Annotated in this window: 226 protein-coding genes and 1 pseudogene (2 of these 227 only partly in view); 118 read left to right on the top strand and 109 right to left on the bottom strand. The window is 74.1% G+C overall.

The genetic code is table 11. The features are described from left to right. From ACZ501_RS12135 to ACZ501_RS12120, 4 genes are all read right to left on the bottom strand, one after another. On the bottom strand, positions 1 to 60 hold the beginning of the coding sequence (locus tag ACZ501_RS12135; protein ID WP_468794526.1) for a hypothetical protein. Its footprint begins 330 nt before the window's first position; only the first 60 of its 390 coding nucleotides appear in the window; the start codon lies at positions 58 to 60; the stop codon falls past the left edge of the window. 103 nt (positions 61 to 163) lie between these two features. Next, positions 164 to 1324, bottom strand: a complete 1161-nt coding sequence (gene galK / locus ACZ501_RS12130; RefSeq protein ID WP_468794523.1) for a galactokinase — start codon at positions 1322 to 1324, stop codon at positions 164 to 166. Further along, positions 1321 to 2349: a galactose-1-phosphate uridylyltransferase gene (gene galT / locus ACZ501_RS12125; protein ID WP_362463803.1), complete on the bottom strand. Its 1029-nt coding sequence runs from the start codon at positions 2347 to 2349 to the stop codon at positions 1321 to 1323. The genes galK and galT overlap by 4 nt, the downstream gene beginning before the upstream one ends. Before the next feature lie 292 nt (positions 2350 to 2641). Beyond that, entirely contained in the window at positions 2642 to 4987 is a 2346-nt protein-coding gene (locus tag ACZ501_RS12120; protein ID WP_361611313.1) for an Orn/Lys/Arg family decarboxylase, read from the bottom strand. 269 nt (positions 4988 to 5256) lie between these two features. Between ACZ501_RS12120 and ACZ501_RS12115 the strand changes: the two genes are divergently transcribed. Further along, positions 5257 to 5604, top strand: a complete 348-nt coding sequence (locus tag ACZ501_RS12115; RefSeq protein WP_361611315.1) for an antibiotic biosynthesis monooxygenase family protein — start codon at positions 5257 to 5259, stop codon at positions 5602 to 5604. A 12-nt stretch (positions 5605 to 5616) separates the two neighbouring features. On the opposite strand, the gene ACZ501_RS12110 is transcribed toward ACZ501_RS12115, so the two are convergent. From ACZ501_RS12110 to ACZ501_RS12095, 4 genes are all read right to left on the bottom strand, one after another. Beyond that, on the bottom strand, positions 5617 to 6306 hold the full coding sequence (locus ACZ501_RS12110) for a M15 family metallopeptidase (protein ID WP_468794520.1): 690 nt from the start codon (positions 6304 to 6306) through the stop codon (positions 5617 to 5619). 9 nt (positions 6307 to 6315) lie between these two features. Then, the gene (locus tag ACZ501_RS12105; protein ID WP_361610286.1) at positions 6316 to 8988 is read right to left on the bottom strand and encodes a SpoIIE family protein phosphatase; all 2673 of its coding nucleotides are present in this window, start codon (positions 8986 to 8988) and stop codon (positions 6316 to 6318) included. A gap of 125 nt (positions 8989 to 9113) precedes the next feature. After that, entirely contained in the window at positions 9114 to 10940 is a 1827-nt protein-coding gene (locus ACZ501_RS12100) for a VanW family protein (protein WP_468794517.1), read from the bottom strand. 204 nt (positions 10941 to 11144) lie between these two features. Continuing rightward, positions 11145 to 11558, bottom strand: a complete 414-nt coding sequence (locus ACZ501_RS12095; RefSeq protein WP_468794514.1) for a hypothetical protein — start codon at positions 11556 to 11558, stop codon at positions 11145 to 11147. Positions 11559 to 11899: 341 nt separating this feature from the next. Here ACZ501_RS12095 and ACZ501_RS12090 point away from each other — a divergent pair, with 341 nt between their 5' ends. The 4 genes from ACZ501_RS12090 (at position 11900) to ACZ501_RS12075 (ending at position 17629) form a co-directional block, all read left to right on the top strand. Then, positions 11900 to 13144 (top strand): glycosyltransferase, encoded by a 1245-nt coding sequence (locus ACZ501_RS12090; RefSeq protein WP_468794511.1) that lies wholly within the window; start codon positions 11900 to 11902, stop codon positions 13142 to 13144. 94 nt (positions 13145 to 13238) lie between these two features. Then, a complete protein-coding gene (helR, locus tag ACZ501_RS12085) occupies positions 13239 to 15413 on the top strand; it encodes an RNA polymerase recycling motor ATPase HelR (RefSeq protein WP_468794508.1) in 2175 nt (724 codons plus the stop codon). Positions 15414 to 15464: 51 nt separating this feature from the next. After that, positions 15465 to 16937, top strand: coding sequence for a sensor histidine kinase (locus tag ACZ501_RS12080; protein WP_468794505.1), 1473 nt, complete (start codon positions 15465 to 15467; stop codon positions 16935 to 16937). Then, complete coding sequence (locus ACZ501_RS12075) at positions 16934 to 17629, top strand: response regulator (protein WP_468794502.1); 696 nt, start codon at positions 16934 to 16936, stop codon at positions 17627 to 17629. The genes ACZ501_RS12080 and ACZ501_RS12075 overlap by 4 nt, the downstream gene beginning before the upstream one ends. An 87-nt stretch (positions 17630 to 17716) precedes the next feature. Here ACZ501_RS12075 and ACZ501_RS12070 read toward each other — a convergent pair. Both ACZ501_RS12070 and ACZ501_RS12065 read right to left on the bottom strand, forming a co-directional pair. Next, a pseudogene (locus ACZ501_RS12070) lies at positions 17717 to 18307 on the bottom strand (phosphatase PAP2 family protein); the annotation flags it as partial. 143 nt (positions 18308 to 18450) lie between these two features. Next, positions 18451 to 19038, bottom strand: coding sequence for a TetR family transcriptional regulator (locus ACZ501_RS12065; RefSeq protein WP_468794499.1), 588 nt, complete (start codon positions 19036 to 19038; stop codon positions 18451 to 18453). A 106-nt stretch (positions 19039 to 19144) separates the two neighbouring features. Here ACZ501_RS12065 and ACZ501_RS12060 point away from each other — a divergent pair, with 106 nt between their 5' ends. The 13 genes from ACZ501_RS12060 to ACZ501_RS12000 all read left to right on the top strand — a co-directional run bounded on the left by ACZ501_RS12060 (position 19145) and on the right by ACZ501_RS12000 (position 33912). Continuing rightward, positions 19145 to 19999: a class I SAM-dependent methyltransferase gene (locus ACZ501_RS12060; RefSeq protein WP_468794496.1), complete on the top strand. Its 855-nt coding sequence runs from the start codon at positions 19145 to 19147 to the stop codon at positions 19997 to 19999. A 277-nt stretch (positions 20000 to 20276) separates the two neighbouring features. After that, a complete protein-coding gene (locus ACZ501_RS12055; RefSeq protein ID WP_361611818.1) occupies positions 20277 to 20801 on the top strand; it encodes a hypothetical protein in 525 nt (174 codons plus the stop codon). 409 nt (positions 20802 to 21210) lie between these two features. Further along, a complete protein-coding gene (locus ACZ501_RS12050) occupies positions 21211 to 23355 on the top strand; it encodes a hypothetical protein (RefSeq protein ID WP_468794493.1) in 2145 nt (714 codons plus the stop codon). Between the two features lie 91 nt (positions 23356 to 23446). After that, positions 23447 to 25084 carry a GT4 family glycosyltransferase PelF gene (pelF, locus tag ACZ501_RS12045; protein ID WP_468794490.1) on the top strand — a complete coding sequence of 546 codons (1638 nt, stop codon included), beginning with the start codon at positions 23447 to 23449 and terminating at the stop codon, positions 25082 to 25084. Further along, entirely contained in the window at positions 25081 to 26496 is a 1416-nt protein-coding gene (locus ACZ501_RS12040; protein WP_468794487.1) for a hypothetical protein, read from the top strand. The genes pelF and ACZ501_RS12040 overlap by 4 nt, the downstream gene beginning before the upstream one ends. A 93-nt stretch (positions 26497 to 26589) precedes the next feature. Next, positions 26590 to 27591: a GDP-mannose 4,6-dehydratase gene (locus ACZ501_RS12035; protein WP_468794484.1), complete on the top strand. Its 1002-nt coding sequence runs from the start codon at positions 26590 to 26592 to the stop codon at positions 27589 to 27591. A 52-nt stretch (positions 27592 to 27643) separates the two neighbouring features. Continuing rightward, entirely contained in the window at positions 27644 to 28357 is a 714-nt protein-coding gene (locus tag ACZ501_RS12030) for a nucleotidyltransferase family protein (RefSeq protein ID WP_361610136.1), read from the top strand. A gap of 7 nt (positions 28358 to 28364) precedes the next feature. Further along, positions 28365 to 29300, top strand: coding sequence for an NAD-dependent epimerase/dehydratase family protein (locus ACZ501_RS12025; RefSeq protein ID WP_361610137.1), 936 nt, complete (start codon positions 28365 to 28367; stop codon positions 29298 to 29300). Next, positions 29297 to 29959 (top strand): spherulation-specific family 4 protein, encoded by a 663-nt coding sequence (locus ACZ501_RS12020; protein ID WP_361610138.1) that lies wholly within the window; start codon positions 29297 to 29299, stop codon positions 29957 to 29959. Before ACZ501_RS12025 ends, ACZ501_RS12020 begins: the two co-directional genes overlap by 4 nt. Positions 29960 to 30067: 108 nt before the next feature. Further along, a complete protein-coding gene (locus ACZ501_RS12015; protein WP_361610139.1) occupies positions 30068 to 31327 on the top strand; it encodes a cytochrome P450 family protein in 1260 nt (419 codons plus the stop codon). 289 nt (positions 31328 to 31616) lie between these two features. Beyond that, the gene (locus ACZ501_RS12010; RefSeq protein WP_468794481.1) at positions 31617 to 32066 is read left to right on the top strand and encodes a hypothetical protein; all 450 of its coding nucleotides are present in this window, start codon (positions 31617 to 31619) and stop codon (positions 32064 to 32066) included. An 81-nt stretch (positions 32067 to 32147) separates the two neighbouring features. Further along, positions 32148 to 32879, top strand: a complete 732-nt coding sequence (locus ACZ501_RS12005) for a DUF6766 family protein (protein WP_362463752.1) — start codon at positions 32148 to 32150, stop codon at positions 32877 to 32879. Between the two features lie 28 nt (positions 32880 to 32907). After that, positions 32908 to 33912, top strand: coding sequence for a BtrH N-terminal domain-containing protein (locus tag ACZ501_RS12000; RefSeq protein ID WP_468794478.1), 1005 nt, complete (start codon positions 32908 to 32910; stop codon positions 33910 to 33912). Between the two features lie 25 nt (positions 33913 to 33937). Here the strand turns inward: ACZ501_RS12000 and ACZ501_RS11995 are convergent, their stop codons facing one another. Next, on the bottom strand, positions 33938 to 34912 hold the full coding sequence (locus ACZ501_RS11995) for an LLM class flavin-dependent oxidoreductase (RefSeq protein WP_468794475.1): 975 nt from the start codon (positions 34910 to 34912) through the stop codon (positions 33938 to 33940). Between the two features lie 136 nt (positions 34913 to 35048). On the opposite strand from ACZ501_RS11995, the gene ACZ501_RS11990 reads away from it, so the two are divergent. The 6 genes from ACZ501_RS11990 to ACZ501_RS11965 all read left to right on the top strand — a co-directional run bounded on the left by ACZ501_RS11990 (position 35049) and on the right by ACZ501_RS11965 (position 39428). Continuing rightward, positions 35049 to 35438, top strand: coding sequence for a GntR family transcriptional regulator (locus tag ACZ501_RS11990; protein ID WP_361611375.1), 390 nt, complete (start codon positions 35049 to 35051; stop codon positions 35436 to 35438). Continuing rightward, positions 35435 to 36322: an ABC transporter ATP-binding protein gene (locus ACZ501_RS11985; protein ID WP_468794472.1), complete on the top strand. Its 888-nt coding sequence runs from the start codon at positions 35435 to 35437 to the stop codon at positions 36320 to 36322. The genes ACZ501_RS11990 and ACZ501_RS11985 overlap by 4 nt, the downstream gene beginning before the upstream one ends. Further along, complete coding sequence (locus ACZ501_RS11980) at positions 36319 to 37236, top strand: ABC transporter permease (protein ID WP_468794470.1); 918 nt, start codon at positions 36319 to 36321, stop codon at positions 37234 to 37236. Before ACZ501_RS11985 ends, ACZ501_RS11980 begins: the two co-directional genes overlap by 4 nt. Positions 37237 to 37323: 87 nt before the next feature. Further along, complete coding sequence (locus tag ACZ501_RS11975; protein ID WP_468794468.1) at positions 37324 to 37815, top strand: hypothetical protein; 492 nt, start codon at positions 37324 to 37326, stop codon at positions 37813 to 37815. A gap of 297 nt (positions 37816 to 38112) precedes the next feature. Beyond that, complete coding sequence (locus tag ACZ501_RS11970) at positions 38113 to 38682, top strand: chloride channel protein (RefSeq protein WP_468794466.1); 570 nt, start codon at positions 38113 to 38115, stop codon at positions 38680 to 38682. Next, entirely contained in the window at positions 38598 to 39428 is an 831-nt protein-coding gene (locus tag ACZ501_RS11965; protein ID WP_468794464.1) for a chloride channel protein, read from the top strand. The genes ACZ501_RS11970 and ACZ501_RS11965 overlap by 85 nt, the downstream gene beginning before the upstream one ends. Before the next feature lie 46 nt (positions 39429 to 39474). Here ACZ501_RS11965 and rox read toward each other — a convergent pair whose 3' ends face one another. After that, positions 39475 to 40908 (bottom strand): rifampin monooxygenase, encoded by a 1434-nt coding sequence (rox, locus tag ACZ501_RS11960; protein ID WP_468795481.1) that lies wholly within the window; start codon positions 40906 to 40908, stop codon positions 39475 to 39477. A gap of 348 nt (positions 40909 to 41256) precedes the next feature. Here rox and ACZ501_RS11955 point away from each other — a divergent pair, with 348 nt between their 5' ends. Continuing rightward, positions 41257 to 41610 (top strand): hypothetical protein, encoded by a 354-nt coding sequence (locus ACZ501_RS11955; RefSeq protein WP_361611300.1) that lies wholly within the window; start codon positions 41257 to 41259, stop codon positions 41608 to 41610. Between the two features lie 126 nt (positions 41611 to 41736). After that, positions 41737 to 42135 (top strand): nuclear transport factor 2 family protein, encoded by a 399-nt coding sequence (locus ACZ501_RS11950; protein WP_468794462.1) that lies wholly within the window; start codon positions 41737 to 41739, stop codon positions 42133 to 42135. 11 nt (positions 42136 to 42146) lie between these two features. Here the strand turns inward: ACZ501_RS11950 and ACZ501_RS11945 are convergent, their stop codons facing one another. Beyond that, entirely contained in the window at positions 42147 to 42818 is a 672-nt protein-coding gene (locus tag ACZ501_RS11945) for a MerR family transcriptional regulator (RefSeq protein WP_468794460.1), read from the bottom strand. A 131-nt stretch (positions 42819 to 42949) separates the two neighbouring features. On the opposite strand from ACZ501_RS11945, the gene ACZ501_RS11940 reads away from it, so the two are divergent. From ACZ501_RS11940 to ACZ501_RS11925, 4 genes are all read left to right on the top strand, one after another. Beyond that, the gene (locus tag ACZ501_RS11940; RefSeq protein WP_468794458.1) at positions 42950 to 44380 is read left to right on the top strand and encodes a YhgE/Pip domain-containing protein; all 1431 of its coding nucleotides are present in this window, start codon (positions 42950 to 42952) and stop codon (positions 44378 to 44380) included. 221 nt (positions 44381 to 44601) lie between these two features. Next, a complete protein-coding gene (locus tag ACZ501_RS11935; RefSeq protein WP_468794455.1) occupies positions 44602 to 45468 on the top strand; it encodes a DUF4389 domain-containing protein in 867 nt (288 codons plus the stop codon). Positions 45469 to 45810: 342 nt separating this feature from the next. Then, complete coding sequence (locus tag ACZ501_RS11930; protein ID WP_362460418.1) at positions 45811 to 46170, top strand: subtilase-type protease inhibitor; 360 nt, start codon at positions 45811 to 45813, stop codon at positions 46168 to 46170. A gap of 96 nt (positions 46171 to 46266) precedes the next feature. Further along, positions 46267 to 47175 (top strand): Rieske (2Fe-2S) protein, encoded by a 909-nt coding sequence (locus ACZ501_RS11925; RefSeq protein WP_362460421.1) that lies wholly within the window; start codon positions 46267 to 46269, stop codon positions 47173 to 47175. Positions 47176 to 47221: 46 nt separating this feature from the next. Here ACZ501_RS11925 and ACZ501_RS11920 read toward each other — a convergent pair whose 3' ends face one another. Genes ACZ501_RS11920 through ACZ501_RS11910 form a run of 3 tightly spaced genes read right to left on the bottom strand, consistent with a single transcriptional unit; the run spans position 47222 to position 48728 of the window. Continuing rightward, the gene (locus ACZ501_RS11920; RefSeq protein WP_468794453.1) at positions 47222 to 47515 is read right to left on the bottom strand and encodes a hypothetical protein; all 294 of its coding nucleotides are present in this window, start codon (positions 47513 to 47515) and stop codon (positions 47222 to 47224) included. Further along, on the bottom strand, positions 47476 to 48129 hold the full coding sequence (locus tag ACZ501_RS11915; RefSeq protein WP_468794451.1) for a polysaccharide deacetylase family protein: 654 nt from the start codon (positions 48127 to 48129) through the stop codon (positions 47476 to 47478). The genes ACZ501_RS11920 and ACZ501_RS11915 overlap by 40 nt, the downstream gene beginning before the upstream one ends. A 26-nt stretch (positions 48130 to 48155) precedes the next feature. Further along, on the bottom strand, positions 48156 to 48728 hold the full coding sequence (locus tag ACZ501_RS11910; RefSeq protein ID WP_468794449.1) for a TetR/AcrR family transcriptional regulator: 573 nt from the start codon (positions 48726 to 48728) through the stop codon (positions 48156 to 48158). A 145-nt stretch (positions 48729 to 48873) separates the two neighbouring features. Here ACZ501_RS11910 and ACZ501_RS11905 point away from each other — a divergent pair, with 145 nt between their 5' ends. From ACZ501_RS11905 to ACZ501_RS11895, 3 genes are all read left to right on the top strand, one after another. Then, positions 48874 to 49665 carry an SDR family NAD(P)-dependent oxidoreductase gene (locus ACZ501_RS11905; RefSeq protein WP_468794447.1) on the top strand — a complete coding sequence of 264 codons (792 nt, stop codon included), beginning with the start codon at positions 48874 to 48876 and terminating at the stop codon, positions 49663 to 49665. 276 nt (positions 49666 to 49941) lie between these two features. Further along, the gene (locus tag ACZ501_RS11900) at positions 49942 to 50319 is read left to right on the top strand and encodes a hypothetical protein (RefSeq protein WP_468794445.1); all 378 of its coding nucleotides are present in this window, start codon (positions 49942 to 49944) and stop codon (positions 50317 to 50319) included. 66 nt (positions 50320 to 50385) lie between these two features. Further along, on the top strand, positions 50386 to 50547 hold the full coding sequence (locus tag ACZ501_RS11895) for a hydrophobic protein (RefSeq protein ID WP_361611483.1): 162 nt from the start codon (positions 50386 to 50388) through the stop codon (positions 50545 to 50547). Positions 50548 to 50718: 171 nt separating this feature from the next. On the opposite strand, the gene ACZ501_RS11890 is transcribed toward ACZ501_RS11895, so the two are convergent. Continuing rightward, positions 50719 to 51180 (bottom strand): C40 family peptidase, encoded by a 462-nt coding sequence (locus ACZ501_RS11890; protein WP_362460434.1) that lies wholly within the window; start codon positions 51178 to 51180, stop codon positions 50719 to 50721. A gap of 437 nt (positions 51181 to 51617) precedes the next feature. After that, complete coding sequence (locus ACZ501_RS11885) at positions 51618 to 51890, bottom strand: WhiB family transcriptional regulator (protein ID WP_361611486.1); 273 nt, start codon at positions 51888 to 51890, stop codon at positions 51618 to 51620. Positions 51891 to 52031: 141 nt separating this feature from the next. Between ACZ501_RS11885 and ACZ501_RS11880 the strand changes: the two genes are divergently transcribed. Both ACZ501_RS11880 and ACZ501_RS11875 read left to right on the top strand, forming a co-directional pair. Beyond that, a complete protein-coding gene (locus tag ACZ501_RS11880) occupies positions 52032 to 52154 on the top strand; it encodes a hypothetical protein (RefSeq protein WP_361611487.1) in 123 nt (40 codons plus the stop codon). A 436-nt stretch (positions 52155 to 52590) separates the two neighbouring features. Continuing rightward, positions 52591 to 53568 carry an AraC family transcriptional regulator gene (locus ACZ501_RS11875; protein WP_468794443.1) on the top strand — a complete coding sequence of 326 codons (978 nt, stop codon included), beginning with the start codon at positions 52591 to 52593 and terminating at the stop codon, positions 53566 to 53568. On the opposite strand, the gene ACZ501_RS11870 is transcribed toward ACZ501_RS11875, so the two are convergent. Further along, the gene (locus ACZ501_RS11870; RefSeq protein WP_361611541.1) at positions 53529 to 53960 is read right to left on the bottom strand and encodes a hypothetical protein; all 432 of its coding nucleotides are present in this window, start codon (positions 53958 to 53960) and stop codon (positions 53529 to 53531) included. The genes ACZ501_RS11875 and ACZ501_RS11870 overlap by 40 nt on opposite strands. Before the next feature lie 176 nt (positions 53961 to 54136). Here ACZ501_RS11870 and ACZ501_RS11865 point away from each other — a divergent pair, with 176 nt between their 5' ends. From ACZ501_RS11865 to ACZ501_RS11855, 3 genes are all read left to right on the top strand, one after another. Then, positions 54137 to 54505, top strand: a complete 369-nt coding sequence (locus ACZ501_RS11865) for a PRC-barrel domain-containing protein (protein ID WP_361611540.1) — start codon at positions 54137 to 54139, stop codon at positions 54503 to 54505. A gap of 22 nt (positions 54506 to 54527) precedes the next feature. Further along, positions 54528 to 54719, top strand: a complete 192-nt coding sequence (locus ACZ501_RS11860) for a hypothetical protein (RefSeq protein ID WP_468794441.1) — start codon at positions 54528 to 54530, stop codon at positions 54717 to 54719. A 415-nt stretch (positions 54720 to 55134) separates the two neighbouring features. After that, a complete protein-coding gene (locus ACZ501_RS11855) occupies positions 55135 to 56862 on the top strand; it encodes a PP2C family protein-serine/threonine phosphatase (protein WP_468794439.1) in 1728 nt (575 codons plus the stop codon). 28 nt (positions 56863 to 56890) lie between these two features. On the opposite strand, the gene ACZ501_RS11850 is transcribed toward ACZ501_RS11855, so the two are convergent. The 4 genes from ACZ501_RS11850 to ACZ501_RS11835 all read right to left on the bottom strand — a co-directional run bounded on the left by ACZ501_RS11850 (position 56891) and on the right by ACZ501_RS11835 (position 59713). Beyond that, positions 56891 to 57355, bottom strand: coding sequence for an ATP-binding protein (locus ACZ501_RS11850; protein WP_362460452.1), 465 nt, complete (start codon positions 57353 to 57355; stop codon positions 56891 to 56893). A gap of 175 nt (positions 57356 to 57530) precedes the next feature. After that, entirely contained in the window at positions 57531 to 58481 is a 951-nt protein-coding gene (locus tag ACZ501_RS11845) for an anti-sigma factor RsbA family regulatory protein (RefSeq protein WP_468794437.1), read from the bottom strand. Continuing rightward, entirely contained in the window at positions 58478 to 58786 is a 309-nt protein-coding gene (locus ACZ501_RS11840) for an STAS domain-containing protein (RefSeq protein WP_361606872.1), read from the bottom strand. Before ACZ501_RS11840 ends, ACZ501_RS11845 begins: the two co-directional genes overlap by 4 nt. Before the next feature lie 9 nt (positions 58787 to 58795). Beyond that, positions 58796 to 59713 carry a SigB/SigF/SigG family RNA polymerase sigma factor gene (locus tag ACZ501_RS11835; RefSeq protein ID WP_362460458.1) on the bottom strand — a complete coding sequence of 306 codons (918 nt, stop codon included), beginning with the start codon at positions 59711 to 59713 and terminating at the stop codon, positions 58796 to 58798. Between the two features lie 189 nt (positions 59714 to 59902). On the opposite strand from ACZ501_RS11835, the gene ACZ501_RS11830 reads away from it, so the two are divergent. From ACZ501_RS11830 to ACZ501_RS11820, 3 genes are all read left to right on the top strand, one after another. Continuing rightward, positions 59903 to 60247 carry an STAS domain-containing protein gene (locus ACZ501_RS11830; RefSeq protein WP_361606866.1) on the top strand — a complete coding sequence of 115 codons (345 nt, stop codon included), beginning with the start codon at positions 59903 to 59905 and terminating at the stop codon, positions 60245 to 60247. A 66-nt stretch (positions 60248 to 60313) separates the two neighbouring features. Next, a complete protein-coding gene (locus ACZ501_RS11825; RefSeq protein ID WP_468794435.1) occupies positions 60314 to 64384 on the top strand; it encodes a HAMP domain-containing protein in 4071 nt (1356 codons plus the stop codon). After that, a complete protein-coding gene (locus tag ACZ501_RS11820; protein ID WP_468794433.1) occupies positions 64381 to 66801 on the top strand; it encodes a SpoIIE family protein phosphatase in 2421 nt (806 codons plus the stop codon). Before ACZ501_RS11825 ends, ACZ501_RS11820 begins: the two co-directional genes overlap by 4 nt. Before the next feature lie 12 nt (positions 66802 to 66813). Here the strand turns inward: ACZ501_RS11820 and ACZ501_RS11815 are convergent, their stop codons facing one another. From ACZ501_RS11815 to ACZ501_RS11805, 3 genes are all read right to left on the bottom strand, one after another. Beyond that, positions 66814 to 68292, bottom strand: coding sequence for an MFS transporter (locus tag ACZ501_RS11815; protein WP_468794431.1), 1479 nt, complete (start codon positions 68290 to 68292; stop codon positions 66814 to 66816). Between the two features lie 59 nt (positions 68293 to 68351). Further along, the gene (locus ACZ501_RS11810) at positions 68352 to 68777 is read right to left on the bottom strand and encodes a YjbQ family protein (RefSeq protein WP_361606857.1); all 426 of its coding nucleotides are present in this window, start codon (positions 68775 to 68777) and stop codon (positions 68352 to 68354) included. Positions 68778 to 69134: 357 nt separating this feature from the next. After that, entirely contained in the window at positions 69135 to 69821 is a 687-nt protein-coding gene (locus ACZ501_RS11805) for a dioxygenase family protein (RefSeq protein WP_468794429.1), read from the bottom strand. 161 nt (positions 69822 to 69982) lie between these two features. On the opposite strand from ACZ501_RS11805, the gene ACZ501_RS11800 reads away from it, so the two are divergent. Both ACZ501_RS11800 and ACZ501_RS11795 read left to right on the top strand, forming a co-directional pair. Then, positions 69983 to 70780, top strand: a complete 798-nt coding sequence (locus tag ACZ501_RS11800) for a thymidylate synthase (protein ID WP_468794427.1) — start codon at positions 69983 to 69985, stop codon at positions 70778 to 70780. Next, positions 70777 to 71280 carry a dihydrofolate reductase gene (locus ACZ501_RS11795; RefSeq protein WP_361606848.1) on the top strand — a complete coding sequence of 168 codons (504 nt, stop codon included), beginning with the start codon at positions 70777 to 70779 and terminating at the stop codon, positions 71278 to 71280. Before ACZ501_RS11800 ends, ACZ501_RS11795 begins: the two co-directional genes overlap by 4 nt. A 25-nt stretch (positions 71281 to 71305) precedes the next feature. On the opposite strand, the gene ACZ501_RS11790 is transcribed toward ACZ501_RS11795, so the two are convergent. From ACZ501_RS11790 to ACZ501_RS11780, 3 genes are all read right to left on the bottom strand, one after another. Beyond that, positions 71306 to 71683 (bottom strand): hypothetical protein, encoded by a 378-nt coding sequence (locus ACZ501_RS11790; protein ID WP_468794425.1) that lies wholly within the window; start codon positions 71681 to 71683, stop codon positions 71306 to 71308. Positions 71684 to 71795: 112 nt separating this feature from the next. Then, the gene (locus ACZ501_RS11785; RefSeq protein WP_468794423.1) at positions 71796 to 72170 is read right to left on the bottom strand and encodes a hypothetical protein; all 375 of its coding nucleotides are present in this window, start codon (positions 72168 to 72170) and stop codon (positions 71796 to 71798) included. Positions 72171 to 72196: 26 nt separating this feature from the next. Continuing rightward, positions 72197 to 72796, bottom strand: coding sequence for a hypothetical protein (locus ACZ501_RS11780; protein WP_468794421.1), 600 nt, complete (start codon positions 72794 to 72796; stop codon positions 72197 to 72199). Between the two features lie 266 nt (positions 72797 to 73062). Here ACZ501_RS11780 and ACZ501_RS11775 point away from each other — a divergent pair, with 266 nt between their 5' ends. Then, positions 73063 to 74226: a sensor histidine kinase gene (locus ACZ501_RS11775; protein ID WP_468794419.1), complete on the top strand. Its 1164-nt coding sequence runs from the start codon at positions 73063 to 73065 to the stop codon at positions 74224 to 74226. Here the strand turns inward: ACZ501_RS11775 and ACZ501_RS11770 are convergent. Beyond that, on the bottom strand, positions 74223 to 74897 hold the full coding sequence (locus ACZ501_RS11770; protein WP_361610581.1) for a response regulator transcription factor: 675 nt from the start codon (positions 74895 to 74897) through the stop codon (positions 74223 to 74225). The two genes, ACZ501_RS11775 and ACZ501_RS11770, sit on opposite strands and share 4 nt — an antisense overlap. Positions 74898 to 74960: 63 nt before the next feature. After that, a complete protein-coding gene (locus ACZ501_RS11765; protein WP_468794417.1) occupies positions 74961 to 75635 on the bottom strand; it encodes a VanZ family protein in 675 nt (224 codons plus the stop codon). Positions 75636 to 75774: 139 nt separating this feature from the next. On the opposite strand from ACZ501_RS11765, the gene ACZ501_RS11760 reads away from it, so the two are divergent. Beyond that, on the top strand, positions 75775 to 76440 hold the full coding sequence (locus ACZ501_RS11760; protein WP_468794415.1) for a DUF4230 domain-containing protein: 666 nt from the start codon (positions 75775 to 75777) through the stop codon (positions 76438 to 76440). A gap of 36 nt (positions 76441 to 76476) precedes the next feature. On the opposite strand, the gene ACZ501_RS11755 is transcribed toward ACZ501_RS11760, so the two are convergent. Then, positions 76477 to 77082, bottom strand: a complete 606-nt coding sequence (locus ACZ501_RS11755) for a sugar O-acetyltransferase (RefSeq protein WP_361610577.1) — start codon at positions 77080 to 77082, stop codon at positions 76477 to 76479. 376 nt (positions 77083 to 77458) lie between these two features. Here ACZ501_RS11755 and ACZ501_RS11750 point away from each other — a divergent pair, with 376 nt between their 5' ends. Continuing rightward, positions 77459 to 78067 carry a response regulator transcription factor gene (locus ACZ501_RS11750; RefSeq protein ID WP_468794413.1) on the top strand — a complete coding sequence of 203 codons (609 nt, stop codon included), beginning with the start codon at positions 77459 to 77461 and terminating at the stop codon, positions 78065 to 78067. Positions 78068 to 78083: 16 nt separating this feature from the next. Here ACZ501_RS11750 and ACZ501_RS11745 read toward each other — a convergent pair whose 3' ends face one another. The 7 genes from ACZ501_RS11745 to ACZ501_RS11715 all read right to left on the bottom strand — a co-directional run bounded on the left by ACZ501_RS11745 (position 78084) and on the right by ACZ501_RS11715 (position 87982). Continuing rightward, complete coding sequence (locus ACZ501_RS11745) at positions 78084 to 79844, bottom strand: ATP-binding cassette domain-containing protein (protein WP_468794411.1); 1761 nt, start codon at positions 79842 to 79844, stop codon at positions 78084 to 78086. Continuing rightward, entirely contained in the window at positions 79841 to 81619 is a 1779-nt protein-coding gene (locus ACZ501_RS11740) for an ABC transporter transmembrane domain-containing protein (protein WP_468794409.1), read from the bottom strand. Before ACZ501_RS11740 ends, ACZ501_RS11745 begins: the two co-directional genes overlap by 4 nt. 77 nt (positions 81620 to 81696) lie before the next feature. Next, a complete protein-coding gene (locus ACZ501_RS11735; RefSeq protein WP_362183365.1) occupies positions 81697 to 81834 on the bottom strand; it encodes a SapB/AmfS family lanthipeptide in 138 nt (45 codons plus the stop codon). Further along, complete coding sequence (gene lanKC, locus ACZ501_RS11730; RefSeq protein ID WP_468794407.1) at positions 81831 to 84470, bottom strand: class III lanthionine synthetase LanKC; 2640 nt, start codon at positions 84468 to 84470, stop codon at positions 81831 to 81833. The genes ACZ501_RS11735 and lanKC overlap by 4 nt, the downstream gene beginning before the upstream one ends. A gap of 178 nt (positions 84471 to 84648) precedes the next feature. Beyond that, positions 84649 to 86214 (bottom strand): SDR family oxidoreductase, encoded by a 1566-nt coding sequence (locus ACZ501_RS11725; RefSeq protein WP_361610023.1) that lies wholly within the window; start codon positions 86212 to 86214, stop codon positions 84649 to 84651. Between the two features lie 238 nt (positions 86215 to 86452). Further along, positions 86453 to 87259, bottom strand: a complete 807-nt coding sequence (locus ACZ501_RS11720) for an alpha/beta fold hydrolase (protein ID WP_468794405.1) — start codon at positions 87257 to 87259, stop codon at positions 86453 to 86455. Positions 87260 to 87355: 96 nt separating this feature from the next. Then, a complete protein-coding gene (locus ACZ501_RS11715; protein WP_361609658.1) occupies positions 87356 to 87982 on the bottom strand; it encodes a TetR/AcrR family transcriptional regulator in 627 nt (208 codons plus the stop codon). Between the two features lie 72 nt (positions 87983 to 88054). Between ACZ501_RS11715 and ACZ501_RS11710 the strand changes: the two genes are divergently transcribed. Further along, on the top strand, positions 88055 to 89674 hold the full coding sequence (locus tag ACZ501_RS11710; protein WP_468794403.1) for an FAD-binding oxidoreductase: 1620 nt from the start codon (positions 88055 to 88057) through the stop codon (positions 89672 to 89674). Between the two features lie 45 nt (positions 89675 to 89719). Here ACZ501_RS11710 and ACZ501_RS11705 read toward each other — a convergent pair whose 3' ends face one another. After that, positions 89720 to 89995 carry an isoamylase early set domain-containing protein gene (locus ACZ501_RS11705; protein WP_361609654.1) on the bottom strand — a complete coding sequence of 92 codons (276 nt, stop codon included), beginning with the start codon at positions 89993 to 89995 and terminating at the stop codon, positions 89720 to 89722. Positions 89996 to 90319: 324 nt separating this feature from the next. On the opposite strand from ACZ501_RS11705, the gene ACZ501_RS11700 reads away from it, so the two are divergent. The 4 genes from ACZ501_RS11700 to ACZ501_RS11685 all read left to right on the top strand — a co-directional run bounded on the left by ACZ501_RS11700 (position 90320) and on the right by ACZ501_RS11685 (position 92832). Beyond that, a complete protein-coding gene (locus ACZ501_RS11700) occupies positions 90320 to 90769 on the top strand; it encodes an SRPBCC family protein (protein WP_361609652.1) in 450 nt (149 codons plus the stop codon). A gap of 143 nt (positions 90770 to 90912) precedes the next feature. After that, on the top strand, positions 90913 to 91617 hold the full coding sequence (locus ACZ501_RS11695) for a helix-turn-helix transcriptional regulator (RefSeq protein WP_468794401.1): 705 nt from the start codon (positions 90913 to 90915) through the stop codon (positions 91615 to 91617). Between the two features lie 32 nt (positions 91618 to 91649). Then, positions 91650 to 92147 (top strand): DUF3291 domain-containing protein, encoded by a 498-nt coding sequence (locus ACZ501_RS11690; protein WP_468794399.1) that lies wholly within the window; start codon positions 91650 to 91652, stop codon positions 92145 to 92147. A gap of 133 nt (positions 92148 to 92280) precedes the next feature. Next, a complete protein-coding gene (locus tag ACZ501_RS11685; RefSeq protein WP_468794397.1) occupies positions 92281 to 92832 on the top strand; it encodes a 2'-5' RNA ligase family protein in 552 nt (183 codons plus the stop codon). Positions 92833 to 92852: 20 nt separating this feature from the next. Here the strand turns inward: ACZ501_RS11685 and ACZ501_RS11680 are convergent, their stop codons facing one another. From ACZ501_RS11680 to ppk2, 3 genes are all read right to left on the bottom strand, one after another. Beyond that, positions 92853 to 93347, bottom strand: coding sequence for a hypothetical protein (locus ACZ501_RS11680; RefSeq protein WP_468794395.1), 495 nt, complete (start codon positions 93345 to 93347; stop codon positions 92853 to 92855). A 78-nt stretch (positions 93348 to 93425) separates the two neighbouring features. Next, positions 93426 to 93875 carry a PRC-barrel domain-containing protein gene (locus ACZ501_RS11675; protein ID WP_361609642.1) on the bottom strand — a complete coding sequence of 150 codons (450 nt, stop codon included), beginning with the start codon at positions 93873 to 93875 and terminating at the stop codon, positions 93426 to 93428. A 121-nt stretch (positions 93876 to 93996) separates the two neighbouring features. Continuing rightward, positions 93997 to 94977 (bottom strand): polyphosphate kinase 2, encoded by a 981-nt coding sequence (gene ppk2, locus ACZ501_RS11670; protein WP_468794393.1) that lies wholly within the window; start codon positions 94975 to 94977, stop codon positions 93997 to 93999. Positions 94978 to 95221: 244 nt separating this feature from the next. Between ppk2 and ACZ501_RS11665 the strand changes: the two genes are divergently transcribed. Next, entirely contained in the window at positions 95222 to 96298 is a 1077-nt protein-coding gene (locus ACZ501_RS11665; protein WP_468794391.1) for a beta-propeller fold lactonase family protein, read from the top strand. An 87-nt stretch (positions 96299 to 96385) separates the two neighbouring features. Here the strand turns inward: ACZ501_RS11665 and ACZ501_RS11660 are convergent, their stop codons facing one another. Both ACZ501_RS11660 and ACZ501_RS11655 read right to left on the bottom strand, forming a co-directional pair. Then, complete coding sequence (locus tag ACZ501_RS11660; RefSeq protein WP_468794389.1) at positions 96386 to 96718, bottom strand: GYD domain-containing protein; 333 nt, start codon at positions 96716 to 96718, stop codon at positions 96386 to 96388. Positions 96719 to 96861: 143 nt separating this feature from the next. Then, entirely contained in the window at positions 96862 to 98094 is a 1233-nt protein-coding gene (locus ACZ501_RS11655) for a glycosyltransferase (RefSeq protein ID WP_361610380.1), read from the bottom strand. A gap of 151 nt (positions 98095 to 98245) precedes the next feature. Between ACZ501_RS11655 and ACZ501_RS11650 the strand changes: the two genes are divergently transcribed. Next, positions 98246 to 99469 carry an FUSC family protein gene (locus tag ACZ501_RS11650; RefSeq protein ID WP_361610381.1) on the top strand — a complete coding sequence of 408 codons (1224 nt, stop codon included), beginning with the start codon at positions 98246 to 98248 and terminating at the stop codon, positions 99467 to 99469. A 28-nt stretch (positions 99470 to 99497) separates the two neighbouring features. Here the strand turns inward: ACZ501_RS11650 and ACZ501_RS11645 are convergent, their stop codons facing one another. Further along, positions 99498 to 100895: a TerD family protein gene (locus ACZ501_RS11645; RefSeq protein WP_468794387.1), complete on the bottom strand. Its 1398-nt coding sequence runs from the start codon at positions 100893 to 100895 to the stop codon at positions 99498 to 99500. A gap of 141 nt (positions 100896 to 101036) precedes the next feature. Here ACZ501_RS11645 and ACZ501_RS11640 point away from each other — a divergent pair, with 141 nt between their 5' ends. Beyond that, positions 101037 to 102065, top strand: a complete 1029-nt coding sequence (locus tag ACZ501_RS11640) for a phosphotransferase family protein (RefSeq protein WP_468794385.1) — start codon at positions 101037 to 101039, stop codon at positions 102063 to 102065. A 72-nt stretch (positions 102066 to 102137) separates the two neighbouring features. Next, a complete protein-coding gene (locus ACZ501_RS11635) occupies positions 102138 to 102887 on the top strand; it encodes a ZIP family metal transporter (RefSeq protein ID WP_361610387.1) in 750 nt (249 codons plus the stop codon). Between the two features lie 105 nt (positions 102888 to 102992). Here the strand turns inward: ACZ501_RS11635 and ACZ501_RS11630 are convergent, their stop codons facing one another. The 4 genes from ACZ501_RS11630 to ACZ501_RS11615 form a co-directional block, all read right to left on the bottom strand. After that, positions 102993 to 103259: a DUF4235 domain-containing protein gene (locus ACZ501_RS11630; protein WP_362460548.1), complete on the bottom strand. Its 267-nt coding sequence runs from the start codon at positions 103257 to 103259 to the stop codon at positions 102993 to 102995. Further along, positions 103256 to 103720: a DUF3618 domain-containing protein gene (locus ACZ501_RS11625; RefSeq protein WP_468794383.1), complete on the bottom strand. Its 465-nt coding sequence runs from the start codon at positions 103718 to 103720 to the stop codon at positions 103256 to 103258. The genes ACZ501_RS11630 and ACZ501_RS11625 overlap by 4 nt, the downstream gene beginning before the upstream one ends. Further along, positions 103717 to 104142: a phage holin family protein gene (locus tag ACZ501_RS11620; RefSeq protein ID WP_361610593.1), complete on the bottom strand. Its 426-nt coding sequence runs from the start codon at positions 104140 to 104142 to the stop codon at positions 103717 to 103719. Before ACZ501_RS11620 ends, ACZ501_RS11625 begins: the two co-directional genes overlap by 4 nt. 144 nt (positions 104143 to 104286) lie before the next feature. Further along, entirely contained in the window at positions 104287 to 105330 is a 1044-nt protein-coding gene (locus tag ACZ501_RS11615; RefSeq protein ID WP_468794381.1) for a YihY/virulence factor BrkB family protein, read from the bottom strand. Positions 105331 to 105504: 174 nt separating this feature from the next. Here ACZ501_RS11615 and ACZ501_RS11610 point away from each other — a divergent pair, with 174 nt between their 5' ends. Next, the gene (locus ACZ501_RS11610) at positions 105505 to 106293 is read left to right on the top strand and encodes a 2OG-Fe dioxygenase family protein (protein ID WP_468794379.1); all 789 of its coding nucleotides are present in this window, start codon (positions 105505 to 105507) and stop codon (positions 106291 to 106293) included. Positions 106294 to 106295: 2 nt separating this feature from the next. Here ACZ501_RS11610 and ACZ501_RS11605 read toward each other — a convergent pair whose 3' ends face one another. Together ACZ501_RS11605 and ACZ501_RS11600 are read right to left on the bottom strand one after the other, a co-directional pair. Next, positions 106296 to 107444 carry a carboxylate-amine ligase gene (locus ACZ501_RS11605; protein ID WP_468794377.1) on the bottom strand — a complete coding sequence of 383 codons (1149 nt, stop codon included), beginning with the start codon at positions 107442 to 107444 and terminating at the stop codon, positions 106296 to 106298. A gap of 104 nt (positions 107445 to 107548) precedes the next feature. Continuing rightward, on the bottom strand, positions 107549 to 108595 hold the full coding sequence (locus tag ACZ501_RS11600; RefSeq protein ID WP_468794375.1) for a PI-PLC domain-containing protein: 1047 nt from the start codon (positions 108593 to 108595) through the stop codon (positions 107549 to 107551). A gap of 196 nt (positions 108596 to 108791) precedes the next feature. Between ACZ501_RS11600 and ACZ501_RS11595 the strand changes: the two genes are divergently transcribed. From ACZ501_RS11595 to ACZ501_RS11580, 4 genes are all read left to right on the top strand, one after another. Then, positions 108792 to 108974, top strand: a complete 183-nt coding sequence (locus tag ACZ501_RS11595) for a hypothetical protein (RefSeq protein WP_468794373.1) — start codon at positions 108792 to 108794, stop codon at positions 108972 to 108974. A 389-nt stretch (positions 108975 to 109363) separates the two neighbouring features. Then, a complete protein-coding gene (locus tag ACZ501_RS11590) occupies positions 109364 to 109573 on the top strand; it encodes a hypothetical protein (protein WP_468794371.1) in 210 nt (69 codons plus the stop codon). Positions 109574 to 109670: 97 nt separating this feature from the next. Continuing rightward, positions 109671 to 109847, top strand: coding sequence for a hypothetical protein (locus ACZ501_RS11585; protein ID WP_361611782.1), 177 nt, complete (start codon positions 109671 to 109673; stop codon positions 109845 to 109847). A 147-nt stretch (positions 109848 to 109994) separates the two neighbouring features. Continuing rightward, complete coding sequence (locus tag ACZ501_RS11580; RefSeq protein ID WP_468794369.1) at positions 109995 to 110261, top strand: GlsB/YeaQ/YmgE family stress response membrane protein; 267 nt, start codon at positions 109995 to 109997, stop codon at positions 110259 to 110261. A gap of 29 nt (positions 110262 to 110290) precedes the next feature. On the opposite strand, the gene ACZ501_RS11575 is transcribed toward ACZ501_RS11580, so the two are convergent. Then, positions 110291 to 111049: a restriction endonuclease gene (locus tag ACZ501_RS11575; protein ID WP_468794367.1), complete on the bottom strand. Its 759-nt coding sequence runs from the start codon at positions 111047 to 111049 to the stop codon at positions 110291 to 110293. Positions 111050 to 111246: 197 nt separating this feature from the next. Between ACZ501_RS11575 and ACZ501_RS11570 the strand changes: the two genes are divergently transcribed. The 4 genes from ACZ501_RS11570 to ACZ501_RS11555 all read left to right on the top strand — a co-directional run bounded on the left by ACZ501_RS11570 (position 111247) and on the right by ACZ501_RS11555 (position 115177). Continuing rightward, positions 111247 to 112230, top strand: a complete 984-nt coding sequence (locus ACZ501_RS11570; RefSeq protein WP_468795478.1) for an SDR family NAD(P)-dependent oxidoreductase — start codon at positions 111247 to 111249, stop codon at positions 112228 to 112230. A 144-nt stretch (positions 112231 to 112374) separates the two neighbouring features. Next, positions 112375 to 112830, top strand: coding sequence for an SRPBCC family protein (locus tag ACZ501_RS11565; protein ID WP_468794365.1), 456 nt, complete (start codon positions 112375 to 112377; stop codon positions 112828 to 112830). Then, a complete protein-coding gene (locus ACZ501_RS11560; protein ID WP_468794363.1) occupies positions 112817 to 114406 on the top strand; it encodes a phytoene desaturase family protein in 1590 nt (529 codons plus the stop codon). Before ACZ501_RS11565 ends, ACZ501_RS11560 begins: the two co-directional genes overlap by 14 nt. Before the next feature lie 153 nt (positions 114407 to 114559). Continuing rightward, positions 114560 to 115177 carry a hypothetical protein gene (locus ACZ501_RS11555; protein WP_468794361.1) on the top strand — a complete coding sequence of 206 codons (618 nt, stop codon included), beginning with the start codon at positions 114560 to 114562 and terminating at the stop codon, positions 115175 to 115177. A 35-nt stretch (positions 115178 to 115212) separates the two neighbouring features. Here the strand turns inward: ACZ501_RS11555 and glgX are convergent, their stop codons facing one another. Next, the gene (glgX, locus tag ACZ501_RS11550; RefSeq protein WP_361607731.1) at positions 115213 to 117348 is read right to left on the bottom strand and encodes a glycogen debranching protein GlgX; all 2136 of its coding nucleotides are present in this window, start codon (positions 117346 to 117348) and stop codon (positions 115213 to 115215) included. Between the two features lie 161 nt (positions 117349 to 117509). Here glgX and ACZ501_RS11545 point away from each other — a divergent pair, with 161 nt between their 5' ends. The 3 genes from ACZ501_RS11545 to ACZ501_RS11535 all read left to right on the top strand — a co-directional run bounded on the left by ACZ501_RS11545 (position 117510) and on the right by ACZ501_RS11535 (position 121173). Further along, positions 117510 to 119276, top strand: a complete 1767-nt coding sequence (locus ACZ501_RS11545; protein ID WP_468794359.1) for a bifunctional phosphatase PAP2/diacylglycerol kinase family protein — start codon at positions 117510 to 117512, stop codon at positions 119274 to 119276. 40 nt (positions 119277 to 119316) lie between these two features. Continuing rightward, complete coding sequence (locus ACZ501_RS11540; protein WP_361607725.1) at positions 119317 to 120297, top strand: YihY/virulence factor BrkB family protein; 981 nt, start codon at positions 119317 to 119319, stop codon at positions 120295 to 120297. A 69-nt stretch (positions 120298 to 120366) separates the two neighbouring features. Next, a complete protein-coding gene (locus ACZ501_RS11535; RefSeq protein ID WP_362455231.1) occupies positions 120367 to 121173 on the top strand; it encodes a phosphatase PAP2 family protein in 807 nt (268 codons plus the stop codon). 22 nt (positions 121174 to 121195) lie between these two features. Here the strand turns inward: ACZ501_RS11535 and ACZ501_RS11530 are convergent, their stop codons facing one another. From ACZ501_RS11530 to ACZ501_RS11510, 5 genes are all read right to left on the bottom strand, one after another. Then, positions 121196 to 122923 carry a thiamine pyrophosphate-dependent enzyme gene (locus ACZ501_RS11530; protein WP_361607719.1) on the bottom strand — a complete coding sequence of 576 codons (1728 nt, stop codon included), beginning with the start codon at positions 122921 to 122923 and terminating at the stop codon, positions 121196 to 121198. A 106-nt stretch (positions 122924 to 123029) separates the two neighbouring features. Then, positions 123030 to 124601, bottom strand: coding sequence for an FMN-binding glutamate synthase family protein (locus tag ACZ501_RS11525; RefSeq protein ID WP_468795475.1), 1572 nt, complete (start codon positions 124599 to 124601; stop codon positions 123030 to 123032). Positions 124602 to 124681: 80 nt separating this feature from the next. Next, complete coding sequence (locus ACZ501_RS11520; protein WP_362455228.1) at positions 124682 to 125020, bottom strand: STAS domain-containing protein; 339 nt, start codon at positions 125018 to 125020, stop codon at positions 124682 to 124684. Continuing rightward, positions 125008 to 126306 carry a PP2C family protein-serine/threonine phosphatase gene (locus tag ACZ501_RS11515; RefSeq protein WP_361607710.1) on the bottom strand — a complete coding sequence of 433 codons (1299 nt, stop codon included), beginning with the start codon at positions 126304 to 126306 and terminating at the stop codon, positions 125008 to 125010. The genes ACZ501_RS11520 and ACZ501_RS11515 overlap by 13 nt, the downstream gene beginning before the upstream one ends. Next, positions 126306 to 127109: an alpha/beta fold hydrolase gene (locus ACZ501_RS11510; RefSeq protein WP_362455226.1), complete on the bottom strand. Its 804-nt coding sequence runs from the start codon at positions 127107 to 127109 to the stop codon at positions 126306 to 126308. Before ACZ501_RS11510 ends, ACZ501_RS11515 begins: the two co-directional genes overlap by 1 nt. 108 nt (positions 127110 to 127217) lie before the next feature. On the opposite strand from ACZ501_RS11510, the gene ACZ501_RS11505 reads away from it, so the two are divergent. Both ACZ501_RS11505 and ACZ501_RS11500 read left to right on the top strand, forming a co-directional pair. After that, positions 127218 to 127805 carry a putative glycolipid-binding domain-containing protein gene (locus tag ACZ501_RS11505; protein ID WP_468794357.1) on the top strand — a complete coding sequence of 196 codons (588 nt, stop codon included), beginning with the start codon at positions 127218 to 127220 and terminating at the stop codon, positions 127803 to 127805. A 137-nt stretch (positions 127806 to 127942) separates the two neighbouring features. Continuing rightward, positions 127943 to 128620 (top strand): hypothetical protein, encoded by a 678-nt coding sequence (locus tag ACZ501_RS11500; RefSeq protein WP_362455224.1) that lies wholly within the window; start codon positions 127943 to 127945, stop codon positions 128618 to 128620. 51 nt (positions 128621 to 128671) lie between these two features. On the opposite strand, the gene ACZ501_RS11495 is transcribed toward ACZ501_RS11500, so the two are convergent. Then, positions 128672 to 129058 (bottom strand): MerR family transcriptional regulator, encoded by a 387-nt coding sequence (locus ACZ501_RS11495; protein WP_468795472.1) that lies wholly within the window; start codon positions 129056 to 129058, stop codon positions 128672 to 128674. Between the two features lie 141 nt (positions 129059 to 129199). Here ACZ501_RS11495 and ACZ501_RS11490 point away from each other — a divergent pair, with 141 nt between their 5' ends. Together ACZ501_RS11490 and ACZ501_RS11485 are read left to right on the top strand one after the other, a co-directional pair. After that, entirely contained in the window at positions 129200 to 129865 is a 666-nt protein-coding gene (locus tag ACZ501_RS11490) for a class II aldolase/adducin family protein (RefSeq protein WP_468794355.1), read from the top strand. Then, complete coding sequence (locus tag ACZ501_RS11485; protein ID WP_468794353.1) at positions 129862 to 130284, top strand: carboxymuconolactone decarboxylase family protein; 423 nt, start codon at positions 129862 to 129864, stop codon at positions 130282 to 130284. The genes ACZ501_RS11490 and ACZ501_RS11485 overlap by 4 nt, the downstream gene beginning before the upstream one ends. A 31-nt stretch (positions 130285 to 130315) precedes the next feature. Here the strand turns inward: ACZ501_RS11485 and ACZ501_RS11480 are convergent, their stop codons facing one another. Then, positions 130316 to 131146, bottom strand: coding sequence for a dienelactone hydrolase family protein (locus ACZ501_RS11480; protein WP_362455221.1), 831 nt, complete (start codon positions 131144 to 131146; stop codon positions 130316 to 130318). Between the two features lie 92 nt (positions 131147 to 131238). Between ACZ501_RS11480 and ACZ501_RS11475 the strand changes: the two genes are divergently transcribed. Then, positions 131239 to 132312, top strand: a complete 1074-nt coding sequence (locus tag ACZ501_RS11475) for a GlxA family transcriptional regulator (RefSeq protein WP_468794351.1) — start codon at positions 131239 to 131241, stop codon at positions 132310 to 132312. A gap of 67 nt (positions 132313 to 132379) precedes the next feature. On the opposite strand, the gene ACZ501_RS11470 is transcribed toward ACZ501_RS11475, so the two are convergent. The 5 genes from ACZ501_RS11470 to ACZ501_RS11450 all read right to left on the bottom strand — a co-directional run bounded on the left by ACZ501_RS11470 (position 132380) and on the right by ACZ501_RS11450 (position 137462). After that, positions 132380 to 133423: a M4 family metallopeptidase gene (locus ACZ501_RS11470; RefSeq protein ID WP_362455219.1), complete on the bottom strand. Its 1044-nt coding sequence runs from the start codon at positions 133421 to 133423 to the stop codon at positions 132380 to 132382. A gap of 316 nt (positions 133424 to 133739) precedes the next feature. After that, positions 133740 to 134471, bottom strand: coding sequence for a hypothetical protein (locus ACZ501_RS11465; protein WP_468794349.1), 732 nt, complete (start codon positions 134469 to 134471; stop codon positions 133740 to 133742). Positions 134472 to 134611: 140 nt separating this feature from the next. Continuing rightward, positions 134612 to 135073, bottom strand: coding sequence for a hypothetical protein (locus tag ACZ501_RS11460; protein ID WP_361604513.1), 462 nt, complete (start codon positions 135071 to 135073; stop codon positions 134612 to 134614). A 7-nt stretch (positions 135074 to 135080) separates the two neighbouring features. Continuing rightward, on the bottom strand, positions 135081 to 136010 hold the full coding sequence (locus tag ACZ501_RS11455; protein WP_361604516.1) for a YihY/virulence factor BrkB family protein: 930 nt from the start codon (positions 136008 to 136010) through the stop codon (positions 135081 to 135083). Between the two features lie 87 nt (positions 136011 to 136097). Continuing rightward, entirely contained in the window at positions 136098 to 137462 is a 1365-nt protein-coding gene (locus tag ACZ501_RS11450) for an NAD(P)/FAD-dependent oxidoreductase (RefSeq protein WP_361604519.1), read from the bottom strand. Between the two features lie 331 nt (positions 137463 to 137793). Here ACZ501_RS11450 and ACZ501_RS11445 point away from each other — a divergent pair, with 331 nt between their 5' ends. Together ACZ501_RS11445 and ACZ501_RS11440 are read left to right on the top strand one after the other, a co-directional pair. Then, positions 137794 to 138240 (top strand): ATP-binding protein, encoded by a 447-nt coding sequence (locus ACZ501_RS11445; protein ID WP_468794347.1) that lies wholly within the window; start codon positions 137794 to 137796, stop codon positions 138238 to 138240. 76 nt (positions 138241 to 138316) lie between these two features. After that, entirely contained in the window at positions 138317 to 138739 is a 423-nt protein-coding gene (locus tag ACZ501_RS11440; RefSeq protein ID WP_468794346.1) for a DUF4259 domain-containing protein, read from the top strand. A gap of 63 nt (positions 138740 to 138802) precedes the next feature. Here the strand turns inward: ACZ501_RS11440 and ACZ501_RS11435 are convergent, their stop codons facing one another. Next, positions 138803 to 138949 carry a hypothetical protein gene (locus ACZ501_RS11435; protein WP_362455213.1) on the bottom strand — a complete coding sequence of 49 codons (147 nt, stop codon included), beginning with the start codon at positions 138947 to 138949 and terminating at the stop codon, positions 138803 to 138805. Between the two features lie 169 nt (positions 138950 to 139118). Between ACZ501_RS11435 and ACZ501_RS11430 the strand changes: the two genes are divergently transcribed. Further along, positions 139119 to 139439: an STAS domain-containing protein gene (locus tag ACZ501_RS11430; RefSeq protein WP_468794344.1), complete on the top strand. Its 321-nt coding sequence runs from the start codon at positions 139119 to 139121 to the stop codon at positions 139437 to 139439. A 30-nt stretch (positions 139440 to 139469) separates the two neighbouring features. On the opposite strand, the gene ACZ501_RS11425 is transcribed toward ACZ501_RS11430, so the two are convergent. Further along, complete coding sequence (locus ACZ501_RS11425) at positions 139470 to 139877, bottom strand: ATP-binding protein (RefSeq protein ID WP_468794342.1); 408 nt, start codon at positions 139875 to 139877, stop codon at positions 139470 to 139472. 311 nt (positions 139878 to 140188) lie between these two features. Here ACZ501_RS11425 and ACZ501_RS11420 point away from each other — a divergent pair, with 311 nt between their 5' ends. The 7 genes from ACZ501_RS11420 to ACZ501_RS11390 all read left to right on the top strand — a co-directional run bounded on the left by ACZ501_RS11420 (position 140189) and on the right by ACZ501_RS11390 (position 146377). After that, complete coding sequence (locus tag ACZ501_RS11420; protein WP_468794340.1) at positions 140189 to 142546, top strand: sensor histidine kinase; 2358 nt, start codon at positions 140189 to 140191, stop codon at positions 142544 to 142546. Next, the gene (locus ACZ501_RS11415) at positions 142543 to 142947 is read left to right on the top strand and encodes a roadblock/LC7 domain-containing protein (RefSeq protein ID WP_361604540.1); all 405 of its coding nucleotides are present in this window, start codon (positions 142543 to 142545) and stop codon (positions 142945 to 142947) included. Before ACZ501_RS11420 ends, ACZ501_RS11415 begins: the two co-directional genes overlap by 4 nt. Beyond that, positions 142947 to 143318: a DUF742 domain-containing protein gene (locus tag ACZ501_RS11410; RefSeq protein WP_361604543.1), complete on the top strand. Its 372-nt coding sequence runs from the start codon at positions 142947 to 142949 to the stop codon at positions 143316 to 143318. The genes ACZ501_RS11415 and ACZ501_RS11410 overlap by 1 nt, the downstream gene beginning before the upstream one ends. Further along, positions 143305 to 143907 (top strand): GTP-binding protein, encoded by a 603-nt coding sequence (locus ACZ501_RS11405; protein ID WP_361604546.1) that lies wholly within the window; start codon positions 143305 to 143307, stop codon positions 143905 to 143907. Before ACZ501_RS11410 ends, ACZ501_RS11405 begins: the two co-directional genes overlap by 14 nt. 74 nt (positions 143908 to 143981) lie before the next feature. Then, complete coding sequence (locus ACZ501_RS11400; protein WP_468794338.1) at positions 143982 to 144593, top strand: hypothetical protein; 612 nt, start codon at positions 143982 to 143984, stop codon at positions 144591 to 144593. A 214-nt stretch (positions 144594 to 144807) separates the two neighbouring features. Further along, positions 144808 to 145902 (top strand): PP2C family protein-serine/threonine phosphatase, encoded by a 1095-nt coding sequence (locus tag ACZ501_RS11395; RefSeq protein WP_468794336.1) that lies wholly within the window; start codon positions 144808 to 144810, stop codon positions 145900 to 145902. 100 nt (positions 145903 to 146002) lie between these two features. Continuing rightward, entirely contained in the window at positions 146003 to 146377 is a 375-nt protein-coding gene (locus tag ACZ501_RS11390) for a VOC family protein (RefSeq protein ID WP_468794334.1), read from the top strand. Between the two features lie 45 nt (positions 146378 to 146422). On the opposite strand, the gene ACZ501_RS11385 is transcribed toward ACZ501_RS11390, so the two are convergent. Beyond that, positions 146423 to 146839 (bottom strand): DUF3592 domain-containing protein, encoded by a 417-nt coding sequence (locus ACZ501_RS11385; RefSeq protein ID WP_361604558.1) that lies wholly within the window; start codon positions 146837 to 146839, stop codon positions 146423 to 146425. Between the two features lie 202 nt (positions 146840 to 147041). On the opposite strand from ACZ501_RS11385, the gene ACZ501_RS11380 reads away from it, so the two are divergent. The 4 genes from ACZ501_RS11380 (at position 147042) to ACZ501_RS11365 (ending at position 151464) form a co-directional block, all read left to right on the top strand. After that, positions 147042 to 147491, top strand: coding sequence for an SRPBCC family protein (locus ACZ501_RS11380; protein ID WP_361604561.1), 450 nt, complete (start codon positions 147042 to 147044; stop codon positions 147489 to 147491). A 442-nt stretch (positions 147492 to 147933) separates the two neighbouring features. Next, on the top strand, positions 147934 to 149136 hold the full coding sequence (locus tag ACZ501_RS11375) for an enoyl-[acyl-carrier-protein] reductase FabV (protein WP_361604564.1): 1203 nt from the start codon (positions 147934 to 147936) through the stop codon (positions 149134 to 149136). Between the two features lie 350 nt (positions 149137 to 149486). Continuing rightward, a complete protein-coding gene (locus tag ACZ501_RS11370; protein ID WP_362455206.1) occupies positions 149487 to 150728 on the top strand; it encodes a globin domain-containing protein in 1242 nt (413 codons plus the stop codon). A gap of 97 nt (positions 150729 to 150825) precedes the next feature. Beyond that, positions 150826 to 151464, top strand: coding sequence for a pyridoxamine 5'-phosphate oxidase family protein (locus ACZ501_RS11365; protein ID WP_468794332.1), 639 nt, complete (start codon positions 150826 to 150828; stop codon positions 151462 to 151464). 38 nt (positions 151465 to 151502) lie between these two features. Here the strand turns inward: ACZ501_RS11365 and ACZ501_RS11360 are convergent, their stop codons facing one another. Next, complete coding sequence (locus ACZ501_RS11360; protein ID WP_468794329.1) at positions 151503 to 152198, bottom strand: DUF4232 domain-containing protein; 696 nt, start codon at positions 152196 to 152198, stop codon at positions 151503 to 151505. Positions 152199 to 152581: 383 nt separating this feature from the next. Between ACZ501_RS11360 and ACZ501_RS11355 the strand changes: the two genes are divergently transcribed. From ACZ501_RS11355 to ACZ501_RS11340, 4 genes are read left to right on the top strand one after another with little or no spacing between them, the layout of a single operon-like run. Further along, the gene (locus ACZ501_RS11355) at positions 152582 to 152764 is read left to right on the top strand and encodes a hypothetical protein (protein WP_361611583.1); all 183 of its coding nucleotides are present in this window, start codon (positions 152582 to 152584) and stop codon (positions 152762 to 152764) included. Positions 152765 to 152818: 54 nt separating this feature from the next. After that, positions 152819 to 153538 (top strand): hypothetical protein, encoded by a 720-nt coding sequence (locus tag ACZ501_RS11350; RefSeq protein ID WP_468794326.1) that lies wholly within the window; start codon positions 152819 to 152821, stop codon positions 153536 to 153538. Next, complete coding sequence (locus tag ACZ501_RS11345; RefSeq protein WP_468794324.1) at positions 153535 to 154473, top strand: DUF6895 family protein; 939 nt, start codon at positions 153535 to 153537, stop codon at positions 154471 to 154473. Before ACZ501_RS11350 ends, ACZ501_RS11345 begins: the two co-directional genes overlap by 4 nt. After that, complete coding sequence (locus ACZ501_RS11340) at positions 154470 to 155477, top strand: serine hydrolase domain-containing protein (protein ID WP_468794322.1); 1008 nt, start codon at positions 154470 to 154472, stop codon at positions 155475 to 155477. The genes ACZ501_RS11345 and ACZ501_RS11340 overlap by 4 nt, the downstream gene beginning before the upstream one ends. Before the next feature lie 17 nt (positions 155478 to 155494). On the opposite strand, the gene ACZ501_RS11335 is transcribed toward ACZ501_RS11340, so the two are convergent. Further along, entirely contained in the window at positions 155495 to 156283 is a 789-nt protein-coding gene (locus tag ACZ501_RS11335; RefSeq protein WP_468794319.1) for a TIGR04222 domain-containing membrane protein, read from the bottom strand. A 290-nt stretch (positions 156284 to 156573) separates the two neighbouring features. Here ACZ501_RS11335 and ACZ501_RS11330 point away from each other — a divergent pair, with 290 nt between their 5' ends. Next, positions 156574 to 157950, top strand: coding sequence for an oxygenase MpaB family protein (locus ACZ501_RS11330; RefSeq protein ID WP_468794316.1), 1377 nt, complete (start codon positions 156574 to 156576; stop codon positions 157948 to 157950). An 82-nt stretch (positions 157951 to 158032) separates the two neighbouring features. Here ACZ501_RS11330 and ACZ501_RS11325 read toward each other — a convergent pair whose 3' ends face one another. Together ACZ501_RS11325 and ACZ501_RS11320 are read right to left on the bottom strand one after the other, a co-directional pair. Further along, a complete protein-coding gene (locus ACZ501_RS11325) occupies positions 158033 to 159319 on the bottom strand; it encodes an MFS transporter (protein ID WP_468794312.1) in 1287 nt (428 codons plus the stop codon). Next, complete coding sequence (locus ACZ501_RS11320; RefSeq protein WP_361610127.1) at positions 159316 to 159855, bottom strand: ArsR/SmtB family transcription factor; 540 nt, start codon at positions 159853 to 159855, stop codon at positions 159316 to 159318. Before ACZ501_RS11320 ends, ACZ501_RS11325 begins: the two co-directional genes overlap by 4 nt. 386 nt (positions 159856 to 160241) lie before the next feature. Between ACZ501_RS11320 and ACZ501_RS11315 the strand changes: the two genes are divergently transcribed. Both ACZ501_RS11315 and ACZ501_RS11310 read left to right on the top strand, forming a co-directional pair. Then, positions 160242 to 161420 (top strand): lycopene cyclase family protein, encoded by a 1179-nt coding sequence (locus ACZ501_RS11315; protein ID WP_468794309.1) that lies wholly within the window; start codon positions 160242 to 160244, stop codon positions 161418 to 161420. Positions 161421 to 161444: 24 nt separating this feature from the next. Continuing rightward, positions 161445 to 162998 (top strand): FAD-dependent oxidoreductase, encoded by a 1554-nt coding sequence (locus tag ACZ501_RS11310; protein ID WP_468794306.1) that lies wholly within the window; start codon positions 161445 to 161447, stop codon positions 162996 to 162998. A 30-nt stretch (positions 162999 to 163028) separates the two neighbouring features. Here the strand turns inward: ACZ501_RS11310 and ACZ501_RS11305 are convergent, their stop codons facing one another. The 4 genes from ACZ501_RS11305 to ACZ501_RS11290 are packed head-to-tail and all read right to left on the bottom strand — an operon-like array spanning position 163029 to position 167861. Continuing rightward, positions 163029 to 164048, bottom strand: coding sequence for a DUF5914 domain-containing protein (locus ACZ501_RS11305; RefSeq protein WP_468794303.1), 1020 nt, complete (start codon positions 164046 to 164048; stop codon positions 163029 to 163031). Then, a complete protein-coding gene (locus ACZ501_RS11300; RefSeq protein ID WP_468794300.1) occupies positions 164045 to 165112 on the bottom strand; it encodes a phytoene/squalene synthase family protein in 1068 nt (355 codons plus the stop codon). Before ACZ501_RS11300 ends, ACZ501_RS11305 begins: the two co-directional genes overlap by 4 nt. Then, positions 165109 to 166692, bottom strand: coding sequence for a phytoene desaturase family protein (crtI, locus tag ACZ501_RS11295; RefSeq protein WP_468794297.1), 1584 nt, complete (start codon positions 166690 to 166692; stop codon positions 165109 to 165111). The genes ACZ501_RS11300 and crtI overlap by 4 nt, the downstream gene beginning before the upstream one ends. Continuing rightward, positions 166689 to 167861 (bottom strand): polyprenyl synthetase family protein, encoded by a 1173-nt coding sequence (locus ACZ501_RS11290; RefSeq protein ID WP_468794294.1) that lies wholly within the window; start codon positions 167859 to 167861, stop codon positions 166689 to 166691. Before ACZ501_RS11290 ends, crtI begins: the two co-directional genes overlap by 4 nt. Before the next feature lie 165 nt (positions 167862 to 168026). On the opposite strand from ACZ501_RS11290, the gene ACZ501_RS11285 reads away from it, so the two are divergent. From ACZ501_RS11285 to ACZ501_RS11275, 3 genes are all read left to right on the top strand, one after another. Then, a complete protein-coding gene (locus tag ACZ501_RS11285) occupies positions 168027 to 168734 on the top strand; it encodes a class I SAM-dependent methyltransferase (protein ID WP_468795469.1) in 708 nt (235 codons plus the stop codon). A 101-nt stretch (positions 168735 to 168835) separates the two neighbouring features. Beyond that, positions 168836 to 169747 carry an SDR family oxidoreductase gene (locus ACZ501_RS11280; RefSeq protein WP_468794291.1) on the top strand — a complete coding sequence of 304 codons (912 nt, stop codon included), beginning with the start codon at positions 168836 to 168838 and terminating at the stop codon, positions 169745 to 169747. Between the two features lie 19 nt (positions 169748 to 169766). After that, positions 169767 to 170249 carry an MSMEG_6728 family protein gene (locus tag ACZ501_RS11275; protein ID WP_468794288.1) on the top strand — a complete coding sequence of 161 codons (483 nt, stop codon included), beginning with the start codon at positions 169767 to 169769 and terminating at the stop codon, positions 170247 to 170249. Here the strand turns inward: ACZ501_RS11275 and ACZ501_RS11270 are convergent. The 3 genes from ACZ501_RS11270 to ACZ501_RS11260 all read right to left on the bottom strand — a co-directional run bounded on the left by ACZ501_RS11270 (position 170201) and on the right by ACZ501_RS11260 (position 171978). Further along, a complete protein-coding gene (locus ACZ501_RS11270) occupies positions 170201 to 170485 on the bottom strand; it encodes a helix-turn-helix domain-containing protein (RefSeq protein ID WP_468794285.1) in 285 nt (94 codons plus the stop codon). The two genes, ACZ501_RS11275 and ACZ501_RS11270, sit on opposite strands and share 49 nt — an antisense overlap. Beyond that, complete coding sequence (locus ACZ501_RS11265) at positions 170485 to 170970, bottom strand: DUF2975 domain-containing protein (protein ID WP_468794282.1); 486 nt, start codon at positions 170968 to 170970, stop codon at positions 170485 to 170487. The genes ACZ501_RS11270 and ACZ501_RS11265 overlap by 1 nt, the downstream gene beginning before the upstream one ends. A 120-nt stretch (positions 170971 to 171090) precedes the next feature. Beyond that, positions 171091 to 171978: an NmrA family NAD(P)-binding protein gene (locus ACZ501_RS11260; protein WP_362455185.1), complete on the bottom strand. Its 888-nt coding sequence runs from the start codon at positions 171976 to 171978 to the stop codon at positions 171091 to 171093. A gap of 213 nt (positions 171979 to 172191) precedes the next feature. On the opposite strand from ACZ501_RS11260, the gene ACZ501_RS11255 reads away from it, so the two are divergent. Next, positions 172192 to 172383: a hypothetical protein gene (locus ACZ501_RS11255; protein ID WP_361609414.1), complete on the top strand. Its 192-nt coding sequence runs from the start codon at positions 172192 to 172194 to the stop codon at positions 172381 to 172383. A gap of 78 nt (positions 172384 to 172461) precedes the next feature. Here the strand turns inward: ACZ501_RS11255 and ACZ501_RS11250 are convergent, their stop codons facing one another. Continuing rightward, a complete protein-coding gene (locus ACZ501_RS11250) occupies positions 172462 to 172866 on the bottom strand; it encodes a hypothetical protein (RefSeq protein ID WP_468794279.1) in 405 nt (134 codons plus the stop codon). A 339-nt stretch (positions 172867 to 173205) separates the two neighbouring features. On the opposite strand from ACZ501_RS11250, the gene ACZ501_RS11245 reads away from it, so the two are divergent. Beyond that, on the top strand, positions 173206 to 174150 hold the full coding sequence (locus ACZ501_RS11245; RefSeq protein ID WP_468794276.1) for a hypothetical protein: 945 nt from the start codon (positions 173206 to 173208) through the stop codon (positions 174148 to 174150). Between the two features lie 36 nt (positions 174151 to 174186). Here the strand turns inward: ACZ501_RS11245 and ACZ501_RS11240 are convergent, their stop codons facing one another. Beyond that, a complete protein-coding gene (locus ACZ501_RS11240) occupies positions 174187 to 175377 on the bottom strand; it encodes a spore photoproduct lyase family protein (RefSeq protein WP_468794273.1) in 1191 nt (396 codons plus the stop codon). A 291-nt stretch (positions 175378 to 175668) separates the two neighbouring features. Here ACZ501_RS11240 and ACZ501_RS11235 point away from each other — a divergent pair, with 291 nt between their 5' ends. Continuing rightward, positions 175669 to 176076, top strand: a complete 408-nt coding sequence (locus ACZ501_RS11235) for an SsgA family sporulation/cell division regulator (RefSeq protein ID WP_361609422.1) — start codon at positions 175669 to 175671, stop codon at positions 176074 to 176076. A gap of 90 nt (positions 176077 to 176166) precedes the next feature. On the opposite strand, the gene ACZ501_RS11230 is transcribed toward ACZ501_RS11235, so the two are convergent. Beyond that, positions 176167 to 177249, bottom strand: a complete 1083-nt coding sequence (locus tag ACZ501_RS11230; RefSeq protein WP_468794270.1) for a DUF5937 family protein — start codon at positions 177247 to 177249, stop codon at positions 176167 to 176169. A 100-nt stretch (positions 177250 to 177349) separates the two neighbouring features. On the opposite strand from ACZ501_RS11230, the gene ACZ501_RS11225 reads away from it, so the two are divergent. Together ACZ501_RS11225 and ACZ501_RS11220 are read left to right on the top strand one after the other, a co-directional pair. Next, a complete protein-coding gene (locus tag ACZ501_RS11225; RefSeq protein ID WP_468794267.1) occupies positions 177350 to 178669 on the top strand; it encodes an MFS transporter in 1320 nt (439 codons plus the stop codon). Positions 178670 to 178680: 11 nt separating this feature from the next. Next, on the top strand, positions 178681 to 179151 hold the full coding sequence (locus ACZ501_RS11220; protein WP_468794264.1) for a hypothetical protein: 471 nt from the start codon (positions 178681 to 178683) through the stop codon (positions 179149 to 179151). An 87-nt stretch (positions 179152 to 179238) separates the two neighbouring features. On the opposite strand, the gene ACZ501_RS11215 is transcribed toward ACZ501_RS11220, so the two are convergent. Genes ACZ501_RS11215 through ACZ501_RS11195 form a run of 5 tightly spaced genes read right to left on the bottom strand, consistent with a single transcriptional unit; the run spans position 179239 to position 186493 of the window. Next, complete coding sequence (locus tag ACZ501_RS11215) at positions 179239 to 180225, bottom strand: ABC transporter substrate-binding protein (protein WP_468794261.1); 987 nt, start codon at positions 180223 to 180225, stop codon at positions 179239 to 179241. 1 nt (position 180226) lies between these two features. Next, positions 180227 to 182317, bottom strand: a complete 2091-nt coding sequence (locus tag ACZ501_RS11210) for an ABC transporter permease subunit (protein WP_468794258.1) — start codon at positions 182315 to 182317, stop codon at positions 180227 to 180229. Positions 182318 to 182369: 52 nt separating this feature from the next. Beyond that, on the bottom strand, positions 182370 to 183440 hold the full coding sequence (locus tag ACZ501_RS11205; RefSeq protein WP_468794255.1) for a quaternary amine ABC transporter ATP-binding protein: 1071 nt from the start codon (positions 183438 to 183440) through the stop codon (positions 182370 to 182372). Then, positions 183437 to 184963: a GMC family oxidoreductase gene (locus ACZ501_RS11200; protein WP_468794252.1), complete on the bottom strand. Its 1527-nt coding sequence runs from the start codon at positions 184961 to 184963 to the stop codon at positions 183437 to 183439. Before ACZ501_RS11200 ends, ACZ501_RS11205 begins: the two co-directional genes overlap by 4 nt. Before the next feature lie 45 nt (positions 184964 to 185008). Continuing rightward, the gene (locus tag ACZ501_RS11195; protein WP_361609590.1) at positions 185009 to 186493 is read right to left on the bottom strand and encodes an aldehyde dehydrogenase family protein; all 1485 of its coding nucleotides are present in this window, start codon (positions 186491 to 186493) and stop codon (positions 185009 to 185011) included. Between the two features lie 206 nt (positions 186494 to 186699). Here ACZ501_RS11195 and ACZ501_RS11190 point away from each other — a divergent pair, with 206 nt between their 5' ends. Next, a complete protein-coding gene (locus ACZ501_RS11190; protein ID WP_468794249.1) occupies positions 186700 to 187389 on the top strand; it encodes a DUF6882 domain-containing protein in 690 nt (229 codons plus the stop codon). An 89-nt stretch (positions 187390 to 187478) separates the two neighbouring features. Here the strand turns inward: ACZ501_RS11190 and ACZ501_RS11185 are convergent, their stop codons facing one another. Together ACZ501_RS11185 and ACZ501_RS11180 are read right to left on the bottom strand one after the other, a co-directional pair. After that, a complete protein-coding gene (locus ACZ501_RS11185; RefSeq protein ID WP_361609594.1) occupies positions 187479 to 188096 on the bottom strand; it encodes an ATP-dependent endonuclease in 618 nt (205 codons plus the stop codon). A 97-nt stretch (positions 188097 to 188193) separates the two neighbouring features. Continuing rightward, entirely contained in the window at positions 188194 to 189153 is a 960-nt protein-coding gene (locus tag ACZ501_RS11180; RefSeq protein WP_361609596.1) for a LysR family transcriptional regulator, read from the bottom strand. An 89-nt stretch (positions 189154 to 189242) separates the two neighbouring features. On the opposite strand from ACZ501_RS11180, the gene ACZ501_RS11175 reads away from it, so the two are divergent. Both ACZ501_RS11175 and ACZ501_RS11170 read left to right on the top strand, forming a co-directional pair. Continuing rightward, positions 189243 to 190166, top strand: coding sequence for a zinc-binding dehydrogenase (locus ACZ501_RS11175; RefSeq protein ID WP_468794246.1), 924 nt, complete (start codon positions 189243 to 189245; stop codon positions 190164 to 190166). Then, positions 190163 to 191155 carry an alpha/beta hydrolase family protein gene (locus tag ACZ501_RS11170; RefSeq protein WP_361609600.1) on the top strand — a complete coding sequence of 331 codons (993 nt, stop codon included), beginning with the start codon at positions 190163 to 190165 and terminating at the stop codon, positions 191153 to 191155. Before ACZ501_RS11175 ends, ACZ501_RS11170 begins: the two co-directional genes overlap by 4 nt. 69 nt (positions 191156 to 191224) lie before the next feature. Here ACZ501_RS11170 and ACZ501_RS11165 read toward each other — a convergent pair whose 3' ends face one another. Continuing rightward, the gene (locus ACZ501_RS11165) at positions 191225 to 191818 is read right to left on the bottom strand and encodes a DinB family protein (RefSeq protein ID WP_468794243.1); all 594 of its coding nucleotides are present in this window, start codon (positions 191816 to 191818) and stop codon (positions 191225 to 191227) included. Positions 191819 to 191992: 174 nt separating this feature from the next. After that, the gene (locus ACZ501_RS11160; RefSeq protein ID WP_361604020.1) at positions 191993 to 192472 is read right to left on the bottom strand and encodes a lamin tail domain-containing protein; all 480 of its coding nucleotides are present in this window, start codon (positions 192470 to 192472) and stop codon (positions 191993 to 191995) included. 575 nt (positions 192473 to 193047) lie between these two features. On the opposite strand from ACZ501_RS11160, the gene ACZ501_RS11155 reads away from it, so the two are divergent. After that, positions 193048 to 193410 (top strand): subtilase-type protease inhibitor, encoded by a 363-nt coding sequence (locus ACZ501_RS11155; protein ID WP_468794240.1) that lies wholly within the window; start codon positions 193048 to 193050, stop codon positions 193408 to 193410. A 62-nt stretch (positions 193411 to 193472) separates the two neighbouring features. Here the strand turns inward: ACZ501_RS11155 and ACZ501_RS11150 are convergent, their stop codons facing one another. Next, complete coding sequence (locus ACZ501_RS11150; RefSeq protein ID WP_468794237.1) at positions 193473 to 194291, bottom strand: M15 family metallopeptidase; 819 nt, start codon at positions 194289 to 194291, stop codon at positions 193473 to 193475. Positions 194292 to 194408: 117 nt separating this feature from the next. On the opposite strand from ACZ501_RS11150, the gene ACZ501_RS11145 reads away from it, so the two are divergent. Continuing rightward, positions 194409 to 194990: a hypothetical protein gene (locus tag ACZ501_RS11145; protein ID WP_468794234.1), complete on the top strand. Its 582-nt coding sequence runs from the start codon at positions 194409 to 194411 to the stop codon at positions 194988 to 194990. A 51-nt stretch (positions 194991 to 195041) separates the two neighbouring features. On the opposite strand, the gene ACZ501_RS11140 is transcribed toward ACZ501_RS11145, so the two are convergent. Beyond that, on the bottom strand, positions 195042 to 195821 hold the full coding sequence (locus ACZ501_RS11140; RefSeq protein ID WP_468794231.1) for an SDR family NAD(P)-dependent oxidoreductase: 780 nt from the start codon (positions 195819 to 195821) through the stop codon (positions 195042 to 195044). A 165-nt stretch (positions 195822 to 195986) separates the two neighbouring features. Between ACZ501_RS11140 and ACZ501_RS11135 the strand changes: the two genes are divergently transcribed. Next, positions 195987 to 196148, top strand: coding sequence for a hypothetical protein (locus ACZ501_RS11135; RefSeq protein WP_046495796.1), 162 nt, complete (start codon positions 195987 to 195989; stop codon positions 196146 to 196148). A gap of 285 nt (positions 196149 to 196433) precedes the next feature. Here the strand turns inward: ACZ501_RS11135 and ACZ501_RS11130 are convergent, their stop codons facing one another. Then, complete coding sequence (locus ACZ501_RS11130) at positions 196434 to 197156, bottom strand: TetR/AcrR family transcriptional regulator (protein WP_468794228.1); 723 nt, start codon at positions 197154 to 197156, stop codon at positions 196434 to 196436. A 97-nt stretch (positions 197157 to 197253) separates the two neighbouring features. On the opposite strand from ACZ501_RS11130, the gene ACZ501_RS11125 reads away from it, so the two are divergent. From ACZ501_RS11125 to ACZ501_RS11115, 3 genes are all read left to right on the top strand, one after another. Then, positions 197254 to 198372: an alpha/beta fold hydrolase gene (locus tag ACZ501_RS11125; RefSeq protein ID WP_468794225.1), complete on the top strand. Its 1119-nt coding sequence runs from the start codon at positions 197254 to 197256 to the stop codon at positions 198370 to 198372. An 85-nt stretch (positions 198373 to 198457) separates the two neighbouring features. Beyond that, entirely contained in the window at positions 198458 to 199195 is a 738-nt protein-coding gene (locus ACZ501_RS11120; RefSeq protein ID WP_468794222.1) for a dienelactone hydrolase family protein, read from the top strand. Positions 199196 to 199455: 260 nt separating this feature from the next. Next, positions 199456 to 199938 carry a DedA family protein gene (locus ACZ501_RS11115; protein ID WP_361603996.1) on the top strand — a complete coding sequence of 161 codons (483 nt, stop codon included), beginning with the start codon at positions 199456 to 199458 and terminating at the stop codon, positions 199936 to 199938. Positions 199939 to 199963: 25 nt separating this feature from the next. Here ACZ501_RS11115 and ACZ501_RS11110 read toward each other — a convergent pair whose 3' ends face one another. Further along, positions 199964 to 200665 carry an NAD(P)H-binding protein gene (locus ACZ501_RS11110; RefSeq protein WP_468794219.1) on the bottom strand — a complete coding sequence of 234 codons (702 nt, stop codon included), beginning with the start codon at positions 200663 to 200665 and terminating at the stop codon, positions 199964 to 199966. A gap of 293 nt (positions 200666 to 200958) precedes the next feature. On the opposite strand from ACZ501_RS11110, the gene ACZ501_RS11105 reads away from it, so the two are divergent. The 4 genes from ACZ501_RS11105 (at position 200959) to ACZ501_RS11090 (ending at position 204926) form a co-directional block, all read left to right on the top strand. Further along, the gene (locus tag ACZ501_RS11105; RefSeq protein ID WP_468794216.1) at positions 200959 to 202188 is read left to right on the top strand and encodes a hypothetical protein; all 1230 of its coding nucleotides are present in this window, start codon (positions 200959 to 200961) and stop codon (positions 202186 to 202188) included. Then, a complete protein-coding gene (locus tag ACZ501_RS11100) occupies positions 202172 to 202942 on the top strand; it encodes an alpha-ketoglutarate-dependent dioxygenase AlkB family protein (protein WP_468794213.1) in 771 nt (256 codons plus the stop codon). The genes ACZ501_RS11105 and ACZ501_RS11100 overlap by 17 nt, the downstream gene beginning before the upstream one ends. A 297-nt stretch (positions 202943 to 203239) precedes the next feature. Then, positions 203240 to 203674 carry an ATP-binding protein gene (locus ACZ501_RS11095; RefSeq protein ID WP_361603984.1) on the top strand — a complete coding sequence of 145 codons (435 nt, stop codon included), beginning with the start codon at positions 203240 to 203242 and terminating at the stop codon, positions 203672 to 203674. A 79-nt stretch (positions 203675 to 203753) separates the two neighbouring features. After that, entirely contained in the window at positions 203754 to 204926 is a 1173-nt protein-coding gene (locus ACZ501_RS11090) for a PP2C family protein-serine/threonine phosphatase (RefSeq protein WP_468794210.1), read from the top strand. Positions 204927 to 204962: 36 nt separating this feature from the next. Here the strand turns inward: ACZ501_RS11090 and ACZ501_RS11085 are convergent, their stop codons facing one another. From ACZ501_RS11085 to ACZ501_RS11075, 3 genes are all read right to left on the bottom strand, one after another. After that, positions 204963 to 205466 carry a MarR family winged helix-turn-helix transcriptional regulator gene (locus ACZ501_RS11085; protein WP_361603978.1) on the bottom strand — a complete coding sequence of 168 codons (504 nt, stop codon included), beginning with the start codon at positions 205464 to 205466 and terminating at the stop codon, positions 204963 to 204965. Positions 205467 to 205563: 97 nt separating this feature from the next. After that, positions 205564 to 206835 carry a PP2C family protein-serine/threonine phosphatase gene (locus tag ACZ501_RS11080; protein ID WP_468794207.1) on the bottom strand — a complete coding sequence of 424 codons (1272 nt, stop codon included), beginning with the start codon at positions 206833 to 206835 and terminating at the stop codon, positions 205564 to 205566. Beyond that, entirely contained in the window at positions 206832 to 207842 is a 1011-nt protein-coding gene (locus ACZ501_RS11075) for a SpoIIE family protein phosphatase (RefSeq protein ID WP_361603972.1), read from the bottom strand. Before ACZ501_RS11075 ends, ACZ501_RS11080 begins: the two co-directional genes overlap by 4 nt. 556 nt (positions 207843 to 208398) lie before the next feature. On the opposite strand from ACZ501_RS11075, the gene ACZ501_RS11070 reads away from it, so the two are divergent. After that, the gene (locus ACZ501_RS11070) at positions 208399 to 208884 is read left to right on the top strand and encodes a MarR family winged helix-turn-helix transcriptional regulator (protein WP_468794204.1); all 486 of its coding nucleotides are present in this window, start codon (positions 208399 to 208401) and stop codon (positions 208882 to 208884) included. An 18-nt stretch (positions 208885 to 208902) separates the two neighbouring features. Here the strand turns inward: ACZ501_RS11070 and ACZ501_RS11065 are convergent, their stop codons facing one another. From ACZ501_RS11065 to ACZ501_RS11045, 5 genes are all read right to left on the bottom strand, one after another. Further along, positions 208903 to 210240, bottom strand: a complete 1338-nt coding sequence (locus tag ACZ501_RS11065; protein ID WP_468794201.1) for a PP2C family protein-serine/threonine phosphatase — start codon at positions 210238 to 210240, stop codon at positions 208903 to 208905. 133 nt (positions 210241 to 210373) lie between these two features. Then, on the bottom strand, positions 210374 to 210847 hold the full coding sequence (locus ACZ501_RS11060; protein ID WP_468794198.1) for an ATP-binding protein: 474 nt from the start codon (positions 210845 to 210847) through the stop codon (positions 210374 to 210376). Further along, positions 210831 to 211238 (bottom strand): STAS domain-containing protein, encoded by a 408-nt coding sequence (locus ACZ501_RS11055; RefSeq protein ID WP_361603963.1) that lies wholly within the window; start codon positions 211236 to 211238, stop codon positions 210831 to 210833. Before ACZ501_RS11055 ends, ACZ501_RS11060 begins: the two co-directional genes overlap by 17 nt. Beyond that, entirely contained in the window at positions 211235 to 212122 is an 888-nt protein-coding gene (locus ACZ501_RS11050) for an STAS domain-containing protein (protein ID WP_361603960.1), read from the bottom strand. Before ACZ501_RS11050 ends, ACZ501_RS11055 begins: the two co-directional genes overlap by 4 nt. Before the next feature lie 211 nt (positions 212123 to 212333). Continuing rightward, positions 212334 to 212561: a hypothetical protein gene (locus tag ACZ501_RS11045; RefSeq protein ID WP_361603957.1), complete on the bottom strand. Its 228-nt coding sequence runs from the start codon at positions 212559 to 212561 to the stop codon at positions 212334 to 212336. Between the two features lie 182 nt (positions 212562 to 212743). On the opposite strand from ACZ501_RS11045, the gene ACZ501_RS11040 reads away from it, so the two are divergent. Continuing rightward, positions 212744 to 213811, top strand: coding sequence for a hypothetical protein (locus ACZ501_RS11040; protein WP_468794195.1), 1068 nt, complete (start codon positions 212744 to 212746; stop codon positions 213809 to 213811). Between the two features lie 47 nt (positions 213812 to 213858). Here the strand turns inward: ACZ501_RS11040 and ACZ501_RS11035 are convergent, their stop codons facing one another. Further along, positions 213859 to 215817, bottom strand: coding sequence for an APC family permease (locus ACZ501_RS11035; RefSeq protein ID WP_468795466.1), 1959 nt, complete (start codon positions 215815 to 215817; stop codon positions 213859 to 213861). Positions 215818 to 216244: 427 nt separating this feature from the next. Between ACZ501_RS11035 and ACZ501_RS11030 the strand changes: the two genes are divergently transcribed. Further along, the gene (locus tag ACZ501_RS11030) at positions 216245 to 216943 is read left to right on the top strand and encodes a hypothetical protein (protein ID WP_468794192.1); all 699 of its coding nucleotides are present in this window, start codon (positions 216245 to 216247) and stop codon (positions 216941 to 216943) included. 15 nt (positions 216944 to 216958) lie between these two features. On the opposite strand, the gene ACZ501_RS11025 is transcribed toward ACZ501_RS11030, so the two are convergent. The 3 genes from ACZ501_RS11025 to ACZ501_RS11015 all read right to left on the bottom strand — a co-directional run bounded on the left by ACZ501_RS11025 (position 216959) and on the right by ACZ501_RS11015 (position 219886). Beyond that, complete coding sequence (locus tag ACZ501_RS11025; RefSeq protein ID WP_468794189.1) at positions 216959 to 217657, bottom strand: hypothetical protein; 699 nt, start codon at positions 217655 to 217657, stop codon at positions 216959 to 216961. 132 nt (positions 217658 to 217789) lie between these two features. Beyond that, the gene (locus ACZ501_RS11020; protein ID WP_468794186.1) at positions 217790 to 218425 is read right to left on the bottom strand and encodes a pyridoxamine 5'-phosphate oxidase family protein; all 636 of its coding nucleotides are present in this window, start codon (positions 218423 to 218425) and stop codon (positions 217790 to 217792) included. A gap of 198 nt (positions 218426 to 218623) precedes the next feature. After that, positions 218624 to 219886, bottom strand: a complete 1263-nt coding sequence (locus ACZ501_RS11015) for an MFS transporter (protein ID WP_468794183.1) — start codon at positions 219884 to 219886, stop codon at positions 218624 to 218626. Between the two features lie 103 nt (positions 219887 to 219989). Here ACZ501_RS11015 and ACZ501_RS11010 point away from each other — a divergent pair, with 103 nt between their 5' ends. After that, entirely contained in the window at positions 219990 to 221018 is a 1029-nt protein-coding gene (locus tag ACZ501_RS11010) for an ArsR/SmtB family transcription factor (protein ID WP_361609936.1), read from the top strand. Between the two features lie 150 nt (positions 221019 to 221168). Here ACZ501_RS11010 and ACZ501_RS11005 read toward each other — a convergent pair whose 3' ends face one another. Continuing rightward, on the bottom strand, positions 221169 to 221605 hold the 3' portion of the coding sequence (locus ACZ501_RS11005; RefSeq protein WP_361609937.1) for a nucleoside/nucleotide kinase family protein. The gene runs 301 nt beyond the window's last position; 437 of the gene's 738 nt are visible here — the last part of the coding sequence; the start codon falls outside the window, past its right edge; it ends in the stop codon at positions 221169 to 221171.

The following is a 221605-nucleotide window of genomic DNA, read 5'->3' as shown; positions in this document are numbered from 1 at the left end:
CGCGGCCAGCACCAGGGTCGCCGTCAGTTCGGACACGGGTCTGTGCGTTCCGTTGCTCATGGCCCCAGTGTTCCGTCCCGCCCGGCCGCCCCGGCAGAGCGCCGGTACTCAGTTCCACCCGAGTAGGAACGCCCTCTTCACGCCCGGCCGCGCCCGGTCCGGCTCAGGCGATCCTGCGGGCGCCCGCCGAGGGTACGGCCTCCAGCACGGCCGGGGCGGCGAAGTCGGCCGCCGCGAACGCCCTCGTCACGGCCAGGGCCACGGACGCCGCCTGGCCGGCCGGGACCAGGGCGATCACGGAGCCGCCGAATCCGCCGCCGGTCATCCGGGCGCCGAGGGCGCCCGCGGCGACGGCGGCGTCCACCGCGAGGTCGGTCTCCGGGCAGGAGACCCGGTAGTCGTCCCGGAGCGAGGCGTGCCCCGCGGTCAGCAGCGCACCCAGCGCCTCCGGCTCGCCGGCCGTCAGGCGGCTGACGGCCCGGCCGACCCGGGCGTTCTCGGTGACCACGTGCCGCACCAGCGGTACGAGCCCGGCGGGCAGCTCGGCCAGAGCGCCGGGCAGCTCCCCCTCGGAGAGGTCCCGCAGGGCCGGCAGACCCAGCAGCCGCGCCGCCCGCTCGCACCCGTCCCGCAGGGAGGCGTAGGCCCCGTCCCCGAGGTCGTGCGCGACCCCGGTGTCGAGGACCAGCAGCGACAGGCCGTGCCCGGTGAGGTCGAAGGGGACCTGGCGGACCTCCAGGCTGCGGCTGTCGAGGTGCAGGGCGCTGCCCTCCGCGCAGCACAGCGAGGCCATCTGGTCCATCACCCCGCAGGGCACGCCCGCGAAGGCGTTCTCCGCGTACTGCGCCACCCGCGCCAGCTCAGGGCCGGACAGCCGCAGCCCGTACAGCCCGTCGTACGCGAGGGCCACCGCGCACTCCAGCGCGGCGGAGGAGGACAGCCCGGCGCCGGCGGGCACCGAGCTGTCCAGGTGCAGGTCGGCGCCGCCGACGGCCAGGCCCCGCTCGCGCAGCGCCCAGACCACCCCGGCGGGGTAGCGGGTCCAGCCGCCGGCCCCGCCGGGGGCGAGGTCCGCCACGGCCAGCTCGGTGACCCGGCCGTCGCCCTGGGCGCTGTGCAGCCGCAGCAGGCCGTCGTCCCGGCGGCGGGCGGCGAGGATGGTGGTCTGCGGCAGGGCCATCGGCAGGGCGAAGCCGTCGTTGTAGTCGGTGTGTTCACCGATCAGGTTGACCCGGCCCGGGGCGGCCCACACCCCGGCCGGGGCACGGCCGTGGATCCGCCGGAAGTCCTCGCACACGGCGTTCAGCGCGGCGTCGGGCGTCACCGGGCCTCCCGCAGGCGCCGGGCCGCCGTCTCCGGGGCCACGTCGTTCATGAAGGCGTCCATGCCGGCCTCGGTCCCGGCGGTGTACTTGAGCTTGTCGGCGGTCCGCCGGACCGTGAACAGCTCCAGGTGGAGCGCGAGTTCCCCGCCGCCGGTCAGCGGTGCCTGGTGCCAGGCGGAGATGTAGGGGGTGGGCGCGGACAGCCCGAAGAGCCGGTCGAAACGGCGCAGCAGGTCGAGGTACAGCCCGGGGAACTCGGCGCGTTCCGCCTCGGTGAGCCGCGTCAGGTCCGGGACCCTGCGGTGCGGGTGGAGGTGGACCTCGTACGGCCAGCGCGCGGCGTACGGGACGAAGGCCGTCCAGTGCTCCCCGGCGAGGACCACGCGTTCGGTGGCCGCGCGGGCCTCGGCGAGCAGGTCCTCGAAGAGGTTGCGGCCGGTCGAGGCGCGGTGGGCGGCCGCGGCGGCAAGGTGCTTGGCGGTGCGCGGGGTGGGGTGGGAGAAGGCGTAGACCTGGCCGTGCGGGTGGGGGAGGGTGACGCCGATCTCGGCGCCCCGGTTCTCGAAGCAGTACACCTGCCGGACGCCCGGGCGGGCGGAGAGTTCGGCGGTCCGGTCGGTCCAGGTGTCCAGCACCAGCCGGGCCCGCTCGGGGCCGAGGTCGGCGAAGCCGGCGTCGTGGTCGGGGGTGAAGCACACCACCTCGCAGCGGCCGCAGTCGCCGGAGAGGGAGGGGAAACGGTTCTCGAACACGGCCACCTCGTAGTCGGCGGCCGGGATCTCGCTCAGCCGCCCGTCCCGGGACGGACAGAGCGGGCACGCGTCGGCGGGCGGGTGGTAGGTGCGGGACTGCCGGTGCGCGGCGATGGTGACCCAGTCGCCGGTGGCGGGATCCCGGCGCAGCTCGGGGGTGCTCTCGACGCGCTCCAGCGGCCGCTGGTCCTTCGCCGCGCGGTCCCGGCCGGGGGCGCTGTCGTAGTAGATGAGTTCGCGGCCGTCCGCGAGCTCGGTGACGGTCCTGTGCACGTACGCGTCCTCGCCTCTGTCGGGGTCGTGGAGTTCGCGGGCGGCGGTCGGGCGGCCGCTCCCCGGCGGGCGGGCCCGCCGCGGCCCCGTCCCGGACCGGCCCGGCGTGGGCTCGATGATACGGCCGTCCGGGGGACGGACCACCCCCGGGATGCCGGCCGGCCCGCCGGGCCGGACGGAACCCCGGCGGCCCGCGCCGCGTCCGTCACGCCCCGGCGGACCGCGCCGCGTCCGTCACGCCCCGGCGGACCGCGCCGCGTCCGTCACGCCCCGGCGGCCCGCGCCGCGTCCCTCACTCCCCGTCGGCCGCGCGGACGCACTCGATCAGGTAGTCGCCGTTCGCCGGATCCACCGTCACGCCGTGGGCCTCGCTGTGGAAGCCGGGGAACTCCCGGTCGAAGGCCTCCAGGGCGCGCAGGTACCGCATCAGCGGCCCGTCCGGAGCGCCGGTGGACTCCCCGGGCATCAGGACGGGGATCCCCGGCGGGGTCACCGTCACCATCGCCGCCGCCACCCGCCCGGCCGCCTCGGCCAGCCGTACGCGCTCGGTGCCGCCCCGGATCAGCTGCTGGTAGCAGTGGCGCGGCGGGGCCACCGGCTCGGGGAGCTCCCGGAAGGCCGCGTCGAGGGAGGTGATCAGCTCGGCCCGCGTGAGGTGTTCGTGCATCTGCCGGCACAGGGCGCCGAGCGTGGTGCGGCCGTACCGGAGCGGGAACCGCCCGGTCAGCTCGGGAAGGACCCGCTCCAGCGGGGCGTCCTCGTCGTACAGGGCCTTGAAGTCCATCAGGGCGTCCATGAGGGTGCCCCACTTGCCCTTGGTGATCCCCATCGAGAAGAGGACCAGCGTGGTGTAGCTGTCGGTCTTCTCCACGACGATCCCGCGCGCCGCCAGGTAGGCGGTGAGGACGCGGGCGGGGATGCCCCACTCCCCGGTCTCACCGGTGGCCGTCACCCCCGGGCAGGTCAGCGTGACCTTGACGGGGTCGAGCAGGCAGTAGCCCTCGCCCAGGCCGGCGAAGCCGTGCCAGTCGGCGCCCGGCTCCAGGTGCCAGCAGGACGGCTCGCGGCTCAGCAGCGCCGGCGGTGCGTCGGCGAACGCCAGGCGCTCCCCGGTCGCCGGATCGGTCACCTCCTCGGGCTGCCATACCCCGAAGAACCAGTCCGGCCGGTCGCCGGCGGCGGCGATGCGGCGCCCGGTGCGGACCACGGCCTGGCGGAACCGGATCGCCTCCGTCACCGCCTCGTCGATCAGCCACTCGCCCTGCGGACCGTCCATCATGGCCGTGGCCACGTCCAGGGAGGCGATCGCCGGGTACAGCGGCGAGGTGGTGCCGTGCATCATGAACGCCTCGTTGAACCGCTCGTGTTCGACCGGGGCCCGCGGCGCCGACTTCACGTGCACCATCGCGCACTGGGAGAGGGCGGCCAGCAGCTTGTGCGTGGACTGCGTCGCGAAGACCGTCGGCCGCTCCGCCCCGGGCCGCTCGTCGGGGAAGGACTCCGGTCCGACGGCCATCCCGTAGCGGCCGGCGTAGAGCGGGTGGAAACGGGCGTACGCGAACCAGGCCTCGTCGAAGTGCAGCCGCGGCGTGCTCGGCGCGAGGGCCCGCGCCGCCGCCACCGTGTCGTAACACAGGCCGTCGTACGTGGAGTTGGTCACCACCGCGTACTGGGCGCGGGGCGAGAGCGCGCCGGCCGTCAGCGGGTTCGCGGCGATCCTCGCCGCCACCGCCGCCGCTTCGGTCACGGCGGGCGGCAGGGGCCCGGCGAGCCCGAAGCCGTTGCGGGTCGGCACCAGGTAGACGGGGCGGGCCCCGGAGATCACGAGCCCGTGCAGCACCGACTTGTGGCAGTTGCGGTCCACGAGCGCGATCTCGTCGGTCGTCACGCTGTAGTGGCCGACCATCCGGTCCGCGGTGGAGTCGCCGTGCAGGACGAAGTACGTGCGGTCGGAGCCGAAGACCCGGGCGGCGTTGCGCTCGGCCTCTCCGATCGGGCCGCTGTGTTCGAAGAGCGACCCGAGCTCCCCGACGGAGATCGACAGGTCGGTGCGGAACAGCCGCTCCCCGTAGTAATCGAAGAACGCCCGCCCGGCCGGGGACTTGAGGAAGGCGACGCCGCCGGAGTGCGCGGGGGTGTGCCAGGAGTACTCGTGGGAGTCGTCGAACCGGCGCAGGGCCTTGAAGAACGGCGGCAGCAGGTCCCGGTGGTAGCCGCGGGCGGCCGTGGCGACCCGGCCGGCGATGAAGGACGGCGTGTCCTCCAGCGGCCAGATGTAGCCGACCACCGTCTCCGAAACCCACAACGGCAGCCGCTCCAGGTCCTGGTCGGACTCGTCCGCCATCACCAGGAAGACCGGCAGGTCCTTGAAGCGGCGCTCGACGGAGCGCAGTACCTCGCCCCCGCCGCCCTCCTCGCTCGCGCCGCCCGCCGTCCGGGGCAGGTCCCAGGAGACCACGGCCGCCGCGAGGGAGGCTTCGGTGTGCAGGGCGGCGCGCGCGTCCCGCGCACTCGGCGCCCAGCGCAGCTCGAGACCCTGGTTCTCCAGTTCCTTGCCGATGCGCCGCAGCTGCTCGGAGCTGACACCGCCGCCCATCGGGTTCTCCCGCAGCGCCAGCAGGACCGTGCCGTTCGTCATGTGTTCCGCTCCACGTGCTCACGGGTGCAGCAGCCCGCACCGGGCCCCAGTCTCCCGGCCGCGGGCCCGCTTGCGCCGGTGCTGGACGGGGCTTCACCCGCAGGTGGGCGTGGCGGCGGACTCCCCGTGACGCGCGGGCCGCGGCCGGCGCTGCTTCGCGGACAGCCCCAGGAGCGTGGGTCGGTGACGGGCAATGGGGTTGTGGGTTCAGGTGGGTACGCGAGATCGTTTGAGGCGATACTCCCGTCGTTGTCTGTTGGAGGACCTTCGTGGCCGATCTTGCGCCCGCATCGCTGCCCGCCCCGCCCTACTACGCGGTGGTGTTCACTTCCGTGCGGACCGCTGGTGACGAGGGCTACGGGGACAGGGCCGAGCAGATGCTGAAACTGGCTGCCGACCAGCCGGGTTTCCTCGGCGTCGATTCGGCTCGCGGCGCGGACGGCCTGGGGATCACGGTGTCGTACTGGAGCGACGAGGAGTCGATCGCGGCCTGGCGGGACCACGCGGAGCACGCGCTGACCCGTGCGCACGGGCGCGAGCACTGGTACGCCTCGTTCGCGGTCCACGTGGCCAAAGTCGAGCGCGCCTACGGATTCCTCCGGCCGGCCGATCAATAGTTGCTGACCGGCCTAGCCGCCGTCGGACGAGAAGTGCTGGAAGTCCGGGTGGGACCAGCTGCCGCCCCACTCCCAGCCGACGCGGCGGAACGCGGCGGCGACCGCGCCGTCCTCCGTGACCATCCCGGGGCGGACCGGGTGGCGCCGCAGGTGGGGCCTGCCCGCCGGCGGGTGGACCACCCCGTGGACGTCCACGTACGGGTTCTCGACCGGGTTGACGTCCACGGCCAGGCCCCACGAGTGTCGCGAGAGCTTGCCGGGGTCCCCGGTCACCGGCCGGCAGTTGAAGGCCGAGGTGTTGTCGTCGGCCATGGCCGCCCGGTCGTCACCGCCGTAGACGGCCGCCACGCGCATCCGCCGGATCGGGAAACGGGCGGCGAAGGCCCGGCCGAAGACGTACAGCAGCGGCTCGACCGCGTCGCGGTGGGCGACCAGCTCGCCCCGGTGGAGCCTTCCGTCGAAGCCCCAGTGGTTCATCCGGATGAGCCGCAGCTCCCGCGCCCCCACCGGGCACCCGTCCCGCAGGCTCGCGCCCAGCTTCACCGCGGGGACGTCCGTCACCCGCGCCGCGAGGCCCGGCGCGACGGGCCGTACCGGCACCGCGGCCTCTCGCCGCGGGGCGGGCGAACAGCCGGGCGCGGCGCTCGCGCACAGCACGGCGACCGCGGTCAGGCAGGCGGACACGGGGCGCGTCGGGCGCACGCCTCCACGCTACGGCCCCAGCTCCTCGAAGACCTCCAGGGGTAGGCCGTCCGGGGAGCCCGCCGGCGACTGCTCCGACCAGATGACCTTGCCCGCGGGGGTGTAGCGGGTGCCCCAGTGCTCGCTGAGCTGCGCCACGAGGAACAGCCCGCGCCCGCCCTCGTCCGTGGTGGCGGCGTACCGCAGGTGCGGGGCGGTGCTGCTGGCGTCCCAGACCTCGCAGGTCAGCGTGTGGTCGTGGAGCAGTCGCACCCGGACCGGCGGGCTGCCGTGCCGCAGGGCGTTGGTGATCAGCTCGCTGAGGATCAGCTCGGTGGTGAAGGCGAGCTCCTCCATCCCCCACTCCTCGAGCTTCGCCACGGCCAGGTTCCGCACGACGCCGACACCGCTCGCCCGCGGCGGTACGTCCCACTCCGCGACCCGGTCGGGCCCCAGGATCCGCGTCCGGGCGATGAGCAGCGCCACGTCGTCGGTGGGCCGGGACGGCAGCATGGCCTCCAGGACGGCGTGGCAGCTCTCCTGCGGGGCGCGGTCCGGGTGGCTCAGCGCCGCGCGCAGCATCTCCAGCCCCTCCTCGATGTCCCGGGTCCGCTGCTCCACCAGCCCGTCCGTGTACAGCACGAGCTGGCTGCCCTCCGCCAGGTGCAGCTCGCTGGTCTCGAAGGGCATGCCGCCCAGCCCGAGCGGGGGGCCGGCCGGCAGGTCGACGATCTCCGTGGTGCCGTCCGGGGCGACCACCAGCGGGGGCAGGTGCCCGGCCCGGGACATGGTGCAGGTGCGGGACACCGGGTCGTAGACGGCGTACAGGCAGGTCGCTCCGAGGACGCCGCTGCCCCCGTCGGTGTCGTCCTCGTCGATGCGCTGGACGAGGTCGTCGAGGCGGGCGAGGAGCTCGTCGGGCGGCAGGTCGAGGGAGGTGAAGTTGTGCACCGCCGTACGCAGCCGGCCCATCGTGGCCGCGGCGTGCAGGCCGTGTCCGACGACGTCCCCGACGACCAGGGCGACCCGGCCGCCCGGCAGGGGGATGACGTCGAACCAGTCCCCGCCCACCCCGGACTGCGCGGGCAGGTAGCAGTGGGCCGCGTCCACGGCGCTCTGCTCGGGCAGGCCGCGGGGCAGCAGGCTGCGCTGGAGGGTGACGGCGAGGTTGTGCTCACGGGTGTAGCGGCGGGCGTTGTCCATGGCGACGGCGGCGCGGGCGACCAGCTCCTCGGCCAGCGACACGTCGTCCTCGTCGAAGGGCTCCGGCTTGCCCGCCCGCCAGAAGTTGACCACGCCGAGGACCACGCCCCTGGCCTTGAGCGGCGCCGCGATCAGCGAGTGGATCCCGTAGTCGACGATGTCGGAGGCCCGCCCGGGATCCTGCACGCGCCAGCCCGGCGCGTCCGACAGGTCCGTCACCAGCTCCGTCTCGCCGGTGTCGTAGCCGCGGGCCTGCGGGGTGGAGGGCTTGAACCCGATCAGCCGCCCGAGCGGGTACAGGGGGTGGTCGGCGCGGATGCCGCTGACGGCGGTGCGCCGCATGTCGGACTCGGGGCCGGGCTCCTCCCCGTCGAGCACCGGGTTGGCCAGGTCGACGGTGACGAAGTCCGCGAAGCGGGGGACGGCGACGTCGGCCAGCTCCTGGGCGGTCCGCTCCACGTCGAGGGTGGTGCCGATGTCCCCGGTGGCGTCGTACAGCAGCCTGAGCCGCTTGCGGGCCGCCTCGGCGCGACCGGTGAGCACCTGGAGGTCGGTGGAGTCGCGGATGGTGACGGCGGCGCCCTCGGGGCGGCCGCGCGGGTGGGTCGGCCGCTGGTTGACCACCAGCATCCGGTCCCCGGTCTCCAGCACCTCGTCGGTGGCCACCCGGCCCGACAGCAGCAGGTCGGCCATCCGGCTGTCCAGGCCCGGCACGTCGCCGATGCGGCGGCCCTCGGCGCCCTCCGGCAGCCCGAGCAGCCGCTTGGCCTCGTCGTTCGCCAGGACCAGCCGTCCGTCGCCGTCCGTGATCAGCACCCCCTCGCGGACGGAGTGAAGCACCGCGTCGTGGTGCTCGTACATCCGGGTCATCTCCTGCGGGCCGAGCCCGCGGGTCTGGCGGCGCAGCCGGCGGCTGGTGAGGGCCGTGCCGGCGGTGGCCAGGGCCAGGCCCGTGGCCATGGACAGCAGGATGACCGGGAGCTGGCGGTCGAAGGCGCCGCTGACGTTCTCCACCGTCAGGCCCGCGGAAACCAGCCCCACCACCCGGCCGTCCGGCGCGGTGACCGGCACGACGGCCTGGATCTCCTTGCCGAGCGGGCCCTGGACGCTCTCGGTGTGGACCCGGCCGGCGAGCGAGGGCTCGATGGTGCCCACGAAGCGCTTGCCGATGCGGTCCGGCTGCGGGTGGCTGTAGCGGATCCCGTGGGTGTCCATGACGACGATGAAGTCGACCCCGGCGGCCTTCCGGGTGGCTTCCGCGAGCGGTTGGAGGACGGCGGACGGGTCGGGGGTCCGCAGCGCCTCCCGCACGTCGGGGGAGTGGGCGAAGGTCTGCGCGACGGCGATCGACCGGTTGCGCGCTTCCCGGTCGACGTCGTGGCGGGACTGCAGGAGCAGCGCAAGCAGGGCCCCGGCGGCGAGCAACACCACAATCGCCACCTGGAGGACGAACACCTGTCCGGCGACGCTCTTGAATCCCTTGCTCAGGGGTGACCGCACCGAATGGCCCGGGACGGCTGGCGAGGAAGGGTCACGTCCCCAGTTGTAGCACTTCCGGCGCCCTCCGGCCCCCGACGGGCGCAAGCTGCGCGCCGCCGGTCACCTCGGGTGACGGCTCTTTCCCCCTAGCGGCCCTCTCCGGCACCCGCCGCGGCGGCCGCCGCCGGGGCGCCGGCCGCGGCGCCACCGGCCGTAGGAGCCCCGCTCGGCGTGGCGGCCGGCGGGGTCTGCGGCTCGCAGGTCACCTCGTCACGCGGGGTGTAGTGCGTGGTGTGCTCCTCGCGCTTGACCTCCTTGCCGCCCTTGACGAACACCCGGCCGACGGTGACGTCGAAGCCCTCCAGGGGCGTCTGGACCTCGCAGGCCGGCCCGGTGCCGGTGACCTTGGCGGGCGGCTTGACGTGGGTGCGGGGGCCCTTCGTCGCCCGGATCTCGTCGTACTTCTTCGTGCCGAGGAGGGTGATCGTCAGGGAGGTGTCGGTCGATTCGGCCTTCACGTAGACGGCGTGGCCGGAGTCGTTGAGCCAGCGCAGGTCGAGGCTGCCCCAGGCGACGGTGGCCTCGCGGCCCTCCGGGTAGCGCTCGATGTAGAAGGAGTGCGCCCCGTGCTCCAGCGGCTTGAGGCCGGCGAAGAACATCGCGTTGTACATCGTGGTGGCGACCGCCGAGACGCCGCCGCCCGGCGACTTCACGTACCGGCCGTCGTTGATCATGATTCCGTCGACGAAGCCGTTCTCCTTGGTGCGCTCACCGACCGTGCGGTTGAAGCTCCACTGCTTCCCCGGCATCACCAGGGAGCCGTTGATCAGCTCCACGGCGCGGCCGATGTTCGTGGACCGGTACGGCGCGGCCGGGAACCGCACGGTGAAGGACGACAGCTGCTCCTTGATGCCGAGGCGCCGGACCTCGGCGTCCGTCAGCTCCGGCTGGACGTCCGTGGTGGCCACCTCGGCGCTGCGCCCGGCGCCCTTGCGGGTCAGCAGGGGCATCACGGCCCGGCCCAGGGACTCCTCGGTGACCTGCCGCCCGGTCCGGCTGGACCGCGCCACCACCACGCGGCCGTCCGCGCCCAGGGCGAGCGCGGCGTCCCGGGGCTCCGCGGCGGCCTCCGTGAGGGGGGCGGCGACGGCGGGGTCGGCGAGCAGGCCGCCGGAGTCCAGGGCCGGCACCAGGCGGCCCCCGGCGTCGGCCTCCATCTTCAGGTGCTCGCCCAGGACGGCGGGGCTGACGGGTATCCGCGTACCCGCCACGGTGAGCGTCACCGGCCCGGACACCGCCGGCTGCGCGAATTCCCGCAGGGCCCGGCCGGTCTCCTGCGCCCCCACGCGCGGCTCGGTGCGCCGCACCGGCAGCACGACCGGGGCGGCGGCCGGGCGCGGCCGCAGGTAGGCGTCCCGGAGGGTCTCCAGGGCCCGGTCCGGGACGAGGCTGACGCCGGTCCGCGCGGTGACGACCTCGGGCTTGCCGGCGTCGAAGGCTATCGATCCGTCGCGGACCGGCTGCCCGGTGTCCGCGGCGAGCCGGCCGATCCCGGTGCGGGCGGCCCGCTCGTCCGTACGGATCACGGGCTCGACGTCCGGGTCGCCCGGGGCGAACAGCCGGCCGATGACGCTGACCGGCCCGTAGCCCGTACGGGAGGCGCCTGCGGCGGTCGCGGCGGCGTCGAGGGACAGCCCGACGGAGGCGGGGGCGACCTGCTCGACGCGGTCGCCGATCTGCGCCGGTATCGGGGCGCCGGCCCGCGGCCCGAGCTCCCGCACCAGGGTGCGCTCCGCCGCCGCGCGGCTCATGCCGCCGATGTCGACGCCCCGCACCCGGGTGCCGGAGGCGACGTCGTCGCCGATGGCCAGTCCGGCGGCGTAGAGGCCGCCCACGCCGAGTACGACGGCGCCCGCCGCCACCGGCAGCGCGATGCGCCAGTTCTTCCCCGTCCAGCTGCCCGCAGGTCGCACGGCTCTCCCTTGTGGCGCCGACGGCCCGCCGGGCGGCACGCGGGCCGCGGCGGGGAGGCGCGTAGATGACAGTTCCGGTCACCCATGATGACCCTGGAGACGTGCCATTCGGGAGAGAAGGTAACGGGTCTCACAAACCGGGCAAAGGGCTCCTGGCGCCGGCCGCTGCGGCGGGGAACCGGCCCGCCGCCGGACGGACCCGGGTCAGCGCCCTTCCCCGGCCGAGGCGGTGAAGGCGTCCTCGGGTGTGCCGTCGAGGACGAACCCGTTGTCGAACCGGACGCGGACCGTCGAGCCGGGCCGCTGCTCCTGGAAGGCGGCCCACGCCGGCTCCAGGGAGGCCACCTGCTCCTCCAGCCGCCGCTTGCTCTCCGGCGGCATGTCCCGCCCGAAGGACTCGAGGAGCGAGGTGAGGCGTTCGTACTCGCGCACCTCGCGGCTCTCCTGCCGCTGCTGCTCGTCCACCCGCTCGACCGTCCCCTCCGCGCCCGCCGCCAGCGCGAGGAACCCGGCCACCGGGACCGCCGGCGTGCCGGCCGGCCCGATGTCCGCCGCCAACTCGCCGGCCAGTCTGATGTCCACCGCCAGCGTCACCCGCCGGCCTTCCTCGAGCGTCATGGATCCTTCGTTCCTCGCAGCAGTGCGGGCAGAGGGGGCGCTGCCATTATCGGCTGCGGATCCGCCCCCTCGGCCCGACGCCGCATCGATGCTGAAGCCGGTGCCCGGGGCGCCGCCGTGGCGAGGACCTGCTCTCAACGGCCCTGGGGCCGGAGTGCGTCGGTGCGCGCCGCGGTGGGGCGCGGCATCCGCCGACGAGGGCGGAAAACAACAAAGGCAAGGAGCAGACCGGCTCCTTGCCATGTTCAAGTTATAACGCACCGGGGGGCTTGCCGCAAGGCCCGGGTGATGCAGCAGAATCACCGGCCTAAGCCAAGATCATCAAGACGGGGGAGTCAGGCATGCGCGTGTTGTTCTCGGCCTACGGGTCGCGCGGGAGCGTCGAGCCGATCGTGGCACTCGCGGTGCGCTTGCGGGAGTTGGGCGCCGACGTGCGGGTGTGCGCGCCGCCGGACGAGGAGTTCGCACAGCGGCTGGCCGGGGTCGGGCTGGAGATGCTGCCGGCCGGCGAGCCGGTCCGCCCGCTGGTGACGACGGTGACCCCCGGGTCGGCCGCGGGCCTGGCGCAGCGCGCGTCCGACCTGATGGCCGTTCAGTTCGGCGCGGTCGCCGAGGCGGCCCGGGGGTGTGACGCGCTGGTGGTGACCGGCCCCCTGCCGGTGGCGGCCGCGGCCCGGTCGGTCGCCGACCTGCTGGGCATCCGCTACGTGCACGCCGGCCACCAGCCCGTCGCCCTGCCGTCGCCGCACCACCGGCCGCCCGTCCGGCGTGGCCGTCCGGTGCCGTCGCAGGACGTCGAGAACCGGACCCTGTGGGACGAGGACGCCCACATCGCGCACACGATGTTCGGCGAGATGCTCAACACCCACCGCGCGCACGCCGGCCTGCCGCCGGTGGACAACGTCCGCGACTACGCCTTCGGCGACCGGCCGTGGCTCGCCGCCGACCCGGTCCTCGCGCCGTGGCAGCCGACCGGGCTCGACGTCGTGCAGACCGGCGCGTGGATCCTTCCGGACGAACGCCCCCTGCCCGCCGATCTGGCGGCGTTCCTGGACGCCGGCGAGCCGCCGGTCTACGCGGGCTTCGGCAGCATGCCCATGACCGGAGCCGGGGACGTCGCGCGGGCGGCCATCGGGGCGATCCGGGCCCAGGGCCGCCGCGCGGTCCTCTCGCGCGGCTGGGCCGGGCTGGCCCTGCCCGACGACGGGGACGACTGCTTCCTCGTGGGCGAGGTCAACCAGCAGGCCCTGTTCCGCCGGGTGGCCGCGGTCGTCCACCACGGCAGCGCGTCCACCACGACGACCGCCGCCCTGGCCGGGACGCCGCAGGTGGTCGTACCCCAGGGGGCGGACCAGCCGTACTGGGCCGGGCGGGTGACCGGCCTCGGCATCGGTACGGAACACGAGGGTCCGGCCCCGACCGCCGACTCCCTGTCGGCCGCGCTGGCGGCCGCCCTGGCCCCGGGCGTCCGCGAACGGGCCGCCGCCGTGGCCGCCACCGTCCGCAGCGACGGAACGACCGTGGCGGCCCGGCTGCTGCTGGACGAGGCCGGCCGGGACAGGACGCCGGCCGCCGCCTCCGCGTGAACCGGGCGGGCCGCCGGCCCGCCGCGCCCGCCCCCCACCACCCCCACCGCACACCGAGGCCGCCGACGAGCGGCCGCAGATCGGAGCCGCATCCGTGCCCCCGCTGACCACCAGCGTCTTTGACCTTCCCGACCGCCTTTCCGCCAAGGCCGACCCCTCCCTGGTCGCCACGGACGAGCAGCACTTCGCGGCCATCGCGCAGACCCTCGAGCAGACGATCGCCGAGGTGTCCGAGCGGCTCGACGCCGAGCGCAGGGCGCCCGGCGGCATCGGCCGGGAGGCGATGGACCGGGACGCCGAGATCCACCGCCTGACCGCCCGCCTGCGCCTCCTGCGCCGCTTCGGCCTGGACCTGTGCCTCGGCCGCATCGTCGGCGCCGACGACCCCGAGCCCCTGTACATCGGCCGGTTCGGCCTCACCGACGGCGACGGCCGCCGGCTGCTCGTCGACTGGCGCTCCCCGGCGGCCGAGCCGTTCTTCGCCGCCACCCACGCCAACCCGATGGGTCTGACGAGCCGCCGCAGGTACCGGTGGACCCGTGGCCGGATCGGCGACTACTGGGACGAGGTCTTCACCGCCGACGGGCTGGACGGGCACGCCGCGCTCGACGACCAGTCCGCCTTCATCGCCAGCCTGGGCGGCAACCGCTCCTCCCGGATGCGGGACGTCCTCGGCACCATCCAGGCGGACCAGGACGCCATCATCCGGGCCGGCTCCCGCGGCGCCCTCGTCGTGGACGGCGGGCCCGGTACGGGCAAGACCGTCGTCGCCCTGCACCGCACCGCACACCTCCTCTACTCCGACCCCCGTCTCGGACACCGTCGCGGCGGCGTGCTGTTCGTCGGACCCCACCGCCCCTACCTGGCCTACGTCGCCGACGTCCTGCCCAGCCTCGGCGAGGAGGGCGTACAGACCTGCACCGTCCGGGACCTGGTCGCCGAAGGGGCCGCGGCCGCGGCCGAGAGCGATCCGGAGGTCGCCCGCCTGAAGTCGTCCGCGGACCTGGTGAAGGCCGTCGAGGCGGCCGTCAGGTTCTACGAGGAGCCGCCCTCCAAGGGGATGACGGTCACCACCCACTGGTCGGACATCCGGCTGAGCGCCGACGACTGGGCCGCCGCGTTCGAGGCGGTGGAACCGGGCACCCCGCACAACGAGGCGCGCGAGCAGATCTGGGAGGAACTGGTCACGATCCTGCTCGACAAGCACGAGGCCGAGGGCGACGGCGACGAGGACATGTCGCCCGAGCTGTTCCGCCGGTCGCTGCGGCAGAACAGGGAGCTGAACGCGGCCCTCGACCGCGCCTGGCCGGTGCTCGAGGCGACCGAGCTCGTCGCCGACCTGTGGTCCGTACCCGCCTACCTGCGCAGGTGTGCGCCCTGGCTCAGCCGCGAGGAGGTGCAGCGGCTCCAGCGCGAGGACACGGAGCGCTGGACGGTGTCGGACCTGCCGCTCCTGGACGCGGCACGGCTGCGGCTCGGCGATGCGCACGCCTCCCTGCGCACGCGCCGGCAGGAGGCTTCCGTCGCTGCCGAACGCGAGCGGATGGCCGGGGTCATCGACAGCGTGCTCGCCGCCGACGCCGACGGTGAGGGCGCCGTGACGATGCTGCGCGGCAAGGACCTCCAGAACAGCCTGGTCGACGAGAGCGCCCTGCCCCGCGCCGACCGGGACCTGCTCGCGGGCCCGTTCGCGCACATCGTCGTGGACGAGGCCCAGGAACTGACGGACGCCGAGTGGCAGATGCTGATCCAACGCTGCCCGTCCCGCAGCTTCACCATCGTCGGCGACCGGGCCCAGGCCAGACACGGGTTCACGGAGTCCTGGCGGGAACGGCTCGAGCGGATCGGGCTCGACCGGATCACCATGGCCTCCCTGAGCATCAACTACCGCACGCCCGAAGAGGTGATGGCGCAAGCCGAGCCGGTCATCCGGGCCGCGCTCCCGGACGCCAACGTGCCGGTCTCCGTCCGCAGCAGCGGCGTCCCGGTCGTCCACGGATCCGCCGCGGAGCTGGACCCGCTCCTCGACGCGTGGCTCGCCGAGCACGCCGAAGGGGTCGCCTGCGTCATCGGCGCTCCCGGGTTCCGGGCGAGGCCCCGCGTCCGGTCGCTGACCCCGACGCTGTCGAAGGGACTGGAGTTCGACCTGGTCGTCCTGGTCGACCCCGAGGGGTTCGGTACGGGCGTCGAGGGCGCCGTCGACCGCTACGTCGCGATGACCCGTGCGACCCGACAGCTCGTCATCCTCACCGGGCCCGGCGGGCGGTAGTGGACTTTCGGCAGTGCCGCGCACCCGGTGCGGTTCCGTAGGGTCGCCTCCGTGAGAAGAACGGCCATCACCTCCCGGGTGCCGGTACCCGTCCCGGCACCGGTACTGTCCGCGGGGCTCTTCGTCGGCGCGGTCGCCGGAGTCGGCACCGGCGTCTCCACCCTGTGGTGGGGCCTGCCGGCGGCGGTCTGCGCCTTCCTCGGCGGCCGGCAGCCGGGGCGCAACCGCAGCGCCGCGGCGGCCCTCGCCGCGGTGCTCGCCGCCGCCGTGGTCGCCGTACTGCTGGTGCCGGCGTGGCTGGGGTGGGCGAGCCGGTTCGTCGGGCTGCTGCTCGTGGCGGCGATGCTGCCGTGGTTCGCGGGCCGGTTCCTGCGCCAGTACCGCGAACTGGTCCGGGCGGGCTGGGAACGGGCCGCGCGGCTGGAGCGGGAACAGCGGCTGGTCGCGGAGCAGGCCCGGCTGCGCGAGCGCACCCGCATCGCGCAGGACATGCACGACCTCCTCGGGCACGACCTCAGCCTGATCGCCCTGTCGGCCGGGGCGCTGAAGCTGACCCCCGGCCTGCCGGACGCGCACCGGGCCGCGGCCCAGGACATCCGGGCCAGGGCGGGCGCCGCCGTGGACCGGCTCGGGGAGGTGATCGGCGTCCTGCGCGAGCCGTCGGAGCCGGTCCCGGGCTCCGGACCGGGTGCCGGGCTCGGCGAGCTGCGAGGACTGGTGGACCGGGCGGCCGGGGCGGGCCTCGACGTACGGCTGCGCGTGGAGGGAGACCCCGTCCCCGGCGATCCGCCCCCGGCCGTCGGGCGGGCCGTCCACCGGGTCGTCCAGGAGGCGCTGACGAACGTCGCCAAGCACGCGCCCGGGCACCGCGCGACGGTCCACGTCCGCCACGGCCGGGACCGGACCGTGGTCGGCGTGACCGACGAGCCGGCGCCCGGCGCGGCCGTCCCCTCCCGGGACCCCGCCGGCCGCCCCGCGGAGCCCCACGGCTTCGGGCTGATCGGGCTCGACGAACGGGTCCGGCTGACCGGCGGCGCCTTCACCTCCGGCCCCGAGGGAGACGGTTTCGCCGTACGGGCCACGCTCCCGCACCGCCCCGAGGGCGTGCCCGCCCCGCCCGGAGGGCCGGCGGGAGCCCTGCCGCCCGAGCACCGCCGTGCCCGCCGCCGACTGGGCCGCACCGCCGCGGCGGCCGTCCTCGTACCGCTGTCCACCTGCGCGCTGCTGATCGGCGGAGTGCGCGCCTGGGACACGGTGACGGCACGTCAATCGGTCCTCCCGCCCGGGGACTACGCCCGCCTGCGCCTCGGCCAACCACGCGCGGACGTGGTCCCGTACCTGCCCGAGCGCCAGACGACCCGCCGCCCGGCGGCGCCCACTCCCGCGCCGCAGGGCGCGGTCTGCGAGTTCTACGTACAGACCGGCGACCCGTTCGACGACCGCTCGGGGGACCTCTACCGGCTCTGCTTCCGGGCCGGGCGGCTGGTCTCCACCGACGCCTACACGGGAAAGGACGTCCGATGATCCGGGTCCTGATCGCCGACGACGAGCCCATGATCCGCGCGGGCGTCCGCGCCGTCCTGGCCACCGATCCCGCCATCACCGTCGTCGCGGAGGCGGCCGACGGCCGCCGGGCGGTGGAACTCGTCCAGTCCCACCGCCCGCAGGTGGCCGTCCTCGACGTCCGGATGCCCGGCACCGGCGGGCTGGAAGCCGCCGCCGAGATACGGCGGACCGTGCCCTCGACGGGGGTCGTGATGCTGACGACCTTCGGCGAGGACGAGTACATCCTGCGGGCCCTGACCGAGGGAGCCTCCGGGTTCCTGACCAAGTCCGGCGAGCCGGAGGAACTGGTCGCCGCCGTCCGGGCCGTCGCCGACGGCGCCGCCTACCTGTCACCCCGGGTCGCGGCCCGGGTCGTCGCGCATCTGGCGGCCGGCGGTGCGGGCGCGGGAGCCGGGCGCCGTGCCGTGGCGCGGGCCCGCGTCGACGCCCTGACCGGCCGGGAGCGGGAGGTGCTCGGCTTCCTCGGGTCCGGCTTCGCCAACGGGCAGATCGCGCGCCGCCTGGGCCTCGCGGAGGGCACGGTGAAGGCCCACGTCAGCTCGATCCTCGCGCGCCTCGGCGTCGACAACCGGGCCGCGGCGGCCGTGGTCGCGCACGAGGCCGGCGTGCTCCCGGTGCCGTCCGGCCGGCCGCCGAACGAGGAGGGCTGACACCACCCGTTCGGCGGGCGGCCGTACGAGCAGCGGTACGGCGACCGCGGCGGCCGCGCCGAGGGCCGCGCCGGCCAGGACGTCGTGCGGGTAGTGCACCCCGGCCAGCACCCGCAGCAGGGCGGCCGCGGCGGCCAACGGCAGCGCGAGGGCGGCAAGCCGGGGTCGTATGAGGACCAGGCCGACGGCCAGGGCGGCCGCCAGGGTGGCGTGGTTGCTGGGGAACGACCAGTCACCCGGCCCGGGGCACGGCGCCAGGGCCGGGACCCCGGCCAGGGCGCGGCACGGGCGTTCCTCGTCGACGAGGAGTTTGGCCGCCTCACTGAGCGCGTAGGCGGCGACCGTCCCGAGGGCGGCCGCCACCAGCCCGGCGAGGCCGGGCGCGTCCCGGCGGCGCAGGGCGCACCAGCCGGCCCAGGCCAGCAGCAGACCGAGGACCAGTACGGTGCCCTCGCTCGCCGCCTCCACGAAGGCCGTGGACCACGAAGGTCCGTCCGCCACGCTCCCGGTCAGCGTCCGGTAGGCGCCGGCCGACCAGCCCGCGGTGACGCGCGCCGGCCCGTTCGTACCCGGGGTCCCGCCGGGCGCCGCCCAGACCACGGCCGCCGCGCCCGCACCGGCCGAGGCGGCCGCCGCGGGCAGGCGCCGCCCCCATGTCCATCGCTCGATCGCATTCATACCGCCGACAGTAAGAACACCGCGCTCCGCCCGCCCTGGCCGATCGGCGGGCCGGCACCCCCGACGAACGTCCGGGTTGACGTCGCCCGGGTGCTGTGACGGGTCCCCCGCGCGCGGGACCGGACCGTGGGCCGGACCGTGGATCAGGCCGTGCCCAGCACCGCGCGGACCAGGCGCCGGACGCGGGCCGCGGACGACGGCACCGCGTCCGGCGGGCCGGTCATCAGCAGGTGGTGCAGCGTCCCCACCAGCGCCAGCGCGGCCGACTCCGCGTCCACTCCGGCCGCGACCCGCCCGAGGCCCTGCTCCGCGCGCAGATAGCCGCTCACCGCGTCCTCCAGGGCGGCGAATCCGGGCGCGCCCGCCGCCCAGGCTTCGCGGATCCGCCGCGCCGCCGCCGGCCGGGTCACGGCCAGCCCCACGAGCCCCGGGTCCAGGGAGAGCACCGCCGCCGCCACGTCCGCGAGGTTGTCCGCGACCTCGCCCGCGCCGGCCCTGGAGGGCAGCTCCCGCCACAGCGCGGCGGCGGTCCCGAAGCGGAAGAGGACGAGTTCGGCGACGAACTCCTCTAGGCCGGCGAAGTGCGTGTGCAGCACGCCCTTGGCGCACCCCGCCTCCTCGGTGACGGCCCGGCTGGTCAGCGCCGCGGCCCCGTCCCGGGCCAGGACGCGGTCCGCCGCCGCGAACAGCCTCTCCCGCAGGCCTTCGATGGGCACACCTCGAGGTGACATCAACATCCTTCCGACGTCAGGGGATTGCCAGTATGGGCACCTGCCCATACTGTTTGGGCGTGCGCCCATTCTAGGGGTGCACCCGCTCCCACGGAGGTCCTTCGCCATGCAGCCCGCCATCCACACCGCCAACCCCGCCCAGGCCGAGGCGTGGAACGGCTACGAGGGCTCCCACTGGGCCGCCCACCACGACCGCTGGAACGCCGTCAACGCCGGCTTCGACGGGCCCCTCCTCGCCGCCGCGGCGATCCGGCCCGACGACCGCGTCCTCGACATCGGCTGCGGGGCCGGCGCCACCACCCGGCTGGCCGCCCGGCAGGCCCACCGCGGTCACGCGCTCGGCCTCGACCTCTCCGGTCCGATGCTCGATCAGGCTCGTACGGCCGCCGCGCGGGAGCACCTCGCCAACGTCTCCTTCATCCACGGCGACGCCCAGACCCACCCGCTGCCGGACGCCGCCTACGACGTGGCGATCAGCAGGTTCGGCATCATGTTCTTCTCCGACCCCGCCGCCGCCTTCGCCCGCATCGCAGGGGCCCTCAAGCCGGGCGGCCGCGTCGCCTTCCTGTGCGCGGCGGAGCCCGAGGGGAACGACTGGCTGACGGCGCTCACCGCACTCGCGGACGTCCTGCCGACGGCGGGGTTCGGATCCCCGGGCGGGCCCGGCATGTTCTCCCTCTCCGACCCCGACACCGCGACCGGCCTGCTGCGCGCGGCGGGCCTGTGCGAGGTCCGCGCCGAACGCGTGACGGCGCACGGGGTCTGGGGCCGCACCGCGCGCGACGCCGCGGACTTCCTCCTCGACTCGGGCCCCGGCCGGCACCTGCTGAACGCCGTCGGCGCCGACGCGCGGGCGAGCGCCCGCCGCCGCCTGGCCGACACCTTCCGCGCGTACGAGGCCGAGGGCGCGGTCCGGCTGCGCAGCACCGGCCGGCTCCTGACGGCGACCCGCGCCGCCTGACCCGTACCGCCTCCACGGCGCCCGGGGCCCCCGCGGGGTGCGCCCGACCCGTTCACCCGTCAGGTGCGAGCCAAAGAGGCCGATCGGCCCCCGCCGCGCGGCCCGCCGCGGGTTTCCGTTCCGGTACGGCGCGTAGGCTGCCCGTATACGGTGTGTGATCTTCCTTCACGGGATCCCCGCGGGACCTTCGCAGGAGGAGCACTTCCGGCCGATCCCCGTCCGGCTCTTCCCCCGCGGGGCAGACGCCGTACGGATGTTCTGCCTAGCCTCCCGGGCCATGAGATCACCTCTGACGGGCCGCCTGGGCCTCGCCGCCGTCCTCGCCTTCGTCCTCGCCGTCTTCGGCCTCGCCCCCGCCGCGAGCGCCGACCCCGCGCCGGCCGCGCTGACGTTCAGCACCAGCAGTGCCACGACCACGCCGGGCGGCACGGTGCAGCTGTCGATGACGCTCACCAACAACAAGAGCTACGACGTCTGGTTCGTCTACCAGACGATCGACCCCACCTGGCTGACCACCCAGCGCCCCGACCTGAAGTACGCCTTCACCGGCTGCTCCGTGGCCACCGCCTCCGGCAGCACCGCCTGCTCCGGCACCGGCCCGGCCAACCTCGGCGGCAACTACGGTGCCACCATCCCGCCCGGTCAGAGCCGCACCGTCACGCTGACCCTGCAGATCGCCGCGGACTCCGGCTGCAACGGCAACATCGGCTTCTACAGCTACTACTACGCGGAGTTCAGCGACAGCAGCAACGCCACCGGCGGCCCCGTCTTCACACCGGAGACGCGCGTCCTGTGCGCCTGAGGCACCGCCCGGCCACCGTCCCGTCCGGCGATGGCCTGAAATAAGCGCCGACCGGTCACCGGGGGCAGCCGCCACCGGAGCCCGGAGCGCGGACCGCCGAGGTCCGCCGAATCGTCCCACCCGGGGCCCGGACCAGCGCGCAACTCCCTGCGCGCCGCCGGGCCCCGCGTGCGTCCGGGCGCACGGCGCACACCGCCGCCGGGCCGTCCCCCGCGTGCGCCCCCCTTGTGCGCCCGCTCTTTTGCGCCGGTTCTTGCGACACCCTCACAAACGCTACACACAGACATCACCATGTGACGCGACGGATGCGTCGACGACTGGCTTCTGAGGGGGCGCCGGCGTCGCGCGAGGGGGTGCGTCCGCTCGTGACGAGCCGTGCTCACCCCTGCCTGGGAGGGGACTTCACCGCATGAAGCGGAACATTCGCACGGCCGTGGTCACGGCGGGGGCGCTCATCGCCGCACTCGGTCTGCCGACGGGGGCGGCGCAGGCCGACACCCCCGCACAGCGCACCGACTTACGGGTGCTCGTCGTGACCGACGGCGGGCCCACCACCGCGGCCATCGCGGCCGAGCTGGACTCGGCGGGCACCCCGTACACCGAGGTCGACCTCACCCGGGCGGGCCGGCCCCAGATCGACACCGCCTTCCTCGCCGACACCGTCGACGGCCGGCCGCGCGCCAGGTACCAGGCCGTCGTCCTGCCCAACGACAACCCCTTCCCGGCCGGCTCCGCCGAGATGGCGGCCCTGACCGCCTACGAGCGGACGTACGGCATCCCGCAGGTCGACGCGTACACCTACTCGCGCCCGCAGGTCGGCCTCCAGTACTTCGCCTCCGGCGGCTACGCGGGCAGCCTCGACGGCGTGCGCGCCGGCGTCACCCCGGCCGGTCTCGGCGGCCCCTTCGGCTACCTCGACGGCGCCGTGCCCTTCGAGGACAACGCGCCCGCCATCGGGGAGAGCTACGCCTACCTCGCCCAGCCCGCCCCCGGCGCCGACTTCACCACCTACGTCGACGCCCCCATACCCGGCACGCCCAGACGGGGCTCCCTCGTCGGCGAGTACCGCCACGACGGGCGGCGCGAACTCGTCGTCACCTTCGTCTACAACCGCTACCAGCAGCAGTTCCGCCTGCTGGCCCGCGGCATCGTCGAGTGGATGACCGGCGGGGTCCACCTGGGCGCGGCCCGCAACTACTTCGCCGTCCACGTCGACGACGTGTTCGCCGCCGACGACCGCTGGGACAGCGTGCTCAACTGCACGCCGGGAGACGTGGACTGCGCGAACGGCGCCGGCACCCCGAACCCGATCCGCATGACGGGCCAGGACGCCGCCTACGCCGCCGACTGGCAGAGCGCCCGCGGCCTCACCCTCGACATGGTCTACAACGGCGCCGGCAGCCTCGACCAGCGCGAGGACAACAACGGCGCCGACGGGCTCGCCGACGTCCTCCTCGCCCAGCGCGACCGCTTCCGCTGGGTCAACCACACCTACACGCACGCCTACCTCGGCTGCGAGCAGGACGTCAGCGCCGTGCCCTGGAAGTGCGCCACCACGCCCGCCGGCGCCACCAAGTGGGTGAGCCGCACCGCCATCGGCGACGAGATCGCGCTCAACCGCGTGTGGGGCCACAGCGCCGGACTGCCCCTCCACGACGACGAACTGGTCACCGGTGAGCACTCGGGGACGAAACTGCTCCCGCAGCAGCCGCAGGACAACCCCAACCTGGGTCCGGCCCTCGCCGACAACGGCGTCAAGTGGCTCGCCTCGGACAACTCCCGCGACCCCGAGCAGCGGCTCGTCGGCCCGGCCGCCACCGTAGCCCGCTACCCGATCAACGTCTTCTACAACGCGGGCCGGGCCGTCGAGCAGACCGACGAGTACAACTGGATCTACACGCGCCGCTCCCAGGGCGGCAGCGGCATCTGCGAGGACCACGCCGACACCACCACCTGCCTGCCCGCGCCGCTGGACACGGCCACCGGGTACGCCGCCCACATCGTGCCGCAGGAGGTCCGCACCACCCTCGGCCACGTGCTGTCCAACGACCCGAAGCCGCACTTCATCCACCAGTCCAACCTCGCCGAGGAGCGCATCGCCTACCCCGTCCTGAACGGGGTCCTCGACGGGTACGGCGCCCTCTTCGCGGACAACACGCCCGTCGAGAACCCGCGGATGAAGGACATCGGCGTCGAACTCCAGCGCCGCGCGGCCTGGAAGGACGCCGTCCGGGCCGGGCGCGTCACCGCGTACCGCATCGGCGACACCGTCACCGTCGAGGCCCCGAACGGCCTCGCCACCCCCGCGACCCTGCCGGCCGGCACCCGCCAGGGCGCCGCCGCCTTCGGCACCCCGTACGCGGGACGGGTCTCCGGCTGGACGGCCGCGGCCGGTACGCCGCTCGCCCTCACCCTCCCGGCATCCGCGGCCGCCGCCGCTGCGGGCACCGGCGACCGGAGCGGCGCGGCCACCGCCCCGGGGACCCTCCCCGCCCCGCGCACCCACGTCCCCGACGGCGTGCGCGAGCGCAGCTCCACCGCCCCCCGGGACTGACCGGCGTACGGCGCGTCCCGGCCGCACCTGCGGCCGGGACCCGCCGCGCCGACCCTTCCGCCACCCCACACTCCGGCCGTGGAGCCCACCCATGCACGTTCACCACGGCGCGCGGCCCTCCGTCGCGGCGCGTGTCACCCTGCTCACCGAAGGCACCTACCCGCACAGCCACGGCGGCGTCAGCGTCTGGTGCGACCAACTCGTCCAGGGCATGCCCGACATCGGCTTCGACGTCATCGCGGTCACCGGCACCGGCCGCGAGTCCCTCGCCTGGGACCTGCCCGCGCACGTCCTCGGGGTCCGCTCCGTTCCCATGTGGGGAGCGCCGCCCGAAGGCCGCCGCCCGCGCGGGCGCGCCGAGCGGCGCCTGGCCGCCGCGTACGAGCGCTTCGTCACGGCCCTGCTCGACCCGCTCGCCGAAGCCGGCTTCGCCCCGGCGCTGTACACCATGGCGCGCGCCGCGGCGGACGGACACCTGAGCCCCTTCCTGCGGGCCGACCGCGCGGTCTCCATCCTCGCCTCCGCGTGGAACCGGCCGGGACTGGCCGTCCGCGAGTCCCGCCCCACCCTGCGCGACGCGCTCACCGCCACCACCCTGCTGGAGCACGCCCTGCGCCCGCTCGCCGCCCCGCCGCCGGAACACGGCGTCGCACACGCCGTCAGCGGCGGCGTCGCCGTCCTGCCGGGGCTCGCCGCACTGGACCGGCACGAGGTCCCGCTGCTGCTCACCGAACACGGCGTCTACCTGCGCGAACGCTACCTCGGCTACCGGACCGCGCCCTACCGCTGGCCCGTCAAGGCCGTCGTGCTCGGCTTCTTCCGGCTGCTGGCCGAGGAGAGCTACCGCAGGGCCGCCCTGATCACCCCCGGCAACCGCTACAACCGGCTCTGGGAGGAGGAGGGCGGCGCCCACCCCGATTCCATACGCACCGTGTACAACGGCGTCGACCCCGCCGCGTTCCCCGCCGCCGGGCCCGAGCCGGACGTCCCCACCCTCAGCTGGGCGGGCCGGGTCGACCCGATCAAGGACCTGGAGACCCTGATCCGCGCCTTCGACCTGGTCCGGCGCGAGGTCCCCGAAGCCCGGCTGCGCCTGTTCGGCGGCACCCCGCGCGGCGGGGAGGCCTACCGGGAACGCTGCGAGAGCCTCGCCCGCGAACTCGGACACGCGGAAGCCGTCGTCTTCGAAGGCCGGGTCGACGACATCAAGGACGCCTACGCGGCGGGCAACGTCGTCATGCTCTCCAGCATCAGCGAAGGCTTCCCCTTCACCCTCATCGAAGCCATGTCGTGCGGCCGCGCGACCGTCTCCACCGACGTGGGCGGCGTACGGGAAGCCGTCGGCGACACGGGACTGGTGGTCCCCCCGCGCGACCCGGAGGCCATGGCCGCCGCAGCCCTGGAACTGCTCGCCGACACCCCCCGCCGCGCGCGGATGGGCCAGGCGGCCCGGCTGCGGGTCGTCGACCAGTTCACGCTGCGCCAGACCATCGACACCTTCCGGTCCGTCTACCTGGAACTGCCCTTGCTCGCCAAGGCCCCCGCGCTCCCGCCCCGCCTCCTCGCGGCGGCGCCCGAGGCCCCCGCGGACACCCCGGTCGCCCGGGTACCCGCCCCGGCCGGCGCCCGCCCGCCCCGCCCCGTGCCCTCCTGGGCCAAGGCCGACGGCCCGTCGCCCGAGGACACCGCCACCGCGGCGGTATCCGGCACGGGGAGCCTCGCCGGATGAGCGGGCCCCTGGACCTCGAACCGCGCCGCGGACAGGACGACACCCTGGCGCTGCGGCTGGCCGTGCCCAAGCGGCCGGCCCCGCCGCGGGAACCCGCCGGCCCCGTCACCCTCGGGCTGACGCCGCCCGGAGCCGACGGCTACGACGAGGCCGTGAGCGAGCTGGCCGCCGAACTCGCCGACCGGGTCGGACCGGCCGTACACCCCTACGAAGTGGCCGCGCTGCTGGAGGCGGACGGCCTGTCCGCCGACACGATCCGCCGGCGCTACGGCCACCCCGACATCTTCTCCCTCGCCGCCGCGCTGTACGAACGGGTGCCCCGCACCTTCCCCGAGCCGCCCCCGGCGGCCGACCCCTGGCGCCCCGACCACCTGCGCTGCCTGCTGCGCGGGGTGCTGTTCGCCCTGCCGGCCCTCGCCTACCTGCTCACCGCACCCCTGTGGCGGCCCGGACAGCACGCCGCCGCGCTCGTCACCGCGGGCGTCCTCTCCTGGGCGTGGGGCCAGGCCCTGGGCCACCGCGCCTACCTGAGGATGGCGGCCGGCCGCCGCGAGGCCGCCCGCACCCTGCTGCGCGGGGCCCCGCTCGGCGCGGCGCTCGCCACGGCCGCCGCCGCGATCCCCGCCCAGGGCTCCCCGGTGATCTGGGCGGCGGCCGCGCAGTCCCTGTACCTGGCCGCCGCCGGCGTCCTGCTCGTCCTGGGACGGGAGCCGCTGCTGCTGGCCGCCCTCGCCCCGCTCGCCGCGGGCGCGGCCGCACTGCCCTGGTGGGAACCGGGGCCCGCGCTGCGCACCGGAGCGGTCGTCACCGCGCTGGCCGCCACCGCCGCCGCCGCCGGCCGGGCCCTGCGCACCGAATACGCCGGCCAGGGCGCGGCGGGCGAGGGCGCCGGACCCCCGCTGCTGCGCTCCCTGCCCTACGGCCTGTTCGGGCTGGCCGCCGCCCTGCTCGTGCTGCTGGCCGGCCGCCGGGAGCCGTACGCCGTGATCGTGCTCACCGTCAGCATGGGGCCGGCCGAATGGCTGCTCTACCGCTACCGGGGCCTGTCGGCCGCCGCGCTCGGCGCGTCCGCGACCCCCGCCGCCTTCCGGCCCCGCTCGGCCGGGGTCCTCGCCCTGTGCCTGCTCGGCTACGCCCTCCCGCTGCTGCCCGCCGCCCTGTTCACCGGAGCGGGCCCCGCCACCCTGCCCCTGCTCGCGGCCACCCTGTGGACCGCCCTGCTGCTCCAGGCCTTCGGAGTCGCCTGGCCCCCCGCCCTGATCTGCCTCGCGGCCGCGGGCACCGCCGGCGCGCTCACCCTGTCCGGCCCGCTTCCGGGGCCGCCGGTCCTCCCGCTCTGCTGCGCGGGCGCGGCCCTGTGCCTCACCGGGTGCGCGCTGCGGCTCCTCGGCCGGCCGGCCGCGCATGCCTGACGACCCGGCCGGCGCCCGACGGCGCCCGGCCGGCCCCAGCCGCACCACCGCACCCGTACCCGTACCGTCCCGTCCACCGAAAGGAGAGGTCGGTTGACCTCCGCACCGCTCGCAGCCGTCACCGGCGCCGAAGGATTCATCGGCTCCCACCTCACCGAAGCCCTGGTCGCCCGCGGCCACCGGGTCAGGGCCATGGTCCAGTACAACTCCTTCTCCTCCTACGGCTGGCTGGAGACCCTGGCCCCCGACGTCCTCGACCAGGTGGAGATCGTCCTCGGCGACGTCCGCGACCCCGGCTCCGTCCGCGGCCTGCTCGAAGGCGCCGACTCCGCCTACCACCTCGCCGCCCTCATCGCGATCCCGTACTCCTACCGGGCCCCGCACAGCTACGTGGACACCAACGTCACCGGCACCCTCAACGTGCTCGAAGCGGTCCGCGCCCTCGGCACGCCCCGCCTGGTGCACACCTCCACCAGCGAGACGTACGGCACCGCCCGGACCGTCCCCATCACCGAGGACCACCCCATCAACACCCAGTCCCCGTACGCCGCCTCCAAGGCCGGGGGCGACCGGCTCGCCGACAGCTACCACGCCAGCTTCGGCACCCCGGTGGTGACCCTCAGGCCCTTCAATACCTTCGGACCGCGCCAGTCGATGCGCGCCGTGATCCCCACCGTCATCGGCCAGGTGGCGGCCGGGGAGCGCGTCATCACCCTCGGCGACCTGCGCCCCACCCGCGACTTCAGCTACGTCGAGGACACCGCCGGGGCCTTCCTCGCGGTCGGCACCGCGCCCGCCGAACGGGTGGTGGGCCGCACCTTCAACTCCGGTACCGGCACCGAGATCTCCGTCGGCGACCTGGTCGCGCTGATCGGCAAGGTGATGGAGGTCCCCGTCGACGTGCGCGAGGACGCCGAGCGGCTGCGGCCGGCCGCCTCCGAGGTGATGCGGCTCGTCGCGGACGCGAGCAGGCTCACCGCCGCGACCGGCTGGGAACCGCGGCACACCCTGGAACAGGGCCTGGCCCACACCGTCGCCTTCTTCCGCGACCCGGCCAACCTCGCCCGCTACAAGACCGGCATCTACAACGTCTGACCCGCCCCTCCCACTCCACGTCCCACCGGCTCATCACCCCATGGAGGAACCCGTGTACGCAGTGATCCTGGCGGGCGGCAAGGGCGTCCGGCTGCGCCCCTACACCACTGCCCTCCCCAAGCCCCTCGTCCCCATCGGCGACCAGCACGCCATCCTCGAGATCGTGCTGCGCCAGCTGTCGACCGCCGGCTTCACCCGCTGCACCATCGCCATCGGCCACCTCGGCGAGATCATCCGCGCCTACGTGGGCGACGGCTCCCAGTGGGGGATGAGCGTCGACTACGCCACCGAGGAGAGCCCCCTCGGCACCATGGGCCCGCTGCTGAACCTCCGGGACCGGCTCCCGGAGAACTTCCTGGTGATGAACGGCGACGTCCTGACCGACCTCGACTACGCCGACGTCCTGCGCCGCCACGAGGCCTCCGGCGCGCCGCTGACCATCGCCACGTACGCGCGCGAGGTGCGCATCGACTTCGGCGTGCTGACCACCGACGCCAGCCGCGTCGTCGGCTTCACCGAGAAGCCCAGCATGGACTACCGCGTGTCCATGGGCGTGTACGGTCTGAGCCGCGACACCCTCGACGGCTACACTCCCGGGCTGCCGCTCGGCTTCGACGAGCTCGTCCTCGACCTGCTCGGGGCCCAGAACCCGCCGCACGCCTACGAGTTCGACGGCTACTGGCTCGACATAGGACGCCCCGACGACTACGACCGGGCCAACGCCGAGTTCACCAGCCGCAAGTCCCTGCTGCTCAAGGGAGCCTGAGCACCTCATGCGCATCCTCGTCCTGGGAGCCACCGGCTACCTCGGAGCCCACGTCGCACGCCGGCTCCGCGCCCTGGCGGACGTACGGGTCCTCCACGGCGGGCGCTCGCCCGGCGCCGAGTACGGCATCGACCTCGCCGCCGACCGCACCGGGCGGCTGGCCGAGACCCTCGCGGCGGCGGCCCCCGACGCCGTGGTCAACTGCGCGGGCGCGACCGCGGGCGACCCGGTCGCGCTCGCCGAGGCCAACGCCCGCGGCCCCGCCGTCCTGTGCGCGGCCCTCGGCGAGGCCGCCCCGGCGGCCCGCCTGGTGCACCTGGGCTCGGCCGCCGAGTACGGCCCGGGCGCCTTCGGCGTCCGGGTGGGGGAGTCCGCCCCCGCGTCCCCGGTCACCCCGTACGGCGTCACGAAGCTGGCCGGGACCGTCGCGGTGGCCGCATCCGGCCTGGACGCGGTGGTGCTGCGCGTGGGCAACCCGGTCGGGCCCGGCGCGCCGGCCACCGGTCTGCCCGGCAGGATCACCGCCCTGCTGGGCGCGGCCGGCCAGGACCCGCGGGCGGTGCTGCGCCTCGGAGACCTGTCCGCGTACCGCGACTTCGTCGACGTACGGGACGTGGCCCGCGCGGCCGCACTCGCGGCGACCGTGCCCGGGCCGCTGCCACCGGTGCTCAACATCGGCGCGGGCGAGGCCGTACCGGTGCGCGAGCTGGTGCACGGCCTGGCCCACCGGGCGGGCTTCCGGGGGCGGATCGAGGAGGACCCGGGCGGCACGGCCGGCTCCGCCCGCTCGGCCGAGGTCTCGTGGCAGTGCTCCGACATCACCGCCGCGGCTCGGGCGCTGGGGTGGCGCCCGCAGCGGCGGCTGGACGAGATGCTCGCCTCGCTGTGGGACGCGGGCCGCGGTGGCCGCGCGGCCGCCCGCGACGGCAGCCGCGTGCCATGAGCCTGCTCGTGCCGCTGTACGTCCATCCGGCGGAGGACCCGGGTGCCTGGGCCCTGCTGATCGGAGCGGCCTCCCGGACCTACGCGGTGGTGCTCAACCCCGCGAGCGGTCCGGGCCCGCGCCCCGATCCCGCGTTCACGGCGGCGGCCGCGGCCCTGCGCGCGGCCGGCGCCCGGCTGCTCGGCTACGTCGACACCGCGTACGGGGCCCGGGACGCGGCGGAGGCCCACTACGAGATGCTCCGGTACCAGGAGTGGTACGGGGCCGACGGCTGCTTCCTCGACCGGGTGAGCGCCGGCGCGGAGGGGCTGCGCGGCTGCCGCCGCCTGGTCCGCTCGCTGCGCCGGCTCGGCGCGGGGACCGTCGTCCTGAACCCGGGCGTCCACCCGGCGCCCGGGTACCTGCGCCTCGCCGACCTGGTCGTCACCTTCGAGGGCGACTGGTCCACGTACGTCACGCGGTTCAGCCGGCCCGGGTGGACGGCCCGTCATCCGCCCGAGCGCTTCTGCCACCTGGTCCACGCCGTCCCGGAGGCGCTCGTCCCCCTCGCCGTGCGCACCGCCCACGACCGGGGCGCGGCCGTCTGCGGCCCCGTCACCGGCGAACTCCCCAACCCCTGGAGCCGCCCGACCCCGGCCCTCACCGCCCCGCCACCCTGACGCCGGCCACGCGAGCCCGGACGGCGGTGCGCGGCTGCTTCCCCGGCGGTCGTACGCGAGACCGTGGCGCTGCCGCCGCGGGACCGCTCCGCCCGGCATCATGGCCGGGTGACGACGGAAACCGGCGACGCCCCCCGGGACGGGACGAGCGAGCCACCGGTACTGCTGCCCTACGCGGATCCGGCGTTCGTCGCGGACCCCTTCCCGCTGTACCGGCGGCTGCGCGAGGAGGGCCCCGTCCGGCGCGCCGTCATCGCGGGCGGGCTGGAGGCCTGGCTCGTCACCCGCTACGAGGACGGGCTCGCGGCGCTGTCCGACCCCCGCCTCAGCAGCGACGTGCGCGACGCCACGGACACCCGCCTCCTGCGGCAGCTGCCCGGCGCGGAGCGCGAGGCGATGCTCGGCAACATGCTCCGCAGCGACCCGCCCGACCACACCCGCCTGCGCCGCCTGGTCTCCAAGGCGTTCACCGCCCACCGGGTGGCCGCGATGCGGCCCCGCATCCAGGCCCTCACCGACGGGCTGCTGGACGCCGTCCTCCCGGCCGGGCGCGCCGACCTCGTCGCGGACTTCGCGCTGCCGCTGCCGGTCGCGGTGATCAGCGAACTGCTGGGGGTGCCGGTGGACGACCGCCACGACTTCCAGTACTGGACGGACCGCCTGATCACCCGGGGCGAGGAGCCGCCGGACCCCGCCGTGGTGAACGAGGCGTGGCAGCACATGCGCGCCTACGTGACCGCGCTCATCCAGGACAAGCGCTCCCGTCCCGGTGACGACCTGCTCAGCGGCCTCGTCACCGCCCGGGACGAGGAGCAGCGGCTGACCGAGGACGAGCTGATCGCCATGGTCTTCCTGCTGCTGGCCGCCGGCTACATCACCACGGTCAACCTGATCGGCGGCGGCCTCGTGATGCTGCTGGCCCACCCCGGCCAGCTCGACCGGCTGCGCCGCGACCCGGAGCTCCTGCCGGGCGCGGTCGAGGAGTTCCTCCGCTACGACGGCCCGGTCAGCCCCGGCATCGCCCGGTTCGCCCGCGAGGACGTCGAGATCGCGGGGGTGGCCGTCCCGCGCGGCTCGACCGTGCTCATCGCCTCGGCCATCGCCGACCGCGACCCGGCGCGGTTCCCCGACCCCGACCGCCTGGACATCACCCGGCAGGACAACGCCCACCTGGCGTTCGGGCACGGCATCCACTACTGCCTGGGCGCACCGCTGGCCCGGCTGGAGGGGCAGATCGCCATCGGTACGGCCCTGCGCAGGCTCCCCGGGCTCGCCCTCGCCGTCCCGCCGGACGAGATCCCGTGGCGCCCCGGCGGCCTGCGCGGCCCCCAGCGCCTCCCGGTGACCTTCACCCCAGGCGGCGCTTGAGGCCCCGGGCGCCCGACCGTGCGGCGCCCGACCGTGCGGCGCCCGACCGTGCGGCAGCGGCCGTGCGGTGAGCGGCCGTTCGGTGAGCGGCCCTGCGGTGAGCGGCCGTTCGGCGGCGGCCGGCGCCCGCCGCGCCCGTGGCCGACCGGGTGAACCGCCGCTTCCGGCCGTACCGCACACGGGTGCTTTTCCCCCTCCGGCGGGGGATGGACGGCCCGCGCCGGGGAACCCTCCCCGGACGGCGGCGCACCCCGGGGTGCGCCCGCGGCCCGGCAGCAGGAGGAGCAGCTTGGACACCACCCCACCTCCGCGCACCCGCCCCGCGCCCCGTACCGCCCGCACCCTGGCGGCCGTACTGGGCTGGTCCGCCGGGGCCGCGCTGCTGGCCGGGTGCGGGGCTCCGGCGCCCCGGCAGGACGCGGCCCGGGACGCGGCGGCCGCCTTCGAACGGGCCCTGACCGCATCCGACTACGCCGGGGCGTGCGAACTGCTGGCGCCCGCCACCCGCGAGCAGCTGGAGCAGGAGGAGAAGCGTTCCTGCGCCGAGGCCCTGTCCGGTGAGGACCTGCCGCGCGGGGGCCCCGTACGGGGCACCGAGGTGTACGGCAGGCAGGCGATGCTGCGGCTGACGGACGACACGCTGTTCCTGTCGCAGTTCCACGGCGGCTGGAAGGTGGTGGCCGCCGGATGTACGCCGCGCCCGGACCGGCCGTACCAGTGCACGCTGAAGGGAGAATGAGATGAAAGGTCTTTTCGCCGGCTGTCTCACGCTCATCCTGGGCGGCCTCGGCTACTTCCTCGCCATCGGGGTGATGCACCGGTGAGCGCGGCCGCCGACGACACCGACGGCAAGGACGAGGGCGGCGGGCGCGGCGGCCGGCGGAGTTTCTGGCGCGACAACAGCCTCACGCTCGCCTTCGGAGCCGCGTTCCTGCTCGTACTGGCCGGTCAGGCGATCGCCGGGCACGCCGAGTTCAACGAGGCGCTCGCCGTCGACGGACTGGAGAGCGTCGGCTTCGGGCCCTACCTGATGTCCTCCGACTTCGCGGTCGACGTCACCGAGAACTGGCAGTCGGAGTTCCTGCAGTTCTTCCTCTACATCTTCGGAACCGTGTACCTCCTCCAGCGCGGCTCCCCGGAGTCGAAGGAACTGCACAAGGCGGGGCCCGAGAGCGAGCGCGACCAGCGCATGGGCGGACACGCCCGCGCCGACTCGCCGCGCTGGGCGGGCACCGGGGACTGGCGCCAGCACCTGTACGCGCGCTCGCTCGGCACGGTGATGGCCGTGCTGTTCCTGCTGTCCTGGTTCACCCAGTCCGTCACCGGCGTCGCGGCGTACGACGCCGAGCAGCTGCGGCAGCTCCAGGACCCGGTCGGCTGGGGCGCCTACCTGGCCTCGGCCGACTTCTGGAACCGGTCGCTGCAGAACTGGCAGTCGGAGCTGCTGGCCGTCGCCTCGATGGCGATCCTGTCCGTGTACCTGCGCCAGCGAGGCTCCCCGGAGTCCAAGCCGGTCGGCGCCCCGCACACCGCCACGGGCGTCGAGGGCTGAGGCGGTCCCGTACGGTTAGGCTCGGCCCATGACTGTGCTCGTATACGAAGACTTCGGGACCGGACGCCACCGGGAAGCCTCGCTGATCAGGCACGCCCTGGGCAGCGTCCACGACGAGGAGCTGGTGGCCGGCCTGGCCGGTGGGATCGGCTTCATGTACTTCGTCTTCGAGTACGAGGGGCGGCTGCCGATCCTCTCGATCGTGGCCCAGGCCCATCCCGAGCCCTGGGTGCAGGTCGCGCTGGGCCGCCTGCGCGTCCCGTACGAGGCCACCCGCGCGATGAACCCGCGCTGGGGACGGGTACGCGCCGCCCTGGACCAGGGGCAGCCGGCGTTCTGCGTGGTCGACCGCTCCTCGCTGCCCTGGCACGCGGCCGACCCGGACGCCGCGATGACCGGCACCGACCCCTACACCGTCGTCGTCGCCGGCTACGACGGCGACGACCTGCTGGTCGAGGACGGCGCCGAGACCCCCTACCGGATCGACCGCGAGGAGTTCGGCGCGGCCTGGACCGCGCACCGCAAGGGCCGCCACCAGCTGATCGTGCCCACCGGGCCGCCCGAGGGCGAACCGGACGTGGCGGGGGCGATCGCCTCCACCGTCACGCACCTCACCGGGCCCGTGCTGGGGAACGAGTTCGACGTGAACTTCGGCTTCAGCGGCATGGAGAAGCTCGCCGCCCAGCTGCGCGACGGCACCACCCCGGCCGGCTGGGAGCACCGGTTCGGCAGCTCGCCGGAGGCCCTGCGCGCCGGCACCGGACGGCTGTATGCCTGCCTGGAGGAGGAGTGGACGGCCCCGGGCGCGACCCGGCCGCTGTACGCCGATTTCCTCGACCTCGCCGGGCGTCCGGAGGCCGCCGGACTGTTCCGCGAGTCCGCCGGCCAGTGGTCGGAACTGGCCCTGCTCGCCCGGGACGCCGACCCGCAGGCCGGCGCGCAGGAACGCCGGGCGCTCTTCGACGCCTGCGCGGAACGCGTCGACCGCTGCGTGGACCTGGAGCGCCGGGCGGTGCGGGCGCTGGAGAAGTAGCGCCCGAGCGGCCCCGCCCCCCCTCTCAGGCCCCGCAGTACTTCTTGACGAGCTCGTACGAGTGGACGCGGTCGCGGAGGTCGTAGACGGGGGTGGTCAGCATCAGCTCGTCCGCCCCGGTCTCGGCGGCCAGTCGTGCGAGCCGCCGCACGACGGTCTCCGGGGTGCCGACGGCCTGCTGCGCGCGGAAGCCGGCCAGCGCCTGCCGCTCCTGCTCCGTGAAGGGGTGGGCGGCCGCCTGCGCCGGCGTGGGGAAGGGCATGTCGCTCACGCCCTTCAGGAGCCCGGCCTTGACGACGTTCATCGGGCCGCCGCGCCACTGGGCTTCCTCCTCCGTCTCCGCGCACACCGTCTCCACGCACAGCAGCACCCGGGGCCGCTCGCACCAGCGGGAGGGGGTGAACGCCGCCCGGTAGCGTTCCAGGGCCGCGCGGGTGTTCTCCGGCCGGATGTGGTGCGCGAGGGCGACCGGCAGCCCGAGCTCCGCGGCCAGAGCGGCCCCCTCGGTGCTGGAGGCCAGGAGCCACGGCTCCGGCAGCGGGCCGAGGGCCACCTCGTCCACCAGGTACGCCAGGACCGCGGCCACGTCGCCGCGGTACTCCGCGTCCGTCGTCGGCCCGGCCCCGCGGCGCAGCGCCCGTGCGATGGCTTCGTCGAAGGTGCCGGGGCCGCGGCCGATGCCCAGGTCGATGCGGTCCTCGTGCAGCGCGGCCAGCGTTCCCCACTGTTCCGCCAGGGTGAGGGGTGCGTGGTTGGGGGCCAGCACGCCGCCCGAGCCGAGGCGGATGCCGGAGGTGGAGGCCGCGGCGTGGGCGGTCAGCACCACGGGCGGGAAGGCCCCGATCGCGGGGGAGTGGTGGTGCTCGGCGTACCAGATCCGGTGGTAGCCCAGGCGTTCCAGCTCCTGCGCGAAGGCCGCGGTGTCCCGCAGGGTGTCCACCGCCCGGGTGCCGGTCTGGACCATCGCCACTTCGAGCGCCGAGAGAGGTATGTCGATCATGTCGTCAGCATAGGGAGCGGGCACCGGGGGGACGCCCGCCGTGATTCCTTTCCGGCCAGGGGGCGGGCAGTTGACAGGAGGTGCCCCTCTGCCCGACCCTTTCACTACTTGCCTAGTGAAAGGGTGGTGATGGGGCGTGCTGGAATACCGCATCGACCGGCGCAGCGGCATCGCCACGTACCTGCAGATCGTCCAGCAGACCAAACAGGCCCTGCGCCTGGGCCTGTTGGAGCCCGGCGACAAACTGCCGGCCGCGCGCGAGGTCGTGGAGGCCACCGCCATCAACCCCAACACCGTCCTCAAGGCCTACCGCGAACTGGAACGCGAAGGGCTCGTCGAGGCGAAGCGGGGGATGGGCACCTTCATCCGGAAGTCCCTGGGCGGTGCCCCGGCCGGCTCTCCGCTGCACGACGAACTCGCCGACTGGGCACGGCGGGCCGGAGCCGCCGGGATGGAACGGGACGACGTGGCCGCCCTCTTCGCATCCGTACTCGACCAGCACTTCAAGGGGGACGACACCGCATGACGGACATCGTGATCGAGGCGGAAGGCCTCGGCCTGCGCTACGGACGCCGGGAGGAGTGGGCGCTGCGCGCGTGCTCGTTCCGGCTGCCCGAAGGCCGGATCTGCGCACTCGTCGGCCCGAACGGGGCGGGCAAGTCGAGCCTGCTGACGCTCGCGGCCCGGCTCGCCCTCCCCACCGAGGGCACCCTGAGCACGGCGCCGCGCGAGGAACTGGCCTACGTGGGGCAGGACAAGCCCCTCTACCCGCAGCTCACCGTCGGCGAGACCCTGCGCCTGGGCGCGGAACTCAACCCGGGCCGGTGGGACGCGAAGACGGCCGAACGCATCGTGGAAGGCGGGAGCCTGGCCCATGACCGCCGGATCCGGACGCTCTCCGGCGGCCAGCGCACCCGCGTCGCCCTGGCCCTCGCCCTCGGCAAGCGCCCCCGCCTGCTGCTCCTGGACGAGCCGATGGCCGACCTCGACCCGCTCGCCCGGCACCAGCTCATGGGCGTGCTGATGGCCGACGCCGCCGAGAACGGCACCTCCGTGCTGATGTCCTCGCACATCCTCACCGAGCTGGAGGGGGCCTGCGACCACCTCCTCCTCGCCGACGGCGGCCGCATCCGCCTCTCCGGCCCCATCGACGAGATCGGCGCGGCACACCGGCTGCTCACCGGCCCCGTCGGCGCCGCCGCCGAACTCGCCCGCCACACCGTCGTGGAGAGCCGTACGACGGGCCGCCAGCTCACCGCACTCGTGCGGCCGGGCGGGCCCGTCGACGGCCGCACCTGGCAGGTGGCCCACCCGTCCCTGGAGGAACTCCTGCTCGCCCACCTGCGCTCCCCCGACGCCCCGTCGTTCGACGCCGCCGACTCCCTCGCCGCCGCGGGGGTGTCGGCATGAGCACGCTGACGCTGAAGGGCCCCTACTGGGCCACCGTCCGCCAGCACCGGCGCGCGGCGTGGGCGGTGCCCGCCCTGATCGCCGCCGGACTGGCCCTGGTCGTCGCCCTGCGGATGTGGGCCGGCCCCCGCGGCATCCCGTACCCGAACCGCGGGTACAACGTACTGCGGTTCTTCATGGAGTTCGGCGGCACCTACCTGCTGCTCCTGCCGGTGCTCGTCGGCGCCTTCGTGGCCGGTCCCATGACGGCCCGCGAACTGGAGAGCGGCACCTGGCGGCTCGCCCTCACCCAGTCGACCACCCCCAGGGCCTGGCTCGGAGCGAAGGTCCTGGTCGCCGCCGTGGTGGCGGCCCTCGGATCGGCCGCGCTGGTCGCGGTGTACCGCCTCGGCTGGGACCGGGTGGCCGGCACCTACCAGCTCGCCTGGTCCGACCGGGGAACGTACGAGGCCACCGGCCCGGTGCTCGTCGCGTACTGCCTGCTCGGGGTGGCCCTCGGAGCGCTCGTCGGACAGCTGGTCCGGCGCACCCTCGCGGCCATGGCGGTCACCGGCCTCCTCACCGGCCTGGTGCTGCTGGGCCTCGGCTCCCTGCGCTGGTCGGTCCTGTCCACGCAGACCGCCACCATGCCCCTGTCCGGGAACCCGGCCCGACTGGTACCGCACGACGCCCTCCTGACGGACGTGGGCTTCCTCACCGCCACGGGCGGGCGGCTGCCCGCGCACACCTGCATCGAGCGGAAGCACGACGCGGCCGCGTGCTTCGCCGACCTGCACGTCACCGCCCGCTACGCCGAGTTCCACCCGGCGTCGCACTACTGGCCGACGCAGCTCCTGGAAACCTCCCTCGTCCTCGCCCTCTGCGCCGCCGCCCTCTACGCGGCGTTCCGCCTCCTGCGCGCCCGGCGCGGCTGAGACCCGCCGTGTGGGCCGGGCACCGGGCCCGGCCCACACGGTAAAAACGGCGTGCGCACCGCCGGGGGAGATGCCACAGTCCCCGGCGTGACCTTGATGAACCTGCTCGTGGACTTCGCCTCGACCGGCCGGATCGGCCCGCTCCACTGCGGGATGCCCCTGTCCGGGGCCGAGGCGCTCCTCGGCCCCGGACGCCCGCACCCCGTCATCCGGATGAAGGGCCCCGACTTCGACGGCTACCCGCACTCCTGGGACGGGCTGGACCTCGTCGTCACGCAGCGGCGGGTCAGCGGGATCTGGATACGGCTGCGCCCGGGCGCGCCGGTCAGGCTGCCGCCCCTCGTCCTCGCGAACGCAGGGGAGTACGAGGCGACCGTCCTGCGCGAGGATCTGATCGCCGCCCTTGACGCCGCGCGGTGCCGGCACGAGGCCAACCCGGTCCTGACCTTCGGCGAACAGTCGAGCATCCTCACCCGCCCCGCCGACGTCTGCGCGGTGTTCGCCCTCCCGGGCAGCGACGAACCCGCACCCCACCGCGACCGCTTCCACCTGTCCGTGCTCCACAAGCACACGGTGTGACAGGCAGGCGCACGGGCCGGGCCGGGACGCGGCCGCGCGGCTGGACCTCGACGCGGCGACGCTGCACGCGTACGACAGACGGCCCCGAGCCGGAACCTGCACCGCCCCGCCGACGGCCACACCCTGCGCCGGCTCAGGTGACGGCCGCCGCCGCGCCTTCGCGCAGGCGCGGAGCACGCGCGGCCTTCGGCCGGTCGGGCGCCTCGCGGGCGCGGGCCCGGCGAGCTTCGCCGTGCCGCGCGCCTGCCCGGGCCAGGCTCGGACGACGTCCCGTACGGATCGGTGGGGAGGCAGCGCATGCCCGGTGCTCGGCCCGGACCCCGGCCCACGGGGTGGAGGGATCCGGACGGGTACCGCGCCTACCTCGTCGCGGTGCCCGCGGGCTGCCTGGTGGGGCTGGTCGGCGGCGCGTTCCGGTGGTGCCTGGCACGCGCCGCCGAGCTGCGCGGCACGGTGCTGGAGGCGGCGGCCGGCCTCGGCGGCCCGGGATGGCTGATCCCGATGGCCCTCGCGGCGGCGGGCGCGGCCGCGGCCTGCCTGATCGCCGGGCGGGTCCCGCACGCGGCGGGCAGCGGGATCCAGCACGTGGAGGCCGTCTGGCGGGAGGAGGCCGACCCCCGCTCCCGCTCGCCGTGGCTGCTGCCGGCGAAGTTCCTCGGCGGGCTCCTCGCCATCGGCTCGGGCCTGGTCCTCGGCCGGGAGGGCCCGATCGTGCACATGGGAGCCTCGATCGGGTCCGAGGCGGCCGCCTCACCCGGCTGGCCGCCGCCGATGCCCGTCGGTTGCACACCGCGCTCGGCGGCGCGGGTCTGGCCACGGCTTTCACCGCCCCCCTCGGCGGACTGCTGTTCGTCTGCGAGGAGGTGACCCGCACGGTCCGGCCCCGCCTGGTGCTCCTCACCCTCATCGGCACGGCCTCGGCGCTCGCCGTCTCCCGGTTCCTCGTCGGTGACGCGCCGGTCTTCCCGGTCCCCGGGGCACGCCTCCCCCCGGTGTGGACGCTGCCCCTCTTCCTCCTGTTCGGTGCGGCCGCCGGAGCGCTGGGCGCGGCCTACAGCGGCCTCGTCGTCGGGATGCTGGCGGTGGGCGACCGGCTCACCCGGGTGCCGCCCGTGGCCCGGGCCGCCGTCATCGGGGCCGTGGTCGGCCTGCTCATGGCGTACGACCCGCTGCTGGGCGGGGGCGGTGACCCGCTGAGCGAGGGACTGCTCGCCGGGGCGAGCCCCGCCGTGGCGGTGCTCGCGGGATACCTGGCCGTTCGGTTCGTGGCGGGTCCGCTCAGCTACGCGGCCGCCACCCCCGGCGGGCTGTTCGCTCCGCTGCTCGCCGTGGGGGCGCTGTGGGGGGCCCTCGCGCACGCCGTCACCGCACCGCTGCTGCCGGCGCATCCGATCGGCCCGGGCGCCTTCGCGGCCGTCGGGATGGCCGCCCTGTTCGCCGGCGTGGTGCGGGCGCCGCTCACGGGTGTCGTCCTGGTCGTGGAGATGACCGGGGCGACCGCGCTCGTCCTCCCCCTGCTGGTCGCCTGCTTCGCCGCGGTCCTGACCGCCGACCGGCTGGAGAGCGAGCCCATCTACGACAGCCTGCGGCGGCGGATGCTGGAACGGCCCTGAATACGGCGGAGGCGGCCGCTCCCGGCATCCGCCGTCGCGGGACGCGTCACGCGCGGGCGGAGGCGGCCCCGAACCACCGCAGCAGCGCCCCGAGCAGCTCCTGCTGGTCCTCGCCGGCCCACGCGACGTGCCCGTCCGGGCGCAACAGCACGCCGGGGACGTCGAGTTCCCCGCTGACGTCGACGACGTGGTCGACCCGGTCCGCCCAGCCCGCCGCCGAGAGCCGGCCGGTCCGGTCGAGCAGCAGCCCCCGGCCGCGGTGCATCAGCCCGTAGAGGCGCCCCCGCTTCAGCCGCACGTCCCGCAGCCGCCTGCCGAGCAGTTCGTGGCCCTCGCCGAGGTCGTAGCGGATCCCGATCGCGGTGATCTTCTCGATCAGGTGCCGGTTCACCTCCTCGAAGTCCATCAGTTCCGCGAGCAGCCGGCGCACCGCCCGGGGGCCGGGCTCGGTGGACATCAGCTCCATCTGCGCGCGGGTGTTGTCCAGTACGTCGGCCGCCACCGGGTGCCGCTCGGCGTGGTAGCTGTCCAGGAGCCCGTCCGGCGCCCAGCCGGCCACCGCGGCGGCGAGCTTCCACCCGAGGTTGAACGCGTCCTGGAGGCCCAGGTTGAGCCCCTGCCCGCCGGTGGGCGGGTGGATGTGCGCCGCGTCGCCGGCCAGCAGCACCCGGCCGACGCGATAGCGCTCGGCCAGCCGCGTCGCGTCGCCGAAGCGGGAGATCCAGCGCGGCGCGTGCACACCGAAGTCGGTGCCGGCGTACGCCCGCAACTGCTGCCTGAGCTCGTCCAGGGACGGCGGGACCGAGCGGTCCTCGGCCACTCCCTCGGCGGGCACGATGACGCGGTACACGCCGTCCCCCTCGGGGATGGCGCCGAACCGCGGCTGGGTCCTGCGGACTTCGGCCACCACGGCGGCCAGCTCCCGCGGTGACGCGGTCAGCTCCACGTCGGCCAACAGCGTCTCCTTCCTGCTGGGTTCGCCGGGGAAGCCAACGCCGAGCAGCTTGCGCACCGTGCTGCGTCCGCCGTCGCAGCCCACGAGGTAGCGCGAGCGCAGCCGTGTGCCGTCGGCCAGCCGGACGTCCACCCCGTCCTCGTCCTGGGTCAGTCCGGCCAGTTCGCAGCCGCGCCGGACCTCGACGCCGAGTCCGCGGGCGTGCTCGGCCAGCAGCTCTTCGGTGACCGCCTGGGGGATGGCGAGGACGTACGCGTGCGTGGTGTCCAGCCCCGTCGGCCAGGCCCCGCCGATGCCGGCGAAGAAGCCGCCGACCGTGAACCGTTCACCGCGTGCGAGAAAGCGTTCCGCCAGGCCGCGTTGGTCCATCAACTCGATGCTGCGCGCGTGCAGACCGCGCGCACGGGCATGGCCGGCGGGCTCCGTCTCCTTCTCCAGTACGAGCACGCGCACTCCGTGCAGCCGCAGTTCGGCGGCCACCATCAAACCGGTCGGGCCGCCGCCGGCAACGATCACGTCCATCATGAAAACGCCCATTTCCGCAGGTTCTGGATTCGGCCGCTCATTCTGCGGGGCGAACGGGGTCTTGCCGCAAGGCCCCCCGTGCGCTATATGTTGAGAGTGGCAAGGAGTGGGCGACTCCTTGCCTTTGTCTTTTTCCTTTGTCTTTTCCGCCGTCCGCTGCCTCCGGGTGCAGTGGCGTTTCACCGGGTGAAGGCGCTCGCCCGCCCGGGTGAGTTGGCGGCCCAGGGCCTGTCCGAGCCCCGCCGCCGGTCGTTACAACCGGATCGTGATCAGGCCCACCCCCGCGGGTGCGGCTGACACCGCCGCCTGTCGGCGTTCCCCGAGTAGCGACAGAAAGACGGCCTTTCCATGAACGATCGCCTGCGGTACCTCGCCGCGACCCTGGCCACCGGCGCCGCCCTGGCGCTCACCGCCGCGACCCCCGCCGACGCGCGTCCCGGCGCCGTCGACAGCCAGTGCGGCCAGTACATCTGCGTGATGACCGCCCACCACAACCGCTTCGTCCAGGACATCACCGTCCGGACCCGCGACGGCCTGCCCGGCACGCTGCGCTCCTACTGGGGCAACTACCACAGCACGAAGGTCAACGCGGCCTCCCACCGGTGGGTGGTGGGCTACGAGCAGGCCGGGTCCAAGCTGGTGTGCGGTGGCCTGGAGCGCGACGGCCGGTCCATCGAGGACGGCATCTGCGTCACCATCTGACCCCGCCGCAGCACCCCCGGGTGCCGCCGGCCCGGCCCTCCCGGGCTCCGGCGGCACCGCCGCGCCCCGCAGCGCCGCGCGTGTCGGCCGCCGCGCCGGCCCGTACCCGGGGTGCAAGATGACGGCATGAGCGACCGCGACGACTTCCTGCTGTGGGTCAGGACCGATCTGTACGAGGCGGAACGCGCGCTGCACAACGGCGACGCGGCTGCCCGCCGGGCGCTGTGGTCGCACGACGAGCCGGTGAGCGTCCTGGGGGCGTGGCGCAACGCTGTCGGCCGGCAGGAGCTCGACGCGTTGTTCACGGCCCTGGAGGGAAGCTTCTCCGACTGCACGTCGTACGCGTTCGAACTACTGGCGTACGACGTGGTGGGTGACATGGCCTACACGGCCGGCCTCGAACACACCTCCACCTCCGTCGACGGCGAGCCGCGCACCTACACCCTGCGGGCCACCCAGGTCTACCGCCGGGAACAGGGCGCGTGGCGGGTGGCCCATCGCCACGGCGACACCGTGGCCGGGTGAGGGCGGACGGCTCAGGGGGCGGCGGCGGTGCCCGTGCCGTCGTCCGCGATGCGGCGCCGGACCTGGTCCTCCTGGGCGAGGCGGCGCAGCAGTTCGAACACCGGGGCGCAGATCGCGAAGACGATGACCGCCCGCTCCGCCAGGGCCACCGGGTCGTCGAGGCAGGACGCGCGCTCGAGGTCCAGCCGGGCCACCGACTCGGCCAGCCGCGCGTAGGCGGCGAGCTCGCCCGGGGCGTACTGGGCGTCCAGCCGGCGCAGTTCCCTGAGGGCCGCCGTCAGCCCCTGCACGTGCGGTGACGTGGCCGGCGCCCGCCAGTCCAGTGCCGCGAGCAGCTCCGCCACCTCCGCTCCGGCCGTCTCCTCCGCCTCGTCCTCCCCCTCGCCGTCCTCCGGGCCGTGGGAGGCCACCGGGACCGGGAGCGCGTAGCTGATCGCCCCGAGGGCGCCCTCGGTGCTGTGCGCCTGGTCGACGGCGCCGAGCACCTCCCGGGTGGCGGCGATGGACAGGCCGCCCAGCGTGGTCAGCGCCTTGATCAGCCGCAGCCGCTCCGCGTGCTCCTCCCCGTACTCGGCCAGGGTCGCGGCGGTGGCCCGTCCCGCGGGCAACAGCCCTTGCCGCCGGAAGTACTTGATGCTGGCGACCGGCACCCCGGTGCGCCGGCTGAGCTCCGAGATCTTCATACGGCTTCCCTGCTGGTCGTGCGGCCGGTACCCGTCATCGGCGATTGGACACCACCACAAGATACTGCCAGTATCCAGTATTGGATACCAGAAGTATCCAGTCCAGGAATCGCAGCCGCACCGGAGAATCGATGCCTCACCCCACGCCACCCTCCGTGCTCCGCCGACCCCAGCTGTGGATCGGTACGGGACTCATCGCCGCAGTGGTCTCGATGGTGTTCGCCCTGCTCTACGTGGGCGGCAACGTCAACCCCAGAGGAAACCTGCGCGACCTGCCGGTGGCCCTGGTCAACGCCGACACCGGCGCCGACGCGGGCGGCCGCCGCGTCAACCTCGGCGAGCAGGTCGTCGCCGGGATCGAGAAGGCCGCCCAGGGCGACAAGAGCATCGACTGGCAGCTCGTCAGCCGCGAGGAGGCCGACAAGCGGCTGGGCCGGGGCAAGGTCTTCGGCGCCCTCGTCATCCCGCGGGACTTCTCCGCCACGGTGACCGCGCTCGCCGCCCCGCAGCCGCCCGCCGGCAAGCCCGCACCGCCGGTCCTGACCGTCCTGACCAACCAGGCCGCCGGCAGCATAGGCTCCTCCATGTCCTCCCAGGCGGCCCAGAAGGCCGCCCACGCCGCATCCGCGCAGATCGGCCAGCAGCTCCTCCAGCAGGCCGCCGCCCAGAAGACCCCGCTGCCGACGGCCGCCCAGCTCAAGCTGGCCGACCCGGTGACAGTCACCGTCGCCGACGGCCACCCCGTCGGCTCCCGCAGCGCCATGGGCCTGAGCGCCTTCTACTACGCGCTGGTCCTCATCGTCTGCGGCATGCTCGGCGCCAACGTGGTCAACTCCCAGGTCGACACCGCGCTCGGCTACGTGCACACCGACTTCGGCCCCTTCCGCAAGCGGGAACCCGTCCAACACACCAGCCGCGTCCGCACCCTGGCGATCGGCATGGCGCTCATGCTCGGCCTGTCCGTGGTCATGGGCACCCTGGTGGAGGTCGCCACGGTCGCCGTGCTCGACATGGACGCCTCCCACCTGGGCCTGCTGTGGCTGTACTCGGTCGCCACCATCGCGGTCGTCGGCATCGGCAGCCTGGCCCTGTTCGCCGCCTTCGGCACCCCCGGCATGCTGCTCGCCACCATCGTGTTCATCGCGATGGCCGTCCCCTCCTCCGGCGCCACGGTGCCGCTCCAGGCGCTGCCGGGCTTCTTCCGGGCCCTCGCCGAGTTCGAGCCGCTGCGCCAGATCACCGAGGGGCTGCGCTCCCTGCTCTACTACGGGGCCCAGGCCGACGCGGGCCTGACCCGGGCCTGGTCCGCGATGGGGGTCGCCTTCGTCGCCGCGCTGGCCTTCGGCTTCGCCGTCACCCGCCTGTACGACGTCAGGGGACTGCACCGCATCCCCCACCCCGCCGCCGCCGGATCCGCGGCGCCCGCCGCCACCGGGCTCGCCGCCGGGTCGACCGCCGCCGGGTCCCCGGACTCCGCCGACGAGGCCCCGGCCGAGGCCGCGACGGCCGGCGACGCTCCGGAGGCCGCGTCCGCCGAGGCCGAGGCGCCCTCCAAGGCCTGAGGCCGGCTGGGCCGGGCCGGCCGCAACGGTCCGCCCGGCCCCGCCGCGCGGCCCTTCAGGGCAACGAGCGGCCCCCTCCAGCCGGGGTCCTTGGAATGGCGGGTTCCGCGCGGTACCCCTGGCAGGGCGTACGCGCGGAACCCGCCGGTTCCACGGCCACGAGCCGCCCGGACGTCCGGCGGGGTCACGGTCCGCGCGCCCCCCGACGGCTGGAGCGCCCGATGACCACAGGCTGGACCCCCCGCCCGCCCGACGCCGGGCAGCCCCGCGGTGAGCACCTGCCGGAGCTCGACGTCCCGCCGCCCGGCCGGCAGCGGCGCTGGACGGTCCTGCTGCGGCTGCTGTTGCTGCTGCCGCAGCTGATCGTCACCGCCCTCCTCGGGGTCGCCGCCTTCTTCGTGACGATCGCCGGCTGGTTCGCCGCCCTGGTGCGGGGCCGGCTGCCCGACGGGATCGCCCGGTTCCTCGGCCTGTTCCTCGCGTACGAGACCCGGGTCACCGCCGCGGCGATGCTGCTGGTGGACCGGTACCCGCCGTTCTCCTTCGAGACGCCCGGCCACCCGGTCCGCATCGAGCTGCGCCCCGGTGAGCTGAACCGGTCGGCCGTGCTGTTCCGCATCGTCCTGATGATCCCGGCGGTGATCGTCACCACCCTCCTGCAGTACGGCTGGGCCGCCGTCTGCTGGGTGTTCTGGCTGATCACGCTCGTGCTGGGGCGCATGCCCCCGGCCGTCTTCGGCGCCGTCGCCGCCGTGGCCCGGTACCGGATGCGCTACCAGGCGTACACGATGATGCTGACCTCCGCCTACCCCAAGCGCCTGTTCGGCGACGCCCCGCCCGCCGCCGGCCTCCCCGCCCCGGCCGTGCCCTCCGGTACGCGCCCCCTGGTCCTCGGTACGCCGGCGAAGGCGCTGATCGTGCTGATCCTCGTCGTGGGCATCGTCGTCGCGTGCGCGTCCCCGGCGGTCCGGGTGCGGGACGACCACCGGGACGACCACCGGTACGGCTCCTCCCACGCCCCCACCGCCCCCGCGGCCCCGCCCGCAGCGCTGGAAGGCCCGGCAAGCGCACCGATCCGGACAAGCTGAATGACCTTCAGGTGAACACGGGCCGCTGGACGCCAGGTCAGCGGTACGCGTCCGGCCGGCCACGCACCGTTCCGCCCGGGTTTCGGGGCGGCCGGGGGAGCGGCGCATGCCGCGTGAGCTGCCCGAACAGCCCTTCGGTATCCGATAGTCGGACGGGTTGTCCGTAAAACGGCCATCGACCTGCATCCCACCTTCACATCCGACAGACTCGGACGCGTCGGAGCCAGACAACGCAAGTAATTGTCGCGCTCAACCTTCGTATCGAAAGTGAGTCCTGTCGTGCGTTACCGCTTCGCTGCCGTCCCCGCCGCCGCCCTCCTGTGCCTGGGAGGTGCCACCGGTATGGCGGAGGCAAAGCCCGCCAGCCTGTACGCCCCGTCCGCCATGGTCTTCTCCGTCGCCCAGGGCGACGACGCCTCGGGCACGGTCCTGCGCGCCGCCACCCTCAGCTGCATGCCGTCCGCGCAGGGCACCCACCCCGACCCCCAGGCCGCCTGTACCGCCCTGAAGGCCACCGGCGGCAGCTTCGACCGGCTGCTCGCCGCCCCGGACGTGAACCGCGCCTGCCCGATGCACTACGCGCCCGTGACCGTCACCGCGGAAGGCGTCTGGCAGGGCAGCCGGGTCAGCTGGAAGCACACCTTCTCCAACAGCTGCGCCATGGCCGCGACCGTCAACGGCAACGCCGTCTTCGCGTTCTGATTCCCCGCACCCCGGCGGCCGTCCCGGGCGGCGGCCTCCGGGGCCGCCGCCACGGCCCCGGGCGGTAGAGCGCGGACTTCCGGGTAGACGCCGCGCATGACCAGTCAACCCCTGACCCGATCCGCCTCCCCCGCCTGGTCGCAAGGCCTGCTCACCGGTCTGGAACGGCTGGAGGAGTGGTCCGCGGCCGACCGCCTCGCGTCCGTGGTGCGCCGGGCCGTGCGCGCCGTCCCGCTGGGCCGGGGCCGCGACGTCCTGCACGGCCTCCCGCTCGGACACCCGCTGCACCCCCTGCTCGTGCAGGTCCCCCTCGGCGCCTGGCTCTCGGCCGCCGTGCTGGACTGCATGCCCGGCCGGCGGGGTGAGCAGCAGGTGCTGATCGGCGTCGGTCTCGCGGCGGCGGCCCCGGCCGCGGTGGCCGGCTGGGCGGACTGGGCGGAGCTGCCGCCGGAGCAGGCGCGGGTGGGACTCGTCCACGCGGCGGCGAACCTGGCGGGCGTGTCCTTCTACGCCGCCTCCCTCACCGCCCGTCTGCGCGGGAGGCAGCTGCGCGGCCGGCTCCTCGCGGCGGCCGGCCTCGCCTCGGTCGGGATCGGCGGCGCCCTCGGCGGACACCTCGCCTACCGTCAGGCGGCCGGCGCCAACCACGCGGAGGCGGTGCCCCACCTCGTGCCGCAGGGCTGGATCAGGATCGGCGCCGTCGCCGACTTCCCCGTGGGCCGGCCGGTACGGGTCGTGGTGGCCGGCGTGGAGGTGCTGGTGGTGCGGCAGACCGGCGGCGAGATCCACGGACTGGCCGGCCGCTGCTCCCACATGGCCGGGCCCCTGTTCGAGGGGGACATCGAGGACGGCTGCGTCCGCTGCCCCTGGCACGGGAGCGTCTTCCGGCTGTCGGACGGCTGGAACGTGCGCGGCCCCGCGACCGCGCCGCAGCCCTCCTTCGAATGCCGCACGGTCGACGGCCAGGTCGAGGCCCGCCTGCGGCGCCGGCACCCGCAGGAGTGACCGCGGAGAACGGGCGCCCCGGCATCCGGCGCCTGGGGGGCGCGGGTCAGCGCCCCGGCGGGTGCGCGGTCGCCCAGTGGCGTGCGATCTGTTCCCGGGTGGCGATCCACGCTCCGCCGCGCCGCGCGACGTGCTCCAGGAAGCCGTCCAGCGCGCGGATGCGGCCGGGCCGGCCGATGATCCGGCAGTGGAGGCCCACGCTCATCATGCGCGGGCGGTCGGCCCCCTCGGCGTGGAGCGCGTCGAAGGTGTCCACGAGGTAGGCCAGCATGTCGTCGGCGGTGGTGAAGCCGTGGACGATCAGGAACTTGAAGTCGTTCGCGTCGAGGCTGTACGGCACGACGAGGTGCGGCCGGCCGGCCGCCTCCACGTAGAAGGGGAGGTCGTCGGAGTAGTCGTCCGAGCGTAGAGGAACCCGCCCTCCTCGACGACGAGGCGCCGCGTGCGGGGGCTCGTCCGGCCGGTGTACCAGCCGACGGGCCGACGGCCCACGAGACGCTCGATCGTCGCGACGCAACGGCGGACGTCGGCGCGCTCGGTGTCCTCGGGTACGTGGCGGTAGTCGATCCAGCGCCAGCCGTGGCCCGCCACCTCCCACCCGGCGGCGCCCATCGCCCGCGCCGCCTCCGGGTTCCGCTCGAGCGCCTGCCCCACGGCGTGGACGGTGACCGGCGCGGCGTGCCGCGCGAGGGTGCGGTGGACGCGCCAGAAGCCGGCGCGCGAGCCGTAGGCGAACATCGACTCGACGTTCAGCTCGCGCCCGCCGACCACCGGCGGCGCGCCCACGATCTCATGGAGGTAGCCCTCGGAGGCGGGGTCGCCCTCGAGGACGTTCTGCTCGCCGCCCTCCTCGTAGTTGAGGACGAGGCTGACGGCGACGCGGGCGCCGCCCGGCCAGGCGGCGTGCGGGGGCTCGGCGCCGTAGCCGACGAGATCGCGCTGGTGCTCGGACACGGGCGGCACCCTATCCGGAGCGGGGGCTACGGGGCCTGCGGCGCGGTGAGCTGCGTGAGGACCAGCAGGGTTTCGACGAGGTCCTCGGCCGGGGCGCCGGTGGCCAGGCGGCGCAGCTGCTGCCCGAAGACCAGGGCGACGGCCACGCCCGCCAGGCGCTCGGGGTCCGGCACGCCGAGCTGGGCCAGGATCCGGGCGGCCAGCAGGTCGTAGGCGGCGAAGCACTCGGCGGCGGCGGCGCGCAGCCGCTCGTCCCGGCCGGCCTGGACGTAGAGCTCGAAGGGCGCGATGTGCCGGCTGTCGAAGGCGTTGCCGCCCGCCACCCGCGCCACCACCTCGGCCGCCTGCCCGATGTCGAAGCGCTCGTCGGCGCACGCGTCCGCGAGCTCCGTGAAGTGCCGGGTCTCCTCGGCCACGAAGTGCAGCAGGCTCTCGCGGAGCAGCTCGTGCTGGGTGGCGAAGTGGTAGGTGACGGAGCCGAGGGAGACCGCGGCCTCCTTGGCGATCCGCCGGTTGGTGAGAGCGGCGATGCCGTCCTGCCCGATGATCCGCAGCACGGCGTCGACGATGCGCTGGCGGGTGTCGGAAGCGTGGGGCATGACGGCATTCTGCCCCATCGGCCGCCGCGGTCCTCCGCCCGCCCCCGGCAGGGGAGTTGGGGCGCCCGCGGTGTGGACAAGGCACGGAGCGATCCCTACTGTTCGTTCGAACGAACAGTTGAGGGACGCCGCACGGGAGTCATTCATGGACATATCCGGATCACACGTTCTGCTCACCGGAGCCACCGGCGGCATCGGCTCCGCCCTCGCGGCGCGCCTGACCGCCCAGGGAGCCCGCCTCACGGTCACCGGGCGCAGGGAGGAGGCCCTCAAGACGACCGCCGACGCATACGGCGCCAGGACCGTCGTCGCCGATCTGGCGGTCCGGGCCGACGTGGTCCGGCTGGCCGAGGCCTGCGCCGACGCCGACGTCCTCGTCGCGAACGCCGCCCTGCCCGCCAGCGGCGAGCTGCTGGACTACACCGAGGAGCAGCTCGACCGGGCCCTCGACGTCAACCTGCGCGCGCCCGTCCTGCTGTCCCGGCTCCTCGCCGAGCACATGGCCGCCCGCGGCCGCGGCCACATCGTGCTGGTCGGCTCCATCTCCGGCAAGGCCGCGACCAGGTCGACCTCCCTCTACAACGCGACCAAGTTCGGGCTGCGCGGATTCGCCCTCGCCCTGCGCCAGGAGCTGCGGGGCACGGGCGTGGGCGTCTCCCTCGTCCAGCCCGGCTTCGTCCGCGACGCCGGGATGTTCGCGGCGACGGGAGCGACCCCGCCGAGCGGCATCAGGACCGTGACGCCCGCGCAGGTCGCCGACGGCGTCGTACGGGCCGTCCGGCGCGACCGGTGCGAGATCAACGTCGCGCCGCTCGAACTGCGGCTGCTCAGCGCCGTCGCAGGGCAGTTCCCCGGCTTCGCCGAGCGGGTCCAGGCCCGGGCCGGCCTCGATGGCTCCGTGCGACAGATCGTCGAGGCCCAGCGCTCGCACCGGTAGACGGCGGCGGTCCCGCACCGCCGGGCGGGACCGCCGCTGCCCCTTCCCCCCACCGCTCCGCCCCGCCTCCCGGCGGGCGGGCCGCACACGTACGCATCCCGCCCCGCCCTCACGTGAACGGCGAGCACGACTGTGCCGAGCGAACACCCCCGAAGCTCCAACTGGTCGCCCTCACCCACCCGGTGTGGTTCTCCTCCGGCCAACTGCCCCCGTACGCCGTCGGGGTGGCGCGCGCTCTTCCACACCGCGCGCCACCCCGACGGTTCGTGGAGCGGCATGCGCCCCCCGCCGGGCCCCGCCGACGCCGCTTCGTTCACGGGCGTCCAGCGCGCCGCGGCCGGCATGGCGGACGGCTCCGCCGTGGTGCTCGGCATCGCGCCCGACAACGGCCCGTGGTTTACCGTCGCACGGGTCCGGCACGGCATCAGGAGGCCGGACGGCTCCTGGACCCCGTTCGCGCAGGTGCCCGGCCCGAACGGGCGCGACCCCTTCCCCGCGGGCCAGGTCCGCGTCACCGCACTGCGGGACGGCCGTCAGCGCCGGGTCGCGGCCTGCGCCGGGATCCGCCGCGTCACGGAACCAGGGTCCTTCGGCCCCCATTCACCGGCGGCCAGGGGGAATTGCGGGCGGGGCGGGAAGCGTCCGACGGAGTGACGATTCGTCGGCGCCGTGCATGGGGGCGGGGCTCCCGGGCATACGGCTTCTCGGAGGTTGATAAACATGGTTCCCCTGCTTCTGGTACTTCTGCTCGCGCTGATTCTCTTCGGTGCGGGTTTCGCGATCAAGATTCTGTGGTGGGTCGCTCTGGCGGTCCTGGTCCTCTGGCTGATCGGCTTCGTCGCGCGGCCGAGCGGCAGCAGCGGGCGGTGGTACCGCTGGTAGGACGGCGCAGAGCCCCGTAGAAGAATTCCGAGACTGACCCCGGCCCGGGGGCCGCACCGACGCGGCCCCCGGGCTTTCGGGGATGCCCGCCGTTCGCCGTTCGCCGGCCGTGGTTCGCCGGTCGGGTTTCGCTGTTTCACCGGTCGTCGGTGTCGGCCTGTTCGCGGCCGCTCAATTGGCCCGGCTGTAGCGGGCGGTGCCGGTCCAGATGCGCTCGAGCCGCACACGGGTACCGGGTTTGGGGGCGTGCCAGATCTTGTTGTGCCCCGCATAGATGCCGACGTGGCCCATGGTGCCCCCTGTGGGGAAGAAGACCAGGTCGCCGGGTGCGCGCTGGGTGCGCGGGATGTGCAGGGTGCTCTCGTACTGGGCCGCCGCGGTGCGGGGAAGGGCCCGGCCGGCCTTGCGGAAGGCGTAGAGGGTCAGTCCTGAGCAGTCGAATTCGTTGGGCCCTGTGGCGCCGTAGACGTAAGGGGAGCCTTTCTTGGATGCCGCGATGGCAACGGCCTTTATGCCGTAGAGCGAAGCGGCCTGCGCCGGGCTGGCGGGCGTGAACAGGGCGGCGGCCACGGAGATCGCGAGGAACAAAGCGGGGGAGCGATGGCTCTCGGGGCGTTTTTTTGTTTTCGGCAATCGTGATACCTGCGCATTCGATACAGGAACAAGACCATGACGGTGACTGTTCTCGGTGACTGCGTAACGGCTCCCGACGACCGCCCATTTTGCACGAAGTGTCCACCTGCGAGGCGTCGGACACGGCAGGAATTGTCTCGGTTGGGTAAAGCGGCCGGAGATCATGTGCCCACCCGGACAGGCCATTCGCCCGTTCGGCGCCCCACCTCTGCCGAGGCCCGGCGAAAGGCTCCGGCCGACTGGGGAGTGGCGCTTTTGCGAGCGAACTGCCGCTCCCGTCATGGACGTTGCCGGCTCGAATGGATTAACGCCCGGCCACGGACCCACCCTTGCCACCTGCCGGTGCGAGAAGTCCTCGGCCGCAGAGAAGAGGGGCCCGCCGGACCGGCAGACCCCTCCTCGCGACCGCCCGAGCCGCCGCAGACCGCAGGCACGGCCTAGCCGACGGTCTGGAGTCGGCGTCGCTCCGGGGCGGTCAAACCGCCCCACACGCCGTAGGACTCACCCATCAGCAGCGCGTGGCGCAGGCACGCCTGGCGCACCGGGCAGGACGCGCACAACTCCTTCGCCTGCTGGTCGCGCTGCTCCCGGTCGCCGCGGGACTCGTTCCAGGGGCCGAAGAACCGCTCCGACTCCACCCCCCGGCACGCGGCGTGGAACTGCCAGGCCCAGTGCTCGAGCACAGGGCGGAGGCGGGGAGGCTTCGGCATGGGTCGCTCCTTCAGTGTCGGTATCCGTACCGGTGTCAGGAGCACGTCTGTTCCCACCCGTTCGGATCAAACCTGCCACTCGGCCCCGGACGGCCGCCCGCCGGCTGTGTCACCTCTCCGCACGGGGGCATGCGCGCCTGTATGACACCGAACACGACCGCGGTGCTCGCCTGGGCCGCGCCATCCGGACCCGTGTGGCTGCACCTGCTGGTGATGGCCTTCGCCGTGCTCGTCCTGGTGACCACGCTGACCAGGCACCGGTAGCCCTCCGTGTTGTTCCTGGCGCTGCTCATCCCACCCCTGCTGCTGTGCGCCGTCCTCGGGCTCGGCCGCTACGAGGAGCGCATGCTGGGCCCGGCGGCAAGCGCTGCGGCCCCGCCCCGGCAGGGAGCCGGGCCCCCGCACCCCGTGCCGGACGCCCCGACGGACCGCGGAGCGTCCGGAGCGCCGAAGCCGGCCCTGCCCCGGGGCAGGCACCGGCGCCACCCGGCCGCCCCGTCGGCGGCCCCCGCCGCCGCTCCCGTCCCACACCGGGGCCGGGCGGCTCACGGGCACAGGGCGGCGGCCCCCCGGCGCGGAAGACGGCGGTACGGGGCCGGACAGCAGGGCCGGGCGCATCTGCCCGCCCGCGGTCCGGCGTACGCTGGAGCCGCGCTGCTCCTCCGTGCCGCGCCCGCCGCGGATCAGGGGGACCCTCGCCGTGCGACAGCCGCAGAACCCGGGTCCAGCCGGCACGCCCGCCTTCCGGACCACCGATGTCGACGAGGCCCGCGACTGGCTGCATGCCGCGTACGGGACGAGCCTGCGCATCAAGGCGCCCGAGCCCCGCAGCCCCTTCCGGTACTCCCGCGCCAGCGCGGGCCCCGTCTCGCTCAGCACCCTCTCCCTGCCGACGGACTACTCCTACGCCACCGGAGCCCTCGGCGCCGTGGCCGTCACCCATGTGGTCGGCGGCCGTATGGCCCGGGAATGCGCGGACGACGTCACCGAAGCCGGCCCGGGCGACGTCCTGGCGATCTCACAGCCCCATCTGCCGTACGCCGGCCGGGTGTACGCGGCCGAGCTGCGGGCCGTCACGGTACCGGTCGCCCTCGTGGAGGAACTCGCGGGCCGCCCGCCCGGGCAGGCCGCCCGTCCACTGCGCTTCCTCCGCTTCACCCCCGTCTCCCCGGCCATGGCCGGCCAGTGGAAGAGGACCGTCGACTACGTCGAGGAGAGCGTCCTGGCGCGGCCGGCGGGCGGCGAAGCGCTGGTCGTCGACGCCGTCGCCAGGATGCTCGCCGCGACCGTCCTGGCCGCCTTCCCCACCGATGCCCGGCCCGATCCCGTCCTCGCGGACACCCGGGACGCGACGCCGGACGCCGTCCGCCGGGCCGTCGCCTTCATCGAGTCCCGGCCGGCCGGCGAAATCGGCCTGGCCGAGATGGCCACGGCCGCCGGCGTCACTCCGCGAGCCCTCCAGTACGCCTTCCGGCGCCACCTCGGCACGACGCCGATGGCCTACCTGCGCCGCGTGCGGCTGGCCTTGGCCCATGCCGACCTGGTCGCCGCGGACCCCTCCCGGGACACGGTCGCGGCCATCGCCGGCCGGTGGGGCTTCCACCACCAGGGCCGGTTCTCCGCGGCCTACCGGGCTGCCTACGGCGTCGCTCCCCGGCACACCCTCGGCCGGTCCTGAGGGGTCAGCCCCGCGCCCCCGGCCCCCGCGTCCGCCGGAGTCGGCCCGGGCAGGACGGCCAGCAGGTGCTCCCCGCTCGCCCGGACCTCCAGGCCCGCTTCGCGCAGGGTCACGGCGAGGGCAGTCCGGAGCGCCGTGTGCAGGCCCGTCAGCGAGGTGAACCGGCTCAGGTCCTCCTCGTGGCCGTGGACCTGGACGGTCGGCCACAGCACCTCACGGGCGACCCAGCCGACCATGACCCCCTCGGCGGAGGCCCACACCCGCAGGCCCTCCCCCTCCCGCGACGACGTGTCGAAGCCGGCCCGGGACAGGACGCGCCGGACCCGCTCGCAGTCGTCGCCGCCGCCTTCCTCGGGGGGTTCGGCGGTCGGTACGGACTGTGTGGGAGGCATGCCTCCTACTTCAGCCGCCCCCGGCCCGCGGCGAAAGCCGCTCGGCGAACGGATCCGCGCCCGAAAGCCGGAAAACGAAGCACATGCCCGATGCGCCCGTGTGAGAACCGACATGCGGGGCAGGCGGGCTGTCACGCAAGACGACAACACCATCCGAGCTGAAAGGACCACTCTTCATGACCGAGAACGCGTGGGGCTACCGCGAGACGTCCGGCCGGCTGCAGGGCGCGGATCTGAGCGGCTTCAAGGTCGAGGCCGTCGACGGCAGCATCGGCAAGGTCGACAAGCACTCCGACGAGGCCGGCTCCGCCTACATCGTGGTCGACACCGGCCCCTGGATCTTCGGCAAGGAGGTCCTCCTGCCGGCCGGCACCGTCTCGCGGATCGACGTGGACGAGGAGAAGATCTACGTGGACCGGACGAAGGAGCAGATCAAGAACGCCCCCGAGTTCCACCGCGAGAAGCACCTCGGGGACGCCGGCTACCACGACGAACTGGCCGCCTACTACAAGGCCGGTGGCGCCTTCGGCGGCCGCCCCCTCTGAACCGCCCCAAGGAGCACCGCAGATGAGCGAGCACAAGAAGCACCAGGTGACGACCCCGCCCTCGAAGGCACCGGGGGAGAGCGGCGACCGCGCGGCACGCAAGGAAGCCGAGGACGCCGTCATCCCCGGCAGCGAGGACGGGGAGGCGGGCGACGCCCTGAGCCCGAACACCGACGCACAGCGCCGTACGGCGGGCCGCGACCGCCGGCGGTGACAGGTTCGGCTGTGGCTCCCCGGCACCTTCCCGGTGCCGGGGAGCCACAGCCGTGTCCGGGCCCCCCGCCCGTCGGGTAGCGGCCCCCGCGAGAAGGCGCGTACTGGGGCGGACGCGGACAGGCATGCGAACAGGCATGCGGACATGGCCATGCGGTGGCCGCACGCCGTTCCGGGGGGAAGGAGGACGGAGTGCGGCCACCGCTCTCGGGGGTTGCCACACCGCTCAAAGGGGCAACGCACCGACATCCCGCGTGTGTCCCCTCCCCGGGATTCCAAACCCCCCGGTTCAGGGCCGGTCGGCGGAACCCGACGTGCGCGCCCCGGCGGCGGCTTGCAGCATGGCCCTGTGCCCCCACCGGACGACGCGGCAGACCCGCGCCGTCCGGACGATCCAGCCGGAAGGCAGGCCCGTCATGAGTCCCGCCGTTCCCGAGGACCCCGAGGGGCTCAAACTGCTCATCGCGCGCGAGGTGGCCGCGCTGCGCGCCGCGGCGGGACGCAGCGCCGGAGTCCGGCACGAGGAGCCCGCCCCCGACGCCGGACCCGCCCGGCCGGCGGAGCCCGCCGCCCCGGCCTGCTCCTGCGGCACCGGCCAGGACGGCCACCGGTGCGGCGACCCGGGCGGGGACCAGGACCCCTGGGCCTGCGTGTGCGCCACCCTGCCCGCCATCCCCGTCTCCGCCGCCCTCCTCGCCCCCGTCGAGGACGACGGCGGCCGTACGGTCGACTTCGTCGTCCGCGCCGGGAACCACGTCCGGTCCGCCGAATGGCTCGACGCGCCCGACCGCCAGGTCGGGCAGAGACTGCTCGCGGCCCGGCCCGGCGCCGAGGCGGGCGGCCTCCTCGCCGCGCTGACGGGCGTCCTGAGCACCGGCCACCCCCTCCGTGCGCACCCGGTCGACTACACCGAATGGCGGGCCGGCCGGCTGCACCGTACGACACTGCTCTACGACGCCGCGTCCTGCGGCGGGCAGGTGCTCGCGACCTGGCGGCCGGCGCACGTGCACACCGAGCTGATGTCCCTGGAAGCCCAGTACATCGCCTCCATGGGATGGGCCCACTTCGACCTGCTGGCCGGAACCACCACCTGGTCCGACGGCCTGTGCGCGATCTTCCGTACCGGACCCGACGGCCGGATGACCCTCACGGACCTGTGCGACGCGGTGCTGGCCGAGGACGTGACCCGCTTCGGCCTGCTGCTGAGGGAGCTCTTCGACGGCGAGGAGCCGTCCGGCACCGACATCCGCTTCAACGTCCACGGCGACGTCCGGACCCTGCACGTGGTGGGGCGCCCGGTGATCGACACCCACGGGCTGCCCTGGGCGTTCTACCTAATCGCCCGCGACCTGACCCCGCAGGTCCGCAGCAGGGAGCGGCTCGCCGCCAGTCGGCGGCAGACCGAGCGGCTCCGCGAGGAGGCGGCCGCCGAGCGGCGGGTCGCCTCCGCGCTGCGCGAGGCGCTCCTGCCCACCCACTCCTCACAGATCGCCGAGCTGGGCTACGCCGTGGCGGCGGCCTACCTGCCGGCCGAGCCGGACGCCGCCGTCGGCGGTGACTGGTACAAGTGCCGGGTCCTGCCGGACGGCAGGATCCTGCTCGCCGTGGGGGACGCCTGCGGCCACGGGCTCGGCGCCGTCGCCCGGATGGCGCAGCAACGGCACGCCCTGGCGGGCCTCGCCCACGCCCCCGGTACCGACGCCGGAGACCTGACGACCTGGCTGAACGAACTGATCTGCGCCGACCCCTCCGGCGAGACGGCCACCGCCGTCATCGGGCACATCGACACCGGCCGGCGCCTCACCTGGGCCTGCGCGGGCCATCCGCCGCCGCTGCTGCTCCGGGGCAGCAGCGCGACGACCCTGGACTCCTCGCACCGGGGCCCCCTGCTGGGCCTGCTGCCGGGGGACCGGTACGCCACCGCGACGGTGGACCTGCGCGCGGGGGACGTCCTGCTGGTCTACACCGACGGCCTCGTCGAGCGGCGGGGCGAGGACCTGGGGGAGAGCATCGCCACGCTCCGTCGTCGCCTGGCCACCTGCTCCGGGCTGGGCGCCCAGCACGTCCTGGACACCCTGATGGACCGCTACGGGCGGGAGGAGTTCGCGGACGACACCTGCCTCCTCGTCATCGAGGTGCGCTGAGGGCCGGGCGGGCGCGGCGGGGGCCGGCTCAGCGCTCCACGGAACGGCCGGAGACGAGCCGGGAGCCGTCGATCTCCGCCCACACCACCTTGCCGTGCGCCGAGGGCTCGGCGCCCCAGCGGTCGCAGAGGCGGTCGATGATGTTGAGCCCGTGGCCGCCCGGGACACCGCGCCGGGGGGAGAGGTCGCGGCGCGGCAGGGCCGTGGAACCGTCGAAGACCTCGATGCGCAGGGCGTCACCGCGGGTGAGGACGAGCTGGAGGCAGCCGTCCGCGTGCAGGCCGGCGTTGGTGACCAGCTCGGAGACGACGAGCAGGGTGTCCTCCGAGGTCTCCGTCCCGCCCCAGTCCCAGTCGCGCAACGCCTGGCGCGCGAAATCGCGGCCCTTCGCGACCTGGCCGCGCACACCGTCCAGCGCCAGGAGTCGGCGCTGGCCCGCTACCGCCGACTGCGGGTGCGGGGGATGGCCGGTCGGCGATCCGCTGCTCTTCACTGTGGTCTCACCCCCACCGTTTGACACGGCTTTCTTCTCGTGGCGACCGCAAGGGCCCCGGCTGTTTTCCGTCGGTTTCCAGACCGTACGTATGCCCCCGGGCCGGCCGGGGACACCCGGCGGGCCGCATCCCCGGCGACTACGAGTGCCGGGACAGTTTAAGGGGAGAGGGTCCTCAGGCGTCGGCCACGTGCAGTCTCAAGGTGAGGCCGGTGTGCGTGGCACGGATCTCGACGAGGTCGCACAGCTGGTGGATCATCCACAGGCCGCGCCCGCCGTTGGTCGAGGCGAGCGCCGGGCGGCGCCGGCCGGCCAGCGGATCGGCCAGGCGGCCGCCGTCTTGGACCTCGGCCACCACGCCCTGCCCGCCGGCGGTCCACAGCCGCAGGGTGCCCCGCCCGCCGCCGTGGGCGAGGGAGTTGGCCGCGGCCTCGCTGACGGCGAGGATGAGGTCGCCCCGCCGCCCCGGAGACAGGGACGTGCCGCGGGCCCAGGACTCGGCGAAGTCGCGCACCAGGGCGAGGTCCCCGCTCACGTAGTCGAGGCTCGCCGCTCCCGGAGCCGGTTCGGGCAGCGGGAGGTCGCAGCCGTCGCAGACGGCCGCGGCGTCGGTGTAGGCGGGGCTCGGCAGCTCCCGGCCCTTCTCGATGACCGTGGGGTGCGTCCGCCGGGCGTCCGCCACGACGTCCCCGGAGAGCCCGGTCACGTCGTACGGGCACAGGATGGTGGCGTCGCGGCCCGCGAAGGCGGTGTTGATGAGGGCCTCGTGACGCGTGGCCTCCAGCACCTCGGCCGCGGTCCGGCCCGGCCAGATCGGCTCGCCGACGATCCGGGCGGACCGGCCCTCGTGCCGTTCGGCGAAGTCCTGCAGGGCGGCGAGGATGCGGCCCGGATTGCGTCCCAGCCTCGTCATGTCCACGTACTCGATGTCCGACCCGGTGCCGGCGAGGCTGTCCCGCAGCGCGTCGAGCCGGGGGCCGGGTACGGCGACCAGGACCGGTTCGTCCGATCCGAGCGCCGTACGCACGAATCCACCCACGCCGGCCAGGTACTCGTCGAGTCCCTGGTAGAAGAGTGCGGGATGGACGAAGGCCCCGGGGCCGTTGGCCGCAGGAACTGTGATCATGCTGCGACCTCCAGCGCGGCACATTCGTCCGGGAACATCTCCACTACCTTGCGGAGCGAGTATGGCGGGCTGTGGAGCAGCAGGCACCTGCCCTGCCCGCGGAACGCGGCCGACGCCTGCACCAGGGCGGCCACGGCGGCCGCGTCGAGGAAGCTCACGGCCGACAGGTCGAGGTGGACCACGGGACCGGGGATCCGGCTCACGGCGGCCAGCGCCGAGCACAGCGCCGGCCGCGTGTCGAGGTCCCCGCTGCCGCTGAGGCGCGCGCCGGCACGGTCTCCCAGCGGCAGAGCTGTCAGGGCCACCACGACTCCTTAAGAGGTGAGCATTCCGGCGCGCAGCCGGCCCAGCGTACGCGAAAGCAGCCGGGACACCTGCATCTGCGAGATGCCGAGTTCGGCCCCGATCTCGGCCTGGGTCTTCTCCTGGCCGAACCGCATGCTCAGGATCAGCCGGTCCCGCGGCTCCAGTTCCCGCAGCAGCGGGGCGAGGGTGTGGAAGTCCTCGAAGAGCTCCATGGCCGGATCCGTGTCACCGATCTTCTCGGCGAGCGCCCGGGCGGGGCGCCCCGAACCCTGGGCCTCGTCCGCCTCGGCGGTGTCCAGGGAGCCGCTGGTGTAGCCGTTCGCGGCGACCAGGCCGTCGATCACCTCGTCCTCCGAAAGGCCGAGGTGCTGGGCGACCTCCTTGACCGTCGGGGCCCGGTTCAGGGTGTCGGTGAGGGTCTCCTGGGCCTTGGCGAGCTCGGTGCGCAGCTCCTGGAGGCGGCGCGGCACGTGGACGGCCCAGGTGGTGTCGCGGAAGTGCCGCTTGATCTCACCGGTGATGTACGGGAGCGCGAGGGTGGAGAACTCCACTTCGCGGTCCGGGTCGTACCGGTCGATGGCCTTGATCAGGCCGATGGTCCCGACCTGGATGATGTCGTCCATGTCGACCCCGCCCCCGGCCGCCCGGGCGCGGAACCGGCGGGCGGCGAACTGCACGAGGGAGAGATTCATCTCGATCAGGGTGTTGCGGGCGTACTGGTACTCCCGTGTCCCCTCCTCCAGGGTGCGCAACCTCCCGAAGAACAGCCGGGACAACTCCCTGGCGTCCGTGGGTGAGACCTCCCTCGCCTGTTCCACCCGCGGGAGCCGGGCTTCCGCCGACGGCTCTTCCACGGCCGGAGCACAGGCCGGAGCCTGGTGGTCCGTCGCACGATCGGGGCTTACGACTGCGGCCGAACGAGGCATGGTGGCCGTTCCCTCCCTGTAGTCGATGGCTGCAGCCGCGCTTCTGCCCCGGGATCGGGACCGTAATCCTGCGGGACGCGAAAGATTTCACCCGCAGGGCGTGCCGGGCGACGGGGGCGTCGTCGTCGGGTGATCGAGCATGCATACTCCATTCCGGAACCCGTACAGGTGAGATCCGGGGAGGCGGACATGACCGGAGCAGAGGACGTGCAGGGCGACGGCGTGGTCGAGGGCAGCTACCCGGCCGGGCCGGGGTGGGTCGTCGCGGCACGCGGAGAACTGGACCAGGACACACTGGCCTCCCTGGAGGAGGCCCTGACCGCCGCGGCGGACCGGCATCGGACGGTGATCCTGGACGCGAGTGCCATCACGTTCGGCGACTCCTCCTTCCTCAACCTGCTGCTGCGGGTGCACCGCATGACCGGGCTGCGGATCGCCGCTCCCGGCGAGCAGTTGCGCCGCCTGTTCGCCCTGACCGGGGCGGACACGGTCCTGTCGCTGCACAGTGACGTTCATGACGCCCTGGGTGCGTGAGGGCCGTGGGGTACCGCCGCCCGGGTTAGCCTTCACCCGGCAGTAACAGCGAGAGTGAGGTTGGCAATGGCTGAGCGGACTGGCGCGATTGCACCGGGTGGGGCGCCAGTGGTACCCGGTGAAGGCGGGATCACCGAGTCGGAGCTGCGCCTCCTGCTGGCGGGACTGACGGCCGTGCGTGACGGGGACTTCCGCACCCGGCTGCCCGATGCGGCGGAGGGGCTCCTCGGGGAGATCGCCACCGTCTTCAACGGCATGGTCAACCAGCTGTCGCTGTTCACGTCCGAGGTGACGCGGGTGGCCCGCGAGGTCGGCACCGAGGGGACGCTGGGCGGCCAGGCCGAGGTGCCCGGCGTCGGCGGAGCCTGGCTGGACCTTACGGATTCGGTCAATTTCATGGCCGGAAACCTCACCGACCAGGTCCGCAACATCGCCCAGGTGACCACCGCGGTCGCCCAGGGCGACCTCTCGCAGAAGATCACCGTGGACGCCCGGGGCGAGATCCTCGAGCTGAAGAACACGATCAACACGATGGTCGACCAGCTCTCCTCCTTCGCCGGCGAGGTCACCCGCATGGCGCGCGAGGTGGGCACCGAGGGCCTCCTCGGCGGCCAGGCGGACGTCAAGGGCGTCTCCGGCACCTGGCGGGACCTCACCGACTCGGTGAACTTCATGGCCGGCAACCTCACGGCGCAGGTCCGGTCCATCGCCCAGGTCGCCACCGCCGTCGCCCAGGGCGACCTCTCCCAGAAGATCACCGTCACCGCGCGCGGCGAGATCCTGGAGCTGAAGACCACCATCAACACGATGGTCGACCAGCTGTCCGCGTTCGCCGACGAGGTCACCCGCGTGGCCCGCGAGGTCGGCACCGAGGGCAACCTGGGCGGCCAGGCCACGGTCCGGGGCGTCTCCGGCACGTGGAAGGACCTCACCGACAACGTCAACGTCATGGCGTCCAACCTGACCGGCCAGGTCCGGTCCATCGCCCAGGTCGCCACCGCCGTCGCCCGCGGCGACCTGTCGCAGAAGATCACGGTGGAGGCGAAGGGCGAGGTCGCCGCGCTCGCCGGCGTCATCAACACGATGGTCGACACGCTGTCCGCGTTCGCCGACGAGGTCACGCGCGTGGCGCGCGAGGTCGGCACCGAGGGCCGGCTCGGCGGCCAGGCCCGCGTGCCCAACGTGGCGGGCACGTGGAAGGACCTCACCGACAACGTCAACTCCATGGCCAACAACCTCACGGGCCAGGTCCGCAACATCGCCCTCGTCACCACGGCCGTGGCCAACGGCGACCTGTCGAAGAAGATCGACGTGGACGCGCGCGGCGAGATCCTGGAGCTGAAGACCACCATCAACACGATGGTCGACCAGCTGTCCGCGTTCGCCGCCGAGGTCACCCGCGTGGCGCGCGAGGTCGGCAGCGAGGGCCGGCTCGGCGGCCAGGCCGAGGTCGAGGGCGTCTCCGGCACCTGGAAGCGGCTGACCGAGAACGTCAACGAGCTCGCCGGCAACCTGACCCGCCAGGTCCGGGCCATCGCCGAGGTGGCGAGCGCGGTCGCCGAGGGCGATCTGACCCGTTCCATCACGGTCGACGCCTCCGGCGAGGTCGCCGAACTCAAGGACAACATCAACTCCATGGTCGGCTCGCTGCGCGAGACCACCCGCGCCAACCAGGAGCAGGACTGGCTCAAGTCCAACCTGGCGCGGATCTCCGGCCTGATGCAGGGCCACCGCGACCTCGCGGTCGTCGCCGAACTCGTCATGGACGAGCTGACCCCGCTGGTCGCCGCCCAGTACGGCGCCTTCTACCTGGCCGAGGAGACCCCCCGGGGCACCGTGCTCCGGCTCGTCGGCTCCTACGGCCGCTCCGTGTCCGACGGGGTCACCGTGCAGTTCGCCCTCGGCGACTCCCTCGTCGGGCAGGCGGCCCGCAGCCACCGGACCATCGCCACCGACCAGGTGCCCCCGCACTACGTCATCTCCTCCGGACTCGGCCAGACCACCCCCGGCAGCCTGATGATCCTGCCGATCGTCGTCGACGACCAGGTCCTCGGGGTGATCGAACTCGCCTCGTTCTCCGCGTTCACCGCCGTCCACCGCGACTTCCTCAGCCAGCTGATGGAGACGATCGGCGTCAACGTCAACACCATCGTCGCCAACGCGCGCACCGACGAACTCCTCGACGAGTCCCAGCGCCTGACCGCCGAACTCCAGGCCCGCTCCGCCGAACTCCAGGACCAGCAGGAGGAGTTGCAGCGCTCGAACGCGGAACTGGAGGAGAAGGCCGCCCTGCTCGCCAGCCAGAACCGCGACATCGAGGCCAAGAACCTGCAGATCGAGCAGGCCCGACAGGAACTGGAGGACCGCGCGCAGCAGTTGTCGCTGGCCTCCAAGTACAAGTCGGAGTTCCTGGCGAACATGAGCCACGAACTGCGCACCCCGCTCAACAGCCTCCTGATCCTCGCGCAGCTGCTCGCCCAGAACCCCACCCGCAACCTCACCCCCAAGCAGGTCGAGTACGCGGGCATCATCCACTCGGCCGGCTCCGACCTGCTCCAGCTGATCAACGACATCCTCGACCTCTCCAAGGTCGAGGCGGGCAAGATGGACATCCACCCCGAGCGGGTCCACCTGCCGCAGCTGCTGGAGTACGTCGAGGCCACCTTCCGGCCGATGACCACGCAGAAGAGCCTCGACTTCACCGTCACCACCGCCCCGGACGCGCCCGCCGACCTCTTCACCGACGACTCCAGGCTCCGCCAGATCCTGCGCAACCTGCTGTCCAACGCGGTCAAGTTCACCGAGCGCGGCGGCGTCGAGCTGCGCATCGAAAGGGCCTCCGACGCCGAGGTGCCCGCCGGGCTGCTGCACCGCGGAAGCATGATGGCCTTCCGTGTCCGCGACACCGGCATCGGCATCCCCGAACAGCAGCTCGAGGCCGTCTTCGGCGCCTTCCAGCAGGCCGACGGGACCACGAGCCGCAAGTACGGCGGCACCGGACTCGGCCTGTCCATCACCCGCGAGATCGCCCAGCTGCTCGGCGGAGCCGTCGGGGCGGAGAGCACGCCCGGCCAGGGCAGCACCTTCACGCTCTACCTCCCGGTCAGCCACGCCGACTTCGAGGAGGGCCCGGGCTCCGCAGCCCTGCCCGCCGCGCTCGAACCGGCACCCCGCGGCGCTGCTTTCGCGCTTCCCGACCCGCGGCGCTCGGGCGATGCCGAGACCTCCGGCGCACGCCAGCGGCAGGCCCGCCGCCTCCTCGTGATCGAGGAACGCCCCAACGGCCTGCTCTCCCTCGTCGCCGAGAGCGCCGAACGCGACCTCGTACCGCGCCACACCAGAAGCGGGGAGCACCCGGGCATCCAGGTGGTCGGCGCCACCAGCTCCCGCGAAGCCGCCGCCGTACTGGCGTCCGAGCCGTTCCACTGTGTCGTCCTCGAACTGGACATGCCCGGCGGTGAGGCCCTGCGCTTCCTCGACGCGCTCGACGGGGACCCGGCGCTCAGCTCCCTGCCGGTCCTCGCCCACAACAACCCCCGCCTCAAGAGCGGCCAGGAACAGGCCGTGCGGGAACGGGCCGTGTCCCGCCGCGTGGAACTGCTGAGCAGCCTGGACGAGCTGCGCGAACGCATCGTCCTGCACCTGTCCGCCGACCAGCCCGGCGAGGTGGTGCCGCTCGTGAACCGGGCGGCGGAAGGCGAGCAGGCCCCGCAGGCCCTCGACGGGGACCTCGCGGGCCGCACCGTCCTCGTCGTCGACGACGACGCACGCAACCTGTACGCCCTCAGCGGCATCCTCGAACTGCACGGCATGCGCGTGCTGCACGCCGAGGACGGCCGCAAGGGCATCGACACGCTCACCCGCCACCCCGGGGTCGACCTCATCCTGATGGACGTGATGATGCCCGAGCTGGACGGCTACGCCGCGACCGCGGAGATCCGCAGCATGCCCGCCCACGCCGAACTGCCGATCATCGCGGTCACCGCCAAGGCGATGCCCGGCGACCGGGAGAAGAGCCTCGCCGCCGGGGCCAGCGACTACGTCACCAAGCCCGTGGACGCCGACGACCTCATCGGCCGCGTCCGCCACTGGCTGACGGCTCCGGGCCGCGTCGACCAGGGATCGGCCGTACGGTGACCCTCTCCGACACCTCCCAGCCCTCCGACGGGCGCGCGCACGAGGCCGCCGTCGGGGGGCGGGCGCTGCCCTCCCTGCCCCAGCAGGCGCCCACCCCCCTGGGGCGCCTCGTCGCCACCGTCGAGCGACTGCGCCGAGAGGTACGGGAGGCCCACGCGGCCGCCGACGGCCGGGCCCTGGTCGAACTGGCCAAGGGGATCCTGATGGGCCGGCTGGACTGCACACCCGCCGCCGCGGCACACCAGCTGGACGAGCTGTGCCGCGAGGCCGGGCTCTCCCCCCTCGAACTCGCCGCCGAGATCGTCAACCAGGCCGCCCGCGACCACGTCAGCGAGATCGCAGCGGAGTTCGTCGAACGGGCCGCGACGGCCCGGCCGGCCCCGCGGACCTCCGACGTGGCGGTACGCCTGCGCACCGCCGAGAGCGGCGTCCTCGCCGCAGCCGCCGACACCCAGGCCGTGGCGGAATCGCTGCTGGCCAACGCCCTGACCCCGTTGGGCGCGGTCGCCGTGGCCGTGTGGGCCGCGGCCCCCGACGGCTCGCTGGCCCTCGCGGGCCACGCCGGGTTCCCCTCCGAGGAGGCCTCGCGCTGGCGGCACGTGCCCCCGGGCGTCGCGACCGTCCCCCGCATGGCCCTGCGCGAACGCGCATCGGTGACCCTCCCCGACCTGGGGCGCGAGGGCCTGCCCTCGATTGGCCACCTGCAATGGCCGCACGGCGGCCGGATGGCCGTACCGGCGGGGACCGGCGGACGCGTGCACGGCGTCCTCGAAGTCTGCTGGCCGCAGCCCCTGCCCCCGCAGCCGCCGCAGATCCAGCGTCAGGTCGAGGCGCTGGCCGAGCTGTGCGCCCACACCCTGGACACGGCGGTCCCGCCCGACGCCGCGGCGGCCGAGGGACTGCTGCCCGACGTCTCGGAGCTGATCGACCTCGCCGAGGGACTGCACGACCCGACCATCATCCTCACCCCCGTCCTCGACGAGGACGGCCGGCTGGCCGACTTCCGCATCCGCCACGTGAACAGCCGGTTCGCCGATCCCGCGGGCCGGCCGCGCGGTGACGTCAGCGGAGCCCTGCTGCTGGAGGCCTACCCGATGGCCGCCGGCGAGAGCGGCCTGTTCGAGACCATCGAGCGGGTGCACGCCACCGGCGAACCCTTCCGGGCCGAGCGGGTGAGCCTGACCGCGCTGGTCGACCAGATCCCGCTGACCTCCGTCGCGGACATCAGCGTCAGCCGGCACGGCGCCGCCGTCCTGCTGATCTGGCGCATCGAGGACGAGACCGCCCGGCTGGCCAACCTGCTCCAGCACGCCCAGCGCCTGGGCCGCATCGGCGGCTTCGAGGAGAACCTCGCCAACGGCGAGATCACCTGGAACTCCGAGCTGTACGCCCTCCACGGCCTGCCGGTCACCGCGTCCCCCGTACCGCTGCGTGACCTGCCCGACTACGCCCACCCGGACGACTCCGCCGCCCTCGGCCGCTTCCTGCGCGCCGTCCTGCGCTACCGGCGCCCCGCCTCCGTCGACCTGCGCCTGCGGCGCTCCGACGGCATCCTGCGCCACATACGGGTCGTCGCCGAGCCCGTGCTGGACGCGGCCCAGCGGCTGCACGCCGTCCGCGGCGCCTACCAGGACGTCTCCGCGCAGCACTGGACCGAGGTGGCCCTCGCCGCGACCCGGGACCAGCTCGCCCTCACGGAAGCCGAATCCGCCGAACGCAACCGGCTCGCCCTCCAGCTCCAGCACGCCATCATGCCCCCGCACCACCACATCGAGGCGCCGGGGATGAGGGTCGCCGTCCGCTACCGGCCCGCCGAGACGGAGTCCCTGGTCGGCGGCGACTGGTACGACACGCTGGTCCTGCCCTCGGGCCTGATCCTGCTGTCGGTGGGCGACGTCGCCGGCCACGGCATCGAAGCCGCCACCGGAATGGTCGTACTGCGCAACGCCCTGCGCGGCCTCGCCGTCACCGGAGCCGGCCCCGGCCAGCTGATGTCCTGGCTCAACACGGTCACCCACCACCTGACCAAGCAGGTCACGGCCACCGCCGTCTGCGGCCTGTACGACCCCCGCACCCGGGTGATGCGCTGGGCGCGCGCCGGGCACCTGCCGCCCGTACTCGTCAGGAAGGACGACGCCACGGCCTTCCCCCTCATCGACGGCCTGCTGCTGGGCGCGCTGCCCGACGTCACCTACGCCGAGCAGCAGGTCCGGCTCGAACCGGGGGACACCCTGCTGATGTTCACCGACGGCCTGGTCGAGCGCCGGGACGCCTCCGTGCAGGACTCCCTCGCCCACCTCCTGGACTCGGTGTCCGCGGAGGCCGACGACCTAGACGGCCGGCTGGACGGGCTGCTCACCGAGAGCTGGTCCGACACCGACGACGACACCTGCGTCATCGGGGTGCAGGTCGACTGAAGCCGCGCCGCCTCAGGAGGCGGTGTCCGACCGTACGGAGAGCGGGGCGGCGATCTCCTCCAGCGAGCGCCCCTCGGCGGCCACCGCGAAGAAGGCGGCGACCACTCCGGCGCCGACCATCAGCCCGGCTCCGACGCAGAAGGCCAGGACGGTGTCGGCGCGGACCCCGCTGGAGGTGAGGTCGGCGAAGACCAGCGGGCCGGAGATGCCGCCGGCGGCGGTGCCGATCGCGTAGAAGAACGCGATCGCCATCGCCCGGGTCTCCATCGGGAAGATCTCGCTCACGGTCAGGTACGCCGAACTCGCCCCCGCCGAAGCGAAGAAGAGCACCACGCACCAGCAGGCGGTCATCGTCAGCGCGGTCAGCCTGCCCGCCCCGAACAGCCACGCCGTCGCGAACAGCAGCAACCCCGACAGCACGTACGTGCCCGCGATCATCGGGCGGCGCCCGACGGTGTCGAAGAACCGGCCGAGGAGCAGCGGCCCGAGGAAGTTGCCGAAGGCGATGACGGCGAAGTAGTAACCGGTGACGCCGCTGGACACGTCGAAGAAGCGGATCAGGATGGTGCCGAAGCCGAAGGTGATGGCGTTGTAGAGGAAGGCCTGACCGACGAAGAGCGCCAGGCCGAGGGCGGCCCGCCGGGGGTAGGAGCGGAAGACGGTCCGGGCGATCTCACCGAAGCCGATGCTGTGGTGCGGGGTGACGGTGATCTCTTCGTCCGGCTCCGGCAGTCGCACCCCCTTCTCCGCCTCCACCTGCCGTTCGACGCCGGTGACCAGTTCCTCGGCCTCGTGGGCCTTGCCGTGGAGGAACATCCAGCGGGGGCTCTCGGGCACGTGGCGGCGTACGAGCAGGATCACCAGCCCCAGGACCACGCCGAGGGCGAAGGTCAGCCGCCAGCCCAGCCAGGCGGGCAGCACGTCGGTGGCCAGCGCGACCACGGACAGCAGGGCTCCGGCGACCGCACCGAGCCAGAAGCTGCCGTTGATGATCAGGTCGACCCGCCCCCGGTACTTGCTCGGGATCAGTTCGTCGATCGCGGAGTTGATGGCCGCGTACTCCCCGCCGATGCCGAAGCCGGTGAGGAAGCGGAAGAGGAAGAACCACCAGGGCGAGAAGGAGACCGCGGTCAGGGCGGTCGCCGCGAGGTAGAGGCCGAGGGTGACGAGGAAGAGCTTCTTGCGGCCGAAGAGGTCGGTCAGCCGGCCGAAGACCAGCGCCCCCGCACACGCCCCGGCCACGTACAGGGCGGCGGCGACACCGGTGACCTGGGCGTCGGTGATGGACAGGCCGCTGCCGTCCTCGGAGAGGCGCCCGGCGATGTTGCCGACGATGGTCACCTCGAGGCCGTCGAGGATCCACACCGTCCCCAGCCCGATCACGATCATCCAGTGCCACCGCGACCAGGGCAGCCGGTCAAGCCGCGCCGGTACCTTCGTGGTGACGGTCTCCGTGTCCCTGCTCGCGCAGTGTCCCCCAAGCTCAGCCATGCACGCGCTGTTGCCCGCCGCCCGATCCCGCAAACCGCCACTGGTCCGTACGGACCACCTCAGCCCCCGAGGAAGGACAGCCGTACGGTACGCCGCGGGTTGTCCCGGTTCGTGTCCACCAGGACCACCGACTGCCAGGTGCCCAGCGCGAGTTCGCCCCCGACCACCGGCAGCGTGGCGTGCGGCGGCACGAGCGCCGGGAGGACGTGGTCGCGGCCGTGGCCGGGGGAGCCGTGCCGGTGGCGCCAGCGGTCGTCGGCGGGCAGCAGCGTCCCGAGGGCGTCCAGCAGGTCGTCGTCGCTGCCCGCACCCGTCTCGATGACCGCGAGGCCGGCCGTCGCGTGCGGGGTGAAGACGTTGAGGAGCCCGTCCCGCCCCCCGGCGACCTCGCGCAGGAAGCCGGCGCAGGCGGCGGTCAGATCGTGGACGGTTTCCGCGGAGCCGGTGGTGACGTCGACGGTCCGGGTCGTGAAGGTGTCTGTCATCCCCCCATCCTCGGCCACGCGCACCGCGGCGCCGTGGAAGCGGGGGCGGGGGCGGGGCGGTCGTCGTCCCGCCGGCGGCCCGGGGACCGCTGTGAGACACAGTGGGCGCCGGGGGCTTGGCCGGGCCGGGTCCGCGGGGAGGAAGGGACCGGGCGCGGGCGGTGCCGCGGCGGGACGACGGAGCGGTGCCGTGGCGGTGGCCCGCAGGCGGGACCCGGGGAGAAGGGGTGCCGCCTGCGGTCACCGGCCGCGATCGTCGCCGGCCTGGAGAGACGTGCCACCGTCACCGGCGCGTGTGTCCCCGATCGCCGCCCCCAAACCCCGTCCCCGCGAAGGAACATGGGCCGAGGCGGTGGGTCAGGCGATGCCGACCGTGTAGGCGGCCCGGAAGCCTGCGCCGTCGGGCACGGGCGCGAGGGTCAGCGCGGCTCCCGAGGCGCGGTAGCGGTCGTCGCGTTCGTTCGGGTGCCCGGGGACCTCGCGCTGCGCGTAGGGCTCGCGCGCGTACAGCTCCTTCAGCAGGTCCTCGGGGAAGAACAGCTGCGAGGACGTCTCCGTGCGGTTGTCCGGCCGCACCTTGAAGTGGATGTGCGGGGCCAGCTCCGCGTACCAGCCGGGGACGACGGTCCGGAACGTGCACCGCCCCGCGCCGTCGGTGAACTGCGTGCCGCGCAGCCACGTCGCGCCGCCCGCGGAGTAGTCGCCGGCGGCGTCGGCCTGCCACACGTCGACCGCGGCCCCTTCCAGCGGCCGGCAGCCCTGCGAGGTACGGACGACGGTCAGGTCGAGCCGGAAGGGGACGCCCTCGCGCCGCTCGGTGATGTCGGAGCGGACCAGGTCGAGGTCGAGGTAGTACGGGCCCGCACCCCACTCGGTGGTCAGCACGCAGCCGGGCGCCGCCGGCCCGGCGGGCGCGGGCGGTCCGGCGTCCGCACCCGCGGCGGCGGACGCGGCCAGGACGGACGCGAGCGCCCCCACGCCCGCCGTGCCCGCGGCCATCAGGACCGCGCGACGGCTGGCCGGGGCGGGGTCGTTGTCGGCCATGGAGCCTCCCTGGACGTCGGGCGCCGTCGCGCGCGACGGCCTGCCCGACCACTGTGCCCGTCGGCGCCGGACGGCGGGGTGAGCGACACGGCGGCCATACGGGCAGGCCGGAGCCCATGCCGGTCGAACGCACCCCCGCACCGCCAGTAGACTCGACGCCTGTGGCGGATACCCAGTACGAAGACCTGTTGCGGCTGGTGCTCACCTCCGGGACGGCCAAGGCCGACCGGACGGGCACCGGCACCCGAAGCGTGTTCGGGCACCAGCTGCGCTACAACCTCTCACAGGGGTTCCCCCTGGTCACCACCAAGAAGGTGCACCTGAAGTCGATCGTGTACGAGCTGCTGTGGTTCCTGCGCGGCGACTCGAACGTCGGCTGGCTGCACGACCACGGCGTCACCATCTGGGACGAGTGGGCCGACGCGAACGGTGAGCTGGGCCCGGTCTACGGCGTCCAGTGGCGCTCCTGGCCCACCCCCGACGGCCGGCACATCGACCAGATCACCGAGGTGCTCGACACCCTGCGCCGCGACCCCGACTCCCGGCGGATGATCGTCTCGGCCTGGAACGTCGCCGAGCTGTCCAAGATGGCCCTGGCCCCCTGCCACGCCTTCTTCCAGTTCTACGTCGCCGACGGCAAGCTCTCCTGCCAGCTGTACCAGCGCAGCGCGGACCTGTTCCTCGGCGTCCCGTTCAACATCGCCAGCTACGCCCTGCTCACGCACATGGTGGCGCAGCAGGCCGGCCTGGAACCGGGCGACTTCATCTGGACCGGCGGCGACTGCCACATCTACGACAACCACGTCGAGCAGGTGACCGAGCAGCTCTCGCGCACCCCGTTCGACTTCCCCGGGCTGCGCCTGCGCCGGGCCGACTCGCTCTTCGAGTACGCCTACGCCGACGTGGAGGTGCTCGACTACCGGCACCACCCCGCCATCAAGGCGCCGGTGGCGGTGTGAACGTCGGACTGATCTGGGCGCAGACCCTGGACGGCGTGATCGGCGCGGACAACACGATCCCGTGGCGGCTGCCCGAGGACATGGCGCACTTCAAGGCGACCACGCTCGGCCACCCCGTGGTGATGGGCCGGCGGACCTGGGACTCGCTGCCCCCGCGGTTCCGTCCGCTGACCGGCAGGCGCAACATCGTGGTGACGCGCGATCCGCACTGGGCCTCCGAAGGGGCCGAACGTGCCGGGTCGGTCGCCGGGGCCCTGGAACTCGCGGCCGGCTCCGCCGAGACCTGGGTGATCGGCGGCGGTGAGATCTACCGCGCCGCCCTGGACCACGCCACGACGCTCTCCGTGACGGAGATCGACACGACGGTGGACGGCGACACCTACGCCCCGGCACCGGGCCCCGAGTGGCAGGCCGCCGCGGACGGCGGCTGGCAGTCCTCGGCGTCCGGCCTGCGCTACCGCATCCGCAGGTACACCCGCCGGGGAGTGCCGTCGAAGTAGCTCCGGCCGCCCGGGCGCGGCGGGGCTACGCGTGGGGCTTGCAGGCCTCGGTCACGAGCCGGCCGCCGTGGTCGTGGTCGTCGTACGTGATGGTGCGGCCGTCCTTGTGGAAGGTGAGCGTGCCGCCGAGCCCGTCCTCGACGGTCTGCCCGGGGGTGAGGACGCCGTTGACGAAGTTGCCGCTGCCGGCGACCAGGACGGCCTCGCCGCGGTCGATGACCACGTAGCCGTAGCCGACCGGGCAGTACGGCAGCCCGTGCAGGTTCGTCGTGAAGACCGTCCCGACCTCGTGGGAGGCGCTGGGGGTGGGGGTGTCGGCCGCGGCGGCCGTCGCGGCGGGCACGGCGGCCAGGACGGCGCCGAGGACGGCGGTGGCCGCGAAGCGCAGGGGGGTCGTACGCATGTCGTCGTGCTCCTCGTGTCGGTGCGGGCTGCCGGACGCGGGCCGGCGCGGGGACGGGGAGTCCCGGCGCCGCGCCGGCCCGCGTCCGTTTCCAGCGGCTCCTGCTCCTGCGTCAGGAATTCAGCGTGAACTGCTGCCCCGGGTCCTTCCGGTTGACGCAGGCGATGTACGGGTTGGGCGATCCCTCACGGGTCTCGCATCTCCACGGGACGCCGCCCACCCGGACGGAGAGCGGTTTCTCGCTGGTGGGGTCGTGCCGCGCGGCCGCGTGGAACGCCTTCGCGACCTTGAGGGCGGTCGGGCACAGGGCCCTGTCCCCGGTGTACACGGCGAGCCCGCCGTCCCACCCGGTACCGCAGAACGTGGCGGAGGGGGCGGGGCCGGGCGGCGAGCCCGGGCCGGTCGCCGCGGAGGCGGCGGTGGCGGCCGGCGCCGTCAGGGCCGCGCCGCAGGCCAGGACGAGGGCGGATCTCCTGATGAAGTCCATGGCGGCCTCTTTCCGGTCAGGAGGTGTCAGGCGTCGGAGGACTGCGGGGTGGTGCTGTCGTCGGCTGCCGGACCGGGTGCCGGGACGGGCTGCGCCGGGTCGTCGTCCGGGTTCGGGTTGGGTGCCGGGACGGGCGGTGCGGTGTCGTCGTCCGGGTTCGGGTTCGGGTTCGGGTTCGGGTTGGGTGCCGGGACCGGCGGGGCCGTGTCGTCGTCCGGGTCGGGGTTCGGGTTCGGTATCGGGTTGACCGGGCCCCCGGGGCGGGGCTTGACGGACTTGCCCTTCTCGGCCCAGACACTGCCCTTGTAGGGGTGGAAGCTGTAGTTCACGCCGTGGTGGCGGAAGACGGTGGTCGTGGAGCTGAGCGTGGCGATCTTCTTGCCGCGGAAGAAGATGCTCGCCTCGTAGCGGTCACCCACCTTGTAGATCTTGGCGACCGATCCGTCGGCCAGCCGCTCCACCTTGACCGGCTTGCGCTGCTGTGTCGCGACGGCGACGGCGCTGACGCCCTCCGGAGTGTCAGGCACTGACGCATGGGCGGCGGCGCCCGTGCCGCCGATGGCCACCAGGGCTCCCAGAGCGACGACCGCGTTGCGCAGGCGGCGGCGGGCAGATGCGTTGCGCATTTCTCTTCCCCTCGTGAGTGGAAAGGATGCCTGTCTTTCCTTTCCTCGACACGCACAACGCTACGGATTCACAGGTGGCGCCCGTATCGGCCTAAGGGATGGAAAGGGGGGTACCCGAAAGTACACATCGCTCGCGTTGGGCCGATCGGGTGGCGTAGGCGCGTGGTGCACCCGCTCGGCCCCCTCCGCACCCGCGGCTTGCGGTAGGTCGGCGTCATGGAAGACGCGCGGAGGCACGGCGGGCGGCAGGACCGGTGAGGGCGTTCATGCGCTGGGCCCAGGGACACCCTCCCTGGCCGACCCGGGTCAAGCTCGCGGTGGCCGCGTGCCTGCTGGGCCTGACGGCGGTGGACGCCCTGGCCCTGGAACACCTGTCCAAGACGCTGTCCGTCCTGGTGGTGGGGTGCGCGGTGATCGTCTGCGCGTGCGCCGTTCCGGTGGAGAGCGTCTGCCTGACCGTGCGGGCCGCCGTTGCGGCCGCCGTCTCCTGGACGGTCACGCTCGTCCTGGTGACGGGCGACGATCCCGTCCCCGTCGTCGGCCTCGGTGAGATCGCCGGCCTGCTCCTGCTGCTGGCGGGCGTGCTGTGGCGGGGACCGGCCAGGACCGCCCTGTTCCTGGGCCCCGCCCTCGCGGTGGCCTGCGTGGCCGTGCCGGCCCGGGACGCCGACCCGCACGAGTGGACCCTCGCCTTCACGCTCGTCACCATGGTGGTCGCCGCGTTCTCCCTCCTGCTGCGCGCCCAGTCCGAGCAGCGGCTCCGGGATCTCGACGCGATGCGCTCGGCCGAGCGGCGTGAGCTCGCCCGCGAGCTCCACGACGTCGTCGCCCACCACGTCACCGGCATCGTGGTGCAGGTCAAGGGGGCGCGCTTCGCGCACCTGGACCCCGAGGCCGTCGACGGCGTCCTCGCGGGCATCGGGCGGGAGGCGGAGGAAGCGCTCGGCGCCATGCGCCGCTTGGTGACCGTGATGCGCCGGGCCGATCCCGTTCGCGGCGCGTCCCGAGGGACCGCAGCGGGCATCCGGGAGGTAAGGGAGCTGGCCGCCGGGTTCGCCGACGGCACCCGATCCGTCGAGGTCGCCATCGAACCCGGTCTGGAGGCCCGGCTCCCCGCCGACACGGCCGCCGGCATCCACCGCCTGACCCGCGAGGCCCTCACCAACATCCGCAAGCACGCCGCCGACGCGACCCGCGTGCGCATCGCCCTCACGTCCACCCCCGAGGGCTTGGAACTGCTGGTCACGGACGACGGCCGGCACGCCCTGCCGCTCCCCGGGCCGGCCCGCGGCGGCGGCTTCGGCATCGAGGGCATGAAGGAACGCGCGGCCGCCATGGGAGGCCGGCTCACCGCGGGCCCGCTGCCCGCCGGCGGCTGGCAGGTCAGGGCGTGCCTCCCCCCGGTCCACCCCGTCGAGGACACGGCCTAACCGCGGCTCAGGCCGTTCTCCCACGCCCACAGGGCCACCTCGACACGGTTCCTGGCCCCCAGCTTCGTCTGGACCCGGGCCAGATGGGCCTTGATGGAGGACACCGACAGGTGCAGTTCCTCCGCGATCTCGGCGTTGGTGCGCCCCCGCGCGGCCAGCGCCACGACCTCCTCCTCCCGCCCGGTGAGCACGTCACGGGGCGGGAGGGCGCCGCGAGGGGCGCCCCCGTCGGCCGCCATCTCCGTCAGGAGCCGGACGGTGACCGCGGGGGAGATCAGCGAGTCCCCGGCCGCGGCGGCCCGGACGGCCTCGACCAGCAGGGCGGGGCCGGCGTCCTTGAGGAGGAAGCCGCTGGCGCCGTTGCGCAGGGCGGTCCGTACGTACGCGTCGTCGTCGAAGGTGGTGATGACGACGACCTGGGGGCGCCACTCGCCGCGTGCTCCCGGGGAGCCCTCCCCGCACAGCAGCCGGGTGACTTCGAGTCCGTCGGGCCCGGGCATGTGGATGTCCGCCAGCAGGACGTCCGGGCGCAGCCGCCGCGCGGCCTCGAGTGCCGCGTTCCCGTCGGGGACGTCCGCCACGACCTCGATGCCGGGGCTGTTGTCCAGGATCATCCGGAACCCCGTGCGTACGAGTTCCTGGTCATCGGCAATCACCACGCTGATCGGCATGCTCCCTGATGTACCACGGGCGGTCGTCCGTGCCGCCCGGCGCCGCGGCCGTGTCCGCTGCCCCTACCGGGCCGGCGGCAGCGCGGAGCCCCGGGCGGGGGTGCGGCCGCCGCGGCGGGTCAGGCGGTGCCACCAGTGGTGGCGGCGCGGGTGGACGGCCCGGCCCATCCGGCGGCCCAGCAGGAGGTACCCCAGCAGCGCGCCCGCGGTGTTGAGGAGGACGTCGTCCACGTCGAAGGCGCGTCCGGTGACCAGGGCGCCCTGGATCAGTTCCACCAGCGTCATCACGACGGCCGTCACCGCCGCCACCCTCAGCAACCCGCGTGCCTGCGGGAGGAGGACGGGGAGCAGCACCCCGAAGGGAACGCCGAGCAGGACGTTCCCGCCGAGCTGTTCGGCGGCCTCCGTGACGGAGCCGTCGAGGTACTGGCTGATCGAGGCCCCCGGGTGCGTGTTGCTGTGCACGAGCGCGGCCGACGCCGCCGAGGGCTCCAGGGTGACGCGCGCCAGGATCAGGCTGAAGACCACGGTCCCGGCGAAGGCGGCCAGCACCGCCAGGGCGCGCAGCGCCGGCCGGGCGGGGGGCCGCAGGGCCGGGACGGGCTCCCGCGCCTCCTCGGCCCGCGGCACCCGTACCGCCCGCTCGGGACGCCTCCACCGCTCCGGACGCTTCCACCGATCCGTCCGCTTCCACCGTTCCGCGTGGCGCACCGCGGCAAGTTTCCCGCGCACGTCCATGGACCGCTCCCTCCGTGACCCGCTCGTACCGTGCAGGCCCGTGTACCCCGCTCCGAGGGCACGACGCGCTCCGCGCCGCCCGCTCCCGCCCCGCAACCGCGCCCGGGTGACCATGAACTGACGGGGCATCCGTAGCGGTATGAACACCTCGGAGAAGGACACGGCACCGCCCCGGTGGCGCCGGACGGCCACCCGGGGCGCCGTCGCCCTCGTGGTCACGGCCGCCCTCCTGGTCCTCGCGGTCCGCTTCCTCCCGCTGCCCGGGCTGGACGGACTCCTCGGCACGCGGACCCACGACCGGACGGGCCCGGCCGTGCTGAAGTCCCTGCGCGACATGAGCCGGCTGGAGGGCGCGGCCGGCGACTACCAGGTGGTGGTGGACCTGGAACACGACGCGCCGTTCCTCCCGGACGCCATCCGGGGCACCCGCACCCTCTACGTCGGGGCCGGCTCGGTCTCGGCCTACGTCGAGCTGGGCGGACTCGGCCGGGAGGCCGTGACGGTCAGCGCCGACCGCACCGCGGCCTCGCTGCGGCTGCCGCACGCCACGCTCGGCACCCCGGCACTGGACCCGGCGCGCTCGTACGCGGTCTCCCAGCAGCGCGGACTGCTCGACCGGCTCGGCGACTTCTTCTCCGACAACCCCGGCGGCGAGCAGGCGGTGCAGCGGGTCGCGGTCGAACGGATCGGCGGGGCGGCCAGGGCGAGCGGGCTCGCGGAGCGCGCCGAACGCAACACCACCTCGGTACTCGAAGGGCTGCTGCGCTCCCTCGGCTTCACCGAGGTGACGGTTTCCTATGCCTGAGGCCGAGCCCGGACAGGACCCGCCAGCCCGCCGCGCTCAGTCCCCCTCGGAGACCCGCGGACCGGGGCGGGGCCCCGACTCGTCCGGCCCGAGGGCGCGTACGACGCGGGCCGGGTTGCCGACGGCCACGACGTCCGGCGGGAGGTCCCGGACGACCACGGACCCAGCGCCGACGACCGTGTTCGCGCCGACGGTCACGCCCGGGCAGACGATCGCCCCGCCGCCCAGCCAGACGTTGTCGCCGATGGTGACGGGCAGACCCCGCTCCCACCCGGCCCGCCTGAGGCCGGGGTCCATGGCGTGGGCCGGGGTGAGCAGCTGGACGTTCGGGCCGATCTGCACGTCCTCGCCGATCGTGATGGGAGCGATGTCGAGGAAGACGGCGTTGAAGTTCACGAACGTACCGGTGCCGATCCGGATGTGGAAGCCGAAGTCGCAGTGGAACGGCGGCCGGATCCGCACTCCCTCGCCGACCAGGCCCAGCAACTCCCGCAGGAGGGCGTCGCCCTGCTCCGGTGCGAGCACCTGCGGCGCGTTGTAGTGGGCGCACAGCAGCGCGCTGCGCCGGCTCGCGGCGGCCAGCACCGGGTCGTCGGGGCGGAACCAGTCGCCGGCCCGCATGCGCCGTTCGTTCTCGCCCACCGGTGGCCTCCGTCCTGCGCTCCGACTGCTCGTGCCACGTTCGCCGAGTGGCGGGGCCCGGTCAAGCGGGCCGCGCCCGGCGGCGACGGGTGCCCGCCAGCCCGGCCCTCCCGGGCGGAGCGGGTCGCTCCGGTGGCACGCGTTCCGCGCCGAAAGCGCCCGGAATCAGCCCTACCGCTTCGACCCGCCCGTACCCGTCCCGCGCCGCCGGATCCGTACCTGCTGAGCGTGGCGCAGGTGCGGCCGCGGATACGGCCGGGCGCCGGACGCCGTGCTTCGGCCACGCGCCGCGTCCGCCCCGCGGGGGGACGTTCCTTCCCACCGGTAGCTGGGCACCCGCTTGGTGCCCATTGATCACCACCCGAGGAGAGCCCGGATGACCAAGGTCCTCGTCCTGCACAGCGTCAGCCTCGTGAGGTCGGCGCTCGCCGCTCTGCTGAGATCCGAGGGCGGCTTCGACGTGACGTGCGCCGGCTGGCGCACGGCCGCGCGCCAGGCCGAGTCCTTACGCCCGGACGTGACCGTCGTCGACCTGGACTGTCCGGGCGCGTCCGCCACCCTCGGGGCCCGCCCCGGGACCGCGGGCCCGGTCGCCGGCCCGCCCGCCCCGCTGCTGGTGCTCGCCACGTCGGGCGCGCCCGGCTCGCTGCGTCGCGGCGTCCAGGCCGCGGCCCGCGGCTACGTGGACAAGGACGGCTCGCCCGGCCGGCTGGTCCGCGCCATCCGCAAGGTCGCCGCCGGGGAGCGGTTCGTCGACCCCTCCCTGGCCTCCGCCTTCCTGGACGCCGACCCCATGCCGCTGAGCCCGCGCGAACTGAGCGTCCTGGCCAGGGCCGCGGAAGGCGACTCCGTCGCCGAGATCGCGCACGCCCTGCACCTCGCCAGCGGCACCGTGCGCAACTACATGGCCGCCGTCACGCGCAAGACCGGCGCCCGCAACCGGATAGACGCCATCCGTATCTCCCGGAGCGCCGGCTGGGTCTGAGGCCCGGCCCGCCCGCTCACACCCGCGCGTCCCACACCCCCACGAGCTCCCGGTACAGGGCCGACCTGGCCGGAAGGTCCGCGTGCGTACCGCAGACGGCGCGGGTCCCGTCGAGGACGAGGACCCGGTCGGCCCGCGCCGCGGAGGAGATGCGGTGGGCCACGACGACGAGGGTGCCGGGGCGGTCGGCGAGCGCCCGCTCCGCGCGTTCCTCGGTCCGCGGATCGAGGTGGCACGTGGCCTCGTCGAGCAGCAGCAGCGGCGCGGGCGACAGGTACGCGGCCACCAGGGCCAGTTGCTGCCGCTCGCCCTGCGAGAGCCCGGCCGGGTCGAGCGGCGCGTCCGGGCCGCCCAGCCGGTCCACGAGGCCGTCCGCGCCGAGGGCCGCCACGGCCCGTTCCAGCCGCTGCGCGGGCACGGGGCCGGGGCACAGGTGCGTCAGGTTCTCGCGGACGGAGCCGGTGAACACGTATGCCTGCTGCGGCAGCAGGGTCCGCCGGGGATCGGGCCCCCGGGGGCCGGCGCCCCGGCGGGCCGGGGTCCCGGCCAGGAGCACGGTGCCGCGGCCGGGCGGCAGGAGCCCCGCCAGCAGCGCGGTGAGCGTGGACTTGCCGATGCCGCTCGGCCCGACGACGGCCAGGTGCTCCCCCTCGCGCAGGGTCAGGTCGAGGCCGTCGATCACGGGCTGGGCGTGGGGCCCGTACGCGAAGCGCACCTGGCGCAGCTCGGCCGCGGGAACCGGCTCCTGCGGGGCCGGGGCCGGGGCCGGGGCGGGAGCGGGGGCCGGTTCCGCGAGCGGCGCCCCCGTCGGCTGCTCCTGCGGGCAGAAGCGGTCCAGGACCACCACGAGCCGGGTGCCCGCCGAGCCGAGCGCCCCCATGAGGGAGTCGAGCGCGGGCAGCAGGGACTGGACCAGGTAGGTCAGGGCCGCGGCCAGGGCGCCCGCGCTGAGCCCCCGCCCCAGCAGCCAGGGTGCCCCCAGCAGCAGCGCGACGACGGGCAGCCGGCCCGCGACCCCGAGCGCCACGGTCCGCAGGGCGGCCCACCGGGCGAGCCGGCGGGTCAGCCGCTCCTGCGCGGCGATCAGCAGCTCCAGGTCGGCCCCCGCCTCGGCCCCGCCCCCGCAGGCGACCACGTCGCGCAGGCCCGCCGCGAGTTCACCGGTCCGCGCGGCCAGGGCCTCGTCGGTGTCGAGCGCCCGCCGCTGCACCCGCGCCATGGGGCGGAGCGTGAGCAGGAAGCCGGCCGTCCCCAGGAGCAGGGGCGGCAGGACGAACAGCAGCAGGACCGGTGCCAGCGCGGCCATCCCGGCCAGGGCGCCCGCCGCGGTGAAGACGAACGACCGGGCGACGAGGACCAGCCCCGCGAAGGAGTCCCGGGCCATCTCGGTCTGCTGGGCCAGCCGGGACACGGCCCCCGCGTGCCCGGCCCGCGCCGGGTCGGCGACGGCGCGCTCCAGGGCCTGGCGCACGGCCCGGCGCACCAGCCCGTCGCGCAGCGGTTCGACCAGGTCCGCGAGCCCCGCGAAGACCCCCCGCAGGGCGAGCCCGCCCAGGAGGGCACCGGCCCCGGCCACGGCGAGCCAGGCGATGCCGGTGCCGGTCCGGGAGGCCAGGAAGCCGTCGTCCAGGGCGCGGGCCACCGCGTACCCGCCGAGGAAGGTGTGGGCGGATTCCAGCAGCGACCACAGGGCGAGGGCGGTGAGCGTCCGGGCGCGGCCGCGCAGGAAGCGGCGTCCCTCGCCGCCGATCCGCCGCCAGGCGCCGTTCTCGCTCACCGGACCGCCCCGCGGGCGGCGGGCTCTCCGGACGCGGCGGGGCCGGGCTCCCCGGCGGCGCCGAACACCGCGCGGTAGGCGGGGTCCTGCCACAGCCTCTCGTGCGTCCCGGTCGCCCGCACCCGGCCCTCCTCCAGCCATACGACGAGGTCGGCCCGGGCGGCCGTGGAGGCGCGGTGGGTGACGACGAGGCGGGTCCGGGCCCGCACCCGGTGGGCCAGCGCGTGCTCCACCTCGCGGGCGGTGACGGTGTCCAGGCTGGAGGTGGCGTCGTCCAGCACGAGCAGGCGGCGCCCCCCGCAGAACGCCCTCGCCAGTCCGAGGCGTTGCAGCTCGCCGCCGGACAGCGGGGCGTCGGCGAGCGGCGTCCCGTAGCCCTCGGGCAGGCGGCGGACGAACGGGTCGGCTCCGGCGGCCCGGGCCGCCGCGCGCACGGCGTCCGCGGCGGGCTCGGGCCGGGCCCCGAAGGCGATGGCCGCGCCGACGCTGCGCCCGAACAGCGCCGGCCGGTCGAAGGCGTGGCCGACCTCCCGGCGCAGGGCCGCGGCGGTGAGTTCCTCCAGGGGCGTGCCGTCCAGCAGCACCTGGCCCGCGTCACAGCCGGTCAGCCGGCCGGCGACGGCGGCCAGCAGGGTCTTGCCGGAGCCCGAGCGGCCCACGACGGCGGTGGTGGTGCCGCCCGGGAGCAGCAGGTCGACGTCCCGCAGGACGGCCGTACCCGCACGCTCGACGCGGACGCCGCGCAGCTCCAGGGTGCCGGGCCCGTCGGCGGCGTGTTCCCGTTCGCCGTGGGTGAGTGCGGGCAGGTCGAGGAGGGCTGCCGTGCGGCGGGCGGCGGCCCTGCCCCGCACCACGGCGGCCAGCCGGCCCGTCACGGCGCCGGCGCCCGCCGCGAGGCCCGCGTACCGCACGGCGGCGAGCAGGCCGCCGACTCCGAGCGCGCCGGCCGCCAGGCGGACGCCGCCCACGCCGAGGACCACGTACAGGAGGAGGGGCATGAGGGCGCTGGTGCGGGCCATGGTCGCCCCGTAGATCCGCCACGTCCGCCGCCCCTCGCGGCCCAGTTCGGGCAGGGGTTCGAGGATCCGCGCCGCCTCCCGTTCCGCAGTGCCGGCGGCGGCGATGGTGCGGGCCCCGGCCAGGGCCTCGGCGAGGCGTCCGGCCAGGGCGAGCTGCACCTGCTGGTAGCGGCTGACGCTGGCGCCCGACGCGCGGGCGAAGGCCCGCAGCAGCAAGGCCAGCAGGGGCACGCCGGCGAGGAAGGCCAGCGCGGTCCAGACGTCGATGAGGAACAGGGCCGCGAGGCCCCCGAGCGGCGGCAGCAGGGCGGTGGCGGCGGTGGCGACGGCCGCGGGAACGGTGCCCGCACCGGTGGCGTGCGCCGTGAGCCGGGCCGAGACTTCGCCGGGGGAGTGGCGGGCCGCGTGGTGCGGTGCCGTACGCAGCAGGGCGGCGAGCCCGCGCCGTCGCAGCCAGGCGGTGGAGCGGGCGTCGACGCTGCCCGTGAGCCGGGCCGTCGCCGCGTCCAGCAGCACCTCGGCGGCGATCACCGCCGCGCAGCACAGGGTCCACAGCGTGCCGGACGGGTCGCGGCGCAACAGCAGGTCGAGGGCGTGGCCGAGGACGGCCGGTTCGGCGAGCGCGGCGCAGGCGGCGGCCAGCGAACAGCCGGCCACGGCGGCGGTGCGGCCGGCGCTGTGCCGTGCGGCCGCCCGCAGTGCCCGGTCGGCACTCTGGGCGGCCGCCGCCTCACCGGAGGCATCGGGCGCGGTCATGGGCGGCGGCTCCTCGGGTACCCGGGGGTGCGGTACGGGCCCGGGCGACGAATCGCCCGGGCCCGGAAAGGACCTGATCAGTTACAGGTCGTCACGCTCAGGCTGCTGTCGCCGCACAGGAGCAGGCTGGCGCGGCTGCCACCGCCCGTGAGGTGCGCGGCCTCGGTGGTCTCTTCCTTGGGGGTCTCCATCGACTGCAGGTCCAGAAGCGTCATGACTGTTTCCTCTTCTTCTCTGTGGTGTTCCGATGGGTCACGGCCCCCCGTGGGGGGACCGGCTCTGGGGCCGCCGCGGTGCGCGGCGGCGGGAGGAACGGCAGGTGCGCGCGACCGCCGGTCGCGGCGCTGCCGAGGGCGAGCAGCGCGCCGGCGGTGCCCGTGGACAGGTCCATGGACAGGCGCATCATCTGCTCGCCGGGGAAGGCGAGGTGTCCCCGGTACGGGAGCGCGTGGCGGGCCAGCGCCTCGACCTGCCGGGCGATGTCCTCGGGGCGGGTGCCCGGGCCGGGCGTGGTGGTCCGCGCCAGGTGCAGGATCATGCCGGCGGCGCCGCGGAACAGCCCGGGCTGGGCGTAGAAGGTCGCCTGGGCCGCCTGGACGATCTGGGCCCGGGCCTTGTCGAAGCGGTCGTCCGCCGCGTGGGCACACCAGTCGTCGAGCACCATGCCGATGCCGACGCTGCCGGCGCCGAGGTAGGGCATGGTGCGCCACCCCTCGTCCACCTGGAGGGTGCCGAAGGCGCTGGTCACGCAGTGGTCCAGGTCCCGGTGCAGGAGCAGCCCGGCGCGTTGGAGCAGTTCCGGCTCGCCGGTGCGCTCGTAGAGGCGCAGGAGCAGCAGGGCGATCCCGCTGTGGCCGTACAGGAGCCCCGTCCGCTTCAGCCCGGGGGCCGCCTCGCAGGCCAGGTCGGCGCAGCGCAGCGCGGCGGCGTGCAGGGCGCGTTCGCCGGTGGCCGTGCCGAGGGAGTCCAGCGCCAGGCCGATGCCGGCGAGGCCGCCGTGCAGGTCGGGGCCCGCGGACTGCCACGGCTGCTCCAGGAGGCGCTCCACGAGCGTGAGCGCGCGGTCGCGGTGGCCGAGCCGGTCGTGGGTCCAGGCCAGTCCGGCGAGGCCGTCGTAGAAGCCGAGCGGGGTCCCCGACGGAGGTTCCGCCGTGCGGGCGAGCAGCCATTCCTCGGCCTCGGGCCAGGGCGCGTCGCCCGTCTCCGCGAGCGCGTACAGGACCCCGGCGGCGCCGTGGCCGAAGGCGGTTCCGCCGGCGGCGGTGGCGAACTGGGCCGGGTCGCCGGGGAAGAGCCTGTCCTCGCGATCGGGGGTGGCGGTGGCGTGCAGGGCCGCCGTCAGGGAGGCGCGGGCGGCCGGCCAGTCCCCCGGCTCGGCCGGCAGGTACGGGCGCGGCGGGGCGGGTATCCGCCCGTCGGGGCCGTCGGCCGCCGGTCCGGAGAGGATCTCCCGGACCGCTTCGTCGAGGAAGGACCGGGGCACGGGGAACTGCGCAGCGGCGATGTCCGCGAGGTGCGCCGCCTTGGCCCGGTCCATCACGAGCAGGCTGGTCAGCGGCAGGAACAGGGCCAGGCGCAGGCAGGCCAGCGCGTAGCGGTCGACTGCGAAGCCGCGCCGGTCGGGCGGAGCGACGAAGGCCGGGTTGGCGACCGTCTGGCGCAGGCCCTCGTCGACGTGCGCGGCGGCCTCGAAGTCGAGCAGGGCGACGGAGGGTTCGCCGGTGGCGGGGTCCTCCGCGACCATGATGTTGAAGAGGTGCAGGTCGTTGAAGACGATGCCGCGTGCGTGGACGGCGTCGACGGCCTCCGTCACCCGGGCGTGGATCTTCAGTGCCCAGTCGGTGTACGAGGCCAGCTCCGCGGGGTCGGGATCGGCCTCGATCAGCGGGTGCCGGCGGGCGAAGTAGGTGTTGAGGGGACGGCCTTCGAGGTACTGGAGCGCCAGGAAGTGGTGGTCCCCGACCGTGAAGGCGCCGTGGACGGACGGGACGCAGTCCAGCCCGTCCAGCTGCTCCAGCGCCTTGCGTTCCCGGTGCAGGCGGGTCACGGCGTCCGCTTCGTCCGCGGCGAGCCCGGCGAAGGGGCGGCCCTCCTTGAGGACGACCGGCTCGCCGGTGCGGGTGTCGCGGCCGGCGTAGACCCCGCCGCCGTTGGAGAAGTGCAGGGCCCGCTCGACGGCGTAGGGGACGCCTTCGAGGGTGACGGCCGAACGCCGGTCCAGGTGGGGCTTCAGGAAGGCGGGCAGTTCGACCCAGGCGGGCGGCTGGAACACCGGGCCCCGGGCGTCCGGCACCAGGCGCCCGTCGGGCGCCTCGACGGCCGGGACCACCTCGCCGTCGCCGTCGTAGCAGTGCCGCAGGGTGAAGCTGCCGTACCGCAGGTGGACCGGGCCGTCGTTCCAGCGCAGGTCGCTGAGGATGTACGGGCCGGACTCGCCGGCCAGCAGGGCGTCCAGGTCCTCGGCGACGCGCCGGCAGGCGTCGGCGTCGGCGGGGTAGACGGTGAGGAACTTGCCGCTCGCCGAGCGGTCCGCGTACTTGGCGTTGCGCAGGTGCAGCAGGTAGCGGCTGGGTACGAACTTGAAGGCGATGTCCCGCTCGACGCAGTAGGCGTACACCTTGCCGAGGACGGCCTCCGCGTTGTCGAGGCGGGCCGAGACGTGGATCTTCCAGCCCTGGGAGGGCAGGTCGAGGCCGAGCGGGCGCAGGGCGAGCCAGTCGCCGCTGCGGTGCGAGCGCCACCCCTCGGGCACCGGGGCGAGGGCCGACGGGTAGCTCTCGCCGGCCCGCCGGTAGGGGGCGTCGTAGAACCAGTGGTCGGCGTCGCAGAAGGCCGCATGCCCCTTGTTCACACCTGCTCCCTCGGTCGGTGACGTGACCAAAGGTGACACGTGGCCGGGAGCGCGCGACAGTCGTGTTTGTCACCAGCCCGACGTGCAGTACGCACGGGTCACTTGGCGTCCGACGAGGGCGCCCGCGCGCCCTCGTCGGAGGCGGGGAGAGGGGGCCGGGCCGACGGGGTTCAGCCGGTCACGGCCGCGGCCGCGGGTCCGGCGCGGCAGGGGCCGCGGGCCGGTCGGGCGCGGCAGGTTCGGCAGGCGGGGGCGCCGGGGCGGGTGCCTGTTCCGCCGCGTGGGCGATGTTGCGGGCCATGCCGCCGAACACCGCCGCGTGGAAGGGGCTCACCGCCCACCAGTACACGTGGCCGAGCAGGCCGTGCGGGTGGAACAGGGCGCGCTGCCGGTAGCGCGAACGGCCCCCGTGTGCCGGGTCCGGTTCGGCGTACATCTCCAGCCAGGCCAGCCCGGGCACCCGCATCTCGGCGCGCAGCCGCAGCAGCCGGCCCGGCTCGATCTCCTCCACCCGCCAGAAGTCGAGCGCGTCGCCCACCCGCAGCCGGGCGGCGTCGCGGCGCCCGCGGCGGATGCCGGCGCCGCCCACCAGCCGGTCCAGCCAGCCGCGGACGGCCCAGGCCAGCGGGAAGGAGTACCAGCCGTGCTCCCCGCCGATGCCCTCCACCACCTGCCACAGGGCCCCGGGCGGGGCCGCGACCTCGGCGCTGCGGTGGTCGGTGTAGAGGCTGCCGCCGGCCCAGTCGGGGTCGGTGGGCAGGGGGTCGCTGGGGGCGCCGGGCAGGGAGGCGGAGGACCACCGGGTCGCCACCCGGGCCTCCCGCACCTGCCGCAGGGCGAGTTCCAGCGCCCGGCCGAAGGGGAGGGGGGCGCCGGGCGGGTCGGGCACCCAGCGGGCGATGTCGTGCTCGGCGCACACCACCTCGTGGCGCAGGGACTCGGCGAGCGGCCGGGCCAGTGCCCGGGGCACCGGGGTGACCAGGCCGATCCAGAGGCTGGACAGCCCCGGGCTGAGCATGGGCACGCGCAGGATGCGCCGGTGCGGGAGCCCGGCGACGGCGGCGTAACGGTGCATCATCTGCTCGTACGTGAGGATGTCCGGGCCGCCGATGTCGAAGGCCCGGCTGACCTCCGGGGGCATGGCGGCGCTGCCGACGAGGTAGCGGAGCACGTCCCGGACGGCGATGGGCTGCACCCGGGTCCCCAGCCAGCTGGGCGTGATCATGACGGGCAGCCGTTCCGTCAGGTAGCGCAGCATTTCGAAGGAGGCCGAGCCCGACCCGATGACCACGGCCGCCCGCAGCACGGTGCAGGGCACTCCGGACGCCAGCAGGATGCGTCCCACCTCGGCCCGGGAGCGCAGGTGGGGGGAGAGCCCCTCGGGGGGCAGGCCGGGCGGGGTGAGTCCGCCGAGGTAGACGATGCGCCGTACGCCGGCCAGCCGGGCCCGTTCGGCGAAGAGCCGGGCCGCTTGCCGGTCGCGTTCCTCGAAGCCGGGGCCGGCGGTGAGGGCGTGCACCAGGTAGTAGGCCACGTCCACCCCGCGCAGCGCCGCGTCCAGCGCGTCCCGGTCGGTGACGTCGCCGCGCGCCGTCTCGACGCGTACGGCCCACGGGTGGTCGCGCAGCCGCTCCGGGGAACGGGCCAGCGCCCGTACCCGGTACCCGGCGTCGAGGAGCTCGGGCACCAGGCGGCCGCCGATGTAGCCGGTGGCGCCGGTGACCAGGCACAGCTCACCCGTCATGGATCGCTCCCGTCCTCCGGCGGCGCGCGCGGTCGGCGCCGCCCCTTTCGAGCCTGGACCGGGTACGGCCGGGGCGCAAAACGCGTCGGTTCCGCAGTCTCCGGATACGGGCCCGGCGGCCCGGCGCGGGCCCGGCAGGCGCTCCAGCCGGCCGGCGCCCGCGCCCCGGGACCTCCCGCCCGGACGCCGGAGCGGGCCCGGGGGCGGTCCGGCGGCGGCGCGTGCCGCCGGCTGTTCCTCACCGGGTCAGGAAGTCCGCGAGGCGCTCGCCCCAGGTACGGACGTCCGCCCGGGCCCGCGAGACGTGCAGGACGGCGCCGGGCAGGCAGTCGGCCAGGGCGTGCGCCGTCGCCAGCGGATGGCCCGGGTCGTCCACCCAGGCGAGGATCAGGGCCGGGCACCGCAAGGCCCCGAGCGCGGCGGGCTCGGGCAGGTCGGACCGCGCCAGACCCCGCAGTACGGACGGCAGGAGCGGCCCCGGCGGCGTCGGCGGGAACTCCGGGACGCCGGCGACGACCGCCGGGCGCGGACGGCCCTTCCGGGCGGCGATCCAGGGCTCCGCTCCGTCCCGCTCGATGGCGTCGGCGGCCTCCCGGCCGGCCCGGGCGTACGCCGCGCGGGTCTCCCACGCGGTCGGCGGGATCAGCAGCCCCAGCCGGGAGAACCGGGCGGGTGCGCGGACGGCGGCGTGCAGCACGGTGCCGCAGCCCATCGAGGCGCCGATCGCGGCGGCGGGCTCCGCGAGCCCCAGGTGGTCGAGCAGGGCCAGCAGGTCGTCGGCGAGCGAGGCGTAGGTGTAGTCGCCGGCCACGGGCTCGCCGGTGGACCGGCCGTGCGCCCGGGCGTCGTAGCGCACCAGGCGCCGGCCCGCGGCGAGGACGGGCGCCCAGTCGAAGAGGCCCATCCGCTCCTCGACGCCCTGGCTGACGAAACCGCCGTGCGCGTACACGGCCGCCGGGCCGCTGCCCGCGTCGTCGTACACCAGCTCCGCCCCGCGGTGGCGGAACCGGCCTTCCACGCCTGGACGGGCTCCCACCGTGCTCACCGGCACACACCTCGATCCGGCCGACGCCTCCATCATCCCCTCTCCGCCCCGCCCCGCCCCGCGCCGGGCCGGGCCGGCCGCGCACCGGCCCCCCGGTCAAAGGTCTTCGGGGGTGAGGAGCGCGGCGGCAGCGAACAGGCGGGCGCAGCGCCGGGTCATGGCCTGCGGGGTCTGTTCCGGATGCCTGACCCACCAGCGCACCAGGGTCGCGACGAGGTCCCGCCACACGTACAGGAGCGCATCGGCGTCCAGCGGGTCGGCAGACCCGGCGCCGCGCAGCAGTTCGGCGGTGCCGGCGGCGGCCAGGCGGTCGATGGCCGACCAGTACTCCGCGGCCCGGCGGGCGGCTTCTCCGCCGGGCGGCAGGGTGGTGTCGTAGAGCACGAACCACGCCTCCCGCTGCCCCTCCAGCGCGGTGAAGATCCCGTGCAGCACCCGCAGCGGAGTCCGCGGGGTGGTCCCCCCGGCCCCCACCGCCGTGCGGACGGCCTCCAGGAGGCGGTCGCCGACGGGGACGAGGCAGGCGACGTAGAGGTCCTCCTTCGTGCCGAAGTACTGGTGCAGCAGCGTCTTGGTGACGCCCACGCGCGCGGCGATCGCGGGCAGCGAGGCGGCCGCGTAGCCGCGGGTCCCGAACTCTGCCGTGGCGGCCTCCAGCAGCTGCCGGGCGCGCTGCTCCCGGGGGACTCCCTTGGTGCCGGCTCTGGACGGGGGGGTTGCCATACGGAGATATTACCAGTACGTAATTTACCGCGAGGTAAATTCAGGCCCGACACCCCCTCAGGAGTACCCCTCATGGACGGCACCACCGCCCGGCCGACCGCCCGCGCCCGCTCCTGGTGGGGCTGGGGGTGGACCGACGCGCACCCCGGCGACGCGGAATGCGTCGCGATGGGGGCCCTGCTCCCCGGCACCCTGGCCCGCCCGCTGCCCGTGCCGCGCGTCCGCGACCTGGACGTCAGGGCCCCCGCCGTCGAGGCGCCGCAGAGCCTCGCCCACCTGGTCAGCGCGGACCCGGCGGACCGCGCCGCCCATGCCATGGGGAAGGCGTACCGGGACGTGGCGCGCGCCCTGCGCGGGCAGCCGGGCCGCATCCCCGACCTCGTCGCCCGCCCGGCCGACGAGCAGGGCGTGGCCGACCTCCTGGAGTGGGCCGGTGACCGACGGATCGCCGTCATCCCCTACGGCGGGGGCTCCTCGGTCAGCGGGGGAGTGGAGTACCGGGGCGACGCGCACCGCGCCGTGCTGTCCCTCGACCTCACCGCCATGGGGCGCGTCCTGGACGTCGACACCGCGGGACGCGCCGCACGCATCCAGGCCGGAACCCTCGGACCGGGCCTCGAAGACCAGCTGCGCCCGCACGGGCTGACCCTGCGGCACTTCCCGCAGAGCTTCGAGTTCTCCACCCTCGGCGGCTGGCTCGCCACCCGCGCCGGCGGCCACTACGCCACCGGACGCACGCACATCGACGACTTCGTCCAGTCGATGCGCGTGGTCACCCCCGCCGGCACCAGCGGCTCCTGGCGGCTGCCCGCCTCCGGCGCCGGCCCCTCGCCCGACCGCCTCTTCCTCGGCTCCGAAGGGGCGCTCGGCGTCATCACCGAGGCCTGGATGCGCCTCCAGGAACGCCCCCGCCACAAGGCCTCCGCGGCGGTCGCCTTCAGCGACTTCACCGCCGCGCTCCGCGCGGTGCGCGACCTCGCGCAGTCGGACCTCGCGCCCGCCAACTGCCGGCTGCTCGATCCGGGCGAGGCGGCCCTGTCGGGCGCCGCGCACGACGGCTGCTCCGTCCTCGTCCTCGGCTTCGAGTCGGCGCATGAACCGGTGGCCGGCCGGCTCGCGCGCGCCGTCGAGCTGGCCCGTTCCCACGGCGGCCGCCACGACGGGAGCACCGGTGCGGGCCGCCGGGGGAGCGGGGAGGGGCCGGGCGGGGACGCGGCCGTGAGCGCCTGGCGCGCGGCCTTCCTGCGGATGCCCTACCTGCGTGACGGGCTGGTCAGGATGGGCGCGGTCGCGGAAACCTTCGAGACGGCGGCCACCTGGGACCGCGTGCCCGCCCTGATCGACGAGGTGCGCGGCGAGGTCGGCGCCGCGGCGCTCAAGGCCACCGGACACCCCGCCACCGTGAACTGCCGCCTGACGCACGTCTATCCGGACGGCGCCGCCCCGTACTTCACCGTGCTGGCCGCCGGACGGCCCGGCGGCCAGGTCGCCCTGTGGGACGACCTCAAGGCCGTCGCGGGCGAGGTCCTGCACCGGCACCGCGCCACCATCACCCACCACCACGCCGTCGGGCGGGACCACCGGCCGGGCTACGACCGCCAGCGGCCCGAGCCCTTCGCGCTGGCCCTGCGGGCCGCGAAGGGCGCACTGGACCCGCGGGGCATCCTGAACCCCGGCGTGCTGGTGGACTGACGGGCCCGCGCGGTGTCGCCGGCCGGGGCCGCGGGGACCCGCGCGTCAGGTGTGGAGGCGGCCGTTGGTGCCGTCGTGGCCGTCCGCGTGCTCGTCGTCGAACCAGTAGTCGCCGGCGGCGAGGTAGCGGAAGGAGTGGGTGGAGTGGGCGCGCAACGCGACGGTGGCGGCGCGGGTGCCGTCGCCGCGGGGTGTCAGGGGGTGGGCGGCGGGGTTCCAGTGGTTGAAGTCCCCGACGACGCTCACGGGACCGTCCGGGGTGTCCTCGGGGAGGACGAAGGTGACCTGGGTGCGGCCCTTGAGCTGCTTGCGTTCGAGCACCGTGACTCTCCAGTCGTGGGAGCGGAAGGCGTGCTCCGGGCATCCTCGCCGCGGCGGCCGGCCGGCGGCGCCATCCGCGCCTGCCCGCCGCGGAGGCGTCACCCGGTTGCGGTAGTGGCGAAGGCCGCCGGCGGGGGCCCCGGGGCCGGGCGCAACCGGGGCCCGGCGTGCCTGGGCCGGTTGCCCCGGACACGCCAGGGGTTGCTCCCCGGGCGGGTGGTGTTGGCGCGGGCGGGGCGGGGAGGGTGCGCCGGCCGGGGGAGGGATCGTCCTGGCCGCCGGCCGCCGCCGGCGGGCACCCGAAGCTGGAAGGAGCCTTTGCTGATGTCGCAGGTCAAGGAGTCGATCGAGGTTGACGTGCCGGTGACGACGGCCTACAACCAGTGGACGCAGTTCGAGTCGTTCCCGCAGTTCATGGAGGGCGTGGAGCGGATCGAGCAGCGGACCGACACGCTCACGCACTGGGTCACGAAGATGGCCGGCGTCAAGCGGGAGTTCGACGCGGAGATCACCGAGCAGGTTCCCGACCGGAAGGTCGCGTGGGTCACGGTGGGCGGCGAGACGGAGCAGTCGGGCCTGGTCACCTTCCGGCCGATCGACCCGGCGCACACCGAGGTGACGCTGATGATGGACTTCGATCCCGAGGGGATGGCGGAAAGCATCGCCGACAAGTTCGGCTTCGTCGACCGTCAGGTCAAGGGGGACCTGAAGCGGTTCAAGCACTTCATCGAGGAGCGCGGCACCGAGACGGGTGCCTGGCGCGGCAACGTCTGACCGCCCCCGCGGACCCCGGACTCCGAGCCCGCCGTGTCGGCCGTTCGCCGGTGCGGCGGGCCCGGCCCCGTCGAGGGCGGGCTCCGCTTCGGCGGCGGGCCGGGCCTTCTATCTCCAACCCGTGTTGTTCCTAGAATGGCCGGGTGGAGGACATCGACGCGATCGCGGTGCTGCAGGATCCGGTGCGGCGCCGCCTGTACGAGTACGTGGCGGCCCAGGGCCGGGAGGTCGGCCGCAACGAAGCCGCGGAGGCGGCCGGAGTGGCGCGCACGCTCGCGGCGCACCATCTGGACAAGCTGACCGAGGCCGGGCTGCTGGAGAGCGGCAGCCGCCGGCTGACCGGCCGCTCCGGGCCCGGGGCGGGCCGCCCCGCCAAGGTCTACACGCGGGCGCCGGGCGAGCGGTCCGTCTCGCTGCCGGCCCGCGACTACCGCACCGCGGCCGAGCTGCTCGCCGAAGCCGCCGAGCTCGCCGGGCTGGACGCCGGGCTCTGTGCTGCCGCACGCGGCAGGGGAGAGGCCCTGCGCGGCTCGGCGGAGCCGTGCGGCAGCCTCGAAGAGGCCGTGCGGACGCTGGTGGCACGCGGCTACGAGCCGTACGTGGAGGGCGGCGGCGAGGCCCGGGGCGCCGAAGCCGTCGGGGAGTCCGGGGAGACCGGGCCCGTCGTCCGCATGCGCAACTGCCCCTTCCACGCCGTCGCCGAACGCTTCCCGCCGCTGGTCTGCGGCATGAACCTGGCCCTGCTGGAGGGGCTGCTCGGCGTGGACGGGCCCGTGCGTGCACGGATGGACGCCCGGCCCGGCGAGTGCTGCGTGGTGGTGGAGCCTTCTAAAAACAACAACCGTTGACATAGAAACAGGCGGCGTGCTGGGATGGGGCCATGACCGCATCCCCGCACGCCGCACACCTGGCCCAGCTCAACGTGGCCACCCTCCGCCACCCCTTCGACGACCCGCGGATGACACCGTTCGTCGAGCTGCTCGACCCGGTCAACGCCGCCGCCGACGGCGCGCCCGGGTTCGTGTGGCGGCTCGTGGAGGAGGGGTCGGACGACGCCACCGGCCTGCGCCCGGCGGGTGAGGACGTCATCGTCAACCTGACGGTGTGGGAGACGCAGGAGGCGCTGTGGGACTTCGCCTACCGCAGCGGGCACTTGGACGTGATGCGGCGCCGCCGCGAATGGTTCGAGCGGCACGTCGAGGCCCACCTGGTGCTCTGGTGGATCCCCGCGGGCCACCGCCCGACCGTCGCCGAGGCACTGGAACGCCTGACCGAGCTGCGGGCGCACGGGCCGTCCCCGCGCGCCTTCACCTTCGCCTCCTCGTACACCACGGCCGAGGCCGCCCCACACCTCCAGCCGACGCCGACGGCGCCGTAGGAGGTGAACGGGCCGTGCGCGCACGGCCGGACGCCACGCGGGACCCGGGTACGCGCGGGTCTCCGGCCCGTGGGGCGGCCGACCCCGCCGAACAGCCGCGGGGCACGCGGAGGAGGTGACACCATCCGATGCCATGTCAGATCACAGCGCCAGTACCTTCCAGGCGGGCCAGACGGGCCTCGTCATCCGGATCCCGGAGGCGGAGCCGGCCGTCCGGGCGTGGCGGAAACGGTTCGACCCCTCGGCCCCGGCCGGGGTGCCGGCCCATGTCACCGTGCTCTTCCCGTTCCTCGACGAGAGCCGCGTGGACGGGCTCGTCCACTCCGCCCTCGTGCAGGTGCTGGGCAGCCACCCGGCCTTCGAGCTGCGCTTCGAGAGGTGCGGACGGTTCCCCGACGTGCTGTACCTCGTTCCGGACCCCGGGACGCCGCTGCGGCAGCTCACCGAGGCGATCGCGGCTCGTTGGCCTGAGGCTCCGCCGTACGGCGGCCGGTTCGCCGACGTCGTGCCGCACCTGACCATCGCCCAGGGCCGGGAAGAAGCCGTGCTCGAACGGATCGAGGCCGACCTCGCGCCGGGGCTGCCGTTCACGTCCCACGTCACGTCCGTCGAGCTCATGGTGCACGACGGTACGACGTGGCGGGAACGGGCGTCGTACCCCCTCGCAGGCCGAAGCGGGCCCTGAGGGGCCGGCGTGTCAGCGGGTCATCTGCCGCCCAGGAAGGAGGCGGCCGGGACGAAGATCTCGTGGCCGGTCGGGAAGTGCACCCGGACCCCGGACTCCGTCCACGTCGTGGAGTCGATCCCCTTCGCGCCCAGCGCGGTGTCGACGTCCACCCAGTGCCCGTAGGAAGGGCCGGAATACCTGCCGATCACCATCCGGTAGGACTCCCGCCCCGACAGGCTGCGGTGGTGCACCAGCGTCAGGTGGTACGGGGAACGGTCCGGATAGACCACGGCCGAGGGAGCGCTGCTGCGGTACGTCACCTCGGTCCGCGGCCACCACATCGCCGTCATGAAGACGGCGGTCAGCAGGACGCCCGCCACGCCGCCGAGCAGTACCTTGCCGATGCCGCCCCGCCGGCGGGCCCGCCCGGCCGGTCCGGGACGGTCGGGGAGGGAAGTAGTGATGACGCGCTCCTGGTTCGCCGCTGCTCCGGCCCGGCGGGACGGAATGCTCCGGCGAAGAGGACGCGCCACGGCGGGAATTGGTTGTGCCGGGGGGGCAGGGCCCATACGGCCGGACCGGCCGGGCCCCGCCCCGCGCTCACCTCCGCCTCACCGCCCGGGCTGCGCCGGCCGGAGCCGGGACGCGCGGGCCTCCTGGCCGGCCGTGCCCTCCCGGATGGTTTCGGCCCGGTCCATCTGCCCCCAGCCGGCGCCGCCCTCGGCGTTCACCTCGTCCCGGGCGTCCCTGATCCCGTAGTGCGCGAAGAGCTGCTGCTCCTCGGCCACCGACAGCACGCTCCCGCAGTCGAGCGCCGCGCACGGAGCGCGTTCGATCAGGGAGACGGCGTACGGCAGCACCAGGCGCTCGTCCTCCAGCGCGGCGTGACGCAGCGGGACGAAGACGCCGCCCAGGCCGGACGCCCGGTCGGTGATCCGCACCCACTCGGGCCTGCCGGTGGTGTCGTCCACCAGCACGTAGTCCACTCCGCCCACCCGCTGGCCCTGGTCCGTGTACGCCGCGTACCCGGTCATGGCCGTGAGCTGCTCCTCAGTGATCATCGTTTCCCCTCGTCTCCCTGCCGCGCGCTGCTGTCACGGCCCGGCTACCCGCCCACGGCCCGGTGAAGCGGACCAAGCTGCTCCGTCCGCCTCCGGGCCCGGTCTCGGAGGCCCTTACGGGTCACGCGTCCCTCTCGGGAGGATCGGGATGCAGGCCACGGCCCGCGGGAGGGCCGGCCAGCGGGGTGGGGGAGAGGGCCGCCGGTTCCTCTCCCGACTCCAGGAGGGTGTCGGCGGCCCCGACGATCAGCGGGTCCGGCCGGCCGACGGCGAGCTCGTCCTTGTTGTCGTAGTCGATCCGCCACAGCAGGTAGCGCATGGCCTCCAGGCGGGCCCGGCGCTTGTCGTTGCTCTTGACCACCGTCCACGGCGCGGCCGCGGTGTCGGTCGCGCGGAACATCTCCACCTTGGCCTCGGTGTACGCGTCCCACCGGTCCAGAGAGGCCAGGTCGGTCGGCGACAGCTTCCACTGGCGCACCGGATCGACCTGCCGGATCGCGAACCGGGTGCGCTGCTCCGCGCGGGAGACCGAGAACCAGAACTTCACGAGCAGCATGCCGTCCTCGACCAGCATGGCCTCGAAAGCCGGGCACTGGCGCAGGAAGAGGGCGTACTCCTCGTCGCTGCAGAAGCCCATCACCTTCTCGACCCCCGCCCGGTTGTACCAGGAGCGGTCGAAGAAGACGATCTCCGCGCTGGCCGGCAGGTGGGCGATGTACCGCTGGAAGTACCACTGCCCCGCCTCCCGCTCGGTCGGCTTGTCCAGGGCGACGATCCGCGCCCCCCGGGGGTTGAGCCGCTCGGTGAACCGCTGGATCGTCCCGCCCTTGCCCGCCGCGTCCCGGCCCTCGCAGATCACCACCAGGCGGGCGCCCGAAGCCTTCACCCAGCGCTGGAGCTTGAGCAGCTCGATCTGCAGGACCCGCTTGGTCCACTCGTACTCCCCGCGGCGGATCTTGCGGTCGTAGGGGTAGTTCTCCCGCCATGTGCGGATGGGAGCACCGTCCGCGTCCAGCAGCACGGGCTGCTCCGGCTGACTCGTGTCCACGCTGAGGCCCGCGAGCAGGTCGTCGGCCTTCGGCTCGCTCCGCATACCGTCCATGACCCGCCTCTACCCGGCTCCGGCGCCCTCACGTGCGCTGTCTGCGCCGAACCTGCGCTGTCTGTGCCGAATCTGCGCTGCCAGCGGCGCGGGCGTGGCCGCCGTACGCCGGAAGGGGGCCCCGCTGACCTGTTCGGCCATGCCTGCCTGGCGAGGACATGGCACCCGGCACACGATGCAGCGGACGGCCGCCCGCCCGGTGCGGACCGTCCGCCGTCCCGCGCACAGCCCTGGAGGAGAAGCGATGCCCGTAACGCCGGACCGCCACGACGACGCGCCCGCACGGCGCGCGAAGGGGAGACAGCCGCGGCCGCGGCACGGGCGCCGGGCGTGGCCGGCGGGCGTCCTGGCGGCTGCCTGCACCGCGGTGCTGCCCGGCGTCACCGCACACGCGGCCGCGGCCGGCTCCGAGCCCCGGCCCGTCAGCCGGCTCTACGTCACCAACGTCTCGGCGGACACGCTGTCGGTGATCGGCGTCCGCAACAACAACCTGCTCGCCACCGTCCCCGTGGGTGCGACCCCGACCGACGTGGAGGTGGACGCGGGCGGGGCGCGCGCCTACGTCGTGAACCGCGAGGGCGACTCGGTGTCGGTGGTCGACACCGGCACCGACACCGTGGTCGCCACCATCGCCGTCGGTGACGCCCCGTGGGACGTCGCACTGGACCCGGGCCGGGCCCGCGCCTACGTCGTGAACGCGATCGGCGACTCCGTATCGGTGATCGACACCGGCACGAACGCGGTGGTCGCCACCGTCCCCGTGGGCGACGCTCCCACCGGCGTCACGGTGGACCCCGGCCGTGGCCGCGCCTACGTGACCAACGGCGGCGCGGACTCGGTCTCGGTGCTCGACACCGCCGCGAACGCGGTCGTCGCGACCGTCGCCGTCGGCGACCGCCCGTCCGGGGCCGCGGTGGACGCCGGCCGCGGCCGTGCCTACGTGGCCGACGAGGGCAGCGACGCGGTCTCGGTGCTCGACACCGCCACGAACGCGGTGGTCGCCACCGTCCCCGTCGGCGGCCTCCCCGTCTCGGTGGCGGTCGACCCGGGCCGCGCCCGCGCCTACGTGGTGAACGCCGACGACGACACGGTGACGGTGCTCGACACCGCCGCCGACACGGTGGTCGCCACCCTCCCCGTGGGCGACGAGCCGGCCCGGGTGGCGGTGGACCCGGCAGCCGGCCGCGCGTACGTGACCAACTCCGCGGCGGACACCGTCACGGTGATCAGCACCGACACCGACACGGTGGTGAACACCCTCAACGGCGGCGACGAGCCGGTCGCGGCGGCCGTGCTGACCGCGGCCCCCACGGGGGGATGATCGGCACCGGCACCCGCACCCGGGGGAGGGAGCCGCCGGGACGGCGGGGCTGTCCGGTGCGCCGGGCACCCCCGCACCGGCCGGGGCTCAGTGCCCCGCGGCGGGAGCCCGGTACCGGACCCCCTCGGCCGCGCGCAGGGCGTCCAGCGTCTCCTCGACGGTCAGGAGCACCGTCGTCTCGAACGAGCTGAGCGCACCCCCTCCGCTGATCGCGAGCGCGACCGCCGCCATGGACACGTTGTCCGGCGCTTCCCACAGGTTGTAGCCGTCGTGCGTGCCGAAGGCGTACCAGAAGCCGTGGAGCTTCCCGCCGACGGACTCGATGTAGGTCCGGGCGGCCTTCGCGCGGTCCTCGGGGTGGCCGGTCAGCCGGGCCCAGGTCTGCGGGGTGTAGCTGAACCTCGACAGGTAGAGCGGCATCGTGTCTCTCCCTCGTTTCCGCTCAGGGGAGCCCGCGCCCGGCTGCGGGGAGCGCCGGACGCGGCCGTGGCTCCCCCGAACGGCCGGGGACGATGACCGGCACGGCCCAACGGGCGCCGGGCAAGGGCCGAGGCCGGACTCCCTCAGGGGCGGACCAGCCGTTCGAGCGCGGCGGCGACGGGAGCGACGCCGTCCTCCGCGGCCAGCCGCCGGGCGATGTGCCGGGCGCGTTCGCGGTAGGAGGGGTCGGCCGTGACCCGTCGCAGCGCGGAGCCGAGGGTGTCGGCGTCGAGCCGGCGCAGGGGCACGGCCCCGGGTGCCGTGCCGAGGTCCACGAGCCGGGAGGCCCAGAAGGAGGCGTCGAACTGGACGGGGACGGGGACGCAGGGAACGCCCGCGCGCAGGGCCGCGCCGGTGGTACCGGCTCCGGCGTGGTGGACGACGGCCGCCATCCGGGGGAAGAGCAGGGAGTGCGGGACGTCCCCGATGGTGATCATGTCGTCCTGGTCGGCGGACAACCCGGCCCACCCGTGCTGGATCACGCCGCGCAGGCCCGCGGCGCGCAGGGCGGTGACGATGTGGGCGCTGACCCGCCGGGGGTCGGGCGTGGTGGCGCTGCCGAGGCCCACGTATACCGGGGCGGGTCCGGCTCCGAGGAAGTCCTCCAGTTCCCGCGGGAGCCGGCTCACGCTGTCGTGGGGCCACCAGTACCCGCAGACCTCCAGCCCGGGACGCCAGTCGCGGGGCCGGGGAACCACCAGCTCGCTGAAGCCGTGCCACACGGGCCAGCCCTGCCGCTCGCGGGCCCGCCGGGCGGAGGGCAGACGGCTCGCGGGGAGGCTGTGCTCGGTGGCCAGGGCCCGCGCGGCCCCGGTGAAGACGCTGTCGACGGCCGCGGCGACGGCGTGCCCGCCCATCCGGTTGCCCAGCGGGCCCAGGGAGCGGGTTCCGAGCATCGGGGGCGGGAACTCGCGGGTCCCGTGCAGCGGCTGGAGGAAGAGGCCCATGCTGGGCCGGGAGACGCCGGCGGCGATGGCGCAGGCCAGCGGCGCGACGGTCCCTCCGGCCAGGACGACGTCGGCGTCGCGCGCCGCGCGCACCAGCGAGTGCGTCATCTCCGGGGCGATGCGCCGGGCCAGCGCGACGGCCCGCAACAGCTTCGCGGCCCCGTTCCGACTCCGGTGCAGGCCCTGCCCGCGCGTCGAGTGCAACTCGGCCCGCGGATCCCCGGGCACCGCCTGGAAGCGCACTCCCGACCCGGCCAGCAGCGGCTCGAACACGGCGTGGGTCACCAGGGTGACGTCGTGTCCGGCCCGGGCCAGCCCGGCCCCCAGCCCCGTGTACGGTGCGACGTCCCCCCGCGACCCAGCTGTCATGATGGCGATCCTCACGCCGCCAGTGTGGCGGCTCGTCCCCGCCCACACCGGGCACATCGCGCGACAGCTGGGAAATCCCCCCGAAGCGGCTGCGTGCGGCATCGGGTTGACCAGGGGGTGATCTTGGCGGCCGACGGGGAACAGGCGAGCTATGCCCCAACTCGCACGTCCCTTCTTTCCCTTCCGTCACCTCCCGCACAAGCTGCTGTCCCGGCGGCGGGACCCCGTGGTGGTGCAGAGCGTCCGCTCCACCGGGGCCGCCGTCGTGTCGTACGTCGTCGCGCTCCAGCTCAGCAACGAGCCCGCCCCCCTGACGGCCCCGCTCACCGCCCTCCTCGTGGTCCAGGTCACCCTGTACTCCACGCTCACCACGGGCGTGCGCCGCGTGAACTCGGTCGTGGCCGGGGTGCTGATCGCGATCGGCTTCAGCGCCCTCGTGGGCCTGACCTGGTGGAGCCTCGGGCTGGTCATCCTCGCCTCACTGGTGGTCGGACACCTCGTCCGCGTCGACGAGTTCGTCCCGGAGGTGGCGATCAGCGCGATGCTGGTCCTCGGCGTCACCCGGGTGGCGGACACCGCCTGGGACCGGGTGCTGGAGACGTTGATCGGCGCGGTGGTGGGGCTGGGCTTCAACCTCCTGTTCGCCCCGCCCGTCTGGGTGGAGCCCGCCAGCCGGGCGATCGACGACCTCGCCGCCCGGATGGCCGCGCTGATGACCGGCATGTCGGACGAGCTCACCGGCCGCACCACCGTCGCCGAGGCCGCCGTCCGCCTGCACGAGGCACGCCGGCTCGACAACGACATCGCCGGAGTCGACGCCGCGCTGCGCCAGGCGGAGGACAGCCTGCGGATGAACCCCCGTGTGCGGGAAGAGGGACTGATGTTCCGCCTCGTCCTGCGCACGGGCCTGGACACGCTCGAGATCTGCGCGGTCGTGCTGCGCGTCTCGGCCCGGGCGCTCACCGACCTGGCCAGGGCCCGCGCGGACGAGCCGCTGTTCTCACCGGCGGTGACCGAGGCCCTCCAGGACCTGTTCGGCCACATGGCGCTCGCCGTGCACAGCTTCTCCCGGCTGATCACCGCGCAGGTCACCACGAACGCGGAGGAGCAGGAGGAGCGGCTCACGCGGGAGCTGGGGATGGCGCGGGAGGCCCGCGACCTGCTGGCGCGCCTGCTGCTGGAGCAGCTGCACACCTCCCCGGCCCAGTGGCAGCTGCACGGCGCCCTGCTCGCCGACGTGGACCGGGTGCTGGACGAACTCGACGTCGACAAGCGGTCCCAGCGGCTCATGGAGGAACTGGACCGGCACTCCCGGCTGCGCCACGAGCGCAGCGGCAGGGTCCACCGCGCCATACGGCGCGTGGGCCGCCGCTAGGCCGGTTCCCGGCCGGGTCCGTCGCAGGTCAGCGCAGGCGCTTCCAGAAGGGAGGGATCTCGCCCTCCTTCCGGTTGTGGTGGGGGGCGACCTCCCGCGGGGTGATGGACCAGGGGCTGTCGCACCTGACGACCAGCAGCCGCGCCCCGCGCGTCAGCGCCACCGTGCTCCGCCCCGACCTGTACCCGCTGTACAGCCGGCGGGACGAGGCGCTGCGCCTGACGGAGTCGAGCTGGAACCAGGCCTCGTCCCTGCTGTTGCGGTGCCGGATGGCGAGGTCGACGGCAGGGCCCGCGTACGCCAGGACGTCGGGGCCGACACCCTCGACGCGCTCGCTGACGTCCCGCAGCACCGAGACCGGACTCACGGTGATCTTCCACTCGCCCTCGGCCTTCACCCGCAGCCGCAGCGGTCCGTTGCCGTCGTGGTCCACGACTCCGCGCCCGGTGAACTCCTCGAGCCGGCTGTAGAGGACCGACGGGGACCGGTCGCGGTTGCGGTGGTTCAGCGCCGTGATCTCGATGCGGCCCTGCCCCGCCCTGGCCACGTCCACCACCACGAGACCGGCGGGCAGGGGGGCGTCCACCCGGACCATGTCCTCCCCCCTGCCCTTCTGCGAGAAGACGGGGAAGTCCGGCCCGAAGTCGGTGGGGAGGTGGTTCAGGCGCGTCGTGATGGTGCCCAGCAGCGGTGCGCCGGTCTTGGAAACGGGAGTTCCGGGTGGCACGGGGGCGGCCGCGGGGGCCGCCGGTACGACCGGCTCGGGCCGGACCGGAGCCGCCGCCGCGGCGGGTTCCGCCACGGGAAGCGGCGGGGCGGGCGGGGGAGCCTCGGGCAGCGCGGTCGCGGGCGGCGGCACGGCGGCCGGCTCGGTCTCCGGCTCTTCCTCCTCCACTGTGAAACCGTAGTCCGCGGCGAGGCCCGGAAGCCCCGCCTCGTACCCCTGCCCGACCGCGCGGAACTTCCAGCCGCCCGCCCGGCGGTAGAACTCGCCCAGCACGTACGCGGTCTCGGTCGACGCGTCGTCCTCGTCGACCGAGTACACCGCCATCCGCTCGCCCGTCCGCCGGCTGACGGCCTCCAGGTACAGCCCCGGGACGTCGCCGAAGGTGCCGGCCTCGGCGGAGGCCGCGATGACGATCCGGTCCACCTCCGGCTCGACCCGGGCGGGGTCGATCTCCAGCCAGTCCGCCGTCCGCCCGTCCTCGCCCCGGGCGTTGCCGAGGAGTTCGACGGCGCTGGTGGCGTGGGCGCGCTGGTTGTAGAAGATGAGGTCGCTGCGGCCGCGTACCCGGCCGCTGTCGTCCAGCAGCAGCGCCGCCGGGTCGATCTCGGGCACACCGGGCCCGGTCGCGCCGCGGACGACGGCGACCCGCATGGGCTCGCCGGACACGGGCAGATTGCCCCCCTTGATGATCTGCGTCATGACGGCATCGTCGCAGGCCGGTCGCCCGCACGTCGAGCACTGTTCGAACGGGAGCTGACCACCCGTCGGGAGCGTCGGCTGACGGGCGGTCATCCGGGGGACCGCCCGGCCCGACGCGGGCACGCGTGGCAGGATGAGCCCATGTGGCCGCGACTGCCGTTCGGGGACGGGTTGCGGGCAGCGCTGGGAACACCCGGGCGCTCCCGCAGACTGGGCAGCAGCCCGCGCTCGCGCGTCTGGCGCGTCGAGCTGCCGACGACGACCGTGGTGGTGAAGCAGCTCGTCGCCGGCCCCGGTGCCGACGAGCGGTACGCCCGCGAGGTGGCTGCCCTCGGACTCGCCGCCCGGGCCCGGCCGCCCGTGGTACCCGCGCTGCTGGCCACCGATCCCGGCGAGCGCGTCCTGGTGCTGGAGCACCTGGACCACCGGCGCCCCTCCGAGGACTGGATCGTCGACTACGCGGGCACGCTGGCCCGGTTGCACGCGTCCGCCGGCCCCGAGGACGCCGGGGTGCTCCCCCGATGGCAGGGCCCCGCCCAGGCCGACGCCGACTCCTTCCTCGGGCTGGCGGACGCGCTGGAGGTCCCCGTCGCGCCCGGTGTACCCGGTGAACTCCGCGACCTCGTGCAGCGGCTCGGTCGGGCTCCCGGGCACGCCCTCCTCCACGGCGACCCCTGTCCCGGCAACGACCTCCACACCGCCGCGGGGGTCAGGTTCATCGACTTCGAGCAGGCGTCCCTGGGCAGCGGCCTGATGGAGCTGGCCTACCTGCGCGTCGGGTTCCCCACCTGCTGGTGCGTCACCTCCGCACCGGCGCCGCTGCTGGAACGTGCGGAGGGCGCGTACCGCACGGCGTGGCGCGCCGCGACCGGGTGCGCACTCCAGGAGGGCCTCGCCGACGCATGTGCCGGCTGGCTGCTCCGAGGCGACGCCCTGGTCGAACGGGCGCGCCGTGACGGTACCGACCACCTGGACCGGATCGCGGACCGGGACTGGACGTGGGGCACGGCGTCCGCCAGGGAACGGCTCGTGCACCGGCTCGGGGTCGTCAGCCGGATGACCGCCGCCGACGCCTCCCTCGGCGGTGTCAGCGGCCTCACCGCCGACCTGCGCCGGCGCATGCTCGTACGCTGGCCCGCACTTCGGCCCGTCCCCGCCCGGCGGCCGTAGTCCGGCGCTCGGTGTTTGCCCGCCTGACGGGTACACGTGGTGCATCTGTCGGGAGCGTGGAGAGGGGCGGTCGTGGCCGGAGCGTTGATCGCGGGCGGCTGGGGGCTCTTCGCGGGCGCGGCTCTGCTGGTGGGCGCGGCCGTCGGCTCGTTCGTGCGGGTCCCGCCCGGGCTGATCGCGTTGGTGATGGCGTTCGGCAGCGGTGTCCTGATGGCCGCGGTGTCGTTCGAGCTGATCGCCGAGGCGTACGAGCGCGCCGGCATGGGGCCGGTGGTGGCGGGGGCGGTCGGCGGCGCCGCCGTGTACTCCGGGGCCAACGCGCTGCTGGCGCGACGGGGGGCCCAGCACCGCAAGCGGTCCGGGGAACAGCAGCCGTCCGAGTCCGAAGCGCCCGGGTCGGGGAACGCCATCGCGCTCGGGGCGCTGCTGGACGGCGTCCCGGAGTCGATCGTCATCGGCACGAGCCTGCTGGGAGGCGGGCAGCTGGGGGTGGCGACGGTGGGGGCGGTGTTCATCAGCAATCTGCCCGAGGGCCTCGCCAGTGCCGCCGGCATGCGCGGTGCCGGACGCGGCCGCGGCTACGTGTTCGCGCTGTGGGGCGGCATCGCCGTCGTCAGCGGGCTGGCCGCACTGGCCGGGTACGCGTTGCTGGGCGACGCGTCGGAGGCGGTGATGGCGGTGATCACGGCGGTGGCCGGCGGGGCGATCCTGGCGATGATCGCGGACACGATGATCCCGGAGGCGTACAGCAGGGTTCATCTCCTGACGGGGCTGGTCACCGTGGTGGGGTTCCTGTCGGCGTTCGGCATGTCCCACCTGTGACCGCCCGCCATCCGGAGCCCGACCGGCCGGCGCCCCGCCGGGAGACGGAGCGGCGCCGGCCGAGGGGGCCGGCGCCGCGCTGACGGTTCAGCCGCCAGGTGCCGGTCAGCCGGGCCAGGTGCCGGTCAGGCGCCGGGTGGCGACGGCTCCGCCGCGGTCCACGGCGGCCTTGACGACGGCGAACACCGCGCCCTGCAGGGCTGCGGCGAGCAGGATCTCCTGCCAGGTGCGGTCCTCGTCGGTGGCGTCGGGGGCGTCGTCGTCGTGGCCGATCATCTTCCACGCCTGCTTGAAGGCCGCGCCGGCGATCAGGCCGCTGAGGGCGCCGAGCGTCAGCCCGACCGGCTTGTAAGCGATCTTGGACGCCTTCACCGGCGCCTCCGGCTGCGGCGCAGGAGCAGGAAGACGACGAGCGCCCCGGCCGCGGCCAGCAGCGGAGTGCGGTTGGCCCGCGCCATGGCCGCTGCCGTCTCCGCCTTCTCGCGGACCGGCTCGGGGGCCTTCTCCGCGGCCATGTGCCCGGCGCGGGCGGCGGTGTCGCGGATCTGGGCGGCGGCGTGGGAGGCCTTGTCGAGGACGGGATCCGGCGCCCTGTCCTTGACCAGCTGCGCGGCGTGCGCGGCCTTCTCCCGGATCTGGTCGGTGACGTGGGTCGCCTTCTCCGCGGCCTGCTCCTTGATCTCGGCAGCCTTCTCCTTGGCCTGGGCCTTGACGTCGGCCTTGGCCGCCAGTGCCTCGACGGTCTGGCCGAGTTCGTCGCGGGTGCGCTCGACCTTCTCGCGCAGTTCCTCGGGAGTCGGCGTGGATTCCTCGCCCGGTGGCTGGTGTGTCATCGGTGTGCACGCTCCTTGATCTCGGCCACGTCGGCCTTGACGCTGTCGATGGTCTGTTCCGGGGCGGGGCTGCCGGCCCGGGCGATCTGCTTCTTGCCTCCCGCGGCCAGAACCGCGGCCACCGCCGCGAGCAGGGCGGCGACGATCAGCGCCGACGCCCAGACCGGCAGCAGCAGGGACAGGGCCGCGATCCCGGCGCCGACCAGGGCCTGGGCGGCCAGGAGGCCGAGGAGGCCGGCGCCGCCGAACAGGCCGCCGCCCACCCCGAAGCGCTTGCCCTTGCGGGTCATCTCGGCCCGCGCCAGCTGCATCTCCTCGCGCACCAGTTCCGAGATCTGCTGCGAAGCGCGGGAGACCAGCTCACCCACTGATTCCTCGGTTCTGGCGCTGCCGGGGCCCTGGTGGTGTCCAACGCCGCTCATGGAATCCTCACCTTCCTCCTTGTGGCCGTCCTGCTCGGGTGGTGCACGGTGGCGGCCCTGGGTCCACTGCCTCCGTACGTCGCTCCCGCTCCGTCGGGACGGCCCGGGCGCCGCCGTGCTCCGGGCGCGCATACCCCGCCGTGGTCATTCCAGGCGGCGGCGGTCCTCATCAGTCCACTTCCGCGTGTCGCGGGGCTCGACGTAGGGTTCCGCGTCCTCGGGGTGGCCGCCCGCGATGGCGCGCTGGCGGACCAGCTCGGCGTCGAACTCCAGGCCGAGCAGGATGGCGAGGTTGGTGATCCACAGCCAGATCAGGAAGATGACCACGCCCGCCAAGGTGCCGTACGTCTTGTTGTAGGAGCCGAAGTTCGCGACGTAGAACGCGAAACCGGCCGAGGCGATCATCCAGATCACCATCGCGAGGAAACTCCCCGGGCTCACCCAGCGGAAGCCGCGGCCCTTGGCGTTCGGCGCGGCCCAGTACAGCAGGGCGATCATGGTGGTGACGAGCAGGACCAGGACCGGCCACTTCGCGATCGACCACACCGTCATCCCGGTGTCGCCCACGCCGAGGGCGGTCCCCGCCTGCCGGGCGAGGCCGCCGGTGAAGACGACGATCAGGGCACTGGCGACGGCGAGGACCATCAGCGCCACGGTCAGGGCCAGCCGCAGCGGCAGGACCTTCCACACCGGGCGTCCTTCCGGCATGTCGTAGACGGCGTTGGAGGCCCGGATGAAGGCGGCGACGTAGCCGGAGGCGGACCAGACGGCCACGAGCAGTCCGACGACGGCAAGGAGGGACCCGATCCCGCTGTTGCCCTGCAACTGGTGGATCGCGTTGCTGATCACGTCCCGCGCCGCACCGGGGGTGAGCCGCTGGAGGTTGTCCAGCACCTGTCGGGTGGCCGACTCGCCCGCGATCCCCAGCAGCGACACGAGCACCAGCAGTGCCGGGAAGAGGGCCAGCACTCCGTAGTAGGTCAGTGCCGCGGCCCGGTCCGCCAGCTCGTCGTCCCTGAACTCCTTCAGCGTGCCGCGCAGCACCGCCATCCACGACCGCTTGGGCATCTGCGAAAGCCGGTCCGGCGCCCGCTCCTCGACCTGCCTGTCGGGACCCACGGCCTCGTCGCGACCAGCGCCCGACGGCCGGCGGTCCTCACCGTGTTCTGGGGTCCGTGTGGGTTTCATGCCCGGCGCATTTCCACTTACGCCACGCCCATGCGCGCAGCGCCACTTTCGCCGCGGCCGGCCGGTGCGGAGGCGCATCCGGCCTGCCGGCGCACGTCCGTACGCGTCCCGGGACGCGCTCCGCACGCCGCGCAGCGGATGCCGTACGCCCGGGCCGGCCACAGTATGGGACGCATGGACGTACACGGCAGCGCCCCCTCGGATCTGCGCGAGGGCACATCCGGCAGCCGACGGGCCCCGGCTGCGGACGATCCCCGCCACCTGCTCGAACGGGCACGCGGCGCCGTCGCCGCGGACGGCTGGCACCTGATGGACCCGGCGGCCGTCTCGCGGTGCCTGGGCCAGGACCCCGGCGTGTGGCGGCGCTTCGCCGCGCACTGGGAGGACCTCGCGCCCGACGCGTACGCGGCGCAGGCCGGGACGCGGCGGCTGCGCCGCTTCGGCCGGTTCCTTCTCACGCGGTCCGGGGAGGTCTCCGCGCTGCCCCACGACGTGTTCGTCCAGCCTCAGGACAGCAATCCCCTCTACGTCGACGTCGACCGCCGCTTCGAGCCGCTCACGGAGCGGTTCCGGGGCGAACCGCTGCTGGAGGCGCTGATCCGGATGCTCGGCGGGGTCGCCGCCGGCCTGACCGACGCGCCGGAGTGGACGGTCAGCGTGCATCCCTTCCGGGTGGTCGCACAGGCGGACAGCGCGGGCCAGCCCACCCCCGAGGGACGCCACAAGGACGGCGTCACGCTGGTGAGCTCCCTGCTCATCGCCCGGGAGAACGTCACCGGCGGCCGGAGCACCGTCTACGACGCGGACGGCCGGGAGATCGCGGCGACGACCCTCGGCGAGCCCGGGGCCCTGCTGCTGAGCGACGACGAGGCGACGTGGCACGCCGTCTCACCGGTCCTCCCGGAGGATGCCGGCCGCCCGGGCCACCGGGACGTCCTGGTCACCACCCTCGCCGCCCGCTGACCTCAGCCCTGCCCGCCGTACGCCCCGGCCGTGGCCGACACGAGCCCGTCGACCACCGCTGCCGTGCCGCTCCCGCCCGTCGCCGCGGCCCGCTGCCGCGTCGCCCCGTCGCCGCGCTCGGCCAGGCGCCGGAACAGGGCCGTGACCTCCTCCAGGTCCCCGAAGTCCTCCAGGGCCGGGCGTACGAAGTCGACCAGCTCGCCGGCGAGGCCGTCGAGCGGTCGCATGAGGCCCGTCCGTGCGTCGAAGCCGTCGCCGCTCCACCCGTCGCGGGCCGCCCGCCAGCAGGCCGCGCGCAGCACCTCGCCCTCCCACGCCGGCCCCGGATCGCCGCCCTCGGCCGCGGCGGCCGCCGTGACGACCAGGGCGCGCAGGAGCACGGCGACGGCGACGGTGTCGTCGAGGTCCTGCAGTACGTCCATCGCCCGGATCTCCAGGGTGGGCAGCCGGGGATTGGGGCGCAGGTCCCAGAACGGCATGCCCGCGTCCAGCATCGCCTCGGTGTCGGCGATGAGCAGGGCCAGCCGCTCGTGCTCCTGCCACGACGCCGCGTGCGGCGGCGGCCCCAGGCACGGGAAACGGCTGCGGATCACCGCACGCCAGCTGGCGTAGCCGGTGTCGCACCCCCGGTGATACGGCGAGTTCGCGCTCAGCGCGATGAGCAGCGGCAGCCAGGGCCGCAGGTGGTTGCCCGTCAGGACGGCGAGCTCGCGGTCGGGCAGGTGGACGTGGACGTGGAGCGCGCTGATGGCGAAGTCGTCCAGCATGCTGCGGTACTGGAGGGTGCCCGCACGGTAGCGGGGATGGTCGGCCACCTCCGCCGGCCCGGGGCCCTGGAGCACCGCCGTGCCCGAGGCGCACAGCCGCACTCCCTCCTCGCGGGCGGCCGTGACCAGCGCCCCGCGTACCCGCTCGAGCTCCTGGCGCAGCTCTCGCGCCGACCCGCACGGCGGTGTGCGGCCCTCGACCTGGCACAGCGCGAACTCCTTCGTCACCAGGTCGCCGACCGCCCCGGCAGCGCGGGCGGCGACCCTGGGGCCGGCGGGAACGATGAGGCGCGTCCGGGGGTCGACGAGGAAGAACTCCTCCTCGACCCCGATCGTCGGTGCCCGGCCGCCGGACGCGGCAGAGGGGGAGGGGGAGACGTTCATGCCTTCAGCATTCCCGCAATCGGCCTCCCCGTGGGCCGCCACGCGCAAACGGGGCCGCCGCCGGACCCATCGGTACCCCTTCGGCTCCCTTCGGCTCCCTCCGGTCACCGGCCGGCGTCGAGCTCCGCGACGATCGAGGCGGGGGTGTGGCCGCTGCCGTCGGACAGGCGGTGGAAGTCGACGGAGACGAAGTTCGGGCTGCGTCCCCCGGCCGCGGTCCGGCACTGCTCGGCGACGCGGTTCCTCAGCTTGGCGCCGTTGTCCAGGGCCGCCGTGAGGACGGTGGGCACGTTGCGGTGGTGGCTCATCGTGAACAGCCGCCTGAAGCCCGGCTCCTGGCGGTCCAGGGGTACGTCGGGCCAGCGGCTGACGCACGCCAGGTCGTTGCCGAGGTCACCGAGGCTCCAGTAGTTGCTCACCGTCCACGACCGGTCGTACATGACGCCGAGGTGCTCGCGGTCGGAGCGGTCGGAGAAGACCAGCAGACGCTTGCCGGCGTTCACCAGGTCGGCCACCTTCGGCCATCCGTTCTGCCGTACGCCCCATGCGTCGGGCCGGAACAGCAGCTCGTCCACCCCCCGGACCCGGTCGAGGGACTGCCGCAGCTGCTCGGCACTCACGTAGTCCTCCAGGAAGACGGTGACGACCTCCTGCGGGTGGGCGGCGAGGAAGTCCACCACGGTCTGCATCGTGCCGTGGAAGGACTGCCGCGGCAGTGCGTACGTGGCGCCCGCGAAGGTCTTGCAGTCGCCGTGGCACAGGTACACGTCGCTGGGGTAGCAGTCGCTGCCGAAGCTGATGACGCACAGCCAGGTGCTGTGCTCGTACCAGTGGGTGTCCAGGCTCAGACCGCGGACCCCGTTGTCGAGCTGGGCGCGCACCGACTCGGACTGGTTCACCGAAGTCCAGCGGGAGTCCTCGTAGTTGGTGAAGGAGTTGTGGGTGGCGAGGAAGGAGACCTCGTCGAGGCGGCGGTCGCCCCAGCGGGCGACGGCGGCGGCGTCCGCCGTCGGCGCGTCCGCGGCGGCGGCGCTCGGAGGGCCGAGGAGGGCCGGCAGGAACAGGCAGAGGAGCAGGGGGAGTCCTGCTCTTCGCGCGCGCCGGGCGCGGGCGGTCCGGCGCCCCGTTTGTGGCATGTCTATGTCAAACATGGCCGGAGGGTAGCGCGCCGGTCGCCCGGCCGCCGCTCCGCGGACGTCTTCGGCCGGTTCCTGTCGCCCCGGGGCCGGGTGGAACGCTCGACGGCAGGGCCGGATGGGCGTGCCGGGATGCGGGCCCGCACGAGTCGTGAGGCCATGGCTGGGGCGGCACACCGGTGCCGCCCGCACGCCGACGAAGGGAGTGGCCATGGCCAAGAAGGACCGGAACCAGGAGAAGCGGGGCACGCAGAAGGCGCCGCAGAAGACGCCGCAGAAGACGCCGCAGAAGAGCGGCACCCAGGAGCAGCCGGCGCCCGGTGCGTCGCCGAAGGGCAAGCACCGGCAGGACGCCGGGACCGGGCGCGAGGCCGGCGGTCTCACCGCCGTGTGACCTGGCGAGCCGTAGGGCCGTAGCGCCGCAGCGGGTCGCGGGCGGGGCGGCCGCCGCACCGGGCACCCCGGCACGGCGGCCGCCCCGCCGCGCGCCCCGGCGGGCCCCTCGTACGCACGTCGCAGTGACGGCGGCGCGGACCGCGGCCGTGAAGCGTGACAGGACCCGGCCACGGTGACTACGGGCCCCGGCCGGGTCCTGTTCGCGCGGGCAGCCCCTCGTCGGGGCTCCCTCCGGCACCATCGCACGCCGGGGGCCGCCGCGCACCCGCTGCGCCCCTGCACGGGGCGGTCGGGTGACGGACCGGCAAGAACCCGGCGCCGGCAGGCGCGCCGCGTGCCCACCACCGACGATGAGGTGTACCCACCCGTCGAGCCGAGGAGCCTTTCGTGCTGGAGCGCACCCCGCACCACGACCGCGACCAGATCACCTTCGTCCTGCCCGGCACCGCGCCCGCCGGCCAGACCGGCGCCCCGCCCTCGGCCGGCAGCCACGGCGTCCGCTACCTGGCCGCCGGGGACTACTGGTTCAACGACCACGCCACCGCGGCCCTGGACGGTCCCTGGCCGGCGCCGCGGACCGACGACCGGGCGCGGTAGCCGCGAACGTGCAAGCGGCCATCCCTCCGCCGGGTGGGGGCCTGCGTGCCGCCGGAATGCGGGGGCATACAACCCTTACCTTCTGGAAGGAGCAGTAATGCTGGGTATAGCGGCCGCGGTCTTGTTCTTCATCGCCTTCTTGATCAACGCGGCGGAGATCTCCACGAACCACGTGTTCTCATCGGGCAACTTCATGATCATCGGTCTGATGCTGCTGGCCCTCCACGTCGCGGGAGTCGGCGGAGCCCGGTCCGGCCGCCTCCGGCGCCGCTGAGGGGGGCCGTCCGCCCGCGCCGCCCGCGGCGCGACCGGCCCGTTTTCCCTTTTGGGTGGGTTTAGCCGCGGCGGCCCGGGTGAGACGGCCCACGACGTCACGTGCCGTCACATGGCGGCGGTACGAAGCCGCTTACCGGAGGTGTACATGGGCATCGTCGCCTGGATCCTGATCGGCCTGCTGGCCGGAGCCATCGCCAAGGCGCTCACACCGGGGCGGGACCCCGGCGGGTGCCTGCTCACGATGGTGATCGGCATTGTCGGCGGCCTCCTCGGAGGCTGGCTCGGCAAGGTGATCTTCGGGGTCGACTCGATCAAGGGCTTCTTCCACCTGTCCACGTGGATCGCCGCGGTCGTCGGCTCGGTCATCGTCCTGCTGGTCTACCGGCTGGTTACCGGCCGCAGGAGCCGTTGAGCGGTGCGGCGGCCGGGGCGGCCGGCCGGTCACCGCTCCCAGGGGGCCGGTCCCGTCCCCGCCGACCATCCGAGCAGCGCCTCGCGGCCGAAGCAGACGATCGCGCACTGTTCGGCGTACTCCTCCGCGGGCTGCGTGAAGTCGCTGGTGGTGACCACGGCGGCCAGCTCGGCCTCGTGCACCGCGTAGCAGGTGCCGCCGAAGCGCTGCACGTCCTGCGAGCCGACCTTGTTCGTGGGGCCGTAGCGCTTGCACTGGATGACGAGGAGCCTGCCGTCGGGAGCGGTGGCCAGTACGTCGGCGCCGAGGTCTCCCGCGCCCCCGACCACGCGGACGTCCCGGCAGCCGTCCCGTTCGCACAGGCCGGCGACCGCCCGCTCGAACGCGTCGGCGTCCAGCGCGTCGTAGTCCGGCGGCGGGCAGTCCGCCGCCGCGCCCTCGAGCGTGACGCAGCCGGCTGCGTCCGGGGCCCGGGGCGGTGCGGGAGGGCGCATGGTGTCCGCCGCGGCGGCCTCCGCCGCGACCTGGAGGGCCCGCGCCGCGTGGCGGGCCGCCCGGCGGACCCGCAGACGCCGCCGGGCGGGCGCGGCGCACGCGCCGCCGGCTATGAGCAGGAGGGCGCTCACCGCACCCGCGGGGTGCTCCGACGCCGCCCCCGCCAGCACCCGCAGGGTGGCGCCCACCCCGCACACCGCGAGCGCGACCAGGGCGAACCACCATGCCGTGACGCGCGTGCTGAACCGGTGGTGGCGCCTGCCCGGCCGCGTCGGTTGGTCCGGAACCGTCATGTGCTGCTCCCCCCGCCTCGTCAAGATCGTTCGTGACGTGTGCCCCGACGGCCCCCGCCCAAGCGTGCGGCGGCCGCCCGAAAGACCGCCCCGTCACGCAAGACCGCACGGCAGCGCCGCCCGCAACAACCCTGCGCAGTTCCTCCCCGCCCCGGCGGCATGAAGCCGCCCCGACCGGACAGAGGCCGGGGGTGAAGATGCACCACGCCGTGGTCGTGGTCACGGGCGCTTCCAGCGGGATCGGCCGGGCCACCGCCCTGGAATGCGCGCGCCGCGGCGCGCGGGTCGTCCTGGCTGCCCGGAGCCTGCCCGTGCTGGAGCAGGTGGCCCGCGCCTGCGGGCGGGACGCGGACACGCTGGTGGTGCGTACCGACGTCACCGACGAGCGGGCGGTCGACGCGCTGGCGGCAGCCGCCGTACGCCGGTACGGCCGCATCGACGTCTGGGTCAACGCCGCCGCCGTGGGGATCCTGGGGCGGTTCGACCAGGTGCCGCCGGACGATCTGCGGCGCCTGCTGGAGGTCAACGTCCTCGGCGCCGTGCACGCCGCCCGCGCGGTCGTCCCCGTCATGCGACGGCAGGGCCGGGGCGTCGTCATCGACGTCGCCTCCCTGCTCGGCGCCCGCGTGCAGGCCCCGTACATGGGCGGCTACGCCATGTCCAAGGCGGCGCTCGTGACCTTCGACGAGGTGCTGCGCGAGGAGCTCGGGCTGCTGGGGGAGAAGCGGATCTCGGTGTGCACGGTGCTGCCCACCGGCGTGGACACGCCGTTCTTCCGGCACGCGGCGAACCACACCGGCCGCACGCAGCGGTCCCTGCCCCCCGTGGCCACTCCCGAACGCGTCGCCCGGGCCATCGTCCGCACGGCCCGCAGCCCCCGCCGCCGGGTGCTGGTGGGCCCCTACGCCCGCACCATGGCCGCCGGTCAGACGCTGGCCCCCGGGCTGGTGCGGTGGGGCGTGAGCCGGCGCACCGACCGCGCCTACTTCGGCCCCGCCCGCCCCGACGCCCCCGGCACCGGCATCCTCCACACCCCCTCGGGTGACAGCGCCGCGGTCCACGGCGGGCGCCGCGGCGGCCTGCGCACGGCCGGCCTCCGTGCCGCAGCCGCCACCGCCCTGCTGGTCACCGCGCGCGGGGCGCACGCGGCCCGGCGGCGCAGGGCGGCCCGCGCCCGGTGACCCCCACGCCCCGTGACCCCTGCACCTGGTGGCCGCCGGCCCCGGCGACGCCCGGCCGACGCTCCACCCGCCCGGCCGCGCTTGAGGCCCGCCGGCCCGGGTAGGCGCCGGTTCCCCGAACCCGGAACGTGATCGGAGGCCGTCATGGCAGTGCAGCACCGGCTGGTACGGTGCCGGCCCGCACGCGTGTGGGAGGTCCTCGGCGAAGGCAGCGGCTACGACCGCTGGGTGGTCGGCACCCACGACGCCCGCGAGGAGGGCGGCAGCTGGCCGCGAGAGGGCGCGGCGCTGCGGTACCGGCTCAAGCTCGGCCCGGTCAGCTACGACGGCCGGACCGTCGTACGGGTCCACCAGCCGCCCGACCGGCTGGAGCTCGAGGCGATCGCGGCCGGCGGCAGGGCGAGCGCACGGATCGCCTTCGACATCCGCCCCTGGGGCGAGGACACCCTCGTCATCCTGGACGAGCACCCGCTGCGCGGCAGGGGCTGGAACTTCCACCACGCGGCCATCGACGCCGTCGCCCAGGTACGCAACCGCCTCATGCTGTCCCGCCTGGCCCGCACCTGCGAGAACGGGGACGGGAGCGGTGGTGGATCCTGACGCGGTGGTCATCGGCGCCGGCCCCAACGGCCTCGTCGCCGCCAACCTCCTCGCCGACGCCGGCTGGCGGGTCCTCGTCCTGGAGGCCCAGCCCGCCCCGGGCGGCGCGGTGCGCAGCGACCGGGGCCTCGACCCGGACTACGTGCACGACCTTTTCAGCGCCTTCTACCCGCTCGCCGCCGCCTCGCCGGTGATCCGCCGGCTGGGCCTGGAGCAGCACGGGCTGAGCTGGAGCCGGGCGCCCGCCGTCGTCGCCCATCCCCGCCAGGACGGCCGCTGTGCCGTCCTGGCCGCCGACCCACAGGCCACGGCCGCCTCGCTCGACGCGTTCGCCCCCGGCGACGGCGCCGCCTGGGAGCGGCTGTACGCCCTGTGGGAGAAGATCGGCGCCGACGTCCTCGACTGCCTGTTCACCCCCTTCCCGCCCGCCCGCGCCGGTCTGCGCCTCGCCGCGCGCCTCGGCTACGGCCAGGGGCTGGGCGTGGCGCGCACCATGCTCCTGCCCGCGCGGCGCCTGGGCGAGGAGGAGTTCGCCGGCGACGGCGGACGCCTCCTCATCGCAGGCAACGCCCTGCACGCCGACCTGGCCCCCGAGTCGGCCCTCGGCGGCGGCTTCGGCTGGCTGATGTGCATGCTCGGCCAGCAGTACGGATTCCCCGTACCGCGGGGCGGCGCCGGGGCGCTCACCGACGCCCTCGTACGCCGCCTCACCGCACGCGGCGGCGTCCTGCGCTGCGGACAGCCGGTGGCCGAAGTCGTCGTGCGCGGCGGCCGCGCCGTCGGGGTGCGCACCGAGGACGGCACACCCGTACCGGCCCGCCGGGCCGTGCTGGCGGACGTCCCCGCGCCGCTGCTCTACGGCCGGCTCCTGCCCCTCGACCAGCTCCCGGAACGGGTCAGGGCGGGACTGCGCCGCTTCCAGTGGGACTTCTCCACCGTCAAGGTCGACTGGGCCCTGTCCCGGCCCATCCCCTGGCGGGCCGAAGGACCGCGTACCGCCGGGACCGTGCACCTGGCCGACAGCGTGGACGAGCTCACTCTCTTCGCGGCCCAGATCGCCACCCGCCACGTGCCCGCCACGCCCTTCGCCGTGCTCGGGCAGATGACCACCGCCGACCCGACCCGCTCACCCGCCGGTACGGAGTCGGCCTGGGCCTACACCCACGTCCCCCAGCACATCACCGGCGACGCCGGCCCCGACGGCATCACCGGCCGCTGGGACGAACGGGACCGGCAGGCCATCGCCGACCGGCTCGAAGCGCAGGTCGAACGCTACGCCCCGGGGTTCACCGCCACGATCCGGGCCCGCCGGGTCCTCACCCCGCCCGACCTCGAACGGCTCAACCCCGCACTCGTCGGCGGAGCCATCAACCAGGGCACGACCCAGATCCACCAGCAGCTCGTCTTCCGGCCCGTACCCGGCACCGGCCGCCCCGGCACCCCCATCCCGGGCCTCTACCTGGCCTCCGCCACCGCCCACCCCGGCGGCGGCGTCCACGGCGCGCCCGGCGCCAACGCGGCCCGCACCGCCCTGCGCGCGCAGCGCCTGCGGCTGCTGCGGAGGCCGCGCCGATAGCGGGGCGGCGGCACGGCGCGTGGGGCCGGACGGGGCCCGCTGCTCGGGGTAACTGTCTGCGCAAGGGGTGAGCCGGCTCGTCACGCCGGGTAGCGAACGGGGCGACGGATCCAGGACCCGATCCGCACTCGCCGACCGCAAGGAACAGCACCCATGAGCTCGCACCCTTCCCGTCTGCGCACCGCCCTCCGCGTCTGCGCCCCCGCCGTGGCCGCCCTCTCGCTCATGATGGCCTTCGCGGGCCCCGCGTCCGCGAGCCCGGCCCTCGTCGCGGTCAGCAACGGCCGGCTCACCTTCACGGCCCTGCCGGGCGAGACCAACACCGTCACCTTCGACACCTTCAGCGGGGGCACCCTGAAGGTCACCGACACGACGAGCAACCTCGTCGCGGGCCCGGGCTGCACCGGGAGCGGCCACACGGTGCTCTGCAACGGGATCGGCGTGACCCGGATCGTCGCCAACCTCGGCGACCAGAACGACACCGCACAGAACGACACCAGCCTCCCGAGCGACCTCGTCGGCGGGCAGGGCAACGACGTCCTCGTCGGCGGCTCCGGCCCGGACCGGCTCACCGACCCCGACGGCTGGACCGGCCCGACCCTGACCACCGTGACCATGGCCGGGCGCGGCGGCAACGACAGCATCATCAGCCGCAACGGCGGCTACGACCAGATCGACTGCGGCGCCGGATTCGACGTGCTGATCGCCGACCCGGCGCCCCGCGACGCCCTCACCACCCCCAACACCTGCGAGATCGTCCAGCGCTTCTAGCTCACTCGACCTGCGGGCTCACCCGACCTGCGGCCTCACTCGCCCTCCGGCGGCGCGTCCTCCCGCGCGCTGCGCAGGACCACCGTGCTGTGCGAGTCCAGCCGCAGCGCCGTGCCCGGCTTCAGTTCCCGCTCGTCCGGGGCGTCCGTGGTCGCCGTGTCGACCAGCAGCGTCCAGCGGGCGGCGAACCGGTCGCCGGGGAGGCGGAAGTTCACCGCGGTGTCCGAGCTGTTGAACATCAGCAGGAAGGAGTCGTCGGTGACCCGGTTGCCGTAGCGGTCAGGCTCGGTGATCGCCTCGCCGTTGAGGAACATGGTCAGCGCGCCGGCCTGCGGCCACGCCCAGTCCTCCTCCTCCATCGGCGAGGCGTCGGGACGCAGCCATTCGACGTCCGCGGGCAGCCGGCCCGCGGGCCCGGCGGCCCGCCCGGAGAAGAAGCGCCGGCGCCGCAGCACGGGGTGGCGCCGGCGCAGCCGGATGAGGGATGCGGTGAAGTCCAGGAAGGCGCGGCTGCGTTCACCGAGGTCCCAGTCGATCCAGGTGGTCGGGTTGTCCTGGCAGTACGCGTTGTTGTTGCCGCCCTGCGTACGGCCCAGCTCGTCCCCGTGGCTGATCATCGGGATGCCCTGGGAGAGGATCAGCGTGGTCATCAGGTTGCGCTGCTGCCTCTCCCGCAGGGCCAGGACGCCGGCGTCGTCCGTCTCGCCCTCCGCCCCGCAGTTCCAGGACCGGTTGTGGTCCTCGCCGTCCCGGCCGTCCTCGCCGTTCCCGTCGTTGTGCTTGTGGTCGTAACTGACCAGGTCGCGCAGGGTGAACCCGTCGTGGGCGGTGACGAAGTTGACGCTGGCGAGCGGGCGCCGCCGGTCGTGTTCGTACAGGTCGGCCGAGCCGGTGATGCGGGAGGCGAACTCGCCGAGCGTGCCGTCGGCGCCGCGCCAGTAGTCGCGTACGGCGTCCCGGTAGCGGCCGTTCCACTCCGACCACAGCGGGGGGAAGTTGCCGACCTGGTAGCCGCCCTCGCCGAGGTCCCAGGGTTCGGCGATGAGCTTCACCCGGCTGATCACCGGGTCCTGCTGGATGACGTCGAAGAAGGCGGAGAGCCGGTCGACCTCGTGGAACTGGCGGGCGAGGGTGGCGGCGAGGTCGAAGCGGAAGCCGTCGACGTGCATCTCCTGGACCCAGTAGCGCAGCGAGTCCATGATGAGCTGGAGCACGTTGGGGTGGCGCATCAGCAGGCTGTTGCCGGTGCCCGTCGTGTCGTAGTACCGGGAGCGGTCCTCGTCGGACAGCCGGTAGTAGGCGGCGTTGTCGATCCCCTTGAACGCCAGCACGGGCCCCTCGTGGTTGCCCTCGGCGGTGTGGTTGTAGACGACGTCGAGGATGACCTCGATGCCCGCCGCGTGCAGTGCCTTCACCATCTGCTTGAACTCGGTGACCTGCGCTCCGCGGCCACCGGTGGCCGCGTAGGCGTTGTGCGGGGCGAAGAAGCCGATGGTGTTGTAGCCCCAGTAGTTGGACAGGCCCTTCTCGGCCAGGTGGCCGTCCTGGACGAACTGGTGCACCGGCATCAGTTCCAGCGCGGTCACCCCGAGACCGGTGAGGTGGTCGAGGATCGCCGGGTGGGCGATGCCCGCGTAGGTGCCGCGCAGTTCCTCGGGCAGCGCGGGGTGGGTGCGCGTCAGGCCGCGCACGTGGCCCTCGTAGATGACGCTCTCGCCGTACGCGTGGCCCGGCGGCCTGTCGTCGCCCCAGTCGAAGCCGCGGTCGGTGACCACCGACAGCATGGTGTGGCCGGCGCTGTCCAGGGTGTTGGGCTCCGCGCCGTCCTTGAAGCGGTGGCCGTAGAGCGACTCGTGGTGGTCGAGCTGCCCGTCGATGGCGGTGGCGTACGGGTCCAGCAGGAGTTTCGCCGGATTGCAGCGGTGCCCGGCGGCCGGGTCGAAGGGACCGCTGACGCGATAGCCGTACCGCTGCCCGGGACCGACGTCCGGGAGGTAGATGTGCCACGCGGACCGGTCGATCTCGGTCATCGGAACACGGGTCTCGTGCCCGGCGTCGTCCAGCAGGACCAGGTCCACGCCGTCGGCGACCTCGGAGAACAGTGCGAAGTTGGTTCCGGAGCCGTCGTACGTCGCTCCCAGGGGATACGGTTTGCCCGTCCATGTGCGCATGTGGTCACGCTACTGTCGCCGGGGCCTCCCGGCCCGCTGCTCCCGGGTGTCGCCGCGCCGGACGGACCCGCTGACGCTCCGTCGGCGGCCGCGCGGGCGGCGGACCGCCACTGATCGTGCCGGACGCGCACGAGCGGGCCGCGGCGGGTTACACGCCGTCAATGAGACCTGAGCGTGGTGCGGCCGTGGGACCAGGCCGCCTTCCCGTACTGCTGTTGCTGCCGGTACAGGCGGCCATGATGGCCGGCATCGGGCTGATGATCACCGGTCCGCTGGCGCACCTGTGGCCGGTGGCGGCGGAAGGCGGCGTCAACCGCGGCCTGGCCGCGCACCGCGGAGGCCCCGCCACCCCGTTCTCGGAGTGGCTCTCCCTCCTGGCCGGCACCCAGAGCATCATCGCCCTCACCCTCCTCGCCGTCACCGCGATGCTGGCGTTCTCGCGCGGACGGTGGCTGCGGCAAGCGCTGTTCCTCGGCGGGGCCGTGGCCGCGCAGTCGGCGGTCTTCCTGCTGGTCACCATGGTGGTGGAGCGGTCGCGTCCGCACGTGCCGCACCTCGACGCCGCACCGCCGACGTCCAGCTTCCCCTCCGGGCACGTCGGGGCCTCCGTGGCCCTGTTCGGCGGCCTCGCCGTCCTCGTCGCGCTCCAGCCGCACGGCGCACGCCGGTGGCTGCGGCACGCCCTCGTCACCGCCCTGCTGATCGTTCCGGTCGCCGTGGCGTTCTCCCGGGTCTACCGCGGGATGCACTACCCCTCCGACGTGGTGGGCGGCCTGCTCAACGGCACCTGCACCCTGCTCGTCCTGGCGTACGCGCTGCTGCTGCCGGCGCGGCACCGGCCACCCGCGGACCCGGCTCCCGGTCCGATCCGCGCCGAGCGGCTCCCGGCCGCCCGCACCCCCCGCGCCGCGGACGGGACGCCCCGGCGTGCCGTGGTGGTGCGTCACCCGCACGGCTGCGGGCCGGAACTGGCCGACCGCGTGCGGGACGTCCTGCGCCGCCACGGCTACGCCGACCAGGAATGGGCGCCGACCTCCGCCGAGGACGCCGCCGGCGGCCTCCCGGGGCGGATCGCCGAGGAGGACACCGCGCTCGTCGTGGTCTGCGGCGGCGACGGCACCGTACGGGCCTGCGCCGACGTGCTGGCCGGCACCGGGATCCCGCTCGCGGTGGTCCCCTGCGGCACCGGCAACCTGCTGGCGCGCAACCTGCGGCTGCCCTCCGATCCGGCCGCCGCGCTGGAGGCGGCCCTGTCCGGGGAGACCGCGCGGATCGACGTGGGCCGGGTCACGGGAGACGGGCCGGCGGCCGCCCGGTTCACCGTCATGGCGGGAGCCGGCTTCGACGCCGCCATGGTCGCCGACGCCTCCGAGCGGGCGAAGGAGCGTCTCGGCTGGGCCGCGTACGTCCTGTCCGCGGTCCGCCACCTGGGGGACCCCCGGATGCGCCTGTCGATCCGGCTGGACGGCGGCCCCGTACGGGAGCGCCGCGCCCGCATGGTCGTCATCGGCAACGTCGGCACGCTCCAGGGCGGGCTGCCGCTGCTGCCCGACGCCCGGCCCGACAGCGGCCGCCTGGAGGTGGTGCTGCTCGATCCGCGCGGGGCCCGCGGCTGGCTCGCGGCCGCGGGACACCTCACGGCGCGCATGCTGCCCGGCCGTCAGGAGGCCGGCCCCGGCGGCGGGTACGGCAGGGTGGCCGGCGGCGCGCTGGAGTACTTCAGCGCCGTACGCGTCGACATCCGCTTCGCCCGGCCCCAGCCGCGCGAGCTCGACGGCGACGTCATCGGCCCCGGCACCCGGCTGAGCGCCGAGGTGGAACCGGGCGCGCTGCGGATCTGGCTGCCGCCCCGCGCACCGCACGAGCCGGGGCGTACGGCGGCGGCCGCGGGACGCACCGGGCGCACCGCGCACACCGTCGGCGGCTGAAGCGCCGCCGGACACACGACTTCGACAGGGGGTGACGGTCATGGGAACCGCGACGCGGGTACCGCAGCGCGAAGAGGTGGCGGCGGTCGAAGCCGAACTGGAGGTGGAGGGCGAGGAGCTCTCCGCCGAAGAGGCTCTGGCCGCGCTGAGGCGCTACGGCGGCTGGAGCCTCGTACGGGACTCCTTCATCCGGTTCCGCTACGCCGACGGCTTCAGCCACTCCAGGGCACTGGCCCTGCAGACGGTGCTGTCGATCGTCCCGATGGCCATCGCCGTCATCGGACTGTCCAGCGCGCTGCACACCGAGGACATCGGCCGGGTGGCGGAACTGACGATACGACGGCTGGCGAGCGGGCCGAGCCAGGAGGTGGTGGACGACGCGCTGGCGCAGAGCCGACACCACTCCGGTGACGGGAGCGAGCTCGCCCTCTGGCTCGGCCTGCTGTTCTCCGTCGTCAATGTGACCACCGCCCTGTGCCAGGTGGAGCGGGGCGCCAACCGCATCTACGGAACGGAACGCGACCGGCCGTTCCTGTACAAGTACACCCGCGGGCTGGTGATGTCGGTACTGGCCGGCCTGCCCCTCGGCCTCAGCTTCGCGGTCACCGTCCTCGGCGCCCACCTGAACCGCGCCGTGGCCGAGGTCTACCACCTCAGCCCCGGCACCATCCGCGCCTGGGACCTGCTGCGCTGGCCCGTCGGGGTGCTGCTGGCCCTGCTCGCCACCAGCGCCGTCTTCCGCCTCTCCCCCCGCCGCACCCAGCCCGGCTACACCTGGCTCGCCTTCGGTGCGACGGTGTACCTGGTGCTGTGGCTGCTGGCCACCTGGGGGCTGAGCCTGTACGTCGGGGCCAGCGGCTCCTTCGCCACCGTGTACGGACCCCTCAGCGCGTTCGTGTCGCTGCTGCTGTGGTCCTATCTGACCTCGATGGCCCTGTTCCTGGGGCTGGCCTTCGCCGCCCAGCTGGAGGCCGTACGGGCCGGGGTGAGGGAACCGGTCACCGAGGACCCCGGCGTCTGAACGCGCGGCGCGCCGGGACGGCACCCCCGGCGCGCCGCGGAGGAACCCCCGAAAGGAAACACCGCGACCATGGCACGACTGACCACCCGCCCGCGGCGACTGCTCGCCCGGCTCGTCTCCGGCCGCACGGGACCCGACGCGCGGTTCGGCGCACGGCTGCTGACGACGGTGGCCGCCACCGCCCTGGTGTCCGTGCCGTTCGCGCTCGCCCTGCTGCTGGTCGAGTCGCAGTGGCCGCCGCTGGCCCGGCTGGACCACCGGACGGCGGAGCGGCTGCACGCGGCCGCGCTGGAGCATCCCGCGTGGGTGCGGGTGCTCCGCTTCCTGACGGACGTGGCCTGGGACCCGGTGACGATGCGGCTGCTGGTGGCAGCGCTGGTGGTGTGGCTCCTGCTGCGCGGGGCGCTGCGGCTGGCGGTGTGGGCGGCCGTCACCGCGACGGCCGGGGGACTGCTCGGCCTGCTGGTGAAGCACGTGGTCGCACGGGCCCGCCCCCACCTGCCGGACCCGGTGGCCGAGGCGCCCGGCTTCTCTTTCCCCTCCGGCCACGCGATGACGGCCACCACGTCCTGCGCGGTGCTGCTGCTGGCGCTGCTGCCGCTGGTGCCCCGCCGCCTGCGCCCCCTCGCGTGGGTGCTGGCGGCGGTCACGGTGGTGGGCGTCGGCTACACCCGGGTGGCGCTCGGCGTGCACTGGGTGAGCGACGTGGCGGGGGGCTGGCTGCTCGGCCTGGCCGTGGTGACGGCGACGACCCTGGCCTTCGAGGCCTGGCGGGCCGACGTCGGGCGCCTGCGCACCACGCCCGCGCAGGGTCTGGAGCCGGAGATCCGCTCCGAGCACCCCGAGCCGCCGGTGGGTGTCCCGGACCGTCCCTGAACACCCGCCGGCGAGGCGGGGGTCAGCCCCCGTCGCTCGTGAGGGTCTCCTTGACCTTGGCGATGGCGAAGCCCCAGCCCTGGCTCACGGTCGGCTTGCCCGGTACGGCGATCTCCCGCGGGTTGGTCAGCACGTCGAGGAGGACCGGGCCGGGCGTGTCGAACGCCTGGCGCACGGCGTCGTCCAGCGCCGACGGCTCGGTGACGCGGATGCCGGTCAGGCCGAGGGCGGTCGCCACGGCGGCGAAGTCCGGGTTGTCGAGTTCCGTGCCGAACTCGGGCAGGCCCGCCTGCTCCTGCTCCAGCTTCACCATGCCCAGGCGCCGGTTGTCGAAGACGACGAGCTTGACCGGCAGCCGGTACGTCTTGATCGTCATCAGGTCGCCCAGCAGCATGCTCAGCCCGCCGTCGCCGCAGAACGCGACCACCTGGCGGTCGGGCGCCCACAGCTGGGCGCCGAGCGCCTGCGGCATCGCGTTCGCCATCGAGCCGAGGTTGAAGGACCCGAGCAGCCGCCGCGTCCCGCGCATGGTGACGAAGCGGGAGAGCCAGACGGTCGCCATGCCGGTGTCGGCGGTGAACACCGCGTCGTCGTCGGCGTGCCGCTCCACACACGCGGCCAGCGCCTCGGGGCGGATGTCGTGGTCCCGGTTGTCCACCAGTGCGCGCAGCTTGCCCGTCCAGCGGCGGTCGTGACGGGGGTCGGCGAGCTTGTACTGGGACTCCGTCCAGGAGTCGAAGCGGGAGCGGGAGTCGTCGAGGTGGGAGCGGTCGGACACCGCCTTCAGCTGCGGGAGCAGAGCACGCAGGGTGGCGCCGACGTCCCCGGCCAGACCCGCGTCCACCGGGACCCGCCGGCCGAGGTGTTCGCCGCGGGTGTCGATCTGGACGACCTTGCAGTCGGCGGGGTACCAGTCGGTGTAGGGGAAGTCGGTGCCCAGCATGAGCAGTGTGTCGCACTGGTCGAGGGCGTGGGAGGCGGCCGGGTTGCCGATCAGGCCGGTCTGGCCCACCTGATACGGGTTCTCGTGCTCGAAGCCCTCCTTGGCCTTCAGGGTGAGCACCATGGGCGCGCTCAGCAGTTCGGCCAGGCGCAGCACCTCCTCACGGGCCTCCCGGGCGCCCTGGCCGACCAGCAGGGTGGTCTTGGACCCGGCGTTGACGAGCTGCGCGGCTTCGGCGAGGGCGGGATCGTCGGGCCGGGTCACCGGCCGGTCCAGGGCGAAGCGCGCGGGGCGGTCGTCCTCGATCTCCTGGTCGCCGAGGTCGCCGGGGACGGTGAGGACGGCCACGCCGCCCTGGCTGATCGCCGCGCGGACCGCGGATTCCAGCATCCGCGGCATCTGCTGGGGGGAGGTGACGGTCGCCCGGTAGACGGCGACGTCACGGAAGAGCTGCTCGTTGTCGACTTCCTGGAAGTAGTCGGTGCCCATCTCCGCGAGCGGGACCTGGCCGCAGATGGCGAGGACGGGGGCGTGGCTCTTGGCGGCGTCGTAGAGCCCGTTGAGGAGATGGACGGAGCCGGGGCCGACGGTGCCCATGCAGACGCCGAGCCGGCCCGAGAGCTGGGCCTGCGCGCCGGCCGCGAACGCCGCCGCCTCTTCGTGGCGGCAGCCGACCCAGTCCACGCCGTCGGTGGTGCGGATGGCGTCCGTGAGGGGGTTGAGGGCGTCGCCGACGACGCCGAAGACGTGGTGGACGTCGAGTTCCCTGAGTGCGTCGACGATCGCTCGGGCAACGGTGCGTGTCATGAGCCTGTCCAGTCCTGTCGGTCGTGGGATGGGTGGTCGTACGGGGGTCTTCGCGCGGGTCGGCGGTGGAGCGGGTCGGCGGCCGAACGAGCCGGGCGCGGGTGCGTCAGGGGGCGAACCGGCCGGGGTCGGCGGCAGCCCAGTCCTCGGCCCAGGAGCGGGGCGCCTCGTCGAGGAGCTGCCCCGGGGCCAGCCACTCGTAGAGTTGCGCACCGGAGCGGACGGTGTGGGGATCGACGCGGTGCAGCAGCAGACCGGGGTGCAGCTCCCGCGGATGGTCGACGCCCATCGCCGCCATGATCTGCAGGGCGCTCTCGACCGTGGCCCGCTGGTAGCGGTGCACGCGCCCCGACTTGTCGTCCACGTCGAGGGCCGCCGCGCGGCGGGGGTCCTGGGTGGCGACGCCCACGGGGCAGGTGTTGGTGTGGCACCGCTGCGCCTGGATGCATCCGAGGGCGAACATCATGGCCCGGGCGGCATTGGCGTAGTCGGCGCCCTGCGCGAGGCGTTTGACCAGGTCGCCCCCGGTGGCGACCTTGCCGCTGGCGCCGATCCTGATCCGCTCGCGCAGGCCCGTGCCGACGAGGGCGTTGTGGACGGTGATCAGGCCGTCCGTGAGCGGCAGCCCGACGTGGTCGGCGAATTCCATGGGCGCGGCACCGGTGCCGCCCTCGGCGCCGTCGACGATGATGAAGTCCGGGGCGGTGCCCTCGTCCAGCATGGCCTTGCACACGGCGAGGAACTCCCGGCGCGAGCCCACGCAGAGTTTGAAGCCGACCGGCTTGCCGTCCGCCAGCTCACGCATGCGGGCGAGGAAGCGGACCAGCCCCCGGGGCGTGGAGAACGCCGTGTGGTAGGGCGGCGAGACGACGGTGACCCCCTCGGGCACCCCGCGCACCGAAGCGATCTCGGCGTTGACCTTCGCCCCGGGGAGCACCCCGCCGATGCCCGGCTTGGCGCCCTGGCTCAGCTTCAGCGAAAGGCACTTCACCTGGTCATGGGCGGCCTTCTCGGCGAACTGCCGCTCGTCGAAGCGGCCGTCCCCGGTGCGGCAGCCGAAGTAGCCGGTGCCGATCTCCCAGACCAGGTCGCCGCCCGGACGCAGGTGGTACTCGGACAGGCCGCCCTCGCCCGTGTCGTGGGCGAAGCCGCCCTCCCGGGCACCGGTGTTGAGCGCCGTGACGGCCTGCGCCGACAGGGAGCCGAAGCTCATGGCCGAGACGTTGAGCAGGGCCATGTCGTAGGGGCGGGTGCAGTCGGGGCCGCCGACCCTGATCCGCGGGGGGTCCTCGGGGACCGGCCGTGGGGCCATGGAGGGCATGAGGTACTCGCTGCCCGGCTCGTAGAGGTCACGCTCCGTGCCGAACGGCTCCTCGGCTTCGGTTCCCTTGGCGCGCTCGTAGACGATGCTGCGGGTGTCGCGGTCGAAGGGGCGGCCGTCGAAGTTGCGTTCGATGAAGTACTGCTGGAGTTCCGGTCGCACGGCTTCCATCGCGAACCGGAAATGGCCGAGGAGCGGGTAGTTGCGCAGAACGGAGTGCCTGCGCTGGCACACGTCCCACACCCCCACCGCCACGAGGACGGCCATCGGCACGGCCAGGAACCACCACCAGGCGGAGAGCGTCACCGCGGCCGCGGCGGCGCCGCACGCCAGGACGCCCGGCAGCGCGAACGTCATCACCTTGAGCTTCGTCATCACCCCCCGCTCATGCCCGCACGGCATCCGCGCATTCGGCGGTGATCACCGGGGCCCAGGGGTCAGGTGCGGGTGGCCGCCTCCCGGTCGGGGTAGAGGGGCAGGACTTGGTCGAGGCCGACGATGCGCAGGATGCGCAGGGTGTGGGCGGGCAGCGCGGCCAGCGCGATGTCCGCCCGGGCGGCGTGGGCGTGGCTGCGGGCGGCGAGCAGGGCGGTCAGGCCGCTGGAGTCGCAGAACTCCATGCGGCCCAGGTCGAGGACGAGGCGCTGGCCCGGCTGGAGGACGAGCGTGGTGAGCCGTTCGCGCAGCAGGGGGGCACTGGCGTAGTCGAGGTCGCCGATGATCTCCAGAACGGGACCGGTCGCGGCGTCTGCGGCGGTGATGGTCAGCGAGCGCATGCGGGGTCTCCCGTCGTGGGGCGGGCGGCGGGGACGCCGAGCGCGAGCACGGCGGTGTCGTCGTCGAGGCCGTCACCGAAACCGGCCAGCAGGCCGGTCACGGCCTGGACCACGGCGGGGGCGGGCTTGCCGGCCTGGCCGGCGGCGAAGGCGAGCAGGGCCTCCTGGCCGTACAGGCTGGTGCGGGTCTCGCCGGTACGCGCCTCGGTCAGGCCGTCGGTGTAGAGCAGGAGGGTGTCGCCGGGGCCGAGGACGGTGGTGGCGGTCGTGAAGGGCGCGTCGGGCAGGATGCCGACGAGGAGGCCGCCGGGGGTGGGCAGGTACTCCGCCGTGCCGTCGGCGCGCAGGACGAGCGCCGGGGGGTGGCCGCCCGAGGCGAGGTGGACGGTGACCTCTCCGGTCTCGCCGTCGCGTCGCAGGGTGCCGTAGACGGCCGTGCAGTAGCGCGGGTCCCCGCCGGCGGCGTACCGCTCGTGGAGCACCTTGTTCAGGGTGGTCAGGGCGGAGACGGGTTCGGGGTCGTGCAGGGCCGCGGCGCGCAGGGTGTAGCGGGTCAGCGAGGTGACTGCGGCGGCCTCGGGCCCCTTGCCGCACACGTCGCCGAGGAAGAAGCCGAAGCGCTTCCCGTCGACGGGGAAGACGTCGTAGAAGTCGCCGCCGAGCTGGTCGGGGGAGGCGGTGTGGTAATAGGCGGCCGTCTCCACTCCCTCGACCGGCGGTAGGGTCGTGGGCAGCAGCGACTGCTGGAGCGTGGCGAGGACGGCCTGGAGCCGGGCGCGGTCGGCCTCCGCCCGCTTCTGCGCCTCCTCGGCGACCTTGCGCCGCCGCAGGAGCTCCTCCTCGTAGGCGCGCCGCTCCCGGGCGTCGAAGACGGTGGTGCGGATCAGCAGGGGCTCGCCGGTGGTGCCGCGCCTGATCACCGAGGAGACCAGCACCGGTATCCGGCCGCCGCCGTGCCGTTTGATCTCCAGCGCGATCCCGCTGATCTCGCCCTGCATGCGCAGCAGCGGCGCGAAATGCGTCTCGTGGTAGAGCTTGCCGCCCACGGTCAGCAGGTCGGTGAAGCGCATCCGGCCGACCACCGCCTCGCGCTCCAGGGCGAGCCAGTCCAGCAGCGTGCCGTTGATCTTGGCGATGGTGCCGTCCATCAGCGTCGAGAGGTATCCGCACGGCGCGTTCTCGTACAGGTCCTCGGCGCTGTCTTCCAGCAGTGCCGCGAACGCCGCGTCCGGGGCCGTCCGGTCGTCGCCTTCCTGCGGCTCGGGCTGCTGCCCGAGGCGGCACATCATCGCAGGCCGGCCAGGAACTCCAGGAGCGCCTCGTTGGTGGCCTCGGGTGCGGACAGGTGCGGGCAGTGCCCGGTCGCCTCCAGCGTCACGAGCGTCGAGCCCGGCACCGCCCGGTGGACGAAGGCGCCGACCTCCCGGGGCGCGATCACGTCCTGGGTGCACTCCAGCACCAGCGTCGGCACGCTCACGCGCTTCAGGTCGTCTCGGGAATCCGAGAGGAACGTCGTCCGGGCGAAGACGCGCGCCATGTCGGGATCGGTGGCGCAGAAGCTGTTCTTCAGCTCCTCACCGAGCTCGGGCCGGTCCTCGTTCCCCATGATCAGCGGAGCCATCGCCGCCGACCAGCCCAGGTAGTTCGACTCCAGGGAGACCAGCAGCTCGTCGATGTCCTCGGCGCTGAAGCCGCCCCGGTAGCCCTCGTCGTCGATGTACCGCGGCGACGGCGCGACCATCACCAGCGCCCCGATGCGCTCCGCGGCCATGCCGGCGGCCAGCACCCCCACCATGGCGCTGACCGAATGCCCCACGAAGACCGCGTCACGAAGGTCGAGGGCCTCGCACACGTCCACCACGTCCCGGGCGTAGCCGTCCAGGGAGGAGTAGCGGTCCTCGGAGAACGCGGACCCGTCCGCGCGGCCCGAGCCGACGTAGTCGAACAGCACGACCCGGTAGTCCTGGACCAGCGCGGGCACCGTCAGCCGCCACATGTTCTGATCACAGCCGAAGCCGTGCGCCAGCACCACCGCCGGTCCCTTCGGGTTGCCGACGACGGTGATGTTGTTCCTGCGGGCGATGTCCATACCCACCAGTCTCTCAAGCCCCGGGCACCACGGCGGCACCCCACCCCGGGGGCGCCGGCCGGGGGCCTGCCCCGAGTCGTGTCCTTCGCCGGGGGTAGGTTGGGGCACGTGACCGGACACCATGTGCTGACCTGGGACGTAACGGCGAGCGGCGGGCTCGAGACCGCCTGGGTGGAGATCGGTCACGACCCGGCGGGGCCGGCCGGACTCCGGGGCCGGGGCCGGGCCGCCGGCCGGGAACCGGAGCCGTACTGGCTCTCGTACGCACTGGAGACCACCGGCGCGGACTTCGTCACCCGGCAGCTGACGGTACGGGTCGAGGACGCGCACGGGAGCCGGGAACTGGAGCTGCGGCGGTCGACGGCCGGCGGCTGGACCGTCGACGGCGGGGCCCGGCCGGATCTGGAGGGGGCGCTCGACTGCGACCTCGGGCTGTGCCCCCTCACCAACACCATGCCCGTACTCCGACACGCCCTGCACCGGGAACCCGGCGAGCACCGATTCCTGATGGCCTGGGTGTCCGTACCGGACCTGACCGTACGGCCCTCCCGCCAGACGTACACCCACCTGGGCCGCACCGCCGCCGGCGGCGCCGTCGTCCGCTACGCCTCCGAGGGCTTCGCCGCCGACGTGGAGTTCGACGCGGACGGCCTGGTCACCGAGTACCCGCGCCTGGCCCGCCGCATCGCCCCCTGACCGCCACCGCCGGCCCGCCATACCACGTGAGGCCGCGCAGAGGCGGAATTCGCCGTCCTCGGCCTCCCCGGCACGCGGTTCTGGCTAGCGTGGCGGGCAGGCCGCGCCGGAGCGGCGGATGGGGAGGGGCCGGTCACATGGGCACGACGGTGGTGGGTTTCCGGCTCGGCTCGGACACGAAGGGCCGGCAGGCCACGGTGGTACTGACCCAGGCGGGCGTGCTGCACCAGTCCACGGGCCTGCTCGGGATGGCGCCCCGGCCCACCAGGCCCCATCCGCCCGTGGCCCCGGACCCGCATCCCGTGCCGCGTCAGGCCGCCGAGCTGCGCAAGGTGTACGCCGCCCTGCACCACAGGGGCTTCGACCGTGAGCTGATCCCGCCCGCGTGCGTACGCCTGGACACCGATGAGCGCCCCCTGCACGCCGAGCCGTTCGGCCCCCGCGCCCCGCGCCCGCACCCGGAGCTCATCGAGGAGTTCACCGGCGCCGCGCCCGCGGGCCCCCGGACGCTGGACGACGCCCTGGCCGCGTTCTACACGGAGATCGGGCTCGTGCCCCGGCCCCGCGCCCCCTTCCCGCCCGGCTCGGCCGGCGTGCCCCCGCTGGTCCGGGAAGCGCTGCGCGCGCTGGCCGAGGGGCGCCCCCTGGCCTCCGGCCCGCGGCCCGGCGCGCGGTGGACGGTCACGACCACGGGCGTACGCCTGCACGCCGGCGGCGTGGGCGAGGACCTCACCCGCCGCGAAGTGGCCGAACTCCAGGCAGCGCTGACCGCCTGGCTGCGCCACCAGCAGCGGACTACCACCGGCAGCGGGTGATCCCGGGCCCTCCGCGGCCCTTCGGTGGACGGCCGACGGCCCGCGCCCCCCTCACGGCGGCGGGTCCGGCGTCTGCCAGGCCCTCATCTGCTCGCGGAACTTCGGGCACCGGACGATGTCCTGCTCACCGCACTGAACGGCGTGGGTCAGCAGCTGATGGGCGTGCTCGAGATCGACCATGCGCTGCTCGATCTCGGTGATCTTGGCGCGGATCATCGCCTCCCGCCGGGGCTGGTCCCGCTGGAACTCCCTGATCTCGGCCAGCGTGAGCCCGGCTTGCTGGCACTTGCGCAGGATGATGATCCGCTCGGCGGCCTCCGGTGGATAGCGTCGCTGGCCGCTCCGGCGTTCCGGGGGCGGGAGCAGACCGTGGCGCTCCCAGTACCGGATGGCCGAGGCGGGCACTCCGGTGATCTCGGCGAGCCGGCCGATCGTCATGGGCACGGACGGTCCCTCCTGGTTCTGGCGCTCTTCCCGTGGGCCCGGCATTTGACTTGAACCTTAGTTCAAGTTGAAGAGTGGTTCCCACGCGGACGGCGGCCGAAGAGCGGCCGCCGCAACGGACTCGGGAGATGCCGCATGAGCGGAACGCAGAGGGTGAAGGAGCGGGCCGACCGCCTGGTGGAGGCGGCCGAGAGGCTGTTCGCGGCGGGGGTGATGTCGCACTCCGGGCACGCCAACCTCAGCGCGCGGCTCGACGGCGAACGCCTCCTGCTGACCCCGGGATTCGTACGCGGGGTACGGCCCGAACACCTGGCGACCGTCGGTTTCGACGGACAGGTGCTGGAAGGCGAACTGCAGTCCGTCAGCGCCGAGATCGTCGCCATGCACAGCGTCGTCTACCGGGCGCGCCCCGACGTGGGCGCGGTCATCCACACGCACTCGCCCGCGGCGACCGCTTTCGCCGTGGCCCACCGGCCGCTGCCCTGCCGGACCGAGCCGATGCTGCGTTTCGGACAGGCCGAAGAGGTGCCGGTGGTCCCCTGGGGGCCGCGCGGATCGGACGTCTCGGTGCGCGGCATCGCCGACGTCCTGGAGCGGCGCCCGACGACGGCCGCGGTCCTGCTGGCCAACCACGGCCTCCTCGTGTTCGGCCCGGACGCGTCGGCCACCGCCCACCTGCTGGTGGCGATCGAGGAGAGCGCCGAGGCGGAGCTCGCGGCGGCGGCGATCGGCGGGGCGGTGGACTTTCCCGCCGGTGCCCGGGAAGCCGTACGGGCCGAGCTCGCGCGGGCGACGTCATGACGGACGACACCCCCGCCGCGCGGGCGGAGGCGGTACGGGACCGCTACCGCTCCACCCTGGGAGCCGTACCGGAGGGAGTGCAGGAGCGGCTGCGCCTGGCACAGGACTTCGGCCGGCTTCCCACCGAGGAGGCGATCGCGGCGCTGCGGCACATCGTGCTGACCGACAGCCCCCTGGGCGGACGGGTGCAGCAGCTCGTCCACTTCGGCCAGCTGCTGGCCCTCGGACGGGCGCACCCCGCCCGGATCCACGCCCGGGGGGCCCTCCACGCCGGGGCGGGCGTCGCGGACCTCATCGGGGTCGCCGAGACCGCGCTCATCACCGCGGGCGTGCCGGCGTACGCCCTCGGCACGGAGATCGTCGCCGAACTCCTCGCGGACGGAGGCGCTGGGGGAGACACACGGCCTCCCGGCGCCTGACCCCGCGGACGCCCCCCCCGGATTCCCCGGCTCAGACCGGGGGCACGGGCCGGCTCCCGTGCGGGTGCAGGCGGTGGGTCAGGAAGGCGAGGATCTCGTCGCGGGCCCGGACCGTGGGATGGCCGGCCTCGTCGACGAGATGGGCGGTGACGACGCTGTGCGGGGTGCCGACGAGGTCGGCGAAGAAGGGCGGCGGGGCCGGGTTGGCGGCGCTGTCCGGAAGGACGCGCCCGTCGAAGGAGTCGCCGAGCAGCGCGCGGTAGGCGGCGAAGCGCTGCCCCGTGCACCAGCGGTCGCCCTCGAAGCGGTAGGCGAGGACGGTCAGTCCGTCACGGTCGAGCCGGTCACGTACCGCCCGGGCGTCCTCGGGGTCGAGTTCGATCCCGCCCGGGTCGTCGAGCGGCAGGGACGGGTGGTTGACCACCGGAGCGATCACCGCCGGCTCCAGGGCCATCGTGAGGGCGAAGTTGCCGGTGAAGCAGAGGCCGATCGCGCCCACCCCGGGCCCGCCGCACGCCGTGTGGGCCTGGCGCGCCAGGCCGCGGAGCCAAAGCGTCACCGGGCTGGTGCCGCCACCGGCGAAGGCGCGGAACTCCGCGCTGACACAGGCGCGGCGGACGACCTCCCGGCCGCCCCGGGCCGTCGGGAAGGCGCCGTCCGTCCCGAACAGGGAGGGCACGTACACGGTGAAGCCCGCGTCCCGGACCCAGCGGGCGAGCCGCAGGACGTCGGGACTGATGCCCGGCATCTCCGGCAGCACCACGACCGCGGGCCCGGCCCCGGACACGTACACCGTCTTCACCACCTCCTCCACGGCCACGCTCCCGCGGGTGAAGTCCGTGATCGGATCGTCGTCGCTCATGGGGCCAGCCTGCCCCCGGAGCGGCCGCCAGGTGAGGGGCGCGATCGCCGAGGACGGGGGTAATCTCGCCACGACACCGAGGGGGTGCGGGCGTGACGGTGCGGGCGGCGCGACAGGCGGACGACGGTGCGGGTGCGGGTACGGACGCGGACGGAGGTGCCGGCGCCGGGCCGGGCCCGCTGCGCGTCGGGGTCCTGGCGTACCCGGGCTGCTTCGCGTCCGAGGTGTTCGGCGTCCCCGACCTGCTGACGATGGCCGGGCACGTCGCCGGACCGGACGCCCCCGGCTACCGGGTCTCGGTCGTCTCGCCCCGCCGCCGCGTCACGGCGTCGGGCGGCGCGGTCCTGGACGTGCGTCCCCTGCGCGAGGTCGACGTCCTCGTCGTCCCCGGCTTCGAACTGCCGTCCGGCGCGGACCTCGACGCCCGGCTCGCCCCCCTCGCCCCCGAGACCGCGGCGATCCGCGCGCAGGCCGCCGCCGGCACCGCCGTCGTCTCCCTGTGCGTCGGCGCGTTCCTGCTCGCCGAGGCGGGACTCCTCGACGGCCGCCGGGCCACCACTTCCTGGCTGCACGCCGGCGAACTGGCCAGGCGCTGCCCGGACGCCGACGTACGGCCCGAGCACCTGGTCGTCACCGACACGGGGGTGACGACCACGGCCGCCTTCAGCGCCATGTACGACTTCGCCCTGGACCTGATCCGCCGGCACGACGGCGCCCGAGTGGCCCGCACCACCGCCCGGGTTGCCCTCGTCGACGACGCGCGGACCTCCCAGACCCCGTACGTGGACCCGCGGCTCCTCCCGCAGCCCGGGCGGGAGTTCTCCCAGCGGGTCATGCGGCGGCTCGACCAGAACCTCGCCGACCGGTACGACCTCGCCGCGCTCGCGGACGCCTTCCGGGTCAGCACCCGCACGCTGCTGCGCCGCTTCGCCGAGGAGACCGGACGCAGCCCCCTGGCCCACCTGCAGGCCTCCCGGGTCCGCCGCGCCCGCCATCTCCTGGAGACCACCGACCGCACCGTCGCCGCGGTCGCCGCGGCCGTCGGCTACCAGGACCCCGGCACCTTCGCCGCCCTTTTCGCCCGCCACACCGGCCACCGCCCGAGCGCCTACCGCGCCGCCTTCCGCCGCACGGCCCGTACGGCCGCCCGGGACGGCGGCGCGTGACCCGTCCGGCGCGGGCCGCTCCGCCCGGCGCCGGGAAGGGCGCGGCCCGGGGCCGGGCGGAAGCAGGTCACACGCCGGGGATCTGACGGGCCCTGAACGCGGCGCGCACGGCGTCCGCCGCGCTCTTGCCGTACATGCGCTCGGCCGTCGCGACCGTCTTCAGCGCCGCGTCCGTGAAGCTCGTGTCGGCGGCGAACCCGAACTGGGCGTTGACGATGACGCGGTCGGCGGTCCTGGCCCCCAGGGCGCCTCGTATGTCGAAGAGGGCGCGGGACCAGATCTCGCCGTCCGCGTGGACCTCGCCCACCCGGTCGGCGTAGACCTTGTTCCCGTCGATCCGGCGCAGGCAGTGCGGCGCGTCGCTGTAGGGGACCGAGTCCCAGTCGGCGACGCACGCCCCGTCCGCCGTACGGGGCCAGCCGTAGCGGGCGTCGGCGTGCGTGCCGACCTCCACGGCCAGGTAGTCGCCGAAGGCCTCGCCGATCGCGCCGGCCTCGGGGGAGGTGCCGAAACCGGGAACCTGCGCGTTGTGGACCGCGTGGCCGTATTCGTGGACGATCACCTCCGCGTCCTCGGCGTCGTCGACGCCGCCCTTGCCGAAGCGGATCTCGGCCTTCTTGTCGGTGAAGAACGAGTTGTCGGCGCCCCACTGGTTGATGCGGACGGGCTGGACGCGGTCGTTGGCCCCGGGAAGCTCGGTGCCGAAGCCCAGGCCCTGCAGGTACTCCTGTGCCTCGTTGACCCAGAAGTAGGCCATGACCTGCTCGAACTGGTCGTCGTGGCGGTCGTACGAGGCGGCGTCCGCGGTCTTCGCGGAGGTGCCGGTGTCCGATCTGACGCTGGCCCACTTCCCCGACAGCCCGCCGCTGCCGTCCAGGTTGCGCAGCGCCGCCGTCGCGTAGGCGGAGGCGGGAACGGCGTCGGCGGAGTCCTTGGCGTCGGCGAGCGTCTGGTCGCCCGAGGACTGGACCGGGTTGACCATGAAGACGCGGCCCTGCGGGAGGGGCGCGGCGGGGGCGGGGGCGGCGGCCGTGGCGGTTCCGGCCAGGGTGACCAGGGCGGAGGCGGCGGTGGCCGCGGCGATCAGGCCGCGGGGGGTACGGCGGGGCATGGAGATCCTCCTGTGAGGGGCGTGATGCGCCGGAGAAACACGCGTGACGTGGTGCGGAGGTGATCCTTCACCACGACAGCGGGCTTTGGCCAGGGTTCGGCATGCCCATTCGACGACCGCGGCCTGGAGCACCGCGACGCCCAGGGGGCGGTCGCCGACGGGGAGGCGCCGGCTGGTGCCGCCGGCGGGGTCGACCACGGTCGGCCCGTCCCACGCCGGCACGACGACGACCACGGCCCGCGTCCGCCCCGTCCTCCCGGCCCGGCTCCGGACGCGGCGGGCGGATGCGCCCGCCGCGCCGTGCGCCAGGACGCTGCTACGCCGACGCGGCCCAGCTCGCGGAGAGCCCGTCGAGCCAGGCCGGCGGCAGCTCGGCGGCGTCCCACTCCTCGCGCAACGCCGACGGCGCCGTGACGAGCCGTTCCAGGACGGCGAGGCTGGTGGGGGAGTGGAGCAGGGAGTACCGGCCGTGCAGGGCGATGGCGCTGCCCGGCCCGAACTCCGCGTACAGCCGTGCCAGGCGGAGCCGGTGGTCGGCCGCGAACCGCGTGAGCCGCCCCGCGTAGGCGGCTCGCTGCCGGGGGCTCAAGGTGCCGAGGACGGCGGTGAGCACCTGCTCGGAGACCTCCGGATCGAGGTCGGAGACAGTGCTGAACGACAGGTAGAGCGGCGTCACCGCCACCTTCGCCCGCTCCGCCTCCATTCTTCCGACGGGTGCCCGGGGGCCCGAAGGGTCGTCCGAGGGATCGGCACCGACGGCCTGGCGCAACGCCCGTTCGGCGATGTCGCCGAGCTCGTCGGTGACGGCGCGAGCACCGTCGAGCCAGCCCGACGCGTACAGTTCGCCCTTCCCGCCGGGGGCGGTCCTCCCGGGCCCGGCGATCTCCCTGTGGGCTCCGGCGAGCACGCCGGCCCCCACGAGCCCGATCAGCTCCTCGGCGGCATCCGAGGGAACCCCCGACCGGGCGAGGAGCTGGACGAGCGTCGTCCTCGCGTTGTGGAGACTCACCGGGTCGAGCTGCTGCGGGTCTTCGTCGGCGGGGTTCATGGAATCCTCGTCGTCATCGGTCGCGCCGAAGTGAGTTTACGCACACCGCCCCCGGCGTCCGCCACCGCCTGCCGTGTCCCGCCGGCTCAGGCGCGGACGGGAAAGGCGGCGCACCGCCTCCGCGCGCGCCCGGCATGGGCCTACACCTTCTCCTCGTAGAGCTCGACCGCATGGGGCGCGCGGTCGAACAGCGGCACCAGGTGCCTGGCCATCGCGTCGGCCCACGGGCCGACATCGCCGCCGGCGTCGTGGAAGAACCAGGAGTCGAAGCTCCCGAGACCTTCCAGGAAGGGGGTGGGCTCGTAGCGGAGCTCGAGGTGCACCTGGAGGTAGTGGTCGTGCTCGCCGTCGGCGTCCACGACCGCGAACTGCCGTGTGAGGTCCACGGTGAACATCGCGGTGCCGGTGAAGTCGTACGTTCCGTACTGGAAGAGCAGCCCGTCACCGTCGGGTACGGGCGCGGTGCGGAAGCGCCGTCGGCCGAAGCGCAGGTAGGCCGGCCAGGCGTCCCGCGCGGTCAGCCCGGTCCCCGTCGGCCGCCCGGCGTCCAGTTCGCCGCGAAGGACGGCGAGGGCTTCCTCGGGGCGCGGTGTGCGGGACATCGCACGATCATGACACGGCCGGCCCGGGGGCCGGCTCCGGCTCCCGGCCGAGCCGCCGGCGGTCGGCCGCTTCCCGGGCGAGCAGCGCGTTGAACTGCGCTCCCGTGAGCAGCGCGAGGTTGGTGACCCACAGCCACACCAGGAACACCACGATGCCGGCCAGCGAACCGTAGAGCCGGTTGTACGTGCCGGACTCGGTGTAGAGCGTGAAGAGGCCCGACGCGCCGAGCCACAGCACCGCCGCCAGCGCACCGCCCGGAAGGCACCGCCGCGTTCCGCGGGCCTGGCGGGGTCCGGTCCGGTAGAGGATGAGGATCAGGGACGTGACGATCAGCAGGAGCACCGGCCACCGCAGCACGGTCATCGTGTCGCCGGCCGGGTAGCCGGCCGCCGCCGCGAGCCGGCGGACCACCGGCCCGGTCGCGACGAGGCTTCCCGCGCCCGCCACCAGCAGGCCCAGCAGCGCGCCGGCGGTGAGGACGAGGACGTGCGCCGCGCGCAGGGGCGGCCGCGTGTCCGGCAGCCGGTGCATCGCGTGCAGGGCGCGGCGGAAGACCGCCAGGTAGCTGGACGCCGACCACAGCGCGCTCAGGACACCGCTGCACAGCAGCACCCACAGGGAGGACGGCTGCGAGGTGAGGCCGTCCAGCGCCTCCCGCAGCACCTGCGCCGACTGGGGAGGGGCGTAGGAGGTCAGGTCGACGATCAGGCGCTCCCGGGTGCCCGCGCCGGTGAGCCCCACCAGGGAAACGGAGACGAGGAGGGCGGGCACCAGTGCGAGCACCGCGTAGTAGGTGAGCGCCGCGGCGCAGTCGGGGACGTTGTCGTCCCAGAGCCGTACCGCGGTATCGCGCAGGGTCCTTCGCACCCGTCTCGCGGAGGCGGGGAAGCCGTTCGCCGGGGTGCTCCGGTGCGTGCGGAGAGTGTTCGCTGCCACGTCGCCCTCCTGCCCCTCCAGACGGCCCTCATCCCGCACGGGCCGAAGCGGCCCGGCGCCACGTCCCGTCGGCCCTGCGGCCGGCCCTCAGCCGGAGGCGCGCAGCGCCGCCGTGTGCGCCCTCACCTGCTCGGGGGTCAGGTAGGCGTCGGTGTACTCGAACTCCCGCAGCGTCGGCGGCTTCGAGGACTGGAAGCCGGTCCGGACGAAGTCGTCCCCGGCCACCGCGTTGAGCAGCCAGTTGGTCAGGACGCGCGTCTTGGCGACGTTGGTGCGCAGCGCCGACCAGTGGTAGCCGCGGGCCACGGCCTGGGCCGGCAGGCCGCGCAGCGGGATGCCGAGCGGCTTGGACACCGCGTCGGCGCCGCCCAGGTCGACGACGAGCCCCAGGTCCTTGTGCACGTACGGCTTCAGGGGCTGGTTCCGCAGCGTCGCGATCACGTTGTCCGCGAGCGTGCGCCCCTGGCGCAGGGCGTGCTGCGCGGTGGGCGGGCAGATCGCGCCCTCCTCGTGCGCGGCGAGGTCGGGCACGGCCGCGGCGTCCCCCAGCGCGAACACCCCGGGCGCGCCGGGCACGGTCATCTCCGGGGTCACCAGCAGCCTGCCGCGCACGGTTTCCGCGTCGAGCGTGCCGATCAGCGGGCTCGCCGCGACCCCGGCCGTCCAGATGAGGGTCCGGCTGGGCAGCACCCGGCCGTCGGTCAGCGTCAGCTCCTCGGGGCCCGCCTTGGCGACACTGACGCCGAGGGACACCTGGATGCCGCGGCGGCGCATGATGTCCAGGGCCGCCCGCCCCAGGGAGTCGCCGAGTTCGGGCATCAGCTTCGGGGCGAGGTCGAGGAGGTGCCAGGTGATCTGGCGCGGGTCGAGGCGGGGGTAGCGCTTCACGGCGTGGTGGGTGAGCCGCTGGAGGCAGGCGGCCGTCTCCGTGCCGGCGTACCCGCCGCCGACCACGACGAAGCAGAGCCGCGCGGCCCGCTCCGCCTCGTCCTGGCTCGCGTCGGCCAGGTCGAGCTGGGAGATGACGTGGTCGCGCAGGTACGCGGCTTCGGCGAGGGTCTTCATGCCCCGGGCGTGCTCGGTGAGGCCGGGGATGTCGAAGGTGCGGGTGATGCTGCCGGGCGCCAGCACCAGGTGGTCGTACGCGTGTTCCGTCAGCTCGCCGGTGATCGTGCGTACGACGCAGATCTTCGCCCGGGTGTCGATGCCGATGGCGCCTCCGGGGATGATCCGGGTCCGGTAGCGGCTGCTGCGGCGCAGCGAGACGGCGATGGACTGCGGGGTCAGCACGCCGGAGGCCACCTGGGGCAGCAGCGGCAGGTACAGCTGGTAGGAGTTCGGGGTGACCAGCGCGATGTCCGCCTCCGCGGCCGTCAGCCTGCGCTCCAGCCGGCGGATGCACTCGACACCGGCGAATCCGGCTCCCACGACGAGAATCCTCGGTCGTCCCACGGTGTCCGTCCTTTCTCGGGCCTGCCAGGTCCCCCCGCACCTGCCCCGCGCGGCCCCGGTCTGCACGTCGAACGGTCCGGTGGTGGCCGAGGCCGGCCGCCAGTTCGGGGGTTTCGGCCGAAGAGCGGCGGAAACACGCGAAGACGTCGAACAGGCCCGAGAGCTACCGATCGCGAGGAGAGGCATTCCCGTGGGGACCATGATTCTGCTGATCGCACCGATGCTGCTGGCCCTGCTGCTGGTTACCCGGGGGGACGGCCACCGTCCCCGCCACCGGGCCGGCCGCAGCTGACGATCGATCGATCCCGTCGAGTGAGGGTGAGGTGGGACCGTGCCGGTACGCGCGGTGGGTTGGGCCAAGTCGTTCCCGGTCCATCTGGGGGTCCGTGAGGCCCGTCGGTGGTGTCTCGCACACCTGAACACCCTGTCGTGGACGGAGAACGCCCCCGACACGGTCCACTCCATCCTGCTCACCGTGTCCGAGCTGGTCACCAACGCCCACGTGCACGCGCACAGCAGTGCCCAGCTCGTCCTGACCTGGGACGGCTCCTGTCTGCACGTCAGCGTCGCCGACGACGACCCGCAGCTGCCCGCCCCCCGGCAGGCCTCCACCCGGGCGACGTCCGGCCGGGGCCTGGCCATCATCGACGCCCTCGCCGACCGGTGGGACGCCCATGCCTTCCACGGCGGCAAGGCGATCACGGCCTGCTTCCACCCGCCGCAGCAGCCGCCCCCGCACGCCCCGGGCGGCGACGACACCGCGGACCGCGCGGGGTGACGCGCTCCCGGGGGCCTGCCGCTGTCCGTGCGGCCTGCCAGGATGTCCGCGTCACAGCACGAGGCAGGAGAGGTCCATGGGCACCTGGGATGTCGGTCCCTTCGACAACGACACGGCAGCGGACTTCTGTGGCGACCTCGACGAGGCGGCCGCGGGCGAACGCGAGGGACTCGTGCGCGGCGCACTCGCCCGCGTGGTCGACACCGTGGACGTCCTCGAAGCGCCCCGGGCCGACGAAGCCGTGGCCGCGGCCGCACTCGTGGCATCGCAATGCCCGGGGGGTGAGCCCGCCGATCCCGTGTACGGGCCGGAAGAGCCCCTGCCCGATCTCACCGGTCTGCGCGACCTCGCCCTCCGGGCCCTCGACCGCGTCATGACCGGACCGTCCGAGCTGATGGACCTGTGGGCGGGGGAGGACGGCGGCCCCTGGCGCGCGAACGTCCGCCGCCTGCGGGACGTCCTCGCACCGCGTGATCCGGGCGGCGACCGGGCGCCGTAGCGCCCGGTGCCGGGATGCCGACCGCCGCGGGCCGGTTAGCCCCCATGGAAGCGGGCGGAGGGGTCAGCGGCTGCCCCGAAGGCGCCGGAGCATGCCGCGGGCCTGCTCCCGCTTGCGCGGGTCGGCAGCCGCGCGCCGCACCGAGGCGATCGTCCGCTGCCCCTGGGGGCTGCTGGTGAACTGCTTGATCTTCGCGATGATTCCGGACACGGGTCCTCCTGCGGTAGCGCGTCGTGACGCTACGTCGTCTGCCCCGCGACCCTGCGTCGAAACGGTGGCGTACCGGTCACCACAGCGCGGGCCGGCTCGCCCCGACCCTGTACGGTCGCAGGTGAAGGGCGGATGTGGCGCCGACGCAGAACGGGGACGGGAGGCCTGTATGGAGTCGCCGCGGGTAACGGTCCGGGCCGAGGCGGACGGTGCGTGCGTGGTCGTGTGTTCGGGTGAGTTCGACCTGGACACCGTCGGGGAGCTGGAAGCCGTCTGTGCTCAGGAGGCGGCCGGAGCGCAGCGGTTGGTGCTCGACGTCAGCGGGGTGGTGTTCGCCGACTCCTCCTTCCTCAACGTGCTGCTCGGCCTGCGCAACAGACGTCCGCTGGTGCTGGAGGGCCCGCTGCCGCACCAGCTCCACCGCCTGCTCGAGATGACCGGCGTCCTGCCCCTGTTCGAGGTCCGCGACAACCGCTGCCGAAGGGGCTGACCGCCGGGGCGGGACCCCCGGCTGGCGTGGTCAGCGCCCCTGGGGGGAGCCGTACAGGAAGGTGGCGGTGACGGTCTTGTAGCTCCGGTGGAAGCGGACGTCGGTGGTGTCGGCGAGCTGGTTGACCAGCCGCCAGCCGAAGCCGCCGGGTTCTCCGGGCGCCCACGGCCGGGTCTGGGGCAGGCGCGGGGAGCGGTCCGAGACCTCGACGGTGAGGGCGCCGGCACGGGCCGTCACCTGGAAGGCCGTGACCCCGCCGGCGTGCCGGCGCGCGTTGGCGATCAGCTCGCTCACCACGGTCAGCACGTCCTCCACCCGTTCCGGAGCCATCTCCAGCTCGGTGAGGACGGCCCGGGCCGTGTCCCGCGCCTCCGCGCAGCTCACGCCGCCCCCGGGCGGGACCGGCAGGATCCGGGACGTACTGGTCCATTTGTCCATGCGCTGCGCCTTCCCCCGGGTCTCGCCGTTAAGCGGCAGCAGGGCGGCTCGCCCGGTGCCGTCCTGTACGACGCCTCCGGCGCGCGATCGGTTCGCCGGCCTCGGCGGGTGCGCGGGCGATCGGACGCCGGCAGCGGTTCGCCACCCTTACCACGCAAGGGTATGGAAGTAAGGTCTCCGTTTATTCGGACTGGCTGGATATGATCGGCATCCTCAACCCCCCGGGGCCGTGTCGGCGGTTCCCCCTGCCCTCATCCCGGCCCGCTGCCGCCCCGCCCCCTCCCCGCCGCTCCCGAGGACCGATGTCTGCGATGGCACCCGAAGGTTCACCGAGCCCGCCGCCCGTCCGGCGCCGGCGCACCGTCCGCCTGCGTACGATGCTGGTCTGCCTGGCCGTCGTCCCGACCGTGGCGATGGGCACCCAGGTCGCCGTCACCGCGCATCGGTTGCTGGCCCAGTCGGAGCACCTGCGCGCCGACGTGGAGGCCGGCGAGCGGATCGGATTCCCGCTGATCAGGCTGATGACCGAGCTCCAGACCGAGCGGGCGATGACGGCGGCGCGCTGGGCGGGCTCCTCCGAAGCCGACGGCTCCCTGCCCGAGCAGCGGGCCGAAACGGACCGGGCGGCAGCGGAGTTCCGGCGCCTCGCGGGCACCGGCGACGACAGCGGCGCGCAGCACCCCGGACAGGGCGAGGGGCGCCTCGGCGCCGTGAGCGGGCGGCTCGACCTGCTGGCCTCGTACCGCAAGCGCGTGGACGCCCACAACGGCAGTGCCGAACAGGCGGTCGCGTACTACACCGGCGTGGTCGACGACCTCATACGCGCCTACCAGGATGAATTCAGCCACGCGCAGGACGCCGAACTCGCCCTGGAGAGCCGGCCCGCCGTCGCCCTGTTCTCGGCTGCCGAGATGATCGCACGCGAGGACACCGCCCTCGCGCTGGCCGGCCCCTCCCGCGAGCTGCCGGCCACCGGCTTCTCCGCGTTCCTCGACGCGGTCGGCGCCCACCGCTACCTGTACGGCACCTGGATCGTGCCGTACCTCCCGCCCGCCGAACTGGCGTCGTACGACAAACTGACCGGATCGGACGCCTGGCAGACCAAGCTCCGCATCGAGAACGCCGTCGTCGCCAACCACAAGGACACCGCCACCGGTGTGAAGCTGCCCGCCGACGTCGACGGCTGGCCCGCCGCACACCGCACCTTCGCGCCGCGGCTCGCCGCACTCAACACGGACCGGGCCCGGGGCGTGCTCGCCCACGCCGACGCCAAGGCCTCCCGGCTGGAGACCGAGGTCTCCTGGCTGGTCGGAGCCAGCGGCGGCGCCCTGCTGCTGGTCACCGCAGTCGTCGTCCTCACCACCCGATCGGTCCTGCGCCGGCTGAGCCGCTTGCACACCCGTACGGTCGCCATCGCCGAGGAGACCCTGCCCGAGGTGGTGGCACGGCTCCAGCGCGGGGAGGCCGTCGACCCGCAGGCGCTGCCGGCCGTGCGCGGACGCCAGGACGAAGTCGGCCAGATCGCCGACGCCTTCGCCCGGGTGGTCGCCGTCTCCGTCGACGGGCACCGCCGACTCGCCGCCGAGCGCCACGGCTTCGGCCTGTTCGCCTCGGGCATCGCCTCGCGCACCGGAAACCTCGTCAGCCGACAGCTGAGCCTGACCGAGGACCTCCAGGACACCTTCGGCCACGACGAAGCGCTCCTGGCGCAGTTGATGCGGTCCGACCAGCTGACGGTGGGGATGCGGCGCCAGATCGAGAACCTGCTCATCCTCGCCGGCGGCGAGGTCCCGGACCCGCACACCGAGCCGATGCGCGTCGCCGACCTGCTGCGCGAGGCCGCCGCGGAGGTCGAGGACTTCCGGCGGATCGAACGGCACGCACTGGACGAGGCGAGCGTGCAGCCGCACGTGATCAGCCAGATCAGCCACCTGCTGGCGGAGCTGCTGGACAACGCGACGCGGTTCTCGCCGCCGCGGTCCAAGGTGGTCGTCCGGGCCGAACTGGTCGCCGACGGCCTGTCGGTCGAGATCGAGGACCGCGGGCCGCGCGTGTCGCCCGCCGGGTACGAGGCGATGAACGAACGCCTGCACTCGGCGCCGCCGTACTCCGTCCTCGCGGAGAACGCGCACCGGCTCGGCCTCTTCGTCGTGGGCCACCTGGCCGACCAGCTCGACGCACGCGTCACGCTGCGGCGCTCGGTGTACGGGGGGACGGCGGCCGTGGTGATCCTGCCGGGCGGGCTGCTGGTGCCCGCCGCGGACGAAGCCGAACACGGACGGACGCCGGCGCCTGCGGAGCGGGAGCCCGCGCGTGGTCCCGAGCCGTCCGCCGTGCCCGGCCCGGCCCGCGCGCCCGTACGGGCGCTCCTGCCCGAGCCCGTACGCGAGACCGCGCCCGGCGCCGGCGCCCCGCCGGCCCCCGGCCCCGTACCGCTGCGGCCCGAGCGGACGCTGCCCGCCCGCCCCACGGCCGCCGCCGACGCGCGACCGGCCCTCCCCGAGCGCGTCCCGCAGACCCACCTCACCCGGCAACTCCGCGGGCCCCGCGCCCCGGAGCCGGCCGCCGGCCGGGACACGGAGACACCCGAAGAGGTGGCCGACGCCTGGGCCGACTACGAAGAGGGGACCAAGAAAGTGGAAGCAGAGCTCGGAGCGGACCAGCCATGACGACGACAGCCAGCGACATGATCTACGGCATCCTGGACAACAACCTGAGCAGGATCGCCGGCATCCAGGGAGCCGTGCTCCTGTCCAACGACGGGATCAAGCTCAGCGCGTACCTGCTGGAGCGGGACCAGGCGGAGCGCATCGCGGCCGCCTCCTCCGGGATCGCCGCCACCATGAAGGCGATATCCAGGGAGATCGCCGGCGGCCAGGTGATCCGCCAGCTGGTGGAGATGGACGACCGGTACCTCTGCGTCGTCGGGTGCGGGGAAGGCAGCACGCTCATCGTGGTGACCTCCCGCAAGGCACGGCTCGGAGAACTGGGCGGCGAGGCCGTACGGACCGCCCAGGCGCTCGGAGAGTGGCTGGGAACCCCCGAGCGCACTGCCGCGCCGACGTCGTAATGCCGGACGAGCCGCAGCGCCGCAGCCCTCGCCGGACACGGCTGTACGCGCTGACCGACGGCCGCACGGCCGCCGCCCCGCAGACCGTCCTCACCATGGACACCACCATCGTGGCGGCGGTCGCCGGGGACGACGCCCACACCGGACTGGCCACCGAATGGCGGGCCGTTCTCTCCCTGTGCGCGCCGCCCGGGGGAATGGCGGTCGCCGAGGTCGCCGCACGCATGCACATGCGCCTCACCCCCATGACGCTCCTCCTGGGCGAGCTCGCGGACCGCGGGCTGATCCACCACCGCCCGCCGCTGGAAGGCGCCGAGACCACCAATGTCCACCTGCTCATGAAAATCAGGGACAACCTTGCCCGGATATGACACTCCCGACGCTTCCGCCGCCCCGGAGGCGTCCCCTGTCAAGATCCTCATCGCCGGTGGATTCGGAGTCGGCAAGACGACCCTGGTCGAGGCGGTCTCCGAGATCGAGCCGCTGCGGACGGAGGAGCGCCTCACGAGCGCGGGAATCGGCGTCGACGACCTCGACGGAATCGAGTCCAAGACGCTGACCACCGTCGCGATGGACTTCGGCCGGATCACCCTCGCCGACGCCGGAGTCGTCCTCTACCTGTTCGGCACGCCCGGCCAGGAGCGGTTCTGGTTCATGTGGGACGACCTGCTGAAGGGGGCCCTGGGGGCCCTCGTGCTCGTCGACACCCGCCGCCTGGACCGCGGCTTCCCGGCGGTCGACTTCTTCGAGAGCCGGGGCCTTCCCTTCGTGGTCGGCGCGAACTGCTTCCACGGCGAACAGCCGTACACCGCCGAGGAGATCGCCGCCGCCCTGCGTCTGCGGGATCCCGCCACCCCGGTCCTCCTGCTGGACGCGCGCTCGCGCACGGACGTACGCGACTCCCTGCTGGCCCTGCTCGACGTGGTCATCGCCAACGCGGCGGCGCCGGCCGCTCCCTGAGGGGCCGGCACCCGGTCGCCGGCGGCAGGGGGGCGGTTCTCCGGACGGTGGACGCCGGCACTAGCGTGAGCGCCATGTACGAGATCAAGGGCGTGACGGCGACGCCAGGCGGGCGGATCACCGTCCGGTTCCACCAGCACGGCTACGTCGTCGAGCCGGACCGGCGCGCCGGCCGCACAGCCGACACCTTCCTCGGCGAGGGTGCCGGGTGCGTCACCGCCCTGGTCCTGCTCGCATCGGTCGGCCTCTACAGCCTGCTCCGCAAGACCGGAGCGCCGGAGACCGCCGTCACGGCCTGCCTCGTGGTGGGCATCGTCGCGGTCTGCTACGGGTCGCTCATCGCGCTCCTGCACTGGACCAGCGGGGTGATCGCGAACACCGTGCTCTTCCTGCTCGTCGTGGTGACCTCGCCGGCGCTGCTGATCCCGGCCTACCGGCGCGCCGTGCGGCGCCGCTGGGGCGGCGGCGGCCCGGAGACCGAGCCGGGCTGGGTGCCCGCCGGAGCCCTCACCGGCGTGTGGCACCAGCCCGACCCCCGCGCCGGCAGCGTGGTGACGGTCCAGCACAGGGACGGCTCCGTCATCGCCCACGTCCCCCCGCCGGACAGGGCCCGCGACCTGTACGAGCACTTCCACACCCTGCTCCACACCCCCCACCCGCCCCACCCGGGCTACCACCCCGCCTGACCCCGCCCACGGGGGACCCGGCCGACGGGGATCACGCGGGGTTCACCCGGTCGGCGACGTGTGGGTGCCCGTATGGGGTCAGGCGTCGCGGATCGTAGCGAACCCGTGCAGAACGGGTGAGGGGCAGGTGTGCAGCCCGTGAGGCGGCCCGGGAGCGCGATCGGACGGCGTTCGCAGAGCGCAATGCCCTCATTGCGTGGATATTCTGGGACATGTGATCGAGTCTGGACGGCCGCGGCACCGCCGGCGCCCCGGCCGGGGGAGGTTCGTGCGGCTGTCGCCGGTCATCCTGACCGTCGTGATCGCCAGCCTGGCCTACGCCACTCCGCCGGAGATGGCCTTCAGCCGCCTCCTGCCCGCGGCGCCGGCCCTGGCCGCCGCCATGTGGCCGGTGCTCCCCACCGTCCTGCTCGGGACGGTCTGCCTCCTCCTCATGATCGGCCTCAGCCTCGTCTTCCCCGACCTGGGGACGTGGTGGACGGCCGCGGGGATCATCGCGGTCACCGTGGCCGCCGCGTACGGCAGCCACCTCCGCCTCCAGCGCGAGCGCACCCTCTTCCAGGTGCGCCTCGTGGCCGAGGCCGCGCAGCAGGTGGTGCTGAGCCCCATGCCGCGCCGCCTCGGGAAGGTCGAGATCGAGTCCCTCTACCTCGCGGCCGCGGCGGAGGCCCGCATCGGCGGCGACTTCTACGAGGTGGTCGACACCCCCTACGGGGTCAGGCTGCTCATCGGTGACGTGCGGGGCAAGGGCCTGCCGGCGGTGGGGGCGGCCGCGGCGATCGTCAACGCCTTCCGGGAGGCGGCCTACGACGAGGCCGACATGGTCAGCGTCGCACGCAGGCTGGACGCCAGCAGCACCCGCTACAACGCGGCCTTCCCCCCCGAGGGGCCGATGGAGCGCTTCGCCACCGCCCTCCTCGTGGAGATCCCGCACGAGGGCGGGCGCCTCCACATCCTCAACTGCGGCCACCCCCCGCCGCTGCTCCTGAACCGCGGGGGACTCCGCGTCCTCGAGCCCGCCTCGCCGTCACCGCTGCTCAGCCTCGCGGAGCTGATCGGCGAGCACTACAACGTCGACACGTTCGACATCGCCCCCGGCGACCTGCTGCTCCTCTACACCGACGGGATCGCCGAGGCCCGCGCCCGCGACGGCGAGTTCTTCCCGCTGGCGGCCTGGATGCGCGGGCAGCACCGGACACTGCCCCGCGACCTGCTCACGGCGCTGCACGGCGACCTCGTCCGCTACAGCAAAGGCCGCCTTGACGACGACGTCGCCGCCCTCGCCGTACGTCTGAGCCCCGAGCCCTGAGGCCCGCGGGCGCGCCGCGCGCATGCCCGTCGCGGGGCCGGGTACGACCTCTCCGGTACGGGTGGCCGTGGAGCGACCCGCGGACGAAAGGGTAGGGGAAGTGATCCGAAAGCTGCAGGCCGTCGCCCTGGACTGCGCCGATCCGGTACGGCTCGCGCAGTTCTACGCGGAACTGCTCGGCGGGCGGGTGGTGGCGGACCCGGGGGACCCCGACTGGGTCGAGGTGCACGGCTTCGAGGGGACACCGCTCGCCTGCCAGCGGGTGGACGGCTACCGGCCGCCGGAGTGGCCCGGTCAGCAGTCCCCGCAGCAGGTCCACCTGGACTTCGACGTGGACGACCTCGAAGGGGAGGAGAAGCGGGCGCTCGCCCTCGGCGCGACCGTGCTGGAGCGGACGGACCAACTCCGCCCGGAGGCCAACTGGCGGGTCTACGCGGACCCGGCCGGCCATCCGTTCTGCCTCTGCCTCCACTGACCCGGCGGCGCCGCCCCGCCCGCGCCGCCGATCCGCCCGGGACGGCTATCCGTTCAGGCGCAGCCACAGGAGGAACAGCCCGAACAGCGCCAAGCCCCCCGAGACGAGGCCCATGACGGCGTGGTGGATCAGGGGGGACCACGTCCCGCCCGATCCCATCACGGTGGCGGTCCTGGCCGGGTCGACCGGCCGGTACCGGACGGTCACGACCTGCCCCTCGGCCATCAGGAAGGCGTCCTCCTCGAACTCCACGTACTGCCCGTCGAGGGTCGTGAAACCGTACACGTGGTGCCAGTGCGTTCCGCCGTCGTTGCCGTCGGTCGCGTACACGCGCACGCAGCGACCCTCCACGGCTGTTCCGCTCACCACGGAGCGCAGCCTGCGCAGGAGCCGGCCGACCACGACGACGCAGAGGGTTCCGCAGCCGAGCAGCAACAGCAGGCCGATGAGTATCTCTGTCATCAACGCAGGCTAGGTACTCCCCGGCTCAGCCGGAAGGGGCCTCCCGGCTGCGGGCCGCCCGGGCCTCCGATCCTGACTCCGGCGGCAGTTGTTCCGTTCGGGGGTGATGGACGGCGGAAACGGGGGCAGGGGCGGCCCAGGGGGAAGAGCTCCCCGGGCCCGGGTGGGTACAGCCCCGGCCGTTCGAGAGGAAGGACGCTCCGTGTCCAAGGTCGAAGAGTCCGTCGAAGTCGATGTCCCCGTCCGTACCGCGTACGACCAGTGGACGCAGTTCGAGACGTTTCCCCGCTTCATGGACGGCGTGGAGCGCATCGATCAGCGCACCGACACGATGACCCACTGGGTCGCGAAGATCGGGGGCGTCACCAAGGAGTTCGAGGCGGAGATCACCGAGCAGATCCCCGATGAGCGGGTGGCGTGGACGACGCTGGGCGGCGACGTCCGGCAGGCCGGCGTGGTCACCTTCCACCGGCTCGCCGACGCGAGGACGAAGGTGATGCTGCAACTCGACTACGACCCCGACGGCTTCGCGGAGAACGTCGGCGACAAGCTCGGGTTCGTCAAGCGCCAGATCACCGGCGACTTGAAGCGGTTCAAGGAGTTCATCGAGGACCGCGGCCGCGAGACCGGTGCCTGGCGCGGGCAGGTCTGACCCGTCTCCGCAACGCCCGGGGGCCCGGCACCGTGCGCGGGTGCGGGGCCCCGGGGCGGGGCCGGCGGACGAAGCCGGGGGGCGTGACGCCACCCCGGCTTCGACGCGTCCGAAAGCCCCACCGCCCCTGCCCGGCCCCGGCGTTCACCCCCGCCGAATCCGGACCCGCCCGCGCGCTGTCAATACCGCAGACCACAAGGACCGAGCCCATGGTGCGTGACACTCCGTCACAGACCGCTGCATCACCGCTGGATACGATCCCCGAAGACGGACGGCCGCAGCGGGACTTCGGCACCGGCGGACCGGTCCCGGCCGAGCCGGTCGCCACCCTCGAAGCGGAACCGTCCGCCGTCATCCGGGACGAAGAGACCGCACGCCTGCGCACCGTCGCGGCTGCGCCCCCTCCTCGACCGACCCACTCCCAGCGGAACGGACACCCTTCGTGAGCCTTCGCCCGATCGAGCCCAAGCAGCGCGGCTTCCTCATCGTCAACTCCCACCCGGAAGGCGCCGCACAGACCGTACGCCGCACATGGGAGGCGATCCCCGCCCGCACCGACGGCCGCCGCCCCGTCGCGCTCGTCCTCGGCCACTCCGCCGGCTACGGGCTGGCCGCGCTCCTGGCCGGCCTGCGCCGGCACGGCATACGCGGCGTGGGTGTCGCGTACGAAACCCCCGACACCGGCCGCCGTACCGCGAGTGCCGGCTGGTACCGCACCGCGGCCGCCGCCCGGCTCGCCGCCGAGGCCGGGCACGACATCCGCTTCGTGAACGCCGACGCGTTCTCCGCCGAGGCCAAGGCCGAGGTCGCGGACCTGCTGGAGCAGCACTACGGTCCGGTCGACCACCTCGTCTACAGCCTCGCCGCCCCCCGCCGCACCGACCCGGCCACCGGGGAGACCCACCACTCGGTGATCAAACCGCTCGGCGCCGCCTACGAAGCCCCCGCCCTCGACTTCTCCGGGGCCGTCCCGGCGGTGTCCCGGCACCGGATCGAAGCCGGCACCGAAGACGAGAAGCGCGCGACGGTCGGCGTCATGGGCGGCGACGACTGGGCCCTGTGGGTGCGGGAGCTGGCCGCCCGCCGGCTCCTGGCGCAGGGGTTCACCACCGTCGCCCTGACCTACGTCGGCTCGGAGGTGACCGCGCCGGTCTACCGGCACGGCACCATCGGCGCCGCCAAGGCCCACTTGGAGCGGACCGCCCGCGACCTCGACGCCTCCCCCCTCCTCAAGGAGAAGGACGGGCGGGCGTTCACGGTCGTGGCGGGTGCGGCCGTCACCCAGGCCTCCAGCGCGATCCCCTCCATCGCCCTCTACACCGCCTTCCTCCGTACCGTCCTCGGCGACCGCGGTTTCCGCTCCACGGCCGAGCAGGCCTGCGCGTTGTGGGACCAGCTGGAGGGCCGCACCCCGCTCGTCCTGGACGAGGAGGGAAGGATCCGGCTCGACGGCTGGGAACTCGACGCCCGGGTGCAGGACCGGGTGCGGGAGCTGTGGGCCGATCCGGAGCGCGGACTGGAGGCCTCCCGGTCGGGCGCCGACTGGTTCATGGGCCAGGTGAAGGGCTTGTACGGCTGGGGCGTCGGCGACGTGGCGTACGGCCGGCCGGTCGAGACCGACGTCCCCTGGCCCACCCGTCCGTGACCCCGCCCACCGGGCCGAGACCCGGGCCACCCGCCGCCCCTGGCCCGGGCCCCACGCGCCGGGCGGGGCGGCACACCCGTGGCCCACCCCTCACATTTGGGACGATGCCGCAGTTTGAGCACATCTGCGTCTCACGGATCGTTGGTTACTTCTGAGTCACCTCCTTGATCAGGTACCGTCCGGAACCGCTCGATCCGATTGCACGCCCACGCCCGCTTCGAGGACCCAATGCCTGCCAGTGAAGTCCCTGCCCTCAAGGCCCATCGGGGGTCCCGCCACCTGAACGCGGCCACTGTGCGGTCCACCCGCCACCGGCCGGCGCGCATAGCGGGCGGAGGAGCTCTGGCCCCTTGAAATTCCGAATCAAGCGCCCGGACAGCAGCACATCCCCCTTCCCGCACCCCGAGGCGCCGGCCCCCGACGTGCACACGGCCGCGCCCGAGGCCGCCGCCGAGGCGCCCTTGTCGGCGTACGAGATCGAGCTCATCCGCACCTCGGTCTCCGTGGTCGAGCCACTCGCCGAAGAGATGACCGTCTACTTCTACGCGATCCTCTTCGCCCGCTTCCCCGAGGTCCGGCCGATGTTCCCGCCAGGCATGGACGCCCAGCGCGGGCGCCTGCTCCGCGCGCTGCTGCGCATCGTGGACCTGGTCGACGACCCGGAGAGCCTCGTCCGCTTCTGCGGACACCTCGGCCGCGACCACCGCAAGTTCGGCACGCTCCCCGCTCACTTCCCCGCCGTGGGCGAGTGCCTCCTCGCCTCCCTGGCCCGCTATGCCGGCCCCGCCTGGACCCAGGAGATCGCCGCCGCCTGGGCCAAGGCGTACGGCGTGGTCGCCGACGTCATGATCAGCGCCGCCGAGCAGGACGCGCGGGTACGGCCCGCTGTGTGGCCCGCCACGGTCGTGCACCTCCTGCGGCGCGGGCACGGCATCGCCGAGGTCACCGTGCGCCCCCACCTCCCCTACGCGTACGCCGCCGGGCAGTACGTCAGCGTCGAGACCCCCTGGTACCCCAGGCAGTGGCGCTACTATTCCCCCGCCAACGCGCCCCGCGAGGACGGCACCCTCACCTTCCACATCCGCGCGGTCCCCGGTGGCACGGTCAGCGAGGCACTGGTGCACCGGGCGGTGGTGGGCGACGTACTGCAACTGGGCGCCCCCATGGGCGACATGGTGCTGGAAGCGGCCGCCTTCGACGACCTGCTCTGCGTGGCCGGCGGTACCGGGCTCGCACCGATCCGGGCGCTCGTCGAGGAGGTCGCCCGTCGCGGCGGGCGCCACCAGGTCGACCTCTTCCTCGGCGCCCGCACCGGTGCCCAGTTGTACGGCGTGGACGACATGCTGCGGATGTCCCAGAGGCACCACTGGCTGACCATCAGGGGCGCGGTCTCCCACGAGTACGTGCCCGGACTGCGCGGGTCCCTGCCGCAGGTCCTGGCCGAGTACGGGCCCTGGTACCAGCACGACGTCTACCTCAGCGGGCCCGTGCCGATGGTCGTCTCCGCCAGGGAGACCCTCACGCTCGGCGGTACGCCGCCCGACCGCATCCACCACGACCCGTTCGAAACGCCCGTCCTGGCCAGGCCCTGACCCCCGCACCTCCGGTCAGGCCCCGCCCCCGCCGGGCCCCTTGCCCCGTCCGTCCCTCCTCCCTCCTCCCTCACCGCCATGCCAGGAGAGCCGCCCCGTGACCTTGCCCCCGCCGCCCTTCGGATCAGCAGGCGAACACCTTCTGCAGCAGCAGCTGGGCACCGCCGACCGCGCCAACAGGTTCTACGACCAGCAGGTGCGCCCCTGCCTCACCTCTCGGATGCGGGAATTCATCGGCCGCCAGTCCATGGTCTTCCTGGCCACCTCCGACGCGCGCGGGGAGTGCGACGCCAGCTTCCGGGCCGGGCCGCCCGGGTTCGTCCACGTGATCGACGAACACACCCTGGCCTACCCGGAATTCCGGGGGAACGGCGTGCTCGCCAGCGCCGGCAACATGACGGAGAACCCGCACCTCGGCATGCTGTTCGTGGACTTCTCCCACGATCACGTGGGCCTTCACGTCAACGGCGTCGCCCGCCTGTACACGGACGCCGACCTCCGCTCGCTCCACCCGGGCCTGCCGTCCGGCACCGCTCCCGGGCGCACCCCCGAGATATGGATCCACCTGAGCGTCGAAGAGGCCTACATCCACTGCTCGAAGTTCATACCCCACCTGGTGCCGGCCCCCCGCCCCACCGCGCACGACCCGGCCCGCCCGAAGGACGTGAACTACTTCACCGGCCCCCGGCACGCCGCCGACCGGCCCGGCCAAGTACCGGGGACTATCCGTCAGTAGGCCCCGGATGTGCCGCGTCGGAGAGTTCCCGCCCGGCGCTAGAGGGTGTTGAAGGAGTCCCGGGCGGTGAAGTGGTACAGCCCGACCTTCGGGCGGGCGACGGTGCCCGGAGTGGTGAGCGGCAGGCTGACGCCGTCCGCGTTCGGCATGTGGCCCGGGTCGGCGATGATGTTGATCTCGTCGGCGACGGGCCCGTCGCCGCCCGACGGGTTGAGGTCCACGGCCGCGTACGTGGTGGCTCCGGGCCGTACCGGGTGGGCGGGCGCGCCGCCGAGGCCCTCGGGGGGCGTCGCCTGGATGCCGAGGGCGGCGTCCTTGGCGCTGAAACCGACGGCCGGGTGGAAGTCGAGCCCGCACGTGGTGGAACCGTTGTTGGTCACCGTGATGATGCGGACCGTGGCCGGGAAGCCCTGCGGCGAGGTGACCTTGACGGTGAGGTTCCGCGCGGAGCAGGGGTGGGTGTAGGCGTAGCTGTCGTCGGTGGTCGCCCCGTCGGTGCCGCCCGTGGCGGTGGCGTTCGGGCCGGCCTGGGTCGGGCCCGCGGTGGCCGCCGGTGCCCCGGTGGGGGCCGGCGGCGGAGTCGCGGCGGCCCCGGAGGCCGCCGCGGTGTCCGGGCTCGTCGGGGGTGCCTTGGGCGTCCCGCCCGCGGCGTCGGCGCCCTCACAGGCGGTCAGGGCCAGGGCAAGCCCGACGAAGGTGGCCAGGGCCGCGGAACGGCTCCGGTGGATGTGCATGGTGGAACTCCCCGTGTCGTGCGTTCGGGGCGGAAGCCGCCCGAGAGGGAACCACTATCACCCGAACGGCTCGCATCCCGGGCATCCGCGCCGATCATCCGTCAGCGGGATCCGGCGGGAACGCAGGAGCCGCCCAGGCGGCGGCCCCCAAGTCGTCGACGGGCGGTGGATCCGCACGGTGACGCCGTCACGCTCGAGCCCGATGACGCAGGCAGCACCTGGCAGAAGGCCGACAAGGGCGTCCCGCTGTCGAGTGAAGTGCACGTCGCGGCGCTGCTCGCTCCGCTCCCTCCGGCGTCGTGAATGTGACTGTTGTGCCGTGTTCGCGAATGCGTGCGCACAGTGCTGTTCCTGGTGCTGTCCGAACGAGAAGGAGACACCTGATGCTTACTGCACCGCTTCCGGCCCTCGCACCGGTCGCCTCTCCGGCCGAAGCAGACGTCCTCTACGCGCTGCTGGCGGAGGGGGAGGCTCCGGTCAGTGACGCGCCGACCTTCTGCGCGGTTGCGGGCTCCATCCTGATCATCCTGCTCGGGCCGAAGGAGCCGAAGGCACAGCAGCACTGACCCCCCCGCCCCGCCCCTCCGCCGTACCTGCCGTGACAGGAGAACCACCCCCGCATGTCGATGACCGATGCGACGCTGCGCGCCGAGTACGGCGCGGCGGTCGAGCGGATGGCGGGCCGGGCCCTCGCCGCCCTTCAGGGCGGCGAGGGCGCCGGCGCCTGGTCCTGGCCGCTGTCCAGAGCCGAGCTGGCCGCGGTGCGCGTGCTGGGCGCGGACCTGTTCGCGCCGCACCTGACCGGGGCCCTGCCCTGGGACGACGCCCCGGCGGAGGCCGTCGCCGAGGCCCGCCGGGTCTTCCCGCCGCGGCCGGAGGACGACCCGGTGACCGCCTGGCACGACTGGGCGGCCCAGGCGCTGGCCGCCCGTACCGGCACCGCCGTTGCCGGACCGACCGCCGGCGCCCCGCCCGAGCCGCCGCCACCGGCCCGTACTCCCGCCCCCGAGGCCGACGGCTGGCGCCAGCTGGCCGCAGCGGCGGCCCGGCTGGCACCCATGGCGCTGCCCGCCTTCGACAGCCCCCTCCACCGGACGGTGCGGGCCCACCCCCTCGCCGTGGCCCGCGGCACCGTCCGGGCCATGCTGCGCCGCGACTACCGCACCGCTGCGCGGCTGACCCGCTGGCTGGCCTGGCTGCACCACACCCGTACGCCGGTCGCGCTGGAAATCGCCCCCCTCCTGACCCGCCTGAAGCAAGTCGGCGGCGACAGCGCCCGTACGGCCCTGGACCTGGCCGTTGCCGAACACCTCGTGCAAGCGCATCCGGAGGGACGATGACCGCCACCGCCACGGAACACCTCGGCACCGTCCAGAGCTGGTCCTCCCACGCACTCCACTGGCTGCACACCGCACACGCACAGGGCTACGGCACCCTCGCGCCCGACGCGTCAGCCGACCTGACCGATCCCGACAGCGCCTACAAGCCGCTGGGCGAAGCAGCGCTGGCCGCGTCCCTCGTCCTGCGCGACGGCGTCGCCGGCTCCCACGACGCCCGGGCGGCACGCGCCCTGATCGACTCGTGCTGGAACCAGCTGCAGAACGGCGACTTCCTCTACGAACGGCAGTTGCGCCACCTCACCATGAGCGACCCGATGGAGCTGTACGCCCACTTCGTGCGCGCCGGCCACCGCCATCGCCTCCTGGACGGCCTCCTCGCCGACTACGCCGCCCTGCGCGCCCCCGCGGCCATGGAGATGGTCCCCAACCGGCGCCTCGCGGTTGCTAACGCCCGCCGGATCATCGGCATCGGCCCGCAGCCCGACTGGCCGGCACTCGCCGCGGCGACCTGGCTGGGCGCCACCCCGGAGCCGTGGGCGGTGGACTGGAGCACCGGCTACGACATCACCCACACCGTCTTCCACCTCACCGACTGGGGCGCCCGCCCCGCGGGGCTGCCCGCGCCCATGGCCGACTACCTCAGGAACTGGCTGCCGGCCTGGGTCGACATCTGGCTGGAGGTGGGCCAGTTCGACCTCGTCGGGGAACTCCTCGCCGTCGACGCCTGCATCGGTGAGCCCGTCTGCGGCCCCGACCCCTGGCAACGGCTCGCGGCCGTCCAGCATCCCGACGGGCTCACCCCCCGCGACGGCGACCCCGTCGCGGACGACCCCCACACCGCGTTCAAGGACAACGAGCACACCGCGGTCGTCGCCGTCGTCGCCGGCACCATCACCCTGGCCCGCACCCTCGGCGCCGCCGGCTGCGCGGCATGACCCCCACGCCCGACCTGACGGGCCTGGTGGAGGCCGCCCCCGGTGCGAGCGCCGTGACCCTCGCCGTGGCCCGTGGCGGAACGCACGACGTGTACTGCCACGGCCGCCTCTCCCACGGCGGCCGGCCCAACACACCGGAGACCGCCTACGAGATCGGCTCCGTCACCAAGACGTTCACCGCCCTCCTGCTGGCCGAGCTCGCCGCACAGGGCCGCGTCGGCCTGCACGATCCGATCGACGCCCACCTGCCGCCACAGCATCGGCCCACTCCGCCGCACGGCACCCGGATCACCCTCCTGCACCTGGCCACCCACACCTCCGGCCTGCCCCGGCTGCCCCCCGGACTCCTCGCCCGCGCCCTGCCCACGTACTTCACCAATCCCTACGCCCGCTACCTCACCCGGCACTTCCACCGCGACCTGCGACGCACCCGGACCCGCCGGCCCCCGGGCAGCCGTCTGGCCTACTCGAACTACGGCATGGCCCTCCTCGGCCACACCCTGACCCAGGCGACCGGCGCGGACTACCCCGCCCTCCTGGCCGAGCACCTCTGCCGCCCCCTCGGCCTCACCTCCACCACCTGCGGCCCCGCCCCCGTCGGCCAGGCCACCGGCCACCGCGGGGACAAGCCCCTGCCGCCCTTCGAGATCCCCGCCCTGCCCGCGGCCGGCGCCGTGCGCTCCACCGGCCCCGACCTCCTGCGCTACCTCCAGGCGCTGCTCACCCCAGCCGACACCCCGATGGCCACCGCTCTGCACACCGTCCAGCAGCCGCGCCTGCGGGTCCCGCGCTCACAGGACCGGCTCTGCCTGGCATGGAACCTGCGCGAGGCCGACGGCCGGACCATCCTCTTCCACTCCGGCGCCACCCGTGGCTTCACCACGTTCACCGGCCTCTGCCCCCAGTCGGGCACCGCCGTCGCGGCCCTCGCCAACACCGGCCCACGCTCCGACGGCCGCTTCGTACGGACGGCCTACGCGCTCCTGAAGCAACTCGACACCTGACACGGGCCCCCCGCGGCCTAGCCCCCGCAGCTGGCGAACGCTTCGCCCGAGCCGCCGCCGCCCCGGTTCGGGGGCTCCTTCGGGGGGCGGGTCAGCAGGCCGCTCTCCTCGGTGAACCGGGGGAGTTGTTCGCGCAGTGCCGGGGCGCCGAACAGGGCGACGCTGAGCAGCAGAGACTCCGGCCGGTCCTCCGTCGCCCGGCGGACTTCCGCGTGGTCGCGGCGCAGCCGGGTGAGCAGCGCCGCGCCGCGCAGGGTGCGCCGGGGCCACAGCCACAGGGCCACCGCGCCCGCGTCGGCGAGCAGGCCGAGCACCAGCCACACCGCCGCCTGCCCGCCCGCGGCGGCTCCGACCGGCGCGGCGGCGAAGACCGGCAGCAGCAGGCCGCGTACGACCCACGCCCTTCGGCGGGACACCACCAGCCGCGCCCGCTCCAGCTCGGCCGACACCCCCCGGACCGCATGCCGGACCCGCTCGATGTCCGCCAGGCGGCGCGGGTGCAGGGGCTTGAACAGCACGTGGTATTGGGCGCGGGCCACCTCGGAGCAGCCATGCGGCAGCCGGGCCTCGCCGGGCCGTACGGTCTGCCGCCATCCGGCCCGGACCGAACCCCCCAGGTACAGCTCCACCAGGGCCGTCTGCGCCGCACCCCGCGCGCCGCCGCGCAGCAGGCCCGTCTCGACGGGGGAGAGCCGCCGGCCCTGGGGGTCGCGCCGCGGCCGCACGCCGGGACGAAGGCGCAGAACGGCGGCGAGCAGCAACAGGAGCCATGCGGTCCCCGCCGACACCGCGTCGATCACGAGCACGGACCACCCCTCCCTCCTCGGACCGCCGGTGGACACCGGAGACCGCCTCGGGGTCCACCATGTCGCAAGCGTGCGCGAAGAGGAACAGAGCCGGCCGCGGGACAGCGGCGGGCACCTTCGGGGCGTCGTCCACCTCGGCTACCGAGTGGTGCGCTAGCGGTGACCTGAGGGGCGTGCGGGTGTTCGGGGGGACGCCCGTCAGGGTGGTGGGCGAGGCGGTGCGGCGCGGAGGGGCGTTGTAGGAGGTGATGTTGTTTCTCTAGTGAGGTGGGGAGTCTCCAGTGCCCTCTGTGGCGTCACCTGAAGTCGAGACCCTGTTGCGGCGGACGCTCGGCGAGCGGCGGATCGGGCTGGTGGCCTGGCGGTTGATCGTCCTGCAGATCGCGCATCCCGCCGTCGCGGCCGGGATGGACCGTTACTCCACCTACCGCGCGCACCCCTGGCGGCGGATCGAGCACACCATGGAGAGCGGAAGCAGGCTGTTCTTCGCCGGGCCCGAGGAGCGGCGGCTGGAAGTGGCGCGGCTGGCCCGGACGCACCGGCGGATCCGGGGGGCCGACGCGGCCGGGCGGGCGTACTCCGCGGAGGACCCCGAGGTGCGCGGCTGGGTGATGGTGACGCTGTACGAGGCCATGACCGCCATGCGGGAGCTGGCCGGGGAACCCCTGTCGGCACGGGAACTCGACCTGCTGTACGGCGAGTTCCTGGAGGTGTGCGCGGCCCTCGGGATTCCCCGTGAGGCGGTTCCGGCGAGCGCCGCGGACGTGCCCGCGTACGTCGACCGGCACGTGCGGGAGGTGCTGGAGTACGGCGACGTGGCGCGCCACATGCTCCACGAGATGCTGCGCGAGGCGCCCGTTCCCCGGCGGCTGGCGCGGCTGGGGCCCGGGTGGCCGCTGGTACGGGCGCTGATCGCGCGGACGCTGACCACCCTGACCGTCAGTGATCTGCCGCCGGCCTGGCACGAGCGGTTCGGGACGTCCCGCGGGCGTACGGGCGCCGTACTGTCGTGGACGCTGCACCACGGGCTGCGCCACGCCATGGCCCTCGCCCCGGACCGGGTGCGCTACCGCCGCCGGTCCAAGACCGGCGGCGCGCCGCCCGCGCGGCTGCCGCGGCCCCGGAGCGTCGACTCCCGCCCGGCCCGGCTGGAGACCTTCTTCCGCCAGGTGCTGGACCAGACCGGCAACGGCCGGGTCGACTCCGCCGACCTGCAGGCCATGGTCCACACCATGTGCTGGCGGCTCGAACTGCCCGTCGAGCAGGAGGACGTGGTGTACGCCGCGTTCGAGGGGTGGTGGCAGCAGTTGTGCCGGAGCGCTGACGCCGACGGGGACGGCGCCGTGACGTGCGCGGAGTTCGTCGGCGCGATGCTGGCCGGGGTGGACGGGGACCCGGCGTATCTGGAGAACGGACTCGTGCCGGCGGTGCGGGCGCTGTTCCGGGCCGCCGACGCCGATGGGAGCGGGTACCTGGGCCCGGACGAGTACCGGGCGCTGTTCGGCGGGCCGCGGGTGCATCCGGCCGAGCTCAACGACGGCTTCAGGGAACTGGACGCCGATGGGGACGGGCGGATCGACGAGGAGGAGTTCGTCGCCGCGTTCGCCCAGTTCTTCACCGCGCGGAGCGAGGCCGTCGCCGGTACGGCGCTGCTGGGACGCGCCTGAGCGCCGGAGGCGGACGGCGGCCCGCGTCCGGCCGCGAGGGCCGGGCTGGGGCTCGGTCCTGCCCCACCGGTCCCGCGGATCCCTAAACGGCACGCTCCTCAACGGGATTCGCGGATTCAGGGTGGTCCGGATCCACGGGCGGGGCCGCGGCGCGCAGCGCCGCTTCGACCCGGCGGTTGCCGATCATGGCCGACGTGACGGCGGTCATGGTGAGGAGGAGGCCGCCGGCGGCGTAGAGCGGGGTGCGGATGTCGTAGGCGGTGGCCAGCCAGCCGCCGAGGAAGGCCCCGGAGGGGGCGGCGCACATGGCGAGCATGCGGGAGGTGGAGGCGACCCGGCCCATGAGGTGGGCGGGGACGATCGCCTGCCGGAGGGAGGGGCCGAGCACCATCGTGGCGCCCATGCCCGCACCGCAGACGGCGAGCGCGAGGCCGGCGACGTACGGGTTCGGGGCGGCGGCAAGGCCCAGGACGGCGAGTCCCTCGACCACGGCCGTGCAGGTCAGCGCGGTCCCGGTGCCGAGCCGTCGGCCGAGGAAGGAGGCGATGCCCGCGCCGAGCAGGCCGCCGGTGGCCTCCGCGGTGAGGAGCAGGCCGAAGCCGAAGGTGTCGGTGCCGAGACGGTCGTGCGCGAAGAGGGCGAGGACGGTCTCCACGGCGACGAAGGCGATGTTCCCGACCGCCGGACGCAGCGCGAGCCCGAGCAGCAACCGGTCCCGGAACACGTACGAGGCGCCGGCCCGCGCCTGCCGCAGCAGCGACTCCCGGGCCTGCGGTACGGGCCGGGGCGCGGCGGGCAGCGACCGTACGAGCAGGGCGGAGAGCGCGAACGACACCGCGTCGGCGAGCAGCGGAACCGCCCGCCCGAGCGCGAGCAGGGCACTGCCCGCGGGCGGTCCCGCGAAGCCGGACGCGGCCGTCTGGGTGCCGCGCAGGCGGGAGTTGGCGCGCTCCAGGAGCGCGGGGTCGCGGCCGAGCAGATCCGGCAGGTAGGCGGTGGCGGCCGTGTCGAAGAAGAGCCCGCCGAGGCCGAGCAGGAAGGCGACGGCCGCGAGCAGGGGAATGCTCAGCATGTCGAGCGCGGCCGCTGCGGCCGGTACCGCGAGCAGCACCGCACGGGCCGCGTCCGTGATCCACATCGTGCGCCGACGGTCCCAGCGGTCCACCAGCGCACCGCCGAGCACCCCGAAGAGCAGCCACGGCAGCGTTCCGGCGGCCGTGACGACGGCGAGCGCCATCGGATCCCGCGTCAGCATCAGGGCGAGCAGCGGCAGCGCGGCGTGCGACACCCCGTCACCGAGCGAGGACACCGTCTGCGCCGTCCACAGCCGTCCGAACCCGGGGGGCAACGTGCCTGCGCGGTAGGTCATTTGGCGTCCCCTTCGGCCGGCTGGCGCGATACCGGGCGGAAGAGTGCGAAGACGAGCGACGCGTCCGGCAGCGACGGATCGGACAGCGCCCGGTACTCGTCCGCCAAGGCCTCCAGCCGCGCCCCCAGCTCCGCGAACTGCTCCTCGGTGAGCCGCAGATGCGCCATCCGTACGTGCCGCTCGCCATCGGCCGGCGCCGCCTCCAGGTCCGCCACCGCGTGCCGCATCAGCACGTCCGGCCCTCCCTCGCCCGGATCCGGCAGCACGATCGCCCGCGCGGCCATCGCGTAGTACCGCTCGGTGACCCCGCGGACCTTCCGCGTCCGCACCACCTTCACCAGGCCGGCCCGCTCCAGCAGTCGTACGTGGTAGCTGGAACTCCCCTTCGCGAGGCCCACTCGCTCGGCGATCTGCGTGATCGTCGCGGGCTCGAAGCGGAGCACGGCCATGATCCGGTGGCGCGTGAGACTGGAGACGGCGCGCAACTGCTCGTCGGTGGTGACGTGGAACGTCTCGGGAAGATCATCGGTAGGCATGCCGCCAATGGTCAACGTTTCTTGTCCATTGCGCAAGGGAATTTCGGACCGCGGATCACGGCAGGCGTTCACGGTCGGCGGATCACGGCGGAGGAGAGCCCGCCGGGACGCTCCCGGACCGGCCCGCCCACACAGGAAGGCGCCTGAAGGTCAGTCACCGCAGGGGCGGTCGCCGCTGAGCATGCGCAAGGAGCCGGGGGGTACGCCGGGCACCGGTGGCTGCGGAGCGGTCGCCGGCGCGGGCCTGGTTCGCGACGCGTGCGGCGTGGCCGCGGGCGGAGCGCATCCGGAGGCGGGTCCGCGCGAGAAGCTGAGTCGCACCGCCGAGTCGGCGGCCGGCCGGGACCGGCCGCCGCCCGACCCCTCCCGGACGGAGAGCCCAGATCATGAGGCGCAGCAGCGACATCGTCATCATCGGCGCCGGCGCCGCCGGCCTCTCGCTGGCCTGGCGGCTGCTCGACCCGCCGCCCGGCGGCCGGGTCCCGGACGTCCTCCTCGTCACCCCGCCGCCCGGCCGGCTCCGTCCTCCCGAACGCACCTGGTGCTACTGGGAAGCCGGACCCGGTGACTACGACCCCCTCCTCACGGCGAGCTGGCGCAAGCTCCGCGTCCGCGCCCCCGACGGCGACGGCCCCGTCCACGACCTCGGGGGAGACCTGAGCTACAAGATGCTCCGCTCGGACGCGTTCGAAAGGGGCCTGGCGCCCCGCCTGTCCGCACTGCACCGGGTCGAAGCCGCCGTCGAGTCCGTCACCGACCGCCCGGACGGCGCCGCGGTGACCTGTCGCGCCGCCGACGGCACCGTCAGCACGCTCCACGCCCGCTGGGTCTACGATTCCCGGCCGCCCGCCGCACCACCCCCCGCCCGGGTCTCGCTCCGCCAGCACTTCCGCGGCTGGTTCGTCCGGTGCGACCGCCCGGTCCTCACCCCTGACACCGTCGAACTCATGGACTTCCGCACCCCCCAGCCGCAGCACGGGCTCTCCTTCGGCTACGTGCTGCCGACCAGTCGCCACGAGGCGCTGGTCGAGTACACCGAGTTCGGTCGCGCGCCGCTCACCCGCCCCGCCTACGACGCGGCCCTGCGCCACTACACCGGACAGGTCCTCGGGCTCGGATCGTTCCGCGTGACCGCCGCCGAGCAGGGCGTCATCCCTATGACCGACGGCCGCTACGCGCGCCGGGCCGGCCGGCACGTCTTCCGGATCGGCGCGGCGGGCGGAGCCGTACGCCCCTCCACCGGGTACGCCTTCGCCGCGATCCAGCGGCAGGCCCGGGCCGTGGCGGACGCCCTGCACGCGGGCCGGTCACCGGTGCCTCCGCCGGCTCACCCGGCTCGGGCCCTCGCCATGGACGCCGTTCTCCTGCGCGGCCTCGACACCGGACGCATCGACGGCGCCGCCTTCTTCACCCGCCTCTTCCACGAGGTCCCCTGCACCCGCCTGCTCCGCTTCCTCGACGGCACGACCCGTCCCGTCGAGGAGTTCGCCATCGGGCTGCGCACGCCCGTGCTCACCATGCTCCGCACCGCCGCGGAAATGCCCCTGCTCAGCCGCCGCAGCTGACCGCCACCACCGAAGGAGACCCCCATGGCCCGCCCCGCCCCCGCCGCCCGCCGCGGCCGCGACCGCAAGGCCGTCGTCCTCCCCGCGCCCCCGGGCCGGCCCACCGGCGACGGCGCGACCCGCCGGTGCGCGGTCATCGGCGGCGGCATCGCGGGCCTCGCCGCCGCGACGGCCCTCGCCGAACGGGGCGTCCGCGTCACGCTCCACGAGCGCGAGCGGACGCTCGGAGGCCGCCTGGCCGGATGGCCCACGGAACTCGCCGACGGGTCGACCGTCACCATGAGCCGCGGGTTCCACGCCTTCTTCCGGCAGTACTACAACCTGCGGGGGCTGCTCAGGCGGGTCGACCCGGGACTCGAGCGGCTCCGCCCGCTGCCCGACTACCCCCTGCGGCACGGCTCGGGAACGTACGACAGCTTCGCCCGCGTTCCCCGGACACCGCCCTGGAGCGCCCTGGGCTTCGCCCTCCTCAGTCCGAGCTTCGGCCGCAAGGACCTCACCCGGATGAACCCGCGGGCCGCGCTGCCGCTGCTCGACGTCCGGGTCCCCGAGGTCTACCAGCGGTACGACGACGTCAGCGCCCTCGCACTCCTCGACCGCGTCCGCTTCCCCGAGGCGGCCCGCCACCTCGCCTTCGAGGTCTTCTCCCGCAGCTTCTTCGCCGACCCCGGCGACCTGTCCGCCGCCGAACTCGCCCTCATGTTCCACATCTACTTCCTCGGCTCCTCCGAGGGCCTCCTCTTCGACGTGCCCGACGAGCCCTACCCCCAGGCCCTGTGGGACCCGCTCGCCCGCCGTCTCGACGCCCACGGCGTCGACATCCGCACCGGCGCCGCCGTGGCGGCCCTCGAACCCGGCCCCGGGGGCGGGCACCTCGTGCACACCCCGGACGGAGTCGAACACGCGGACGCGGTGGTCCTCGCCCTGGACACGGCCGGGCTCACCGAGCTCACCGCCGCCTCGCCCGAGCTGTGCGACGCCGCGTGGCGCGCCCGGATCGGCAGGCTCCGTACCGCCCCGCCCTTCCTCGTGACCAGGCTCTGGACCGACCGCCCGGTCGACCGGCACCGCCCAGGCTTCCTCGGCACCAGCGGTTACGGCCCGCTGGACAACATCAGCGTCCTGAACGCCTTCGAGGGCGAGGCCGCCCGCTGGGCCGAGAAGACCGGAGGCGCCGTGCTCGAACTCCACGCCTATGCCGCGGACCCGGCCGCGGACCCGCGGGGACTCGCCCGCGCCCTCGTCGAGCAGCTGCACCGCGTGTACCCGGAGACGGCCGCCGCGCGCATCGTCGACCGGCGGGACGAGTGGCGCCGCGACTGCCCCCTCTTCGCCGTCGGAGGCCACGCCGACCGGCCCACCGTCGACACCCCCGACCCCACCGTCACCGTCGCCGGGGACCTGGTGCGCACCGACCTCCCGGTGGCGCTCATGGAACGGGCCGCCACCACCGGGTTCCTCGCGGCCAACGCCCACCTGCGGCGCTGGGGCCTGCGCGGGCAGACGCTGTGGACCGTCCCCCGGCGCGGCCGCTCCGCACCGCTGCGGCTCCTGGCCCGCCGGTTCGGCGAAAGCTGACGGCCGCCGCACGCCGGCCGGCGGGGGCGCTCAGCCGGGGAACCGGCCCTCGGCGCGCAGTCGCCGGCGCCGCTCGGCGTACGCGAGGTCGTCGCGCCACAGCCGGCCCGCCGCGGCCCGCATCGCGGGGCGCAGCAACGGCGCGAGCGCCCGCGCCACCGCGAACCCGCGCCGGTCCGACCCGGCCACGATCGCCTCCACCACGGCGGTCCGCGGACGCCCGGCACCCGCCGGTGTCAGGGGCGTCGCATGCGTTTCCACCACCGACCCCGCCCCTTCCCCCGCGACGATCCGCATGACGACCGTCCGCGGATCCGGCGCGTGGAACGCCGCGCTCACGGGGACGACGATCCGCCCGGCCACCTTGAACGACACGTCCACCAGCAGCACGTCGTCCTCGTCCGCCACGGCGCCCCCCGGGTGGTCCCGGACGACCAGGTCCACGAACGAGTACGGGTGGAGCCACGCCCCGTGCCACGGGTCGAGGCGGTTCGCGACGACGTCCTGCGGCTCGCACGCGCCGGCCCCCGTGTAGACCGCGGCGAGCGCGGCGGCCCGAGGCGGCCGGGCCGGCACGGCGGGGCGCTCCGTCGGCGTCTCACCGCCGACCCGGTCCAGGCGGACCCACACCAGCACCCCGTCGTCGTACACCGGCCACGGCTCCCACCCGGCGAACGGACCGCCGTCGAGGCCCAGTCCGTGCCAGTGGCAGACCAGCCTTCCGCACCGCACCACGGCGTCCTTGAGCGGCGCCCCGAGATGCGGGCACGCCCCGGGGCCCGCGTGCGGCGTGCCTTCCTCGTCGCGCCACAGCACGACCTCGGTGCCCGCCACCGTACGGCCCAGCGGCCGGCGGCCGGTCAGGTCCCGGGCGGCGCCGACGACGTACCAGTTGCCCGACGGACGCCCCCCGGCCCGCTCCAGCGCCTCGGCGATCAGCGCCGGCCGGGCCTCCCGCCACGTCGGGCGCTGGCGCTCCCAGGCGACGGCGTCGCGGCGCAGCCGCAGGGGGACCAGCCTCCGCCGGCCCGGCCTGTCTCCGGTACTCACACCGTGTCCTCTCCTCGGCGGCGGGTCGGGCCGCCGCCTCCTCCCGGCGCGGCGGGCTCCCCGCCGTACCCCGCTCCCGCGCGCCCCGTACGCCCCGTCCACCACCGGGGCCCGCCGGCCCGGTCGGCCGGACGCGGCGCGCGGCGCGCCGCGAGGGCGCCGGCCAGGCCCCGCAGGGCCACGGCGGCCCGCCGCCGACGGCCCACGACGGCCCGCCGGTGCACCACCGCGTACCCGTCCCGCTCGATGGCGCCGAGGATGTCCCCGTACAACACGAAGGCCGTGCGCACGCACGGCGCCGAGACGGGATCCAGCCGGCCGATGCCCGGCTCGGCCGCCCGGTAGACGTCCCGCGTCAGGGCCGCGGCCGCCCGCAGGGCCGAGGTGATCCGGGCGTCCCGGCGTCCGGTCAGCCTGCTCCACCCGAGCAGGTCGCGGTCGACCCCGTGCGAGGCCAGCAGGTCCGCCGGCAGGTAGACCCGTCCCCGGTCGAGGTCCTCGCCGACGTCCCTGAGGAAGTTCGTCAGCTGGAACGCCATCCCGAGGGCCGCCGCGTACGGCTCCGCCTCCGCCCGCGGCACGACCGTGCCGAGCACCGGCACCATCTGCAGGCCGATGACGGCGGCCGACCCGTGCATGTACCCCCGCAGGTCGGCGTACGTGGCGTACTCCCCGACGGACAGGTCGCTGCGCATCGACGCGAGGAAGTCGCAGAAGTGGCGCGCCTCGATCCCGTACCGCGCCCTGGTGTCGGCCGCCGCCCGCACCACCGGCTGCGGTACCCGTTCGCCCCGGACGGCGCGCAGCCACTGCCGTTCCAGCGCGTCCAGGGCGTCGCCGCGGTCGCGGGGGGTGGCCGTCGTGCCGAGGTCGTCCACGATGTCGTCGGCGTACCGCGCGAACCCGTACAGGGCGTGCACGGCCGCGCGCCGGTCGACGGGCAGCAGCCGGGTGGCGAGGAAGTACGTCTTGCCGTGGCGGGCGTTCAGCCGCCGACAGGCCGTGTAGGCCGCGCGCAGCGACGGGTCGGTGATGCCCGCGGCGTCCAGCTCCCGGGCCGTCATCCCGCGCGCTCCCCGCCCGGTACGCCCTCGCCCGCCGGCGCCGCGTCCCTCCCGGGCGCCGGGGCGGGGGCCGCCGGCCGGGCGGTGCGGCGGGCGCGGTGGACGCCGCCGGTCACCCGGGCGGCGGCGAGCTTCCCCGAGAGCAGCACCGTGGGCACCCCGACCCCCGGTGTGGTGCCGCAGCCGGCCAGGACGGCGTTCTCCGTCCCCCGGACCAGGTTCCGCGGCCGGAACGGCCCGGTCTGGCCGAAGGTGTGGGCGGCCGAGAAGGGCGTCCCGGCGGCATGTCCGAGTGCCGTCCAGTCCGCCGGCGTCACGAGGCTCTCCGCCTCGATCGACGCCCCCAGCCCGGCCAGCCCCCGCCGCTCCAGCTCGCGCACCAGGCTGTCGCGGTACCGCGGTCCGAGCTCGCCCCAGTGGGCCGCCCCGGGCCCCGTCCGCGTGTTGGGGCACGGCGCGAGGACGTAGTGCAGGTGGCGGCCCGGCGGCGCCAGCGACGGATCGGTGGCGGTCGGCCTGGTGATCAGCAGGGACGGATCGCTCATCAGCCGCCCGCCCCCGATCAGTTCGTCGAACGTGGCCTCCCAGGACGACCCGAACGACAGCGTGTGGTGCGCCAGCTGCGGCCACGTACGGTCCGTCCCCACGTGCAGCACCACCGCGCTCGGGGCGTGCCGCAGATGCAGCGCCCGCCGGGGAGCGCGTCCCAGGAGCGCGTAGGAGAGCGGCAGGTCGGGGGTGAGGACGACCGCGTCGCACGGGATGCGGTCGTGCGCGGTGACCACGGCCGTCACCCGGCTCCCCGCCCGCTCCAGCCGCAGCACCGGCTCCTCGAAGCGGAGCACGGCCCCCGCCCGCGCCGCCGAGCGGGCCATGGCCTGCGGTACGGCGTGCATCCCGCCCCGCGGGAAGTACACCCCGGCCACGGTGTCCATGTAGGCGATCACGGCGTAGGCGGCCAGCGCGCGCGAGGGCGCCACCCCCGCGTACAGGGCCTGGAAGGTGAAGACGCGCCGCAGCCGCTCGTCCCGGAGGAACCCGCCGATCGCCCGGTCGAGGCGCCCGAACCCGCCGAGCGCGGCCAGCCGCGCCAGTTCGGGACGCAGCAGCTGGGCGGGGGAGTCGAAGTTGGTGTCGATGAAACGCCGCATCTGAACGGCATGGAGCCGCTCCAGCCAACGGCGCAGCCGGCGGTAGCCCAGGGCCTCCCGCGGGCCCGCGAAGGCGGCGACCTCGGCCTCCATGGCCTCGCCGTCGGTGTGGACGTCGAGGCGGGAGCCGTCGGCGAACAGCGCCCGGTACGCCGGATGGAGCGGGACGAGGTCGAGCCGGTCGTGCAGGGAGTCGCCCACGGCCCGGAAGGCCTCGTCGAGGATCTCGGGCATGGTGAGCACGGTCGGCCCGGTGTCCACTCGGTAGCCGCCGAGGTCGACGCGTCCGGCCCGCCCGCCCGGCCCCGCCTCCCGCTCGACGACCGTCACCCGCCGTCCGGCCCCCGCCAGGTGCAGGGCGGCGGCCAGCCCCGCGAGGCCGGCGCCCACCACGACGACGTGGTCCGTCGGACCGTTCACCGTCTTCAACGGCCTTCCCCCATCAGCACCGTGGCGTCGGTGTCCCGGACGGCCCCCGCCGTCCGGGTGACGCCGGGGGCGAGTCCGCACGCGCCGCGCAGCAGGAGCCCGATCCGGTCGGCGGCCGCCGGCGAGAGACCGGCGCCCGCGACCGCCCCGGCGCCGCGGGCGCACAGCTCCTCGATGCGCTCGGTGACCTGGTCGCGGGCGCCGCACGACACCAGCAGGTCGAGGACCCGGGCCACGTCCCGGGCGCCGGCGCCGGGCGCGCCGGCGACCTCGTCCAGGAGCCGCAGGCCGGCCCGGTCCCCGCGCCGGGCGCACAGGTCCCGCGCGACGGCCAGCACGTAGGTCGCCTTGCCCTCGCGCACGTCCTCGCCGACCGGCTTTCCGATCACCGCCGGTTCCCCGAAAGTCCCCTGGAGGTCGTCGTGGAGCTGGAAGGCGAGCCCCGCCGACCGCCCGGCCTCGCGCAGCCGGCCCACCGTGCGCTCCGGCGCACCCGCCAGCGTGGCGCCCAGGGCCAGCGGGTGCCCCACCGTGTACAGCGCCGTCTTCAGCACCGCCGTACGGACCGCCTGACCGGCCGATCCGGTGCCGGTGACCTGGGCGCGCAGGTCGAGGTACTGGCCCGCCACCATCTCCGTGCGCATCGGCCGCCAGACGCCGTACGCCCGCACGGCCGCCGGCGACCCCTGCAGGCACTCCGCGAACGCGTCGTCGGCCCACCCGAGCGCCAGGTCGCCGGCCAGCACGGCGGCCGCGCCGCCGAACGTGCCGCAGGGCAGCTCCCGGTCACCGGTCCCGTACTGGTCGTCCATGACGACGTGCAGGGCGGGGCGCCCCCTGCGCAGGGACGATCCGTCCATCACGTCGTCGTGGATCAGCGCACAGGCCTGGATCAGCTCCAGCGCCGCCCCCGCGCCCAGGGCCCGCCCGGCCTCGGCGTCCTCGCCCCCGCAGCCCCGCATCGCCCACCACAGGAACTCCGCGCGCAGCCGCCTGCCGCCCGCCCGTGCGAAGCGCACGACCCGGGCCGCGATGTCGGCCGCGAAGACGGGGTCCGTGGCCTGCGCCTCCGCCAGGCGCCGTTCCAGGATCTCGCCGAGGCACGCCTCGACGGCCGCGGGCACGTCCTCATCGACGTCGAGCGGGTCGAGCGGGTCGAGTACGCGCATGGGAACTCCCTTGGCCGGCGGCGTGACGTCTTTGGCTCACGGGTCATTCCGTACCGCCTCTGCCTCCGGATGCACGCGCATTGCGCCGAGCGGCCCCCTAACGGACTGCTCCCGGGGCGCGCGGGGTGACACTGGGGACATCGAGGACGCATGGAGGAACCGACGATGGGCCTGCTCGAAGACGCCGAACTCGCCGGGGCGTTCGACCGCGCGGCACGCACGTACGACCGGATGACCTCCGCCAGCCCCGGCTACCACCGCCACCTGCGCCGGTCGGCGCGCCGCCTCGCCCTGCCCGCGGACGGAGCGGACCAGCACGTCCTCGACCTCGGCTGCGGCACCGGCGCGTCGACGGCCGCCCTGCTGCGCGCCGCGCCGCGCGCGTCCGTCACCGGCGTCGACGCCTCGGCCGGCATGCTGGCCCGGGCCCGGAGCAAGCGCTGGCCCGGCCGGGTGACCTTCGTCCACGCCCCCGTCGAGGGCATGGCGGAGGCGGGCGTCACCGGTCCGTACGACGCCGTCTTCGCCGCGTACCTCTTCCGGAACCTGGCCGATCCCGACGCCGGCCTCGCCGCGGTGCGCGACGTGCTGCGCCCCGGCGGCCGGCTGGCCGTGCACGAGTACGCCCTCGGCGGCCGTCCCGTCGACCGCGCGGTGTGGTCGGCGGTCATGGCCGCCGTGGTCCTGCCCTGGGGGCGGCGTCACGGCGACGAGGCGCTCTACCGCCACCTGTGGCGCAGCGTGCTCGACTTCGACACCGCCGGGGCGTTCACCCGCCGGCTGCGCCGCGCCGGGTTCACCGGCGTGCGCACGCTGCCCCAGCCCGGCTGGCAGACCGGCATCACCCACACGTTCGTGGCCACCCGGCCCTGACCGGCCACCGCGTACGCAGGCGCCGTCCGTCCGGGGACGCATCCGGATTGCGCCGAGGAGCGGAAGAGACCTTGTGAGAGACCGCGCGCGAAGGAGGAGCCATGGTGGACGTCCGTCCCCTCGAGGGCCGCACAGCGGTCGTGACGGGGGCCGCGCGCGGGCTGGGCGCGGCGATCGCCCAGGAGCTGGCCGCCCGCGGGATGCGCGTCGCCCTGCTCGGACGGGACACCGACGCCCTCGACGGCGTGGCGGCCGGCCTTCCCACGCCGGCCCGCGTGTACGAGGCCGATGTCACCGACGACCGCGCCATGGAGCGGACCGCCCACCGGATCCGGCAGGAGCTCGGCGCACCCTCGGTGGTGGTCGCCAACGCCGGCATCGCCGAGGGAGGCCCGTTCGAGCGGTCCGACCCGCGCACCTGGCGCCGGGTCATCGAGGTCAACCTGATCGGGAGCGCCGTCACCGCCCGCGTCTTCCTGCCCGCGCTGCTGGACACCCGGGGCTATTTCCTGCAGATCGCGTCCACCGCGGCCTTCGGCGCCGCCCCGATGATGAGCGCCTACTGCGCGTCCAAGGCCGGAGCGGAGTCCTTCGCCCACTCGCTGCGCGCGGAACTGGCCCACCGCGGGGTGTCCGTCGGCGTCGCCTACGTCCACTGGACCGACACGAGCATGATCCGCGACGTCGAACGGTACGCGGTCCTGCGCGAGCTGCGGGCCCACATGCCGCCGCCGGCCCGGCGGATCCATCCGGTGGGCCAGGTGGCCGCGTGGATCGCCCGGGGCGTCGACCGGCGTTCCGCGTCCGTGTACGCGCCGCCGTGGCTGCGGTTCGCCCAGGCGTTCCGGCCGCTCTTCCCCACGGCGGTGACCCTCCTGTCCCGGCGGCAGCTGCCGCGGCTGCTGCGGGAGGCGCCGCTGGAGGGCACCGGTCTCCTGGGGCGGGGCGGACGCATCGAGGAGGACCACCTCGCCCGGACGGCCCGCGACGCCGGCCCGGACGGCCGGCCCTGACCGCCCGGAGGCGAACCGCATGCAGACGTTCCTCCCGTACGCGGACTTCTCCGGATCCGCCGGCGTCCTGGACCCGAGGCGCCTGGGCAAGCAGCGCGTCGAGGCCCTGCAGGTCTTCCGGGGGCTGACGGTGCCGACGTACGGATGGCGCCGCCACCCCGCGGTGCGCATGTGGGCCGGGTACGAGGAAGCCCTGGTGCGCTACGGCCTGGACGTCTGCGCCGCCTGGACCGCCGAGGGCCGCTCCGACACCTGCGCCGCCACGCTGATGCGGGACTACCTGGCCTGGCGGCCGGCAGCGGAGGTACGGGAGCAGAGCCGGCTCGCCGCAGCGGGTGAACTGCCGCCCTGGCTCGGCGATCCGGCCTTCCACCGCAGCCACCAGTCCGCGCTGCTGCGCAAGGCCCCGGACCTCTACCGCCACCTCTTCCGGGGTGTCCCCGACGACCTGCCCTACCTCTGGCCGTCGTCCGACCGCGACAGCGGCTCCGAGCGGCCCTGAGCAAGAGCCTCCGGTTCCCGGCCGGCGGTCTCCTCGGGCTCCCAGCGCAGCAGGTCCCCCGGCTGGCACTCGAGCACCTCGCAGAGCGCGGCGAGCGTCGCGAAGCGCACCGCCTTGGCACGGCCGTTCTTGAGCACCGCCAGGTTGGCGGGCGTGATCCCCACGCGGTCCGCGAGCTCGCCCACGGACATCTTCCTGCGGGCCAGCATCACGTCGATGTCCACGGCGATGGGCATCAGATCACCTCGTCCAACTCGGCCCGCATCCGCGTCGCTTCGACGTCGCGCGCGACGGCCTGGGCGAGCAGCATCCGCAGGACGAGCACGATGAGCGCGACTCCGAGGACGGCCACGCCCACCCCGCCCATGATGAGGGTGACGCCCGGGTCCTCCCGCTGGCCGGGGGCGTTGACGGCCGTCACCGCGAACCACAGGAGGGCGGCCGACACGATCGCGCCGATCATCACGTCCACGTACCGGAAGGCGGCGGGGGAGAACACGGTTCCGCGCCGCACCATCGCCACCAACTGCCATACGCAGACCACGGCGACCTGCGCCGTCACCATGCCCAGCATCGTGAGCACGCGCAGCGGGGTCAGCGGGAGCGACCCGTCCTCCGGATCGGTGGCCAGCGCCCACACCATCAACACCTGTACGAACGCGGTGCCGGCGAGCACCACCACCAGCACGGCGCGCAGCGCGCGCACGGTCCACATCCCCATGACCCATCCTTCCATCGAGCAGCGATGGAAATCTATCGAATCTCGATAGGTGGAGCAAGGGGTGGCCGTCCATCCGTCCCTCGGCGAGCCGGGCGGGCCGCTGGTCCCCGCCCGGGCCGGTCAGGCCGGACGCCGCTTCTCCAGCAGGGGGCGCAGCTCGGCATGGGCCCAACCGCCAAGCCGGGTGGGCGTGGTGGTGACGGGGGTGCGGGGCTGTTCCGGCACCAGGCCGCGCGATCCGGCGGCCATCCCGACCACCGCCTCGACCGCCGAAGGCGGCAGCCCGGCCGCGCGCAGAGCCTCCCGTACCGTCTCGTCGCCGACGCTCTCGAGCCGCACCGTGCGCCCGAGCGCGGTGGTGAGGATCCGCGTGACCTGCCTGAAGGTGAGGTCTTCCGGCCCGTGCACAGCCTGCACGACCCGCCCCCGCCAGGTGTCGCAGAGCAGCCGGGCCGCGGCGACGTCCCCCACATCGCGCGGATCGACCCACGGCATCGGGTGGTCGGGGTCGAACGCCGTGGCCAGGACGCCGCGGGAGAGCCCGTCGAGGTCGAGCAGCAGATTGGTGAAGAAGTACGCGCACCGCAGGTGCACCACGTCCGCCCCGGTGGCGTCGAGTTCCTCCTCGATCCCGGCCAGGGCGTCGATGTGGCCGACCCCGTGCCGTTTCTCCGCCCCGATGCTGCTCAGCAGCACCACGCGCTCGACGTCGCCGGCCCGGGCGGCCGACACCAACGGCGCCGCCGTCGACAGCGAGACGTCGATCGGGTCCGCCGTCGTGTGCGGGGTGGGATCCACCCAGAAGACGGTCCGCGCCCCCGCCAGCGCCGTCCGGACGAACCCGGCGTCGGTCAGGTCCCCCCGGTGCACGTCGACCTGCGCGCGGGTGTGCTCGTCCAGGCGGGCCGGCTCGCGGACCAGGACGCGGGGTCGGGCGCCGGCTTGGAGCAGGAGCCGTACCGCGCGCGATCCGACGTGTCCGGTCGGTGTGGTGACGACGATGGTCATCGAGCCGTCCTTTCCACGGACTTCGCCCGCGCGCGGACGTCCGCACGCGCTCCAGCCGTGCGCCTACCCCTGGGCGGTGGGGGCAATCCACCGGGCTTGGGGCGGCTCGTCAGCCGCACTCCCCGACGTGCCGTCACCCTCTGTGTTTACGCGCCGCCACATCGGTAACAAGATGTAGTGAAAGACCATCATCAACCGACGGAGGGAAGGAACATGAACCTCATCGCAGTGCTGATCCTTGTCGCGGTGCTGGCAGTTGTCGGTCTGCTCATCGCCGCCCCCGGCGCACCGGCCCGGCGCAACCCCTTCCCGGGGCGCCGGCGACGAGCCGGCCATCGCCGCCCGGCCAAGGCCCGGTCCCACCGCGTTCCGCATCAGCGGGGCGTCCAGCACCATGCGCGCTGACACGGGCCGGGGCGGACGGCGGGCCCGGCGCGCCCCGCGCGGGTCCCGCCCCGGCGCCACCGCGCCCCTGAGCACCGCTCACAGGGACGTCTCGTACTCGCCCTGGATGCGCATGTGCGCGCCCGCCGCCCACGCGTACGGGATCCTGCCGGGCGGTACCCAGCCGCCGTCCTTCGGGCGGCTCGCGAACACCGTCGCCACGCTGCCGCCGCTCCTGATCACCGGAGTGAGCCCCTTCCAGGTGCCCCGGGTTCCGTCGCGGTAGCGCCCGGTGCCCTGCCGGCCCCAGTCACCGCTGCCGACGCCCGCCGCCGGGAGGGGCAGCGACACCGCGATCTCCGCTGGTCCGAGGCGGCTCCCGGCGCCCCACGCCAGGTCGGCGACGAAGAGGACGGTCGCCCCGACCCGGGCGTACCGGCCGCTCGCCGCACAGGAGCCGAGCGCGGGCGGCATCACGTTGGCGGGCTTGAGGTCGCGGTGCACGATCCCCGCCGCGTGGGCCGCGTCGAGCGCCGTGAGCAGGGCGACCGAGTCGGCCCGATGATCCTGCCCGGTTGCCCCTGCGCTGCCAACGTCCCCCGCCTTCCGCCCCGTTGACCACCCGTCCCGGCATGCGAACCGCCGACCAGAGCCTACGGATCCTCCCGCCGGGGTTCAATGACCACCCGACCGCCGCCGGAGCCGGCACCTCGGATCCGCCGGCGCGGGCGCGGGGACGCTGCGCGCGCCGTCGCCCGGCCTCCGCCGTGACTCCGGTATCACCGTGAACCACGGGCGCGGGCACGGACCGGTGCACCGCGGACGCTACGTGGGAGGCAGTCGATGGAAGCGGACAGGCATCCGGGGCTCGAAGCGGCGAAGGCGGCGATCGCCGCGCTGCCCCGGGAGTGGACGGCGGTGTCGGAGCGGGCGGCGGGCGGCCTGTGGCGGCTGCCGCGAGCGGCGGACGCCGTGGAGCACGCGCTGCGCGAGGGCGGCGAGGAGCTGCGGGAGCGCGGCTGGGTGATGGTGCGCGCCCGGGGGGCGCAGGAGATCGGCTCGGGGCGGGACTGGACGCGCGAGATCGCCGTGTGGCTCGCCAGGGGAGGGGCGACCTGGCGGGAGTCGGCCCGTGTGACGGGCGACGTCGCCTGGCGGGCGCGCGGCGACGGAGTGAGCGCCCTGCTCTTCCTGGACCAGGCGTACGTGACCTCGCTGGACCCCGACACGGAATTCGGCCGGGCCCTGTGGCACGCCTTCCTGACCACGCTGCGGTACGACTTCCGCTGCGTGGCCGTGGAGGCGTTCTTCGACGCCCTCCCCGCCGGCCGCGGATCCGTGGACCCGTACACCGACGCCCTGCGCGCCTTCGCCCTGCTCGGACGGTCGCGGACCGAAGGACTGGAGCTGATGGAGGCGGTCCTGGCCCGGGCGGGGGACGAGGACAAGGTGGTGCACGCACTGCTGCACGGCCTGTGGCTCGGGGAGAACCTGCCCGGGCAGGCGTCGCTGATGCTGGACCTGCTGGGGGCCTCCGCCTTCGAGGGCGGGACCCTGGGACCGGAGGCGCTGTTCCGCAAGGCCGGGGCGCTCAGACGGCTCAAGCGGTACGAGTCCGCCCTGGCGGCCGTGCAGAGCGCGATCGACGGCCTCGACCCGGGCGAGGTCGTCGTACACGCGGACTGCGTGCGCGAGCGGTCCCTGATCCTGGCCGAGCGCAGCCTGCACGCGGTCGCGGGCGGCCGTGTCGAGCGGGGCGCCGGGGACGGGCAGGTCGGGGGAGGGTAGGACGCTCACGGCCGGGGCGGGGCGCGGGCTCCGCGGTCAGAAGGCGTACCGGATCCGGAGCCACGGCGCGTGCGCGGCCACGAGGGCGCGCATCGTTTCGACGGCCTGTGCCTTCACGCCGTTGCGGTAGCGGACGTTCCAGCTGCCGTTCTCGGAGCGCTTCGGCTGCTGGAGGTCGGGCCTCCACAGGACGTCCTCCGCGCGCGGGTGCCAGCCGAGGTTGAGGTCGTGGAGCGCCTGGTTGTGCGTCAGCATGATCACTTCGGCGGCCGCCTGGGCCTTCACCCGGTCGGGCAGGACGTCGTCCATGTGCCGCAGCAGGAGGCTCCAGTCCCGTTCCCAGCCGGGGCGCACGACGACCGGCGAGAGGTTGAAGTGGACCTCGTACCCCGCTTCCAGGAAGTCCCCCGCGGCGGCGATGCGGCTCTCCACCGGGCTGGTACGGATGTCCAGCAGCTTGGAGTCCTCCTGCGGCATGACGGAGAACCGCACCCGGGTGCGTCCTCGCGGGTCCAGCAGCAGGAGGTCGGGGTTGACGAACTTGGTGGCGAAGGAGGCCTTGGCGGCGGGCCAGCGGGCGAAGGCGCGCACCAGGTCGGCGACGTTGTCGCTGACCAGGGCGTCGACGGAGCAGTCGCTGTTCTCCCCGATGTCGTAGACCCATGCGGCCGGGTCGCACTGGTTCGCCGCTGTCTTGGGGCCGAGGCGGGCGAGGTGCCGCGAGAGGTGGGCGATGATGCGCTCGATGTTGGTGAACACGGTGATCGGGTTGGCGTAGCCCTTGCGGCGCGGGACGTAGCAGTAGGCACACGCCATGGCACAGCCGTTGGCGGGGCCCGGGGCGATCCAGTCCGCGGAACGTCCGTTGGGCCGGGTGGTGAGCGTCTTCTTCTCGCCCAGGACCAGTACCTCGCTCTTGATCCGGACCCAGCGGTCGATGTTCCCCTCGTTGCCGTGGAGAGCCGGGATCCCCCAGTGGGAGTCCACGGCGACGACTTCGGCCTCGGGGAAGCGGGCGATGATCTGCCGGCCGCGCGGGGAGGCCGCTGCCGCCGGCTCGGCGTGGATCGCCCGTACGGACAGCAGCCGGCGCGCGGCCGGGGAGTCGCGGAACAGCGGCCCGGCGCCGGCGGGACGGCGCTCCCGGCCCGTGTCGAGGTCCGCCAGGCCGAACAGGGCGTCCGCGGAGTCGTCCTCCGGCCGGCCAGGGTGCGGCTGGGCTCCCATGTGCGCCTCCTGCGGATCTTCGCGGCTCGCCTCGCCGGGGGCGCCGCCCCGGGGGTGGTCGGGTCTTCCGGGTGGTCCTTCCACTCTAGGCGAGCCGCAGGACACCCCCTCGCGGCCGGATGGGCCACGCCGTCCCGGGTGCGGGAGCGAGCCCCGGACCCGCTCGGATGGTCCGGCCCGCCGAAGGGACGGCTCCTGGCAGCGGCCGGGAGATCCCACCGGATGGCGCAGTATGGCGCCGCCGAGCCGGGGCATACGCGGGCAGCCGCCGTGTCGACCAGGAGGACCACCATGCCCGCCGTCTCCGCCCATGCCGCCGTCCACGCGATGGACGCCGGGGGTCGCGTGGCCCTCCAAGCGCACCTCTTCTACGACCTCGTCGATCCCTACGCGGTGCGGGTGCAGTTCCTCGACCGGGGCACCGCCCTGGCGTGCTGGTACTTCGACCGGCAGATGCTGGCCGAGGGCATGCACCGCCGGGTCGGGGAGGGGGACGTCGCCTTCCGGCCGCAGCGGACGGCGGACGGCCACGAGGTGCACGTGGAGCTGCGCGACCACTCGGCGCCCGGACGCGCAGTGGTGATCACCATGGACGCGGCCGACCTCGCCGACTTCCTGGACCGGACGTACGCGCTGGCCCCGCCGGGGTACGAGGCCGTGGACCTCGACGGGTCCCTGCGGGACCTGCTGGCCTGGTGAGGGACGCGACGACGGCCACGCCCGCCACCCCCGGGCGCGCACGCGGGCTCGTACCGGCCCCGGGTACACGCGGACGTGAGGCGCGCACGCCTACCGCAGTACCGCCGCCAGCAGATCGGTGCCCAGCGCCGTCAGGTCCGGCACGTTGAGGCTGTACCGCACGTACCGTCCCTCCCGCCGGGCCACGAGGAGCCCCGCGCGCCGCAGCAGGGCCAGGTGCCGGGACACCTCCGGGGGCGTCAGATCCCAGGCGTGGGCCAGTTCGCCGTTGGTGTGCGTGCCGCGGGCCAGGGTCCGGAGCAGCCGCAGCCGCGCCGGGTGGGCGAGGGCCTCCAGACGCAGGGCGACCGTGTCCAGCGGGACCGGATCCGACGGGTCCGGCTCGGCCACCGGGTACTGCACCACCGGCTGCCACCCGGGCGCGTGGACCATCGCCAGGTGCGGCCGGCCGAAGACGCTCGGGATGAAGGTGACGCCGGTGCCACGGGCGGTCGTCGCCTTGTCCAGCAGCTTGTCCACGAGGATGCCGTCGCCGTCCGGAGCCAGGGCGACCGCGCCGGACACCGAGGCGAGGGCCGCCCCGAGGCCCTGGCGTTGCAGCAGGTCGTTCTTCAGCCGCAGGTCCGTGGCCAGCTGGACGGCGGCGTCGGCCCAGGCCGCGTCGAAGAAGGCTTCGGCGCACGCCTCCAGGGTGTCTCGGACGCGCGCCCGTACCGCCTTCGGGTCCGCCAGCAGCCGCTCCGCGAAGGCTTCCTGGCGCGCACCCCGGGCCTGCGCCAGGTCCAGGGCCAGGTCGCGCGTGGCCGTGTCGGTGAGGGGCGACGGGGAGGCGAAGTGGATCCGGTTGCCGCACGTGGTGACCAGGGCGGCGGACGCGTACCTCTCGTCGTCGATCCGGTCCACGTCGTCCAGTTCCTCCCCGAGGGTCGGCCGGGGCCGGGCCGGCAGCATGAAGTCGGCCTGGGACGTACGCCAGAGGAACTCCGCCTCCCGCAACCGCTCGGCCAGCCCCGGCCGCAGCCCGGCCCACACATCGGCGGCCCATGCGGCGAACCGCGGATGGTGCTCCGGCTCGGCCAGCACGTGCAGCATCGCGGTCAGCTCGGCCAGCGGGGAGGCGGCGAACCGCAGCCCCTCGGACGGCATGCCGCGGATGTCGATCCTCAGCGTCATCCGTACATCATCACCGCCCCGGCGGGCGGCCCCGACACCACTTGACGATCGCCGTCAAACGACGTGCCCGGACCGGGCGGGTGGAGCCACCGTTCACGCCATGGCAGTCACGAGCACCACCCCCACCCCCCGGGTCGGGGCCCGGGCCCGCACCCTCCTGCGCGCCTGCGGCGGCCCCCGTTATGCCGTCGCCCTGGCCGTCGACGCCCTCGGCACCGGCCTGCTGAGGCCCTTCCTCCTCCTGTACGGGGTGACGGTGCTGCACCTGTCCGCGTCGGCCACCGGCCTCGCCATGACGGCCGGAATCGTCATCGGCCTGCTGTGCATGCCCGCCGTCGGGAAGTGGCTGGACCGCGGCGCCCGCAGCACCGTCGTCGCCGCGTCGATGCTGATACGCGTGCTGGGCGTGGCGGTGCTGGTGGCGACCCCCGCGGGCCACGTCTGGCCGTTCGCGGCCGCGGCCCTCCTCCTCGGCATCGGCAACCAGGCCTGGCCGGCCGCCCACGCGGCCCTCGTCGCCACCCTCGCCCACGGGCGGGAGCGCGACACGGCCCTCGCGGCGGGACGCGCCCTGCGCAACGCCGGGCTGGGGGCGGGGGCGCTCGTCGCCATGGCCTGCCTGGCGGGCGGGGCCTCGGCCCTCCAAGCGCTGGCGGGTGTCACGGGAGTGGCGTACCTGGCGGCCGCCGGCTTGGCGTGGTCGGTCCGGGTGCGCGCGGGGCGGGAGACGACCCTGCCCGCCACACCGGCGGGGCGGGAGGAGCCCTCACCCCGGATGCGCGTCCTGCTGGCCGCCAACGTGGTCTACGTCTTCTGCCTCAACGTCCCCGAGATCGCGCTCCCGCTGGTCCTGCTGACCCAGCTGCACGCCTCACCGGCATGGTCGGCGGCGATCTTCGTGGCCAACACGGTGCTGGTGGTCACCCTCCAGGTCCCCCTCACCCTGCTGATGTCCCGCTACGCCCGGCGCACCGCGCTGACCACCGCCGGTGTCGTCCTCACGGCGTCGTACGCCGGCTTCCTGGCGGTGACGTCCCTGGGAGCCGGGGAGGGGCGCGGATGGGCCGCCCCCGCGGTCGCCGCCGTCTCGGTCGTCTGCACCCTCGGCGAGATCATCTACGCCGGAAGCGCCACCGCCCTCGTGACGGCCCTCGCTCCGGCCCGCGCCCTGGGCAGCACCCTCGCCCGCTTCGAACTCTCCACCGGCTTCGGCCTCGCCGTCTCCCCGGCCGCCATCACCGCCCTCGCCCCCCACGGCCCGGCCGCCCTCTGGGGCACCCTGGCCGCGGCGACCCTGCTGTCCGCCTCGGCCGTCGCCGCCGAAGCCGAATCCCGCCGGCCCCGCCCCGAGCCGCGCGCCGGACACGGCCCCGTGCCCGCAGTGCCCGCGCCGGATAAGGTGCCCCGGACACAGGGATGAGGGGGATCGCGTTGGAGCGGCGGAAGGTCATCGGCATCGGGCTGGGGGCGGGGCTCGCGGTCCTGCCCGCCTGGTGGGCGCTGCGCGAGGTGGCGCAGGAGGCCGGGGGAGACTGGCACACCGACACCGCACCGCTGGAGCAGGCGTTCCCGCTGCTCGGCCCGCTCACCGACGCCAAGTGGGTGAGCAGCCGGGACAACGACCGGGGCCTGCCGTCACCGGAGCTGGTGATCTCGGGCTTCGCCCGGCTGGCGGCGGGGAAGCTCGCCGAACTGACGGCGGCCCACGCCTTCGTCGCCGAGGGGCCGGCCGACGACTTCTCCTCGTGGTTCGAGAAGGCGCTCCGGGGCGAAGGGCCGCAGGACCCCGACTGGGTCCGGTCGCACGAGCTCGACCGCGTCGGCAGCGGCCACTCCACCCACCTGTGGTTCGACCGCCGCAGTGACACCGTCCGCTTCCGGGCCCTCAACCCGTACGGCTGACAGGGGCTCGGGACGTCCGGCGCGCGCCAACGCGCCCGTACGGCCCCCGCCGTGGCCGGCGGGGGCCGTACGGAGCGGTCCGGCGGGTCAGCCCAGCCACGGCCGCCAGACGGGCTCGTTCCGCTCGACCCACCTCTTGGCCGCCTGCTGCGGTGAGAGCTTCTCCTCGGCGATCATCAGGGCCACTTCGTTCTGCTCCGCCGTGGTCCAGCGGAACTTCCTCAGGAAGGCCGCCGCCTTGCCGCCGGACTCGGAGAAGCGCGTGTTCAGGTACTTCTGCAGCGGGGTGTGCGGGTAGGCGCAGGCCACCTTCTCCGGGACGTCCGCGCAGCCCTCCTGGTACTCGGGGAGCTTCACCTCGGTCATCGGGACGCGCTCGAAGAGCCACTGCGGCTTGTACCAGTACGTCAGGAAGGGCTTGCCCTCCTTGGCGAACTGCTTGATCTGGGTGATCTGGGCCGCCTCGGAGCCGGCGAAGACGACCTCGAAGTCGAGGCCCAGGTTCTTCACCAGCGCCTTGTCGTTCGTGACGTAGGACGGGGAGCCGTCCATCAGCTGGCCCTTGCCGCGACTCTCGGCGGTGCGCAGCTGGTCGGCGTACTTGTCGAGGTTCTTCCAGTCGGTGACGTCCGGGTGGGCCTCGGCGAAGTAGGTGGGGACGAACCAGCCGATGTGGCCGGTCACCCCCAGATCGCCGCCCCGGGTGATCGTCTTCTTGCCCTCGACGTACCGCTTCTCCTGCTCGGGGTGGCCCCAGTCCTCCAGGATCGCGTCCACCCGTCCCTGGCTGAGCGCGTCCCAGGCGGGGACCTCGTCGACCTGCACGGTGTCCACGCGGTAGCCCAGCTCGTGTTCGAGGAGGTAGGCGGCCACGGCCGTGTTCGCCTGGGCGCCCACCCAGGACTGGACGGAGAGGGTGACGGTCTTCGAGTCCTGCGCGGCGGCGTACGGAGAGGCCTGCCGGGTCATGTCGGCCGCTCCGCAGCCGGTGACCACGGCGAGTCCCGTCGCCGCGGCGAGCAGGGCCGCCGCGCCGCGGCGTCCGCGTCTGCCGTTGAAAGGGTGGTTGTGCATCTCAGGCCTCCTTCGCGGGCTGGGTGACGCGGTCGAGCAGCAGCCCGAGGCACACGATCGCGGCGCCGGCCACGAGGCCGGTGGCCAGGTCGCCCTGCGCCAGGCCGAGGACGACGTCGTAGCCGAGCGCGCCTCCGCCGACCAGGCCGCCGATGATGACGACGGCGAGGACCAGGACCACGGCCTGGTTGACGGCGAGCAGCAACGCCGGCCGGGCGAGCGGCAGCCGGACCTGCCACAGTTGCTGCCGGCGGGTCGCGCCCAGCGAGCGGGCGGATTCGAGCGCCGCCGGATCCACCTCGCGCAGGCCCTGCACGGTGATCCGGACGACCGCCGGCAGCGCGTACACGACCGCGGCGGCCGCGGCCGGTGCCCGCCCGACCCCGAACAGCGCGACCACGGGGATGAGGTAGACGAACTGCGGCAGCGTCTGGCACACGTCGAGCACGGGGCGCAGCAGGCGCTGCGCGCGGGCGCTGCCGGCGACGCCCACCGAGATCGCGAAACCGGTCACCAGGGTGACGGCGACGGCGGCGAGGACCTGCGACAGCGTGTCGAGGGAGGCTTCCCACACGCCGAGCACGCCGACGCCGGCGAGGGCGAGCACGGCCGTCAGGGCGCTGCGCCAGGTGCCGACGAGCAGGGCCAGCGCTGCGGCGAGCAGCAGGAGCAGCCACCACGGCGCGGCCTGGAGTCCGCCGCGCAGGGGATCGAGGACCCACCCGGTGAACCGGGCGGCCCAGTCGGCGCTGCCCCCGACGACGGGCACGCCGGAGTAGAGGTGGGCGGTCATCCAGGCGACCGCCCGGTTCACGGGCTCGGCGATGGACACCGTCCAGGACGCCGGCCACAGCGACGTGCCCGCGATCCGGCCGGCCACGCCGACGGCCACCGCCGCCAGGACGGTGAGCAGCCACCCGTACCAGCCGTCGAACACCCTGAGCAGGAGCTGCCGCGCGCCGCGCGCGGGGGTGTCGTCCGCGCCCATGCGGTGGCCGGCCGCCTCGGCGGTGCGGTCGAGGATCACGGCGAGCAGCACGATCGGGATGCCGGCGGCCAGGGCGGCGCCGACGTCGACGGACGCGAGCGCCTGGTAGACGCGGTCGCCGAGGCCGCCCGCGCCGATGACGGAGGCGATCACGGCCATCGACAGGCCGGTCATGACGGCCTGGTTGACGCCCAGGAGGAGCTGCCGGCGTGCGAGCGGAAGCCGGGCGGTCAGCAGCCGCTGGCGCCCGGTGGCGCCGAGCGAGGCGGCGGCCTCCAGCACCCCCGCGTCGGCCTCGCGCAGACCGAGCGCGGTGAGGCGCGCCATCGGCGGGGCGGCGTACACCACCGTGGCCAGCACGGCGGCCGGTACGCCGATGCCGAAGACCAGCACCATCGGCAGCAGGTACGCGAACGCCGGGAGGATCTGCATGGTGTCGAGCAGGGGACGCAGGAAGCGGTCGGCGCGCGCCGAGAGCCCGGCGGCGAGTCCGAGCAGCCCGCCGACGGCGACGGAGGCGGCGACGGCCACGACCATCAGCGCAAGGGTCTGCATGGTCGGCACCCACATGCCGAGCAGCCCGCACGCGGCGAGGGCGGCGGCACAGGTCAGGGCCAGCCGCAGGCCCGCCAGGCGCCAGGCCACCAGGGCGGCCAGCGCGGTGACGCCGGTCCAGCCCGCGGCGAGCAGGACGACGTAGACGGCCCGGACGGACACCACCACGGCGTTGCTGACGTGCCCGAAGAAGTACAGGAACAGCGGGTGGCTGTCCCGGTGATCGATGATCCAGTCGCCGGCCCGGCCGAGCGGCCCCGACAGGTCCACGGCCAGGGCGGCGGGCCAGCTGCCGGACGCCGGGAAGGCGACGGCGAGCGGCACCAGCACGGCGGCGGCGACGGCGAGGGGCAGGAGCAGTCCGCGGACCAGGGGGCGTCCGAGGAGGGACGGGCCGCCGCGCGGGCGGACCGGCGCTCCCTTCCCGGCCGCCGTGCGCGCCGCCGCGGGGCGGCCGGCGGTGGCGCGCTCCGCGCCGCCCGGGCGGCCGGACGACTGCGGGCCGCCCGGTCTGGAGGGTTCGCGGGCGGGGGCCGTGGCCGCGGTCATGCGCACCACCCCCCGGTGACGGGGGCGGGGACAGCGGGTCGGAGGGTGCCGGTCATGCCGCCGCCTCCCGCCCGGTGGCGGCCGGGAGTCCGGCCACCACCGCGAGGAGTGCCGCCTCGTCGACCACGCCCAGGCAGCGGCCGCGGTCGACGACCCGGACCGGACCGCCGCTGCGGACGACGGCCTCGATGGCGTCGGCCACCGTGGTGGCGGGGGTCAGCGCGGGGCCCTGCGCGGCCGCGTCGCCGGAGGCGGGGCGCATCGCACTGCGTACGGTGAGGACCTGCTCGCGCGGAACGTCGCGGACGAAGTCCCGTACGTAGTCGTCGGCCGGCGAGCCGACGATCTCCTCGGGCGTGCCGAGCTGCACGATGCGGCCGTCCCGCATCAGCGCGATGCGGTCGCCCAGGCGCAGGGCCTCGGCCAGGTCGTGGGTGATGAAGACCATGGTGCGGCCCTCCTCGTGGTGCAGGCGGGCCACCTCCTCCTGCATCTCGCGCCGGATGAGCGGATCGAGCGCGCTGAACGGCTCGTCGAACAGGAGCACTTCGGGGTCGGCGGCGAGGGCCCGGGCGAGCCCGACGCGCTGCTGCTGGCCGCCCGAGAGCTGTCCGGGGCGGCGCTCCTCGAGGCCGGCGAGGCCGACCTTCTCGACCACCTCGGCGGCCTTCCCACGGCGTTCGGCGCGGCCCACGCCCTGGATCTCCAGGCCGTAGGCGACGTTGTCCAGGACGCTGCGGTGCGGGAGCAGGCCGAAGTGCTGGAAGACCATGGCGGCCCGGTGGCGGCGCAGTTCGCGCAGCCGGCCGGCGTCCATCGCGAGGACGTCCTCGCCGTCGAGGGCGAGGGTTCCGGCCGTGGGCTCGATCAGCCGGGTGAGGCACCGTACGAGGGTGGACTTGCCCGAGCCGGACAGGCCCATCACGACGAAGACCTCGCCCTTGCGGACGTCGAAGGTGACGTCGCGGACGGCCGCCGTGCAGCCGGTCCGTTCGCGCAGCTCCGCCGCGGGCAGCCCGGCGTGGTCGGAACCGGGGACCTTCGCGGCCGCCCCCTTGGGACCGAAGACCTTCCAGAGGCCGTCGACGGAGAAGACCGGGGCTTCGGTGGTGACGGCGCTCATCGGGCACCGCCGTCCAGGGACAGCAGTTCGGCGGCCTTCTCGCCCACCATGAGGACCCCGATCATCGGGTTCACGGCGGTCATCGTCGGGAAGACGGAGGCGTCCGCGATCCGGATGCCGTCGAGTCCCCGCACCCTGAGGTCGGGCCCCACGACGGCGGTGGGGTCTTCGGCGGCGCCCATCTTGCAGGTGCCCGCCGGATGGTAGACGGTGTGGGCGACGGAGCGGGCGTACGCGCTCAGCTCCTCGTCGCTCGTGATCTCCGGCCCCGGACAGACCTCCCGCTTTAGCCACCCGGACAGCGGCTCGGTCGCGGCGATCTCGCGGGCGAGCTTGATGCCGTCCACGAGGGTACGTCCGTCGTAGTCCTCTTCGTCCGTGAAGTAGCGGAAGTCCAGCGCGGGTTTGACCTCGGGGTCCGCGCTGGTCAGGTAGAGGCGGCCGCGGCTGCGGGGCTTGGGGATGTTGGGCGTCATCGACACCCCGTGCGCGGGGCGTTCGTAGCCGATGCGCTCCGGGTTGTCGGTGAAGGGCACCTGGTAGAAGTGGAACATGAGGTCGGGGCCCTGCGACTGCGGGTCGCGCCGGACGAAGAGCCCGGCGTCGCTGTCCATCGCCGAGTTCTCCGGGATCGGACCGTCGGTCTCCCAGACGATCACCGACTCCGGGTGGTCGAGCAGGTTCTCGCCCACCCCGGGCAGATCGTGCAGCGCGGGGATGCCGAGGGCCTCCAGGTCGGCGCGCGGGCCTATGCCGGAGTGCAGCAGCAGGCGCGGGGTGTCGACGGCGCCCGCGCAGACCACCACCTCACGGCGTGCGGTGATCAGCGACCGGGTGCCGTCCTGCGACCGCACGTGCACCCCGCGCACCCGGGCACCGTCGAGTTCGAGGCGGTACGCCCAGGTCTCCAGGAAGAGGCGGAGGTTGGGCCGGTCGTCCATCACGGGGTGGAGATAGGCCACCGAGGCGGAGGAGCGCTTGTTGTCCTCCGGGTGGTAGGCGAGGTCGAAGAAGCCGGCTCCCTCGTGGAAGGGCTTGCGGTTGAAGCCCTCGACGAGCGGGACGCCGAGGGCCGCGCGCGCGGAGTCGACGAAGTCGCGGGCGATGGCGTTGCGGTCCTTCTCCGCCACCGGGACGATGTGGTTGAGGAGCTTGTCGAAGTACGGCTCCATGGCGGCGGAGTGCCAGCCCTCGGCACCTGTCTGCGACCACTCGTCCCAGTCGGACGGCAGGGGCTTGAAGGCGATGAGGGTGTTGTGCGAGGAGCAGCCGCCGAGGACGCGGGCGCGGCTGTGCCGGATGTGGGAGTTGCCGCGCGGCTGCTCGGTGGTGGGGTAGTCGTAGTCCAGTTCACCGCCGAGCAGGCCCATCCAGCGGCGCAGGGTGAGGACCTCGGGCCGGTCGACGTCGCTGGGGCCGCCCTCGATCACGGCGACGGTGGTGCCGGGGTCCTCGGTCAGACGGGAGGCGATGACGGAGCCGGCGGTCCCGCCGCCGACGACGACGTAGTCGTACTCGTGCACGGGGATGTCCGCGTTCGCGTTCGTATGGATGGTTCTCCTCCTCCTTCAGCCAGCGAACCAGCGCACGGGGCGCGGAGCGAGGTTCTGGTACACGTGCTTGGTCTCGCGGTACTCGGCCAGACCCGCCGGGCCCAGCTCGCGTCCGGTGCCGGACTTCCCGAAGCCGCCCCACTCCGCCTGCGGCAGGTAGGGGTGGAAGTCGTTGATCCAGACCGTGCCGTGGCGCAGTCGGCCCGCGACCCGGCGCGCCCGGCCCTGGTCGGCGGTCCACACCGCGCCGGCGAGCCCGTATTCGGTGTCGTTGGCGAGCGCGACGGCCTCGTCTTCGGTACGGAAGGTCTCGACGGTCAGCACCGGCCCGAAGACCTCCTCCCGCACGACCCGCATCGTCCGGTGGCACCCGTCCAGGACGGTCGGGCGGTAGAAGTAGCCGGGTCCGTCCGGGCGGGAGCCGCCGGAGCGCAGCACCGCGCCCTCGGCGAGGGCCGATTCCACGTACTCCTGCGTCCGCGCCAGCTGGGCCGCCGAGACCAGGGGCCCGCACTCGACGCCCGGGTCGGTGCCGCGGCCGAGGCGGATCCGGTCGGCGCGGCGGGCGAGCTCGGCGACGAAGCGCTCGGCCACGCCCTCCTCGACGATGAGCCGGGAGCCGGCGGAGCAGACCTGGCCACTGTGCATGAAGGCGGCGTTGAGGGCCTGGTCGACGGCGGTGTCGAAGCCTTCGGCGGTGGCACAGGCGTCGGCGAAGACCACGTTCGGGTTCTTGCCGCCGAGTTCCAGGGCGACCTTCTTGACGGAGTCGGCAGCCGCGCGCATGACCTTCGTACCGCTGGCGAGGCCGCCGGTGAAGGAGACGAGGTCGACATCGGGATGGGCCGACAGGCGGGCGCCGACGGGGTCACCGGCGCCCGTCACCAGATTGGCGACACCGGCCGGCAGACCGGCCTCCGCCAGCAGGCGGATGAGCTCCACCGTGGACAGCGGGGTGATCTCGCTCGGCTTGAGGACGAAGGTGTTGCCCGCAGCCAGGGCCGGGGCGATCTTCCAGCTGGCCTGGAGCAGCGGATAGTTCCACGGCGTGATCAGCGCGCACACCCCGACCGGCTCGTGGACCACGACGCTGTGGATGTCGGGGGAGCCCGCGTCGACCACGCGTCCGGCGCTCTCACCGGCGACCAGGTCCGCGAAGTAGCGGAAGGCGTCGCTGACGCAGTCCACGTCCACGCGCCCCTCTTCCAGCGTCTTGCCCGCGTCCCGGCTCTCCAGCAGCGCGATGCGTTCGCGGTCGCGCTGGAGCAGCTCGGCGGTGCGGCGCAGCAGGGCGGCGCGCTCCGTCACCGGCGTCCGGGGCCACTCGCCGCCGTCGAAGGCGGCCCGGGCGGCGCCGACGGCGGCGTCGGTGTCCGCGGTGCCGCCCTCGGCGACGAGCGCGAGGACGCTCCCGTCCGCCGGGTCCAGGACCTCACGGGTGGCTCCTGAGACCGCAGACCTCCAGGTTCCGGCGATATGGATGGTTCTGTCCTCGGACACGACGCGCTGTACCTCCGCTTCCGACACCGCGGCTCGCCCGCGATGCGTTGCTTCGGCCCCCCTGCCCTGCCGCTCGTCCCACATGCCCCTTCCGTAACGGGAAGTGACGGGAGTCACGCCGAGTGACCCGTCCGGCGAGGCCGTCCGATGCGCCCGGGCGCCGGTACCGCTTGGGCGCCGGCGCGGCAGCCTCGTAGGGTCGGGGCATGATCAGCGAGTTCAGCGAACCCTTCCTCCTCGAGGCCGAACGGCACGCCGCCTGGGGCGCGGCCCAGCTCGAAGCCCTGAACGCGTTCCTGCCCGACGGGCCGTGGAGCGCCGACCTGCCGTCCTGCCTGTACCGGCAGGGCGGACTGGAGCTGCGGGCGGCCGTACTGGGCACCTACGACACGGACGAGCGGTCCTGGATGTGGGGTTGGGCCAACCCGGGCCTGCGCGGGAGCGAGGTCGTCGCCCTGACCGCGGCGATCGAGCGGTACGGGCGCGCGCACGGCATACCCGAACTGACCGCGGAGGCCGTGGACCTGTCCGGTTTCGAAGACCCGCGGCGCGCCGCCGAGATGCTCGCCTTCACCGGCATGGGGGTGGCCGAGGCGCCCGGCTACATGGGGCTTCCGGCCGGACCGGGCACCCGGGTCTACTTCCTGCCCGACGACCCCCGGGTCCCGCGCGCCGCGCTGGATCCGGTCACCCTGCCGCGGACCCTGCTCAGCGGCGCCGGCCTGATCGGCCACTCGGCCCGGCACGTGGTCGGCGGCTACTTCGACCACCACGGCGTGCCCCACCGTACGGAGGGCGACCGGATCGTCGCCGGCCTGCCGGGCGGCAATGCGGCCGAGGTCGGCTTCGACGCCCTCGGCCGGATCGCCGGCGTGGAGGTCAAGGTCCTCCCCTGATCACCCGGCGGCATCTGGCCGTCGACCGTCCCCGGGCGGCAGGCGCCGTCCGTACGCGGTCGGGCGGGCCGTACCGGTGTGCGGCCCGCTCACAGGCAGGCGAGCAGGGCGCCCAGGGGGGCGGGTAGGCGCCCGAGGTCGACGGAGCGCGCCAGGAGGTGGCCGTAACGGATCTTGCGGCCCTTCCTGGTACCGAGGAAGCGCCGCATCTGGCGCAGCGGGTCGCGGCCCTGCTGCGCCGGCTGACGCGTGAAGGTCCGCCACGGGGCGAGCTCGCCCTCGGCCTCCACGATCGCCTCCACCCCGGCCACGCCCAGCGCGCGGATCAGTTCCTCTTCCAGGTCTTCCACACAGACGAAGACCTCCTGCCGAGATGCGCTGGCGCGGGCGAGGGCCCGGTCGTAGAACGGCCGCTCCCGCGCGTCGCACAGCCCGGTGACGCGCAGCCCCAGCCCCGGCGGGCCCAGGAGCTCGGCGTAACGCCCGACGTTCATCGCCCCGCCCATGGAGAGGACGCAGACGCCCTCGTCGGGCAGGGCCCGGCCCAGACGCGCCGCCAGCGTCTCGACCGCGGCGAGGTCGCTGGGTCCTTCCACCAGCACCACGGTCCGGACACCCGCTGCCGCGGCCGCCTCCCTCGCCGCCGCACCGCAACCGCCCGCCGCCCAGCCGCTGACCGCGGTCCGGAACACCCCCATGTCTGCCATGGGGCGATTCTGCTGCACCGCCCGCCGGACACGGCACGCAATTTCCCTCGGGTATCACCGGCCGTGCCGTTGCCCCGGCAGGCGCCGGACGCAGCGTTCACCCGTGCCCGAAGCGTTCCTCCCGGCGCCCGGGACGGTCGGTCGGCGGTTCGGGCATCCAGTCGCGCGCCGGGCGGTACTCCAGCCACCGGCTCTGCCCCGCCCGCGCGGCGCAGGCGGCGGTGAGGCGGGTGAGCCCCGGGGGCTCGTCGCCGGTGCGCCACAGCAGCGACCAGGCGTACAGCGGCGTGGGGTCGACCAGCGGGACGGCGCACAGTCCGGGGACGTCCGGGAGGGGGACGTCGGCGGGCAGGAGCGAGAAGCGCCGCGGGTCTTCGGCCACCTCGGCGAGGAAGCGGGGGAGTCCCAGGTTGATGCCCGCGGCTGTGCTCCGGATGCCGAACCGGTCGGCGAACTGGTGGAGGAAGTCGAGGCGGTCCAGCGTGCCGGGTGCCCACAGCACGCTGTCGCGCAACTGATCGGGCCGCAGCGCTCGTTCGGAGGCGAGCGGATGGGCGGCGCTCATGACGGCGTCGACGGGTTCGAGGCGGATGAGCCGGTGTGCCAGCCCCGCGGCCAGCGGAGGGTGGACCCGGCCGAAGGCCGCGTCGATGTCGCCGTGCAGCAGTGCCTCCGTCACCGACGGCAGATCGCGGCCGTGCCCCAGCTCCAGTTCTCCGGCCTGAGCGGCGACCTGGGCCAGCGTCCGCATCGGCTGGTAGAGGTGCCCCCAGAAGTCGACGCGCAGCGGCCGACGCGTCCCGGTCACCGCGGCGACCGCCGCGTCGGCGGCGGTCACGGCGTGGCGGGCCGGCGAAAGGAAGCGCTCACCGGCCTCGGTGAGGCGGACACCGGTCCCGCCGCGCTGGAACAGCCGGGTGCCGAGCAGGGACTCCAGCCGCGCGATGCGCTTGGACAGCGCCTGCTGGGAGACGCCGAGCAGGCCGGCCGCCCGCCCGAAGTGCAGTTCTTCCGCGGCGCGCACGAAGGCACGTACCTGCGCCACGTCAAGATCCATGCCTCTCACCTTAGGCGACAACTTCCGGTTGTCGGCGTCGTGTTCCGGTTGTTGGAGCACCGGGCGGCCCCCGGTGTTGCATCTGCGGCATGCACAGACTGATTCCCACGGGGGAAACGACGCGACCGGTCGCCTTCGCCGAGGTCGCCCAGCCGCTCCCGCGGCCGGACGAGGCGCTGGTCAAGGTGGAGGCGTTCGCACCCAACCGCGGCGAGACCTTCCTCCTCGAACACCCCGCGCCGGGGTGGCTGCCCGGCAAGGACGTCGCGGGCCTCGTCGTGCAGGCCGCGGCGGACGGATCGGGCCCCGGTACCGGCACCCGCGTGGTCGGGCATCCGGCGCAGGGCGGTTGGGCCGAGTACGCGGCCGTGCCCACGCACTCGCTCGCCGTGCTCCCGGACGGCATCGACCACGTACGGGCGGCGGCCCTCCCGCTGGCCGGGATCACCGCGCTGCGCCTGCTGCGGACGGCGGGTTCCCTGGCCGGGCGGCGGGTGCTGCTGACCGGCGCTTCGGGCGGAGTCGGCCACTACGTCACCGAGCTGGCCACGGGGGCCGGCGCGGAGGTGACCGCGGTGACGGCCACACCGGTGCGCGGCGAGCGGCTCGCGGACCTGGGCGCGAAGGTGGTGCACGACATCACCGACGCCGGGGGCCCGTTCGACGTGGTCCTGGAGTCCACGGGCGGCACCGCCCTGCCGGCCGCACTGTCCGCGGTCCGCCCCGGCGGCCTCCTCGTCTGGTTCGGCCAGGCCAGCCGCACGCCCGTGACCCTCGACTTCTTCGACGTGCTGAACGGACCCGAGCGCGTCACGATCCAGCACTTCCACTACGCGGGCGGCCCCTACGGTCCCGACCTCGCGACGCTGGTGCGCCTGGTGGAACGAGGCCGGCTGCACCCGGAGATCGGCCGGACCGCCGACTGGACGCGGACCGCCGACACGCTGGTCGACCTGCGAGAGCGCCGCATCCGCGGCAAGGCCGTACTGCTGACCGGAGGAACCGAGCGATGAACGCCCACGAGTTCGCGGCCGCCCAGTGGACGCGCGCCACCGGCGCGGGGGTCGATCCCCACGAGTACCGGCGCGTCACCGGCGCCCTCACGTCCGTCGACGACTGGGGCCCGGCTCTGGTCACCACCGCCCGGGCCCACCTCACGCGCGCCGACCAGGCAGGATCGACGGCGTCCGCCGGTGAGCACCTGCTGATGGCGGCCCGGTGGTTCCACCTCGCCACGCTCGCGCCCCATCCGCAGGCGGCCCGGGCCGCAGCCGAAGCGGACCGCGCCCTGGGCCGGGCGCTGACCGTGCTGGAGCCCGGGGCGCGACGCGTGAGCGGCGACGGCTTCACCGGCTGGCTGCGCGGCCCGGGCGATGCTCCCGCCACGGTGGTCGTCGTCCCCGGCCTGGACTCGGCCAAGGAGGAGTTCCTCGACCTGGCGTCCGCGCTGCTGGCCAGGGGTCTGGCCGTGTTCGCCGTGGACGGCCCCGGACAGGGCGCCCTCGCGGACACGACGACCCTGCGGCCGGACTACGAGCAGGTCGTGGGCCGCGTCATCGACGCCCTCGGCGTCGCGCGCATCGGCCTCGTCGGCCTCAGCCTGGGCGGCTACTTCGCCGCCCGCGCCGCCGCCCTGGAGCCGCGCGTCCGCGCGGCCGCCACCGTCAGCGGCCCTTTCCGCCTCGACTGGGGGCAACTGCCCCCACCGGTACGGGACATCCTGGCCCGACGCACCGGGGGCCCCGACGCCGCCCGCGCCTTCACGGGGCACGTGGACCTCTCCGCCCTGGCACCCCGGATCGCGGCCCCCCTGCTGGTCGTGGACGGAGGGCAGGACGTCATCCCCGGCGTCACGAACGGCGAGCCCCTGGCCCGGCTGGCCCCGCACGGCACCCACCTGGCCGTCCCGCACGGCGACCACCTCCTCGGCAACGCCCGGGCGGACTGGCTGCCCCGCCTCGCCGACCACATGACGCATGCCCTGACGGCGGCACCGGCCTGAACCACCCTCCGGGCCGCCGGGCGGTCGGGCACGGCGCCGTCGTCGGCGAGCCGCTGCTCCAGGGCGCGATCAGCCCAGTTCGGCCTGGGCCTGCTTGGCGGACGCCTCCAGCCTGTTCCAGTACTCCTGGTACCAGGCCGCGTCACCGCCGGCCATGTTGCCGTTGGCCTCCCGCATGCCGGTCCTGCCGTCTATCAGCTCGCGGACGATGTCGCAGTGGCCGGCGTGCCGGTTCGTCTCTGCCGTCATGTGCAGCATGATCCGCTGGAGCGTCGCGTCGCCGCCCTCACCCCACCACGCGACGTGCCCCATCGCATCGAGCGGCAGGGCCTCGATCGTCGCGTCGGCGTGCGCCCAGGCGCGGCGGTAGAGGCCGAGGATGTCCTCGCGTGACTCGTCGCTGGTCGCCCACATGTCCGCGTTGGGCTCGGCGTCCTGCGCGTGCCAGGGGAGGGGCTCGTCGTGCGGGCGCCCGAAGGTCGGCCCGAAGTAGCCGAACTCGACGCCCGCGAGGTGCTTGACGAGGCCGAGGAGGTTGGTGCCGGTCGGTGTCAGGGGGCGGCGGACGTCGTACTCGGACAGTCCGTCGAGCTTCCAGACGACGGCTTCGCGGGCTGCCTTGAGGTAGCGGTGCAGGTCGTCCTTGGGGTCGTTGAGCTTCATGGGGCGAGTCTCGCACCACCCGCTGACAACGGCCGTGGGTTTCCGGACGCACGGCCGACTGCCGTACGCGCTCCGCGCCGACCGGCGCGGGACGGGCCGCCACCGTCGTCCGGTGGCGGCCCGCAGTGGCCGGCGGCGCACTGGCGGGAGCGGCCGTCCGCTCCCGCATCCGGCCTAATGGCCGTGGTGGTGCCCGCGGCGGCCCCAGGACTCGGTGTCGATGACGTTGCCGCGGTTGTCGCGCAGGGTGGCGGTGTCGCGCTCGTCCCAGATCTGGTGGCGGCGGTCCTGGTAGAGGTGGTGGCGGGTGTCGCGGCCCTTGCCGGTGTGGACCTTGACGCTGGAGTGGCCGTCCAGGCGGAAGTCGTGGAAGCGGTACCGGTTGCCCTGCTTGTCGGTGAGGGTGAAGCCGTGCAGGTCGACGCTGTGGCGGCCGGTGTTCTTCACTTCGACCCACTCGCTGTTCAGCGCGCGGTTGTCGTGCCCGCGGCCGGCGTTCTCGACCTCGCCGATGACGACGGAGGAGCGCGGACCGCCGTGACCGTGTCCGTGGTGGTGGTCGTCGGCGGCGGCCGGTACCGCGGCGGCGCCGATCAGGGCGCCGAGGGCGACGAGGCCGGCGAAGGCGCGGCGGGGGGCGAGAGAAGCAGACATGAGGATGGCTCCTTCAACAGTCAGCCCGGCCCGGCCACGTGCACGCCGGGCGGGCTCTGAACGTTCCCGGCGTCCTGCCGAGGAGCCACACTCTGGACCCGATTCCTTCCTAAATCAACAAAAACAGCCCGTGTTGCCCAAGGCGGGCATTTTCGTACTATGCGCGGAATTGCGGCGCGGGCGGGTGTCCGCGCCGCCCGCTGCACCGTATCGATCCGGTCACCCTGGACGGCCCTGCGGTGGACTGCTCCCGGCCGCCATGGGGGCGACAATCGCCGGCGGGTACACCGGAGTCGGCAGTACAGCGCGCAGGTGCGGGACGTGGACCTGCGCTCAGGCGGCGGCAGTCGACCGGTCCCACCCGCTGCTCCGATAACCGAACGGCGTGTCCGCATCTCGATCGTCGATGTGCGGCGGCCCTGCACTTCTGACATGGTCGTTCTACGTCCATTTCGGCGCCACACAGAAGCCGTAGCGCCTCCTCCACCTTCGAATCGAAAGCGAGTGTTGTCGTGCGTCACCGCTTAGCAGCAGTCTCCGCCGCCGCTCTTCTCTGTCTCGCCGGTGCCACGGGCGTGGCGGAGGCCAAGCCCGCGAACCCGTCCTCCCCGTCCGCCATGGTCTTCAGCGTGGTCCGCGGGGCCGACGCGGCAACGGGCACCGTCCTGCGGGCGACCGTTCTCAGCTGCGCCTACGCGGCCGAGGGCACCCACCCCGCCCCCAGGGCCGCGTGCGACGCCCTCAACGCCACGGGCGGCGAGTTCGACCGCCTGCTGGCCGCCCCGCTTCCGGACCGCCCCTGCCCGCGGCAGTACGACCCCGTCACGGTCACGGCGGACGGCGTCTGGCGCGGCCGCCACCTCACGTGGAGCCACACCTTCCCCAACGCGTGTGAGATGTCCGCGACCCTGAACGGCAACGCGCTCTACGCGTTCTGACGCACTCGGCGCTGCTCCGGACGGGGGTGACCCGGAATCGTGCATACGCCGGCGTACGTCCGTCACGGGCGGTGCTGCCCGGCCACCGACCGGCGCGCGACGGGGAAGTCGAAGTAGGTGTCCGGGAAGGGTTCGGGCTTGTACGTGAAGTGCCACCATTCCTCGGGCAGGTTGACGAACCCCTCCGCGGCCAGCGTCGTCTTCAGCAGCCGGCGGTGCGCGCGCTGTGCTCCCCGGACGCGCGGGTCGTCGGTGTGCGACAGGGTGTCGAAGCAGTCGAAGCCCGTTCCCATGTCCACGGAGTTGTCCGGGTACCGCTCCGCTTGCGGCGCGTAGCATGGGACGGACTCCTGCCCCGGCCTCGGCGCAGGCGCCGGCACCGCCGGAAGCGGGACGATCGTGAGGTCCATGGTGCTGCCACGGCTGTGCCCGGACTTCTCGGCGATGTAACCGTCGTCGAACAGGCGCGACTTGTCGACCCTCGGGTAGAACTCCGCCTTCCGCCGCTCGTCGGTCAGGTCCCTGGCCCACCGTACGAAGTGGTCGACGGCCCGCTGAGGCCGGTAGCAGTCGTACACCTTGAGCGAGTACCCCTGGGGCTGAAGGCGCGTCTGGGCCCGGTGCAGGGCTTCGGCCGCCGGTCGCGTCAGGATGCAGACGGGCTGCCGGTAGCCGTCGATCCGCTCGCCGATGAAGTTGTGCGCCGACACGTAGCGCATCTCCTGGATGATCGTGGGATCGACGGAGCGCAGCGAGACGAACTCCCTCGGCGCCCGGGGCTCCGGCGGACGGACGGCGGCGCCGGCGCCGGGGGTCGAGGTCGCCGCGAACACGGCCGTCACCGCCGTGGTCACCGCGAGCCGCGCCATGGACATGGTCATGGAGTTCTCCCTTGGCCTGAGCCGGTCTGTCGGGGATTCGGTCTACCCGTCTTCTCGTCCGCTCCCACGGAAGGTACGCCCCGGCTCTCCGGTCCGTCCGGCGGATAGCGTGCCGGTATGACGATGACAAGCAAGCGGCGGGTCCTGTACCGGCAGGGCACGGGGTTCTGGCGGATGACGGCGAAGTGGGTTCTGGTCTTCGGGGCCCTGAGCCTGCTGGACGGCGGGTTGCTCCGATCGTGGGGCGACGCTCTCGTCTGGCCGGTGATCGGGGTCCTGCTGTGGGTGCCCTGCGGGATCGGCGTCGTCTGGTACTCGAAGAAGGACCAGAAGGTCACGCTGACGGCGTCCGAACTGCGCGTCCGGCGCAAGCGGCTACCGATGGGGGAGGTGAACCTCCTGCACGTGGCGCGGCTGTGGCTGGAGGGGCGGTCGACCGCGGACGACCAGCCGGTGTCGGAGTGGATACGGGTCGACCGGGTGGTGTGGGTGCCGCTGAACGACGGCCGGGCCTTCGGCGTGGAGTTCCGGGATCCGGCCGCCTTCGCCAAGGTCTTCGGCGCCTTCGCGGTCGCGGCGTGCGGCGGGCCGGAGGTCGTCCGCGCGAGGGCCGCGGCGGCCACCTACCCGCAGCCGCGCCCGGTACGGGCCCGCACTGCGGGCGACGGCACCTGGGTGGATGTCCTGGACCTCTTCTGAGAGCCGGACGTGCACGCCGGCGGGCACCCCGGCCGGGGTGCCCGGCGCGGCTCAGTGGACGGAAAACCCGCCGTCGACGAAGATCGTCTGCCCCGTGACGTAACCGGATGCGCGGCCGGCCAGGAAAACCGCCGCTCCGGCGAAGTCCTCGGCCAGGCCGTTGCGCCCGACCATCGTGCGCGAGGCCAGCGCCGCCACCTTCTGCGGGTCGGACGCCAGCCGCGCGTTGAGCGGCGTCATGACGAAGCCGGGCACCAGCGCGTTGCAGGTGACGCCGTAGGGCGACCACGCCTCGGCCTGAGAGCGGGCCAGCGACTCCAGGGCCCCCTTGGAGACCCCGTAGGCGCCGCTCTGGACGAACGCCCGGTGCGCCTGCTGGGAGGTGATGTGGATGATGCGCCCGAAGCCCCGCTCGGCCATGCCGGGCCCGAACCGCTGCCCCAACAGGTAAGGCGCCTCCAGGTTCACCGCCATCGTGGCGTCCCACACCTCATCGCCCAGCTCGCCCATCGGCGGCCGCAGGTTGATCCCCGCGCTGTTGACGAGGATGTCCGGCTCCCCGAACACTTCCGCCGCCTTCTCCGCCGCCGCGCGCACCCCGTCGCGGGTGCCCAGGTCGGCGCTCACCCAGGCCGCTCGGCAGCCGTCCGCCGCCAGCTCGTCGACCGCGGCGGCCAGTTCCGGCTCCTTGCGCGCCACGACGACCACGCTCGCCCCCGCTCGCGCCAGAGCCCCGGCGATGGCCCGGCCGATGCCGGAACTGCCACCCGTCACCAGGGCGACCCGGCCGTCCAGCGCGAACAGTTCGGAGAGGTAGCTGTGTGAGCTCATGCCCGCACCCTAGACCGCGCGGTGACGACGGCAGCGTCCGGGGCGAACGCACGAGGCCCCGGACGCGGGCGTTCTCATGCCCGCCCTTGCGAGTAAGAAACACATAAGGATGGAACGCATGGACGAGGGACGGCCGGGCAGAAGGCGCTTCGGAGGTTGATAACTATGGTTCCCCTGCTTCTCGTTCTTCTGCTCGCTCTGATCCTCTTCGGTGCCGGATTCGCGGTGAAGGTCCTCTGGTGGGTCGCCATCGCGGTTCTGGTTCTGTGGTTGATCGGCTTCGTCGCCCGTCCCAAGGGCGGCAGCGGCCGCTGGTACCGCTGGTAGCCGCACGGCGCCTGTGGCCTGCACCCCTCCCGAAGGGGGGTGCAGGCCACTGTCATGCCGCCGTACCCCGTAGCGGAAATGGACCTGACGGGGTGAAAGCGGACGCGGCGGGTATCCGGGGAGTCAGCCGGGGCGGTCGCCGTGACGCAGCAGGGAACCTGCTCACCTCCAGGATCGACGGCCGTCCCGGCCCCTGATGCCGCAGTGGAGCCCGATCGGCGGTGACCCGGTCGACGCAACCCCCCCTGGGGCCTGACGCTCGGCATGGCAGCCGCGCCCCTCGGGTCAGGGGAGCAGGGACGCTACGCCGTCCAGGATCCGCTGCAGGCCGAAGTCGAGCGGGTCCCCGCCCCGCGGGACGAAGGCGCCCTCCGCGACCGCTGACGTGAGCGCGGGAAAGCGGTCCGCGTGGCGCTTCACGACGTCGGCCGTCAGGCGGGCCCATTCCTCGCTCTCCGCCTCGTCGTGGTCGGCCGTCTGCTGGGCGATGTTGCGGATGTGGCCCACGAGCAGCAGGAAGGTTTCATGCCGCTGGGCGGCCGACAGGCCGGTCCCGGCCAGTGCGGCCAGCGCGGTGTCCAGCCAGCCGAGTTGGTGGGGGCCCATGATCTGGCGCCGCATGCCGGTGGCCGCGAGGATCCACGGGTGGCGGCGGTACACGGCCGAGCACTGGCGCGCCCACTCGGTCAGCTGAGGGCGCCAGCCGCCGGGGATGTCCGCTACGGGGACCGGCGGGCCGATCGCGAGGTCGACCATCAGATCGACGAGTTCGGCCTTGCCGGGGACGTACCGGTAGAGGGCCATCGCGGTGACGTCGAATTCCTTGGCGATCCGCGCCAGCGAGACCGCGTCCAGACCCTCCTCGTCGGCGATCCGGATCGCGGCCCCGGCGATCCGGCCCGCGGTCAGTGAAGGCTTCGGCCCGCGGCTCGGCTGTCCCTGTTCGCCCCACAGCAGCGCGAAGCTCGCCTTCGCGCCCCCCTGGCTCCCCGCCGGCTTCCGGCTCATCTCCCACTCCTCACCGTCACCTGTTGACGTCCCACGCACTAACTGTTTATATCGTATATCTAACTGCTTACGACATATACAGTTCTGGGGAGCCATCGTGATCGCAGTAGTCCTCGCCACCTCCGCAGCCGCACTCCTCGCCGCACCCGCGGCCGGACTCCTCGGCCACCGCGCCCTGAAGCGATCCCGGAACGCCTCCGCCATGACGATCGACAGCCGGAACGGCATCGACGAGAGCGGCTTCGTCCGCATCGGCGGCATCGATCAGTGGATCTCGGTGCGCGGCGAGGACCTGGCCAACCCGGTGGTCCTGGAACTGCACGGCGGTCCCGGCGCCTCGACCGCGATCTTCGGGCCGCGCACCCGGTCCTGGGAGAAGCACTTCACGATCGTCCGCTGGGACATGCGCGGCACCCTCAAGACCCTCGGCCGCGGAGGCGCCGACGGACAGGGCGAGATGACCTTCGAACGGATCTACGCGGACGCGGTCGAGGTCACCGACCACATCCGCACCCGCCTCGGCGTCGACAAGGTCGTCCTGCTCGGCCACTCCTACGGGAGCGTCTTCGGCCTGCGGCTCGCCCGCGAGTTTCCCGAGCGCTACTGCGCGTACGTCGGCACCGACCAGAACATCCACGACTCCGGCCGCGACGACTCCGTCCACCGGGCGTTCCTCACACGGCTCCGGGCGACCGGAAAGCACAAGGAACTCGCGGCCGTCCAGGCCCTGGACGCCGACCGGCACCGCTGGAGCGCCCGCGAGCGCGCGATGTACGCCAAGCTGGCGGCGACCAGCGACCCGCTGACCCTGGACACGATGAAGAAGGTCGTCATGGGGTCCCTGTGGCTCTCGCCGCTGCACTCGCTGCGCGAGCTGACGTACTTCCTCAAGGGCATGCGCTTCTCGGAGCAGGTCGCCGCAGGCCCGTCGGGGTTCGACGACTGGGCCGACGGCACCGGGTTCGCGATCCCGTTCTTCGTCTTCCAGGGCGAGAAGGACGTCCTCACGTCGCCCGCCCTCGTCCGCCGCTTCTTCGACGACGTCCAGGCCCCGGTCAAGGGCTTCGCACTGATCGACGACTGCAGCCACTTCGCGGCGTTCCGCCGGCCGGAGCGATTCCTCGAGCTCCTGCTGGCCCACGTGCGGCCGGCGGTGGTCGCCCCGGAGCCGGCGGCCGCCGCACCCGTCCGGCCGGGTAGCGGATCGGCGGGCTGACGACTGCCGCCGGCGCCCGGCCACGGAGCCCGGGGCGGGAAACCGTTTGGCGGACCACCGCGCCCACTGCTGACTCCCGAAAGGCATGACCGTGCACTTCACTTCTGAGCAGCGCCTCGACGGCAACGTCCTGGAGCGCGAGTTCACCCTCGGCGAGATCCCCGGCATCCTCTGGGCGCCCGCATCCACACCCGCACCGGTGCCGCTGATCCTGCTCGGCCACCCCCCGCTCGGACTGCGCAGGATGTACCCCCGGCTGGTGGCGCGGGCCCGGCGCGCCGTGGCCGACGGCTTCGCCGCCACCCTCGAGCTTCCCGGAAGCGGCGACCGGCCCCGGTTTGACGCCGCCGAGCAAGCCCGCGCCGACCTGCGCCGGGCCGTGGGAGCCGGCGAGCCGGTCGGCGACGAGATCATCGATGCGCTCGTCCTCCCGCTCGTCGACAAGGCGGTCCCGGAATGGCAGGCGGCCCTGGACGCCCTCCTGGCGCTGCCCGGGATCGGCGGCCCGGTCGGGTACTCCGGGGGAGTGATCTCCATCGGCGTCCGCCTCGCGGTGGTCGAGCCGCGCATCACGGCCGCCGTACTCTTCGCCGGGAGTTTCGTACCTCGTGCCATGTTCGAGGAGGCCCGCCGGGTCACCGTTCCGCTGCACGTCCTGTTGCAGTGGGACGACGAAGGGAACGACCGTCAAGCGGCCCTGGACCTGTTCGACGCCTTCGGTTCGGAGGAGAAGTCCCTCCACGCCCACGTGGGCGGCCACACCGGCGTCCCGCAGTCCGCGGGGGATGCCGCAGCCCGGTTCTTCACCCGCCACCTGAGGTGAGAACGGGTCCTCGGCAGTCCGGGCCCGCCGCTTCCGGACCAGCCCGAGTCCTGTTCCCCGTATTTGTGTTCGGTTAGGCTTACCTTGCCTGCGATGTGACAGGTGTCGGGTTCCGGCGCCGCGGGCGGTGATCCGGAGGGATGGAACGGGCAGGGGCAGGATGCAGATGAGAGACGGTGACCGGGCTTCGCGCGCGTCGTGCGCCCGTGGGAGCCGGACGCCCGTGCCGGCATCCGTCGCGCCGCTCGGGAGGAGGCGTCGTGGATAAGATCGCGCTCACGGCCGGAGCCCTGTACGCCATCGTCCTGCTCCGTGCCGGAGGGACGTTCGCCGTCGGGTGGCTCGCCGGCGCCGGTGCCCGGCGCAGCAGGCTCGCCGGGAGGATCTCCTCGGCGAAGTTCCGGCGCGCCGAGCGGGCGATCCAGCGGTGGGGTGCGCCGGTGGTCGCCGTCTCCTTCCTGACCGTCGGATTCCAGACCGCCGCCAACTTCCTCGCCGGCAGCATGCGCATGCCGTTGCCCCGCTACCTCCCCGCCCTGTTCGTGGGCGGGGCGGCCTGGGCGTTGATCTACGCGACCGCAGGGCTCGGCGTGCTCGAAGTGCTGGGCAGGCTCTTCGCCGAGCGGACGGCCCTCGGGGTGTCCGCCGTGGCCGTTCTCCTCCTCGCGGTGTGCGGGGTGCTGGTGTACCGCAGACGACGGGCGGCCCCGACCTCCGGTGACGTCGCGGCCGAGGAAGCGTGAGCCCGTCCCGGCCCCGGAGCCGCGGTTACGCCCGGTCGGCAGCGGCAGCGGCGGCCGGTTCCGGGGCGAGGACGAGGAAGTCGTCGTGCGTGCGGACCCGGACCCCGGGCCGGTCCTCGGCCAGGGCGGCGATCATCGCCGCGGCCAGCCTCCCCGCCGGCACCGGCCGGTACGGGCGGGCGGGCCCGGCCAGCAGCGGCGCCAGCACGGTCGCGGCGGTACTGCCCAGGCCCTCGCCCCGGCGGTGCGAGGGGCGGCGGCCGAGAATGAAGGAGGGCCGGAAGAACTCCGTCTGCCGGTAGCCCAGGGCCGTCACCTCCGCCTCCATGTCCCCCTTGACGCGCAGGTAGAAGGTCCGGGAGCCGGATCCGGCACCGACCGAGGAGACCACGGCGATGCGCTCGGCTCCCGCGTCCCGGGCCAACTCGGCCACGCGCACGGTGTGGTGCTGGTCCACCTCGCGGAAGGCCTCCTGCGAGCCGGCTTGCCGGATGGTGGTGCCCAGCGCGCCGTACACGTCCGTCTCGCCCCCCTGCCCGGCCGGGAGGTCGTCGGGGCCGAGCTTGGCGAAGTCCACCACCCGGGCGTCCAGCCGCGGGTGTTCGAGTCCGAGCGGGCGGCGGGCCAGCACGGTGACGCGGTCGTAGCGCGGGTCGCGCAGCAGCCGCGCGAGCAGTTGTCCGCCGACGAGTCCGGTGGCTCCGACCAGGAGCGCGCTGCGGGTCACGGGGGGTCCTTTCCGCCGCCGGCGGCCGGCCCGCCGGATTCTCCGCAGGATGTCACATCCGTACGGCCACCCCGGCGCATCTCCAAGCCGCGGCGGGGAGCGAGCGGTTGGAGTACGTACTGCCCGTACGGCAGAACCCGTTGCCCGCCTTCGAGCCCCGTGAGATCATCGAGCCCCAGCGGTCCGTCTCTTTTCCCTCTGCGCCTCGGGGCGCAGCCGAAGGAGTGCGGGCCGCAGTCATGTCCACGGTTTGAGTGATCACCGATCACCAAGATCTGCGAACGACAGGGTCGATGTACACCACAGAGATGGCTGAAGCCTGCCTCGAGGATGCCGGCAACATCCTGGTCGCGCCTCCGGTCTTGCACGACGATGACGCGGTCAGGGATTTCTTCGGCTCCACGATCACGCCGGAAGACCTGGTCTCCGGTTCGCCCGACCTCGCGCAGAAGACCGTCTACCTGTGTGGCGACGTGTCCGGGATCGGCAGCCGCCACCTGCGTTCGGCTGCCCGTGTGTTCGTCATCCGGGAGCTGTCACACGGTTACCGCGAGGACGCAGACGGACCGTGGACGTTCGTCGACGCCGGCCGGGTTCCCCTTCGGGTGCACGGCGTCGGCGTGTACTACCGCCGGTTCTTCGGACCCGGCGCCGATCACTTCGGACGGATCCGTGCGGAGCACGCGTTCCAGTCCCTGACGGAATCCACCAAGCCGGGAACGGCCCGGCGCAGCGGAATCTATCTGACGCCCGTCACGCGGGACGGTGACGAACTGCATTTCCGGCTGCTCCGGTGTTCCACGAACCTTTCGGGTCCGACCGAGAGCTTCGGCCCGACCGACACGCTCATGGTCGAGGACCTGAACCGCGAGGCCGCCGCCGTTTTCCGGAACCAGGCGCCGCTCAATCACGTCCTCGCCCAGATTTACCACAACACCCCTGCCACGGCCGAGAGCAAGCAGTCCAAGGCCAGGATTTCGGCCCATGCCGACAAGACCAAGGACATGCCCGTCAACGGCGTCATGGCCTTCTGTACCTTCTATGACCGGCTCGACACCCTGCAGCCGCTGGCCGAAGACGCCTTCGACCGCGGCGTGAAGGGTGTCAGCGGGCTGACGAGGATCCACTTTCGACTCAAGGAGCCGGCCGGAGAACGCGCTGCGGTGGCGCTCCCCCCGCAGTTCACCCTGACCCTTTATCCCGGCTCGGTCTTCTTCATGCCGTTGTCCACCAATCGCCTGTACACCCACGAAATCCGGCCCTCGGCACTGGACGCCGCTTTGCTCCCGACCCGCCTGGGATACGTGGTGCGCTGTTCGCGAGCCGAAGCGGTCCACAAGAACGGCCGCACGTTCCTCAAAGCGGCCGGAGGCCTGGTCGAACTGGAACCACCCACACCGACCGGCATGGACGAGCTGCGCGGGCTGTACGCCGAGGAGAACAGGACCTCGTCCTTCATCGACTACGGCGATCAATTCCTTTTCAGCATGAACACGGGAGACTACCTTGCCCCCCGGATCTAGGATCTCGGATCAGATCCTCTCGTCCACGGTGTCGACCGAGGAGGACCTCTTCGCGGAGCTGTACGCCTCGGCACGCTGGGAAGACGTGGGCCGAGGCCGGCGGGGCGCCGTGCTTGCCCGCGTCGACGAGGCGGGCGGGGTGCCCCTCGTCCGTACGACCACCCGGTACAGCAGCCCGGCGCAGCGTTTCCGAGCCGTGCACGAGCGGCTCGCGCAACGGGTCCGGGAACGTGCGGCGCTTCCGGTCGGCTTCAACAACGCCCTCATCGAGACCTACACGAACGCTTACACCACCATGGGCAGTCATTCGGATCAGGCCCTCGATCTGGCCGGCGAATCGTACATAGCCGTCTTCTCCTGCTATCGGCATCCCGGGGCGAGCCCGCCGAGGAAGCTGATTTTCGAAACAAAGGAGTCCGGCGGTGAGAAGTTCGAGATCCCTCTCGCCCACAACAGCATCGTCGCTTTTTCCGTCGCCTTGAATCGGCGGCTCAGGCACAAGATCGTATTGGATGCGCCGGTCCAGGCGGTGGACAACCCATGGCTGGGTGTCACGTTCCGAACGGCAAAGACCTTGCTCCGGTTTCGCGACGGACACCCGTACCTGCGGCAGGGTGAGCGCCTGATGCCGGCCGACGACGAGCAGAGGCGCGAGTTCTTCCAGCTTCGGCGACGTGAGAACAACGAAGCGGATTTCGTCTACCCGCCGCTGACGTACACCGTCAGCGAGAGCGATCTGATGCCGCCCGTCTGACCTTGCGCCGCCTGCCGTCCGCCGCTGTGGGGGACCCGAGCGGCGGATGCGGCCTGCTGGCCCCTCGGCGAGGACCCCGTCGAACACATCTCCGCCCGCTCGAACAATCGGAAGCCTCTGCGCGTACGCCGCCAGAGGGCGACCGCCTTCACCGCTCCGCCCGGGCCCCTCGCCGCCGCAGAGGCGGTGTTACATGCCTGTTATTTCGGGCAACTGCTTCGAGGTGGAAAGCCACCGCAACCGAAAGCAGAAGCCGAGGTGAGCCGCGTGAATCGCTGGGAGAACAGCACAGCAGTTGTGCCGGCAAAGGAAGTCGTCCGCCTCTCGACGCGCCGGCCGGGAGCCGTCGCGGAGGCGCGCAGGCGCGCGCGCGGGTTCCTGCGAGGTCTGGAGCCGGCCGTCGGGGAGGATGTGGGCGACGCGGTCGTGCTGGTCGTCTCCGAGCTGGTCACCAACGCCCTGCGGCACACGGGCGACGCGTGCTCTTTCGAACTGGTGGCCGATGAAAGTCATGTCGACGTCTGTGTGCGCGACGCCAGCTCCCGTCTCCCGCTCATGCGCCCCCCTGACGTGAGCGGTGAGGCGGGCGGGTTCGGACTGTCGTTGGTGCACCGCCTGGCTCAAGCGGTCACCGTGACCCGTGAGGGGAGCGGCGGGAAGGCCGTCCGCGCCCGCATGGCGCGCCGTTCGGCTCCGTCGGCGCCCGGGCCCAGGGCGATCGAACACGCGTAGCTCCGTCCTCGAGCGTGGGCGCTGCGTTGTGGCGCACCTTCTCGATTCACCCGTAACGTCTCGACAGAATGGCTTCACCATGACGAACTTCCTGGCCGTGGAGCGCGCTGTACGCACGGCAGCCCCGGACGATCTCCTCCGTACGCTCCGTGACGCGCTGGTCGAGCACTTCGAGGCGAGCGCGGTGGAGCTGCTCATGGCGGATTACAGTCTCACCTGTCTGCAGCCCGTGACCTCCCTGCCCCACACCGCGGAGCCGCTCCCGGTCCAGAGCACCCCCGAGGGCAGGGCCTTCGCCAGTCAGGAGCCGTACCGCCAGGACGCGGCCGAGAACGGCGCCGTCGATCTGCATCTGCCCGTCACGGTACGGGGCGACCGGTTGGGGATCTTGACGGTGCGCCTTCCCGAGCGCAGATGCACGTCAGAGGCCGTCAACGAACTGAGGGAACTGGCAGAGCTGTTGGGACACGAGATCATCGTGGCCGAGCGCGACACCGACCTGTACCTCCAGGCGCGCCGGGCTTCCCGGCTCACTCTGGCCGCGGAGATGCAGTGGCAGATGCTGCCCGCTCGTTCCTGTGCCCGTCCCGAGTACGCGATCGGCGCCCAGCTGGAGCCTGCTTACGACATCCACGGCGACAACTTCGACTGGTCCACCACCGGGGAGACCCTCACCTTGACCGTCACCAACGGGATGGGCAAGGGGATCGAGGCCTCACTGCTGACGAACCTCGCCATCAACGCCCTCCGCAACGCCCGTCGGGCGGGCATCGGGATCGCAGATCAGGCTGCTCTGGCCGACCAGGCCATCTACGCCCGTTACCGGGGCGCGGAGTACGTCTCCACGCTCCTGCTGTCCGTCGAACTGGCCACGGGGCGCGGGCACGTCGTGGACGCCGGCTCTCCGCAGCTGTGGAGGCTGCGGGACAAGACGGTGGAGCGCCTGGAGCTGGAGGCACAGCTCCCCCTGGGCATGTTCGAGGAGACCCCTTATGTGATGCAGGATTTCGACGCGCTACCCGGCGACCGGCTGGTCTTCGTCAGCGACGGGGTGTACGCGGCCGCTTCCGCGGGCGGAGAGGCGTACAGCGAGCGGGCGCTGGCCCGGGCCATCCAGGCCACCCGTCTGCTGCCTGCCGCTGCGGTGCCGCGCGGCATCCTGCAGGAACTGGCCGTGCACCGTGGCGCGGACGCGGAGGACGACGCCCTGGTGCTGTGCATGGACTGGTTCGGCCGCGCAGCCGCGGGCTGAGGGGCCCTGGCCCCGCCGCCGGGCGGCATCCGCCGGTCAGGCGATGTCGCAGATGTCGCTTGCGGCGGGAGCCTCTTCGGTGACGCCCATGTGTTCCAGGGCGGCACGGTGGAACGCGGTCATGCCCTCGAAGAGGGCTCGCTGCTGCGCGGGCGACATGCGGGTGAGGACTGCCTGGAGCTCGCCCGCCCGGGCGGCGCGTACGGACGCGAGGACGGCGCGTCCCCCGCGGCTGAGCCGCACTTCCAGTTCCCGCCGGTTGGACGTGGCGCGGGAGCGGTGGATGAGGCCGGCGGCTTCCAGCCGGTCACACAGCCGACTGACGGACGGCGGCGTCGAGCCGAGCACTTCGCCGAGGTCGCGCAGGTTCACGCCCTCCCGCTCGTCGATCACGGTGAGCGCGCGCAGCTGGGACGGCGGAACAGCGGTCATGGCTTCCTGACCGCGGCCCCAGAGCAGGTCCAGCATCTCCAGGAGAGCGGACGCCTCGAGAGCCACCTGTTCAGGGTGGGGGGACGGCAACGGGAAGGCGTGCGGCATCGCACTAATCTAGTCACCCCTGCGGGCGTTTGCCAGCCCGCTCGCGTGTGCCCGTCCGCGGCACACGGGCCGCTGCCCGACGGGATGCCGCTCCGGCTCATCTGTTCGGTCCCCTCATTCTGAAGGCCAGGGCCAGGGTGTCGTCGGCGTGGTACACGATGGTGTGCATGTCGGCTGCGATGGCGGCGGGAATCTCGGCCACCGGCAGGTGGGCGTGGTCGCGCAGCGCCTGGACCAGCCTGCGCTCGCCTTCGATCATGTCCCGGCGGCTCTCGGTGAGCCCGTCGGTGTACAGCAGCAGCAGGTCTCCCGGTGCGATGGGGACGGTCAGGACCGTGTCACTGCCCGGAGAGGGGAAGCCGATGCCTCTGCCCTTCACCTCCAGGTAGTGCGCCGTGCCGTCGGCCCGCAGGAGGAGGGCGGGCGGATGACTGCCGTTGGCCAGTTGCAGTTCTCCGGTGGCCGGGTCGAGCCGGCCCAGGAGCACGGTGGCCATCAGGTCCGCGTCGATGGGCTTCAGGAGGTCGTGCGTGCGGCCCAGGAGCGACTGCAGGGAGTGTCCCTCCAGTGCCAGCGCCCGCACGGCGTGGGTGACGGTGATGGCGCTGCGGGTGCTGGTGACGCCGTGGCCCAGCGCGTCGACGACGGTGACGTGGACGGTCCCGTCGGGCAGCACGAACCAGTCGTACAGGTCTCCGCCGGTGGGGGCGGCCGGGTCGGCGGGTGCGTAGTGGACGGCGAGTTCGAGGCCGTCGACCTGCGGTGGTGGGGGGCGCAGTGCGTCCTCGAGCTCGCGCAGCACCCGGCCGTGGGCGCTGCGCAGCTGCTCTTCCTGCTCTTCGAGCTGTACGTAGAGGGCGAGGACGCCGGCGTTGGTCTCGGCCAGTTCGTGCTTGAGGAGCCGGTGGTCGGCCGCGAGCGAGTCCGCGAGGGCGAGTGCGGCGCGCATCTCCTCCTCGGCGTCGGCCTGGGCGTCTGCGTCGGCGCGGGCGTCGGCCCACGGCGCGGGGGCAATCTGCTGCCGGGGCGGGGGGAACCGGCCGGGGGAGTGCGTGAGGGCGGTCCGCCAGGTGGCGGAGTTCGCCGTGGTGGTGGGGGCGGGCAGCGCCAAGCCGTCGCAGGGCAGGGCCATGGCTGCGCGGGGGGCGGTCAGTGTGACGACGAGCTGGGCGCCGTCCTGTCCGGAGGCGCCGTCGCAGGCGGCGGTGAGCTCGACGTGATGTCCGGCCTCGAACTGCTCCGTGGCCAGCTCCGTGACGGCCAGGACCAGACGGCCGCGCACCTCGGCGGGCAGCCGGTGGTGGTGGGCGAGAGCGCGTACGGCCCGGCGCAGGGCCGTCACATCGCGGAAGGTCTCACCGTTCGTCATCGTGGGCTGCGGGGCTGGGCCGCGACCACCGTGGCGTCGTCACGGGTGCGGTGGTAGCCGTGTACGAGTGCGGCGGCGAGCAGCGGGGCCGGCAGACGCAGGAGATGGGGCGGCGGGGTGTGGGCCCAGCGGAGGTCGATGCCGTCGCTGTGGAGTACGACAGTGGCAGCGCCGGCGAGGGGGAAGCCGTGCGTCCGGGGTGCCGGCATCCGCCAGCCGACCGTACCGGGCTGGCCCGTCAGCCGGTGGTGGACCTCGTCCGGGCCGAGGGCCACGGCCCGGACGTTTCCGACGCCGCAGTACTCGGCCTCTCCGGCGCTGAGCCGCAGCAGGCCGACGGCGGCGCCGCGGGTGTGGCGCAGGGTCCGGTGCAGGGCGGTCATGATCTCCGTGAGCGGGTGTGCGGCGTGGGTGCGGAAGGCCCGCACCGCCGCCTGTGCGGCCTCGGCCGCGTCGGGGCCGTGCCCGAGGCCGTCCACCACGGCAGCGGTGCGCGGGCCGGGGAGGTCGGTGACCGCGGCGGCGTCCCCGCACCGGTCCTCGTTCGCCGCGGGCAGGCTGAGGAGTCCGACCGCCTCCCGGGCCGCCTCGCGTGCGTGGGGCAGCGTGAGCCGGGCGCAGATCAGGGTTCCGGTGCCGGCCCGCGTGCTGATGGCGAGGTCCGTGGCGATGCGGCGGACGGCGCCGAGGCCCGCGCCGAGGGTGCCCTTGGTGGTGTAGCCGTCGGTGAGGCAGCGTTCGAGTTCGGCCATGCCCGGCCCGCGGTCCGCGGCCAGGATCTCCAGGCCGCCGCCCAGCGGCAGCGGCTGGAGGTAGAGGCTGCCGTCGACGGCGTGCTTGTCGAGGTTTCCGGCGAGCTCGGAGGCGAGGACCGCCGCCTGATCCGGCATGGCACCGGGCAACCCGCATTCCCGTGCGAGGGCCCGGGCGGTTTCGGCGGCGTCGTGCACGGCGCTGTGGTGATCGATCCGTACCCGGCGGGTCGCCGGCGCGGGGGAGCTGGCCATCAGTGCGTCCACCTGTCGTGTTCACTGGTCTGGTCGATGCCCCGTCCGCACGGCGGCGGGCCGCATCGAAGGGCGGGCATCGCATGCGAGCGCTCGGTGAGTGCCTCGGCGCAGACCGCGGCGGCCCTGTCGTCGAGTTGGCCGGGCGGAGCGGTCAGGGGACCGGGGGTTGTCGGCAAGCCCCGATGTTTGCCGGACGGTAACTGTTGCCTTGTGGCAACTATAAGCACGGCGGCCCGCCGAAGGGAAGCCGGACCCGCATCCGCCGGTCACCGTCCGCACGCTGCCCGGCCTTGAAATCCTGGTGGGCCGGGGCGATATGAAGGCCGGCCGGCGGCCCGGCGCGCGGCTGCTCCCCACCTTCCCGGCCCGGAGGCGCTCCTCGCCGCCGGGACAGGGGTTGCTCGTGGTGTCGTCGCATACGAGCGGGATACGGCCGCCCCAGGAGGCATACTCTCGTCAGGGAGGGCAGACGCGGGAGACCCCGCGCGGAGGCGGTGGCGCTTGCCCGCGGCTTCTGCGGGCATTGCACCTGCTCATGGAGGCGACCGCCACAATGGACCGCGCGCAACCGTCCCACGATCCTCTGGACGAGGCGTCCCGTGAGGTCGTGGACGCCGCCGAGGCGTTGGTGGACTGCTGGAACCGCGCGGGCCAGAACTCCGCACCCCGCCTATCGGCCCTGCAGGTCCGGGCCCTGGTGGCCGTACGGCGTGTGCCGGGAGCCAATCTCTCCCGGCTGGCGGAGATGGTCGGCGCATCGGTTCCGGCGGCGAGCAGACTGTGCGACCGGCTCGAGGCCGCAGGCTTCCTGCGCCGCGACCGCGCCGCCGCCGACCGCCGCGAGATCGGCCTCTCCCTGACCAAGGACGGGGCGAACGCCCTCCTGTCCCTGTCCGAACGGCGCGCGGAAGACCTGCGCGATGTTCTGCAGCACATGCCGGACGAGGAACGGGACGCCCTCCTGGCCGGTCTGCGCGCATTCACCCGCGCCTCGCACCCCCCGGACAGTGCTCCGCCCGACCGCGCCCCTGGACGATGACGCCCTCGGCCGTACCCGTCACGCAGGTTGAGGCGGCGCCGTCGGCGGTACGCGGGGTGTGATCCGGACGGCCAGGGCGAGGGTGTCCTCCGCGTGCCGGACGACGGAGTGCATGTCGGCGGCGATGGCGGCGGGGACTTCGCGCAGGGGGCGGTCGGCGTGCGTCCGGGCCGACGTGATGAGGCGGCGCCCACCTTCGACCGTATCCTCGCGGCATTCGACGAGTCCGTCGGTGTACAGCAGGAGCAGGTCACCGGGGGTCAGGCGTTCCCTGCGTACTTCCCCACTGCCCGAGCCGGGGTGTCCGATGCCCCTTCCCCGTGCCGGGAGGTACCGGGCGGTTCCGCTCGCACGCACCAGAACCGGCGCGGGGTGCCCGCCGTTGGCGATCTGGAGCTCACCCGTGACGACGTCCAGCCGGGCCAGGAGCACCGACGCCATCAGATCGGCATCGAAGGACATGAGGAGGTGGTGGCTGCGGGCGAGGACGGAGTCCAGCGAATGCCCCTCCAGGGCCAGAGTGCGTACCGCGTGGGTGACGGTGATGGCGGTCCGGATGCCGCGCACGCCGTGGCCCAGGGCGTCGACGACGGTGATGTGCACCGTGCCGTCCGGCATGGTGAACCAGTCGTACAGGTCGCCGCCTGTCGGGGCGCCGGGATCGGCAGGGGCGAAGTGCACGGCCAGTTCCAGCCCCTCGACCTCCGGCGGTTCGGGGCGCAACGCGTCCTCCAGTTCCCGCAGTACCCGTCCGTGCGCCTGGCCGGCCTCTTCCTCCCGCTCTTCCAGGTGGACGTACAGGGCCAGGACCCCGGCGTTGGTCTCCGCCAGTTCGTGCTTGAGCCGCCGGCGTTCGGCCGCGAGCCGGTCCGCGAGGGCGAGGGCGGCACGCAGTTCCTCGTCAGCCGCTCTCGTGTGGTCGGCCGGTGAGCCGGGGCCGGGCGCGGGTCGGTCGGCGCGCAGTGTTGCGCCGGGGAGCGCTGCTGCCGCAGCCGGCAGGGTGATGTTCCAGGTCACCGAGGTGGCGGACGCGGCCAGTGCCGTCAGTGCGAGCCCGCCGGCCTGCAAGGGACATCCTGTCCGGGGAGCGGTCAGGGTCACGGCCAAGTGGGCGCCGGTGCCCGACGCGTCGCGGACGGCGGTCAGCGTGACGGGATGCCCGGCCTCGAATTCGGGGGCGGCCATGTCGGTGACGGACAGGACGAGACGCCCCCGCAGGTCGGCGGGCAGCCGGTAGACCGCGGCCAGGTCGCGCACCTCTTGGCGCAGCGGGGCCAGAGCCCAGAACAGCCGGCTCATGGCCGTGTAGTCCGAGCCGCTACCGCCGCCGCCGTGCCGGCGCTCCTGTACGGACACCCCCCGGGCGGGCTCCGCAGGGGCCGGTGCGGGGGAAGCCGGACGCCCGGGGCGGGCTGCCCCGCGGCGCGCGGCGCGTCCTGCACCGCTCTTCCCGCACCCGGAGGCGGCGCCGATGACACCCCGCGGGCGGTCAACGCCGCCACCGTGTGGTGGTGATCGTCGTACCGGCGCCCGGCTCCGTGCGCACCTCGAACTCGTCCATCAGGCGGCGGGCTCCGCCCAGCCCGTGGCCCAGGCCCGCCCCGGTGCTGTAGCCGTCGGTCAGGGCGGCCGCCAGATCGGGGATGCCCGGTCCGTGGTCGCTGACCGTCAGGCGCAGCCCGGTGCGTCCTTCTTCCCGCGCGGAGTCGATCCGCAGGCTCCCGCCGCCGCCGTGGACGTAGGCGTTGCGCGCCAGTTCGCTGGCCGCGGTGACCACGCGGGTCTGGTCGATGATGGAGAAGCCGGCCGCCACCGATGCGGAACGGACGGCGTGCCGGACCATGAGCAGGTCGTCCTCCGTGGTCAACGGGATCAGGACGGGTCCGCCGTCGCGGACGGCCGGCTGCGGGGCGTCCGGACGGCCGCCGTCCGTGGTGCGCCTGCCGTCAGCCAGTGGCCTCATGGGGCGCCCCTTCCCGGGGCGGCGGTGTCCGGGTCCAGCCCAGCGCGGCCATGCCCTGTTCGGCGTGCAACGCGGTTTCCACGCCCGTCAGTTCGAGCCCCAGCTCCACGAGGGTGATGGCCACCGGGGGGCGCATCCCCGCGACGATCACCCGGGCTCCCAGCAAGCGGGCCATGCTCGTGACCTCCATCAGGTTCCGTGCCACGAACGAGTCGATGATCTCCAGGCGGGAGATGTCGATGAGGACACCCCGTGCCTGATCGGCGGAGATCCGCTCGGTGAGCTCCCGCGCGAAGGCGACGGCCGACGTGTCGTCCAGCTCGTCGAGCAGTCCGGTGACCAGCACGTCGCCCAGGCGCAGGATCGGCACGGCCGAGGAGGGCGCCGTCACCGGATGACCGGAGCGCGGGGCGCCGGCGCGGAACCGCCGGTGATCTTCATGGCTTCGGACAGGGCCTCGGCGAGCGTGGCCCGGGTGAGGATGTCGAACAGGTCGATGCCCAACTGTGCGATCGTCTGGGCGATGGAGGGACGGATCCCGCTGATGACGCAGTCCGCACCCATCAGGCGCACCGCCCGCACGGTCTGCATCAGGTGCTGGGCAACAGCCGTGTCGACGGTCGGGACCCCGGTGATGTCGATGATCGCGACCTGGGCGTCCTCGTCCTGGATGGCCTGGAGCAGGTTCTCCATCACCACCTGGGTGCGCGCGGTGTCCAGGGTGCCGATCAGCGGCACCGCGACGACCTGCCGCCACAGCCGGACGACGGGCGTCGAGACCTCCAGCAGCTGCCGGCTCTGCCGCCCGATGATCTCCTCGCGGCCTTCCACGTAGGTGGCGAAGGACAGCGCGCCGGCCGCGTCGAGGAGCCGGTTGATCAGCAGCGCCGCGGCGAGCAGCGCGTGGGCGTCGTCGATGCTCTCCCGGACGATCCCGAGCAGGACCTCCTTGAGAGCCAGGACCGACATCGACGTCGCCGTCGGCGCCGCCCCGGCCCGCGCCCGGCGCAGCGACAGGTCCCGGACCGCCTCGCGCAGTTCGCGGTGCTCGGCCACCACCTGCTCCACGGGCAGGGCGCTGTCCAGGCCGCCCAGGAGCGCGGAGGCCAGAGCGTCCGCCTCGTCACACAGGTCGCGCTCGTTGTTCGCGGGATCCATGGGGGCCTGCTCCGTCTGGTGCAGGACCCAGCGGTCAGCTATGTCGTCGGCCCGCCCCTTCAGCGACTCCACCACGAGGCGTCGGACATCGGCCGTAACGGCCGCACTGCTGACCACGCGAGTCTCCCTTCACTGGCTGCCCGAGCGCCCCCGTCGGCACCAAGAGTTGATGAACGGCAATAGTTGCTCCACGGCAAATATACGCACAGCGAGCCCCGCGGGGAAAGGTCGAACAAGTCATTACGGGCGGAACCGGCCGAAGACGAAGTCCGATGCGGAAGGCGGCTCGGCTGCCGCGTTGCGGCGCAGCCTGCCGGGGCGTCACTCGTCAGGCGACCCCCTCGCGCTCGGACGCCTTCCGCGTCCTCACCCCGACGACGACGAGCGCCAGCCCCACGACGACGACGCCGAGGTAAGCGGCGGACGGAAGGTCGACGACCTTGTGCAACCAGCCCCACTCCGTACCGAAGAAGGTCTGCGAAGCGAAGCTGACGAGCCCCTGGGCCCCTACGACGTAGCCGATGCTCTCGACGGTGTATCCGATGGTTGTTCGCACGGATCAACCCTCTCGCGACGCCACCGCGAGATCGTCCACCGCAGGACTGAAACCCCGGTAGGCCGAAGGATGCAGTCGCCGGGGGCGGCGGCCCGACGGGGGGACGGCCAAAACGAGTCCGGCCGTTGGCCTGAACGTTCGCTTACCGTGACCGTGATCAGGCACGATGACACATCGTGCTCATGAACCTCGTCAGTGTCATCGGTCTCGCCGTCCTCCTCTGGGCGCTCGTCAGTACCGCGCGCAACGCCCGGCGCAACCGGAAGGCCGGGCGCTTCGACGCCGCCGCCTACGGCCTCGTCCCCCGCGAACAGCTCGACACCCGCCACTCGGGGCCGCCCCGGGACGAGCCCGCGCTGCGCCAGGCCGTCGAGTCCGCCTTCGACGGCGCATGGGCGCCGGCCGCAGCGATGCTCGCGGCGGCCTCGGAGTCGCAGGACTGGGCCGAGCGCTGGCGGCTCGTCCAGGTGTTCGCGGACGTCTGCGTCGAGGACGAGCGCTGGCTGCGCATCTGGCGCGCGACGCGCCCCCAGGACGCGGACGCCGTCGTCGTCCACGCCCACTCCATCCTGCTGCGCGCCTGGGAAGCCCGCGGCGAAAAGGACATCAGGCACACCTCCGACGAGCAGGTCGCGAGCTTCGCCGAGCTCCTCCCGACCGCCATGCACGCCGCCGGAGAAGCGGCACGGCTGGCACCGCGCGACCCGTCGCCGTGGATCACCATGATCGCCGCCGCGCGGGGACTGGGGCTCCCGCACGACGAGTTCCGACGGCTGTGGGGCGAGGTCGTCAGCCGCGCACCGCACCACTACGACGCCCACTGGCACGCCCTCCAGTACTGGTGCCAGAAGTGGTGCGGCTCCCAGGGGCTGATGTTCCAGTTCGCCAGGGCGGCGGCCGAGTCCGCCCCGCCCGGCAGCCTGCTGACCGGGATCCACCTCCACGCCGTGTACGAAGCCGCCCGCCAGGAGGGCGAGGGGGCCTACCGCACCTGGGCCACCGCGTCCGTGCTCGCCCGCGTGCAGGAGGACCTGGCACAGGCTGCTCCGGACGACCGACTGCTGCCCTCCGTACGGCACCTGTACGCCGCCGCACTCGTGAAGACGGGCCGCTTCCCCCAGGCCCTGGAGCAGTTCCGGCTCATCGGCGGGTGGTGCGGCGCGGCCCCCTGGGACGACCACTCCGATGTCGCCGCCGCCTTCGACCACGCCCGCGGACTGGCGGCTCTGCACTCCCGTTCCACGGGCTGAGCCGGTTCACGGACCCGCCGTACGGCGGGTCCGTGGCGTACGGCGGGTCAGCCGCCGACGTGGATGCCGGGCCGGCGCTCGGGGTCGGGTTCGTTGCTGCGGATGATCTCGCGGGTGACCGGGGCGGTGTCGCCGCGGCCGAGGAGGAAGTAGCGGACCATGTGGACCAGCGGGCTGCCCTCGGCCCAGGCGAAGTAGCAGTGCGGCTGGACCTTGGTGACGTCGCGCAGGGCCAGCAGGATGGCGGCGATGGCGTTCGGGGCGGCCGGGGCGTCGGCGCGCAGGATCCGGTAGCCGTCCACTTCGACGCCGCGGACCGTGAGGGTGTCACTGAAGTCGGAGGGGTCGACGACGTCGATCTCGAGGAAGAGGACGTCCGCCTGCCCGGGTACCGGATTGACGCCGCGCTGTTCGCGCTCCTTGGCGCTGTACTCGGCATGGTCGCCGCCCTGGCGGCGGTTGGCGATGATGTTGATGGCCCCGTCGTGGGCCAGGGTGTCGTCGATGAAGCGGCGTGCGTTCTCGTCGAAGACGATGCGGTCGGCGCGCAGTTCGGTGGTGCGTGAGACGCGGGAGACCAGTGAGACGACGATGATCCCGGCGATGAAGAAGGCGGAGATGGCGATGCCGTCGGGCTTGTCGACGATGTTGGCGACCAGGGCGTAGAGCAGGACCGCGGTGAGCAGCCCGAAGCCGACGGTGGTGGCGCGCCGGCGTCGGCGGGCGACGGAGACGGTGACGGCGAACGCACCGGAGACCATCATCGCCAGGATGCCGGTGGCGTAGGCGCCGGCCTGCTTGTCGACGTCGGCGTTGAAGGCGATCGTGATGAGGATGCACAGGGCGGTGTAGACGATCACGACGGGGCGTACGGCGCGTCCCCATTCGGGGGCCATGCCGTAGTCGGGAAGGTAGCGCGGGACGATGTTGACGAGCCCGGCCATGGCGGAGGCCCCGGCGAACCAGAGGATGAGGATGGTGCTGATGTCGTAGACGGTGCCGAACGCCTCTCCGACGTGTTCGTGGGCGAGCCACGCCAGGGCCCGGCCGTTGGCCGCGCCTCCGGGTTCGAACGCCTCGTGGGGGATGAGGAGGGTGGTGACGAAGCTGGCCGAGAGCAGGTAGACGCTCATCACGAGGGCGGCGGTGGTCAGCAGGCGGCGGGCGTTGCGGACCCGCGCGCGAAGCCGCTGTTCGGGGTCTTCGCCGTCGGCGGCGACGAGGGGCATCATGCTCACGCCGGTTTCGAAGCCCGACAGGCCCAGCACGAGAAGGGGGAAGGCCAGGAGCGCGGGCCCCATCAGCTGCCCGAAGCCCCCTCCGCCGTCGAACAGGGCGTCCGTCCACTGCGACCAGGCGCCGGGGGTGGTGAAGACGTGGACCAGGCCGACGCCGATGACGACGGCGTTCAGCGCCAGGAAGACCGCGACCAGCGGAATGGCCACGCTGACGGCTTCACTGAACCCGAGCAGGAACACCCCGCCCAGTACGAGCAGCAGCACCACCGTCAGGGCGACCTCGTGACCGTGCAGCGCGGCGGGGAAGAAGGGGTTCTCCACCACGTGCACGGATGCGTCGGCCGTGGACAGTGTGATCGTGATGATCCACGAGGTCGCCACGAAGCCGAGCAGGACCAGCACGAACAGCTTGCCCCACCAGAACGGCAGCAGGTCCTCCAGCATCGCCACCGATCCGGCTCCGTTGGGGCTCTCCTTCGCGACCCGCCGGTACATCGGCAGCATCCCCAGCAGGGTCAGCGCCACGAGCAGCAGGGTCGCCAGGGGGGAGACCGCCCCGGCGGCGAGTGCGGCGATCGCGGGCACGTAGGCCAGGCTGGAGAAGTAGTCCACGCCCGTCAGGCACATCACCTTCCACCACGCCTGCGGCTCGGTGTGGCCTTCACCGGCCGCCGGCCCCACCGGCTGGACCCGGTGGCGCAGCATCCACCGCGCCAGACCGCCGGACGGCTGTTTCGCGGCGGCAGGGCTGTCCACCACCTCCGGCATCACCAGCCGGCTCGTTTCGTTCATGTCCCCCATCAACCCTTCCTGGCCTACGTGGCATGCGTGCGTGACGGCCGCCGGGCCCGGGGCCGTGCGACGATCACCGAGTATGGGGCCGCCCGAGCCAGGGCCTTCACCCCGGGGCGGACTCCCGTACCGCTTCCTGCCCCGTCTGCCCCGCCCGTCACTGGGCACCCCTGTTACGCCGCCGGACGGCAACAGCCCGTCCCGGGGCGGGTCCAGCCCGGAGCCGGCCCTCCCCGCCCGTCCCGCCCGCCCGGCGCCCGAAGGACACCGCAGGGCGCGCGACCGGATCCCGGCGCGGGAAACCCTTAACGCATCCCTAACGCGCGCGGGCCGCCGAGGGCGTGCGTTCCAGGAACGCCGCCGCTTCGCCGGACTCCCGTGTGAAAAACTCTGCCGCACCCATATGGCATGGACCGGTCATTCGTGCATCCTCGTGGTGTACGAGGAGAAGGGCTACGACACCATGAACAGATCAGCCTCCAGGGGGCCGGGCCGGGCGGGCCTCGTGCTCGGTGCGGCCCTGGCGTCGATTGTGCTCTGCACCACCGTGAGTGCGGCGGCGCCCGGGAACGCGAGCGGGGTCGCGGGCAGGGACTCCGCCGCGCGCCGGGCCGGCGAGCGCGGCTGCCCCGTCGTGTACTTCGACCTGGGCGAGACCCTCGTGCACACCGCCGAGGACGGCAGCATTGCCTACCGGTCCGGAGCGGCCTCCTACCTGCGCGCCCTGCGCGAGCGCCACATCACGATCGGCCTGATCACCAACGTGCCGCCCTCCTGGGGCACGACCGACGCCGAGCGGGCCGCCAGGCTGAGGAAGGAAGTCGACGCCCAGTGGAAGGGCTCCGTGCCCTTCGCCTGGGAGGACTTCGGTGGCCGGATCCTCACCCCCCGCACCGAGGCGGAGCGCAAACCGGCTCCCGTTCTCTGGCAGCGCGCGAAGACGGAATCAGGACACTGCCGGCTCGTCTTCCAGGCGGAGACGGCCGACGAGGTCGAGGTCGCGGCCTCGCTGGGCTTCGTGCCGTACCAGGTCGGACAGCCCCACCGGCCCGCGTTCCTCCCGGTCGGACTGGTCCAACTCCTCGGTCACCGCTCCTTCTGACCCTTCTGCGGCCCGTCAGGCCTGCCGGGCCAGGGCTGTCATCGCGGCGAGGTCCGCCTCCTGCCTGGGGGCGGGGGTCCTGGGCCAGAGCAGTTCGTACTGGCTCTGGATGCGGAAGACCTCGTCGGCGAAGGAGCGAACGACCGCGTCGGTGACCGTGCCCCGCTCCGCGTGCTCGATGAACCGCTCGCACGCTTGCGCGGCGCCCTCGCAGTCGTCGTCGAACTCGAACCGCGCACACAGCGCGTCGACGGCGTGGGCACGCGAGGTCAGATGGCCGACGCCGCAGTCGAGTCCGTCGTCGTCGAGGTCAGCGGGGTACGGCGCGCGGTGCCAGGAACCGCCCTCGAACCAGTAGACGCACTCGACCCTGCCCTGCTCCGGAAGGTCGTTCCGGAGCTCATGGCGCACCCAGTCGGGAGCCCCGGCGAGGAGGTCGATCGGCGGCTCGTACCGCCCGGTCGAACCGGAATCGTCCCGCCCGAAGAGAACGGCCCGGCCACCGTCGGCCCGGACCATCGCCCATCGGCTGCACGCGCCGTCGTCGTAGCGCAGACGGCTGCCACCGTCGCCGTGGTCGACCCAGTACCCGTGCCGGAAGCGCTCCTTCTCCTCCCGGGCGTCCCACAACGCCACGGCGAACGCCGTCCAGCGCGCCCACAACACGGACGCCTCCGGCAGGTCCTCCGGCCGTCCCGGACGATGAATCCGCATACCCACCCCACAGCTCCCAGCTCTTGCGTCCGACCCCAGACCTTACGCGGGCACCGTCGGTCGGCCGCCCCGGGGGGAGCAGAGCGGCATCCCACCTCGGCGGCCACCCGACACCGCCGGGCACACGGAGACTCAGGCGTACAGGTCGTTCTGGCCGTACTGGGGGCCGTAGTAGCGCTCCAGCTCCTCCAGCGACTTCTCGGGCTTCTCCAGGCTCTTGGAGATGCTCGCCCGGGAAGGCGCCGCGTCGGGGTCCCAGGTGTGCGTCTGCCACAGGCCGGAGCGCAGGAACGCGCGGGAGCAGTGGAAATAGATCTGCTCGGTCTCCACGAGCAGGGCGATCGCGGGCCGGTGGCCCTTGACCGTCATCCCGTCGAAGAACGGGGCGTCGCGCAGCAGCCGGGCGCGGCCGTTGACGCGGAGGGTGTCGCCGCGGCCGGGGACCAGGAAGAGCAGTCCGACCCGCGGGTTGGCGAGGATGTTGCGGTAGCTGTCCGCGCGGCGGTTGCCGGGACGGTCGGGGATCACGAGGGTGGTGTCGTCGAGGACCTTGACGAAGCCGGGCGGGTCGCCCTTCGGGGAGACGTCGCAGCTGCCGTCGGCGGCGGAGGTACCGATCAGGCAGAGCGGGGAGCGGGCGATCCACTGCCGGTGGTGCTCGTGCAGGGACTGCCGCTCCTTCTTCGCAGCCGCGGGCGCCACCGGGCCGAGGAGTTCGCGCAGTTCGGCCTCCGAGGTCATCTCCACGGTCTGCTCCGGCTCCGTCATGTGTTTCCCCCTGGTCGGTCAAGAGGCCGACGGCCCGGCCCGGGTGCGACTATCTCATGATCACCCATCGGGCTCGGGGTCGGTCGTTCCTGCCCTGGCCCCGGGCCCGATCGACCGGAAGCGCGCCGGACGGCACCACGCCGCGCCCACCGGGCTCGCGCGGACGGGGCGCCACCGCTCGCGCGCGTGTCTCCGGCGTCATGAGCGACAGCGTGGGGCCCCGTCGGTGGTGTTGGGGCGCCGGTCCAGACGATGCATGCGTCGGTACGGGGCCTCGGGCCCGCTACCCCGCCGCGTCCGTACCGCCCGTACGTGGCAGGCCAGGGCACCCGCCGCGGCCACCCCGACCAGGACGCACACGGCCCCCCACCCGAACCCGGTGTACGCCCGCACCCCCAGCCAGGACCCCAGCGTCCCGCCCAGGTACGCGCACGTCATGTACGCCGTGTTCAACCGGCTCCGGGCGTCCGGCCGCAACGCGTACACCCGGGACTGGTTCGCGACCGTGCCGGACTGCATGGCGACGTCCAACAGCAGGGTGCCCGCGGTCAGCGCGCCCAGCCCCACCCCACCGCCCCGCGCCCCCACCGCCAGCACGGCCGCCGCGACCGGCACCGCCGCCAGCGTCACGAGGTTCACCGGCCCGGGACCGTACCGGTCCACCAACCGCCCCGCGATCGGCGTGCACACCACCGTCACCGCGCCCACCAGGGCGAGCAACCCGACGGCCTCCGCCCCCAGCCGGTAGGCCGGCCCGGTCAGCAGCAGTGCCACACTGGTCCACACGGCCGAGAACCCCCCGAACACGGTCGCCTGGTACAGGCAGGAACGCCGCAACTCCGGCTCCGCGCGCAGCAGCCGGAACGGTTCGGCGAGGAACGTCCCGTACGCACCGCGCCCCGCGGACTCCGACGGCACGGTCACCGGCACCGCGTACGCCATCACCACCGCCAGGACCAGGGCCACGACCGCCGCCACCAGATAGGGCGCCCGCCAGCCCAGCCACTCCCCGAGCGTCCCGCTGAACGTACGGGCCAGCAGCATGCCCGCGGTCGAGCCGCTCAGCAGCGTGCCCAACACCGCCCCCCGGCGGTCCGGTGCCGTCAACCCGGCCGCCAGCGGCCCGATGACCTGCGCGGCCACCGTGGTCAACCCCACCAGCGCACTGGCCGCCACCAGCGGCGGCAGCGACGGCGCACAGCCGGCCCCCAGCAGCGCCACGCCCGTGAGCCCGAGCAGCACCACCAGCAGCGAGCGGTGCCGGATCCGGTCCCCGAGCGGCGCCAGCAGCACCATGCCGCAGGTGTAGCCGATCTGCGTGGCCGTCACCACCCACGTGGCCGCCTCCGGCCGGACCTGCAGCCCGTCGGCGATCAGTGGCCCGACGGCCTGCGGGAAGTACAGGTTGCCCACGGCCACGGCGCAGGTCAGGGCGAGCAACAACACCAGCCGGCGACTCACGGTCCCTCCCGCGGCAGCACACTCGAACGCAATCCCGGGCAGCTCATGCCGACCAGTCCACGCCCTCGCCCCCACCCCGCCAATCGATGTAGCGTACGGCTTAATGATCAGCTTCGAACTCGGCGTGGAGGACCTCGCGAACACCCGGTTCGCGGTCTCGCCCCTCGGCGAGACCGTCCTGAGCCTGCGCGTCCTGCACGACCCCGGCCTCAGCGCCGTGCACCTCCCCTGGCGCCGCTCCGTACGCGGCGCACTCGGCGGACTGGACACGGACCTGCTGCTCTCCGTGGTCGCGGCCCGGCTGACGCTGCCGGACTTCCTGACGCCCCGGCCCGCGAGCTTCGAGCCCTCCTTCGAGGACGAACTCGCCACCGTCCGCGCCACCCCACCCGCAGTGGTCCGCAGGGACCTGCTCGCCACCCACGCGCCGAGCCCCCTGCCCCCGCCCCTGCGGGCCGCCGAGGCACCCGGCGACGAACCCGTCGCCGCCCTCCGCGACACCCTCTGCGCCCTGCTCCACGCCTACTGGCAGCGGGCGGTCGAACCCCTGTGGCCGCAGATCCGCCTCGTGGTGGAAGCCGACATGACCTACCGTGCCCGCCGGCTGGCGATGGGCGGCGCCCGCCTGCTCTTCGCCGACATGCACCCCAGCCTGCGCTGGCACGAGGGCGTCCTGCACGTCGACAGGATGCTCAGCACCCATCACGTGCCGGCGTCGGGCCACGGCCTCCTGCTCATCCCCAGCGTCTTCGCCCACAAGCCGGCGCCCCCGGTCAGCCCCGAGGAACCGCCCTCACTGCTCTACCCGAGCCGCGCAGTGGCCACCCTGTGGGCCCCCGCACCCGCCCCGACGCCCGAATCGGCCCTCGTACGCCTTCTCGGCGCCCCGCGGGCCCGCCTGCTCACCCTCCTCGCGGAGCCCCTGGCCACCGTCGAACTCGCCCGCCGCCTCCGGGTCACACCCAGCGCCGTCTCCCAACACCTCGCCGTCCTGCACGACGCCGGCCTCGCCACCCGCACCCGCCACGGCCGCCAGGTCCTCTACCGCCGCACCCCCCTGGCCGACCGCCTCACCGCCCCCGACCGAGGGCACCTCACGGCCGACGGCCCGACCGCCGACCTGGCGGGATGAAGCCGGCCGGCCACGACCGGTCTTCGCCACGGCCTGACGAAACCTCCCGCAGGCGATCTGGCTCAACCCTGGATGTTGGCCTCAGAAGCCGTTGTCTCTCCGAGCACGGGACATCGGTTCGAGGATCAGTTGGCTGGACGGCCGCGCAGGTCACTGGGGCCGTCGGAGGTCGCCGATGCGGCGTAGTTCAGGGTGGTCGACGTCGTCGTTGCCGATGACGATGCTTGCTCGCGTGACCGGGTCGGCCTCGGCAAGGTACTGCCGGCAGGCTGCGTGGTAGCGGTTGTCGAAGGCATTCTCGGCCCGTTCAAGTCCTCCGAAGAGCGCGGCGTCCCGCGTAGTGCCGCGCCGGCGGGCGACGGGGAAGCTGGTGTCGGCGAACACGACCTCGTCCCACAGGTGGGCCAGTTCGCTGCGCTGGAGGAAGCTGCCGTCCACGATCAGCACCGCTTCGGCCGGCGCGGTGACTGGGGGTTCGTCGATCTGCTGGTCGCTGGCCAGGTCGATGACGCGACTGCGGTAGCGGCGGTCGCCGCCGGGGCCCATCGGTGTGAGTACTGTCCGTGCGAACGCGGGAAAGTCGTAGG

The organism is Streptomyces sp. NPDC034085 (genome assembly GCF_055575555.1).
Note: the sequence above shows the minus strand (reverse complement) of the source record. Positions and strands in the feature narration are given on the sequence as shown.

Coding starts and splice junctions, on each gene's coding strand:
- ACZ501_RS12120 (WP_361611313.1), bottom strand. CDS start 4,987: ATGACGAACGGCACGGTCCTGCTGGCGCTGCGGGAGAACCCGATGGGC.
- ACZ501_RS12095 (WP_468794514.1), bottom strand. CDS start 11,558: ATGACGCTCGAGGAAGGCCGGCGGGTGACGCTGGCGGTGGACATCAGA.
- ACZ501_RS12090 (WP_468794511.1), top strand. CDS start 11,900: ATGCGCGTGTTGTTCTCGGCCTACGGGTCGCGCGGGAGCGTCGAGCCG.
- ACZ501_RS12075 (WP_468794502.1), top strand. CDS start 16,934: ATGATCCGGGTCCTGATCGCCGACGACGAGCCCATGATCCGCGCGGGC.
- ACZ501_RS12065 (WP_468794499.1), bottom strand. CDS start 19,038: ATGTCACCTCGAGGTGTGCCCATCGAAGGCCTGCGGGAGAGGCTGTTC.
- ACZ501_RS12060 (WP_468794496.1), top strand. CDS start 19,145: ATGCAGCCCGCCATCCACACCGCCAACCCCGCCCAGGCCGAGGCGTGG.
- ACZ501_RS12055 (WP_361611818.1), top strand. CDS start 20,277: ATGAGATCACCTCTGACGGGCCGCCTGGGCCTCGCCGCCGTCCTCGCC.
- ACZ501_RS12050 (WP_468794493.1), top strand. CDS start 21,211: ATGAAGCGGAACATTCGCACGGCCGTGGTCACGGCGGGGGCGCTCATC.
- pelF (WP_468794490.1), top strand. CDS start 23,447: ATGCACGTTCACCACGGCGCGCGGCCCTCCGTCGCGGCGCGTGTCACC.
- ACZ501_RS12040 (WP_468794487.1), top strand. CDS start 25,081: ATGAGCGGGCCCCTGGACCTCGAACCGCGCCGCGGACAGGACGACACC.
- ACZ501_RS12025 (WP_361610137.1), top strand. CDS start 28,365: ATGCGCATCCTCGTCCTGGGAGCCACCGGCTACCTCGGAGCCCACGTC.
- ACZ501_RS12020 (WP_361610138.1), top strand. CDS start 29,297: ATGAGCCTGCTCGTGCCGCTGTACGTCCATCCGGCGGAGGACCCGGGT.
- ACZ501_RS12000 (WP_468794478.1), top strand. CDS start 32,908: ATGACTGTGCTCGTATACGAAGACTTCGGGACCGGACGCCACCGGGAA.
- ACZ501_RS11995 (WP_468794475.1), bottom strand. CDS start 34,912: ATGATCGACATACCTCTCTCGGCGCTCGAAGTGGCGATGGTCCAGACC.
- ACZ501_RS11985 (WP_468794472.1), top strand. CDS start 35,435: ATGACGGACATCGTGATCGAGGCGGAAGGCCTCGGCCTGCGCTACGGA.
- ACZ501_RS11980 (WP_468794470.1), top strand. CDS start 36,319: ATGAGCACGCTGACGCTGAAGGGCCCCTACTGGGCCACCGTCCGCCAG.
- ACZ501_RS11970 (WP_468794466.1), top strand. CDS start 38,113: ATGCCCGGTGCTCGGCCCGGACCCCGGCCCACGGGGTGGAGGGATCCG.
- rox (WP_468795481.1), bottom strand. CDS start 40,908: ATGATGGACGTGATCGTTGCCGGCGGCGGCCCGACCGGTTTGATGGTG.
- ACZ501_RS11955 (WP_361611300.1), top strand. CDS start 41,257: ATGAACGATCGCCTGCGGTACCTCGCCGCGACCCTGGCCACCGGCGCC.
- ACZ501_RS11950 (WP_468794462.1), top strand. CDS start 41,737: ATGAGCGACCGCGACGACTTCCTGCTGTGGGTCAGGACCGATCTGTAC.
- ACZ501_RS11945 (WP_468794460.1), bottom strand. CDS start 42,818: ATGAAGATCTCGGAGCTCAGCCGGCGCACCGGGGTGCCGGTCGCCAGC.
- ACZ501_RS11940 (WP_468794458.1), top strand. CDS start 42,950: ATGCCTCACCCCACGCCACCCTCCGTGCTCCGCCGACCCCAGCTGTGG.
- ACZ501_RS11935 (WP_468794455.1), top strand. CDS start 44,602: ATGACCACAGGCTGGACCCCCCGCCCGCCCGACGCCGGGCAGCCCCGC.
- ACZ501_RS11930 (WP_362460418.1), top strand. CDS start 45,811: ATGGCGGAGGCAAAGCCCGCCAGCCTGTACGCCCCGTCCGCCATGGTC.
- ACZ501_RS11925 (WP_362460421.1), top strand. CDS start 46,267: ATGACCAGTCAACCCCTGACCCGATCCGCCTCCCCCGCCTGGTCGCAA.
- ACZ501_RS11910 (WP_468794449.1), bottom strand. CDS start 48,728: ATGCCCCACGCTTCCGACACCCGCCAGCGCATCGTCGACGCCGTGCTG.
- ACZ501_RS11905 (WP_468794447.1), top strand. CDS start 48,874: ATGGACATATCCGGATCACACGTTCTGCTCACCGGAGCCACCGGCGGC.
- ACZ501_RS11900 (WP_468794445.1), top strand. CDS start 49,942: ATGCGCCCCCCGCCGGGCCCCGCCGACGCCGCTTCGTTCACGGGCGTC.
- ACZ501_RS11895 (WP_361611483.1), top strand. CDS start 50,386: ATGGTTCCCCTGCTTCTGGTACTTCTGCTCGCGCTGATTCTCTTCGGT.
- ACZ501_RS11885 (WP_361611486.1), bottom strand. CDS start 51,890: ATGCCGAAGCCTCCCCGCCTCCGCCCTGTGCTCGAGCACTGGGCCTGG.
- ACZ501_RS11880 (WP_361611487.1), top strand. CDS start 52,032: ATGACACCGAACACGACCGCGGTGCTCGCCTGGGCCGCGCCATCCGGA.
- ACZ501_RS11870 (WP_361611541.1), bottom strand. CDS start 53,960: ATGCCTCCCACACAGTCCGTACCGACCGCCGAACCCCCCGAGGAAGGC.
- ACZ501_RS11865 (WP_361611540.1), top strand. CDS start 54,137: ATGACCGAGAACGCGTGGGGCTACCGCGAGACGTCCGGCCGGCTGCAG.
- ACZ501_RS11860 (WP_468794441.1), top strand. CDS start 54,528: ATGAGCGAGCACAAGAAGCACCAGGTGACGACCCCGCCCTCGAAGGCA.
- ACZ501_RS11855 (WP_468794439.1), top strand. CDS start 55,135: ATGAGTCCCGCCGTTCCCGAGGACCCCGAGGGGCTCAAACTGCTCATC.
- ACZ501_RS11845 (WP_468794437.1), bottom strand. CDS start 58,481: ATGATCACAGTTCCTGCGGCCAACGGCCCCGGGGCCTTCGTCCATCCC.
- ACZ501_RS11835 (WP_362460458.1), bottom strand. CDS start 59,713: ATGCCTCGTTCGGCCGCAGTCGTAAGCCCCGATCGTGCGACGGACCAC.
- ACZ501_RS11830 (WP_361606866.1), top strand. CDS start 59,903: ATGACCGGAGCAGAGGACGTGCAGGGCGACGGCGTGGTCGAGGGCAGC.
- ACZ501_RS11825 (WP_468794435.1), top strand. CDS start 60,314: ATGGCTGAGCGGACTGGCGCGATTGCACCGGGTGGGGCGCCAGTGGTA.
- ACZ501_RS11815 (WP_468794431.1), bottom strand. CDS start 68,292: ATGGCTGAGCTTGGGGGACACTGCGCGAGCAGGGACACGGAGACCGTC.
- ACZ501_RS11810 (WP_361606857.1), bottom strand. CDS start 68,777: ATGACAGACACCTTCACGACCCGGACCGTCGACGTCACCACCGGCTCC.
- ACZ501_RS11805 (WP_468794429.1), bottom strand. CDS start 69,821: ATGGCCGACAACGACCCCGCCCCGGCCAGCCGTCGCGCGGTCCTGATG.
- ACZ501_RS11790 (WP_468794425.1), bottom strand. CDS start 71,683: ATGCGTACGACCCCCCTGCGCTTCGCGGCCACCGCCGTCCTCGGCGCC.
- ACZ501_RS11785 (WP_468794423.1), bottom strand. CDS start 72,170: ATGGACTTCATCAGGAGATCCGCCCTCGTCCTGGCCTGCGGCGCGGCC.
- ACZ501_RS11780 (WP_468794421.1), bottom strand. CDS start 72,796: ATGCGCAACGCATCTGCCCGCCGCCGCCTGCGCAACGCGGTCGTCGCT.
- ACZ501_RS11775 (WP_468794419.1), top strand. CDS start 73,063: ATGCGCTGGGCCCAGGGACACCCTCCCTGGCCGACCCGGGTCAAGCTC.
- ACZ501_RS11770 (WP_361610581.1), bottom strand. CDS start 74,897: ATGCCGATCAGCGTGGTGATTGCCGATGACCAGGAACTCGTACGCACG.
- ACZ501_RS11765 (WP_468794417.1), bottom strand. CDS start 75,635: ATGGACGTGCGCGGGAAACTTGCCGCGGTGCGCCACGCGGAACGGTGG.
- ACZ501_RS11760 (WP_468794415.1), top strand. CDS start 75,775: ATGAACACCTCGGAGAAGGACACGGCACCGCCCCGGTGGCGCCGGACG.
- ACZ501_RS11750 (WP_468794413.1), top strand. CDS start 77,459: ATGACCAAGGTCCTCGTCCTGCACAGCGTCAGCCTCGTGAGGTCGGCG.
- ACZ501_RS11740 (WP_468794409.1), bottom strand. CDS start 81,619: ATGACCGCGCCCGATGCCTCCGGTGAGGCGGCGGCCGCCCAGAGTGCC.
- ACZ501_RS11735 (WP_362183365.1), bottom strand. CDS start 81,834: ATGACGCTTCTGGACCTGCAGTCGATGGAGACCCCCAAGGAAGAGACC.
- ACZ501_RS11725 (WP_361610023.1), bottom strand. CDS start 86,214: ATGACGGGTGAGCTGTGCCTGGTCACCGGCGCCACCGGCTACATCGGC.
- ACZ501_RS11715 (WP_361609658.1), bottom strand. CDS start 87,982: ATGGCAACCCCCCCGTCCAGAGCCGGCACCAAGGGAGTCCCCCGGGAG.
- ACZ501_RS11710 (WP_468794403.1), top strand. CDS start 88,055: ATGGACGGCACCACCGCCCGGCCGACCGCCCGCGCCCGCTCCTGGTGG.
- ACZ501_RS11700 (WP_361609652.1), top strand. CDS start 90,320: ATGTCGCAGGTCAAGGAGTCGATCGAGGTTGACGTGCCGGTGACGACG.
- ACZ501_RS11690 (WP_468794399.1), top strand. CDS start 91,650: ATGACCGCATCCCCGCACGCCGCACACCTGGCCCAGCTCAACGTGGCC.
- ACZ501_RS11685 (WP_468794397.1), top strand. CDS start 92,281: ATGTCAGATCACAGCGCCAGTACCTTCCAGGCGGGCCAGACGGGCCTC.
- ACZ501_RS11675 (WP_361609642.1), bottom strand. CDS start 93,875: ATGATCACTGAGGAGCAGCTCACGGCCATGACCGGGTACGCGGCGTAC.
- ppk2 (WP_468794393.1), bottom strand. CDS start 94,977: ATGGACGGTATGCGGAGCGAGCCGAAGGCCGACGACCTGCTCGCGGGC.
- ACZ501_RS11665 (WP_468794391.1), top strand. CDS start 95,222: ATGCCCGTAACGCCGGACCGCCACGACGACGCGCCCGCACGGCGCGCG.
- ACZ501_RS11660 (WP_468794389.1), bottom strand. CDS start 96,718: ATGCCGCTCTACCTGTCGAGGTTCAGCTACACCCCGCAGACCTGGGCC.
- ACZ501_RS11655 (WP_361610380.1), bottom strand. CDS start 98,094: ATGACAGCTGGGTCGCGGGGGGACGTCGCACCGTACACGGGGCTGGGG.
- ACZ501_RS11650 (WP_361610381.1), top strand. CDS start 98,246: ATGCCCCAACTCGCACGTCCCTTCTTTCCCTTCCGTCACCTCCCGCAC.
- ACZ501_RS11645 (WP_468794387.1), bottom strand. CDS start 100,895: ATGACGCAGATCATCAAGGGGGGCAATCTGCCCGTGTCCGGCGAGCCC.
- ACZ501_RS11640 (WP_468794385.1), top strand. CDS start 101,037: ATGTGGCCGCGACTGCCGTTCGGGGACGGGTTGCGGGCAGCGCTGGGA.
- ACZ501_RS11625 (WP_468794383.1), bottom strand. CDS start 103,720: ATGACACACCAGCCACCGGGCGAGGAATCCACGCCGACTCCCGAGGAA.
- ACZ501_RS11620 (WP_361610593.1), bottom strand. CDS start 104,142: ATGAGCGGCGTTGGACACCACCAGGGCCCCGGCAGCGCCAGAACCGAG.
- ACZ501_RS11615 (WP_468794381.1), bottom strand. CDS start 105,330: ATGAAACCCACACGGACCCCAGAACACGGTGAGGACCGCCGGCCGTCG.
- ACZ501_RS11610 (WP_468794379.1), top strand. CDS start 105,505: ATGGACGTACACGGCAGCGCCCCCTCGGATCTGCGCGAGGGCACATCC.
- ACZ501_RS11605 (WP_468794377.1), bottom strand. CDS start 107,444: ATGAACGTCTCCCCCTCCCCCTCTGCCGCGTCCGGCGGCCGGGCACCG.
- ACZ501_RS11600 (WP_468794375.1), bottom strand. CDS start 108,595: ATGTTTGACATAGACATGCCACAAACGGGGCGCCGGACCGCCCGCGCC.
- ACZ501_RS11595 (WP_468794373.1), top strand. CDS start 108,792: ATGGCCAAGAAGGACCGGAACCAGGAGAAGCGGGGCACGCAGAAGGCG.
- ACZ501_RS11585 (WP_361611782.1), top strand. CDS start 109,671: ATGCTGGGTATAGCGGCCGCGGTCTTGTTCTTCATCGCCTTCTTGATC.
- ACZ501_RS11580 (WP_468794369.1), top strand. CDS start 109,995: ATGGGCATCGTCGCCTGGATCCTGATCGGCCTGCTGGCCGGAGCCATC.
- ACZ501_RS11575 (WP_468794367.1), bottom strand. CDS start 111,049: ATGACGGTTCCGGACCAACCGACGCGGCCGGGCAGGCGCCACCACCGG.
- ACZ501_RS11570 (WP_468795478.1), top strand. CDS start 111,247: ATGCACCACGCCGTGGTCGTGGTCACGGGCGCTTCCAGCGGGATCGGC.
- ACZ501_RS11565 (WP_468794365.1), top strand. CDS start 112,375: ATGGCAGTGCAGCACCGGCTGGTACGGTGCCGGCCCGCACGCGTGTGG.
- ACZ501_RS11555 (WP_468794361.1), top strand. CDS start 114,560: ATGAGCTCGCACCCTTCCCGTCTGCGCACCGCCCTCCGCGTCTGCGCC.
- glgX (WP_361607731.1), bottom strand. CDS start 117,348: ATGCGCACATGGACGGGCAAACCGTATCCCCTGGGAGCGACGTACGAC.
- ACZ501_RS11545 (WP_468794359.1), top strand. CDS start 117,510: ATGAGACCTGAGCGTGGTGCGGCCGTGGGACCAGGCCGCCTTCCCGTA.
- ACZ501_RS11540 (WP_361607725.1), top strand. CDS start 119,317: ATGGGAACCGCGACGCGGGTACCGCAGCGCGAAGAGGTGGCGGCGGTC.
- ACZ501_RS11535 (WP_362455231.1), top strand. CDS start 120,367: ATGGCACGACTGACCACCCGCCCGCGGCGACTGCTCGCCCGGCTCGTC.
- ACZ501_RS11530 (WP_361607719.1), bottom strand. CDS start 122,923: ATGACACGCACCGTTGCCCGAGCGATCGTCGACGCACTCAGGGAACTC.
- ACZ501_RS11525 (WP_468795475.1), bottom strand. CDS start 124,601: ATGACGTTCGCGCTGCCGGGCGTCCTGGCGTGCGGCGCCGCCGCGGCC.
- ACZ501_RS11520 (WP_362455228.1), bottom strand. CDS start 125,020: ATGCGCTCGCTGACCATCACCGCCGCAGACGCCGCGACCGGTCCCGTT.
- ACZ501_RS11515 (WP_361607710.1), bottom strand. CDS start 126,306: ATGTGCCGCCTCGGGCAGCAGCCCGAGCCGCAGGAAGGCGACGACCGG.
- ACZ501_RS11510 (WP_362455226.1), bottom strand. CDS start 127,109: ATGGACATCGCCCGCAGGAACAACATCACCGTCGTCGGCAACCCGAAG.
- ACZ501_RS11500 (WP_362455224.1), top strand. CDS start 127,943: ATGGGCACGACGGTGGTGGGTTTCCGGCTCGGCTCGGACACGAAGGGC.
- ACZ501_RS11495 (WP_468795472.1), bottom strand. CDS start 129,058: ATGACGATCGGCCGGCTCGCCGAGATCACCGGAGTGCCCGCCTCGGCC.
- ACZ501_RS11490 (WP_468794355.1), top strand. CDS start 129,200: ATGAGCGGAACGCAGAGGGTGAAGGAGCGGGCCGACCGCCTGGTGGAG.
- ACZ501_RS11485 (WP_468794353.1), top strand. CDS start 129,862: ATGACGGACGACACCCCCGCCGCGCGGGCGGAGGCGGTACGGGACCGC.
- ACZ501_RS11480 (WP_362455221.1), bottom strand. CDS start 131,146: ATGAGCGACGACGATCCGATCACGGACTTCACCCGCGGGAGCGTGGCC.
- ACZ501_RS11470 (WP_362455219.1), bottom strand. CDS start 133,423: ATGCCCCGCCGTACCCCCCGCGGCCTGATCGCCGCGGCCACCGCCGCC.
- ACZ501_RS11465 (WP_468794349.1), bottom strand. CDS start 134,471: ATGAACCCCGCCGACGAAGACCCGCAGCAGCTCGACCCGGTGAGTCTC.
- ACZ501_RS11460 (WP_361604513.1), bottom strand. CDS start 135,073: ATGTCCCGCACACCGCGCCCCGAGGAAGCCCTCGCCGTCCTTCGCGGC.
- ACZ501_RS11440 (WP_468794346.1), top strand. CDS start 138,317: ATGGGCACCTGGGATGTCGGTCCCTTCGACAACGACACGGCAGCGGAC.
- ACZ501_RS11430 (WP_468794344.1), top strand. CDS start 139,119: ATGGAGTCGCCGCGGGTAACGGTCCGGGCCGAGGCGGACGGTGCGTGC.
- ACZ501_RS11425 (WP_468794342.1), bottom strand. CDS start 139,877: ATGGACAAATGGACCAGTACGTCCCGGATCCTGCCGGTCCCGCCCGGG.
- ACZ501_RS11420 (WP_468794340.1), top strand. CDS start 140,189: ATGGCACCCGAAGGTTCACCGAGCCCGCCGCCCGTCCGGCGCCGGCGC.
- ACZ501_RS11415 (WP_361604540.1), top strand. CDS start 142,543: ATGACGACGACAGCCAGCGACATGATCTACGGCATCCTGGACAACAAC.
- ACZ501_RS11410 (WP_361604543.1), top strand. CDS start 142,947: ATGCCGGACGAGCCGCAGCGCCGCAGCCCTCGCCGGACACGGCTGTAC.
- ACZ501_RS11400 (WP_468794338.1), top strand. CDS start 143,982: ATGTACGAGATCAAGGGCGTGACGGCGACGCCAGGCGGGCGGATCACC.
- ACZ501_RS11385 (WP_361604558.1), bottom strand. CDS start 146,839: ATGACAGAGATACTCATCGGCCTGCTGTTGCTGCTCGGCTGCGGAACC.
- ACZ501_RS11360 (WP_468794329.1), bottom strand. CDS start 152,198: ATGCACATCCACCGGAGCCGTTCCGCGGCCCTGGCCACCTTCGTCGGG.
- ACZ501_RS11355 (WP_361611583.1), top strand. CDS start 152,582: ATGCTTACTGCACCGCTTCCGGCCCTCGCACCGGTCGCCTCTCCGGCC.
- ACZ501_RS11350 (WP_468794326.1), top strand. CDS start 152,819: ATGTCGATGACCGATGCGACGCTGCGCGCCGAGTACGGCGCGGCGGTC.
- ACZ501_RS11345 (WP_468794324.1), top strand. CDS start 153,535: ATGACCGCCACCGCCACGGAACACCTCGGCACCGTCCAGAGCTGGTCC.
- ACZ501_RS11340 (WP_468794322.1), top strand. CDS start 154,470: ATGACCCCCACGCCCGACCTGACGGGCCTGGTGGAGGCCGCCCCCGGT.
- ACZ501_RS11325 (WP_468794312.1), bottom strand. CDS start 159,319: ATGACCTACCGCGCAGGCACGTTGCCCCCCGGGTTCGGACGGCTGTGG.
- ACZ501_RS11320 (WP_361610127.1), bottom strand. CDS start 159,855: ATGCCTACCGATGATCTTCCCGAGACGTTCCACGTCACCACCGACGAG.
- ACZ501_RS11315 (WP_468794309.1), top strand. CDS start 160,242: ATGAGGCGCAGCAGCGACATCGTCATCATCGGCGCCGGCGCCGCCGGC.
- ACZ501_RS11310 (WP_468794306.1), top strand. CDS start 161,445: ATGGCCCGCCCCGCCCCCGCCGCCCGCCGCGGCCGCGACCGCAAGGCC.
- ACZ501_RS11300 (WP_468794300.1), bottom strand. CDS start 165,112: ATGACGGCCCGGGAGCTGGACGCCGCGGGCATCACCGACCCGTCGCTG.
- ACZ501_RS11290 (WP_468794294.1), bottom strand. CDS start 167,861: ATGCGCGTACTCGACCCGCTCGACCCGCTCGACGTCGATGAGGACGTG.
- ACZ501_RS11285 (WP_468795469.1), top strand. CDS start 168,027: ATGGGCCTGCTCGAAGACGCCGAACTCGCCGGGGCGTTCGACCGCGCG.
- ACZ501_RS11280 (WP_468794291.1), top strand. CDS start 168,836: ATGGTGGACGTCCGTCCCCTCGAGGGCCGCACAGCGGTCGTGACGGGG.
- ACZ501_RS11275 (WP_468794288.1), top strand. CDS start 169,767: ATGCAGACGTTCCTCCCGTACGCGGACTTCTCCGGATCCGCCGGCGTC.
- ACZ501_RS11270 (WP_468794285.1), bottom strand. CDS start 170,485: ATGCCCATCGCCGTGGACATCGACGTGATGCTGGCCCGCAGGAAGATG.
- ACZ501_RS11265 (WP_468794282.1), bottom strand. CDS start 170,970: ATGGGGATGTGGACCGTGCGCGCGCTGCGCGCCGTGCTGGTGGTGGTG.
- ACZ501_RS11260 (WP_362455185.1), bottom strand. CDS start 171,978: ATGACCATCGTCGTCACCACACCGACCGGACACGTCGGATCGCGCGCG.
- ACZ501_RS11255 (WP_361609414.1), top strand. CDS start 172,192: ATGAACCTCATCGCAGTGCTGATCCTTGTCGCGGTGCTGGCAGTTGTC.
- ACZ501_RS11245 (WP_468794276.1), top strand. CDS start 173,206: ATGGAAGCGGACAGGCATCCGGGGCTCGAAGCGGCGAAGGCGGCGATC.
- ACZ501_RS11240 (WP_468794273.1), bottom strand. CDS start 175,377: ATGGGAGCCCAGCCGCACCCTGGCCGGCCGGAGGACGACTCCGCGGAC.
- ACZ501_RS11235 (WP_361609422.1), top strand. CDS start 175,669: ATGCCCGCCGTCTCCGCCCATGCCGCCGTCCACGCGATGGACGCCGGG.
- ACZ501_RS11230 (WP_468794270.1), bottom strand. CDS start 177,249: ATGACGCTGAGGATCGACATCCGCGGCATGCCGTCCGAGGGGCTGCGG.
- ACZ501_RS11225 (WP_468794267.1), top strand. CDS start 177,350: ATGGCAGTCACGAGCACCACCCCCACCCCCCGGGTCGGGGCCCGGGCC.
- ACZ501_RS11215 (WP_468794261.1), bottom strand. CDS start 180,225: ATGCACAACCACCCTTTCAACGGCAGACGCGGACGCCGCGGCGCGGCG.
- ACZ501_RS11210 (WP_468794258.1), bottom strand. CDS start 182,317: ATGACCGCGGCCACGGCCCCCGCCCGCGAACCCTCCAGACCGGGCGGC.
- ACZ501_RS11205 (WP_468794255.1), bottom strand. CDS start 183,440: ATGAGCGCCGTCACCACCGAAGCCCCGGTCTTCTCCGTCGACGGCCTC.
- ACZ501_RS11190 (WP_468794249.1), top strand. CDS start 186,700: ATGATCAGCGAGTTCAGCGAACCCTTCCTCCTCGAGGCCGAACGGCAC.
- ACZ501_RS11185 (WP_361609594.1), bottom strand. CDS start 188,096: ATGGCAGACATGGGGGTGTTCCGGACCGCGGTCAGCGGCTGGGCGGCG.
- ACZ501_RS11180 (WP_361609596.1), bottom strand. CDS start 189,153: ATGGATCTTGACGTGGCGCAGGTACGTGCCTTCGTGCGCGCCGCGGAA.
- ACZ501_RS11175 (WP_468794246.1), top strand. CDS start 189,243: ATGCACAGACTGATTCCCACGGGGGAAACGACGCGACCGGTCGCCTTC.
- ACZ501_RS11170 (WP_361609600.1), top strand. CDS start 190,163: ATGAACGCCCACGAGTTCGCGGCCGCCCAGTGGACGCGCGCCACCGGC.
- ACZ501_RS11165 (WP_468794243.1), bottom strand. CDS start 191,818: ATGAAGCTCAACGACCCCAAGGACGACCTGCACCGCTACCTCAAGGCA.
- ACZ501_RS11160 (WP_361604020.1), bottom strand. CDS start 192,472: ATGTCTGCTTCTCTCGCCCCCCGCCGCGCCTTCGCCGGCCTCGTCGCC.
- ACZ501_RS11150 (WP_468794237.1), bottom strand. CDS start 194,291: ATGACCATGTCCATGGCGCGGCTCGCGGTGACCACGGCGGTGACGGCC.
- ACZ501_RS11145 (WP_468794234.1), top strand. CDS start 194,409: ATGACGATGACAAGCAAGCGGCGGGTCCTGTACCGGCAGGGCACGGGG.
- ACZ501_RS11140 (WP_468794231.1), bottom strand. CDS start 195,821: ATGAGCTCACACAGCTACCTCTCCGAACTGTTCGCGCTGGACGGCCGG.
- ACZ501_RS11135 (WP_046495796.1), top strand. CDS start 195,987: ATGGTTCCCCTGCTTCTCGTTCTTCTGCTCGCTCTGATCCTCTTCGGT.
- ACZ501_RS11130 (WP_468794228.1), bottom strand. CDS start 197,156: ATGAGCCGGAAGCCGGCGGGGAGCCAGGGGGGCGCGAAGGCGAGCTTC.
- ACZ501_RS11120 (WP_468794222.1), top strand. CDS start 198,458: ATGACCGTGCACTTCACTTCTGAGCAGCGCCTCGACGGCAACGTCCTG.
- ACZ501_RS11105 (WP_468794216.1), top strand. CDS start 200,959: ATGTACACCACAGAGATGGCTGAAGCCTGCCTCGAGGATGCCGGCAAC.
- ACZ501_RS11090 (WP_468794210.1), top strand. CDS start 203,754: ATGACGAACTTCCTGGCCGTGGAGCGCGCTGTACGCACGGCAGCCCCG.
- ACZ501_RS11085 (WP_361603978.1), bottom strand. CDS start 205,466: ATGCCGCACGCCTTCCCGTTGCCGTCCCCCCACCCTGAACAGGTGGCT.
- ACZ501_RS11080 (WP_468794207.1), bottom strand. CDS start 206,835: ATGACGAACGGTGAGACCTTCCGCGATGTGACGGCCCTGCGCCGGGCC.
- ACZ501_RS11075 (WP_361603972.1), bottom strand. CDS start 207,842: ATGGCCAGCTCCCCCGCGCCGGCGACCCGCCGGGTACGGATCGATCAC.
- ACZ501_RS11070 (WP_468794204.1), top strand. CDS start 208,399: ATGGACCGCGCGCAACCGTCCCACGATCCTCTGGACGAGGCGTCCCGT.
- ACZ501_RS11060 (WP_468794198.1), bottom strand. CDS start 210,847: ATGAGGCCACTGGCTGACGGCAGGCGCACCACGGACGGCGGCCGTCCG.
- ACZ501_RS11040 (WP_468794195.1), top strand. CDS start 212,744: ATGAACCTCGTCAGTGTCATCGGTCTCGCCGTCCTCCTCTGGGCGCTC.
- ACZ501_RS11035 (WP_468795466.1), bottom strand. CDS start 215,817: ATGCCGGAGGTGGTGGACAGCCCTGCCGCCGCGAAACAGCCGTCCGGC.
- ACZ501_RS11030 (WP_468794192.1), top strand. CDS start 216,245: ATGGCATGGACCGGTCATTCGTGCATCCTCGTGGTGTACGAGGAGAAG.
- ACZ501_RS11025 (WP_468794189.1), bottom strand. CDS start 217,657: ATGCGGATTCATCGTCCGGGACGGCCGGAGGACCTGCCGGAGGCGTCC.
- ACZ501_RS11020 (WP_468794186.1), bottom strand. CDS start 218,425: ATGACGGAGCCGGAGCAGACCGTGGAGATGACCTCGGAGGCCGAACTG.
- ACZ501_RS11010 (WP_361609936.1), top strand. CDS start 219,990: ATGATCAGCTTCGAACTCGGCGTGGAGGACCTCGCGAACACCCGGTTC.